General features: G+C 62.0%; 216 protein-coding genes, 1 tRNA gene and 2 pseudogenes (1 of these 219 running past the window's edge). 77 read left to right on the top strand and 142 right to left on the bottom strand.

What is annotated here, in order from left to right; genetic code table 11:
* Both NKJ09_RS02425 and NKJ09_RS02420 read right to left on the bottom strand, forming a co-directional pair.
* Positions 1-510 carry the 5' portion of a LacI family DNA-binding transcriptional regulator gene (locus NKJ09_RS02425; RefSeq protein WP_031193584.1) on the bottom strand. 492 nt of this gene lie to the left of the window's left edge, so 510 of the gene's 1,002 nt are visible here — the first part of the coding sequence; the start codon lies at positions 508-510; its stop codon lies off the left edge, out of view.
* A gap of 35 nt (positions 511-545) precedes the next feature.
* On the bottom strand, positions 546-995 hold the full coding sequence (locus tag NKJ09_RS02420; protein ID WP_023717674.1) for a VOC family protein: 450 nt from the start codon (positions 993-995) through the stop codon (positions 546-548).
* Positions 996-1,261: 266 nt separating this feature from the next.
* Between NKJ09_RS02420 and NKJ09_RS02415 the strand changes: the two genes are divergently transcribed.
* The 4 genes from NKJ09_RS02415 to NKJ09_RS02400 are packed head-to-tail and all read left to right on the top strand — an operon-like array spanning position 1,262 to position 5,469.
* The gene (locus tag NKJ09_RS02415; RefSeq protein WP_352482625.1) at positions 1,262-2,158 is read left to right on the top strand and encodes a carbohydrate ABC transporter permease; all 897 of its coding nucleotides are present in this window, start codon (positions 1,262-1,264) and stop codon (positions 2,156-2,158) included.
* Positions 2,155-3,078 (top strand): carbohydrate ABC transporter permease, encoded by a 924-nt coding sequence (locus NKJ09_RS02410; protein ID WP_023717676.1) that lies wholly within the window; start codon positions 2,155-2,157, stop codon positions 3,076-3,078. The genes NKJ09_RS02415 and NKJ09_RS02410 overlap by 4 nt, the downstream gene beginning before the upstream one ends.
* A 2-nt stretch (positions 3,079-3,080) precedes the next feature.
* A complete protein-coding gene (locus tag NKJ09_RS02405; RefSeq protein WP_352482627.1) occupies positions 3,081-4,184 on the top strand; it encodes an ABC transporter ATP-binding protein in 1,104 nt (367 codons plus the stop codon).
* A gap of 19 nt (positions 4,185-4,203) precedes the next feature.
* Positions 4,204-5,469: an ABC transporter substrate-binding protein gene (locus NKJ09_RS02400; protein WP_023717677.1), complete on the top strand. Its 1,266-nt coding sequence runs from the start codon at positions 4,204-4,206 to the stop codon at positions 5,467-5,469.
* A gap of 596 nt (positions 5,470-6,065) precedes the next feature.
* Here the strand turns inward: NKJ09_RS02400 and NKJ09_RS02395 are convergent.
* The 5 genes from NKJ09_RS02395 to NKJ09_RS02375 all read right to left on the bottom strand — a co-directional run bounded on the left by NKJ09_RS02395 (position 6,066) and on the right by NKJ09_RS02375 (position 10,995).
* Positions 6,066-7,103 carry a phosphatidylglycerol lysyltransferase domain-containing protein gene (locus NKJ09_RS02395; RefSeq protein ID WP_023717678.1) on the bottom strand — a complete coding sequence of 346 codons (1,038 nt, stop codon included), beginning with the start codon at positions 7,101-7,103 and terminating at the stop codon, positions 6,066-6,068.
* 265 nt (positions 7,104-7,368) lie between these two features.
* Positions 7,369-8,091: a glycosyltransferase gene (locus tag NKJ09_RS02390; RefSeq protein WP_352494621.1), complete on the bottom strand. Its 723-nt coding sequence runs from the start codon at positions 8,089-8,091 to the stop codon at positions 7,369-7,371.
* Positions 8,092-8,180: 89 nt separating this feature from the next.
* On the bottom strand, positions 8,181-8,972 hold the full coding sequence (locus NKJ09_RS02385) for a glycosyltransferase family 2 protein (RefSeq protein ID WP_023717680.1): 792 nt from the start codon (positions 8,970-8,972) through the stop codon (positions 8,181-8,183).
* 113 nt (positions 8,973-9,085) lie between these two features.
* Complete coding sequence (locus NKJ09_RS02380; protein WP_051409615.1) at positions 9,086-10,255, bottom strand: glycosyltransferase family 4 protein; 1,170 nt, start codon at positions 10,253-10,255, stop codon at positions 9,086-9,088.
* 98 nt (positions 10,256-10,353) lie between these two features.
* A complete protein-coding gene (locus NKJ09_RS02375; protein ID WP_023717682.1) occupies positions 10,354-10,995 on the bottom strand; it encodes a sulfotransferase family protein in 642 nt (213 codons plus the stop codon).
* Positions 10,996-11,504: 509 nt separating this feature from the next.
* Between NKJ09_RS02375 and NKJ09_RS02370 the strand changes: the two genes are divergently transcribed.
* Entirely contained in the window at positions 11,505-12,419 is a 915-nt protein-coding gene (locus tag NKJ09_RS02370) for a sulfotransferase family protein (RefSeq protein WP_023717683.1), read from the top strand.
* An 18-nt stretch (positions 12,420-12,437) separates the two neighbouring features.
* Here the strand turns inward: NKJ09_RS02370 and NKJ09_RS02365 are convergent, their stop codons facing one another.
* The 8 genes from NKJ09_RS02365 to NKJ09_RS02330 form a co-directional block, all read right to left on the bottom strand.
* Positions 12,438-13,133 (bottom strand): sulfotransferase family protein, encoded by a 696-nt coding sequence (locus tag NKJ09_RS02365; RefSeq protein ID WP_023717684.1) that lies wholly within the window; start codon positions 13,131-13,133, stop codon positions 12,438-12,440.
* A gap of 72 nt (positions 13,134-13,205) precedes the next feature.
* Positions 13,206-14,948 (bottom strand): asparagine synthase (glutamine-hydrolyzing), encoded by a 1,743-nt coding sequence (gene asnB, locus NKJ09_RS02360; protein WP_198030461.1) that lies wholly within the window; start codon positions 14,946-14,948, stop codon positions 13,206-13,208.
* A 349-nt stretch (positions 14,949-15,297) separates the two neighbouring features.
* A complete protein-coding gene (locus NKJ09_RS02355; protein WP_352858406.1) occupies positions 15,298-16,107 on the bottom strand; it encodes a sulfotransferase domain-containing protein in 810 nt (269 codons plus the stop codon).
* A 47-nt stretch (positions 16,108-16,154) separates the two neighbouring features.
* Positions 16,155-17,189, bottom strand: coding sequence for a hypothetical protein (locus NKJ09_RS02350; RefSeq protein ID WP_352762249.1), 1,035 nt, complete (start codon positions 17,187-17,189; stop codon positions 16,155-16,157).
* A 183-nt stretch (positions 17,190-17,372) separates the two neighbouring features.
* Positions 17,373-18,545 (bottom strand): glycosyltransferase family 9 protein, encoded by a 1,173-nt coding sequence (locus NKJ09_RS02345; protein WP_352494620.1) that lies wholly within the window; start codon positions 18,543-18,545, stop codon positions 17,373-17,375.
* Entirely contained in the window at positions 18,535-19,569 is a 1,035-nt protein-coding gene (locus NKJ09_RS02340) for a glycosyltransferase family 9 protein (RefSeq protein ID WP_352494619.1), read from the bottom strand. Before NKJ09_RS02340 ends, NKJ09_RS02345 begins: the two co-directional genes overlap by 11 nt.
* Before the next feature lie 161 nt (positions 19,570-19,730).
* The gene (locus NKJ09_RS02335; protein WP_352494618.1) at positions 19,731-20,843 is read right to left on the bottom strand and encodes a hypothetical protein; all 1,113 of its coding nucleotides are present in this window, start codon (positions 20,841-20,843) and stop codon (positions 19,731-19,733) included.
* Between the two features lie 65 nt (positions 20,844-20,908).
* On the bottom strand, positions 20,909-22,714 hold the full coding sequence (locus NKJ09_RS02330; protein ID WP_051409617.1) for an ABC transporter ATP-binding protein: 1,806 nt from the start codon (positions 22,712-22,714) through the stop codon (positions 20,909-20,911).
* A 525-nt stretch (positions 22,715-23,239) separates the two neighbouring features.
* Here NKJ09_RS02330 and NKJ09_RS02325 point away from each other — a divergent pair.
* The 3 genes from NKJ09_RS02325 to NKJ09_RS02315 all read left to right on the top strand — a co-directional run bounded on the left by NKJ09_RS02325 (position 23,240) and on the right by NKJ09_RS02315 (position 27,698).
* Entirely contained in the window at positions 23,240-25,078 is a 1,839-nt protein-coding gene (locus tag NKJ09_RS02325; RefSeq protein ID WP_352494617.1) for a carbamoyltransferase family protein, read from the top strand.
* Between the two features lie 36 nt (positions 25,079-25,114).
* Entirely contained in the window at positions 25,115-26,173 is a 1,059-nt protein-coding gene (locus NKJ09_RS02320; protein WP_352762246.1) for an SGNH/GDSL hydrolase family protein, read from the top strand.
* A gap of 448 nt (positions 26,174-26,621) precedes the next feature.
* Positions 26,622-27,698, top strand: a complete 1,077-nt coding sequence (locus NKJ09_RS02315) for a GSCFA domain-containing protein (RefSeq protein WP_352762244.1) — start codon at positions 26,622-26,624, stop codon at positions 27,696-27,698.
* 83 nt (positions 27,699-27,781) lie between these two features.
* Here NKJ09_RS02315 and NKJ09_RS02310 read toward each other — a convergent pair whose 3' ends face one another.
* The 5 genes from NKJ09_RS02310 to NKJ09_RS02290 all read right to left on the bottom strand — a co-directional run bounded on the left by NKJ09_RS02310 (position 27,782) and on the right by NKJ09_RS02290 (position 30,943).
* Positions 27,782-28,519, bottom strand: coding sequence for a TylF/MycF/NovP-related O-methyltransferase (locus tag NKJ09_RS02310; protein ID WP_352494614.1), 738 nt, complete (start codon positions 28,517-28,519; stop codon positions 27,782-27,784).
* A gap of 672 nt (positions 28,520-29,191) precedes the next feature.
* Positions 29,192-29,446, bottom strand: a complete 255-nt coding sequence (locus NKJ09_RS32470; protein ID WP_023717696.1) for a DUF6894 family protein — start codon at positions 29,444-29,446, stop codon at positions 29,192-29,194.
* Between the two features lie 37 nt (positions 29,447-29,483).
* Positions 29,484-29,708: a hypothetical protein gene (locus NKJ09_RS02300; protein ID WP_023717697.1), complete on the bottom strand. Its 225-nt coding sequence runs from the start codon at positions 29,706-29,708 to the stop codon at positions 29,484-29,486.
* A gap of 266 nt (positions 29,709-29,974) precedes the next feature.
* Positions 29,975-30,136, bottom strand: coding sequence for a hypothetical protein (locus tag NKJ09_RS02295; RefSeq protein ID WP_023717698.1), 162 nt, complete (start codon positions 30,134-30,136; stop codon positions 29,975-29,977).
* 435 nt (positions 30,137-30,571) lie between these two features.
* On the bottom strand, positions 30,572-30,943 hold the full coding sequence (locus tag NKJ09_RS02290; RefSeq protein ID WP_352762242.1) for a hypothetical protein: 372 nt from the start codon (positions 30,941-30,943) through the stop codon (positions 30,572-30,574).
* Here NKJ09_RS02290 and NKJ09_RS02285 point away from each other — a divergent pair.
* A complete protein-coding gene (locus NKJ09_RS02285) occupies positions 30,916-32,319 on the top strand; it encodes a methyltransferase family protein (RefSeq protein WP_352515821.1) in 1,404 nt (467 codons plus the stop codon). The genes NKJ09_RS02290 and NKJ09_RS02285 overlap by 28 nt on opposite strands.
* A gap of 36 nt (positions 32,320-32,355) precedes the next feature.
* Here NKJ09_RS02285 and NKJ09_RS02280 read toward each other — a convergent pair whose 3' ends face one another.
* Positions 32,356-32,787: a DUF982 domain-containing protein gene (locus tag NKJ09_RS02280; protein ID WP_502901746.1), complete on the bottom strand. Its 432-nt coding sequence runs from the start codon at positions 32,785-32,787 to the stop codon at positions 32,356-32,358.
* Positions 32,788-32,877: 90 nt separating this feature from the next.
* On the opposite strand from NKJ09_RS02280, the gene NKJ09_RS02275 reads away from it, so the two are divergent.
* The 5 genes from NKJ09_RS02275 to NKJ09_RS02255 all read left to right on the top strand — a co-directional run bounded on the left by NKJ09_RS02275 (position 32,878) and on the right by NKJ09_RS02255 (position 40,532).
* The gene (locus NKJ09_RS02275) at positions 32,878-33,939 is read left to right on the top strand and encodes a glycosyltransferase family 4 protein (protein ID WP_352494611.1); all 1,062 of its coding nucleotides are present in this window, start codon (positions 32,878-32,880) and stop codon (positions 33,937-33,939) included.
* A 48-nt stretch (positions 33,940-33,987) separates the two neighbouring features.
* Positions 33,988-36,150 (top strand): amylo-alpha-1,6-glucosidase, encoded by a 2,163-nt coding sequence (locus tag NKJ09_RS02270; RefSeq protein ID WP_352494610.1) that lies wholly within the window; start codon positions 33,988-33,990, stop codon positions 36,148-36,150.
* A 175-nt stretch (positions 36,151-36,325) separates the two neighbouring features.
* Entirely contained in the window at positions 36,326-38,107 is a 1,782-nt protein-coding gene (locus NKJ09_RS02265) for an alpha,alpha-trehalose-phosphate synthase (UDP-forming) (RefSeq protein ID WP_352762240.1), read from the top strand.
* Positions 38,104-38,946 carry a trehalose-phosphatase gene (gene otsB / locus NKJ09_RS02260; protein WP_023717704.1) on the top strand — a complete coding sequence of 281 codons (843 nt, stop codon included), beginning with the start codon at positions 38,104-38,106 and terminating at the stop codon, positions 38,944-38,946. Before NKJ09_RS02265 ends, otsB begins: the two co-directional genes overlap by 4 nt.
* Positions 38,947-39,074: 128 nt before the next feature.
* Positions 39,075-40,532 (top strand): NCS1 family nucleobase:cation symporter-1, encoded by a 1,458-nt coding sequence (locus tag NKJ09_RS02255; protein ID WP_352494608.1) that lies wholly within the window; start codon positions 39,075-39,077, stop codon positions 40,530-40,532.
* A gap of 30 nt (positions 40,533-40,562) precedes the next feature.
* On the opposite strand, the gene NKJ09_RS02250 is transcribed toward NKJ09_RS02255, so the two are convergent.
* The 5 genes from NKJ09_RS02250 to tpiA all read right to left on the bottom strand — a co-directional run bounded on the left by NKJ09_RS02250 (position 40,563) and on the right by tpiA (position 45,588).
* Positions 40,563-41,102, bottom strand: a complete 540-nt coding sequence (locus NKJ09_RS02250; RefSeq protein WP_023717705.1) for a DUF1697 domain-containing protein — start codon at positions 41,100-41,102, stop codon at positions 40,563-40,565.
* A gap of 11 nt (positions 41,103-41,113) precedes the next feature.
* Positions 41,114-42,742, bottom strand: a complete 1,629-nt coding sequence (gene pyrG, locus NKJ09_RS02245) for a CTP synthase (RefSeq protein WP_352448839.1) — start codon at positions 42,740-42,742, stop codon at positions 41,114-41,116.
* A 147-nt stretch (positions 42,743-42,889) separates the two neighbouring features.
* On the bottom strand, positions 42,890-44,011 hold the full coding sequence (locus NKJ09_RS02240; protein WP_352494607.1) for a L,D-transpeptidase: 1,122 nt from the start codon (positions 44,009-44,011) through the stop codon (positions 42,890-42,892).
* A 199-nt stretch (positions 44,012-44,210) separates the two neighbouring features.
* Positions 44,211-44,657 carry a preprotein translocase subunit SecG gene (secG, locus tag NKJ09_RS02235; RefSeq protein ID WP_352494606.1) on the bottom strand — a complete coding sequence of 149 codons (447 nt, stop codon included), beginning with the start codon at positions 44,655-44,657 and terminating at the stop codon, positions 44,211-44,213.
* Positions 44,658-44,820: 163 nt separating this feature from the next.
* A complete protein-coding gene (tpiA, locus tag NKJ09_RS02230) occupies positions 44,821-45,588 on the bottom strand; it encodes a triose-phosphate isomerase (protein ID WP_023717708.1) in 768 nt (255 codons plus the stop codon).
* Positions 45,589-45,730: 142 nt separating this feature from the next.
* On the opposite strand from tpiA, the gene NKJ09_RS02225 reads away from it, so the two are divergent.
* The 5 genes from NKJ09_RS02225 to NKJ09_RS02205 are packed head-to-tail and all read left to right on the top strand — an operon-like array spanning position 45,731 to position 51,161.
* Positions 45,731-47,623 (top strand): SurA N-terminal domain-containing protein, encoded by a 1,893-nt coding sequence (locus NKJ09_RS02225; RefSeq protein ID WP_023717709.1) that lies wholly within the window; start codon positions 45,731-45,733, stop codon positions 47,621-47,623.
* A complete protein-coding gene (gene trpD / locus NKJ09_RS02220) occupies positions 47,620-48,630 on the top strand; it encodes an anthranilate phosphoribosyltransferase (protein ID WP_023717710.1) in 1,011 nt (336 codons plus the stop codon). The genes NKJ09_RS02225 and trpD overlap by 4 nt, the downstream gene beginning before the upstream one ends.
* Positions 48,631-48,634: 4 nt before the next feature.
* On the top strand, positions 48,635-49,447 hold the full coding sequence (gene trpC / locus NKJ09_RS02215; RefSeq protein WP_352482658.1) for an indole-3-glycerol phosphate synthase TrpC: 813 nt from the start codon (positions 48,635-48,637) through the stop codon (positions 49,445-49,447).
* Positions 49,448-49,449: 2 nt separating this feature from the next.
* On the top strand, positions 49,450-49,956 hold the full coding sequence (moaC, locus tag NKJ09_RS02210) for a cyclic pyranopterin monophosphate synthase MoaC (RefSeq protein WP_023717712.1): 507 nt from the start codon (positions 49,450-49,452) through the stop codon (positions 49,954-49,956).
* Positions 49,956-51,161, top strand: a complete 1,206-nt coding sequence (locus tag NKJ09_RS02205) for a molybdopterin molybdotransferase MoeA (RefSeq protein ID WP_352494605.1) — start codon at positions 49,956-49,958, stop codon at positions 51,159-51,161. The genes moaC and NKJ09_RS02205 overlap by 1 nt, the downstream gene beginning before the upstream one ends.
* 7 nt (positions 51,162-51,168) lie before the next feature.
* Here the strand turns inward: NKJ09_RS02205 and NKJ09_RS02200 are convergent, their stop codons facing one another.
* Positions 51,169-51,999 (bottom strand): hormone-sensitive lipase, encoded by an 831-nt coding sequence (locus NKJ09_RS02200; RefSeq protein WP_352494604.1) that lies wholly within the window; start codon positions 51,997-51,999, stop codon positions 51,169-51,171.
* 95 nt (positions 52,000-52,094) lie between these two features.
* Positions 52,095-53,342, bottom strand: coding sequence for a kynureninase (kynU, locus tag NKJ09_RS02195; RefSeq protein ID WP_023717715.1), 1,248 nt, complete (start codon positions 53,340-53,342; stop codon positions 52,095-52,097).
* Between the two features lie 471 nt (positions 53,343-53,813).
* Between kynU and lexA the strand changes: the two genes are divergently transcribed.
* Positions 53,814-54,545 carry a transcriptional repressor LexA gene (gene lexA, locus NKJ09_RS02190; RefSeq protein WP_084642503.1) on the top strand — a complete coding sequence of 244 codons (732 nt, stop codon included), beginning with the start codon at positions 53,814-53,816 and terminating at the stop codon, positions 54,543-54,545.
* On the opposite strand, the gene NKJ09_RS02185 is transcribed toward lexA, so the two are convergent.
* Positions 54,539-57,004 carry a ComEC/Rec2 family competence protein gene (locus NKJ09_RS02185; protein WP_352494603.1) on the bottom strand — a complete coding sequence of 822 codons (2,466 nt, stop codon included), beginning with the start codon at positions 57,002-57,004 and terminating at the stop codon, positions 54,539-54,541. The genes lexA and NKJ09_RS02185 overlap by 7 nt on opposite strands.
* 96 nt (positions 57,005-57,100) lie before the next feature.
* On the opposite strand from NKJ09_RS02185, the gene gltX (NKJ09_RS02180) reads away from it, so the two are divergent.
* Together gltX (NKJ09_RS02180) and gltA are read left to right on the top strand one after the other, a co-directional pair.
* On the top strand, positions 57,101-58,522 hold the full coding sequence (gltX, locus tag NKJ09_RS02180) for a glutamate--tRNA ligase (RefSeq protein WP_023717717.1): 1,422 nt from the start codon (positions 57,101-57,103) through the stop codon (positions 58,520-58,522).
* A gap of 177 nt (positions 58,523-58,699) precedes the next feature.
* Positions 58,700-60,028, top strand: a complete 1,329-nt coding sequence (gene gltA, locus NKJ09_RS02175; RefSeq protein WP_352494602.1) for a citrate synthase — start codon at positions 58,700-58,702, stop codon at positions 60,026-60,028.
* Between the two features lie 109 nt (positions 60,029-60,137).
* Here the strand turns inward: gltA and lpxB are convergent, their stop codons facing one another.
* From lpxB to NKJ09_RS02110, 13 genes are all read right to left on the bottom strand, one after another.
* On the bottom strand, positions 60,138-61,304 hold the full coding sequence (gene lpxB, locus NKJ09_RS02170; RefSeq protein WP_023717719.1) for a lipid-A-disaccharide synthase: 1,167 nt from the start codon (positions 61,302-61,304) through the stop codon (positions 60,138-60,140).
* Positions 61,294-62,196, bottom strand: a complete 903-nt coding sequence (locus tag NKJ09_RS02165; protein ID WP_023717720.1) for an LpxI family protein — start codon at positions 62,194-62,196, stop codon at positions 61,294-61,296. The genes lpxB and NKJ09_RS02165 overlap by 11 nt, the downstream gene beginning before the upstream one ends.
* A 6-nt stretch (positions 62,197-62,202) precedes the next feature.
* Positions 62,203-63,036 (bottom strand): acyl-ACP--UDP-N-acetylglucosamine O-acyltransferase, encoded by an 834-nt coding sequence (gene lpxA / locus NKJ09_RS02160; protein ID WP_023717721.1) that lies wholly within the window; start codon positions 63,034-63,036, stop codon positions 62,203-62,205.
* Positions 63,037-63,049: 13 nt separating this feature from the next.
* Positions 63,050-63,514 carry a 3-hydroxyacyl-ACP dehydratase FabZ gene (gene fabZ / locus NKJ09_RS02155; protein WP_023717722.1) on the bottom strand — a complete coding sequence of 155 codons (465 nt, stop codon included), beginning with the start codon at positions 63,512-63,514 and terminating at the stop codon, positions 63,050-63,052.
* Entirely contained in the window at positions 63,507-64,565 is a 1,059-nt protein-coding gene (lpxD, locus tag NKJ09_RS02150) for a UDP-3-O-(3-hydroxymyristoyl)glucosamine N-acyltransferase (protein WP_352482670.1), read from the bottom strand. The genes fabZ and lpxD overlap by 8 nt, the downstream gene beginning before the upstream one ends.
* 182 nt (positions 64,566-64,747) lie before the next feature.
* Entirely contained in the window at positions 64,748-67,102 is a 2,355-nt protein-coding gene (gene bamA, locus NKJ09_RS02145; protein WP_352482671.1) for an outer membrane protein assembly factor BamA, read from the bottom strand.
* Between the two features lie 217 nt (positions 67,103-67,319).
* Positions 67,320-68,462, bottom strand: a complete 1,143-nt coding sequence (rseP, locus tag NKJ09_RS02140) for an RIP metalloprotease RseP (RefSeq protein ID WP_352482672.1) — start codon at positions 68,460-68,462, stop codon at positions 67,320-67,322.
* A gap of 104 nt (positions 68,463-68,566) precedes the next feature.
* On the bottom strand, positions 68,567-69,400 hold the full coding sequence (locus NKJ09_RS02135; protein WP_352494601.1) for a phosphatidate cytidylyltransferase: 834 nt from the start codon (positions 69,398-69,400) through the stop codon (positions 68,567-68,569).
* A 3-nt stretch (positions 69,401-69,403) separates the two neighbouring features.
* A complete protein-coding gene (locus tag NKJ09_RS02130; protein ID WP_023717727.1) occupies positions 69,404-70,126 on the bottom strand; it encodes an isoprenyl transferase in 723 nt (240 codons plus the stop codon).
* 32 nt (positions 70,127-70,158) lie between these two features.
* Positions 70,159-70,713 (bottom strand): ribosome recycling factor, encoded by a 555-nt coding sequence (gene frr / locus NKJ09_RS02125; RefSeq protein ID WP_084642476.1) that lies wholly within the window; start codon positions 70,711-70,713, stop codon positions 70,159-70,161.
* Positions 70,714-70,817: 104 nt separating this feature from the next.
* Positions 70,818-71,540 (bottom strand): UMP kinase, encoded by a 723-nt coding sequence (pyrH, locus tag NKJ09_RS02120; RefSeq protein WP_023717729.1) that lies wholly within the window; start codon positions 71,538-71,540, stop codon positions 70,818-70,820.
* Positions 71,541-71,673: 133 nt separating this feature from the next.
* Positions 71,674-72,780 carry an aldo/keto reductase gene (locus NKJ09_RS02115; RefSeq protein ID WP_352482296.1) on the bottom strand — a complete coding sequence of 369 codons (1,107 nt, stop codon included), beginning with the start codon at positions 72,778-72,780 and terminating at the stop codon, positions 71,674-71,676.
* A gap of 55 nt (positions 72,781-72,835) precedes the next feature.
* Positions 72,836-73,264, bottom strand: a complete 429-nt coding sequence (locus NKJ09_RS02110; protein WP_352482295.1) for a nuclear transport factor 2 family protein — start codon at positions 73,262-73,264, stop codon at positions 72,836-72,838.
* 114 nt (positions 73,265-73,378) lie between these two features.
* On the opposite strand from NKJ09_RS02110, the gene NKJ09_RS02105 reads away from it, so the two are divergent.
* On the top strand, positions 73,379-74,317 hold the full coding sequence (locus NKJ09_RS02105) for a LysR family transcriptional regulator (protein ID WP_023717732.1): 939 nt from the start codon (positions 73,379-73,381) through the stop codon (positions 74,315-74,317).
* Position 74,318: 1 nt separating this feature from the next.
* Here NKJ09_RS02105 and tsf read toward each other — a convergent pair whose 3' ends face one another.
* The 7 genes and pseudogenes from tsf to NKJ09_RS02070 all read right to left on the bottom strand — a co-directional run bounded on the left by tsf (position 74,319) and on the right by NKJ09_RS02070 (position 79,529).
* Positions 74,319-75,242 (bottom strand): translation elongation factor Ts, encoded by a 924-nt coding sequence (tsf, locus tag NKJ09_RS02100; protein WP_023717733.1) that lies wholly within the window; start codon positions 75,240-75,242, stop codon positions 74,319-74,321.
* Between the two features lie 119 nt (positions 75,243-75,361).
* Positions 75,362-76,159: a 30S ribosomal protein S2 gene (gene rpsB / locus NKJ09_RS02095; protein ID WP_023717734.1), complete on the bottom strand. Its 798-nt coding sequence runs from the start codon at positions 76,157-76,159 to the stop codon at positions 75,362-75,364.
* Between the two features lie 177 nt (positions 76,160-76,336).
* A complete protein-coding gene (locus NKJ09_RS02090) occupies positions 76,337-76,681 on the bottom strand; it encodes a LysE family translocator (RefSeq protein ID WP_352494600.1) in 345 nt (114 codons plus the stop codon).
* Positions 76,682-76,799: 118 nt separating this feature from the next.
* A pseudogene (locus NKJ09_RS02085) lies at positions 76,800-76,880 on the bottom strand (LysE family translocator); the annotation flags it as partial.
* A gap of 62 nt (positions 76,881-76,942) precedes the next feature.
* Complete coding sequence (locus NKJ09_RS02080; RefSeq protein WP_023717736.1) at positions 76,943-77,221, bottom strand: DUF4031 domain-containing protein; 279 nt, start codon at positions 77,219-77,221, stop codon at positions 76,943-76,945.
* A 43-nt stretch (positions 77,222-77,264) separates the two neighbouring features.
* Complete coding sequence (locus tag NKJ09_RS02075) at positions 77,265-78,563, bottom strand: lysophospholipid acyltransferase family protein (RefSeq protein WP_352494599.1); 1,299 nt, start codon at positions 78,561-78,563, stop codon at positions 77,265-77,267.
* A gap of 138 nt (positions 78,564-78,701) precedes the next feature.
* Positions 78,702-79,529, bottom strand: coding sequence for a cell envelope integrity EipB family protein (locus tag NKJ09_RS02070; RefSeq protein WP_023717738.1), 828 nt, complete (start codon positions 79,527-79,529; stop codon positions 78,702-78,704).
* A gap of 138 nt (positions 79,530-79,667) precedes the next feature.
* Between NKJ09_RS02070 and NKJ09_RS02065 the strand changes: the two genes are divergently transcribed.
* The 4 genes from NKJ09_RS02065 to NKJ09_RS02050 all read left to right on the top strand — a co-directional run bounded on the left by NKJ09_RS02065 (position 79,668) and on the right by NKJ09_RS02050 (position 82,683).
* The gene (locus NKJ09_RS02065; RefSeq protein ID WP_023717739.1) at positions 79,668-80,132 is read left to right on the top strand and encodes a RidA family protein; all 465 of its coding nucleotides are present in this window, start codon (positions 79,668-79,670) and stop codon (positions 80,130-80,132) included.
* A 14-nt stretch (positions 80,133-80,146) separates the two neighbouring features.
* Positions 80,147-80,875 carry a glycerophosphodiester phosphodiesterase gene (locus NKJ09_RS02060; RefSeq protein ID WP_023717740.1) on the top strand — a complete coding sequence of 243 codons (729 nt, stop codon included), beginning with the start codon at positions 80,147-80,149 and terminating at the stop codon, positions 80,873-80,875.
* A gap of 40 nt (positions 80,876-80,915) precedes the next feature.
* Positions 80,916-82,130: a GNAT family N-acetyltransferase gene (locus NKJ09_RS02055; protein WP_352494598.1), complete on the top strand. Its 1,215-nt coding sequence runs from the start codon at positions 80,916-80,918 to the stop codon at positions 82,128-82,130.
* Between the two features lie 121 nt (positions 82,131-82,251).
* Positions 82,252-82,683 (top strand): HIT family protein, encoded by a 432-nt coding sequence (locus NKJ09_RS02050; RefSeq protein ID WP_352482287.1) that lies wholly within the window; start codon positions 82,252-82,254, stop codon positions 82,681-82,683.
* An 86-nt stretch (positions 82,684-82,769) separates the two neighbouring features.
* Here the strand turns inward: NKJ09_RS02050 and clpA are convergent, their stop codons facing one another.
* The 3 genes from clpA to NKJ09_RS02035 form a co-directional block, all read right to left on the bottom strand.
* Entirely contained in the window at positions 82,770-85,238 is a 2,469-nt protein-coding gene (clpA, locus tag NKJ09_RS02045) for an ATP-dependent Clp protease ATP-binding subunit ClpA (RefSeq protein WP_352494597.1), read from the bottom strand.
* 6 nt (positions 85,239-85,244) lie between these two features.
* Complete coding sequence (clpS, locus tag NKJ09_RS02040) at positions 85,245-85,571, bottom strand: ATP-dependent Clp protease adapter ClpS (protein WP_023717744.1); 327 nt, start codon at positions 85,569-85,571, stop codon at positions 85,245-85,247.
* Between the two features lie 275 nt (positions 85,572-85,846).
* Complete coding sequence (locus NKJ09_RS02035; protein ID WP_023717745.1) at positions 85,847-86,176, bottom strand: phasin family protein; 330 nt, start codon at positions 86,174-86,176, stop codon at positions 85,847-85,849.
* Positions 86,177-86,476: 300 nt separating this feature from the next.
* Between NKJ09_RS02035 and NKJ09_RS02030 the strand changes: the two genes are divergently transcribed.
* Positions 86,477-87,865, top strand: coding sequence for an SPOR domain-containing protein (locus NKJ09_RS02030; RefSeq protein ID WP_352494596.1), 1,389 nt, complete (start codon positions 86,477-86,479; stop codon positions 87,863-87,865).
* Positions 87,866-87,910: 45 nt separating this feature from the next.
* Here the strand turns inward: NKJ09_RS02030 and NKJ09_RS02025 are convergent, their stop codons facing one another.
* From NKJ09_RS02025 to NKJ09_RS02010, 4 genes are all read right to left on the bottom strand, one after another.
* Positions 87,911-88,609 (bottom strand): DnaJ domain-containing protein, encoded by a 699-nt coding sequence (locus NKJ09_RS02025; RefSeq protein ID WP_023717747.1) that lies wholly within the window; start codon positions 88,607-88,609, stop codon positions 87,911-87,913.
* Complete coding sequence (locus tag NKJ09_RS02020; protein WP_352482282.1) at positions 88,609-89,340, bottom strand: vWA domain-containing protein; 732 nt, start codon at positions 89,338-89,340, stop codon at positions 88,609-88,611. The genes NKJ09_RS02025 and NKJ09_RS02020 overlap by 1 nt, the downstream gene beginning before the upstream one ends.
* Positions 89,341-89,464: 124 nt before the next feature.
* Positions 89,465-89,902: a DUF1489 family protein gene (locus NKJ09_RS02015; RefSeq protein WP_023717749.1), complete on the bottom strand. Its 438-nt coding sequence runs from the start codon at positions 89,900-89,902 to the stop codon at positions 89,465-89,467.
* An 85-nt stretch (positions 89,903-89,987) separates the two neighbouring features.
* The gene (locus NKJ09_RS02010; protein ID WP_352494595.1) at positions 89,988-91,391 is read right to left on the bottom strand and encodes an L-serine ammonia-lyase; all 1,404 of its coding nucleotides are present in this window, start codon (positions 91,389-91,391) and stop codon (positions 89,988-89,990) included.
* Between the two features lie 170 nt (positions 91,392-91,561).
* Between NKJ09_RS02010 and NKJ09_RS02005 the strand changes: the two genes are divergently transcribed.
* The gene (locus tag NKJ09_RS02005) at positions 91,562-92,281 is read left to right on the top strand and encodes a DUF599 domain-containing protein (RefSeq protein WP_352494594.1); all 720 of its coding nucleotides are present in this window, start codon (positions 91,562-91,564) and stop codon (positions 92,279-92,281) included.
* On the opposite strand, the gene NKJ09_RS02000 is transcribed toward NKJ09_RS02005, so the two are convergent.
* The 6 genes from NKJ09_RS02000 to NKJ09_RS01975 all read right to left on the bottom strand — a co-directional run bounded on the left by NKJ09_RS02000 (position 92,254) and on the right by NKJ09_RS01975 (position 96,621).
* Positions 92,254-93,051, bottom strand: a complete 798-nt coding sequence (locus tag NKJ09_RS02000; RefSeq protein WP_352494593.1) for a YdcF family protein — start codon at positions 93,049-93,051, stop codon at positions 92,254-92,256. The genes NKJ09_RS02005 and NKJ09_RS02000 overlap by 28 nt on opposite strands.
* A gap of 28 nt (positions 93,052-93,079) precedes the next feature.
* Positions 93,080-94,645 (bottom strand): amidase, encoded by a 1,566-nt coding sequence (locus NKJ09_RS01995; protein WP_352494592.1) that lies wholly within the window; start codon positions 94,643-94,645, stop codon positions 93,080-93,082.
* Entirely contained in the window at positions 94,645-95,103 is a 459-nt protein-coding gene (locus NKJ09_RS01990) for a GNAT family N-acetyltransferase (protein ID WP_352494591.1), read from the bottom strand. The genes NKJ09_RS01995 and NKJ09_RS01990 overlap by 1 nt, the downstream gene beginning before the upstream one ends.
* A gap of 7 nt (positions 95,104-95,110) precedes the next feature.
* Positions 95,111-95,398, bottom strand: coding sequence for an Asp-tRNA(Asn)/Glu-tRNA(Gln) amidotransferase subunit GatC (gene gatC, locus NKJ09_RS01985; protein ID WP_023717756.1), 288 nt, complete (start codon positions 95,396-95,398; stop codon positions 95,111-95,113).
* Between the two features lie 75 nt (positions 95,399-95,473).
* Positions 95,474-95,890, bottom strand: coding sequence for a hypothetical protein (locus tag NKJ09_RS01980; protein ID WP_023717757.1), 417 nt, complete (start codon positions 95,888-95,890; stop codon positions 95,474-95,476).
* 23 nt (positions 95,891-95,913) lie between these two features.
* Entirely contained in the window at positions 95,914-96,621 is a 708-nt protein-coding gene (locus NKJ09_RS01975) for a metal-dependent hydrolase (RefSeq protein ID WP_023717758.1), read from the bottom strand.
* A gap of 117 nt (positions 96,622-96,738) precedes the next feature.
* Here NKJ09_RS01975 and ruvX point away from each other — a divergent pair, with 117 nt between their 5' ends.
* Positions 96,739-97,224, top strand: a complete 486-nt coding sequence (gene ruvX, locus NKJ09_RS01970) for a Holliday junction resolvase RuvX (protein WP_023717759.1) — start codon at positions 96,739-96,741, stop codon at positions 97,222-97,224.
* Here the strand turns inward: ruvX and NKJ09_RS01965 are convergent.
* From NKJ09_RS01965 to NKJ09_RS01955, 3 genes are all read right to left on the bottom strand, one after another.
* Positions 97,191-97,502, bottom strand: a complete 312-nt coding sequence (locus NKJ09_RS01965; RefSeq protein ID WP_023717760.1) for a DUF6105 family protein — start codon at positions 97,500-97,502, stop codon at positions 97,191-97,193. The genes ruvX and NKJ09_RS01965 overlap by 34 nt on opposite strands.
* Complete coding sequence (locus tag NKJ09_RS01960; RefSeq protein ID WP_023717761.1) at positions 97,502-98,056, bottom strand: hypothetical protein; 555 nt, start codon at positions 98,054-98,056, stop codon at positions 97,502-97,504. The genes NKJ09_RS01965 and NKJ09_RS01960 overlap by 1 nt, the downstream gene beginning before the upstream one ends.
* 163 nt (positions 98,057-98,219) lie before the next feature.
* Positions 98,220-99,848: a DNA alkylation response protein gene (locus NKJ09_RS01955; protein WP_352494589.1), complete on the bottom strand. Its 1,629-nt coding sequence runs from the start codon at positions 99,846-99,848 to the stop codon at positions 98,220-98,222.
* Positions 99,849-100,003: 155 nt separating this feature from the next.
* Between NKJ09_RS01955 and NKJ09_RS01950 the strand changes: the two genes are divergently transcribed.
* The 4 genes from NKJ09_RS01950 to dprA are packed head-to-tail and all read left to right on the top strand — an operon-like array spanning position 100,004 to position 104,018.
* On the top strand, positions 100,004-100,969 hold the full coding sequence (locus NKJ09_RS01950; protein ID WP_352494588.1) for an aspartate carbamoyltransferase catalytic subunit: 966 nt from the start codon (positions 100,004-100,006) through the stop codon (positions 100,967-100,969).
* Complete coding sequence (locus tag NKJ09_RS01945) at positions 100,966-102,252, top strand: dihydroorotase (RefSeq protein WP_023717764.1); 1,287 nt, start codon at positions 100,966-100,968, stop codon at positions 102,250-102,252. Before NKJ09_RS01950 ends, NKJ09_RS01945 begins: the two co-directional genes overlap by 4 nt.
* A gap of 57 nt (positions 102,253-102,309) precedes the next feature.
* Positions 102,310-102,897: a glycerol-3-phosphate 1-O-acyltransferase PlsY gene (plsY, locus tag NKJ09_RS01940; RefSeq protein WP_352482272.1), complete on the top strand. Its 588-nt coding sequence runs from the start codon at positions 102,310-102,312 to the stop codon at positions 102,895-102,897.
* A complete protein-coding gene (gene dprA / locus NKJ09_RS01935) occupies positions 102,894-104,018 on the top strand; it encodes a DNA-processing protein DprA (protein ID WP_352494586.1) in 1,125 nt (374 codons plus the stop codon). Before plsY ends, dprA begins: the two co-directional genes overlap by 4 nt.
* A 526-nt stretch (positions 104,019-104,544) precedes the next feature.
* Here dprA and NKJ09_RS01930 read toward each other — a convergent pair.
* Positions 104,545-104,620: transfer RNA gene (locus NKJ09_RS01930), tRNA-Lys, on the bottom strand.
* Positions 104,621-104,928: 308 nt separating this feature from the next.
* Between NKJ09_RS01930 and NKJ09_RS01925 the strand changes: the two genes are divergently transcribed.
* A complete protein-coding gene (locus tag NKJ09_RS01925) occupies positions 104,929-105,408 on the top strand; it encodes a BA14K family protein (RefSeq protein WP_023717768.1) in 480 nt (159 codons plus the stop codon).
* A 148-nt stretch (positions 105,409-105,556) separates the two neighbouring features.
* On the opposite strand, the gene glpK is transcribed toward NKJ09_RS01925, so the two are convergent.
* From glpK to NKJ09_RS01845, 16 genes are all read right to left on the bottom strand, one after another.
* Entirely contained in the window at positions 105,557-107,050 is a 1,494-nt protein-coding gene (gene glpK, locus NKJ09_RS01920) for a glycerol kinase GlpK (RefSeq protein WP_023717769.1), read from the bottom strand.
* A 146-nt stretch (positions 107,051-107,196) separates the two neighbouring features.
* Positions 107,197-108,924, bottom strand: a complete 1,728-nt coding sequence (locus NKJ09_RS01915) for an ABC transporter substrate-binding protein (RefSeq protein ID WP_023717770.1) — start codon at positions 108,922-108,924, stop codon at positions 107,197-107,199.
* A 77-nt stretch (positions 108,925-109,001) separates the two neighbouring features.
* Positions 109,002-109,268, bottom strand: coding sequence for a DUF2160 domain-containing protein (locus NKJ09_RS01910; RefSeq protein WP_031193610.1), 267 nt, complete (start codon positions 109,266-109,268; stop codon positions 109,002-109,004).
* 173 nt (positions 109,269-109,441) lie between these two features.
* Positions 109,442-110,356, bottom strand: coding sequence for a carbohydrate ABC transporter permease (locus tag NKJ09_RS01905; RefSeq protein WP_023717772.1), 915 nt, complete (start codon positions 110,354-110,356; stop codon positions 109,442-109,444).
* A 1-nt stretch (position 110,357) separates the two neighbouring features.
* A complete protein-coding gene (locus tag NKJ09_RS01900) occupies positions 110,358-111,224 on the bottom strand; it encodes a carbohydrate ABC transporter permease (RefSeq protein WP_023674893.1) in 867 nt (288 codons plus the stop codon).
* Between the two features lies 1 nt (position 111,225).
* Entirely contained in the window at positions 111,226-112,293 is a 1,068-nt protein-coding gene (locus NKJ09_RS01895) for an ABC transporter ATP-binding protein (RefSeq protein WP_023717773.1), read from the bottom strand.
* A 9-nt stretch (positions 112,294-112,302) separates the two neighbouring features.
* The gene (locus NKJ09_RS01890; protein ID WP_352482266.1) at positions 112,303-113,382 is read right to left on the bottom strand and encodes an ABC transporter ATP-binding protein; all 1,080 of its coding nucleotides are present in this window, start codon (positions 113,380-113,382) and stop codon (positions 112,303-112,305) included.
* A 39-nt stretch (positions 113,383-113,421) separates the two neighbouring features.
* Positions 113,422-114,948, bottom strand: coding sequence for a glycerol-3-phosphate dehydrogenase (gene glpD, locus NKJ09_RS01885; RefSeq protein ID WP_352482265.1), 1,527 nt, complete (start codon positions 114,946-114,948; stop codon positions 113,422-113,424).
* 125 nt (positions 114,949-115,073) lie between these two features.
* A complete protein-coding gene (locus NKJ09_RS01880; protein WP_023717776.1) occupies positions 115,074-115,841 on the bottom strand; it encodes a DeoR/GlpR family DNA-binding transcription regulator in 768 nt (255 codons plus the stop codon).
* Between the two features lie 128 nt (positions 115,842-115,969).
* Positions 115,970-117,382: a pyridoxal phosphate-dependent decarboxylase family protein gene (locus NKJ09_RS01875; RefSeq protein ID WP_352494585.1), complete on the bottom strand. Its 1,413-nt coding sequence runs from the start codon at positions 117,380-117,382 to the stop codon at positions 115,970-115,972.
* A gap of 58 nt (positions 117,383-117,440) precedes the next feature.
* Positions 117,441-118,172 (bottom strand): proteasome-type protease, encoded by a 732-nt coding sequence (locus tag NKJ09_RS01870; protein ID WP_352482263.1) that lies wholly within the window; start codon positions 118,170-118,172, stop codon positions 117,441-117,443.
* A gap of 30 nt (positions 118,173-118,202) precedes the next feature.
* Positions 118,203-118,997 (bottom strand): transglutaminase family protein, encoded by a 795-nt coding sequence (locus NKJ09_RS01865; RefSeq protein ID WP_352494584.1) that lies wholly within the window; start codon positions 118,995-118,997, stop codon positions 118,203-118,205.
* Between the two features lie 61 nt (positions 118,998-119,058).
* Positions 119,059-120,000 (bottom strand): alpha-E domain-containing protein, encoded by a 942-nt coding sequence (locus NKJ09_RS01860; RefSeq protein ID WP_023717779.1) that lies wholly within the window; start codon positions 119,998-120,000, stop codon positions 119,059-119,061.
* Positions 120,001-120,063: 63 nt separating this feature from the next.
* Positions 120,064-120,423 carry a four helix bundle protein gene (locus NKJ09_RS01855; protein ID WP_352494669.1) on the bottom strand — a complete coding sequence of 120 codons (360 nt, stop codon included), beginning with the start codon at positions 120,421-120,423 and terminating at the stop codon, positions 120,064-120,066.
* A 73-nt stretch (positions 120,424-120,496) separates the two neighbouring features.
* Positions 120,497-121,909 carry a circularly permuted type 2 ATP-grasp protein gene (locus NKJ09_RS01850; RefSeq protein WP_023717781.1) on the bottom strand — a complete coding sequence of 471 codons (1,413 nt, stop codon included), beginning with the start codon at positions 121,907-121,909 and terminating at the stop codon, positions 120,497-120,499.
* A gap of 172 nt (positions 121,910-122,081) precedes the next feature.
* Positions 122,082-122,318: an Lrp/AsnC ligand binding domain-containing protein gene (locus NKJ09_RS01845; RefSeq protein WP_023674883.1), complete on the bottom strand. Its 237-nt coding sequence runs from the start codon at positions 122,316-122,318 to the stop codon at positions 122,082-122,084.
* Between the two features lie 242 nt (positions 122,319-122,560).
* Here NKJ09_RS01845 and NKJ09_RS01840 point away from each other — a divergent pair, with 242 nt between their 5' ends.
* On the top strand, positions 122,561-122,980 hold the full coding sequence (locus NKJ09_RS01840) for a DUF4864 domain-containing protein (RefSeq protein WP_023717782.1): 420 nt from the start codon (positions 122,561-122,563) through the stop codon (positions 122,978-122,980).
* Positions 122,981-123,006: 26 nt separating this feature from the next.
* Here NKJ09_RS01840 and NKJ09_RS01835 read toward each other — a convergent pair whose 3' ends face one another.
* From NKJ09_RS01835 to coaD, 8 genes are all read right to left on the bottom strand, one after another.
* Positions 123,007-124,386: a glycosyltransferase family protein gene (locus NKJ09_RS01835; RefSeq protein WP_352494583.1), complete on the bottom strand. Its 1,380-nt coding sequence runs from the start codon at positions 124,384-124,386 to the stop codon at positions 123,007-123,009.
* 221 nt (positions 124,387-124,607) lie between these two features.
* The gene (tgt, locus tag NKJ09_RS01830; RefSeq protein WP_352482259.1) at positions 124,608-125,738 is read right to left on the bottom strand and encodes a tRNA guanosine(34) transglycosylase Tgt; all 1,131 of its coding nucleotides are present in this window, start codon (positions 125,736-125,738) and stop codon (positions 124,608-124,610) included.
* 8 nt (positions 125,739-125,746) lie between these two features.
* Positions 125,747-126,016 (bottom strand): hypothetical protein, encoded by a 270-nt coding sequence (locus NKJ09_RS01825; RefSeq protein ID WP_352494582.1) that lies wholly within the window; start codon positions 126,014-126,016, stop codon positions 125,747-125,749.
* Positions 126,006-127,091: a tRNA preQ1(34) S-adenosylmethionine ribosyltransferase-isomerase QueA gene (gene queA, locus NKJ09_RS01820; RefSeq protein WP_023717786.1), complete on the bottom strand. Its 1,086-nt coding sequence runs from the start codon at positions 127,089-127,091 to the stop codon at positions 126,006-126,008. The genes NKJ09_RS01825 and queA overlap by 11 nt, the downstream gene beginning before the upstream one ends.
* 12 nt (positions 127,092-127,103) lie before the next feature.
* Positions 127,104-127,502 carry a hypothetical protein gene (locus tag NKJ09_RS01815; protein ID WP_023717787.1) on the bottom strand — a complete coding sequence of 133 codons (399 nt, stop codon included), beginning with the start codon at positions 127,500-127,502 and terminating at the stop codon, positions 127,104-127,106.
* A complete protein-coding gene (locus NKJ09_RS01810; protein ID WP_023717788.1) occupies positions 127,499-128,011 on the bottom strand; it encodes a peptidylprolyl isomerase in 513 nt (170 codons plus the stop codon). Before NKJ09_RS01810 ends, NKJ09_RS01815 begins: the two co-directional genes overlap by 4 nt.
* A 27-nt stretch (positions 128,012-128,038) precedes the next feature.
* Positions 128,039-128,629 carry a peptidylprolyl isomerase gene (locus NKJ09_RS01805; RefSeq protein ID WP_023717789.1) on the bottom strand — a complete coding sequence of 197 codons (591 nt, stop codon included), beginning with the start codon at positions 128,627-128,629 and terminating at the stop codon, positions 128,039-128,041.
* A gap of 75 nt (positions 128,630-128,704) precedes the next feature.
* Positions 128,705-129,205: a pantetheine-phosphate adenylyltransferase gene (gene coaD / locus NKJ09_RS01800; RefSeq protein WP_023717790.1), complete on the bottom strand. Its 501-nt coding sequence runs from the start codon at positions 129,203-129,205 to the stop codon at positions 128,705-128,707.
* Positions 129,206-129,401: 196 nt separating this feature from the next.
* Between coaD and NKJ09_RS01795 the strand changes: the two genes are divergently transcribed.
* Positions 129,402-129,554: a hypothetical protein gene (locus NKJ09_RS01795; RefSeq protein ID WP_023717791.1), complete on the top strand. Its 153-nt coding sequence runs from the start codon at positions 129,402-129,404 to the stop codon at positions 129,552-129,554.
* 56 nt (positions 129,555-129,610) lie between these two features.
* Here the strand turns inward: NKJ09_RS01795 and gyrA are convergent, their stop codons facing one another.
* Positions 129,611-132,421 carry a DNA gyrase subunit A gene (gene gyrA, locus NKJ09_RS01790; RefSeq protein ID WP_023717792.1) on the bottom strand — a complete coding sequence of 937 codons (2,811 nt, stop codon included), beginning with the start codon at positions 132,419-132,421 and terminating at the stop codon, positions 129,611-129,613.
* Between the two features lie 148 nt (positions 132,422-132,569).
* Positions 132,570-133,394 carry a helix-turn-helix transcriptional regulator gene (locus NKJ09_RS01785; protein WP_352494581.1) on the bottom strand — a complete coding sequence of 275 codons (825 nt, stop codon included), beginning with the start codon at positions 133,392-133,394 and terminating at the stop codon, positions 132,570-132,572.
* An 86-nt stretch (positions 133,395-133,480) separates the two neighbouring features.
* Here NKJ09_RS01785 and NKJ09_RS01780 point away from each other — a divergent pair, with 86 nt between their 5' ends.
* Both NKJ09_RS01780 and NKJ09_RS01775 read left to right on the top strand, forming a co-directional pair.
* On the top strand, positions 133,481-134,011 hold the full coding sequence (locus tag NKJ09_RS01780; protein WP_352494580.1) for a hypothetical protein: 531 nt from the start codon (positions 133,481-133,483) through the stop codon (positions 134,009-134,011).
* A gap of 74 nt (positions 134,012-134,085) precedes the next feature.
* Entirely contained in the window at positions 134,086-134,715 is a 630-nt protein-coding gene (locus NKJ09_RS01775; protein WP_023717795.1) for a MarC family protein, read from the top strand.
* 8 nt (positions 134,716-134,723) lie between these two features.
* On the opposite strand, the gene NKJ09_RS01770 is transcribed toward NKJ09_RS01775, so the two are convergent.
* Together NKJ09_RS01770 and NKJ09_RS01765 are read right to left on the bottom strand one after the other, a co-directional pair.
* Positions 134,724-135,146 (bottom strand): OsmC family protein, encoded by a 423-nt coding sequence (locus NKJ09_RS01770; RefSeq protein ID WP_352494579.1) that lies wholly within the window; start codon positions 135,144-135,146, stop codon positions 134,724-134,726.
* 122 nt (positions 135,147-135,268) lie between these two features.
* On the bottom strand, positions 135,269-135,781 hold the full coding sequence (locus tag NKJ09_RS01765) for a single-stranded DNA-binding protein (protein WP_023717797.1): 513 nt from the start codon (positions 135,779-135,781) through the stop codon (positions 135,269-135,271).
* A 208-nt stretch (positions 135,782-135,989) separates the two neighbouring features.
* Here NKJ09_RS01765 and NKJ09_RS01760 point away from each other — a divergent pair, with 208 nt between their 5' ends.
* The 9 genes from NKJ09_RS01760 to NKJ09_RS01720 all read left to right on the top strand — a co-directional run bounded on the left by NKJ09_RS01760 (position 135,990) and on the right by NKJ09_RS01720 (position 143,656).
* Entirely contained in the window at positions 135,990-136,379 is a 390-nt protein-coding gene (locus tag NKJ09_RS01760; protein WP_023717798.1) for a cupin domain-containing protein, read from the top strand.
* Between the two features lie 81 nt (positions 136,380-136,460).
* Positions 136,461-136,775, top strand: coding sequence for an ArsR/SmtB family transcription factor (locus NKJ09_RS01755; protein ID WP_023717799.1), 315 nt, complete (start codon positions 136,461-136,463; stop codon positions 136,773-136,775).
* A complete protein-coding gene (locus NKJ09_RS01750; RefSeq protein WP_023717800.1) occupies positions 136,772-137,296 on the top strand; it encodes an SRPBCC family protein in 525 nt (174 codons plus the stop codon). The genes NKJ09_RS01755 and NKJ09_RS01750 overlap by 4 nt, the downstream gene beginning before the upstream one ends.
* A gap of 26 nt (positions 137,297-137,322) precedes the next feature.
* Positions 137,323-137,928 carry an ATP-dependent Clp protease proteolytic subunit gene (locus NKJ09_RS01745; protein ID WP_352482251.1) on the top strand — a complete coding sequence of 202 codons (606 nt, stop codon included), beginning with the start codon at positions 137,323-137,325 and terminating at the stop codon, positions 137,926-137,928.
* Positions 137,929-138,027: 99 nt separating this feature from the next.
* Positions 138,028-138,324, top strand: a complete 297-nt coding sequence (locus tag NKJ09_RS01740; RefSeq protein ID WP_023717802.1) for a hypothetical protein — start codon at positions 138,028-138,030, stop codon at positions 138,322-138,324.
* A gap of 697 nt (positions 138,325-139,021) precedes the next feature.
* A complete protein-coding gene (gene uvrA, locus NKJ09_RS01735; protein ID WP_352515887.1) occupies positions 139,022-141,943 on the top strand; it encodes an excinuclease ABC subunit UvrA in 2,922 nt (973 codons plus the stop codon).
* Complete coding sequence (locus NKJ09_RS01730) at positions 141,943-142,353, top strand: DUF302 domain-containing protein (RefSeq protein WP_352494577.1); 411 nt, start codon at positions 141,943-141,945, stop codon at positions 142,351-142,353. The genes uvrA and NKJ09_RS01730 overlap by 1 nt, the downstream gene beginning before the upstream one ends.
* Positions 142,350-142,820, top strand: a complete 471-nt coding sequence (locus tag NKJ09_RS01725) for a GNAT family N-acetyltransferase (RefSeq protein WP_352494576.1) — start codon at positions 142,350-142,352, stop codon at positions 142,818-142,820. Before NKJ09_RS01730 ends, NKJ09_RS01725 begins: the two co-directional genes overlap by 4 nt.
* Before the next feature lie 29 nt (positions 142,821-142,849).
* Positions 142,850-143,656: a DUF72 domain-containing protein gene (locus NKJ09_RS01720; RefSeq protein ID WP_352494575.1), complete on the top strand. Its 807-nt coding sequence runs from the start codon at positions 142,850-142,852 to the stop codon at positions 143,654-143,656.
* Positions 143,657-143,701: 45 nt separating this feature from the next.
* Here the strand turns inward: NKJ09_RS01720 and NKJ09_RS01715 are convergent, their stop codons facing one another.
* The 6 genes from NKJ09_RS01715 to urtA form a co-directional block, all read right to left on the bottom strand.
* On the bottom strand, positions 143,702-143,902 hold the full coding sequence (locus tag NKJ09_RS01715; protein ID WP_023717807.1) for a hypothetical protein: 201 nt from the start codon (positions 143,900-143,902) through the stop codon (positions 143,702-143,704).
* A 206-nt stretch (positions 143,903-144,108) separates the two neighbouring features.
* Positions 144,109-144,804, bottom strand: a complete 696-nt coding sequence (urtE, locus tag NKJ09_RS01710; RefSeq protein WP_126041867.1) for an urea ABC transporter ATP-binding subunit UrtE — start codon at positions 144,802-144,804, stop codon at positions 144,109-144,111.
* Positions 144,805-144,874: 70 nt separating this feature from the next.
* A complete protein-coding gene (urtD, locus tag NKJ09_RS01705) occupies positions 144,875-145,621 on the bottom strand; it encodes an urea ABC transporter ATP-binding protein UrtD (protein WP_023717809.1) in 747 nt (248 codons plus the stop codon).
* 7 nt (positions 145,622-145,628) lie between these two features.
* Positions 145,629-146,861 (bottom strand): urea ABC transporter permease subunit UrtC, encoded by a 1,233-nt coding sequence (gene urtC / locus NKJ09_RS01700; RefSeq protein ID WP_352494574.1) that lies wholly within the window; start codon positions 146,859-146,861, stop codon positions 145,629-145,631.
* The gene (gene urtB, locus NKJ09_RS01695; protein WP_352494573.1) at positions 146,858-148,474 is read right to left on the bottom strand and encodes an urea ABC transporter permease subunit UrtB; all 1,617 of its coding nucleotides are present in this window, start codon (positions 148,472-148,474) and stop codon (positions 146,858-146,860) included. The genes urtC and urtB overlap by 4 nt, the downstream gene beginning before the upstream one ends.
* Before the next feature lie 101 nt (positions 148,475-148,575).
* Complete coding sequence (gene urtA, locus NKJ09_RS01690) at positions 148,576-149,886, bottom strand: urea ABC transporter substrate-binding protein (RefSeq protein ID WP_352448748.1); 1,311 nt, start codon at positions 149,884-149,886, stop codon at positions 148,576-148,578.
* A 301-nt stretch (positions 149,887-150,187) separates the two neighbouring features.
* Here urtA and NKJ09_RS01685 point away from each other — a divergent pair, with 301 nt between their 5' ends.
* A complete protein-coding gene (locus NKJ09_RS01685; RefSeq protein ID WP_352482241.1) occupies positions 150,188-150,583 on the top strand; it encodes a hypothetical protein in 396 nt (131 codons plus the stop codon).
* 51 nt (positions 150,584-150,634) lie between these two features.
* On the opposite strand, the gene NKJ09_RS01680 is transcribed toward NKJ09_RS01685, so the two are convergent.
* Both NKJ09_RS01680 and cckA read right to left on the bottom strand, forming a co-directional pair.
* Positions 150,635-151,345, bottom strand: coding sequence for a purine-nucleoside phosphorylase (locus tag NKJ09_RS01680; RefSeq protein ID WP_023717814.1), 711 nt, complete (start codon positions 151,343-151,345; stop codon positions 150,635-150,637).
* Positions 151,346-151,428: 83 nt separating this feature from the next.
* Positions 151,429-154,002 (bottom strand): cell cycle histidine kinase CckA, encoded by a 2,574-nt coding sequence (cckA, locus tag NKJ09_RS01675; protein ID WP_352494572.1) that lies wholly within the window; start codon positions 154,000-154,002, stop codon positions 151,429-151,431.
* Positions 154,003-154,204: 202 nt separating this feature from the next.
* Between cckA and NKJ09_RS01670 the strand changes: the two genes are divergently transcribed.
* Positions 154,205-154,957, top strand: coding sequence for a hypothetical protein (locus NKJ09_RS01670; protein WP_352494571.1), 753 nt, complete (start codon positions 154,205-154,207; stop codon positions 154,955-154,957).
* Between the two features lie 85 nt (positions 154,958-155,042).
* Here the strand turns inward: NKJ09_RS01670 and dksA are convergent, their stop codons facing one another.
* Entirely contained in the window at positions 155,043-155,459 is a 417-nt protein-coding gene (gene dksA / locus NKJ09_RS01665) for an RNA polymerase-binding protein DksA (RefSeq protein ID WP_023717816.1), read from the bottom strand.
* Between the two features lie 258 nt (positions 155,460-155,717).
* Between dksA and NKJ09_RS01660 the strand changes: the two genes are divergently transcribed.
* From NKJ09_RS01660 to NKJ09_RS01645, 4 genes are all read left to right on the top strand, one after another.
* Complete coding sequence (locus NKJ09_RS01660; protein ID WP_023717817.1) at positions 155,718-156,221, top strand: SixA phosphatase family protein; 504 nt, start codon at positions 155,718-155,720, stop codon at positions 156,219-156,221.
* A 64-nt stretch (positions 156,222-156,285) separates the two neighbouring features.
* Positions 156,286-157,764 carry a YcjX family GTP-binding protein gene (locus NKJ09_RS01655; RefSeq protein WP_023717818.1) on the top strand — a complete coding sequence of 493 codons (1,479 nt, stop codon included), beginning with the start codon at positions 156,286-156,288 and terminating at the stop codon, positions 157,762-157,764.
* A complete protein-coding gene (locus NKJ09_RS01650) occupies positions 157,761-158,855 on the top strand; it encodes a YcjF family protein (RefSeq protein ID WP_023717819.1) in 1,095 nt (364 codons plus the stop codon). Before NKJ09_RS01655 ends, NKJ09_RS01650 begins: the two co-directional genes overlap by 4 nt.
* Before the next feature lie 87 nt (positions 158,856-158,942).
* A complete protein-coding gene (locus NKJ09_RS01645) occupies positions 158,943-159,497 on the top strand; it encodes a hypothetical protein (protein WP_023717820.1) in 555 nt (184 codons plus the stop codon).
* A gap of 62 nt (positions 159,498-159,559) precedes the next feature.
* Here NKJ09_RS01645 and NKJ09_RS01640 read toward each other — a convergent pair whose 3' ends face one another.
* Positions 159,560-159,826, bottom strand: a complete 267-nt coding sequence (locus NKJ09_RS01640) for a hypothetical protein (protein ID WP_023717821.1) — start codon at positions 159,824-159,826, stop codon at positions 159,560-159,562.
* Between the two features lie 230 nt (positions 159,827-160,056).
* Here NKJ09_RS01640 and NKJ09_RS01635 point away from each other — a divergent pair, with 230 nt between their 5' ends.
* Positions 160,057-161,892, top strand: coding sequence for a monovalent cation:proton antiporter-2 (CPA2) family protein (locus NKJ09_RS01635; RefSeq protein ID WP_023717822.1), 1,836 nt, complete (start codon positions 160,057-160,059; stop codon positions 161,890-161,892).
* A 20-nt stretch (positions 161,893-161,912) separates the two neighbouring features.
* Positions 161,913-162,461, top strand: coding sequence for a DUF924 family protein (locus tag NKJ09_RS01630; RefSeq protein WP_031193615.1), 549 nt, complete (start codon positions 161,913-161,915; stop codon positions 162,459-162,461).
* Positions 162,462-162,486: 25 nt separating this feature from the next.
* Here NKJ09_RS01630 and folK read toward each other — a convergent pair whose 3' ends face one another.
* From folK to folP, 3 genes are read right to left on the bottom strand one after another with little or no spacing between them, the layout of a single operon-like run.
* On the bottom strand, positions 162,487-163,008 hold the full coding sequence (folK, locus tag NKJ09_RS01625; RefSeq protein WP_023717824.1) for a 2-amino-4-hydroxy-6-hydroxymethyldihydropteridine diphosphokinase: 522 nt from the start codon (positions 163,006-163,008) through the stop codon (positions 162,487-162,489).
* Entirely contained in the window at positions 162,992-163,351 is a 360-nt protein-coding gene (folB, locus tag NKJ09_RS01620; RefSeq protein WP_023717825.1) for a dihydroneopterin aldolase, read from the bottom strand. Before folB ends, folK begins: the two co-directional genes overlap by 17 nt.
* 3 nt (positions 163,352-163,354) lie before the next feature.
* Positions 163,355-164,200, bottom strand: coding sequence for a dihydropteroate synthase (gene folP, locus NKJ09_RS01615; RefSeq protein WP_023717826.1), 846 nt, complete (start codon positions 164,198-164,200; stop codon positions 163,355-163,357).
* Between the two features lie 96 nt (positions 164,201-164,296).
* On the opposite strand from folP, the gene NKJ09_RS01610 reads away from it, so the two are divergent.
* Together NKJ09_RS01610 and NKJ09_RS01605 are read left to right on the top strand one after the other, a co-directional pair.
* A complete protein-coding gene (locus NKJ09_RS01610) occupies positions 164,297-164,914 on the top strand; it encodes a DUF922 domain-containing Zn-dependent protease (RefSeq protein WP_023717827.1) in 618 nt (205 codons plus the stop codon).
* A gap of 214 nt (positions 164,915-165,128) precedes the next feature.
* Positions 165,129-166,610: an MDR family MFS transporter gene (locus tag NKJ09_RS01605; protein WP_023717828.1), complete on the top strand. Its 1,482-nt coding sequence runs from the start codon at positions 165,129-165,131 to the stop codon at positions 166,608-166,610.
* Between the two features lie 26 nt (positions 166,611-166,636).
* Here NKJ09_RS01605 and NKJ09_RS01600 read toward each other — a convergent pair whose 3' ends face one another.
* The 3 genes from NKJ09_RS01600 to NKJ09_RS01590 form a co-directional block, all read right to left on the bottom strand.
* Entirely contained in the window at positions 166,637-167,665 is a 1,029-nt protein-coding gene (locus NKJ09_RS01600; protein WP_023717829.1) for an NAD(P)/FAD-dependent oxidoreductase, read from the bottom strand.
* 82 nt (positions 167,666-167,747) lie between these two features.
* Positions 167,748-168,068 (bottom strand): 2Fe-2S iron-sulfur cluster-binding protein, encoded by a 321-nt coding sequence (locus tag NKJ09_RS01595; protein ID WP_006334837.1) that lies wholly within the window; start codon positions 168,066-168,068, stop codon positions 167,748-167,750.
* Between the two features lie 97 nt (positions 168,069-168,165).
* Entirely contained in the window at positions 168,166-168,534 is a 369-nt protein-coding gene (locus tag NKJ09_RS01590) for an Hpt domain-containing protein (RefSeq protein ID WP_023717831.1), read from the bottom strand.
* A 285-nt stretch (positions 168,535-168,819) separates the two neighbouring features.
* On the opposite strand from NKJ09_RS01590, the gene NKJ09_RS01585 reads away from it, so the two are divergent.
* On the top strand, positions 168,820-175,206 hold the full coding sequence (locus tag NKJ09_RS01585; protein WP_352482227.1) for an apolipoprotein A-IV repeat region-like domain-containing protein: 6,387 nt from the start codon (positions 168,820-168,822) through the stop codon (positions 175,204-175,206).
* A 319-nt stretch (positions 175,207-175,525) separates the two neighbouring features.
* Here NKJ09_RS01585 and NKJ09_RS01580 read toward each other — a convergent pair.
* The 5 genes and pseudogenes from NKJ09_RS01580 to NKJ09_RS01560 form a co-directional block, all read right to left on the bottom strand.
* Positions 175,526-176,052, bottom strand: a pseudogene (locus NKJ09_RS01580) (c-type cytochrome).
* Between the two features lie 334 nt (positions 176,053-176,386).
* Positions 176,387-176,953, bottom strand: coding sequence for an ABC-type transport auxiliary lipoprotein family protein (locus NKJ09_RS01575; RefSeq protein ID WP_502895843.1), 567 nt, complete (start codon positions 176,951-176,953; stop codon positions 176,387-176,389).
* Positions 176,954-177,080: 127 nt separating this feature from the next.
* Positions 177,081-178,454, bottom strand: a complete 1,374-nt coding sequence (locus NKJ09_RS01570) for an MlaD family protein (protein WP_023720067.1) — start codon at positions 178,452-178,454, stop codon at positions 177,081-177,083.
* Between the two features lie 13 nt (positions 178,455-178,467).
* On the bottom strand, positions 178,468-179,286 hold the full coding sequence (locus tag NKJ09_RS01565) for an ABC transporter ATP-binding protein (RefSeq protein ID WP_023720068.1): 819 nt from the start codon (positions 179,284-179,286) through the stop codon (positions 178,468-178,470).
* Position 179,287: 1 nt separating this feature from the next.
* Positions 179,288-180,472, bottom strand: a complete 1,185-nt coding sequence (locus NKJ09_RS01560; RefSeq protein WP_023720069.1) for an ABC transporter permease — start codon at positions 180,470-180,472, stop codon at positions 179,288-179,290.
* Between the two features lie 78 nt (positions 180,473-180,550).
* Between NKJ09_RS01560 and dgcA the strand changes: the two genes are divergently transcribed.
* Positions 180,551-181,534 (top strand): N-acetyl-D-Glu racemase DgcA, encoded by a 984-nt coding sequence (gene dgcA / locus NKJ09_RS01555; RefSeq protein WP_352494569.1) that lies wholly within the window; start codon positions 180,551-180,553, stop codon positions 181,532-181,534.
* Here the strand turns inward: dgcA and NKJ09_RS01550 are convergent.
* Positions 181,505-182,722, bottom strand: coding sequence for an MFS transporter (locus NKJ09_RS01550; RefSeq protein ID WP_352494568.1), 1,218 nt, complete (start codon positions 182,720-182,722; stop codon positions 181,505-181,507). The genes dgcA and NKJ09_RS01550 overlap by 30 nt on opposite strands.
* A 127-nt stretch (positions 182,723-182,849) precedes the next feature.
* A complete protein-coding gene (locus NKJ09_RS01545; protein ID WP_502896861.1) occupies positions 182,850-183,638 on the bottom strand; it encodes a UDP-2,3-diacylglucosamine diphosphatase in 789 nt (262 codons plus the stop codon).
* 153 nt (positions 183,639-183,791) lie between these two features.
* Between NKJ09_RS01545 and NKJ09_RS01540 the strand changes: the two genes are divergently transcribed.
* Both NKJ09_RS01540 and NKJ09_RS01535 read left to right on the top strand, forming a co-directional pair.
* On the top strand, positions 183,792-184,571 hold the full coding sequence (locus tag NKJ09_RS01540; protein WP_023720073.1) for an SDR family oxidoreductase: 780 nt from the start codon (positions 183,792-183,794) through the stop codon (positions 184,569-184,571).
* 174 nt (positions 184,572-184,745) lie between these two features.
* Positions 184,746-187,070 carry an NADP-dependent malic enzyme gene (locus NKJ09_RS01535; protein ID WP_352482220.1) on the top strand — a complete coding sequence of 775 codons (2,325 nt, stop codon included), beginning with the start codon at positions 184,746-184,748 and terminating at the stop codon, positions 187,068-187,070.
* Here the strand turns inward: NKJ09_RS01535 and NKJ09_RS32465 are convergent.
* A complete protein-coding gene (locus tag NKJ09_RS32465) occupies positions 187,003-187,638 on the bottom strand; it encodes a DUF1287 domain-containing protein (protein WP_502901310.1) in 636 nt (211 codons plus the stop codon). The genes NKJ09_RS01535 and NKJ09_RS32465 overlap by 68 nt on opposite strands.
* Between NKJ09_RS32465 and NKJ09_RS01520 the strand changes: the two genes are divergently transcribed.
* Complete coding sequence (locus NKJ09_RS01520) at positions 187,637-187,885, top strand: hypothetical protein (protein WP_352494566.1); 249 nt, start codon at positions 187,637-187,639, stop codon at positions 187,883-187,885. The two genes, NKJ09_RS32465 and NKJ09_RS01520, sit on opposite strands and share 2 nt — an antisense overlap.
* Positions 187,886-187,970: 85 nt before the next feature.
* Positions 187,971-189,173, top strand: coding sequence for a DUF2865 domain-containing protein (locus NKJ09_RS01515; protein WP_023720080.1), 1,203 nt, complete (start codon positions 187,971-187,973; stop codon positions 189,171-189,173).
* On the opposite strand, the gene gltX (NKJ09_RS01510) is transcribed toward NKJ09_RS01515, so the two are convergent.
* The 5 genes from gltX (NKJ09_RS01510) to NKJ09_RS01490 form a co-directional block, all read right to left on the bottom strand.
* Complete coding sequence (gene gltX / locus NKJ09_RS01510; protein WP_352482218.1) at positions 189,091-190,464, bottom strand: glutamate--tRNA ligase; 1,374 nt, start codon at positions 190,462-190,464, stop codon at positions 189,091-189,093. The genes NKJ09_RS01515 and gltX (NKJ09_RS01510) overlap by 83 nt on opposite strands.
* A gap of 133 nt (positions 190,465-190,597) precedes the next feature.
* Positions 190,598-192,403, bottom strand: coding sequence for an ABC transporter ATP-binding protein (locus NKJ09_RS01505; RefSeq protein WP_352494565.1), 1,806 nt, complete (start codon positions 192,401-192,403; stop codon positions 190,598-190,600).
* A 389-nt stretch (positions 192,404-192,792) separates the two neighbouring features.
* Positions 192,793-193,206, bottom strand: a complete 414-nt coding sequence (locus NKJ09_RS01500; protein WP_352482216.1) for a GNAT family N-acetyltransferase — start codon at positions 193,204-193,206, stop codon at positions 192,793-192,795.
* A gap of 26 nt (positions 193,207-193,232) precedes the next feature.
* Positions 193,233-194,915 carry an NAD+ synthase gene (locus NKJ09_RS01495; protein ID WP_352494564.1) on the bottom strand — a complete coding sequence of 561 codons (1,683 nt, stop codon included), beginning with the start codon at positions 194,913-194,915 and terminating at the stop codon, positions 193,233-193,235.
* Between the two features lie 65 nt (positions 194,916-194,980).
* Positions 194,981-195,694, bottom strand: a complete 714-nt coding sequence (locus NKJ09_RS01490) for a DNA-3-methyladenine glycosylase I (RefSeq protein WP_352609125.1) — start codon at positions 195,692-195,694, stop codon at positions 194,981-194,983.
* A gap of 84 nt (positions 195,695-195,778) precedes the next feature.
* Here NKJ09_RS01490 and NKJ09_RS01485 point away from each other — a divergent pair, with 84 nt between their 5' ends.
* Both NKJ09_RS01485 and NKJ09_RS01480 read left to right on the top strand, forming a co-directional pair.
* The gene (locus NKJ09_RS01485; RefSeq protein ID WP_023720086.1) at positions 195,779-196,342 is read left to right on the top strand and encodes a DUF1003 domain-containing protein; all 564 of its coding nucleotides are present in this window, start codon (positions 195,779-195,781) and stop codon (positions 196,340-196,342) included.
* Complete coding sequence (locus tag NKJ09_RS01480) at positions 196,339-196,926, top strand: DedA family protein (RefSeq protein WP_023720087.1); 588 nt, start codon at positions 196,339-196,341, stop codon at positions 196,924-196,926. Before NKJ09_RS01485 ends, NKJ09_RS01480 begins: the two co-directional genes overlap by 4 nt.
* A gap of 3 nt (positions 196,927-196,929) precedes the next feature.
* Here NKJ09_RS01480 and NKJ09_RS01475 read toward each other — a convergent pair whose 3' ends face one another.
* The 6 genes from NKJ09_RS01475 to NKJ09_RS01450 all read right to left on the bottom strand — a co-directional run bounded on the left by NKJ09_RS01475 (position 196,930) and on the right by NKJ09_RS01450 (position 203,915).
* Positions 196,930-197,517 (bottom strand): hemerythrin domain-containing protein, encoded by a 588-nt coding sequence (locus NKJ09_RS01475; protein WP_023720088.1) that lies wholly within the window; start codon positions 197,515-197,517, stop codon positions 196,930-196,932.
* Between the two features lie 40 nt (positions 197,518-197,557).
* The gene (locus NKJ09_RS01470) at positions 197,558-197,917 is read right to left on the bottom strand and encodes a diacylglycerol kinase (RefSeq protein ID WP_023720089.1); all 360 of its coding nucleotides are present in this window, start codon (positions 197,915-197,917) and stop codon (positions 197,558-197,560) included.
* 76 nt (positions 197,918-197,993) lie between these two features.
* The gene (locus NKJ09_RS01465) at positions 197,994-198,413 is read right to left on the bottom strand and encodes a GFA family protein (RefSeq protein ID WP_352482212.1); all 420 of its coding nucleotides are present in this window, start codon (positions 198,411-198,413) and stop codon (positions 197,994-197,996) included.
* Between the two features lie 147 nt (positions 198,414-198,560).
* Entirely contained in the window at positions 198,561-199,934 is a 1,374-nt protein-coding gene (locus tag NKJ09_RS01460; RefSeq protein ID WP_352482211.1) for a class II 3-deoxy-7-phosphoheptulonate synthase, read from the bottom strand.
* Between the two features lie 179 nt (positions 199,935-200,113).
* A complete protein-coding gene (gene mfd / locus NKJ09_RS01455) occupies positions 200,114-203,614 on the bottom strand; it encodes a transcription-repair coupling factor (protein ID WP_352495352.1) in 3,501 nt (1,166 codons plus the stop codon).
* A gap of 13 nt (positions 203,615-203,627) precedes the next feature.
* Positions 203,628-203,915, bottom strand: coding sequence for a succinate dehydrogenase assembly factor 2 (locus tag NKJ09_RS01450; RefSeq protein ID WP_023720093.1), 288 nt, complete (start codon positions 203,913-203,915; stop codon positions 203,628-203,630).
* Between the two features lie 91 nt (positions 203,916-204,006).
* Here NKJ09_RS01450 and recG point away from each other — a divergent pair, with 91 nt between their 5' ends.
* The gene (gene recG / locus NKJ09_RS01445; protein WP_352482208.1) at positions 204,007-206,115 is read left to right on the top strand and encodes an ATP-dependent DNA helicase RecG; all 2,109 of its coding nucleotides are present in this window, start codon (positions 204,007-204,009) and stop codon (positions 206,113-206,115) included.
* Here recG and NKJ09_RS01440 read toward each other — a convergent pair.
* Positions 206,067-206,819 carry a DUF502 domain-containing protein gene (locus NKJ09_RS01440; RefSeq protein WP_031194320.1) on the bottom strand — a complete coding sequence of 251 codons (753 nt, stop codon included), beginning with the start codon at positions 206,817-206,819 and terminating at the stop codon, positions 206,067-206,069. The two genes, recG and NKJ09_RS01440, sit on opposite strands and share 49 nt — an antisense overlap.
* 80 nt (positions 206,820-206,899) lie before the next feature.
* Positions 206,900-208,723, bottom strand: a complete 1,824-nt coding sequence (gene glmS / locus NKJ09_RS01435) for a glutamine--fructose-6-phosphate transaminase (isomerizing) (protein ID WP_023720095.1) — start codon at positions 208,721-208,723, stop codon at positions 206,900-206,902.
* Positions 208,724-208,947: 224 nt separating this feature from the next.
* Here glmS and NKJ09_RS01430 point away from each other — a divergent pair, with 224 nt between their 5' ends.
* Positions 208,948-209,301 (top strand): hypothetical protein, encoded by a 354-nt coding sequence (locus NKJ09_RS01430; protein ID WP_031194321.1) that lies wholly within the window; start codon positions 208,948-208,950, stop codon positions 209,299-209,301.
* 1 nt (position 209,302) lies between these two features.
* On the opposite strand, the gene glmU is transcribed toward NKJ09_RS01430, so the two are convergent.
* From glmU to NKJ09_RS01415, 3 genes are all read right to left on the bottom strand, one after another.
* Positions 209,303-210,664, bottom strand: coding sequence for a bifunctional UDP-N-acetylglucosamine diphosphorylase/glucosamine-1-phosphate N-acetyltransferase GlmU (gene glmU / locus NKJ09_RS01425; RefSeq protein WP_352482206.1), 1,362 nt, complete (start codon positions 210,662-210,664; stop codon positions 209,303-209,305).
* Between the two features lie 130 nt (positions 210,665-210,794).
* Positions 210,795-211,742, bottom strand: a complete 948-nt coding sequence (locus NKJ09_RS01420) for an AraC family transcriptional regulator (RefSeq protein ID WP_352482204.1) — start codon at positions 211,740-211,742, stop codon at positions 210,795-210,797.
* Positions 211,743-211,811: 69 nt separating this feature from the next.
* Complete coding sequence (locus NKJ09_RS01415) at positions 211,812-211,946, bottom strand: hypothetical protein (RefSeq protein ID WP_352762278.1); 135 nt, start codon at positions 211,944-211,946, stop codon at positions 211,812-211,814.
* Between NKJ09_RS01415 and NKJ09_RS01410 the strand changes: the two genes are divergently transcribed.
* Positions 211,932-212,765 carry an SDR family oxidoreductase gene (locus NKJ09_RS01410; protein WP_352762273.1) on the top strand — a complete coding sequence of 278 codons (834 nt, stop codon included), beginning with the start codon at positions 211,932-211,934 and terminating at the stop codon, positions 212,763-212,765. The genes NKJ09_RS01415 and NKJ09_RS01410 overlap by 15 nt on opposite strands.
* Before the next feature lie 66 nt (positions 212,766-212,831).
* On the opposite strand, the gene NKJ09_RS01405 is transcribed toward NKJ09_RS01410, so the two are convergent.
* Positions 212,832-213,578 carry a cytochrome c biogenesis CcdA family protein gene (locus tag NKJ09_RS01405; RefSeq protein ID WP_023720100.1) on the bottom strand — a complete coding sequence of 249 codons (747 nt, stop codon included), beginning with the start codon at positions 213,576-213,578 and terminating at the stop codon, positions 212,832-212,834.
* 197 nt (positions 213,579-213,775) lie between these two features.
* Between NKJ09_RS01405 and NKJ09_RS01400 the strand changes: the two genes are divergently transcribed.
* Complete coding sequence (locus tag NKJ09_RS01400; RefSeq protein ID WP_352482202.1) at positions 213,776-214,153, top strand: COG4315 family predicted lipoprotein; 378 nt, start codon at positions 213,776-213,778, stop codon at positions 214,151-214,153.
* A 142-nt stretch (positions 214,154-214,295) separates the two neighbouring features.
* Here the strand turns inward: NKJ09_RS01400 and NKJ09_RS01395 are convergent, their stop codons facing one another.
* The gene (locus tag NKJ09_RS01395) at positions 214,296-214,523 is read right to left on the bottom strand and encodes a hypothetical protein (protein ID WP_023720101.1); all 228 of its coding nucleotides are present in this window, start codon (positions 214,521-214,523) and stop codon (positions 214,296-214,298) included.
* A gap of 76 nt (positions 214,524-214,599) precedes the next feature.
* Between NKJ09_RS01395 and topA the strand changes: the two genes are divergently transcribed.
* From topA to rpmG, 7 genes are all read left to right on the top strand, one after another.
* Complete coding sequence (gene topA / locus NKJ09_RS01390; protein ID WP_352762227.1) at positions 214,600-217,215, top strand: type I DNA topoisomerase; 2,616 nt, start codon at positions 214,600-214,602, stop codon at positions 217,213-217,215.
* Positions 217,216-217,221: 6 nt separating this feature from the next.
* Positions 217,222-219,528, top strand: coding sequence for a ribonuclease R (gene rnr / locus NKJ09_RS01385; RefSeq protein WP_023720103.1), 2,307 nt, complete (start codon positions 217,222-217,224; stop codon positions 219,526-219,528).
* Positions 219,528-219,980: a DUF983 domain-containing protein gene (locus tag NKJ09_RS01380; RefSeq protein WP_031194322.1), complete on the top strand. Its 453-nt coding sequence runs from the start codon at positions 219,528-219,530 to the stop codon at positions 219,978-219,980. The genes rnr and NKJ09_RS01380 overlap by 1 nt, the downstream gene beginning before the upstream one ends.
* A gap of 73 nt (positions 219,981-220,053) precedes the next feature.
* Positions 220,054-220,794, top strand: coding sequence for an NUDIX hydrolase (locus NKJ09_RS01375; protein ID WP_023720105.1), 741 nt, complete (start codon positions 220,054-220,056; stop codon positions 220,792-220,794).
* 16 nt (positions 220,795-220,810) lie between these two features.
* The gene (locus tag NKJ09_RS01370; protein WP_023720106.1) at positions 220,811-221,986 is read left to right on the top strand and encodes an MFS transporter; all 1,176 of its coding nucleotides are present in this window, start codon (positions 220,811-220,813) and stop codon (positions 221,984-221,986) included.
* 109 nt (positions 221,987-222,095) lie between these two features.
* Positions 222,096-222,551, top strand: coding sequence for a YqfO family protein (locus tag NKJ09_RS01365; protein ID WP_023720107.1), 456 nt, complete (start codon positions 222,096-222,098; stop codon positions 222,549-222,551).
* 120 nt (positions 222,552-222,671) lie between these two features.
* Entirely contained in the window at positions 222,672-222,839 is a 168-nt protein-coding gene (gene rpmG / locus NKJ09_RS01360) for a 50S ribosomal protein L33 (RefSeq protein WP_006201775.1), read from the top strand.
* A gap of 68 nt (positions 222,840-222,907) precedes the next feature.
* On the opposite strand, the gene NKJ09_RS01355 is transcribed toward rpmG, so the two are convergent.
* The 6 genes from NKJ09_RS01355 to NKJ09_RS01330 form a co-directional block, all read right to left on the bottom strand.
* Positions 222,908-223,975 carry an ABC transporter ATP-binding protein gene (locus NKJ09_RS01355; protein WP_023720108.1) on the bottom strand — a complete coding sequence of 356 codons (1,068 nt, stop codon included), beginning with the start codon at positions 223,973-223,975 and terminating at the stop codon, positions 222,908-222,910.
* A 4-nt stretch (positions 223,976-223,979) separates the two neighbouring features.
* Complete coding sequence (locus NKJ09_RS01350; RefSeq protein WP_023720109.1) at positions 223,980-224,828, bottom strand: carbohydrate ABC transporter permease; 849 nt, start codon at positions 224,826-224,828, stop codon at positions 223,980-223,982.
* Positions 224,828-225,751 carry a carbohydrate ABC transporter permease gene (locus NKJ09_RS01345; protein ID WP_023720110.1) on the bottom strand — a complete coding sequence of 308 codons (924 nt, stop codon included), beginning with the start codon at positions 225,749-225,751 and terminating at the stop codon, positions 224,828-224,830. The genes NKJ09_RS01350 and NKJ09_RS01345 overlap by 1 nt, the downstream gene beginning before the upstream one ends.
* Positions 225,752-225,966: 215 nt before the next feature.
* Positions 225,967-227,244, bottom strand: a complete 1,278-nt coding sequence (locus NKJ09_RS01340; protein ID WP_352495354.1) for an ABC transporter substrate-binding protein — start codon at positions 227,242-227,244, stop codon at positions 225,967-225,969.
* Between the two features lie 30 nt (positions 227,245-227,274).
* On the bottom strand, positions 227,275-228,462 hold the full coding sequence (locus NKJ09_RS01335; protein WP_023720112.1) for a PLP-dependent transferase: 1,188 nt from the start codon (positions 228,460-228,462) through the stop codon (positions 227,275-227,277).
* Positions 228,459-229,193, bottom strand: a complete 735-nt coding sequence (locus NKJ09_RS01330; protein WP_352762226.1) for a FadR/GntR family transcriptional regulator — start codon at positions 229,191-229,193, stop codon at positions 228,459-228,461. Before NKJ09_RS01330 ends, NKJ09_RS01335 begins: the two co-directional genes overlap by 4 nt.
* Between the last annotated feature and the right edge of the window lie 211 nt (positions 229,194-229,404).

Here is a 229,404-nt window from a genome sequence, read left to right as displayed (position 1 = left end):
CTTGTAGCCGCCGCTGCGGTCGTCGATCGCCACCACGTCGAGGCCGGCAACCGGAATATCGGCAAGCACCAGTGCGGGATATCCGACCTGACGCACCGCGCGGATGTGGTCGAGCCGGTCGTGGTTGGTCGGATAGATGAGGATGCCGTCGACCTGCCGCGAGCGGAACACGTTCAGCGCACTCCACTCCTTGGCGGAATCGTGGTCGCTGGCGGCCAGCATCAGGGAATAACCACGCTGGGCGAGCTCCCTCTCGAGGAAACGCGACACCAGCGTCAGCGTCGGGTTCATGATGTCGGTGAGCACCAGCCCGATCGTCCGCGTCTCGCGGCTGACCAGCGCCTGCGCGATGGTGTTCGGAAAATAGTTCAGGCTCTGCGCGGCCGACTGGATACGGTCGCGCGTTTCCTCCGGAATTCGCAGACTGCCGCGCAGCGCCAGCGAAACGGTGTTCGCCGAGTAGCCGGTGGCCACCGCGATGTCCTTCAGTCGGGTACGGGTTCTCTGCAAGATCTCGTCACATTGGCCATGTTGCCTGAGAGGACTTAAGCCGGCAGCAATCCCTCTTCGCGCAACCGTTTCAGACCCTTGTACTGAAGGCAATCGGCGTGCATCTCCATCAGCTCGATGCGATTGCCGTCAGGATCCTCGATCCAGGCCTGGCGGTTGCCGTCGAGCCCGTCCTTGATCTGTGCGGTCAGCTTGATGCCGTTGGCCTCGATCGCCGGGCAGAAGCTGTCAAGATTATCGATCGTCAGGCACATGTGATTGACGCCGTTGGCGTTCCAGCCGGGAGCGCGATCGTTTTCCGCGCCGGGAAATATCTCCAAGAACACCTCTTCCGTGATCCTGAGATACACCAGCCAAGTGCTGCCGTCCTTATTGTGAAGGCGCAGCATCTCGGGAAAGCCGAGCTTGTCCCTATAGAAGGCGAGGCTGGCGTCCAGGTCCTTCACCTTGATGGCGGCGTGGCCGAAGCCGGTGATCCCTTTCATGACGTTTTCCTCCCGATAGGTCGAATTTCGTATGAGCGTTAATATCGCCTTTGCTCCCCGCCGCGCGCTTTGTCAATATGAATTCTCACCCGCCAAAGCGCGGGTTTGCTGCGCTGCAGCGTCGTTTTCTCGAATGCCCGGTGCCATTTGATCCCGATTTGCTTGTCACTGTTGACAGAGCGATATCGTCATGATTGGTTTAACGCTAATATGAAAATTGCCAGAGCCGCGATCGGCTAAGGCAGGCCTTCGAGGGAGGAACCCGAATGGCGCTCAGGTGGAGCAAGGTCTCGCCGCAGCTTGCGCTGATTCCTGCGCTCACTGTCACCCTGGTGGCCTTCGCCGGCGCCATCGGATGGACGATCTGGATGTCGTTCACGCGTTCGCGTCGTTTCCCTGACTACGCGATCGACCCCGCAGTTTGGGCGCGCCAGTATGACCGGCTTTTCAGCGACGGCGTCTGGATGACCTCGCTCCGGAACGTCGTCGTCCTGGCGATCGGCAGCGCGCTCGCCATCGTGCTGGGTTTCATCCTGGCCGCGATGATCGAGAAGGAAAAGCGCGGCGAAGGCTTCTTCCGGACGATTTTTCTCTATCCGCTCGCGGTGTCGCTGATCGTCACCGGCATCGTCTGGCGCTGGATGTTCAACCCGGCCCTCGGTGTCCAGAACTTCCTGCACCAGCTGGGCTGGGAAAGCGCCAATTTCAACTGGCTGGCCGATCCTGCCACGGCAATCTACGGCATCATTCTCGCCTCGATCTGGCACGGGCTCGGCTTCTACATGGCGCTGATGCTGGCCGGCCTGAAGTCGATCAACACGGAAATCTGGAGCGCCGCCAAGCTCGACGGCGTGAGCTTCTGGCGGCTCTACGTCGAGATCATCATTCCGATGCTGAAATTCACGTTCCTGACCTGCGCGATCCTGCTGTCGCTCGGCGTGGTCAAGACCTACGACATCGTGCTCGCCATGACCAATGGCGGACCCGGTACGTCAACCTGGACGCCGGCCTATTTCGTCATCAACGCCTATTCGACCCGTTCCAACATCGGTTACGCGTCCGCCTCAGCAGTCATCATGCTGTTGATCACGGCTGCCGTCTTCCTGCCGCTGATGCTGGTCACCGCCTGGCAAGTCCGCCGTCGCCAGGCCGCCGCCGTATGAATGCCGTGTCCGCTTACGAGACATCAGCGGCCGCGCGCATCGGCGGGCGCGTCTACCCCCGTAGGCGCCGCCGCATCAAGGGAGCGTCGATCGCCGTCCTCGTGTTCCTCGCCATGTGCGCGGCCTTCATTTCGATCCCGCTCTACGTGGTGATCGTCACCTCTTTCAAGACAATGGACCAGATCGCGCTCGGCGAGGTCTTTTCGCTGCCGACCACCTGGACATTCGAAGGCTGGTGGAAGGCCTGGGCAGAAGTCTGCTCGGGCATGACGTGCGAGGGTGTCAGGCACGGATTCTTCATCTCGCTCGCCATTCTGTTCCCGAGCCTGTTCCTGTCGATCGCCCTGGCGTCGGTCACCGGCTACGCGCTGGCTCTGTGGAACGTCCGCTGGGCTGGCCCCTTTCTGTTCGTATTGTTCATGTGCGCCTTTGTGCCGTTCCAGATCATCATGATCCCGTTGGTCGCCCTGACCGCCTCGCTCGGCATCTACGGCACCATTTGGGCGATCGCCGTCATCCACGCCGTGCTGGCGATGCCGCTGCTGACGTTGATCTTCCGCAATTTCTACAAGGACGTGCCGCCCGAGATCATCAACGCGGCGATCATGGATTCCGGTAGCTTCTGGCGCATCTTCGCCGAGATCATCCTGCCGATGTCCGGCAACATCATGATCGTCGTGCTGATCCTGATGATCACCAGCGTCTGGAACGACTTCCTGATCGGGCTCACCTTTGGCGGCATGGGCGCCCAACCGATGACCGTCATCCTGGCCAACACCGTCATCACGGAGCGCGGCGAGGTCCACTACAATGTCGACATGGCCGCAGCTTTGCTGACGGCCATCCCGCCGCTGGTGGTCTATTTCGGGCTCGGCAAATTCTTCGTCCAGGGCATCACCGCCGGAGCCATCAAGGGATAGCCGTGCCGAAGGTCGAATTCAAAAATATCGTCAAGCAGTTCGGGCGCGTCACCGTGCTCGAGGATCTCGACCTCACCGTCAATGACGGCGAGTTCCTGGTGCTGCTCGGCCCGTCCGGCTGCGGCAAGACCACATTGCTTAACCTGCTTGCCGGCCTGCAGGAGGTGACCGCAGGCTCGATCACCATCGGCGGCCGCGATGTCACCGATCTCGATCCCAAGGACCGCGGCCTGGCCATGGTGTTCCAGTCCTATGCGCTCTATCCGACAAAAACGGTGCGCGGCAACCTGAAGTTCGGCCTCTCGGCGCAACGGCTCGACCGCGGCGAGATAGAGCGGCGTGTCGCCTGGGCCGCACAGCTGTTGCGTATCGAACCGCTGCTCGACCGCCGTCCGGCGCAACTGTCCGGCGGCCAGCGCCAGCGCGTCGCCATCGGCCGCGCGCTGGTGAAGAATGTCGACGTGTTCCTGTTCGACGAGCCGTTGTCCAACCTCGACGCCAAGCTGCGCACCGAGATGCGTCTGGAGATCAAGAAGCTCCACCACGACCTCAAGAAGACGGTTGTCTACGTTACCCATGACCAGGTCGAAGCGATGACTATGGCGACGCGGATCGCTGTAATGGACGGCGGCGTCATCCAGCAGATCGGCACGCCGGACGAGATCTACGAGCGGCCGGCCAACCTCTTCGTCGCTCGTTTTGTCGGCTCGCAGCCGATGAACGTCTTCGAGACGACGATCGATCTCACCGGCAACCGCGTCGTCGCGACCCACCGGTCGACCGGCGTCGAGATGGACCTGTCCGACTATTCCTTCATCAGGCAGCCGGCCACGGGCATGAAGGTGCTGGTCGGCTTGCGGCCGGAGCATTTCTCGATCGGCAGGCCGAATGGCGGCAAACCGGCCGCCATCTTCGACCTGCCGCTGCGCTACAGCGAAAAGACCGGTAGCGACGGTACCGCCTTCTTGGCGGCCGCCGACGAGCTGCTGGCTGTGCATGTAGACCATTCGCAGATCGGCGCGCTGCGGGACGGCGCCAGCGTCAGAGCGATCTTTCCGGCCGACCGGTTCAATCTTTTCGACGCCGAAACTCGGAGTCGGATTTAACATCAATAGGGAGGAAACGATGTCCAGAAGACTGACGTCCAAGAGACTGCTGGGCGCATTTGGACTGGCGCTGGCGATCGGCGCCGCGCCGTTCGCCAGCGCCGCCGCCACCGAGCTCAAACTGTTCCATACATGGTCGAATGAGAGCGAGATCGGCGCGCTCAACGCGATCGTCAAGGCGTTCGAAGCGAAAGGTAATAAGATTACCGAGATGGCCGTGCCGCACGAGCAGGCCGGCTCCAGCCCGCTGGTCAGCCTGATCGTCGCCGGCACACCACCCAATTTGTTCATCAACTCCGAGCCTGGCCTTTATCGCGATCTGACCAAACGCGGACTGGGCGAGCCGCTCGACGCCTATTTCGACAAGATCGGGGCGACGCCGAATTTTCCCGAAACGGTTTTGAAGTCAATCAAGGTCGACGGCGAGATCCGCAAAATCCCGACCGGCGTCCATATCGACGGGATGATCTACTACAACAAGAAGGTCGCCGCCGAGGCCGGCGTCGACCCGACCAAATGGGCCTCGCTCGACGATATGTTCGCCGACATGAAAAAGGTCCAGCAGGCCGGCTTCACCTTCATCGGAGTGGGCGGCAACACGTTTCAGGCCGGCTATCTCTTTCATGCCCTGGTCGCTGCCGTCGCCGGCCCGGACATATACAACCGCTTCTATGGTGAAACGCCTGACAAGACTGTGTTCGACGAGAAAGGCCTGCGCGACGCGATCGACATGTTCCGCAAGATCACCAGCCAGGCCGACGCGGGCTGGGTGAACCGGCAATGGAACGAGACGACCAGCACGGTCATTTCGGGCAAGACGCTCATGCAGATCCATGGCGACTGGATGAAGGGTCAGTGGAAGGCCAACAAGAAGGTGCTCGGCGAGGATTTCGGCTGCATCAACATTCCCGGCACCAAGGCGCTATCGGTGACGGTGGATGCGTTCGGCATCCTCGGCGGCCAGCCCGATGACGTGCTCAAGGCAGAGCTCGACTTCGCCGGTACCGTCGTCGACCCCAAGATCAACGCCGAGTTCGCTTCCATCAAGGGATCGAGCCCGGTGCGCCTGGACGTTCCGACCGACAAGCTCGACGCCTGCAACCAGCTCGTCCTCGACTCGCTGAAAAAGCCCGGCTTCAGCGTCCAGAATCCTTTCAACATATCCGACACCGACTGGCTGAACTCGGTGTGGAATACGATGTACACATTCCAGGGCGACCCCGACATGACGGTCGACGACGTCATCGGGGATTTCCGCAGCGAATACGCGGCGGTCTTCCCGTAATATTGGTTGAGTCCGCGCCGCCCACCTGCCTCGCGAGTTCGTCGAAGGACGATACCCTCTCCCGTGAACGGGGAGAGGTTGATCGATCATTTGGCCAACTCAACGCGCTGCCACTAAGCCACGGGAAACATTTTGCGCAACAGATGACGGGGGCAACTCCTGCATCCATTGACAGTCGTCATGCTCGGCTGGAGAATGAAGAAGGTCAACGGCGATAGCCATGCGGGAAGGCAATGGTCCAACCGCCAGATACCGGACACCGTCCTGGCAGCGTCGTCGCGGTCATCGTCATTTGTTTGATCATCGTCGCTTTGTTCTTCATAGGCTTCAGATACTCAAGGCCAGGCCAAGGTACCCTCGTTATTCCTGGCGGTACGCTGCAGCAACCGTGAATCCGACCCCTTGGCGCTGATGCGGAGCCGTTCTCGGGCTACCAAAAGTGCCCCGGCGGGACTGGGGACGACAGCAAGAACCGTCCGGCGCTTCGCGGCCGGTCTTTTGCATCCCGCCGCGGCCTTCCTTTCCCACCTAAACAACCAAGCCTGGCCGGTGTGAGGTCGACATACTGGGAGACGACGAGCCCCATCCACCAGGCACTAGACGGCCCTGATCAGCCGGAGCAGAGAAAGCGCCTCGAAAAAGGTCCCCTTGCGAAAGGCGAGATAGGTCGGCTCTTCGACACCGTGGAACCGGCGCTTGAAGGCCGCCTGCCCCTGCAGGTTGAAGCGGGTGCGATTGACCCACGGCGATTCATAGGCGCGCTGGAAAGCGCACCGCCAGAAATCGCTTTCGACAAACCCGCTGGGTCCGATTTCCACCAGCGGCGACAGGCCGAGGGTAACGACGGAAACACCTTCGTTGCGAAAGCGGTCGACCGCAAATTTGGTCAGGCCGATCTCGGCATGCGCCGAGGCATCGATGTGCTTGCGCTTGAACGAGGTGGTGTAGCCGATGACCTTGCCGTCACTGAACAGCGGATCGAAATCCAGCAAGGCAACGAGCTCTCCATCCGGACCGTGCAGGACGAAGCGGCGCATGTCGATGCCAAGGTGATCGGCAAAGGGCCTGTTGAGAAACCTCATCTCCCAGCGCTTGACGATGCGGTCTGCCCGCCAGTTCTGGGAGAGCCTGGCAATCTCGTCGAGGAAGACGGTCCCGTTGTCCTCCGCAAAGGAAAACCCCTTCCTCAAGAGCCAACGTTCGGAATAGCGCACTGTCTCATTGCGCCTTCCGGAAAAGTCGTGGCCGGGCAGGACAAGCCTGGTGTCGACGCCAAGGCGGTTGACCTGATAGCCAAGCCCGGCAAGCACGCGCGCCGTCTGTTCGCCGATCTGCACGAACCACGGGCTGCCTGCAACCTCGACGAAACGTTTGATATAGTCGCGCCGATCGGCCGGGGCAGCCATTGGATCACCGAGCGCGAAATGATGTCGCGTTTTGCTGCCGTAAGCGATGTAGCCCTGGGCATCGCCGAAGTAATGAAGCCCCTTCTGCACGGCGGCCGAATAGGCAAGGGAAAAATCACCATGGCGACGGACCAGCGCCAGGCGCTCGACATGGTTCAGCTGCAGCCGCGGTATTTTAGGCCCGCGGTTTTCCAAGAAACGATCGAGGCGTCTTCGCAGTGACGGCATGGTCGACTTTCGCGTGCCGGCTAGGCCGATGAAAGAGCTGACGGACCCCAGACCGATCATATTGCCGCGAGCTGATCCTTACCTGGGTGCGGCATCTTATCCGGCCTGAGCTGCCAGATTTAGGCACAATCCGTCCCCGGTCCCGCCCCAAGGCGGCACCACGCATTGTTGTCGACGCCTAGCGTCTGACGGCTGGTTGCTGCGCTCTTCGCGACACGAAATCGATGCCACTTCGGAAGCGCTCACCTGCCAAACACGATGCCGCTTATCGAACTGCGCTCTGAGAAGATTGTGCTTGATCTGAAGCCAGGAATTCGTCGCGTTCTGCTATCCACAAATCGGCATAGTCGACATTCTGCCACTCGGCAAACCACGGGCCGCCGCTCGTATAGTGGACCGCCTTAGGTGTGCCGACAGCAGGCTTTTCGTTCCAGCCTTCGAGCCAATTCCACTCTACCGGCAATGAGCCCAGATCTTCGTCGGCAACCCACTGCATTCGGTGAAGATAGGCGCCACTTTCCTGGTTCACGACCTCTGGCGTGAGCGATTTGACCGAGGGATGCGCGCAATTGAACAGCATCAACGACGACCAGTTTTTCCGAGGATAGGATGTCTGGACCACGCCATCCATCTTGGTCGTGGCCTTCGGCGTATAGTCATGCTGGACGCAATAGACCGCCTTGTCCGAGTCCGTATATTTCAGCAGGCCGGCGACGTCACCGAGCCACAGGAAATCGCAATCGCAAAACAGGGCCCAACCCGTGTAGCCGGCGAGAAAGGGCGTCAGAAAGCGCGTGTAGGTGAACTCCGTTGAGGCGAGCGGGTCTTTTTCCCGCCAGTACAGCCCGCGGCTACGCATCTCGTCCTGCTTGATCGGAATGACGGAGACAGGCGCCGACGCATGTTTGAGCAGCGAGTGGCGCGCGACGTCGTACGCGATCGGCTCACGGCTGTCCCATCCGATAAATACCCTAAACGCATCAGTCATATTCACTACCCTGGCTTTCGATTTTAACCGTCGTACACTAACTAGTTGGCGATGGCTCGGCAACAATGGCGGTCGCGCAAGCCGGTTTCTCACAGATTTGTCCTGGCCTCGGTCTTGCTGGTTCGGGTGGAATTGGCCTCGCTCCCCAATGCCACACGCGCCCATTTCTGATAGGTGTAGCTGGCGGAATAAGCGGCAACCATCGCCCCAGTGGAACCGTCCAGAAATCCCAGCCGGAAAACATAGCTGCGCATATAAGCCCAGACAGAGCGCAAAACCGCCTTGCCTATCGAGCTTTTTTTGCCCTCGGCAAGCAGCCGCGCGGCGGACGCTTCGGCGTACCGGCCAATCTTGTCGTGGGCATCCGCCAGGTCGGCGATGGAGTCGTGCTCGATCGGCTGGGACAATCGCCCGACCTTCCCGTTCACCACTACTTTCTCGTGCACGGTATCGTCGCTGAAGCGCCCGGAGCGGCGACGAAATAGCCTGAGCACCAGATCGGGTGACCAGCCGCCATGGCGGACAATATGCCCGCAAAAGCGCGATCTTCTCGGTATTTCGAAGCCGTCATAGCCTTTTGGGTCGGCGATTGCGGCTCTGATTTCCGCACCGAGCGGCGCCTCCACCCACTCATCGGCATCCAGCGAAAGGATCCAATCCCCCGTTGCCGCGGCAAACGCACGGTTTTTTTGCGCGCCGAAACCGGGCCAATCAAGGGTCATCAAAACCTTGGCTCCGAGATCACCGGCAATGTCCCTGGTTCTGTCGCTGCTGTCATTGTCTAGAACGACGATTTCGTCGGCAAAATCCACCGAACGAAGGCAGCGCGCGATGGACGCCTCCTCATTGCGGGTGATGATAACGACCGAGAGCACCGGCACGGTCAGAAGGTTCCGGCATCAAAGCTGCCGCTGTCATTCGAATGTATCTGCAGCATCGGCTCCCGGCCTGTTAGCGCACTGAGGGTACTAACCTAATCCAACAAAGTCGAAAATCATTTCAGATCAAGGCTTTCATACAGCGCCATCATTCGCTTTATCATGACGTTGAAATCATAATGCTCGGCCGCCGCTCTCACCCGGGTCGCGGTCTCACATCGTGACGACAACTGCAGCGCGTGCGCGAGCCCTGCAGCGAGGTCGCTTTCGCTGGCCGCGTCGCAAACAAGCGTCGGCTCGAACCGCTCGACAAGCTCGCGCGCTCCGCAGCCGGTGCTTACCACAGCGGGCAAGCCGCTGGCCATGGCCTCGATCACCACTGTGCCGAAAGGATCATAGATGGAAGGCAGCACGGCAATATCGGCCGCGCCGTACCACGGCAACATGTCCTTTTGCGGCCCCAGCATCTTGAGCCTTGCGCCGAGACCCAGCCTGTCACCAGCCTGCCTGAAGGCGTTGGCGCGCGAATCGTGGCCGACGACCCACAATTCCGGCTCGCCATCGAGCCTGGCGACAGCCCTCATCAGTGCAAGAAGCCCCTTTCGCGCAAAGCCCGAGCCGACAAACAGGACGACCGACCTGTTATCGTCGACGTCGAGCCGCGCGCGGACCGCGGTCCGATGCTGTTGGCGCAGTTGCGGATTGAAGCGGTCGAGGTCCACGCCGTTGGGGATATGGTGCACATTTTCCGCCGGATAATCGTAGTGACGGACAATGTCGTCTGCGACCATTTTCGAAATCGCAATGACAGCTTTGAGCCGTGGGCTGGCATAGGTTGCGCGCTCGAGGCGCAGCGTCTGGCGGTGAAAAGGGCTCAGCGCCATTGCCGCCCTGCCAAGCCGCGTCTGGAAACGCCGCCGCTCGGCAAGATAGGCGGCATGAACGCCCTCCCCGGCCCGGAAGACATCGCAGCACGGGAGGCGATCGTTGCTCTGCACCAGCGCCCGTGGCATCTCGGCGATCTTGCGGCAGGCGGCTTGAGCAAAGGACGTCGCCCGCAGCGAACGCGGAAAGCGGCGGCCGGCGCAATGGATGAACTCTATCCCTTCATTACGCGGCCAGTCGCCGGAGAGCACGGCCACCGGCCGCTGACGCGCCGCGAACGCGGCCATGATGTTTTCCAGCATGATCTCGCCTCCACCGAAAGGCGCATAACGCTGGCGCACGAACAGGATCGGCACTGTCGGTTCGGCTTGGACCTGCCGATCATGCTGAGACAGAGCCATTTGACCTCGCTACGCCGTGAAGATTTGCACATGATCGACTGGAGTGTCGTTTTCCTGAGGTAGACTGTGCGCCGCCGAGCAGAAGCCGCGCATTGCCGTCAGTAGCCGAAAGCCTCAAAATCCTCGGCATAGAGGCTAGAGACGATCCCGCGCGATCTCTTATCATAGTAATCGTCGGCCTTGCTCGTCGCATCCGTTCGGCTTTGGCTGCGGTGGATGGTGTTGCTGATTTGCCTGCCGCCACTGATCCGATCCCACACCTTTTGGAAGTCCTCGGCGAAATTTTCGACACGACCGATAAAATCAAACTCGGACGTGGGCATGACAAGCGACGATGTCTGCGGAGCCCAATGGAGGTCCGCATACAGCCAGCCATCTTCCAGGAGATCACAAAATTCACAGAAAGTCGGGATATTGCCGCGCTTACCGATGTTTTTCTTTCCCGTCGCGACCTTATCCAAATAGGCCGACAGCACGCGGCTGTAGGGATTCCGCACAAACGTGAACGCGAACACGTTCGAAATCGAATCAACCTGATCGACGGTCAATTGCGACGGACGCAACAGGGTGTCGCTCTGCAGCAATTGTTTCTTCGCGCCGGCGAGCTGGAACTTTTCGCGAAATTTAAGCTGGGCCAAGTTTATTGTGACCGTAGAGTTGGCCGACTTCGCAATGCGATTGTAGAAAAATCCGTGATCGGGATCAAACAATCCTTGCCGATCGGCGGTCAGTATCGTCAATTTGCCGCCATACGGGTATCGCTTGTAAAACGGAGAAGCCGGTATGGTCCTTTTGGCGACCGTTCGGCCAACCTTTGTTTTGATTTTCCGAAATCGTTTCAGCACATTCGAGCTCGATCCGTGAGTGGTTTCGTCCCCCGTTTACCGTGCCCACCGCGGCGTATAGCGTAAGTCTGTCGACGCTGCCAAGTTAGAGATTGAATGTAAAAAATTTGGCGGAACATTTGCGTTGTCTAACGCCTTCCCACCCCCGGAAAAACATCGCAGCACAAAAGGCGATCATTGTCCTGCACCAGGGCCGGAAGCGTTGGTCGTGCTGTGACAAGCCCGTGCGACGCGCGATGCCTCTATCCACCTCAATTGAGCTTTCGAACTTGGCGGGAGTTTCTTCGCGGTCTATTAAGCGCCGTAAGCCAGCCTTGGATAGGGCAATGCGGTAAAGACAGTCTGCCTGCTTACAGGCCTATGCCACGACAGGTAGACTGATTTCAAGGCGAGGGTTTTTGCCGATGACGACCAGCCATGTTTCGCCCGATAATGTCGTGCCGGGCAAACCCCAGCTCGGCGCATTCCGTCGCCTCGAGCGCTCGTTGCGGCCACGGCTGCAAAGCCTTCGCGACGTAGTCAGGGAGCCGTTTCTTGCCTGGGCGCATCCGGAAGCCCTCGCCTTCTACCGCAGGGCCGTGGCAACCGCATACCTGCCGGACGACTTGATCGACGTGGTCCCGCAACTCAAGATCCTGTACCTGGCAACGCCGAAGGCGGCCAGCAGCCGCATTCGAAGCAACCTTGCAGCCATGATCGGCAACGACACCGTGTCGGGGTGGCGCAGCGACCAGAACTGGAAGGTCCACAACCGAAAGGCGTCACGGTTGCAGGCGCCTCGCCATGGCATCGTGCAGTTCCACCACATGGCGACAAGTGCTGAAGCCTTGCGATTTACCTTCGTTCGCAATCCCTACACCAGGCTGTTGTCGTGCTGGGCCGACCAATATCGCGACCGTCCCCTTGTGCCTGGCTATGGCAGGGTCGAGGTCTATCTGGCCCACCGCGAACGGGCCGATCCGGCGCTGCCTGTCGGCGCTGACAAGAGCCTGTCCTTTGCAGATTTCGTCGCCTTTGCCTGCAAGACGTCCACATGGCGCATCGACAAACATTGGCAGAGGCAAAGCGACATTGTCGAAGTTCCAGGAGTTGCGTTCGACCTCATCGGCAAGACCGAGACTTTCGCAAAGGATTTCGAACGGGTTCTCGATCATGTCGGTGCAGGCGACGATATGCGGCGCGCGGCGATGCCGCCCCTGCACACCTCCTCGCGTCGCAGGCTTGCCGACTACTTCACGCCAGAACTGGCGGATTCCATCTATCGCGCATATGAGCGCGACTTCGATCAGTTTGGCTATCCGCGCGCGCTTCCAGAGTGAAAATATCGGGCGTATCGCTCAAAGGTACCCGAAAGCCTGCATCAGGGGCTTCCCACGGCCCTCGGTAAGCTCCGCCAATTCCTGCTGACCAAGGTCGGTCTTCCATCGTCCGCGCCCGTCATAGATCGGCTGATTGACCTGCTGGTTGCGGAGTGCAGTATGTTGCTTCTCAAGTTCGACTTCGGCCGGCTTGAACCATTGCTGCGGCTTCCTGTGATAGTCGAGCAGGTCCGGGCTGAAGGGCAGGTTGAGAAAGCCGCAGATGCGCTCGACGATCTTGGCCGGATCCTCGACCAGATCCTCGTAGCGATAGATCAGTACATCCGGCTGTCCTTGTTCGGCGAGAACGAGCGCATTGTCGCCGATCCAGCGGTCGAGCGCCTCCCTTGGATCGCCAAGACGCTTGGCCAATGACGCCACGACGTCGCGCCCGTCCCGCACCGGCATCACGAAACGCGCCCCGGGCACGAGGCGGCGAATACGGCCGACGCGACGGATATGCCGCGGCGTTTTTTCAAGCAGCAAGGTCTTTCCGGCACCGCGCGCCGCGCGCTTCAGCTTCCAATAGCGAAACATCGCCAGCGGCGTCCATTTGAAGAAGACATTGGTTTCCTGGAACGGCAGGTAGACGTCGGGATGGGCTGCGAGGATCGTCGCGATCAACGTCGTGCCGCTATGACCGCAGCCGCATATGAATCCGGTCCGCATCACCATGTCGGCAGTGCTCCCATGGCCCGACCCCGCTCCGTCACGGCAAAAAAGAAATGCTGGCAGCCTTGAGGGTGGCTATGCGGAGGCATTCGAAAACTTGGCGCCTTTCAGGAAACCGGACAATACCGCCTCCTGATAGCTTTCCTCGGATTGCGAAGCCACGGCCGTTCGCTTCCAGCTTTGTGGAAGACCAAATCCCTGCTTCTTACGTTTGAGCGTGCTTGCCGGCAAAACATTGCGATATGCGTATTTAAGCCCGCCCTTAAGCTGGCCATCCTTGTAAAGAAACGACTCCGGCAGGCTGAACGCATATTCGATCATCGTTCGCGACAGGAACGGGATACGCGCTTCGAGCGAAACCGACATGCTCAACCGATCGACCTTGGTCAGGATATTGTTGGGCAGACTGGTATGAAAATCGAGATATTGCAGGCTGCGCAACGGTCCGAGTTCCGGCTTCCACCACGCCCTGAGATGGGCGAGTTCATCATAGTCAGCAGCGATGGCAAGGCGTTCGCGATAGACGTCGCGCTGCCATCTCGTTCTGCCGGAGCCAATGGCGATGGAGAGCTCGACCGGGTCACGCGTGGTGATCAGGCGCAAATTGCGGTCCTTCAGGCGCCACCCGCTCTGTGAACCGAACGGGACGAAACGTTGCTTCCTGCGAATGCCGCTAAACCGCTTGTATGAGCGATAGCCGCCGAAAAGCTCGTCCCCGCCATCGCCCGTCAGCACGACGGTCCTGTCGCGGCTGGCAAATTCGCAGACACGAAACGCCGGGATGGCGGCCTTGTCGGAAAGCGGCTCGTCATACCATTCCCGCGTGCGGTCGAAGACGTCATCGAGCTCTGTCGGCTGCAGGATCCGGATCGCGTGTTCGGCGCCGAACAGCGCCGCGACCTTGGCCGCCTGCGCGCTCTCGTCAAATCTCGGATCTTCGAAGCCGATCGAAAACGCCTTTGCCGTGGGGTTCACCGCAACGGCATGCGACAGGACAACCGCCGAGTCTATGCCGCCACTGAGAAAATAGCCGACCGGCACATCGCTCACCATGTGAGCGGCAACGCTCGCCTGCATGCGGTCCCGCAGCCCGTCGGCCAGGCGGTCGTCATTGTCCGAGCGGAGTTCGGTAGGCATGGTCCAGTAACGCCCGACATCGACGCGGCCGGTTTCCAGATCGAATGTCAGCCGACTTGCGGCCGGAAGTTTGAAGATATTGCGGTAAAGGCTTTTGGGCGCTGGAATATAGCGGCATGCGAGATAGTCCAGGACAGCCGTCTCGTCGATCGGCGGCAGATCGTCGCCGAGCCAGGTCTGCAGCGCTTTCAGTTCCGACGCCCAGGCAAATCGGCGTCCCGAATGGAAGTAGAAGAACGGCTTCATGCCCGGCCGGTCGCGGATCGCATGCAGCTTGCGGCGTTCCCCGTCATGGATCACGGCCGCATACATGCCGTCCAGCTTCTCGCAGAGCCCTTCGAGCCCCCACACCCGATAGCCATGCAGCACAACTTCGGAATCGGACTGCGAGGTGAATACGCAGCCTTTGGCAATCAGATCGGCGCGGAGCTCGCGATAGTTGTAGATCTCACCATTGACCGTGATCGCGAACTTCCCGTCGGCGCTGACCATGGGCTGATTGCCTGCCGCCGAGAGGTCGATAATGCTGAGGCGCCGAAACCCGTGATAGAGATCGCTGGTGACACGTGCGCCGCCATAATTCGGGCCGCGGTGCACAAGCGTGTCGCGGGCCTGGTCGGCACGATGGATATCGTCGGGCGAAAAGCCCTCGGCACGATAGACGCCGAACAATCCGCACATCATTGGCTCCGCAGGAAGATCTTCGGTTCGAAAGCTTTTTGCCGGCTCCGCCAGCCGGGCCAGACCAGTATAGGAAACTGCCTGGATGCTCAACCGCCCTGCTGATTTGTACGGTCAGGCTCGAGCGGCCTCGAGCAGGCGCCTCATGTTCTTCTCCGCCTCGTCCATCACCTCGGCCCAGGGCCGTAGGCGGCCGTGATCTGGGGATCGGCCCGGGCCGAGCGCGCGGGCCGATAGAACTCGCATGATGGATCGCTGTGGCCAGCCAGACCTGCTTCTCGGCCTTCTCGAACCGGAGAGCAGAACCTAGATGGCAAAAAAGGCATCGGCATATGAGGCAAAATCGTAGCTATCGGCGTCGTGCCGCTATGTCCGCATCCGCAGACAAACCGATGCATCGGATCAATTCACACCTGCCCCTGTCGCCGATATAAGATATGCCATGCCGCAGGAAGGCCTCATCGAGCCGCTTCCAGTAATCGAGCCGCGCAAGTACATTGTCGCAGAAGGCTACATCATCTACGCTGAGGTAGTCCAAATAACCACCGACCTTACCTTTTCGAACCTTGAAACTTTCCGGGTCGTCAGGATTGCGTGGTCGCAATTTTCCGCCATAGCGCGCACCCAGTTCTCCTGAGATTTCAGATTGCTGCATTCGTTTGAACGACCTACTGACGACCACATCAGCAAGGTTGGACTCGTCGAAGGACTTTCCCACAAAGTTTCCGACACTGCGCAAAGCGTCGTTTGTATCCCGCTGCATATCTTCATAGCGCAGAAGCGCAATTTTTCGCATGTAACTTGCGGCTGCGAACCACTGCAGATTGAAAAGGGCAATCTTCTCGACGCCGTGTTTGGGGCTCCTTACACATTCGCCTATCGGACCTGCTCCCAGCTGATGGCGTTTGCAAACCTGAAAATATCCAGACACCACAGTGTCGCGGGGGTCTCGCGTCAGAAATAGGATCCGCTGCCGTTTGTAGCGTGATTTGTCGGTGCTGATCTGTGCAATGTCACGCAGCTCCTTGTGGTCGGAACCATCATGCGTGTAAGCCGCATTGACGCCCAGATCGTCAAGCATTACGCGCAGCCACGTCCGCCCGGACTTGGGAAACGAGACGACAAGGAGTGGCGGCCTTTTTGCAAAGAAGTTGGACAACAATCTCAACTTAGGCCTCCGATTGCGAGCACTTTGATTGCGCAAAATCAGCGGTTGTAAATATCGATCAAAGCATTGGCGATCCGTTGCGAAGCTGGCATCTTCGGATCAATCGACAGATTGGCATTGAGGAAGTCCCGGCTTTGCTCAAAATAGGTCGGTCTTGACCTGACCGCAGCAAGGATATCGTCGACGAGTTGATGCTCCGACCATGTTGGTTTGAAAGCGCCCATAGGACTGTCGAACTCGACCATCGGCGAAACCAGCGGAAAGAGCACCACCGGAATGCCGCAGGCGATCGCTTCGTAAACCGTGGTGCTTGGGCGAGTTACTAGCGCCAGGGCGTCCGGGAGCAGTTGTGCGAAGTCTACGGGCGATTTGTTCGGCATGTCGACTTTTGCGAACATCGTAGGATGGACACTAACGACATGGGCAAGGCCGAGTTTCGCACATGCGGCTGCCACCGCTTCAATCGATTGGCGGTCTGCGAGGTCTTCGATATCCCCCTTGAAGTTCACCAGCACGAAAAGCCCTTCATCGTGTCTGGCGCCCGCGTTTTCGACAGCACGCTCAATTACCGGGGAGCCGACAATGTAGGTCGGTTGTCGTCGTTGCTGCAGCGCTGCCGGTCCCATCGACAGGATGTAGTCAGCTCTCACAAATCGATGCGGCTGCAGCAGTCTCGCACCTCCGATGAGGCCGACCACACGGACCATTCCGAAGTTGATAGAATCTATGAACCGCCTAAAAAATTGCGGTGCATAGTCATTTCCAGTCACCAGCATGTCGCAGGGTCTGATCGTCCGCTTGAGCTCAGCAAAGCTGATATGCGACATTCCCCGGGCGTTTAGTTCAGGGCGTGCGACGCCGCCGCGTTTCAATCCGTCAATATGCGCGAATACGCATTGAATGCCGCCGTCGACCAGAAGTTGAGCCGCATCAGCCAGCAGACGAACATTGTTGCGATTGTGTGGGACGAAGTAGACCGTCCTCGTCTCTGCCCTGCCGCGAGCGTAGATACGCCCCCGCCTGAACAGGTTTCCTGGATGCACAAGCCTGTACACCGCGAGGAGCCGCTGCACAAAGTCTTCGCTGATAAGAGAAGCCGACTTGTTCCCCGACCTACCCAAAGATATGCATCGCCCTCCAAGTCTTGAACCAGCCGCCAGCCGGCAGTTTACAGCGTTCTCGCCGTAAAAAAAGGCCCTTGACCACTTGGCTGCTGTGGCCTTCCTAGTGCGTTCGCGATGCCAGGCGTGGCGGAGTCAACTAGAGGCGATGAGTGAGCACATGTGGTGTCGCGCCTCGTCCATCACGTCGGCCCAGGGCCGTTCGCGCTTTGAGACCAGCACGGCCGAAGGATAGTAGGGCGTGCGGTCGCCCTCCACTGGCCACGAACGTTTGAAGCCGTCACCAAGGATGAAGACCGACGGGACGCCGAGGGCGCCCGCCAGGTGGGCCCCGGTGTTGCTGATGGTTACGACGGCGTCCATCGCTGCAACCTGCGCCGCGAACATGTCCATGTCGACAAGCTGATCCACGGTAGGGTCGTGCAACACACGTGTCGGGTCGCCATCGGTCAAGATTTTCAGGTCTGACTCGGTCCGGCCATATTGCAGCGAAACGAACCGAAGGTCCTGTCGGCCAAGCAGGGGACGCCACGCCGCCAGCGGCGGCAGGTCCTTGCCGGGATTGGAGCTGCCCCATGCGACGCCGACCAGCGGCCGGCCGTCCTCGCTGTAGCGGGCGCGAAGTTCAGCGACCCGCGCCGGATCCGGTTTAAGCGGGACGAAATGCTCCCGGATCGTCGCCTCATTGGTTTCGAACACAGCAGTCAGATGCTGGACGCCGGCAAAGGCCTGCGCCTCGGCGTAGGCGGCCTTGTTCCCGGGACCGACAGCCCGCACATCGGCAATGGGAAATGTCCGCTGAAACAACGGCACCAACCGATGCTCGACGAGCACGATCAATCGTGCGGCGCGGGCGAGCGCGCGGCCGACGGAACTCGCATGATGGATCGCGGTGGCCAGCCCCTGCTTCTCGGTCTCCATCAGGTCGACGAGCAGTACCTGGCCCGAGACATCCTGGCCGAGCCACTCACGCTCGACACGGCCTTCAACGATATGGCGCCGGGCGATCTTGAGTTCGGCCGCCGGGCCGTAAGCGCCCATCCGCATCAGCGCCTTGCCGAGCTCGTCGAGCAGATGTACCTCGCCCCTCGACTTCGCGATCGATGCTAGCGCCAGGGCTTTCGGCAGCGCGGCCGACCAATCGCGCGCCTCGATGCTTCGCCGATAATCCGCCATCTGATCGGCAATATCGCCGTCACGCCAGCGAAGGAAAAGCTGCCGCCGATGACTGCGGAACCAAACCTTGTATTTGTAGCCGGCAAGCGCGATAGCGCGGCGGAACCGGAGAAGAAATCGGCTATCGGCCATCAGCAACTCCACTGATGATTTGCCTGATCCGTCCACCTGCTTCCTGCATTGCGGACGCCCATGCCTGGCCGCCTTTTCTGACCAGTCGAACGCTTGGATATGTGGCCACGGTCTCGCCGAAGGCGGGCCACGACAGCCGAAACCCGTCGTCGAGCATGACGACCGTTGGGACGCCAAGCGCCCCCGCCAGATTGGCGCCGGTATTGCTGATCGTCACCACGGCATCGAGCGCAGCGATTTGCGCGGCAAAGCGGTCCATATCCGACAACTGGTCGACGGAAGCGTCATGGATGATGCGTCCCGGCACCCAGTGCTCGAACTCGGAGAGCGCCGGCCCGACATCGCCATATTGCAGGCTGACGAAACGTCCCGGCAGGCTGCCGAGCAACGCCCGCCAATCGTCCAGGGCCGGCAGGTCCTTGGCCTTGTTCAGGCTTCCCCAGGCAAAGCCGATCAGAGGACCGGGGCCGCGATCGAGGTAGGTGCTGCGCAACTCGGCGACCAATCGGCGGTCCGGCTCCAACGGGACGAAGGGCGCGCGTGCTGCCGGTTCATCCGGCCAGAAGTGCTTCGCCAGTGTCTCGAAGCAGGCGAAGACATCGGCGTCCACCGCCGCCACCTCCCCCTGTTCCTCCAGCCTGAGATCGAGCGCAGGATATGTTCGGCGATAGAGTGGCACCAGTCGCGGCTCGACCGAGACGATGCATCGCTCGGCAGCCGCGACCACCGGGCCAAGCAACGACGCGAACTGAAGGAAAATCGCAAGGTCGCCTTCGCGGCGCTCGACGGCAAGCCTGCGACCCGCAAGATCACTGCCATCCCATTCGGGCCTGCCTGGCATTTGCTTGCTCGACGCAATCAACTGCCAGGCACGGTTTCCGCCGCCGAGACGTCTGAGCCCACGCCCGGCTTTCTTGACAAGCCCGCGATCGCCAAGCTGCTCACCGAGCAGGCCGAGTGCCAGCGCATGGTCCCGGGCCGCCTTCCAGTCGCTTCGCTCGACGCTCTCCGCCATCAGCCTCATATGCCGTTCGACGCTTTCGTCGGCATGACGCGAGGGCCGTTTAAGAAGTTCCTTTGCTCGATCAAAAAGCGTCTGTAGCCGCTTGCCCGCGCCTGCTTGCGGGCGCAGGTCCGCAGCTTTTGCTTTTTGAAGGACGGATCGTCTGTTCGGCACGGCGATCCTCAACAGGCAGCGTCGGAATGCGTCGTCAAGATCGACGAGAGTCTTTGACCAACCTCGTCGAGCACCACCGACCACGCGCGCCCTTCCTTACGAATGACGACGCCCTTCGGATACCAAGCCGTTCGATCGCCGATGACTGGCCACGCCGTCTGAAAATTGTCGTCGATCAGGAAAATAGTCGGAATACCAAGTGCTCCGGATAGATGAGCCGCCGTGTTGCTGATCGTCACGACGGCATCGAGCGCTGCGACCTGTGCAGCGAACCGGTCCATATCGACCATCTGGTCAACGCTGTCGTCATAGATAAGACGCGCGTCATTGCCATTGCGCAGGCGCCGCAGCGCCGGCTTGATCTGTCCGTACTGAAGCGAAACGAATGTCGCTTGTGTCTGGGCGATGAACCGTGCCCATTCGGGGAAGTCAGGCACGTCCTTGGTGTGGGATTTGCTACCCCAGGAGAGGCCGACCAGCGGCAGATCCGTGATCGAGCGATAATGCTTGCGGAATGTCTCGACGAGCCCAGGATCTGCTCGCAGCGGCACGAAGTCGGCGGCAAGTTTCTCGGCATCGCGTCCGAACACCCAGGCGAGATCTTCGAAGGTCGCATGTTTGTCGCCGATCACATCCTGCTGCGCCGGGACCACGGTCGCCTTCGGGAACGTTCGCTGCAGAATTGATATGAGCCGCGGCTCTGCCCGAATTGTTGCACTTTGCGCATAGGCAGCGGCGGCGCCGGCCAGTCGCGCGTGGCGGATAACCCGGCCAAGGCTGCGCGGGTCATCCTCCACAAGATCGATCAGCAGTGTATCCGAACCGAGGTTCTCCCCGGTCCACTCGTTGGCATTTTTCCCCTTCCGCAGCCGGCGAGCGGTAAGCCGTAGCTCGGCCGCCCGGGCGAAGTTGCCCAGCCGTTCGAAGGCCTGTCCTGCCTTCTGCATCAGCTCGGCGTTGCGGGAACGGTCAGCCATGATGGCCATTTCATTGATACTTGCTTCGAGGCCTGTCCAGTCCCTGCGCGCGATCAGCGCGTCGGCCTTGGCCTGCAGCTCAAGAACGGAATGAGGCTTGGAGCCGGCAAACAATGTCCGCGCGGCCTTTGTGTATCGGCGCAATCGCAGGCCTATCCCAGCAATCACATACCTGACATAGGAACCGTGATAAAAACTGGTCATCGCCGTCAGCGCAAAACGCTTTGCCGCAGCTGCTTGCTGCCCTCGACGATCGGGCCGGACGCCTCCAGGTGAAAGATCGAGCGATAAATTTCGCTGCGCCTGGCAAGCTCGTCATGAGTCCCGGCGTCCGCCAGAATGCCAGCGTCAAACACCAGGATGCGATCGGCTGCCTTGATGGTTGAAAGCCTGTGCGCAATGCAGATCACCGTGCGCTCGAATGCATCGTCGAAAGCAGCCTCCATGACCGCCCGTTCGTTTTCGCCGTCAAGCGCGGACGTTGCTTCATCATAGACGATTACCGGAGCATTCTTGAGCAGCGCGCGCGCGATGGCGACGCGTTGTTTCTGCCCGCCCGACAGGTTGGTGCCACTCGGCCCGACAAGAGTGTCGAGCCCGTTTTCAAGGCTGGAGGAAAAGCTGGTGACCCGGGCGAGGTCCGCCGCGGACTCGATTTCCTGATCGGTGGCGCCCGGGCGTCCGTCGCGGATGTTGTCGCGGATCGAGCCTTCGAACAGGAAGACATCCTGTGACACCAGTGCGATATTGTCGCGAACGTCGGCGAGGCCGATCTTGGAAATGTCCTTTCCGTCGATGAGGATCCGGCCCTTGTCCGGCTCAATGAGGCGCAGGATCAGATTGACGATGGTGGTCTTGCCGGCGCCGGAGCGGCCGACGATCGCCAGCTTCTCACGGGGCCGTACCTCGAAGGAAACGCCGTGCAGCGCCGGGCTGTTGCCTTCGTAGGAGAAGGCCACATCTTCAAAACGGATACCGCCCTCGACATCGGTGAGGCGCTCGCCGGCGGTTGCGAGTTGTCGCTGCTCGGGCGTATCGATCAAATCATACATCTGCTCAACCGCCACCATCTGCTTCTGGATATCGACATTGACGCGGGCCAGCCGCTTGGCGGGCTCATAGGCAAGCAGAAAGGCGGTTATGAAGGCCATGAACTCGCCCGGGGTCTTGCCGTTGCCGAGGGTCTGCCAACTGGCATAAATGACGAACAGCCCGATGATCACGCCGCCGCCGGTCTCCATCAACGGACTCATCAACGCTGACGTCCGGTTTATCTGGATGCCGCGCCTTTCCATCTTGCCGACGGCCTTTGCGAAGCTGGCGACCGCCTTGTCTTCGAGCTGAAAGGACTTGATGGTCCGGATACCTTCGACGGCTTCCGTGCCGATCGACTGGACCAGTGCAGCCAACTCCGTCTCGCCCCTTGCCAGCGCCTTGAGCTTCCTGGTTATGGCGCCCACCGACAGGAACAGCAGCGGCAGAACCGCCACGGATATCAGCGACATCATCGGATCCTGCTTGACCATGACGCTTGCCAGGCCAATCAGCGTCAGCACATCGGAGACGGTGCTGCTCGTGAGCGTCAGAATAACGGATGACCCGGCGCGCGCGTTGAACATGATCTTGGAGACGAATTTCGCCGGATGCTGATTGGCGAAACGACCGATGTCGAAACGCACCATTCGAGAAAACTGGCGGTTTTGCAGGTCCGAGACGATAGCCCGGCGAATCTTTCCCGTCGTGATGGTCTGGCAATAGGCGGCTATGCCCTTAACCAGGAAAATGCCGATGATTACGGCGCTGATACCCCATGCGGCGGCAGCGTTGCGTTCCACATAGATGCTATTGACCATGGTGCTCATGATCCAAGCCGACGCGGCGGTCGTCGCCGCAACGGCGATCGAACACAGCAAACCGGCGAGATACAGCGTTTTGTGCGGCGGCAGGTTCTCGATGATCAGACGCTTAACCAGCGGGTATGCCAGCACCGCCGAAATTCGTCTCTTTGCGCTCATTCCATTTCCCGATGCGATGTGCGTTGGTACCGGAGGGCCTCTGCTCTCTGCCGACCCGCACGATTTCGGGACGCCGCTTGAGCATCCGCGATAGTTCATATCCTATTCCATGTCTGTGGCTTCGTTCGGAGCCGCAGTCAATGCCGAACCCGACTCATTGAATGGCGACCGTCAAGGCTGCCGCACGGGCTCAATCGGCTCGGTGATACGCCGCGTCCTTGACAAGCTTTGTTCCTTCGGCTCAATCGTTTGCCAATAGCTTGGGTGCATTCTCGTGGTGGGCGAAAATAGTGTCTGACATTCACAACGTGCCCTCCAAGAGGGCTGCGACCAATGGTTGGTTTTCCGACTTGGTGTGTGCATCGACGTTCTTTGGGGTGGTATTTCCCGTCGGATTTGCACGCCGGTTGGTCAGAGTGATCTGCCGACGGCTCCAAAGAACGCATTCCAATGATACATTTTGGATTGAACGAAGAACCAAGAACGATTTGAACTCGATGACCCATCAGTTTTGAAGACAATATTATGACCAATATATTGGGCATATCGGCTTTCTACCACGACAGCGCGGCCTCCCTCGTCGTCGACGGCGCCATCATTTCGGCGGCCCAGGAGGAGCGGTTCACCCGTCGAAAAGCCGACGAACGCTTCCCCTCAAACGCCATTCGGTCCGTTTTGCAGACCGGCGGTGTCTTGCTGAAGGATGTGGACTACGTCGTATTCTATGAAAAGCCGCTGCTAAAATTTTCGCGTCTGCTTGAAACCTATCTCGACGCCGCTCCTAGCGGATTCGATTCATTCCGAAAGGCGATGCCCGCTTGGCTGACGGGAAAATTATTTCAGAAGAGGATCATTTTCGACGAACTCCGCAGAATCGACCGCGGCTTCAAGGATCCATCCCGGATCCTTTTTTCCGAACACCACGTGAGCCACGCGGCCAGCGCGTTTTTCCCGTCGCCCTTTAACGAAGCTGTGGTTTTGACTCTCGACGGCGTTGGCGAGAAAGCAACCACGACAGTTGCGATCGGCAGGGGCGCAACTCTCGATGTCGTGCGGGAATTGCGGTTTCCGCATTCGCTCGGGCTTCTATACGCAGCGTTCTGTTATTATCTCGGCTTCAAGATAAACAGTGGCGAATACAAGGTGATGGGGCTGGCCCCCTATGGTGTGCCTCGGTTCAAATCGCTGATCCTGGAAAAGCTGGTCGACCTGAAGGAGGACGGAACCTTCCGTCTCGACCAAAGCTATTTCGCGTATGCCACTGGACTGAAAATGACGAACGCACGGTTCGCCAGCCTCTTCGGACAGCCGGTAAGGCGCCCTGATACCGATCCGTTAACTGATTTTCACATGGACGTTGCCGCGTCCATCCAAGGCGTCGCCGATGAGATCGTTCTTCGGCTGACCCGCAGCTTGGCACGAGATTTTGCAATTCCCAATCTGTGCATGGCCGGCGGTGTGGCGCTTAACTGCGTGGCGAACGGCAAAGTGCTCAGAGATGGTGCCTTCAAGAGAATCTGGGTTCAGCCCGCAGCCGGCGATGCCGGAGGCTCGCTTGGGGCCGCACTCGCCGCCTGGCATCTTAAACTCGGCGGTGAGCGGGTTATAGCCAAGCAAGATTCCATGAAAGGGAGTTATCTCGGTCCGGAATTCGGTCAGAGCGAGATCGAAGCGCAACTCAGCCGAGCCAAAGCCGTTTTCGAAGTCATGCCAACCGACCAACTGATCGATGCCACGGCTGCGGCGCTGGCCGACGGCAAGGCGGTGGGGTGGTTCCAGGGCAGGATGGAATTCGGACCACGGGCGCTTGGCAACAGATCCATCCTTGCAGATCCGCGGTCGGACCATATGCAGAAGACGCTCAATCTCAAGGTCAAGTTTCGCGAGAGTTTTCGTCCGTTCGCCCCCTCAGTCCTGTCGGCACATGTGTCGGACTGGTTCGATCTGGAGGGTGAATCGCCTTATATGCTCCTCGTTGCTCCGGTTAAGCAGAGCCGTCACCGCGCGATGACTGCATCCGAGGCCGCTATGTTCGGAATAGACAAGCTGAACGTCCGTCGGTCCGAGATTCCTGCCGTCACGCATGTCGACTATTCGGCCAGGATTCAGACGGTGCACGTCGAGACCAACCCGCTATACCACGCGTTGATCACCCGGTTTGAAGCGCTTACCGGCTGTCCTGTCTTGGTGAACACCAGTTTCAATGTGCGCAGCGAGCCGATCGTATGTTCCCCGACGGATGCTTTTCGCTGCTTCATGGGAACGGATCTGGACGTGCTGGTGGCTGGTAACTGCGTTCTCCATAAGCCGAAGCAGGATTCCGCCCTCGCAATGGACTACCGCGGTGAGTTTGAGCCCGATTGAGCACGCGCACGAAAGGCGTTGCTACATGGTGTCGAGATGAACGTGGTTAAAAAGCAACTTTGGAGAGCGCGGCGCACTTTGCGCAAAGGCCTCATTATGCTTCTAGGCGATAGGGCGCTGCTCCAGATCGGTTTCCCAGGCTTGATTGCCAAATGGGCTGGTTGCCCGACACCTTTGGTTCGGCCAAACCCCTATACCCTATATGAGCTGAATCCTGTGTGGCACTCGGGCAACGGCAGATCGAGACACAATAGCCTGGGCTTCCGGGGCCCGGAAACCGCCATGCCGAAGCCGGAGCAATGTCTAAGAGTTGTCTGTATGGGAGAATCGTCTACTTATTGTACCGGAATAGAAGACGATAGCCGTACTTATCCGCACCGGCTGGGCGAATACCTGAGGGATCTGAAACCGGGAGTCGAAATTGACATCGTCAACGCAGGAGTTGGCGGATATACCTCGGTCGAGAACGTTTTGAGACGTCTTTTCCACGTAGCGCCATTGTCACCTAATCTTATCGTATACTACTATACCCACAATGATGTTCATCCTCGCCGACTGGAAGGACTGTCTCGAGACTACAACCAGTATTCCTGCTCCTGGTTCGAGCCACCGTCAGGTGGCGGGCTTTCGGGTTGGTTCAAAAGACGGCAAAATCTGGCGACCGCGTATGTCGGGAACATTGTTCGACGTCGAGGCGATGGACGTCGAAATTCGAAGCACATTGCGCACAATCCACCAGACGCGTTTCGCGCGAACTTTAGTGCACTGGTCGTCCTCGCAGAGGCAGCCGGGGCCTCGGTTCTCTTCGTAAACCCCAATTATCGGCAGGAAGACCCAAACGATCCCGCTGCAAACGCGGTTTGGGAACACAGACGCATTGTGGAAGACATAGCCAAGCGAACCGGCGCCTCGGTCGTTGATCTCCATGGATCGTTGCCTTACCTTTGCCAACGCAGCGAGACTTTGGATAGAAATTATTACGACGAGGTGCATTTCACCGAGAAGGGAGCGGATTCCGCTGCCAGGATTGTTGCCAACGCGATTATGGAACAGGGTCTTCTGAACTTTTCCAAAGAGAAACCTCTAATATACTGACGTATACGAGAGAAAAACTATGAATGTTTTCCATGAATAGTATATTTTTTTGGATATCCGCTGCTTTGCTGGTTGTAGCCGCAATAGCATTGGTGCGGATGGTCATAAAAAAACGAGGAAAAGCTGACGAGGAAGCTGAGCCGGAGGACAATTACCCTCTCTGGTAGGCCCTAATCCCTCGGTCTGCCTTGGGTTACGCCAGACGTGCGCGAGAGAGATCCCCCGGTCCCAAGGGCGCGGCTCATGTTGCGTTGCCGATCCACCAAAGGCGATTTCTGCACAACTGTCGGGGTCAGCGGACAGCCCGACAGACGCCTTAATGAAGCGTGAAGCGGGACCAGACTGCGCCGCGACAACATGCGCCAAAAGAACCGCATCTGAGGTCTGACGTCGTTCGAATAGTCAATCTTGAATCCTTCTGATTGCAGCTAGCCGCGAAGCGGACTACATGTCCGGCATTGCGGTTGGGGCCAGCTGTGACCACTATGGAGCGACTGTGCCATTTCTGGAGCGAGTTAAACGAAGGTACCTTCGGATACGCAATCGACTCGGATACGCCAAACCTGTCCGTCTGATGGCGTCGGATAAATTGAACGCGAAGTATGGCGACTTTGTAAGCTCTGGCGCCATTACTATACGCAAAACCCCCGTATTAACTTCTGACGATATATTCTTCACGATGGGGAGTTGCTTTGCGCAGGAAATTCGACGCGCGTTGACAAACAGACGCATCGCATGCGTCCCGTCCTACGGAAATATCAGCTTCGACCCCGCGGAGGCCATTGTAGATGAGCTGCCTCGGCAGGAACATATGAACTTCTACAACACTTTCACTGTTCGCCTCCAGCTCGAGCAAATGCTTGGCGTGTGGGATCAGGCAGACGACGACTGGTGGCAGGTCAAGAAACGCGTCCCTTGGGGCTCGGCCAGCTTTCAGGACCCGTATCGGCGCGGTATTTTCGCCAAATCTCCGGAAATTCTCAAAGAGGTGATCGGGAGCGTAAACCGGGAGATGCGGGCTGGCTTCGATGCCGCCACGGCATTCATATTCACCTTTGGAATGACCCAGGTCTTCATCAACAAGGCCAGTGGCAAAGCAGCAGCGCAGAAGCCGCTCTATCTCGGCGGCGGCGGAATGCAGGAAACAACGCTTCACGTCAGCAGCTTTCAGGAAAACTACGCCAACGTGATGGCTGCCGTGGACATGGTCCGTGAACGCAAACCCGATGCGCCGATAATTCTCACGGTCTCACCGGTTGCATTGGCGCGCACATTTCAGGACGCGGATGTCGTCACCGCGAGCACTGAAGGCAAATCCGTTCTTCGCGCCGTGCTTGGTCAAGTCTGCCGGGAACGGGACAATGTCCATTATCTTCCCTCGTTCGAGCTTGTCACCTATGGAGGCCTCGCTCGTAGCTACAGAGAGGACTTGCGGCACGTAAAGAACTCAGTCGTCGACGAGATCGTTGAGCAGTTCTTCAATGCCTATTTTGCTCCGTCGCAGGTGCCATCAAGCGAGAATTGATACCCATGCCCTGCCGATCTCTATCGCGGCATTCGGTGACGTCCTCGCTTCATCCGATGGAGAGCCGCCGCAACCATTCAGGACTAGCCTGCCTTTATGACAATCGCCTGCCCCGTTGGAAGTTCGATAATGCCTTCCGGGCGGTTTTCGAAGAATTGGTCAAAGGCCTTTCGGGCTCCAGGACAGAGCGCGGAGCCGTAGTCATCGCATATGATGACGCCATGTGCGCACACCCGATCGTAGAAGAAGGCAAGCGCGTCACGCGTCGGCTCGTATAGATCGACGTCAATATGGACCAGGGCGAAACGCCGGTCGGCTACGCTGGGAAAAGTTTCCGGTATCCATCCCACATGAAAAGTTGTGTTGCCGAAGTCCGAAATATTCTCTCTGGCTACCCTCTCGTCAGTGCTGAGATCGCCGGACTTCCACGGCGTTTGGCCGTTTCGCTTGCGATCCTCTGCGGTCGGTTCCGAGAGGCCGGCGAACGAGTCGAAAAGGTGATAGTGCCGTGGCCGAAGATCGCTCATCAGCATGAATATCGTCGACCGGCCTTGCCTTACGCCGCATTCGGCCACATCGCCGTCGATCCGCTCGATCGATCGTAGGCAGCTTTGCAGGACAAAAGCTCGCGGATCTGGAATCCCGCGGATGTTTTTGACCCGCTGCAGTGCCTTGCGGAAAAATGGCTGGTCCTTCCAGACCATATGGCTGGAATAGACATAGAAGCCGTATCTGTCCGCCTTCTTCTGTGCGATCTTATACCAAGCCACGCCTCGGCGTTTGTTTGAAAAAACAGCAAGTGCCGCGTCTCTCAATTTCACCTGTATCCTCCAGCATTCGGTATGTGTTCTGATGACGGCAGAGAGAAACTCTGCCGTCATCAGACGCGAAATGACGTCGAGTTCCGACTGAAGGACATGGCCTTATCCCGCAACGAAGCGCTTCCGGTGCACGTAATAAGCCAAGATCGGGAATGGAACTCCCATGCACTGCGACTCAAGATCACGGTCACGTACCAGTCCGGAAATTGGTCGATTGCCAGCGGAAGTTAGCACACTGCCCGGCTTAATCTGCGCGCCGCAACGATGGCGCGGCACCTCCTCATCACATATTTGCGCACAGCAGGGCAATGCCCGCAGCAGATGTGCGTCGAAAGTGTCAGGCGCCCTCGTCGCGCCTGGAGCGTCAGAGAGCCCAACTCGGCGACCAGGGAGATCAGGCCGTCGCGATCGCGGATCAGTCTCGCCGCGCTCGCCTTGGTCAGTCCCCTGCCCTCGAGATCCTGGAACGCTACGGTAGCCCTGGGCCGACAAACGGGAGCATAAATAGTTCCCCTGTCGGCAAGGCAAGCCATGTTTGTTCTTGCTTTGTGCCGGCAGCTATGCTACTAATTTGCTTATGGTGCTGATTTGCGCCAACGACCGCCTTGCCGCGACATGCGGTTTTTCAGCCAGGCTCGACAAAGCTCGCCCGCATTGCGGGCCTTTGGCCAATCACGGTCGAGTGCCAGCCTTTTCGGCAGCTTCCGAGAAGGGAAATCGGAATAGCAGCTTCCGGTTCTCGTCGCAGATTTCGAAGGAAAGACCTGTCAGGACCGGGCTGCCGCTGAGCAGGCCCTCGGCCAGGATTTCCTTGGCCGAAGCCATGGCGTTATCCTGAGCCGCGGACAAACCGTCCAACTCCTGACCCTCGAAATCTTCCGTCAAGCGGCCGTCATTGTTTCGGAAGTGAAAAAAATATCTCGGCATGCCGGTTCCGGTTGGTCGGTTTATCTAATTTTAGCCTTCATGCGTCAGGTCGATCGAACAGCACCCCCAGCCCATGTTCGAACGCACATGCCGCAATCATGTCGTCCAAGGCTTTTCCGGAGACCGGGCAATTCGGCATGACAGCCCTGATGGCGATCTCAGCCGCTGCGGTAGAAACCTCATCGTGGCGCCTCTTCCTGGTCTCGATATATTGCTCGATCAGAATTTTCAGGCGCCGCGCTGCAATCTCGTCAACGACCATGGTTCTCCCTCGATTCGGCACAATGTCCGTCTTCCGGGGTCCGTCTTGCGGGTGAACGGTCCGCCGCCATTGGGTAGCAGCGGACCACTCGGCTGGGTGAGCCAACGGCCCGAGGCGGGGGTGTCTCGGACCGCCACCACAATAGCTTCGAGAGGCCACACGTTCCACAGGACGCTGCCGTTGGTAATTTTCGTACACTGAACATTGCCGCGGGCAGTCCGGGACTGTGTGATTTTTTGGCTAAGCCGCCGTCGCCGGATGCCGGATCAGCTCCGGCTTTGATAGCTGTAGATGCCGGCGCCGATCGCGACCGCTCCTACGGTTATCAGGATCGATGGCAGCCCCATCGACGTGGCGATGATCCCCCAGACGATGGCGACGGCAATTGCGCCGGCCGTTCCCAACACCAGTCTAAGCCGTTTCGACATTATCTGTTTCCCCCGAAAAGCGCATCTTTGGTCTTTTTCTGATCGAAATACCGCAATGCGGCACCATTGTCTGCGCTTTGTCCAACGTTTTTACGCCGCCCCTGAGCCCGACCGCTGAGGCGTAAGCGATCCGTATGCGGCCTTGTTGCAAACACCCGCTCGACAATGAGGAAGCTTGGGCGAAAGCCCGAGAAGCGAGGCGTCAGAAAGCGAGGTATCTATGCAAAATTTTCGGAATTTACTCCGGTTCACAATCATGGGCATGGCGGCCACGACAACCGCAATAGTCATCACAGGCCTTACCCCCGAGACAACCGAAGCGACTTTGATTTGCCATAGGGTGGTCTGCCAGAAGGCGAGCAATGAACGCAGTGCTTTCGGCACCAAATATCAGCGCAAGTGCACCTGCGAAAATGTAAGCGAGGGCGCTAACAACTATCCCTCCCCGCGCAACGCCAACAAGGGGCCCATCGGCGGTTCGAGCGGCACCAGCAGTTCAGGCGGCAGTAGTGGTTCGAGCGGCACCAGCAGCTCAAGCGGCAGCAGTGGTTCGAGCGGCACCAGCAGCTCAAGCGGCAGCAGTGGTTCGAGTGGCAGCAGTGGTTCGAGTGGCAGCAGCGGCTCGAGCGGCACCAGTGGTTCAAGCGGCAGCGGTGGTTCAAGCGGCAGCAGCGGCTCGAGCGGCACCAGTGATTCAAGCGGCAGCAGCGGGTCGAGCGGCACCAGTGGTTCAAGCGGCAGCAGCGGTTCGAGTGGCAGCAGTGGTTCAAGCGGCGGCAATGACGGAACAAGCAGCGGCGGATCCAACGGCAGCGGTGGAGTGTAGCAGCTGCTCAAGTGGCTCCAGCGGCGGCGGGTGGGCACACCACGTGACCCGTGCCGGCCGCCCACGACGATCAAACCCTCACGACAACGGGAGTAGTAGCTTGACGCTCCAACCGAAATCCGCGACCGCGCCCCTCACCGGCCTTGCAGGACTGCTTGGTCTTGCGCTGGCCGTCGGGGTGCTCGTCGACAGAAGCTGGCCTGTGCATTTGCAGGCCATGACTGTCATTGCAGCTACCGCGGCAGCGATGATCGCGGTCGACACGGCCTATTTCCAGACGTTTCGAAGGCGTTCAACGGGATTGCAGGCAAAGCCGATGCGAGCGCTTGAAGTCGAGCGCGTCATGCGCAAACTCATCGGCTTCATCGTCACGCTCACGACGATTGCCGCAGTCTACTGGATATTGCCGGAATACCGGCGTGAGTTTTACGCCCCCTACTGGGCAGCTCTCTACGACACCTTGCCGGCGCTGCTCGTCGCCGCGCCGTTTTATGTTGCTTATGTCGATCGCCGGCAAACCGATCCGGAAGATTCATATGCCGAAATCGGTGCATTCGTCCTCGGCGGCGCCGTGCCGCAAAGGACTGAGCAGATACGCCAGCATGTGCGGGGCTGGATCGTCAAAGGCTTCTTCCTGCCGCTGATGTTCGTCTATCTGTGCTCCGCGCTAGGTTCGATCCTGGCCGGACTGGAACAACCGTATCAATTCGACATCATGCGCTGGCACGCTTTTGCAATCGATCTCCTGTTCATGGTGGATGTCCTTGTCGCGGTCGTCGGCTACATTTTCACGCTGCGCGTCCTCGACAACCATATCCGCACCGTCGAGCCCACTGTGTTCGGCTGGCTGGTTTGTCTTGCCTGTTATGAACCCATGAATGCCGCCACCCGTGCCTACCTGAATTACGAAACGGGCGTCAACTGGACGGCGGTGATGCCCACACCGGCGCTCCAGGTTTTCTGGGGATCGGCGATCGTCTTCTGCGTCTTGATTTTTGTCTGGTCCACCGTGAGCTTTGGCCTGAGATTTTCCAATCTCACCAACCGCGGAATCATCACCTGCGGACCGTATCGCTGGATCAAGCACCCCGCCTATGTTTCGAAAAACCTCTCCTGGTGGCTGGTCTCCGTCCCTTTCCTCACCGCCACGGGACCCGCTGAAGCGCTGCGGCACTCCGCCATCCTGCTCGGGCTCAACGCCGTCTATGCACTTCGCGCCATCACCGAGGAACGCCATCTGTCACGCGACCCCGATTATGCCGCCTATTGCGATTACATCGCCGAGAACGGTGCTGTAGCCCAGTTCAAACGACTGTTCGCGAAAGCGAGTCGGTCGCCGATCGGGCGTTCCGGCTGAATGATATCTTGTTTTGAGGGTTAGCGGCAGCTGGCGCTATCGTCGCAGCGCATCCGCGCGATGCCGATCCTCGCCGCTCACCGGCAACGGCCTATCGCCCTCGAGCAGGCGGGTGATCCGGGCGAAGCCGGCAAAAGCCTTTCTCGCTTCCTCGGCCGACATCCGGCCGGCCATGGCCGCAGCACAGCAATTCACCGCACATTGGTAAACCGGCCCGCGCCGCCCGGCCGGCCATTTTCGCAGGAATGCCATCGCTTCGGCAACGCTGTCGATTTCCTCCACAGGCTGTCCCTGTCCGCGCAAAATCCGCACGGGCGAAAAGAATTGCAAGCGGTCCATCATTTCCTCCCCGTCGACCGGATGCGTGCGATCGAACCCCACTAAACTCGTGAACTGGCCCTTTGGTTCCCGGCAAAAGAGGCTTGCCATGAAAAATGTTGGCTGGACGGCAAGCTCCGGCAGTCCCAATTGCGCGACATCTTGCCGTTGTACGGGAACGTTAGCGCGACTGATGCATTTCGATCCCACGAGCAGTCTTTTTGAGGGAAATGCCAAAACATGAGATTAGCCCATGTGGCGCCGCTCCATGAATCCGTGCCACCCCGGTTCTATGGAGGGACGGAGCGCATCGTCTCCTATCTGACCGAAGGATTGGTCGAGCTTGGCCATGACGTGACCCTGTTCGCCAGCGGCGATACCAAAACGTCGGCGAAATTGGTGGCGTGTCGCGAGCGTGCGCTGCGTCTCGATCCGCGCCCCCACAAATCCGAAACCGCGGCACATCTCTCTATGCTTGCCGAGGTGAGGAACCGTGCGCAGCAGTTCGACGTCATCCACTTCCATCTCAGCCACTTCCTGCATTTTCCTTTCTTCGAACACATGCCCGACCGGACGGTGACAACACCGCATGGCAGGCTCGACTATGTCGATCTGGCGCCGGCCTACGAACGTTTTCCGCGCTTTCCGATGATCTCGATTTCCCGCAGCCAGAGAGCCGGACTCGCCAAGGCCAATTGGCTGGCGACCATCCATCACGGGCTGCCGATCGATATCTACGAGCCGACTTTCGAGACGGATGCGGACGAGCCGTATCTGGCCTTCCTGGGCCGGCTGTCGCGCGACAAGCGCCCCGATCGTGCCATCGAGATCGCCTTGCGCTCCGGGCTGAAACTGAAGCTTGCGGCAAAGATTGGCGATGACGACCGCGCGTTTTTCCACGACACGGTCGAGCCGCTGATCGACGGCGACCGTGTCGATTATATCGGCGAGATCGAAGAGGACAGAAAGGCGGAATTCCTCGGCAAGGCGGCCGGCCTGCTGTTTCCGATCGATTGGCCGGAGCCGTTCGGCCTTGCCGCGATAGAGGCGATGGCCTGCGGCACGCCGGTAATCGCCTGGAATTGCGGTGCCCTGCCGGAGATCATCGACCACGGCGTGACCGGTTTCCTTGTCGATACAGTCGACGCTGCGGTCGCCTCGATACCGGAATTGCTACGCCTCGACAGGCGTCAGGTGAGAGCCGTATTCGAGAACCGTTTTTCTGCCACGAGAATGGCCCACGACTATGTGGCAGCCTATGCGCACCTGATCGGTGCTCCCGGTGAAGCGAGAGCGTCCTGATCGGCGTCATTGTGGAAGTTGAGAACGAAACGACAGAGTTTGTGACGAATGAATCAACTCGACGAGCGTAAGCTTGATCCCGCCGTAGCCCTTGCCTCTCTCGACGAGGTCGCGCCTCGGGAGCCGCACCGGCTGTTCGCCCTCAAGCAAGGCGACTGCTTCGCGGTGGCCGACGCCTATGGCGACATCCGCGGCGCCGGCGACGGCTTTTTCCGAGACGACACGCGTGTGCTTTCGGAATTTCGGTTGACGGTCGGTGGCCGGCAAATGTCGCTGCTCGGCGCATCGCTCAGCCAGGACAATGTGCTTTTCACCTCGAACCTGACCAATCTGCCGATTCAGAGTGTCGGTGGCCGGGATATTCCGCAGGGCGCGATCCACATAGAACGCGTCAGGCTGCTTTGGCAGGACCGGCTGTTCGAGCGCATCACCCTTTCCAACTACAGCCAGGAATCGTCGGCCATTCGGGTTTCCTTGCATTTCGCAGCAGATTTCCGTGACATGTTCGAGGTGCGCGGCTCGACCCGGCCCAAGCGCGGGATAGCCCATGCCGCCGAGACCAGTCCGACGTCCGTGGTGCTTCGATATGACGGGCTGGACCAGCTTGTGCGCCTGTCGGCGATCTCGTTCTCGCAAGCCCCGGACAATTTGACCACCAACCGTGCGGATTTCCTGATTGCGGTGACTAAGCGCAGCAGCGAGGTCCTCTATATCGAAGTCGGCCCGGAAGTGGCGGAGACACCCGACCGCGACCGTTTTCGGGCTGCCGCCGCCCGCGCTCGCTTCGGCATGCGCGCCAAACGCCGCCACGGCGCGACGGTGCACAGCTCTGGCCGCGTCTTCAACGACTGGATCGAGCGCGCGCGCGCGGACGTGGCGTTGCTGACCACCGAGCTTGCAACCGGACCTTACCCCTATGCCGGCATACCCTGGTTCTCGACGGCGTTTGGCCGCGACGGGGTGATCTCCGCACTGCAGATGCTGTGGTTGAATCCCGGGCTGGCGCGCGGCGTGCTCGCCTTTCTCGCCCAGCATCAGGCAACCGAAACGTCGCCGTTCAGCGATTCGCAGCCGGGCAAGATCATGCACGAGACCCGCAAGGGCGAGATGGCGGCACTGCGGGAGCTCCCGTTTGGCCGCTATTACGGCGGTGTCGACACCACGCCGCTCTACATTCATCTCGCTTGTGCCTATGCGGATCGTACCGGCGACATGGCGTTCATCGACAGCCTGTGGCCATCGCTCTGTGCTGCGGCCGAATGGACCGAAGAGATAAGCCGCGCGACCGGGTTCGTTACCTATCAGCGCGGCGCCGAGTCCGGCCTCGCCAACCAGGGCTGGAAAGACAGCTTCGATTCGGTCTTCCATGCCGATGGCCGCATGCCCAAGGGGCCGATCGCCCTGGTGGAGGTGCAAGGCTATGTCTTTGCCGCGTTCCGTGGGCTGGCAGCGCTCGCCCGCCGCCGTGGCGAGGACGACAAGGCCGATCATTGGGACGAACGCGCCGAAACCACGCGCACCGCGGTCGAACGCCATTTCTGGATGGACGATCTCAATTTCTACGCCATGGCGATCGACGGTGCCGGCGAGGTCTGCAAGGTACGGACGTCGAATGCCGGCCATCTCCTCTATGTCGGGCTGCCCGAGCCGGAACGGGCGCAGTTGGTCGCCGATCAGCTGCTCTCGGCGTCGTTCCACTCGGGTTGGGGCGTCAGGACGCTGGCCGACGATGCGATATTCTTCAATCCCATGTCTTACCACAACGGTTCGATCTGGCCGCACGACACTGCCATGTGCGGTGCCGGCCTGGCACGTTATGGCGTACGCGACAGCGTGGTGCGGCTGATGAGCGGCACGTTCGAGTCGGCTGTCCATTTCAACATGCGGCTGCCGGAACTGTTCTGCGGTTTTACCAGGTCGCCGGGCGAAGCGCCGATCGCCTATCCCGTCGCGTGCCTGCCGCAGGCCTGGTCGGCGGGATCGGCCTTCATGTTGATGCAGGCCTGCCTTGGCCTGGAAATCGATGGCTGGGACGGTGAAATCCGGGTCACCCGCCCGAGGCTGCCGATCGGCATCGACACGCTGACACTGCGGCATCTGGGTGTCGGCTCGGCGGTGGTCGACCTCACATTCCAGCGTGTCGGCGATCGGGTCGTCGCCTTTCTCGCCGATCGGTATGAGGGGATGGTACCGCTCATCGTGCGCACCTGACGCCGCCTCGCAGCGGCGCATCGAAAACGACGCGCGGCACCGCAATCGTCCGGAACCGATAGCCTCTTTGTGCGTTGCAAAAATGGGCGGCGTGGGAACTGTTGTTGTCGCACGGCAGCGAACCAGAAAAACCAATAAAAACGGCTATCGGCGGCCGGAGGCGAGATCACATTCCATGTCAGATTATACTGTAGACCTGCTCTGGGTTTTGCTGATTGCAAGTTTTGGCTTTTCCGCTTTTGCCATTCTCCTATCGATATCCCGCCAGCGCCGCGGCCGCGCAACGGCGGCCGCATGCACGCCGAGCGAGGATGTCGCATCGGAAGCGGCACGCAAGGTGCTGCGCGAGTTCGAAAAGAACGGCCAGTCGGCCGACGCGGCGCTGGTCACATGGTCGCCCGACACATTGCGTAAGATCCTGGCCGACGACCTGCCGGACGCACAGGTCATCGTCGTGTCCAACCGCGAACCTTACATCCACAACATCAAGGATGACGGGGTCCAACTTCTGGTGCCGGCCAGCGGGCTGGTTTCGGCACTCGAGCCCATCACTCGCGCCTGTGCCGGAACCTGGATCGCCTATGGCGGCGGAACGGCAGACCGTCTCACGGTCGACAAGGACGACCGGGTGCAAGTGCCGCCAGGCAATCCGTCCTACACGCTGCGCAGGGTCTGGCTGACGGAGGAGGAATATCAGGGCTATTATCTGGGCTTCGCCAATGAGGGCCTATGGCCGCTTTGCCATATCGCCTTCACCCGCCCGATCTTTCGCGCCTCGGACTGGGACGCCTACGAGGCCGTCAACCGCAAGTTCGCCGATACGGTGGTTGCCGAAGCACGCAACGAGCGGCCGATCGTGCTGGTGCAGGACTACCACTTCGCGCTGCTGCCGCGCATGATCCGCCAGCGCCTGCCGGACGCCATCATCATCACCTTCTGGCACATCCCGTGGCCCAATTCGGAAGTGTTCAGCATCTGTCCGTGGCGTGAGCGGATCCTGGAGGGATTGCTCGGCAGTTCGATCATCGGCTTTCATACCCAGTTCCATGCCAACAACTTCACCGAAAGTGTCGACCGCTTTCTGGAGAGCCGCATAGAACGGGCCGACGCGGCGATCTCCTATGGCGGACAGACCACGTTGGTCCACGCCTATCCCATTTCCATAGAATGGCCGGCCCAATTGCTGGCAAGTTTGCCGTCTGTCGAGGAGTGCCGCGCCCGTGTCCGCGATAGATTCGGCCTGTCTGCGGAGACCAAACTATGCGTTGGCGTCGAGCGCCTCGACTACACGAAAGGCATTCTCGATCGCTTCCATGCCTTGGACGAATTGTTCACCAGATATTCCGAATGGATAGGCAAGGTGGTTTTCCTGCAGATCGCGGCGCCGAGCCGGGGGACATTGCCGGCCTACCAGCAACTCCATGACGAATGCCGCCGCTGTGCCGAGGAGCTCAACCGGCGCTATGGCAGCGAGACATACAGCCCTATCCTGATGGTCGCCGAACATCATCGGCAGGAGCAGGTCTACGAGGTCTATCGCGCCGCCGACATCTGCATGGTCACCAGCCTGCATGACGGCATGAACCTTGTCGCCAAGGAATTCGTCGCGGCGCGCGACGACGAACAGGGCGTGCTTTTGCTCAGCACCTTCGCCGGCGCCTCGCGCGAATTGCTGGAGGCACTGATCGTCAACCCCTACGACGCAGCCATGATGAGCGAGGCGCTGTTGCAGGCGCTGACGATGACGCCGGAAGAGCAGCGCGAGCGTTTGCGGCCGATGCGCGAGATGGTCCGCGACAATAATGTCTACCGCTGGGCCGGCAGCATGTTGCTGGATGCCGCGCGCCTGCGCAAACGCGGCGATCTCGACAGGGTGACCGGAACTGGCGAGCGCCCGCCGTCGAACACCAACAACGTCATCTCGATGTTCGAGCGGGCACGGAAGGCAGCGTCGTGAAAAGCTTTGAACAACCGCCGGCGCCGGACCTGCCGGAAGGGCAATGGGCGCTCTTCCTCGACATCGACGGAACCCTGCTGGAACACGCTGCCCATCCCGACGCGGTGTCGGTCGGCGAGGAATTGCGCAATCTGCTTGGGCACATCGAGCAGCGGCTGGATGGTGCGGTCGCCTTCATCACCGGCCGCTCGATCCCCGCTGTGGACAAGCTGTTCCACCCGCTGAAGCTGAGGATCGCCGGCCTCTATGGGCTGGAGCACCGGCTGACGCCGACGGGTCCGATCGATGCCGCCGACGCGCCTGCCGACATCGCCGCCCTTGCCGACGAGATCGAGGCCGAACTGGGCAGCGGCAAGGTCTATGTCGAGCGCAAGGGTCCGGTCCTTGCCGTCCATACAAGAGCAGCGCCGCAACTGCTTGCGCCGGCAATCCAGTTGATCGAACAGGCATTGGCCCGGCTTCCGAAGGGTTATCGGGTGCTTCCCGGAAACGCCGGCGTCGAGCTCATGCCTCTGGAAGCCGTCAAAGGTGCTGCCATCCGGCGTTTCATGGACATTCCGCCCTTTGTCGGCCGGCGGCCGATATTCCTCGGAGACGACACATCGGACGAACACGGTTTCGAGGCCATCAACGAAATTGGCGGCATCTCGATCCGCGTGAAGCCGAACGGACCGACGGCCGCAACCTATGTCCTCGATGGCGTGACCGGCGCAATAGCCTGGCTCGGGGCCAATTTCGAAGTCTCGCCGGTCTCCGGTGCTCGACCGGCCGACAACAAGGCAGAGACCGAATCAAGGGCGAAGCTCAATATCGCAGCCACGGCAGCGTCCGGTCGATAAGCGCGTTTCTCATTGAATATCTTTAAGCCCAAAGCCGGCAGATCGTCTGCTTGCCGGTTCCCCTGCGTCAGGCTTAACCTGCGTGCCACGCGTGGAGGCGCGTGCGGTAACAAGGGGAGGACATCTCTATGACCATACAAGGCGCATCACCGGACCTGTACAATGAGGATCTCGCTCCGGCGAAGGTTCGAAACTGGGGACCGTTCTCGATCTTCAACGTCTGGACGTCGGACGTCCACAGCCTGTGGGGCTACTATCTCGCTGCCAGCCTGTTCCTGTTCTGCGGCGGCTTCGTCAACTTCATCATCGCCATCGGTATCGGTTCGCTGATCATCTATGCGTTGATGAACATGGTCGGCTATGCCGGCGTGAAGACCGGGGTGCCCTACCCGGTCCTGGCGCGCGCCTCCTTCGGCATCTGGGGCGCCAACATACCGGCGCTGGTGCGTGCCATCGTCGCCTGCTTCTGGTACGGCGCGCAGACGGCGGCGGCCTCCGGCGCGATCGTAGCCCTGCTGATCCGCTCGCAATGGTTCGCCGACTTCAACCAGAGCACACATTTCCTCGGCCACTCCGGGCTCGAGGTGATCTGCTTCGCCGTCATCTGGGCGCTGCAGCTCCTGATCATCCAGAGGGGCATGGAAACGGTGCGCCGCTTCCAGGATTGGGCCGGACCGGCGGTGTGGGTGATGATGCTGATCCTGGCGATCTATCTTTGCATCAAGGCAGGCACCTTCGCCTTCACCAGCGACATCCCGATGGATGTGCTGCTGGAAAAGACCAAGGACGCGGGCGTGCCGGGCACGCCGGGCTCCTGGACCTCGCTGTTTGCTGTAGCGGCGATCTGGGTGACCTATTTCTCAGCGCTCTACCTCAACTTCTGCGATTTCGCCCGTTATGCGCCGGACAAGGCATCGCTGCGCAAGGGCAACATCTGGGGCCTGCCGGTCAATCTCATCCTGTTCTCGCTGGTCGCCGGCGTCACCACGATCGCCGCCTTCGACGTCTATGGCGAGGTGCTGCTGCATCCTGACCAGATCTCGGCGAAATTCGACAGCTGGTTCCTGGCGGCGCTCGCGGCCCTGACCTTTGCCGTAGCGACGCTTGGCATCAATGTGGTGGCAAACTTCGTGTCGCCGGCCTTCGACTTCTCCAACGTCTTTCCACGTCAGATCGACTTCAAGAAGGGCGGCTACATCGCGGCGCTGATCGCGCTGGTGCTCTATCCCTTCGCGCCCTGGGAAGGCAGTGCCGCCTCCTTCGTCAACATCATTGGCGCGACGATGGGGCCGATCTTCGGCGTGATGATGGTCGACTACTACCTGATCCGGAAGGGCGAGGTCGATGTCGAGGCGCTCTACAGGGAGAATGGCGAATTCCGCTTCCAGGGCGGCTGGCATGTCAATGCCTTCATCGCCGCCGGTATTGGCGCGGTCTTCTCGTCGATCCTGCCCAACTTCACCAGCCTGCTGCCGTCCTGGTGGGGCGTCTATGGCTGGTTTTTCGGCGTGGCAATTGCCGGCGTCATCTATTACGTGCTGCGTACGATGGCACTCGGCGCCTGGGCCAAGATGGCCAAGGCCTAAACGGATTCGGGGCGGCGCAAGCCGCCCCGTTCATTCTGCGACCATCTCGGCCAGGCGGCGCACGGTGTTCCAGTTGCGCGACGTGCCGATGCCGAGGCGTTTGTGGCTCACCGCCGCAAGCAGCCGCGAACTCGGCGTCTCGCGCGAAAAGACGATCCAGATGTCGCCGCCGACCGCCTGCAGCTTTTCATTCCTGCCGATATAGGCCTGCAGCGCAGAGACCGCATCGGGGGAAACAGGCGCCCGCATCACGCGCACCGCCACCTGGTCCGCGGCTTTAGCCGATTCGGCTGGGAACGGATTGCCGGCCGCCAGCCTCAGCCAGCCGTCGGCGCGGCGCACGATGATGTCGACATGGCGGCCAAAAGTCTTTGCGAACGCCGCCTCCAGCCGCTGCTCCAACGCCGCGAGTTCTGTCTCCTGCGCCTCGAAGACCAGATTGCCGGTCGCCACCAGTGTGCGCGGGTTGTTCAGGCCCAGGCCTTCGGCCATCGCCTTGAGATCGGACATGACGACCCGCCGCCCCTCGCCCAGGATGATGCTGTAGAGCAGCGCGACGTAAGTTCGCATCGGCGGCTAATCTAGACCAGCCGCGACTGCTCTACCGCCGCCTCGATGAAGCTGGCAAACAGCGGGTGCGGATCGAGCGGCCGGCTTTTCAACTCGGGATGATACTGCACGCCGATGAACCAGGGATGGTCGGGATATTCGACCGTTTCCGGCAGCACGCCATCCGGCGACATGCCGGCAAACACCAGGCCGCAATCCTCGAGCCGCTCCTTGTAGTCGACATTGACCTCATAGCGGTGGCGATGGCGTTCGGAAATCTGCGTATCGCCATAGATCTCGGCGATCTTCGATCCCTTGGCGAGGTCGGCCTGGTAGGCACCGAGCCGCATGGTGCCGCCGAGGTCGCCGGTTTCCCTGCGCTTTTCCAGCATGTTGCCCTTCAGCCATTCGGTCATCAAGCCGACGACCGGCTCCTCGGTTGGACCGAACTCGGTCGATGATGCGTGCTCGACGCCGGCCAGCGAACGAGCCGCCTCGATGCAGGCCATCTGCATGCCGAAGCAGATGCCGAAATATGGCACCTTGCGCTCGCGCGCGAACTTCGCCGCCAGGATCTTGCCCTCCGAGCCGCGCTCGCCAAAACCGCCGGGGACGAGAATGCCATGGACCTTTTCCAGCCACGGCGCCGGGTCTTCCTTCTCGAATATCTCGCTTTCGATCCAGTCGAGCTTGACCTTGACCCGGTTGGCGAGGCCGCCATGCGACAGCGCCTCGATCAGCGATTTGTAGGCATCCTTGAGGCCGGTATATTTGCCGACGACGGCGATAGTCACCTCGCCTTCCGGATTGTGGATGCGGTTGGACACCGCTTGCCATCGTTCCATGCGCGGCTTCGGCGCCGGATCGATGCCGAAGGCGGCCAGCACTTCCGAATCCAGCCCTTCATTGTGATAGGCCATCGGCACGTCGTAGATATGCGGCACGTCGAGCGCCTGGATGACGGCGCTTTCTCGCACGTTGCAGAACAGCGACAGTTTTCTGCGCTCTTCCTTGGGGATCGGCCGGTCGGCGCGGACCAGCAGGATATCAGGCGCAATGCCGATGCCGCGCAACTCCTTGACCGAATGCTGTGTCGGCTTGGTCTTCAGTTCGCCCGCCGTCGGAATGTAAGGCATCAAGGTCAGGTGGACGTAGACGGCGTTGTTGCGCGGCAGGTCGTTACCGAGCTGGCGGATCGCCTCCAGGAACGGCATCGCCTCGATGTCGCCGACGGTGCCACCGATCTCGCACAGCACGAAATCGTAGTCGTCATTGCCGTTGAGGACGAAGTTCTTGATCTCGTCGGTGACGTGCGGAATGACCTGCACGGTGGCGCCAAGATAGTCGCCGCGCCGCTCGCGCTCGATGATGTTCTTGTAGATGCGGCCGGTGGTGATGTTGTCCTGCTGGTTGGCCGAGCGGCCTGTGAAGCGCTCATAATGGCCAAGATCGAGATCGGTCTCGGCGCCGTCGTCGGTCACGAAGACTTCGCCGTGCTGGTAGGGCGACATCGTGCCGGGATCGACATTGAGATAGGGATCGAGCTTTTTGATGCGTGCGCGATAGCCCCGCGCCTGCAAGAGAGCCCCAAGGGCCGCTGCAGCAATGCCTTTTCCAAGTGAGGAAACCACGCCGCCTGTGATGAATACATATCGCGCCATGGGAGTCATCGCTTAACGCGGCCGAATTGATTCCGCCAGAGAAAAAACCGCCGCGAAGGCTTTTTCCCAAGAAGGCGCTCTGGTCATTGGCGTATCAAAACAAAAGGGCCGGCGAGGCCGGCCCTTTTGGCACGATCTGTCGAGGCGTCAGATGATGACGACCTTGGTGCCTACTTTCACCCGGCGATAGAGATCCATGACGTGCTCGTTGATCATGCGGAAGCAGCCATTGGAGGCGCTGGTTCCGATCGACTGCGGTGCAATGGTACCGTGGATGCGCAGATGGGTATCCTTCTTGCCATCGTAGAGATAGATGGCGCGCGCACCGAGCGGATTGTCGCCGCCGCCGGGCATACCGTCCTTGTACTTCCCATAATGCTTGGGTTCGCGCTTTTGCATATCCAGCGTCGGAATCCAGCGCGGCCATTCCTGCTTGTCGCCGACGGCAACCGTCCCCTTGAACTGCAGGCCTTCGCGGCCGACCGCAATGGCATAACGGCGGGCGGTTGACGATGATTCGACGAGGTAGAGACGGCGGGCGCTGGTATCGATGACGATGGTGCCGGGGTTGTAGCCGGTGAATTCGACCTCCTGCGGCACGAATTCCGGCTTGACCTTGAACTGGCGCTTGGCCTGCTTCCTTTCGAGCGCGGCGTCGAGCGCGCGCGTCTCAGGAAGCAGCGACATCGATGAAGAGGATGTGCCGCCGAACAGTCCCGCGAACAGCCCGACGCTCTGCGGCTTCTGCCCGACCGGTTCGCTGCGCAATTCGCCATTGTTGCCGGTCAGCGCAACGTTCATGGCCTCGGCCGGGATCGGCTCGGCCGACTGGATCGGCGCGATGGGTGCGATCGGTTCGATGATGTTGACGGTCTTCTTCTTGGCCGGCTTGGCATCAGCCACCTTGACCGCCGCGACCGGCTGGCTCTCCTTGGCAAGGAATGCCTGCCGTTCCGCATCGGCCTTGGCTTTCGCCGCCTCGCGCATCGCCAGCTTCCTGGCTTCGAGTGCCTTGGCGCGAGCGGCTTCCTTGTCGGCTGCGATCTTGGCTTCGATCTTGCGGATCTGCGCAAGGTCGTCCGGCGTCGGATCTTTCTTCTTCTTGAGAAGCTTCAATTGCGCCGCATCGCTTTTGGCAGCGACGTTGACGACGTCAGTTGTTGTCGCGGCTTTATGAGCCGAATTTGCCGTCGGCATAGCCGCATAAGCGGGCGCACCTAGGCTGAGCACGGCACAAAGGCCGGCAAAAATGAAGCTGCGAAGCTGCATGGGGAAGATCCGATCGTTCAATGCTTGTTGCCCACGGCGTCGCCCGGCGCCCCCCAAGGACGCCGAAAATGCCGCGTGCAATGTATAATCGATTAGCCGGAAGCGCCTCAAGCGTAGGGCGCGGTCGAATCTTCGTGATCGTGCGGCATTTGCCGCGACTGTGTTCAAACGACAACAGATCGCGGCATCAGATGCCCGATTACTGGTTGGGGACTTGCGGCGTGGCCGGCGCGGTGGCGCCGTTTGTCGCTGGCGGCGTCGCCGGAGCTGTTGCCGGAGGCGTCGTTGCCGCGCCATTGCCGGACGGCGGGGTCGGCGCCGTGTTGCCTGAAGGCGGCGTCGTGGTGCCGGGCAATTGGTTGAGTACGCCCTTGCCTGCCCCGTCCGAGGTCGCCGGGACGCGATCGAGAATGTCGATCGGCTTCTCGCCATAGCGCGCGACGATCGACAGTGTCAGCGAAGTGACGAAGAAAGCCGCGGCCAGGATCGCTGTCGCCCGCGTCAGCGCATTGGCGGCGCCACGCGCGGTCATGAAGCCCGATCCGCCGCCGATGCCGAGACCGCCGCCTTCGGAGCGCTGCAGCAGCACCACGCCGACAAGCGCGAGCACGACCATGAGGTGGACGACGATCAGTACGGTTTCCATAATTTATCCTGGCAAGGCCTTGTGCGGCCGCTGATTTGGAGGCGGCTCAATACAATGCTTTGACGGCATTTCCAAGCCCGTGGCCGGAATATGGGAAGCAATGCGTCCTTTGCAACGATTCCGGCGCCGGCCGTCCGCTCAAATCCAGCAAGCAGTCCCGGTATCAAGCGATGTTTCGATAGGCTTCCGCGATGCCGAGGAAGTCCGCTGCCTTCAGGCTGGCGCCGCCGACCAGCGCGCCGTCGACATTCCTGACGCCGAGCAACTCGACGGCGTTGGACGGCTTGACCGAGCCGCCGTAGAGAATGCGCATCTTGGCCGCCGTATTGCCAAGCTTCCGCGCCAGTTCTTCACGGATATGCGCATGCGCCTCGGCGACGTCGGCGGCGGTCGGGGTCAAGCCGGTGCCGATCGCCCATACCGGCTCATAGGCAATGACGCTGTTGGACGCCGTGGCGTTTGGCGGTACCGAGCCCGCAACCTGGCGCGACAGCACGTCAAGCGTGGCTCCTGCTTCGCGTTCGGCTCTTGTCTCACCAATGCAGATGATAGCCACCAGCCCGGCGCGCCATGCGGCGGAGGCCTTGGCCTGCACTATGGCATCGTTCTCCTTGCGATCAGCACGGCATTCGGAATGGCCGACGATGACATGGCTGGCGCCTGCATCCTTCAGCATCTCCGCCGAAATACAGCCGGTATAGGCGCCGCTTTCCTCGGTGTGGCAATCCTCACCACCGGCCCGGACCGGCGTGCGCGACAGAATCTCGGCGGCGTGCGCAAGCAAGGTCGCCGGCACGCAGACCACGGCTTCGGTCTCGGCGTCGAGCCCGCTCATGAAGCCGTTGCCGATCATCCTGAGCTCGTTGAGCGAGGCGCTGGTCCCGTTCATTTTCCAGTTGCCGGCGACGAGCGGGCGGATTCCAGGCGTCATGGGATTTGTTTCTCCGGGCAATTTCCAGCTGGCTCTCACTATCAAAATCAGGCCACAAAGCAATCGACAGTGAGCAGGAAGGGCGCTATTGCGCTTGTTTCAGACTCGGCGCATGCGAAATGCGCAAAAATCGGAAGTACTCATGCTTGGTATGTTGAGAAGCGCGGCGGGGACCTGGGTCGCGAAACTGCTGCTGTCATTGTTGGTGTTGAGCTTCGCCGTCTGGGGCATCTCGGGGCGGCTGATGGGCGGTCTTGCCGGCCATGACGCCGTGATTACGGCCGGAGGCACCAAGGTCTCGATCAACGAATACCGCCTCGCCTACGATCGCCAGCTCAGCGTAATGTCGCAGCAATTCGGCCAGCGCATCAGCCGTGAGCAGGCGACGGCGCTCGGCATCGACAACCAGGTGCTGGCGCAACTCGTCTCGGGCGCCGTCCTCGACGAGCAGGCCCGCAAGCTCGGCCTTGGCCTGTCCAAGGACCGGCTGGCCGAACTGACCCGCGAAGACCCGGCGTTCAAAGGGCCTGGCGGAACCTTCGACAGGCGAACCTTCGAGTACCTGCTCCGGCAGATCGGCATGCGGCCGGAGGACTATCTGAAAAACCGCGCCCAGGTGGCGGTCCGCCAGCAGATCGTCGAGGCGGTTTCGGATGGCCTCAAAGCCCCGGATACATTCTTCAAGGCGGTCGCGCTCTATCGCGGCGAAGATCGCACAATCGACTACCTGACCTTGCCGAAATCGCTGGTCGAACCGATAGAAGCGCCGTCCGACAGCGTGCTTTCGGCCTATTTCGGGGAGAACAAGAAAACCTACGCCGCGCCCGAATACCGTAAGTTCTCCTATGTCAGGCTCGAACCGGAAGACATCATGGATTTGAGCGCAGTGACCGATCAACAGGTCAGCGACGACTACAACAAGAACAAGGCGCGCTACACCACGCCCGAGATGCGCACCATCGAGCAGCTTGTGTTCAAGACGCCTGATGCTGCCAAGGCGGCGCTCGATTCGCTCAGGACCGGCGCGACCTTCGACAAGATCGTCGCCGCCGAAGGCAAGACGCCGGCCGACACCCTGCTCGGCACGCTGGCCAAGGACAAGATCGCCGACAAGGCGGTTGCCGATGCTGCCTTCAAGCTCAACGCCAATGAAGTCAGCCCGGTCGTACAGGGCGCCTTTGGCCCCGTTCTGCTGCGCGTCACCGAGATCAAGCCCGAAGTGGTGAAGCCGCTGGCCGAAGTGTCCGAGCAGATCCGCAAGGATCTGGCACTGGGCGAGGCAAGCCGCATCTTGCTGGACGTGCACGACAATTACGAGGATACGCGCGCCTCCGGCAGTTCGCTCGCTGAGGCAGCTGCCAAATTGAAGCTGAAGGTCGTTACCATCGACGCCATCGACCGCACCGGCCGAAGGCCGGATGAAAGCATCGTCAAAGACCTGCCGGAATCGCCGGCGCTCATCAAGGCGGTGTTCGAATCCGAACCCGGAACCGACAATGAAGGCCTCACCACCGCCGATAACGGCTTCGTCTTCTACGACGTGAGCGCGATCACGCCGGCCCGCGACCGCACGCTGGACGAAGTCCGCCAGAAGGTCGTGGCCGACTGGACCGCGGCGGAGACTACCAAACGGCTTACCGCAAAGGCACAAGAGCTCGAGAAGCGTCTCAAGGCCGGCGCCACGCTCGAGGTGATCGCCGGTGAGCTCAAGCTCGAAAAGCAGACCAAGCGCGGCGTCAAGCGCGATGCTGACGACGTCGATTTCGGCAAGGAAGGGGCCGCCGCGATGTTCGGCGTCGGCGAAGGCGGCACCGGGCTAATCCCCTCGCCCACAGGCGACGGACAGATCCTGTTCAAGGTTGCCGAGGTATTCGAGCCCGCCGGGGCCGACGCCAACTCAGTACCCCAGGACGCGCAGAAATCCTTCACCTCCGGTATGTCCGACGACCTGCTCGACCAGTTGGTGGCGCAGTTGCAGACGCAATATGACGTCCGCATCGATCAGACGGCCGTAACCCAAGCCCTGGCCAGATGAGCGCGCTGAAGATCCACATCGCCAAGGTCGCCGCCGGTAGCGCTCTTTCCTTCGAGGAGGCGCGCGAGGCCTTCGACATCATCATGTCCGGTGACGCCACCCCCGGCCAGATCGGCGGCTTCCTGATGGCATTGCGGGTGCGCGGTGAGACCGTCAGCGAGATCGCCGGCGCCGTCGCCACCATGCGCGCCAAGATGCTGCGCGTCGAAGCCCCCGAGGGCGCCATCGACATTGTCGGCACCGGCGGCGACAATTCGCACAGCGTCAACATTTCGACCGCATCCGCCTTCGTCACCGCCGGCAGCGGCGTGCCCGTCGCCAAGCACGGCAATCGCGGACTGTCCTCGCTGACCGGCGCCGCCGATGTTCTGATCGCGTTGGGCGTCAAGATCGACATCCCTCCGGAGACGATCGGCCGCTGCATCCACGAGGCCGGAGTTGGCTTCATGTTCGCGCCGGCGCACCACCCGGCGATGAAGCATGTCGGCCCGACCCGGGTCGAGCTCGGCACCCGCACCATCTTCAACCTGCTGGGTCCGCTTTCCAATCCGGCCAGTGTCAGACGGCAGATGGTCGGCGTGTTCCTGCCCGAATGGATCATGCCGGTGGCAGAAACGTTGAAGGAGCTTGGTGCCGACCATGCCTGGGTCGTCCATGGCGACGGTTATGACGAGATCACCACCACCGGCGAGACGCAGGTCGCCGAATTGGCCGGCGGCGAGATCCGCAGCTTTGTGCTGACCCCGGAAGCGGTCGGGCTGAAGCGTCACACCAAGGACGAGTTGCGCGGCGGCGACGCCGCCCACAATGCCCAGGCACTGCGCGACATGCTGGGCGGCGCCGCCGGCGCCTTTCGCGACACGGTGCTGATGAATGCCGGCGCCGGGCTGGTGGTGGCCGGCAAGGCGACGACACTTGCCGACGGCATGGTGACGGCGGCGCAGGCCATCGACAGCGGCCGCGCGCTGAAAGTGCTCGACAGGCTGGTCGAGATTTCGAACGGTTAGAACTATGTCCGACATCCTGCGCAAGATCGAGGCTTACAAGCGCGACGAGATCGCGGCGGCCAAGGCGCAAGTGCCGTTTGCCGAGATCAAGGCACGGGCAACGGACGCCGAAGCGCCGCGCGGCTTTCTTTCCGCCCTTGAAGCAAAGCGCCAATCCGGCAGGTTCGCGCTGATTGCCGAAATCAAGAAGGCTAGCCCATCCAAAGGCCTGATCCGCGCCGATTTCGATCCGCCGGCGCTGGCCAGGGCCTATGCGGAAGGCGGTGCCGCCTGTCTTTCGGTGCTGACCGACGCACCCTCTTTCCAGGGGGCGCCCGCGTTCCTCAGCGATGCGCGCGCTGCCGTCGAGTTGCCTGCCTTGCGCAAGGATTTCCTGTTCGATCCCTATCAGGTCTACGAGGCCAGGGCATGGGGCGCCGATGCCATACTGATCATCATGGCCAGCGTCGACGACGCGTTGGCAAGAGAACTCGAAGCGACAGCTTTCGGGCTCGGCATGGACGCGCTGGTCGAAGTGCATGACGAGGCTGAGATGGAACGCGCGCTGCAGCTGTCGTCGCGGCTGATCGGTATCAACAACCGCAATCTCCGGACCTTCGAAACCAGCCTCGAGACCTCGGAACGGCTGGTCGCGATGGTGCCCGCCGACCGCCTTCTGGTCAGCGAGAGCGGTATCTTTTCGCATGACGATTGCCGCCGGCTGGAGCGGAGCGGCATCGCCACTTTTCTGGTCGGTGAGAGCCTGATGCGTCAACAGGACGTGGCCGCTGCAACGCGCCTGCTTTTGACGGGCAAGGCGCCGGCAGAGGCGATCTGAGGATGGCGGCCGCCCTCACCCATCTTGGCGCGCGCGGCGAAGCCAACATGGTCGATGTCGGCGACAAGGCTGAGACGGTGCGCACGGCAGTCGCGGAGGGCTTCGTGTCGATGCGGCCCGAGACGCTGGACATGATCCTCGCCGGCGATGCCAAGAAGGGCGACGTGCTCGGTACCGCGCGTATCGCCGGCATCATGGCGGCCAAGAAGACGCATGAACTGATCCCGCTCTGCCATCCACTGCTGCTGACCAGGATATCTGTCGATATCGAGCCGGACGCAGCTTTGCCCGGCCTGAAGGTCACAGCATTGACCCGCGTCACGGGCAAAACCGGCGTTGAGATGGAGGCCCTGAGCGCCGTCTCGGTCGCTTGCCTGACCATCTACGACATGGCCAAGGCGGTCGACCGCGCCATGGTCATCTCCGGTATCAGGCTGGTTGAAAAGACCGGCGGCAAATCCGGCGACTACAAGATCACCGAAGATGGGGTCACCGAGGCAGGCCGCTGATGGCGCTGGTCCCAGTTGCTGAGGCGCTCGAGCGCCTGTTGGACGGCGCAGCTGCACTGCAGGGCGAACGCGTCGCGCTGCTGGATGCCGCCGACCGCGTGCTGGCGGAGCCGGTTGTGGCGCTCCGCACTCAGCCGCCGTTCAACGCCTCCGCCATGGACGGCTATGCCGTGCGGGCGGCTGATATCGCGTCCTTACCAGCAAAGCTTTCGGTGGTCGGCATGGCGCCGGCCGGAAGCGGCTTTGCCGGGACGGTGCAGCAGGGGCAGGCCGTCCGTATCTTCACCGGCGCGCCGCTTCCCGAAGGCGCCGACACCATCGTCATCCAGGAGAACGTCCGCGATCTCGGCCGCGGTGTCGTCGAAGTGACGGAGCCGACGGTGCAGGGGCGAAACATCCGCCGCCTCGGGCTCGATTTCGCCAAAGGCGACGTCCTGCTGCACAAAGGCCGCCTGCTCGACCCGGCGGCCTTGTCGCTGGCGGCATCGGCCAACCACCCCGAGGTCGGCGTGGTCAAAAGGCCGTTGGTCGCCATCATCGCCACCGGCGACGAATTGCTGCCGCCGGGCAGCGAGCTTGGCCCCGACCAGATCATCTCCTCCAACGCCTATGGTGTCGCCGCCGCCGCACAGTCGGTCCGTGCGCGAGTGCTCGACCTTGGCATCGCGCCGGACCGCAGGGAGGCGATCGCTGCGCTGGTGGAAAAGGCCGTGAAGGCTGGCGCGAACGTCATCGTCACGCTGGGCGGTGCCTCGGTCGGTGACCACGATTTCGTCCATGACGTGCTGACCGGGCAAGGCATGACTCTCGATTTCTGGAAGATCGCCATGCGGCCGGGCAAGCCGCTGATGTTCGGGCGGCTGGGCGACATTCGCTGCATCGGCTTGCCCGGCAATCCGGTGGCGAGCCTGGTCTGCACCCAGCTCTTCCTGAAGCCGCTGCTGGCGCGGCTCGGCGGCCGCGCCTTTCAGCAGGATATGCGTGAGGCACGGCTCGGCGCTGCCATGCCGGCCAACGATCTCAGGCAGGATTATGTGCGGGCTGTTGTCAGCGCTGACGCCGGCACGCTCGTGGCGACGCCGTTCAGCATCCAGGATTCCTCGATGCTGAAAATGCTGGCCGATGCCAACGGGCTGATCGTCCGTGCGCCGTTCACGCCCGCCGCGGCGGCGGGCGCCGCTTGCGACGTGCTGATGCTACGCTGAACCTGCCTCACTCCGAGATCAAGGTCCGGGTCAGCGGATGGTCTGGATCGGCCAAACCGTCGATGATGTTGAAATGATGCCGGTCAGGCTCGACCACCGAACTGGTCGCGGCACCCAGGCCGATCCAGATGTTGGCCAGCAACGCGCTCTGGCGCAGGAATTCGGCGCGCTCGCCGCCGCCGGCCCAGCAGGTCAGGCGGGCCTTGTCCATCGGGCGCAGCAGCACCGGGCTTTCGGCCTGCGCCTCGGCCTCATCGATCGCCAGCGTCTCGTTCATGCCGGTGCGCATGATCGGGCGCAAATCGTGCACACCCGAGATCGATACGACATGGCGAATGCGCCGGACAACTTCGGGCGCCAGCGGCGTCGTCGTCGTAACCATCCGGCTAACAAGATGGCCACCGGCCGAGTGTCCGGTCAGCATCAGCGGCCCTGCGACCATCCCCGCCGCCTTGCCGATCGCCGCGCCGACTTCCTTGACGATGCCGCCAATGCGCATCTGCGGACAGAGCGTGTAGGACGGCATCGCCACGGCATAGCCGCGATCAACAGCGCCAGCGGCAAGATGCGACCAGAAACTCTTGTCGAATGCCATCCAGTAGCCGCCATGGACGAACACCACGAGCCCCTTGGGCTTGGTGGCCGGCAGGAAAAGATCGAGCCGGTTGCGTGGGCCATGGCCATAGGCCATGTCGAGCCGCGCCCGGCCCTCGGTCGAAAGCACGTCGCGAAAAACCCGCGCGGGCTCGACCCAGGCCGCCGGCCAGCGATCGCTGCCGGCTATGTTGGCGCCGTTGGCATAGGCGTTGTCCCAATCGGCAATGTGACGTTCGAACACCCTGCGCCCTCCCCTGGCAATATGGCCTTGCAACGAGCGTGAGCATCGCGCGGCGCGTCGTCGCCAGCCTCACGATTCCAGCTCTCGCATCAATCTCAAGTGACAGCCGCCTTGATGGCGAAGCGCGCATCCTTCCACGCACCGGTGCGCAGGATGTCCTCAAGCACTTCGACGGCCTGCCAGACATCGGCATAGCCGACATAGAGCGGGGTGAAGCCGAAGCGCATGGTCGATGGCGCGCGAAAATCGCCGATCACGCCACGTTCGATCAGCGCGCGCATGATCTGGTAGCCATGCTCGTGCATGAATGAAATCTGGCTGCCGCGTTTTTCCCCGTCGCGCGTGCTTTCGAGCGTTAGCCCGTAAGTGCCGCACTTTGCCTCGACGAGCTCGATGAACAGATCAGCCAGCGCGATGCTCTTCTTGCGCACCGCCGTCATGTCGACATCGTTCCAGATGTCGAGCGCGCCCTTCAGCGTGCGCATCGACAGGACCGGCTGGGTGCCGCACAGAAACCGGCGGATGCCGGTGCCGGCCGCATAGCCTGGCTCGAAGGCGAAGGGCCGTGCATGGCCCCACCAGCCGGTGAGCGGCTGCTGGATGTCGGCAAGATGCCGCTCAGCCGCATAGATGAAGGCAGGCGCGCCCGGTCCGCCATTCAGATATTTGTAGGTGCAGCCAACGGCAAAATCGGCGTTTGCCGTGTCGAGCTCGACTGGCATCGCACCGGCGGTGTGGCAGAGATCCCAGACGATCATCGCCCCGGCTTCCTGGGCCCTGCGCGTCAGCGCCGGCATGTCGCGCAGTTCGCCCGACTTGTAGTTGACGTGGTTGACCAGCACCACGGCGGTGCGTTCGTCGATCAGCTCTTCGATGCTCGGCGCGTCGACCCCCGAGAGGCGCAGCAGCGTATCTTTTCGCGTCGAAACCACACCCTCAGCCATGTAGAGGTCTGTCGGAAAACTGTCGCCCTCGGCGACGATGACCTGCCGCTCCGGCCGCATGGCCATGGCGGCGTGCAGCAGCTTGTAGATGTTGACCGATGTCGTGTCGCAGACCACCGTCTGGCCGGCCGCGGCACCGATCAGGCGCCCGAGCTGGTCGCCAAGTTCGAGCGGCATGTTGAACCAGCCGGCCGTGTTCCAGGCGCGGATGAGATCATGCGCCCATTCTTCGGTCACTGCCTTGCTCAATTCATCGAAAGCGGCACGCGAAGCGGCCCCTAGCGAATTGCCGTCGAGATAGATCACTCCTTGCGGCAGCACAAAGCGGTCGCGCATCGCGCGCAGCGGATCTGCAGCATCCATCGCCCTTATGGCCACGAGATCGGGAATTCCTGTCATGATTTGTCTGCTCCCCAAGATTCACCGCAACGCCGGACACGCATCGACGGCATCCATCGGTCACGAGCGGTTCTCCATTACCTGGTATCGCGCAGCAAGGCTCCACCGGCGACAAGTTGCCTGACCATGCGGTGGAAACCAGGAGCCAAGCCAACCCAAGGTTGGCGTTTTGAGTTCGTTTCGTTCACGGTGCATTGACCAAACCGCACAGTCGATACGGCTTCAATTCCGTGCCCCTTTGCCGGCTGACGGCCGATACCAGTGCCGCCTTCTGGAAACCCAGAGGCCGCAAACGAAAGCAGAATCAAGGCGATGAGGCCCGCGGCGGTGAAAATGCAGCGTCCCGGTTTGGCGAGTGGTATCGTTACCCGAGCCCTAACACATTCATTAAACTTTAAACAGTTGCGGAACACAACTGGAACAGATAGTGTTTGTTCTGGGTTTGTTTTTCTGATTCTGTTGGGGGTCGCTATGCTGACACGCAAACAACACGAACTGCTTATGTTCATCCACGAAAGGCTGAAGGAAAGCGGTATCCCGCCCTCCTTCGACGAGATGAAGGAAGCGCTCGACCTGGCTTCCAAATCGGGAATCCACCGGCTGATTACGGCGCTGGAGGAGCGCGGCTTCATTCGCCGTTTGCCCAACAGGGCCCGTGCGCTGGAGGTGCTGCGCCTGCCCGATTCGATCGCCCCCGGCCTCAATGCGGCACGCAAGTTCTCGCCGAGTGTCATCCAGGGCAGTCTTGGGCAAGGTCCTCGGCAAGGCAAGCCGACATCGTCGCGCGTCCCTGCAGCCGGCAATGACGACGATGTCGTCGCCGCCGTGTCTATCCCGGTGATGGGCCGCATCGCCGCTGGTGTGCCGATCGATGCCATCCAGCACCAGACGCATTCGATCTCGGTGCCGCCGGACATGATCATGGGCGGCGAGCATTATGCGCTCGAGGTCAAAGGCGATTCGATGATCGAGGCTGGCATTTTCGACGGCGACACGGTGATCATCCGCAATGCCGATACGGCGAGCCCCGGTGAGATCGTGGTGGCACTGGTCGACGAGGAAGAAGCGACGCTGAAGCGGTTCCGCCGCAAGGGCGCCTCGATCGCCCTGGAAGCCGCCAATCCGGCCTACGAGACGCGCATCTTCGGACCAGACAGGGTCAAGGTGCAGGGCAAGCTCGTTGGGCTGATCCGCCGCTACTGAGCTGCGCCCTTGGCGCCGGCTTTTGGCTTGTCGGCTCTGCGGTATGGCGGCATGCCCCGCGCCGCGCGTGAAAATTTCCGCTGCACGTGCCAGGGCCGGTATGATTTTTCGACGGCGAAGCGGATTTCGGCGCGTGTTGCCGCTTGTGGATCGAAATAGACGGCCGCACTTCCCGCGCGCGCCAGTTGCCGTTTGGTGACGACGAGGACCAGCCGGTCGTAGTAGCAGGGATTATGGGCGGTGGCGTCGTCGATGACGATCAAGCTGGCAAAGGCGCAGGCTGGCCGTGCAGTATCGCGGTCATTGGCTAGCGCGATGATCGCGCCGGATGGATGCCTGGCAAGGCAGAGACCGTCCGTGCAAATGAACGGCATGCCCGGCGGTAAGTCGGCCGGATCGGCAATGTCGAATTGCGGATCGTTCTTTCCAGGTGTTTCCGGCGCGACGATAGCCTCTGATGTGAGCGCGCGTTTCCAGTTGTCGATGGTGAACTCATTCGGGCGTGCCCGGTTGACCGCGAGTTCACCGCTGCCGATCGGCAGCGCGACGAGCCGTGCGTCCTCCGAGATCAATACATCGGGTACGCGCGTCTGCGTTGTCGTTAGCAAGCCGGCGAGCGCAAAAGGAAGGGCCACGAGCCGCAACCAGGTCGTCGCCATGCTGGCAATGACGAGGGCGATCGTCACCAAAAGGACAGATCTCAGCGAAATCAGCCCGACCGCATCGATCGGCGAGCGCTCGGAGATCCACCCGGACAGGGCGATCATCGCCGTCAGCCCCTTGCCCATCACGTAGAGGAAAGGCCCATCCGCGCCGAACGGCATCGCCAGCGCACTGAGGACGGCGAAGGGCATGACGACCAGTGAGACGATAGGCATGATGGCCAGATTGGCGAACAGGCTGAGCGGCGCCACGCGCTGGAAATGCCATATGGCGAAAAGCGCCGTGGCGCTCCCTGCAATGATCGAGGTCATCGCCAGGCCGCCCATGCCCATCAGTACCTTTCTAGTGGCAAAGCGTAGCGGCGACCGCCGGGGCGGCGGCGTGGTGGCCCCGCCGGCGCGGTAATCGGACCAGCCTGCATAGGCGCCGACAAGGGCCGCCGTCGCGGCGAAGGACATCTGGAAGCTCGGACCGACCACCTCGTGCGGCGACACCAGAATGACCGCGATGGCCGAGATCGCCAGGTTGCGCATGGTGAGCGCGGCCCGGTCGAACAGCACGGCGATAAGCATCACCGCCAACATGATGAAGCTGCGTTCGGCCGCCACCACAATGCCGGAAAAGACGAGGTAGGCCGCAATCGAAAAAAGCGCGGCGGCCGCCGCGTATTTCTTGACCGGCCGTCGCGATGAGAAATCGGGAAACAGCGCAAAGGCGCCGCGCAGCAGCGCCATAATGGTGCCGGCGACCAACGCCATATGCAGCCCCGAGATGGAGATGATGTGGTAGATGCCGGTACGCCGCATCGCTTCGTTGATCTCCTCGGGAATGCCGGCGCGCACGCCGACGATCAGCGCAGCAGCAATCTCGCCCTCGGCGCCGCCGATGCGGCTGCGGATATGGTCGGCGATGGATTCGCGCGCGTCTTCGATCGCGGAAGAAAGCCGCGCGGCAAACGGCATGCTGCCCGACGACACGACTTTCGGATTGCCGAGAAAAAAGCCGCTGCCGCCGATACCGGCAAAATAGCTGTCGAAGGAGAAATCATAGCTGTCGGGCCGCACCGGCCCGGTCGGCGGCAGCAGCCGCACATAGCCGGCGATCTCGGAACCGGCGGTCAGCTCAGCCGGTATTTTCATCGCCGAAACGCGGACCCGTTCCGGCATGTAGCGCAGTGTCGGCCTGGCGGTTGAGATCACATCGATCGTCAGCCTGATGCGGCCGCTCGCCATGGGCTCGAACGATACGACGCGACCCGTGAGGCGCGTCGAGATTTCGGAACCGAGCATATGCGTTCCGACACGCCAGGTCTCGACCTTGGCGGCAAGCACGCCAAGCGCGCAGAGCAACGCCGCCATGAAGCACAGGCGGGTTCTGGGCCACGACCGCGAGGCGACGGCACAGAGGGCTGCCAAGGCGACGATTGCGATCGGCTGTGGAAAGGCCGGCTCCACCGCCAGCGCAAAATATACGATCACCCCGCATGCGAGGAACACCGGCACCAGCAGGAAGGCGACCCCACGGTCGAGCTCCAGGCCGACCGCCGAGGTTACGCCGTTGCGGATACGGGACGGTGACGGGAGGCGGAAACGCCGGCGTAGGCGCACGATGGGCTCGGCCGCGGGCACGAGAACCGTTGCTGGGTCGCTCGCCGGCAGCGACGGGGCATCAAAGCGTGGAACCGGCAGCAATGCCGGTGCCGGCAGGACAGGCACGGGCGCGGCAAACAGCAAGCGTTCGCTGACGCCGCTGCCAACGTCCTCGCCCTCGCCCGCACCACGGCCTCGCACAGCCATCGGGTCTGCCCCTTGCGCCCTCGACCTCCTATGCTACATGAACGCGCAACGCGCGAAAGTCCGCAAACCCACTTCCTTCGCCTGCCTGAGAGTTCCATGCCCGACAAGGTCGTCACCCGTTTTGCCCCCTCGCCCACCGGCTATCTGCATATTGGCGGGGCGCGCACGGCGCTGTTCAACTGGCTGTATGCCAAGCACACAGCCGGCACGATGCTGCTGCGCATCGAGGACACCGACCGCGAGCGTTCCACCGATGCGGCAACCGCGGCCATCCTCGACGGGCTTTCCTGGCTTGGCCTGACATGGGACGGTGAGCCGGTGTCGCAGTTCGAGCGTGCGCCGCGCCATCGCGAGGTGGCCGAGGAACTCGTTCGCATGGGCAAGGCCTATTATTGTTACGCGACGCCTGCCGAGTTGGAGGCAATGCGCGAGAGCGCACGAGCCAAGGGGCTGCCTCCCCGCTATGACGGCCGCTGGCGCGACCGCGACCCCTCCGAGGCGCCGGCCGGCGCCAAGGGGGCGATCCGCATCAAGGCGCCGACAGACGGCGAGACGGTTGTGCATGACCGCGTCCAGGGCGACGTGCGCTTTCCCAACAAGGATCTCGACGATTTCATTATTCTGCGCTCGGACGGCAACCCGACCTACATGCATGCCGTCGTCGTCGACGATCACGACATGGGCGTCACCCACATCATCCGCGGCGACGACCATTTGACCAACGCCGCCCGCCAGACGGTGATCTACCATGCCATGGGGTGGGAGGTGCCGTCGATGTCGCATATCCCGCTGATCCACGGTGCCGACGGCGCCAAGCTGTCGAAACGGCACGGTGCGCTCGGCGTCGAGGCCTATCGCGCCATGGGCTACCTGCCGGAGGCGCTGCTCAATTATCTGGCGAGGCTTGGCTGGAGCCACGGCGACGATGAGATCATGTCGATCGCCAACATGATCGCATGGTTCGACATTGGCGACGTCAACAAGGGCGCCGCCCGTTTCGACTTCGCCAAGCTCGAGGCGCTGAACGGCGTGCACATGCGCCGCATGAACGACGCGGCGCTGCTCGACATCTTCATCGCCACTCTGCCCTATCTCGACGGCGGTCCGGCGATCGCAGCTAGCCTCGACGACAGACGCAAGGCGCAATTGCTTGCCGCTTTGCCAGGCCTGAAGGAGCGCGCCAAGACGCTGGTCGAACTTGTTGAAGGGGCTGCATTCCTGTTCGTCGAGCGGCCGATGCCGGTCGACGAGAAGGCGGCGGCGCTGCTCAGCGGTGAGGCGCGCGCGATCCTGCGGGGCGCTCATGCGGCACTGGCCACGATTTCGGACTGGTCTGCCGCCTCGGCGGAAGCCGCGATCCGCGACTATGCGCAGGCCGGCGGCCACAAACTCGGCGCCGTGGCCCAACCTCTGCGCGCCGCGCTCACCGGCAAAAGCACCTCGCCCGGCGTCTTCGATGTGCTGGCCGTGCTTGGCCGCGAGGAAGGCCTGGCGCGGATTGCCGATCAAATCGATTAGGAAACTGGCCCAAGAAGATTGGCATTGAAAGGTGTGTTTCGCAGTGCAACATTGGGTCTTGGCCTAATCTGGCGCGCAGATTCAATTGCGGGCGCAAATGTGCGTATTCCGATGCTTTTGACGTGTTGGGTTCAATGTTTTGCCGTTGCCGCCTGAGGAAACAAAAAGGAGTTTGCTATGACCGAACCTGCGACAAAGATGGAATTTGGCGGCAAAACCCAGGCGTCGACGGCAAAACTGGAACTCGACGGCAAAACCCATGAATTCAAGATACGAAGTGGTTCGGTAGGACCTGATGTCATCGACATCGGTTCGCTCTACAGCACCACCGGCGTATTTACCTACGATCCCGGTTTTACGTCGACGGCGAGCTGCGAATCGGAAATCACCTTCATCGATGGCGATGCCGGTATTCTCTTGCACCGCGGCTACCCGATCGACCAGCTGGCCGAGCACGGCGACTTCCTCGAAGTCTGCTATCTCTTGCTCTACGGAGAACTACCGACCAAGGCGCAGAAGGACGATTTCGACTACCGGGTGACGCGCCACACCATGGTGCATGAGCAGATGTCGCGCTTCTTCACCGGCTTCCGCCGCGATGCGCATCCGATGGCGGTGATGTGCGGCGTGGTCGGCGCGCTGTCGGCCTTCTATCACGATTCCACCGATATCTCGGACCCTTATCAGCGCATGGTCGCCTCGATGCGGCTGATCGCCAAGATGCCGACGATCGCGGCGATGGCGTATAAATACCACATCGGCCAGCCGTTCATTTATCCGAAGAACGAACTGAATTTCGCAGCCAACTTCCTGCATATGTGCTTCGCCGTGCCTTGCGAGGAATACAAGATCAATCCGGTGCTGGCGCGCGCGATGGAGCGCATCTTCATCCTGCACGCCGACCACGAGCAGAACGCCTCGACCTCGACCGTCCGCCTCGCCGGCTCGTCGGGCGCCAATCCCTTTGCCTGTATCGCTGCCGGCATCGCCTGCCTGTGGGGTCCTGCACATGGCGGAGCCAACGAGGCAGCCCTGAACATGTTGGGCGAGATCGGCCATGTCGATCACATCCCGGAATTCATTGCGCGCGCCAAGGATAAGAACGATCCGTTCCGATTGATGGGCTTTGGCCACCGCGTTTATAAGAACTACGATCCGCGCGCCAAGATCATGCAGAAGACCGCGCACGAAGTCCTGGGCGAGCTCGGCATCAAGGACGATCCGCTGCTCGACATCGCCATGGAGCTGGAAAAGATCGCGCTGACCGATTCCTATTTCATCGAGAAGAAGCTCTACCCCAACGTCGATTTCTATTCCGGCATCACGCTGAAGGCGCTGGGCTTCCCCACTACCCTGTTCACCGTGCTGTTCGCGGTTGCCCGCACCGTCGGCTGGATCGCGCAGTGGAAAGAGATGATCGAGGACCCGCACCAGAAGATCGGCCGTCCGCGCCAGCTTTATACCGGTGCGCCGGAACGGGATTACGTGCCGATCGCGAAGCGGTGAAGGTAGCGAGTAGCGAGTAGCGAGTAGCGAGTAGCGAGTAGCGAGTAGTAGCTGAAGCAGCTTGGCTGTTACGGCCAGCACCATTTCCTATTCGCTACTCACTACTCGCTCACTTCCTCACCATGCCCATCACCACCCCCGCCGCCATCTCGCCTGACGGCTTGTCGGTTGCCATACGCCCGGCGATGTCGGCAAAACCGTCCTTCTGCCAGGCGCGGTAGGCGGTATCGGAGAATAGCGCCTCCAGCTGGCGCGCCAGATAATGCGGACGCACATATTGGTTGTAGTGTTCCGGCACGACCGGCCGGTCGGCGATGAGATTGGGCAAGGCTGCGCTCCAAACTTTGATCAGTCCCTGCGCCATGCGCATGACCGGATCGAGCCGGTAGCAGGAGATCATCGGCACGCCCGCCAGTGCCAGTTCCAGCGATACCGTCCCCGACGCGATCAGCGCCGCATCGGCCTTGCCGAAGGTCTGCCATTTGCGTTCGGCATCAAGGATGATCTCCGGCTTCTCGTTCCAGCTCGCGACCGAGGTCCTGACCAGGTCGGCGACGTGCGGCACCGTCGGCAACAGCAAGCGCAAGCGGTGCCCGCGCGCCCGCAGGATCGATACCGTTTCGCCGAACGGCCCGACCAGGCGCCGCACCTCGCCGCGACGCGAACCGGGCAATACAAGCAACGTTTTCACACGGTCGGCGGAGAGGTCACGCGGCTGCGCCTGCGCCCTGGCGGCACTGACTATGCCCGGATCGTGTGCAAGGCGATGCCCGACATAGGTGCCGGGCGGCCCGCCCAGGCGAGCGAGTTCCTTCACCTCGAACGGCAGGATACAAAGAATGTGATCGACATATGGCTTCATCGCCGCCGCCCTGCCCGGCCGCCAAGCCCATACGCTCGGGCAGACATAGTGGACGATCGGGATCGTCGGATCGGCGGCGCGCACCTTCTTGGCGACGCGCAGCGAGAAATCCGGACTGTCGATGGTGATAAGGCAGTCGGGCTTTTCATCGACAATCGCGTTTGCCGTCTGGCCGATCCGCCGCATCAGGCGCGGCAGGTCGCGCAGGATAGCGCTAAGCCCCATCAGCGCGATCTCGCTGCCGTCGAACAATGGCGCCAAACCGAGCGCCTGCAAATGGCGGCCGCCGATGCCTACGAGCCGAACTTCGCGCCCGGTCATGCGCTTTAACGCCTGCACGAGGTCGGCGCCAAGCAGGTCGCCGGACTCCTCGCCGGCGACGACGGCTATCTTCAACGGCTGCTCATTCGCCATGCGCCGGCTCCGCAGCAGGCAGGCCGATCACGAACAGGCCGAGTGCATTGGCACGCCCGATGGTGGCAGGACCTTCGAGCACCAGCGAGCGGCCGGCTTCGACGGCAATGCCGGCCAGTCCGGCGGCATGCGCCGCCTCGACGGTCAGCGGGCCAATGGAGGGCAGATCGGCACGCAGTTCCTGACCGGGCTTGGCGCATTTGACCAAAACACCACGGCTCCTGCCAGCCAGCCTGCCGTGCCCGCGCAATTGTTTTGTCCGCTCGAGCAGCCCGTCTGTGCCCTCGACGCCTTCCAGCGCGATGGCGCGGCCACCAACCGCAACAGCCGCCTGGCCAATATCCAGCGCGCCGATAGCTTTTGCTGCAGCGTGCGCCGCCTCGATGTCGCGCCAGTCGGATTTGCGTGGCGCCATCTTGGTCAGCGGGCCTTCAGCGGCGACCAGTTCCGGCACGATCTCGTGAGCGCCGACAACCTTGATGCCGCTGCGCTCGATCCTGCGCACGAACAGTTTCAGCACCGTATCGTCCCCCCGGGTTACACCGACGAGAAGGCTGGGTAGCCAGGCGAGCAGGCCCAAATTGAGGCGCATGGCGCTCAGCCTGGGGCGGCGCGTAATATGTCCCGCGGTCACCAGATGCGTAACGTGATGCCGCTTGAGCATCGGCAGCAGCGAGCCGACGTCCTCCAGCCTCAAGCTTGCCTGCTCATAGGGCTCGAAATCGACTATGCGGTCGACCTCGCCCGCCGCCATGACGACGAAGGGAGGTTTGCCTTGCCGGGCGAGCGCTCGGGCAATTTCGACCGGGAGACTGCCGCCGCCGGCGATGATGCCGACCTTGGCATCTGGCGCGAGATCAAGGCCCTTTCCGGCAGCCTCAATCTTCGTCATCTGCCCTCAGTCTTCATCATCGGTATCGTCGCCGTCGCCACCTTTGAGCGACGGCACGGCATAGTGCCGCTTGCCGCGGCCAGCGATGAAATCGACGATCTTCATGGCCGTCGGCGACGAGGCGAATTCCGCCTTGGCGAACTCGATGTTTTCGCCGACGGTCCGAGAGCGATCGAAGATCGTGTTGTAGGCTTTGCGCAGCAAGTGGATCTCGGAACGCGGCAGGCCGGCGCGCTTCAGGCCAATGATGTTGAGGCCGCGAAGGCTGGCACGGTTGCCAACGGCGATGGCGTAGGGAATGACGTCGCCGACGATCGCCGAGCAACCGCCGAGAAAGGCGTTATCGCCGATGCGGACAAACTGATGAACCGCGGTAAGGCCGCCGATGTAGACATTGTCACCGACTTCGCAATGCCCGCCTAACGTCGCTTGATTGGCGAAGGTGGCGTTCCTGCCGACCACGCAGTCATGTGCAATGTGGGCATAGGCGAGGAAATTGCCGTTGTCGCCGATCGTCGTTTCGCCGCGGCTGGAATCGGTGCCGAGATGCATGGTGACGCCTTCGCGGATCGCGCAGTTCTCGCCGATCACCAGCGTGGTACGGCCGCCCTTGTGCTTGGTGTTCTGCGGCGGCCCGCCCAGTATCGCCATCGGATAGACCTTGGTCGATGCACCGATGGTGGTCGCGCCCATCACCGACACATGGCTGACCAGTTCGACACGGTCGCCGATCACGGCGTCGGGGCCGACGTAGCAGAAGGGTCCGATGCGGGCGCCTTCGCCGATTTGGGCGCCTGCCTCGATGACCGACGATGGATGGATGACTGTCTGGATTTTCATTAGCATTCGTTTGTCAGCCGCTTGCGACCATCATTGCCGAGATCTCGGCTTCCGCCGCCTTGGTGCCATCGACGAGGGCCTCGCAGGCGAATTTGAGAAGATTGCCGCGTTTCTTGATTTTCTTCACATGAATTTTCAATTGGTCGCCTGGAACGACCGGCTTGCGGAACTTGGCGTTGTCGATGGTCAGGAAATAAACCAGCGACGGCTTTTCCGTACCGAGGCTGCGGATGCAGATGGCGCCGGCCGTCTGCGCCATCGCCTCGATGATGAGCACGCCGGGCATGACCGGCTGGTCGGGGAAATGACCTTGGAAATGCGGCTCGTTTATGGTGACGTTCTTGATGCCGATGGCGGATTCGTCGCCATCTATGTCGACAATGCGGTCGATCATCAAGAACGGATAGCGGTGCGGCAGGAGCTTCATCAGCCGCATTATGTCAACCGCTTCGAGCGTCGCCGCTGCGATCTCAGCCATTTCCCCCCTCACCCTGTTTGCGCGTCCGTGCAAGTCTGCGCAAGGCCGCTATCTCGCGCATGGCTTCCGCCATCGGCTGCGCCGGATATCCTCCCCAAATCTCACCTGCAGGCACATTGCTCATAAACCCGCTTCTTGCGGCAAGCTTGGCCCCGGACCCGATGGTCAAATGATCCGCAAGGCCGACGCCGCCACCCATGGTGACGTTGTCGCCTACCGTCACGGAACCGGAAATACCCGAAAGCCCGGCTATAATGCAATTGCGGCCGATGCGAACGTTGTGGGCGATCTGCACCAGATTGTCGATCTTGGTGCCCTGGCCGATGATCGTGTCGGACATGGCGCCGCGATCGACGGTCGTATTCGAGCCGATCTCGACGTCGTCCTGAATGATGACGCGGCCGATCTGCGGAACCCGCTCCGGACCCTTGGCGCCGGCAACGAAACCGAAGCCATCCTGGCCGATCCTGGCACCGCCATGGATGATGACGCGATTGCCGATCAACGCATATTGCACGCTTGCACCTGGACCGACATAGCCGTCGCGGCCGATCTGAGAGGAAGGACCGATAACCGCATGCGGGGCAATGACGGTTCCGCTGCCGATGGCAGCGCGCGGCCCGATGACCGCGCCTGCTTCGATGATCGCACCGGCCTCGACATGGGCGGTCGGATCGACATGGGCGTGCGGCGAGATACCGGTTTCGCCGGTCATCGGTCCAGGCGTTGCAGCCGCCGGGAAAAGCAGGCGCCCGACCATTGCGAAAGCCTGCTGCGGGCGCGGATGCACCAGCACCGCAATGCCCGCCGGCGCCTTGCCGGCAAATTCGGCGGGGCAGAGAACCGCTGCCGCCCGCAGTGACTGCATCAGCGCGAAATTGCGCCTCCCATCGACGAAGACAAGCGCGTTCTCGCCGCCTTCGTTGGCGGGCGCCAGAGCCTCGATCGATACATCGGAGAGACCGGAATCGACAAGCGTCGAGCCGGTCAGATTCGCGACTTCGCCGGCCGTATACCGGCGTGAGGGCGCGAAGAACACCGGATCGGTCATTCCAGAAGCAATATCCAGCTAGCGCATGACCCCGGAAATCGGAAGTCGATCCTCGGAAAGGATCATGCGCAAAAACAAAGTGCTACAACATCCTTTGCGTGTCCAATAGGACGCGCTGCGCTGTAGTGTCGGATCACCGCCCATCCGGATCCAAACGAGCCGGAAGCATCGTTACCCGCACATCAGAAGCGGGTCGATATACCGAAGTTGAATTCCTGCACGTCGTCGGTCTTTTCCTTCTTGACCGGGATCGCATAGTCGATGCGGATCGGACCGAAGGGCGATGCCCACATCAGGCCGACACCGACAGAAGCGCGCCATTCCATTCCGGTTGTCGACTGATCGACGAGGCCACTTGCAATCTTGCTGCCGTAGAGCGTTGCCGCATCGGCAAACACTGCCCCGCGGAGGCCGAAGCTTTCCGGGATAACCGGCAGCGGGAACTGGGCTTCGGCCGAGGCGTTGAAATAAGTGGTTCCGCCGAGATGGTCGTTGCGGTTGTCCAAGGCAACCGGACCGATGCCACCATATTCGAAGCCGCGGATCATACGGTCGCTGCTCTGGAAATGGTCGAAGACACGTAGATCGCCGCCGCCATATCCCTGGACATGGCCGGCGCCGCCTGAAATGAGGCCTACCAGATCCAATTGTTCGGACAACGTCTGATAGATGCTGCCGCGCGCCGTGACCTTGATGAACTTGGCGTCGCCGCCGACGCCGGCCACTTCGGTGTTGACATTGGCATAAAGCCCGTCATGCGGGTTCTTCATGTCGTCGATGGTGTTGTAGATCAGGCCGAGGCTGACCGACGACTTGAGCCATGGGCTCTCGTTAACTCCGTTTTGGATCGCCTGGGAGACGTTGCAACCGGCCATTGGGTCGCAGTCTTCGTCGAACTCGTACTTCTCTTGCGCGATATTGTACGCGAGCTGCGTCGTGATGTTGTCGGTGATCGGCAGACCGAAACGCACTGTCGCGCCCGTCGTATCGCTGTCGTAATGGTCGTAGTTTCGGCTCTGCTTGTAGATGTCGAAGCCGGCCGCGATGCGCCGCCCAAGGAAATAAGGTTCGGTGAAAGAGAAGCTGTAGTCGCGCGAGTTCTTGCCGCCGCCCGCCGCCACCTTGATGAATTGGCCGCGACCGAGGAAATTGCGCTCACTGATAGAACCTTCGACGGACGGACCTGACGTTTCGCCACCAGTCGAATAGCCGGCACCGATCGAAAATTCACCGGTCGACTTCTCGACCACGTCGACCACCAACACGACCTGGTCCGGCTCAGAGCCCGGAACAGTGGAAATCTCGACTTTCTCAAAATAATCGAGCGCTTCCAGCCGCCTCTTCGCGCGCTGGATGAGAACCTGGTTGAACGCATCGCCTTCGCTGACATCGAATTCGCGGCGAATGACGTAGTCGCGCGTTCGATCGTTTCCGCGGATCTCGATGCGCTCGATATAGGCCTTGGTGCCCTGGTCGATTGTATACACAACCGAGATCGTGTGGTTTTCGAAGTTGCGATCGCCGCGCGGCGTCACCTGGGCGAAGGCATAGCCCGAACCGGCGACTTTCTCGGTCAGTGCGATGATCGTGTCCTCGACGTCCTTGGCGTTATAGACATCGCCCTTGTGGGTCTGGACTACCGATTCAAGCGACTTGCTGTCGACCTCGGGGATTGTGCTTTCGACACTGACATCGCCGAACGTATAACGCTCGCCCTCCTGCACCGTGATGGTGACGGTGTATTTGTTGGTGGTGTCGTCGAGTTCGCCGACAGCCGAGACGACCTGGAAGTCGGCATAGCCGTGATTGTAATAGAAGCGGCGCAACAGCTCTTGGTCGGCCCGCAGCTTGTCCTCGTCATAGACGTCGTCGCGCAGCACGAAGGAAAGGAAGGACGAGCGCTTGGTGGAGATGATGTCCGACAGACGGCGGCTCGAATAGGCGCTGTTGCCGACGAAATTGATCGCTGCGATCTGGGTGCGGCCGCCTTCGTTGATGTTGAAGACCACGTTCACGCGGTTGTCGCCGAGATCCATGATCTGGGTGGTCACGGCGGCGTCGTCGCGGCCGATACGCCTGTAAGCGGCCTTGACCGCCTCAACGTCGGTGTCGAGTTGCTGTTGCGAGAAGGTGCTGCGCGGCTTCAATTGCACCGCAGCTTCAAGCGCGTTGTCCTTGAGCTTCTTGTTGCCCTGGAACAGCACCTGGTTGACGACCTGGTATTCGGAAACCTTGATGACCAGCGTCGATCCGACTTGGTTGATCTGCACGTCCGAAAACAGCCCGGTGCCGAACAGCGCCTTGACCGCATCGTCGATGTCGGAGCTGGAAAACGCCTTGCCCGGCTTGATCGTCACGTAATTGCGGATGGTGTCCGCGTCGACACGCTGATTGCCGGTGACTTCGACTCTGGAGACGACAGCCGCCTCGGCGGCCGATGTGGCAACGAACTGCACTGCGAGCGCGCCTGGTACAACCAGAGCGGCGGACATAGCCACCGCGGACGCGGCGCTCAGAAACTTGGATGCTGCCTTCATCGGGCTTTTGTACCTTTTCTCGAAGTCCCCACGGCGAGAAAACCGGACGTGCGGTAATTTCCCCTACCGTATTAACCGGATTTTCCCTACACGCAAGGCTTCTGGTTAATTTGTATTTACTTAACCCTGTGGCGTGGCTTTCGCGTCACGCATATCCCCACGCATGGTAAACGGCGTCTCAACATTGCTCGTGCCGAAGCCAAATTCCTTCATGATTTCAGCACCCAAACAGATCGTTCCAGAAAACAAAGCCCATGAAGCCGAGCACCAATATGAGGCCGCTTCGGTAAGCCATTTCCATCATCCGTTCGGACACCGGCCGCCGGATGACAGCCTCCACGCCGTAGAACAGAAGATGCCCTCCGTCGAGGGGGGGAATCGGCAAAAGGTTGAGAATCCCGATCCCGACTGACAGGAATGCAACAAGCTGTACGAGCCATTCAAAGCCGAGCTTTGCCGCCTGACCCGACATCTTGGCGATCTTGATAGGGCCGCCCAGCTGGCACTTGTCCTCGCGACCGACAACGAAACGTTGCAGGAACTGGCCGGTGCGCTGAATGACGTGTCCGGTTTCCTGGACCGCTGCCCCGACCGCCCCGGCCGGACTGTAGGTGATCAGCCGTGGCTGGCCGAGTTCCTTGTTGTTGACGACGCCGATCACGGCCACCTGGACCTTGTTGCCCAGTGCGTCCTGTTGTTCCATCAAGCGCGGCGTCGCCGTGACGGTGATTTCCTTGCCGCCGCGTAGCATGACGAAGGTGATGCTGTCGCCGGCACGGCCGGAGACCAGACGCTGGACGTCGGCAAAGGTCTCGACCTTGCTGCCGTCGACGCTGACGAATCGGTCGCCGGGCATGATGCCGGCCGCCGCCGCCGGACTGCCGACGGTAACCTCAGCCACCATCGGCTCCAGCACGGGACGGCCATGGACAGAAAAAAGCACGGAAAAGACAGCGATCGTCAGCAGGAAGTTGAACAGCGGCCCCGCCACCACTGTCGCCGCGCGCTTCCAGATCGGCTGCGTGTGGAAGGCGACCTTGCGTTCTTCGTCGCTCAGCGCCTCGATCTCCTCCGAGCTGGGTTGGCTCGACGTCGCGTTCATGTCGCCGACGAACTTGACGTAGCCGCCGAGCGGTATGGCGCAAAGCTTCCAGCGTGTGCCGCGGCTGTCGTTGAAGCCGATGATTTCAGGGCCGAAACCGATCGAAAAGGCCTTTGCGCCGATACCGCACCAGCGGCCGACGAGGTAGTGGCCCATTTCGTGGACGAAAACGACCACGGTCAGCACGAACAAGAAAGGCACCAGCGTGCCGAGGACAAAGCCCTCTGTGCTGAAAACCGCGTGAAGAATCTCGTTCAATTCATGCCCTCAAATTCATCCACGGCGCAGGTCACGCCGCGACTGTGACATCAATCCAGGCGAATCCATGGCGCAACCCGCACCAGCCCGCCGTCGGATGCCGCTCAAACCGGGAACAGTCCCTGTGCCGGATGGTCGGCGGTCGCGGAAATCCAGCCGATGACGTATAGGGCGAAAGCCGCCGCGACAAGCCCGTCGACCCGGTCCATGATGCCGCCATGGCCGGGTATCAGCGCGCCGGAGTCCTTACGGCCGTGGTGTCGCTTGACCCATGATTCGAACAGGTCGCCGGCTTGCGCGACAATCGAAAGCACCAGTGCGATCACGCCAAGCACGACAAGGTTGCCCGTTCCGGCTACGGCGGCCAGCAGCAGCCCGGCCACCACGCCGCCGATCGCCCCGCCGAGCGCCCCGCTCCGCGTCTTGCCCGGCGAGATCGACGGCGCCAGCCTTGGACCACCGACGGAGCGGCCGACGAAATATGCAAAAATATCGGTCGCCCAAACCACGGCGAACAGAAAGAGGATGGCCAGCAGCCCGGAACGGTCGCCGTCGCGCAAGAAGGCCAGCGACAGGCCGGAAACCGCCGCATAGGCAAGGCCGGATGCTTCCCACGGTCCTGCCTTGCGCATCGACGCCGCGATGGCAGCGACAGCAACCAGAGCCGCGACGAGCGGCAGCAGCAAAGACGCTGACAGGCCGGCGATGAGGGCACCGATAAAGACCACGATCAGCGCTTCGGGCAGAAAGCCAAGACCTGTCGCAGCATTAACACCTGTCGGGGCAGCTGGACGGCTCATCCGCGTCCACTCGTAGAAGATCACCGCCGCCATGGCAGCGCAAAGCAACCGGAAGGGCAGTCCGCCAAGCCAGGTCAGGCCGAGCGTGACGATGGCAAGCACGACGGCCGAAATGACGCGGAGCTGAAGGTTGCTCATCCCTCAGCCCGAGGCGACGTCTTGGGCGGCAAGTCCGCCGAAGCGGCGCTCGCGGCCGGCGAAATCGCGCAGTGCATCGGACAGGTGCTCGCGACTGAAGTCGGGCCAGTAGCAAGGCAGGAAAACAAGTTCGCTGTAGGCGGCCTGCCATAACAGGAAATTCGACAGCCGAAGCTCGCCGCTGGTGCGGATGACCAGTTCCGGATCCGGGATGCCCTCTGTGTCGAGCGAGTTGGCGAAGGACTCTGCCGTGATCGCTTCGCTGTCGATCTCGCCACGCGCCACCGCCGCGGCGAGTTTGCGCGCTGTGCGGACGATCTCGTCGCGCCCGCCATAATTGAAGGCGATGACCAGCGTCAGCGCCTCGTTGCGGAGAGTGAGCGTTTCGGCTTCCTCGAGCAGGCCTCTTATGTCGGGCTGCAGCCCTGCCCGGTCACCGATGACCCTGATTCGGACGCCGCTCTGGTGCAACTCGGCGAGATCGCGTCGGATGAAAAGCTTCAGCAGGCCCATGAGGTCGCTGACTTCGGATTTCGGCCGTGACCAGTTTTCCGACGAGAAAGCGTAAACGGTCAGGAAGGAGATGCCGAGGTTAGGGGCGGCGCGCACCGTCTTGCGCAGCGCTTCGACGCCGGCGCGGTGACCGGCGAGCCGCGGCAAGCCGCGCGCCTTGGCCCAGCGTCCGTTTCCGTCCATGATGATCGCGACATGCGCGGGCGTTGCCATGTTCTCGCTTCCGGGCCAGCCGTGGCCAGACCCTAGACCTGCATGATTTCCGCTTCCTTGTCGGAAAGCAGGTGGTCGATGGTGCTGATTGTCTCGTCGGTTAGTTTCTGAACCTGGTCGGCCCGTTTGCGGTGGTCGTCCTCGCTGATGTCGCCGTCCTTTTCCGCCTTTTTCAGAAAGTCCATGCCGTCCCGGCGAACGTGACGCACAGCGACGCGGGCATTCTCGGCATAGCCGTGCGAGATCTTGACCAGCTCCTTGCGGCGCTGCTCGTTGAGTTCAGGCAACGGGATCCTGAGATTGGTGCCGTCTACGATAGGATTGAAGCCGAGATTGGATTCACGGATGGCGCGGTCGACGGCACTGACCATCGACTTGTCCCAGACCGAAACCGAGATCATGCGCGGCTCCGGCACCGACACGGTTGCCACCTGGTTGATCGGCATGGCGGTGCCGTAGGCCTGCACCTGGATGGCGTCGAGCAGGCTGCTCGACGCGCGGCCGGTGCGCAGCGAAGCCAGATCATGCTTGAACGCGGCGATCGCCCCGTCCATGCGCCGTTTGAGATCGTCGTATTCGCCACTCATCATCGTCTCCTCGACCCGTTTAGCCCGGGTTCACTGCCTTGAGGGTAAACCCTGTTCGAGCCTCAATCCGCGAACTGGTCCCTCTTTCGGGTTCACGGTCCGGATTAATCGTCGGCGACAACCGTGCAACGGCCGCCGCCACGCAGGATATCACCGAAACCACCCTTCTCGTGGATCGAATAGACGATTATCGGAATGTTGTTTTCGCGCGCAAGTGCAATCGCCGCGGTATCCATGATCGAAAGCCCGCGTTTTATGACGTCGCTATGGCTGATGCGCTCGAAGCGTGTCGCGTTCGGGTCCTTCTTGGGATCAGCCGAATAGACGCCATCGACCTGAGTGCCCTTGAACAAAGCATCGGCGCCGATCTCGGCGGCGCGAAGGGCTGCAGCCGAATCGGTAGTGAAAAACGGGTTGCCGGTGCCACCGGCGAAGATGACGACCTTGCCCTGGTTCATGTAGGCGGTTGCCTGACGCTGCGAAAAACTTTCGCACAGCTCGGGCATGGCGATCGCCGACAACACCACGGCGTCGACGCCGATCTTGTTGAGCGAGGTGCGTAGCGCCAGCGAATTGATGACCGTGGCAAGCATGCCCATATGGTCGCCGGTGACGCGGTCTCCGCCTTTTGATGCAACCGCGACGCCGCGAAAGATGTTGCCGCCGCCGATGACGACACCGACCTCGATGCCCAGTGCGCGGGCCTCGGCAATGTCGGCGGCGATGCGGTCGACCACCGATACGTCGATGCCGAAATGCTGTTCGCCCATCAACGCTTCGCCCGACGCTTTCAGCAAGACACGTCGGTAGAGGGGCTTCACCGTCATCTGGTCCTCGTCATCATGCGTGTGACGCGCTTCGGTGGCGCCCCGAAACACTGGGCGTTCCGATACACGAAGGGCGCCCCGATGTGACGCGGCGCCCGCGCCGGAAAGTTTAGATAGTGGGCTGGGGTAGCCGTCAGCTAACGCCGGCAAAAGTGCCTTGCATGAGCAGATCCGGCAGATAGCTTGCCGGCTTGTCGCCAACCGCCTGCCCACCGGTCAAGCCGCCTTGTATTTCAGGGCCGAAGAACGAATACGGAAAGGGCGTGACCGGCCGGCTCACCGCATCGAGCCGTGCCCGAAGGTCTTCGGGAATGTCGAAATCAAGCGCGCCGAGATTGTCCTTGAGCTGGTCAAGCCTGGTGGAGCCGACGATGACGGACGCAATGCCTGGCCTGTTTGCCGCCCAGTTCAGGGCGACCTGGGCCATGCTGCGGCCGAGCTGGCCGGCAACCCTCTCCAGTTCGGCGACGATTTGCCAGTTGCGGTCGGTGAATTTCTGGAAACCGGGATTGGTCGAACCACGCATTGTCTCCAGCCGGCCACCATCCTTGACGATTGTATCGAAACGGTATTTTCCGCTGAGCAGGCCGCTGGCCAACGGACTCCAGACCATGATTCCAGCGCCATAGCGCGTGCCGAACGGCACGAACTCGTGCTCGATGTTGCGCTCGGCCAGCGAATATTCGAGCTGAAGCGCCGAAACCGGTTCATAGCCGCGATGCTCGGCGATCGCCTGCGCCCGGCTTGCGTACCAGGCCGGCACGTCGGACAGACCGACATACCGGATCTTTCCGGCGCGCACCAGATCGTCCAGCGTCCGCATCACCTCCTCCGGTGGCGTCAGCCTGTCCCAGGTATGGAGGATGTAGAGGTCGATGTAATCGGTGCCGAGCCGCTTCAGCGAACCGTCTACCGCCCGCAGGATGTTCTTACGGCCGTTGCCGCCGGCATTTGGATTACCCGGTTCGGCGTTGTAGGTGAATTTGGTACTGATCACCGCCTTGTCGCGCAGCCCACGCTCGGCGATGAATTCGCCGAGCCAGGTTTCGGCCGTGCCACCGGTATAGAGATCGGCGGTATCGAAGAAATTGCCACCGGCTTCGACATAGGCATCAACCAAGGCGCGCGCCGTTTCCTTCTCCGCGCCCCAGCCCCATTCCGTGCCGAACGTCATGGTGCCGAGCGCCAGACGAGTGACACGCAGCCCGCTGTTGCCGAGCGTGTAGTAGGACATGGTCATGGATTTTCTCCTGAAATTTGAAAACGGGATTGAGGTCCTTGCCTGGGATATGCAGTCAGGCCTTGGCCAGCGCATCGACCACCACCTGGAACCGACGCGGATCGAAATAGTCGTGGTAGGCGCTGATCAGACCGCTCTCGAAGCGGAAGATCGCGATATTGCTGTTGGTGTATTCAGAGCCGCCAATCAGCATCGCGCGGTTCTTGTACTCAACGACGATCGCGTCCGAATCCGCTGCCGGATAGACGGCTGTCAGCTGGGAGTCGAAGGATTCGAAATTGCCGAAGAGGCCTCGGAAGGCCGCCAGGATCGCGGCCTTACCATCGATGCTGCTTCCAAATCCTGCCGGCGGGTAGAAGACAAGGATTCGGCCATCTTCAGCCCAAAGGTTGCCCCATGCCTCAATGTCCTTGCGGTGCATCAGGTCAAAGAATTTACGCACTGTCTCGAGATTACGGGTTCGTTCGGACTTGAGGTCGGTCATTGGACGTCTCCTTGGCTGCTCGGCGATTGCCGTGTGATGCAGCCAAAGATGCGTTCTTCTTCCCTATCCGATAAGATTGCATTATCCGAGTGGACTATGCGATACCATGCATGAATGGATCGCGATCTGCTTAGCCACCTACCTATAATCGTTGCCGTCGCGCGGCGTGGCGGCTTCGCCTCGGCGGCCGCCGAGCTCGGCATGAGCCCGTCAGCGGTCAGCCATGCGGTGCGGCTGGTGGAGGAGCGAATCGGCCAGCCGTTGTTTGCCCGCACCACACGCAGCGTCTCGCTGACCGAGGCTGGCACCGCCCTCGTCGCTGCGGCGGAGCCGGCGCTGGAAGACATTGCCGACCGGATCGAACGCATCCGCTCTGTCAAAGGCCGGGCAAGCGGACTGCTCAGGATCAACGCGCCGCGTTTGGCGCTGCCTCTGGCGCTGATGCCCATCCTGACGGCGATGGCGGAACGTTACCCTGACGTGACGGTGGAGATCGTCACCGACGAACGTCTGAGCGATATCGTCGGCGAGGGTTTCGACGCCGGCATCCGGCTGGGCGAGATGATCGCCGAGGATATGGTGACGGTGCGGCTGACTCAGCCGTTCCGGACGACCATTGTCGCCTCTCCGGCCTATATCGGCCGCCACGGAAAGCCGCGAACAATTGCTGATCTCTCCACCCGCAACTGCATCGGCTATCGGCTGTTGCGATCACGTGCGCTCTACCGTTGGGATCTGTCAGACCAGGGCAAGGATATCGGCGTCGAGACGCGCGGCAGCGTCGTCGTCAGCGAACCGCTGTCGGCAAAAGACATGGCCCTTGCCGGCATCGGCCTCGCATATCTGTTCGAGCCGCTTGTCAAGCCCGACATCGAGGCAGGCCGGCTGGTCGAAGTCCTTGGCGAGGCATCGATCGAGGAACCGGGACTGTTCCTCTATTTCCCGCGCCGCGCCGCGATGGCCCCGAAGCTCCGCGCCTTTATCGACACCGCGCAAGAAATCGGCCGGGCATCCTCGCGGACACCCGGCCGAAAAAGCCTTTCAAACGAATAGTTTACTTCTTGACCGCTGCCGCGACTTCCGCCGCGAAATCGGTCTCTTCCTTCTCGATGCCCTCACCGAGCGCGAAGCGCAGATAGGCGGCGATTTTGGCCGGCGCGCCGATCTCGCTTTCGGCATCCTTCAGCGCCTTCTCGACGGTGATGTCGGGATTGAGCACGAAAGCCTGCTTGAGCAGCACGACCTCTTCGTAGAACTTGCGCAAACGGCCCTCGACCATCTTCTCGATGATCGCTTCCGGCTTGCCGGACTGGCGCGCCTGGTCGGCGAAGATCGCCTTCTCGCGCTCGACCGCGGCCGGATCGAGCTCTTCGGTGGTCAAGGCCATCGGGTTGGTGGCGGCGACATGCATGGCGACTTGGCGGGCAAAGGCGTTGGCGGCCTGCGCGTTGCCTGTCGTCTCGATGGCGACCAGCACGCCGAGCTTGCCAAGGCCGTCGGCAACCGCATTGTGGACGTAGGTTGCGACAGCGCCGTGCTCGACGGTGAGCTTGGCCGAGCGGCGGAAGCCCAGATTCTCGCCGATGGTGCCGACTGCGTCCTTGATGGTCTCGGTGACCGACTTGCCCGAGCCCGGATAGGGAGCAGCGGCAACGGCCTCGGTCTTGCCGCCATAGGCAAGCGCGACCTTCGCGACATTGGCGACGATCTCCTGGAACGCAGCATTGCGCGCAACGAAATCCGTCTCGGAATTGACCTCGACGATCGCTGCCTCGCGGACGCCGGAATCGACGCCGATCAGGCCTTCGGCAGCAGTACGGCCAGCCTTCTTGTCGGCCTTGGAAATGCCCTTCTTGCGCAGCCAGTCGATGGCTTCTTCCATGTTGCCGTTGGTCTCGTTCAACGCCGCCTTGCAGTCCATCATGCCCGCGCCGGTCAAGTCGCGGAGTTCTTTGACCTGTGCAGCCGAAATGCTCATTGTCGCCTCTTTGTCTAAATGCACCGACGCACCATCGAGTTTCGATGATGCGCCTGGTGCCGGTAGCGCTTACCGCGCCAACATATTGGAAAGATGAAGGCCGCAGCCGGCCTTCGCTATTATGCTTCCGGGGTCTGGGTTGCCGGGCTCTCGGCGGCCGGGGTCGGTTCGAGCGCCGGCTCGACCGGAGCCTCGACCGATGCGCCGATGTCGACGCCGAGTGCGCCCTGCTGGCGGGCGATGCCGTCGATCGCAGCCTTGGCAATCAGATCGCAATAGAGCTGGATGGCGCGGGCCGCATCGTCATTCCCGGGGATCGGGAAGTCGATCTTGTCCGGGTCGCAGTTGGAATCGATGATGGCAACGACCGGGATGCCGAGACGCTTGGCCTCGAGGATGGCGATCGCTTCCTTGTTGGTATCGATCACGAACATCAAATCGGGCGTCGAACCCATATCCTTGATGCCGCCCAGCGCCTTGTCGAGCTTCTCACGCTCGCGGTCGAGGTTGAGGCGCTCCTTCTTGGTCAGGCCCTGAGCCTCGCCGGCCAGCATCTCGTCGAGCTTGCGCAGGCGCTGGATGGAATTCGAGATCGTCTTCCAGTTGGTCAGCATGCCGCCGAGCCAGCGCGAGTTAACATAGTACTGAGCCGAGCGCTGCGCGGCATCGGCGACGATGTCGGAGGCCTGGCGCTTGGTGCCGACGAACAGCACGCGGCCGCCCTTGGCAACAGTGTCGGAAACCTGCTTCAGCGCCTGGTGCAGCAAAGGCACCGTCTGCGAGAGGTCGATGATGTGGATGTTGTTGCGGGCGCCGTAGATATAGGGCGCCATTTTCGGATTCCAGCGGTGGGTCTGGTGGCCGAAGTGAATGCCAGCTTCCAATAGCTGGCGCATGCTGAAATCAGGCAGAGCCATTCTTATTTCCTTTCCGGTTAGCCTCCACGGACACAGGCATTTTTTGGACTTGGTCCTCGAACGCCACCGGAGGTTTCCGCCGGATTTCTCCCGGGCAGACACCAAAGTCCGTGTGTGGAATGTGCGCGCATATAGAGGGGATGCGCGACAAACGCAAGCGCTGTGGCGTCTTGCGGCTCAGCGTGCGGCGATCAGCGCACCGGTGCCTATCATGGCGCCGCCGGCAAACCTGTTCATCAGCCGCATGCGCCTTGGCGTCTTGAACCAGCTCGAAGCCCGCCCGGAGAGCGCTGCGTAGAAGCCCATGGTGACGATGTTGACGCAGATCACGACCGCAACCACGAGCAGCCCATCGGCGAAGGTCATCGTATTGAGGTCAAGAATCAGCGGCATGATAGAGGCGTGGAACAGGATCGCCTTGGGATTGCCCAATGCGATGGAGATACCGAGGAAAAACGATCGAGACAGTCTTGCCTGGGTTGCGTGCTGTCCATGCGATCGCGCGGAGGCCGATCGCCACATCCGGATGCCGAGAAACACCAGATAGGCAGCACCCGCATACTTCAGGATTAAAAAAAACCCATTCGAAGGCCTGTACCAGCGCCACGAGACCGAGCAGTGCCAAGGTGACCAGCACCGCGTCGCCTGCGGCGATGCCGAGTCCAGCCAGGAAAGCGCGAACGAAGCCAAGCGAGACGCCATTGGCGATAACCGTGAACATCGCCGGACCAGGCGTGGCGGCAAATGTGATCGCGGCGCAGTAAGCCAAAAATGCCGTCAATGTCATCGTCGCATCTTCCCCCTCGGCACGCGCACACGCCGGAAAACAGCGACGATCTCCTCGCGGCTGCACTCGATGGCGCCGAGCCGCACCGCGCGGTCGCGCTCGAACCCGGTTATGTCATAATGCGGCGCCGATGTCTTCGGCGGCCCTTGGTAGGACGAGCGCTTGATGCCGAGCTGCGCGGCGAAGCGATGCAACTCGTCGGTGTCGTCTGCCAGCAGATGACACCAGCGGTGGCCGACCCATTTCCAGATCGCCGCATCGACATAGACCGCCATGAGGCTTGCCGCACTCCTTCATCTTGCGCCGACCAACACGCCGCTAACGATGATAGAAGGGATTAGCATAGAATATGAAGCCGCCGCCGGCCTGGAGTTGCGCTATGGTGCTGGTGATGGTCCCCTGCATGCGGTCGTGCAGTTCGACGAGTGCCGCCTCGACGGAGCCTTCATAGGCGTGCAAGCCTAACGGGTCCGGCACCCGAATATGGGCGCGGCGTGGGCCTGCCGGCTGCGGCACGAAACGATCGATCGTATCGCGCAGTGTACCCTTGCAATAATCGTTGCGGATCCGCTTCAAGTGTTCGGCGATCTCCTCCTGCGTGATGCGCGGATTGGCTGAAGCCCACGGCCCGACACGCCGCAAGCGCTGGATCGTATCCGCCAGCGTTCGGACCTGCTTCCGGCTTCCGGTATCATCCGTGTTTTCTCGCAGCCAGCGGCGCGACCGGCGCAAAAGCTCGGCACTGTCGAGCGTGCCGGCGCCGACCGAGACAAGTTCAGCAAGGCGACGGCCGAGTTCCGCGAGCAGGTCCTTCTGACGTGTGTCATACGAAACCCGCTCATCGGACCGCAGGCCATATGCAGCCTCATCGCGCGACAGCAACGTCGCATAGATATGATGGACACGCTCCGGCAGCGAATCGGCGGCATGGCGTTCGATCTTCAGGCTGCGCTCGACGTAGGCGCACTCCTTTGCCAGCGCTGCCTCGACATTCCCCGTGAAAGCGAGCTTCCAGATCACGGGCGCGATCCAAACTTTGAAATCCGGATCCGTCAGGCGGCCGCGCTTCAGCGCTTCGAGCCCCATCTCGACCGCGCCCGGCAGCAGCGGGGCAACGATGTTGGCATGCCAGCCGACGCCGCCTTCGGGATGCAGGAGAACGCCGTGCCCTTCCAGCGCCCAGGCCACCGAATGTTCCTTGGCGGCCCCGCTATTGCCCGGGATTTGGGCGATTAGATTGTTGGCCAGCCAGAATTTCTGCATCAGCCGGCCAAGCCCGTTGACGACGCCGTGCGTGGCCCAGGCTGCCGCCAGCGGGCTTACCCGCGAGACGACCTCCTTGTCGATCATCCAGTCGGTAAAGAACTCCGGATGGTTGGGCGTGATGAACGTCGCCTTGCCCGCGCCGCAACAAGCCTTCAACCTTTGCCGGTCGTCCTCCGGAAAATCGATGTGGCGGACATTGGCGACGCCGCGCAGACCGGCCAGACGGTTGAACGGCAACAGGTCGCGAAGCCCCGGAATGCCGTGCAGCATGACAATGCGGTTGACGAATGTCATGGCCTTGATCAGCGTCGCATTGGGCCGCGGCGCCACAAAAACGTCGATCCTGCTCAACCTGCTCCCCCCGCGGCGCTTACCGTCGTAAGACGTTGATATGCAATTGCGGCATGCTCAAGTCGGTGCAACATGCCCGCAAGATCAAGCGCCACTATCGCGGAGAGCAGCCGGCAGCAGCTTGCCGTCGGTTCGAGCCTATTTCGACGGGCAGGTCTTTGGCTGATCGAACAGCGACAGATTGACCAGCTTGCCGGTCATCGAGAACTCGCCATAGTCCATTACGAGACCGCGCGTGATGCCGTTCTCGTGCAGCTTGAAGCTGATCCGGTATTCCGGCACTTCCTCGCCGCCTTTGTCGGTATCGTCGAAATAGGCGATGTCAACCGGCCAGTATTTGTCGCTGGCGAGCTTGGCCAGCGCCGGCACTTCCGGATCAGTCTTGTCGGCATTGGCTTGCTTGCCGACGACGACGGTGGTGGTCATCACCTTGTTGGCATCCTCCGAGCCGTCGAACAGGTTGGTTTCGTAAAAACGCTCGCCCTTTTCCGCCTTGCCGATCATTTCAACCATTTGCTGGGTCGGGAACTGGGTCGCGGCGAGTTCCAGGCTGTTCTTCTCGGGCTTGTCGATTTCGACCTTGAGACCATTGGCCTCCTTCGTTGCCGTCCCCTTGACCTCCTTGTCGAGGTTCTGGTCGACAAAGGACTTGTTGACGAAGGAGAAGGTCTTGCCTTCGGCATCCTCGAAGGTGGTCATCTGCTGGTCGGTCAGCCTAGTATTGTCGTTGGTGACGATCTGGGTGACCAGGCGGAACTTTACCGTGTAGCCCTCGCAAGGCGAGCCATTGAACTCGTAGACCATACGGCCCGATATGCCGGTGATCCCCGAGCGATCCGACGCCTTGTCCAGGGTGATATCATAGACGGCACGGTGCGCCTGCAGCGCCGGCACCGCAAAAGCGGGAGCCGCCCAGGAAGCCGCTGTCAGAAGAACGGCGTTGAATGCGAGGCGCGTTGCGCGCATGGGGTGCTCCGATCATCGCGGCTAATGGCAGGCCGCATGGAAAGATGGTCCAGCTTAAAAAAAGTCGTGGCGGAAGCGAGGCAAAAATAGCAATTTCGGCCCGGCCTGCGCGGCACCTTCAAGCAATAGGGAAATAGCATGAGCGAAACAATCGAAAAGCGGCTAAGCGATCTCGGCGTGACGCTGCCGGCTGCCGCTGCGCCCGCCGCCAACTACGTTCCCTATTGCAGGACCGGCAATCTGCTGTTCACCGCCGGGCAGTTGCCGCTCAAGGAGGGCAAGCTCCAGGCGAGCGGGCTGCTTGGCCGCGATGTCGACACCGCGACCGGAAAGGAAGCCGCAAAATACTGTGCGATCAACATATTGGCGCAGGCCCAGGCGGCACTTGGCGATCTCGACAAGATCCGCCGCCTGGTGAAGATCACCGTCTTCGTCGCCTCGGCACCGGATTTTGTCGAACAGCATCTGGTCGCCAACGGCGCCTCGGATTTTCTCGTCGCCGTGCTCGGCGACCGCGGCAAGCACGCCCGCTCCGCCGTCGGCACCCCCTCCCTGCCGCTTAATGCCGCAGTGGAAATCGAAGCGATCTTCGAAGTCGAATGACCGGGACTGCGACCATGACCGACCTTTCCTGGCTGACTGCCCGGCCCGTCGCCCATCGCGGCCTCCACGACATGAACAAGGCGCGCTGGGAGAACACTCTTTCCGCCTTCGCCGCGGCAGCCGAGCGCGGCTATGCGATCGAGTGCGACGTGCACCTGTCATCCGACGGCGTCCCCGTCATCATCCACGATGGCGATCTGCGGCGGCTGACCGGCGAGGACGGCTTCGTCTGGCAGCGTACGGCTGCTGAGATCACGGCGCTGAAGGTCGGCGGCACCGCCGACCATTTGCCGACGCTGCAGCAGGCGCTTAATCTGGTCGACGGGCGTGTGCCGATGGTTGTCGAGCTGAAAGGCGCTGCCGGACACGACGAAGGCCTGGTCGAAGGCGTCGGCAAGATGCTCAAGCGCTATAAGGGCAAGACCGCGATCATGTCGTTCGACCATTGGCTGATCCGCGAGTTCCCGAAACATGCACCCGGCATACCCGGCGGGTTGACCGCCTACGGCAACGACAACCATCTGATCGAGGCGCATTTCGCCATGCTGGCGCATGACATCGCCTTTATCTCCTACGCCGCCGGCGACCTGCCGAACCGGTTCGTGTCGTTCGTACGTGAAAGGCTCGGCATGCCGGTGATCACCTGGACAGTGCATGACCAACCTGCCGTCGACCTGACCTTCAAATATGCCGACCAGATGACGTTCGAAGGATTCGAGCCCGATCTTGTGCGGCTTGCTTGAACGGGCTTGTATGGGTTCGCAGCGAGCTTAAGTAAGCCACATGGATCAAGGGGACGACTGCGACAGACAAACGGCGAATGCGGAGCTGTCGATCCGCATCGCCGCGGGCATCGGCGCCTTCACCAGCGCGGAATGGGACAGCCTCGGCGGCACAACGCGGGGCGAGGCAGAAAACGCCTACAACCCGCTTGTTTCATTCGCTTTTTTGAGCGCGCTAGAAGATTCCGGCTGCGCCGTTCGACGCACCGGCTGGCAGGGTCATCATCTCAGGCTGGAAACCGCGCAAGGCAAGCTGCTCGGTGCGGTCCCCTGCTATCTGAAGTCGCACAGCCAGGGCGAATATGTCTTCGACCATGGCTGGTCGGACGCATTCGAACGCGCCGGCGGGCGCTACTATCCGAAGCTGCAATGCGCGGTGCCGTTCACACCCGTCACCGGCCCTCGCCTGCTGGTCGGCAAGCGCGAGGACAGCCCCACCGTCAAGGCCGGCCTTGCGGCCGGCCTAAAGGCGGTGACGGATAAGCTCGGCGTGTCTTCCGCGCATGTCACCTTCGCGCCGGAGGATGATGTCCAGATCTTGGCGGCAGCCGGCTTCCTGCATCGCACCGACCAGCAGTTTCACTTCTTCAACGAAGGCTTTTCGAGCTACGACGATTTTCTCTCGACGTTGGCCTCGCGCAAGCGCAAGGCGATGAAAAAGGAGCGGCGTGAGGCGCTCGCCGACGGCATCTCGATCGACTGGCTGACCGGCAAGGATCTGACCGAAAAAGCCTGGGACGACTTTTACGCGTTCTACATGGATACCGGCAGCAGGAAATGGGGCCGGCCCTACCTCGACCGCGATTTCTTCTCCTTGATCGGCGAGCGCATGGCCGACGACATCCTGCTGGTGATGGCCAAACGCAACGGGCGCTACATAGCCGGCGCCATCAACTTCATCGGTTCAGACGCGCTCTACGGCCGCAATTGGGGCTGCATCGAGGACCACCCGTTCCTGCATTTCGAGGTCTGCTACCATCAGGCGATCGATTTCGCCATCTCGCGAAAGCTGAAGGTGGTTGAAGCCGGTGCGCAGGGCGAGCACAAGCTGGCGCGCGGCTACCGGCCGGTGACGATGCATTCGGCGCACTACATCGCCCATCCAGGTCTGCGCAATGCAGTGGCCGACTACCTCCAGCGCGAGCGGCGCGAAGTCGAGCGGATGAGCGAATATCTGGAAGAGCACACCCCGTTCCGCAAGGACATGGCGGAGTAGCAAAACCCGCCCGATCGCTCAACCACGTTCGAGCCTGCATGGCCGATGTCGACCGATCGTCTTGCCCGCCCGCAACAGCTTCGCTACACGAGACCGCGAGCCAAGAACCGGAGCGTGCGCCATGGCCGAAGCAACCTACGACAGCAGCAACATTTTCGCAAAAATCCTGCGCGGAGAAATCCCTTCGCACCGCGTCTACGAGGATGATGCGGTCATCGTCTTCATGGATGTGATGCCGCAAGGACCGGGTCACACGCTGGTCGTGCCGAAAGCGCCGTCGCGCAACCTGCTCGACGCGGATCCGGCGGTGCTTGGCCCCCTCTTCGCTCACGTGCAGAAAGTTGCGCGGGCAGTAAAGAAGGCCTTCGATGCCGATGGCGTCACGGTCATGCAGTTCAACGAACCAGCTTCGGGCCAGACCGTCTACCACCTCCATGTCCATGTCATTCCGCGCTTCGAAGGCATCCCCTTGAAGCCGCACAGCGGACAGATGGAACAGCCTGAAGTCCTGGCTGAGAACGCCGGCAAGATACGGACGGCGCTGGCAAACTGAATCGGGGCGAAGCCGCTCGGCCGACACTCGACCACAAGCTTCATGAAAAAAGCCCCGTTGCCGGGGCTTTTTTACTTGCAGGATTGTCAGTTCTTACGCGGCAGTTGCGGCACTAGGCTGCGCTTGCCGCCATCCTTGCCCTTCGGCTCCGACTTCTGCGCCACCGCCTTTTTCCCGGCGGGCTTTTTCGCCACCGCCTTCTTGGCTTTCGGCACGTCGTCCGGCTCTTCCTTCTTCGGCTTCACCGGCGCCTCGTCGGCGAGCGATTCGAGCTTCAGGCCGGTCTCGCCGGTTTCCTTCTTCTCGACGGTGACACGCACCGTGCCGCCCTTCTTGAGCTTGCCGAACAGCACCTCGTCGGCCAGCGGCTTCTTGATGTGCTCCTGAATGACACGGCCAAGCGGCCGCGCACCCATGCGCTCGTCATAGCCCTTGTCGGCCAGCCAGGCGATTGCATCCTGCGACAGGTCGAAGGTCACGCCGCGTTCGGAAAGCTGCGCTTCCAGCTGCATGACGAACTTCTGCACCACCTGATGGATGACCGGCACCGGCAGGGAGCCGAACGGAATGATCGCATCGAGACGGTTGCGGAACTCCGGCGTGAACAGCCGGTTGATCGCTTCGACATCGTCGCCTTCGCGTTTGGTCGAACCGAAACCGATCGCCGCGCGCTGCGCGTCGGATGCGCCCGCATTGGTGGTCATGATCAGGATGACATTGCGGAAGTCGATCTGCTTACCGTTATGGTCGGTCAGCTTGCCGTGATCCATGACCTGCAACAGGATGTTGAACAGGTCCGGATGCGCCTTTTCGACTTCGTCCAGCAACAGCACGCAATGCGGATGCTGGTCGACGCCGTCGGTCAGAAGGCCGCCCTGGTCGAAGCCGACATAGCCGGGAGGCGCGCCGATCAGCCGCGAAACGGTGTGGCGTTCCATATATTCCGACATGTCGAAGCGGATCAGCTCCACGCCGAGCGAGGCGGCGAGCTGCTTGGCCACTTCCGTCTTGCCGACACCGGTCGGACCGGAGAACAGGTACGAGCCGATCGGCTTTTCCGGTTCCCGCAGGCCGGCCCGCGCCAGCTTGATGGCCGAAGTCAGCGCGGTGATCGCGGTGTCCTGGCCATAGACGACGCGCTTCAACTCGATGTCGAGACCTTGCAGCACCTTCTCGTCGTCGGCGGAAACCGTCTTCGGCGGGATGCGCGCCATCGTGGCGATCGTCGCTTCGATCTCCTTGATGCCGATGGTCTTCTTGCGCTTGGCTTCGGGCACCAGCATCTGCGAGGCGCCGGTCTCGTCGATCACGTCGATCGCCTTGTCCGGCAGCTTGCGGTCGTTGATGTAACGCGCCGAGAGCTCGACCGAAGCCTTGATCGCTTCACTCGTGTAGCGAACCTTGTGGAACTCCTCGAAATAGGGCTTCAGTCCCTTCATGATCTCGATGGCGTCCTCGACGGTCGGCTCGTTGACGTCGATCTTCTGGAATCGCCGCACCAGCGCGCGGTCCTTCTCGAAGAACTGCCGGAACTCCTTGTAGGTGGTCGAGCCGATGCAGCGGATCGCGCCGGACGACAGCGCCGGCTTCAACAGGTTCGACGCATCCATGGCGCCACCAGAGGTGGCTCCTGCCCCGATCACGGTGTGGATCTCATCGATGAACAGCACGGCGCCGGGATAGTCCTCGAGCTCCTTGACGACCTGCTTCAGCCGCTCCTCGAAATCGCCGCGATAACGGGTGCCGGCCAGCAGCGTGCCCATGTCGAGCGCGAAGATGGTGGCATTGTGCAGCACTTCGGGAACTTCGCCCTCGACGATGCGCTTGGCGAGGCCTTCGGCGATCGCCGTCTTGCCGACGCCGGGATCGCCGACATAGAGCGGGTTGTTCTTGGACCGGCGGCACAGCACCTGGATAGTCCGGTTGATCTCGCTCTCGCGACCGATCAGCGGATCGATCTTGCCAGCCTTGGCCTTGTTGTTCAGGTTGACGCAATAGGCAGTCAGCGCGTCCTGCTGCTGCTTCTTCTTGCCGCCTTCTTCTTGCGGCTCAGCTCCGCCCTGGCTGCCTTGCTCGTCGTCGGCGCCGCGCGGCGTCCGCGTCTCGGAAGCGCCTGGGCGCTTGGCAATGCCATGCGAGATGTAGTTGACCGCGTCGTAGCGGGTCATCTGCTGTTCCTGCAGGAAATAAGCGGCGTGGCTCTCGCGCTCGGCGAAGATGGCGACGAGCACGTTGGCGCCGGACACCTCCTCGCGGCCTGACGACTGCACATGGATCACCGCGCGCTGGATGACGCGCTGAAAACCGGCCGTCGGCTTGGAATCTTCATCGTAGCCGGTGACGAGATTGTCGAGCTCGGTGTCGATATAGGTGAGAACCGTATGCTTCAACTCGTCGAGATCGACGTTGCAGGCACGCATGACTGCGGCCGCCTCGGTGTCGTCGATCAGGGCGAGCAGCAAATGTTCAAGGGTTGCATATTCATGGTGCCGCTCATTGGCGAGCGTCAGCGCTTGGTGAAGCGCCTTTTCCAGGCCTTGGGAGAAAGCCGGCATGTTACCTCACTTCTTCTCCATCACGCATTGCAGCGGATGCTGATTCTGTCGGGCGAAATCCATGACCTGAGACACTTTGGTCTCGGCCACCTCGAATGTATAGACCCCGCACTCGCCCACCCCATGATTGTGAACATGAAGCATTATGCGTGTGGCGGCTTCGCGATCCTTCTGGAAAAAACGCTCCAGCACGTGAACCACGAACTCCATGGGTGTGTAGTCGTCGTTAAGGATGAGGACCCGATACAGACTGGGCTTCTTGGTCTTGGTTTTTGTGCGCGTGATGACGGCCGTGCCGCGACCGGCCTCATTGCCGTTGCTGCCGTTCTGCATTCGCACCACGTAGCTCGTGGCAGTCAAACCTGTAGTCACGTAGTCCTGCCTCTTTCGAATCCTCATGCATGCTCGACATGTAGGTGCTCGATGGACGATTTTAAGCCCTTCTGTTTAGCTGACAATATGGCTAGGTGGCCAAACTTGACCGATTTTTCAAATCGTGAAGACCGCAAGGACCCCGATTTCGAGCTGGCATGAAAAAACCCGGCCGCGCGTTCGCGACCGGGTCTGTCTTTTGAGGCCCAAGGGCCGGCTTGGAACGTTCGTCGAATTTACTTCGCCTTGGCGACAATCGATTCGAACGGCTTGTAGGCTTCCTTGGCGAGTTCGGCATAGAGATCGCCAAGCTTGGTGGCCTCGGTGACGAAGCTCTCATAGGACTGCTTGGCGTAGTCGGACTGGATTTCGATCGCCTTATCCAGCGACTTGGCGGAGAAGAGCTTCTCGACAACGGCGCTGCCGGCCTCAAAACTTTTCTTGGTGTACTCGCCCGCCTCGGTGGCGATGGCCTGCGCACCCTTGGACAGCGATGCAAAGCTCTTCAATCCGGTGTCGGCAAATTCCTTGCCGTATTTGCTGAAATCTTCATAGGTCTGGGTCATTTCACGCATTCCCTTGAACGGTTGCCTTTGGACGATGGACGCGCCTTGTCCGGGCCGCGTTGTGCAATGCGTGTAAATATATTGTGCAGTGCACAAAAAGTCAAGATTTCCGCGGCAATGCGCATCGTGAGCCGCCGGCAATCGCTAAGATTCGAATAAAGAGAGGCTCAATCCCGCAGAAAAGGGTGAACGCGGCGGTTACCATAAACGGATTGGTAACGCTGCCCGCGTTAGCGTGGCCCGAGGTGAGGCAGGACCCTTTGCCGCCTCCAAGGCAACGGAAATTCAAAGGAACTATCAGTGCGTAAGGCGTTGTCGGGCTTCGTTTCCAAATCCGCGTCCCCCCTCAAAACGATCATGATTCTCGCTATGGCGATGAGCTTCGTCGTCGCGGACGCGGCTTCATCCATGGCGGCCAAGTCGGCGGCCATCGTCATCGATGCCAAGTCCGGCAAGGTGCTTTATTCGTCGGATGCCGATGGCCGGCGCTATCCGGCCTCGCTTACCAAGATGATGACGCTCTATCTGACGTTCGAGGCATTGGCGAAGGGCAGGATCAGCAGGAATTCTCCGGTCGTGTTCTCGGCCAATGCCGCTGCCGAACCGCCAACAAAGCTCGGCGTCAAGCGGGGCGGCTCGGTCACGGTCGAGACCGCCATCCTGTCGATGGTGACCAAATCGGCAAACGATTCCGCAACTGCGCTTGGCGAGATGCTCGGCGGCAATGAGGCCAATTTCGCCCGCATGATGACCGCCAAGGCGCGGGCGCTGGGCATGCGGGGAACCGTTTTCCGCAACGCCAACGGCTTGCCTGATCCCGGGCAGTTCACGACGGCGCGCGACATGGCGCTGCTCGGTATCGCCCTGAGAGAGCATTTTCCACAATATTACGGCTATTTCTCGCAGCGCTCCTTTCTTTACGGGCGACAGCGCATCAACGGCCATAACCGTCTGCTCGGACGCATCAAGGGCGTCGACGGCATCAAGACCGGTTATACCCGCGCCTCCGGCTATAACCTGGTCTCCTCGGTATCGGATGGCGACCGGCGCATCGTAGCGGTGGTCATGGGCGGCAGGTCCGGCGGCAGCCGCGACAGCCAGATGGCCGGGTTGATCAATGCCTACATGCCGAAGGCGTCGTCGCGCGGCGGCGGCATGCTGATTGCCAAAGCCGGTGGCGGCAATCCGATTTCAGCCCTGGCCAAGGTGCTTCTGCCGAAGCATGACGCGCCGACGCCGGATAGTAAGCCGGACGACGATGCCGTTGCCTCCCTCGTCGAGGAAAATGCTCCCGTCGTTGAAGAAACCACTCCGGTCGTTCAGACCAGAAAGGTCAAGACGGCGGCCGTGGCGACAGCGGACGATGTGGCGACGGCCCGGGTCGCCGCAGCCTATGCCGAACCGGCTGCAGAGGTCGATCCGGTCAGCACGGCGTCGGTGCCATCCGGCTGGGCAATACAGGTCGCCTCTTCGCCAAAGCAATCCGAAGCAAAGGCTTTCCTCGACAAGGCGACGAAGCAGGTGCCCTCCGTTCTGGCCGATGCCTCCGGTTTCACCGTCGCCTTCGACAAAGACGGCGTCACCTATTACCGCGCCCGGTTCGGTGGTTTTGGTTCGAAGACCGCCGCCTGGAAGGCTTGTAACGCTTTGAAAAAGAAGAAGATCGAGTGCTACGCCGTCCAGCAGTAAGGGCGCGAAACGATATCTTTCCCGAAAGTTCTGCGTCGAAGGAGACTAGTTGTGATTGGAGAGCAAGACGTCCTTGGCTTCGTTGATCCGCGCCGCCAGGAAAGACGTGCCACCGATATCGGGGTGCAGGCGCTGCATCAGGCGGCGGTGCGCCTTGCGGACATCCGCCGCGGCAGCCCCCGCTTCAAGACCAAGGATCTTGTAGGCCTCCTCCTTAGTCATGGCGCCCGAACCTGGCGCAACACCCAGCCCTTCGCCACCATTCGCATCAGCGTCTTTGCGCCAGATGGGAAATCTGCCGTCAAGATACGTCTCTAGCAGCTGGCGGCTCTCCGGATCGCCGGAGAGCTCGCGATAAAGTTGCTGCAATTCGGCAAGCCCCATCGAGCCAAGCATCTTGCCTTCATGGCGCCCAGCCAGCACGAGGCCTTCGAGGCCGCCGGTGTCGTGATCGAGTTCCATCTCAAGCGCCGCGGTACGCACCGTCGAACGCTTGCCCGGTGCCAGTTTTGCGGCCGGCTGATTCATGCGCATGGAGCCATACCAGGCGAGCGCGGCCGACAGGATCAAGCCGCCGAGGCCCTCGCGCCCGACCAGCAGCACGGCAACGCCGACCAGCCCGAGCAGCACGGGTCCAAGGGTCCTCATGCCGCCTGCAAGCTTCCCCGGATCGGCGCGCAGGAAGATGGTGAGCATGCCGAGAAGCACCAGAAGCAATGCTACAAAAGCGATAATCGCGCCCATCAGTTTCCGCCGCCCCGTAGATGCTCGATCATCAGCCGGTCCTCCGGCCTGCCCCGGTCCTCCAGTGCTTTCAGACCGCCGGTCGCAAACACGGCGACGGACGAAAGCAGGCCGGCCAAGGTCGCGGCAGCCCGCCGATCAAACCGGAACCAGGCCCCTTTGGACAGCCGTGCAATTTCCTTGAACGCCTTTTCTGCACCGGCATCATGGCCTTCCTGAAAAACGAAGACAGGAACGCCGTGCAGACCTAGGCTACCGGCCTTTTCGGCCAGATCATCTATGTTTTCTTCCATCGCATCGCCGATATAGACCAGCGCGTTGACCTTGGCCGCCGCCGTCTGTTTCAGCGCATGGGCGAGCACCTTGCCGATCTGGGTGTGGCCGCTACGGCAGTCGATGCGCGTCATCAGCTGCTTCAGAGCTTCGGTATCGGTGACGAATGCGGAGGAACGGCACTCGCCAAGCCCGCGGAAATAGACCAGTTGAACCTTGAGCACCCCAGCCTTGCCGACGGCGTCGAACATCTCGGCCTGCAGCGCACAGGCGAGATCCCAGGTCGGCTGGCGGCTCATCGTAGCGTCGAGGGACAGGATCAGCCTGCCTGAACCGGTGGCGGATGCAGCGAGCGTCCTTGCCTGACGGAGAAAGGCGTCGATCTCGCCGGTGCTCGATTGGGACTCGACCGGCGCAGGATTGGCCTTTGCAGGCACGGGCTGCTTCTTGTCGCTCATGACATTCAAGATGTGGCGTTGTTCCCCAGCTTGCAAGCCCAGATCAGGCGACCTGCAGGACCGGTGATGATGGCAACTGCGGACAAGCGTTCGGCCGGTGCGCTTGGCGTTACGGTTCTTGGCGTCAGAGTAGGCCGAGATCGGCAAGCTCACGCCTGAGCTTCGGCGGCATTTCGATCAGCCCGGCTTTGCCCTTGCCGAGATCGGCCGGCGCGTCCGCCGGCTTCAGGTAGCGCCACCCTTGGAATGCACGGCGCGGCTGCCAGTCGGTGCGCACGACCTCGGGATCGAGGATCAGATGGCAGCGGCCGATGCCATCGTCATCAGTGAAGGGCCGGATTTCGGTGATCAGCTGACGGCATTGGACATTGCCCTTGACCACCCAGTAGAGCGAGCCGCCGTCGGTGATCTCGGCGCCGCGCGTCGGCACCATGCGGGTGGTGTGGTAGTGTTCGGCCGGTTCGCCGGCGCGGCGCCGCTCGTCGAGGCGGAAGGCAATCCACTCTTCCAGATCCTCGACGCTGTCACAGCCGACGCAAAGCTTTATGAGATTGAGAGACATCGTTTAAGGTTTAGCCCAGCACGCGAACGCGTCAACGGCCTGATCGACTTCTCCACAGTGGTGGTCCAGGCCGCCAGACTGGCGCTCAGCACTCCACGACATTGACGGCCAATCCGCCTAGGCTGGTTTCCTTGTACTTTTCGTTCATGTCGAGGCCGGTCTGCCGCATCGTCTCGATCGCCGCATCGAGCGGCACGAAATGAACGCCATCGCCCTTGATGGCCAGCGAAGCGGCGGTCACCGCCTTGACAGCGCCAAGCGCGTTGCGCTCGATGCACGGCACCTGCACCAGGCCGCCGACCGGATCGCAGGTCATGCCGAGATGATGTTCCAGCGCGATTTCGGCAGCGTTCTCGACCTGCTCGGGCGTGCCGCCCATGACGGCGCACAATCCCGCCGCAGCCATCGCCGAAGCCGAACCGACCTCGCCCTGGCAGCCTACCTCGGCCCCCGAGATCGAAGCATTGGTCTTGATGATGCCGCCAACGGCCGCCGCCGTCAGCAGGAAATCGCGGATACTTGGCTGGTCGGCTTCGGGATGGAAATGCAGCCAATAGCGCAACACCGCGGGCAGAGTGCCGGCCGCCCCATTGGTTGGCGCGGTGACGACACGGCCGCCGGCGGCGTTCTCCTCGTTGACCGCCATTGCATAGATCGACAGCCAGTCATTGGCGAGCAGCGGGTTGGGCCGGTTCTGCTGCCATTGCTCCTGCAACTTGTCGTGCAGCATCCGGGCACGGCGGCGCACCTTCAGTCCGCCCGGCATGATGCCGTCTTGCGACAGGCCGCGCTCGATGCATCCCTTCATGGCGCTCCAAATGCCGTCGAGGCCGGCGTCGAGCTCCTCGCGCGACATCTGCGTCTCCTCGTTGACGCGCTTCATCTCGGCGATGGAAAGGCCACTTTTCGATGCCATTGAGAGCATTTCGACGGCGTTCTTGAACGGATATGGAACCTTCTTGCCTTCGGTTGTCGCCGAGCCCCTCGCCTTCATCCGCTGCAATTCTTCCTCGGAAACGACAAAGCCGCCGCCGATCGAATAGTAGACGCGCCTCAGCAGCAACCGGTCTCCGGCATCATAGGCAGAAAACGCCATGCCATTGGCGTGACCCGGCAGCGGCGTCTTGCGATCCAGTACCAGATCCGTTGCCGGGTCGAAACGATAGGACGGATGGCCGGGCGGCGAAATCCGCTTCTCGGCGGCGATGCGAGCGGCGATGCCGTCGGCGTGGTCAGGATCCACCGTCTGCGGCGTCTGGCCGGCGAGGCCGAGCACCACGGCGCGATCGGAGCCATGGCCGATGCCGGTATAGGCGAGCGAGCCATGCAGGCTGGCCGCGATTCGGTCGACCCTGGCGCCGGCCGGACGCGGCCAGTCGTCTCCCGCAATCTCGTCGAGAAACCGCCGCGCAGCCGTCATCGGCCCCATCGTGTGCGAACTCGATGGGCCGATGCCGATCTTGAACAGGTCGAAAACCGAAAGGAACACGTGGGCGTTTTCTCCTGGGACCCTGTTGAGCTCTATATATAGGAATTCCCATGATGTTTTCCGCTGTTTTGAAGATTGCGGCGCTGCGCCTGCCGACCTTGTTTGCTCCGGCAGCGACATTCCGGCTTCGGCCATCGAAGCGTTGCCTCGGCTTGTGGTAAAAGCACCGCATGAGCGATTCCTTTCATCTATCGACGGCCGACCTTGCAGCGCTGGGGTTCTTCCTCGCCGCGTGGGTGCTGCATACGCTCGCCGCCGACGGAATGCTGGTCAGCCGCATGTCGCTGACGAGGGCGATGAACGCGCAGCGCGAGGCCTGGATGAGGACCATGGCCGAACGCGAGATCCGCATCGTCGACACCGCCATCATGAGCGGCCTGCAACAGGGGACCGCCTTCTTTGCCTCCAGTTCGCTGATTGCGATCGGCGGCTGTTTTGCCTTGCTCGGCGCTTCCGATCAGGTTCTCACTGTGCTGAGCGACCTGCCGTTTGGCGCCACATCCTCACGCGCCGCCTTCCAGACGAAGGTGTTCGGGCTGGTGCTGATCCTGGCCTTTTCCTTCTTCAAGTTCGGCTGGGCTTACCGGCTGTTCAACTATTGCTCGATCCTGATCGGCGCGGTGCCGATTCCGCATGGCGAGGCGTCGCGCAATCCGGTCACCGAAACGGCGGTGTGGCGCGCGGCCCGCATGAACATGCTGGCCGGGAAGCATTTCAATTCCGGGCTGCGCGGCGTGTTCTTCTCGATCGGTTATCTTGGCTGGTTCGTCGATCCCGCCGTTTTCGTGCTATCGACGCTGCTGCTTCTGGCGGTGCTGGTGCGCCGCCAATTTTTCTCGGCGGCGCGGCAGGCGGTGCTCGGTCAGCCGCCCGGCCCGGGAAAAGGCTGATCAATGCGGCCCGACAGCCAATAGGCGACGAGCCCGATCCATTCGCGAATCGCGATGGTCGTGGTCTGCAGCGCTTCGTTGGTAGATTTGCGGAACAGGCTGATACCTTCCTTACCGGAGGTGCGGTAGTCGACCGGCCATGGAACCGTCGGGAAGCCGGCTCTGTCGAACAGCGCCTTGGCGCGCGGCATGTGGAAGGCTGAGGTCACCAGCAGCCAGATCTCGCCGGGTTTCGGCGTAATCAGCCGCTTGGTGAAGACGGCATTCTCGTAGGTGTTGCGTGACTTGTCTTCCAGGATCAGACGATCGGCCGCCACGCCGAGCGCAGTGAGTACGCGTGGCGCCGTGGTTGAGTCGCCTTCGTCCTCACCGATTATTGCAACGGGGCCGCCTGAAATGACGACTCTCGCTGTCGGAAAACGCCGCGCCAGCACGGCTGCCTCGACAATTCGATCGCCACTGGCGTTGAGTTCATAACCGCCGCGAACGAAATTGATGGCGCCGTCCATACCGCCGCCGAGCACAACGATTCCGTCAACCCTTTCCGGCAGGGGTGGCTTAGGGAAACGCTCCTCGAGCGGATTGAGCATCACTGCGCCGAGCGAGGTCCATGCTGACACTGCCAGGACAAGGAAGGCCAGCACGCTGCCGGTGGCAAATAGCCTTTTGCGCCCGACCAATGCCGCAAGCAATCCAGCCAGCAGCAGGATGATCGCGAGATTAAGCGGCTGGACGAAGAGCCACAGGACCTTGGAGACATAGAAGAACATCCCTCACCCCCTCAGATGAGAAACGATCCTACCACCATTTTTCCGGCTGAAATGTGCCGGCCGCCTGTTCGATGACATGGGCGGTCTGGAACAGCGTTTCCTCGTCGAAAGGCCGGCCGATCAGCTGCAGGCCGAGTGGCAGCCCCTTGGCGTCGAGCCCGGCCGGAACCGCGATGCCGGGCAAGCCGGCCATGTTCACCGTCACCGTAAAGATGTCGTTGAGATACATCTTGACCGGGTCGGCGGCCATGTCTTCGTCTGCGATGCCGAAGGCGGCGGACGGCGTTGCCGGCGTCAGGATGACGTCGACACCTGCGACAAACACATTTTCGAAATCGCGCTTGATCAGGTTACGAACCTTCTGCGCCTGCAGATAGTAGGCATCGTAGTAGCCAGCGGAAAGCACATAGGTGCCGATCATGATGCGGCGCTTGACCTCACGCCCGAAGCCGGCGGCGCGGGTCTTTTCATACATGTCGACAATGTCCTTGCCGGGCACGCGCAATCCATAGCGGACGCCGTCGTAACGGGCGAGGTTGGACGAGGCTTCGGCGGGCGCAACAATGTAATAGGCCGGCAGCGCGTATTTCGTGTGCGGCAGCGAGATGTCGACAATCTCGGCGCCGGCATCCCTCAGCCAGGCAATGCCCTTCTGCCACAACGCCTCGATCTCCTCGGGCATGCCGTCGACACGGTATTCCTTGGGGATGCCGACCTTCATCCCCTTGATCGAGCGGCCGATCGCCGCCTCGTAATCCGGCACCGGCAGGTCGACGGAGGTCGTGTCCTTCGGGTCGACCGAAGCCATCGACTTCAACAGGATCGCGGCATCGCGCACGTCGCGCGCGATCGGCCCGGCCTGGTCGAGCGACGAGGCGAAGGCGACGACGCCCCAACGCGAGCAGCGGCCATAGGTCGGCTTAATGCCGACCGTGCCGGTGAAGGCGGCGGGCTGGCGGATCGAGCCGCCGGTGTCGGTGGCGGTAGCGCCGGCGCACAGGAAGGCCGAGACGGCTGATGCCGAGCCACCGGACGAACCGCCCGGCACCAGCTGGGCATTGTCCAACGTGCGCGCGGTCCTGGTGCCGCCCGCCGAAACGAAGCCGCCCTCGCCCTGATGTGTCGTCGGCATTACCACCGTGTCGAGCCGCGAACGCCGCCACGGGTTGATGACAGGCCCGTAATACGAGGTCTCGTTGGACGAGCCCATGGCGAACTCGTCCATGTTGAGCTTGCCGAGCATGACGGCGCCATCCGCCCACAGATTGGCGGTGATAGTCGATTCGTAGCGCGGCTTGAACCCGTCAAGCACGTGGCTGCAGGCCTGGGTGTGGACGCCTTCGGTGCCGAACAGATCCTTGATGCCGAGCGGGATACCCTCGAGGGACCCGCCCTCGCCCTTGGCCAGTTTCGCGTCGGAGGCCTTGGCCATGTCGCGCGCTTTGTCGCCGGTGACCACGATATAGGCATTGAGCGCAGGATTGGCTCGCTCGATCGCCGACAGATAAGCCTCGGTGACTTCGGTGGCGGTGATCTCCCTGGAGCGCAATTTGGCGCGGGCCTGCGAAATCGTCAGTTGGGTCAGGTCGCTCATCAGGCAAGGCTCTTTTCGTAAAACACCGACCACTCGGAATTGGGGTAATTCAGCACCGGCCCGCAGCGCGAAAAACCGGCGCGTTCGTAGACGGTCCAGGCGGCGGGATGACGGTCGCCCGTCTCCAGCACCAGACGCTTCAGCCCTTCTTGGCGCGCCAAGCCCTCGATCCGCTCGACGATCATCGCACCGATCTTGCGGCCGCGATGCGAAGGCCGCGTATACATACGCTTGACCTCGCCGACGACAGCGTCGTGGCGCTTCAGCGCGCCGCAACCGATGGCAAGGCCGTCGTCGCGGGCGATGAAAACGGTCGTCTCGCGGTCCGCCATCTGCTCGACCGTCAAATGGTAGCAATGCTCCGGCGGCGTCAACTCCAGCAATGTGGCGTTGAGCTCCTCGACCAGCCCACGCACATCGTCCTGCAGCGGCGTCTCCGCGGCGATCTCGATTACCATCGGCCAGCTACTCCACGACCTTTGGCACGAGAAAGAAGTTCTCTTCGGTTGCCGGCGCGTTGGCGACGATGTCGGCTGCCTTGCTGCCGTCGGTGACGACGTCCTGGCGCTTCTTCATTGCCATCGGCGTGACCGAGGTCATCGGCTCGACGCCGGAAACATCGACCTCGTTCAACTGCTCGACAAAGCCCAAAATGGCGTTCAATTCGCCGGTCATGCGCTCTGCATCCTCCTCGCTCACCGCAATGCGGGCAAGGTGCGCGACGCGCTTCACGGTTTTAATATCAACGGACATGTTGTGCCTCGGGGAAAACCAGCGCTATAGCGGCGCAGCGCGTGCCGCGCAACATGCATCGTGCCGACAACTGCCCTACGGCATCGCCACGCCGTCGCAGAGGAAATAGCTGCCACCGTTGCCGCTCTGCTCGCTTTCGTCCGCGGCAGGCCGAACCGAAACCAGGTCGATCTGCTTCGGGTTCATCTGAGTCAGTGAGAGAACATCCGGAAAGACGTAGCCCGGCTCCTGGCAGATGGCGGTCACCGCCCAGCTTGGCGACCGTGTCGCCTTGGTGATCTGCAGGAACTCGCAGTTATATTCGATGCTTTCCAATCCGTTTGCCGACAGTACGATATTGCCGCCCTCGATCACCGTCTGCAGCGTATCCTTTTTGGCCTGCGCGCAGAGATCCTCCGATTGCAGATAGATGCCCTCGATGAAATCCTCGGCGGCCAGCGCCGGCGATGCGGCAACCAGCATAGAAATGCAAAGAGAGTTTCTCAGACCCATGTCGTCATTCCGGTTCGCTATTCCTACAGCGTAATCGTCTCGCCGATCTTCGGCAACGCCACTTTCACACCCGATCCGTCCAGCCCGGCCACAAACTTGTCGGCGGTCTGATCTATCATCGGAAATGTGCCGAAGTGAGCGGGAACGACCGTCTCGAACTTGAAGAAACGCTGGCAGGCAAGAGCTGCCACCGCGCCACCCATGGTGAAGCGGTCGCCGATCGGCACGATGCCGATCTTCGGCTCATGCAACTCGTTGATCAGCGCCATATCGGAAAAGATGTCTGTGTCGCCCATATGGTAGAGCGTCTTATCCTCGGGGAAGTGCAGGACGAGCCCGCCCGGATTGCCGAGATAGGTGTTCTGGCCGCTCTCGCCTAGAAAGGACGATGAATGCAGAGCCTGAACGAAAGTGGTGGTGAAGCCGCCGCAATCGACGGTACCGCCGATATTGCCGGGATTGATTTGCTTGTCACTGACGCCTTTGCCGACCAGGTACATGCAAATCTCGAAATTGGCGACAAGCATCGCGCCGCTTTTCTTGAGCACTTCGACGGCGCCGCTGATGTGGTCGCTGTGGCCATGGGTAAGCAACACGTGCGTGACCCCTTCGGCCGGCTCTTCCCAGCCGCCTGTCCATGACGGATTGCCGACCAGATACGGGTCGATGAGGATTTTCGCGCCTTCGATTTCGACGCGGAATGCCGAGTGTCCGTACCAGGTAAGTTTCATCAATACCTTCCTCGATTTTTGCTTCGGTAGAGGCTAGAACGCCGACGGCGAAATTAAAGTGCCGCGGCATATGTTGCGCGTATAGGAAGTGCGGCGTCGCGGTCAAAGGAAAAGCCGTTGGGCATCATCACGATCGAGGAGTTGCCGGGCCGGCTCGGCGGCGGCAAGACCCTGGCTGGGCTTGACCTCGGCGACAAGACGATCGGCGTGGCGGTTTCGGACCGCGGCTTGTCCTTCGCGCACCCGCGCCCTGTCATCATGCGCAAGAAATTCTCGCTCGATGCCGCGGTGCTGCTCGCTCTGCTGCAGAAGGAAAATGCCGGCGCAGTGGTGATCGGCCTCCCCATCAACATGGACGGCTCGGAAGGCCCACGCGCCCAAAAATCCCGCGCTTTCGTCCGCAACATGGCTGGATTGACCGATCTGCCGTTCGTCTTTTGGGACGAAAGGCTGTCGACGGTGGCGGCCGAGCGGACACTGATCGAGATGGATTTTTCCCGCAAGAAACGCGCCGGCAAGATCGATTCAGCGGCGGCGGCCTTCATCCTGCAGGGTGTTCTCGACCGGCTTCAGGCGCTCGGAGTCGATGCCTGGTCGAAATAGCGATTGCGCGTTGCCTTGATCCAGCTGCCGATCGCCTTGCGGCGGCGAAATGCCCAGAACGCCATCAGCAGTAGGCCGTCGAAGACGCAAGCCTTCGCCACCATGCCCGGGATGAGCGCCGGATCGACGCCGAGCATCTGCCCATAAAGCTGGAAAACGAGATCGTGCAATTGGCGGCTCAGCATGACATAGCCGAAATTGATATCGTTGAGCGACAGAAAGAACCAGCCCCAGAACAGGAGGAGCGGAGCCGCCCACAGCGCGAACAAGGTGCGCATCAGCGATCGTCCCTCGAATCCGGCCGGCCCGAAATGCGCGCAAGCGAGGAATTGTACGCCGCTGCCTTGGCCATGATATGCGCGGCCGCGCGGATTTCGCCGGTCACTGGAACTGCCGCGGCAGCGGCTGAGCGCCGCTCGGCGAGCATCGCGACATATGACGCCAGAAGTGCCGCCAATTGCACGGCGACAACCATGAACAGCCCATTGATGCCTTGCGCAGCGCCGCCGATGACGATCAACGACAGCACGCCCGAGGCCGAGATGAAGGCGATCCGCACAACACTGTCGGCTGGGTCCGGGTTGGTGGCGTCGCTGGTCAATGCTTCAACAAAGGCCCAGCAGAACAGCACCGCGACGACAAGCAATGCCACGGCGAGCGGCGCCACGACGACGGCGTTTTCAAGATCGGCAAAGCGAGTGTTCTGGACGGGAACGCCGAGCACGCCAAGGGCCGCCGCGACGCCACGATTCCCATCGATGCAGATGAACGCCAGCAGGGCGAAAACGGCCGCCCAATGCAATGCCAGAAAAGAGCTCAAAATATGCCGCATGACGCTCCTGCTTCGCAGGACAAAGACCGCTCAGCCGAACAGTCCTTGCCTTAACCATAACACTGGGCTTTGCCACCGGCCGCCGCAATGGAAACCATTTGTTAAGGTTAACGATCATCCACAGGGCGCGCGAAAAAAAGCGGCTACGACCCGGGCGACGGCACTAGTTGATCGGCGGGTAGAGCGTGTCGATGATCATCCGCGCATCGTGGCGCGAATCGAGCATTCCATAGGTGTTGCGCCACTGGCCGGCGAGGCGCGTCTCGACGAAGGCGTCGGCGATCCGCCCTGCCCCCAGCCTGCGAAGCTCTGCCGCCGCCGCCGACAATGCTAATTGCTCGGTCAACAGCCGCGCTGAGCCCTCGTCGGTTGCAGCGACCTGCATTGCTGCCTTGAGCACGCCGACGGTGCCGCGTCCGCCAGCGCCGAGATCGCGGTCGATGCCGGCCAGCACGTCATCGAACAGGCCTGGCGCGCGGCCGAGCACTCGCAACACGTCGAGCGCCATGACGTTGCCTGAACCCTCCCAGATCGCGTTGACCGGAGCTTCGCGATAGTAGCGGGCGAGCGGCCCCTCCTCGACATAGCCATTGCCGCCGAGGCATTCCATCGCCTCATAGAGCAGCGGCGGCGCAATCTTGCAGACCCAGTATTTGACGACCGGCGTCATGGCGCGGGCGAAGGCCGCCTCGCCGCGGTCGCCGGCCGCCTCGTCGAAGGAGCGCGCCAGCCGGAACGACAGCGCGGTAGCGGCGGCAACGTCGAGCGCCATGTCGGCCAGAACACGCTGCATCAGCGGCTGCTCGATCAGATTGGTTCCGAACACCTGGCGGTGGCGCGTATGGTGGACGGCCTCGGCCAGTCCGGCCCGCATGATCGCCGAGGAGGCGACGGCACAGTCGAGCCGCGTCAGGGTCACCATGTCCATGATCGTCTTCACGCCGGCGCCGGGCTCGCCAACCATCTCGCCGATGGCATTGACGAATTCCACCTCGGAGGACGCATTGGAGCGGTTGCCGAGCTTGTCCTTCAGCCGCTGAAAGCGGAAGCCGTTGCCGGATCCGTCGCCAAGCAAGCGGGGAACGAGAAAGCACGACAGTCCCTCCGGCGCCTGTCCGAGCACCAGGAAGGCATCCGACATCGGCGCCGACATGAACCATTTGTGGCCGGTCAGGCGATAAAAACCGCTGCCGGCGCGCTCGGCCTTGGTGACGTTGGCACGAACATCGGTACCGCCTTGCTTCTCGGTCATGCCCATGCCGAGCGTCAGCCCGGCTTTTTCGACCGGCGGCTTTTGGCCCTGATCGTATTTGCGCGTCGTCACCCGAGGCGCCCATTCGCGAAACAGCTTCGGGCTGGCCATCAGCGCTGCCAGCGAAGCGCTGGTCATGGTGATCGAGCAAAGATGCCCGGTTTCGAGCTCAGCCGTGAGGTAAAAGCGCGCGGCGCGCACCTGGTGGCGGCGGCCGATCTCGGCGTCGCCATTCTCCCAGACCGACGAATGCAGCCCGTTGGCGACCGAGCGGCGCATCAGCGCGTGATAGGCGGGGTGGAACTCGACCTGGTCGATGCGCCGGCCCTGGCGATCATGGGTCCTGAGCTTCGGCGTCTCGACATTGGCAAGACGGGCCAGCTCCTGCGCCTCATGCGTCAAAACGAAACGGCCAAGCCCGTCGAGGTCCTTGCGCACCGGATCGGAAAAGCGCTCGGCAAGCTGGATCAGCAACGGATCGCCCCGCCAGGCGTTGCCGCCGGCCAGCGGCGGCGGCTGGTTGGTCACGTCGTCGGTCACGCTTCGTCCTTATCACCTGAAGTCTGCGAATCCAAAGTCATCGCGGTTTATAGCCTATGGCCGGCGGCGCGCGACGAAAATACCGGGGAGAACCGATCCAATCCCAAGCCGGTGCTTGCAGCCGCGGAGCCTCCCCCCTATAGCAGCGACTTGAGATGACTGACGCATCGTCCCTTCCACTTTATCCCCACCGCCATCTTCTAGGCATCCGCGATCTTTCCCCCGCCGACATCGAGCTTCTGCTCGACCGGGCGGACCGGGCCGTTGCCATCTCGCGGCAATCGGACAAGAAGACATCGACGCTGCGCGGCCGCACCCAGATCAATCTCTTCTACGAAGCCTCGACCCGTACGCAATCGTCGTTCGAGCTGGCCGGCAAACGGCTCGGCGCCGACGTCATGAACATGTCGGTGGCAAGCTCGTCGGTGAAGAAGGGCGAGACGCTGATCGATACCGCGATGACGCTGAACGCCATGCGCCCCGACATATTGATCATCCGCCACCAATCGGCGGGCGCGGCGGCACTTCTTGCTCAAAAGGTCGGCTGCTCGGTGGTCAATGCCGGCGACGGCGCTCATGAACATCCAACGCAGGCGCTGCTCGACGCGCTGACCATCCGCCGCGCCAAGGGTCCGTTGTCGAAGCTGATCGTGGCGATCTGCGGTGACATCCTGCATTCGCGCGTGGCCCGCTCCAATATCATTCTGCTCAACGCACTCGGTGCCCAAGTACGGGTCGTCGCCCCTTCGACGCTTTTGCCCGCCGGCATCGAGAAGATGGGCGTCATCGTCACCCGCTCGATGGGCGAGGGTCTGAAGGACGCCGACGTGGTGATGATGTTGCGCCTGCAGCGCGAACGCATGGAAGGCGCTTTCGTACCCTCGGTGCGTGAATATTTCCGCTATTTCGGGCTCGACGCCGAGAAGCTGAAAGCGGCCAAGGAGGGTGCGCTGGTCATGCATCCCGGCCCGATGAACCGCGGCGTCGAGATCGCCTCCGAGATCGCCGACGGCCCGCAAAGCGTTATCCAGGAACAGGTTGAGATGGGCGTCGCCGTGCGCATGGCGGTGATGGAAGCGCTGCTCGACCCCCGTCGAAACCACGAGGGCCGCGGCGCATGAGCATAACGGTCTTCAGCCGCGCCCGCATCGTCGACCCATCGCGCGGCATCGACGAGATAGGCACCGTCATCGTCGAAGGACGCAAAATCGTTGCCGCCGGCAAGGCGGCCTTGAACCAGGGCGCGCCCGAAGACGCCACGATCATCGAGTGCGCTGGTAAGGCGATCATCCCCGGCCTGATCGATGCACGTGTCTTCATCGGCGAACCGGGCGGCGAACACCGCGAAACCATCGCATCGGCGAGCATTGCTGCGGCGGCGGGCGGCGTCACCTCAATCGTCATGATGCCCGATACCGACCCGGTGATCGACAATGTCGCACTGGTCGAGTTTGTGCTGCGCACCGCCAAGGACACGGCAATCGTCAACATCTTTCCGGCGGCAGCGATCACCAAGGGGCTGGAAGGCCGCGAGATGACCGAATTCGGCCTATTGCGCGAGGCTGGAGCGGTCGCCTTCACCGACGGCCGGCATTCTATCGCCAGCGCGCTGGTGATGCGTCGCGCGCTGACCTACGCGCGCGATTTCGACGGCGTCATCGCGCATGAAACCCAGGACGCCGATCTCGCCTCGGCCGGCGTGATGAACGAAGGCCTTTACGCAAGCTGGCTTGGCCTTGCCGGCATTCCTCGCGAGGCCGAATCAATCCCCCTGGAGCGCGATCTCGCGCTGGCTCGCCTGACCGGCGGCTCCTATCACGCTGCCAAGATCTCGACGGCTATGGCGGCAGACGCGGTAGCGCGCGCAAAAGCCGACGGGGCCAACGTCACAGCAGGCGTGTCGATCCACAATCTGTCGCTCAACGAGAATGATGTCGGCGAGTACCGCACCTTCTTCCGGCTGACGCCGCCGCTGCGCGCCGAGGAAGACCGGCTGGCGATGATCGAGGCGGTCAAGGACGGCACCATCGACCTCATCGTCTCCTCGCACGACCCGCAGGACGTCGACACCAAGCGCCTGCCCTTCGCCGATGCTGCGGCCGGCGCCATCGGGCTGGAAACGCTGCTGGGCGCGGCGCTGCGGCTCTATCACAATGGCGACGTGACGCTGCTCCGGCTGGTCGAGACCTTATCCACCGCGCCGGCAAGATTGTTCAGCCTGCCCGGCGGCACGCTGAAACCGGGGGCTTTGGCCGACCTTGCACTCGTCGATCTGGACGAGCCATGGATCGTCAGCGAGAGCGGCATCCGCTCGCGCTCGAAAAACACCTGTTTCGAAGGCGCGCGGCTGCAAGGCAAAGTCTTGCAAACGATGGTGGCGGGCCGCACAGTGTTTTCGGCCTAGGACGGAACAGGCGTCACGCCTTCAAATCCGTTCAGCCAAGGAAACTTCGGGGGAACAATGGCTTACAGTCCCGTCTTGGCATTGGTGTTCGGCTATCTTCTCGGCTCGATCCCCTTCGGGCTGCTGATCACCCGTGCCGCCGGCCTCGGCGACGTGCGCAACATCGGCTCCGGCAACATCGGCGCCACCAATGTGCTGCGCACCGGCAACAAGGGTCTGGCGGCGGCCACCCTGCTGCTCGACGCCCTTAAAGGCACCGCGGCTGTGCTGATCGCCGGCCGCTTTGCACCTGAGCTCGGACTCTGGGCCGGTTTCGGTGCGTTTCTAGGCCACCTCTTTCCGGTCTGGCTCGGCTTCAAGGGCGGCAAGGGTGTCGCCACCTACCTCGGCGTGCTGATCGGCCTTGCCTGGCAGGTGGCGGTGATCTTCGCCGTTGTCTGGCTCGCGGTGGCTTTCCTGTTCCGCTACTCCTCGCTGGCGGCATTGACGGCAGCGGTCGTCGTGCCAGTGGCCTTGTACTTCCTGAGCACGCCGCAGATTGCCGGGCTTTTCGCGGCGATGAGCCTGATCGTCATCATAAAGCACCGCGCCAACATTGCGCGGCTGCTTGCCGGCACCGAGGGTAAGATCGGGGCAAAGGAGTGAGCGAGCCCGCCGCCGGGCCGCGCCTCAGCGACCGGCAGCGGCTGAGCTGGCTTCGCCTGATCCGCACGCCGAATGTCGGCCCGGCTTCCTTTCGCGACCTGATCAACCGGTTCGGTTCGGCCGAAGCAGCGCTTGCGATGCTGCCGGAGCTGATGATTTCGGGTGGCGCCAAAAAAATCGTCCGCATTCCGTCCATTGCCGAGGCCGAGGCCGAGCTGGAGGCAGCCAGGCGGGCGGGCGCCCGCTTCGTCGGCATCGGCGAGGCGGATTATCCGCCGCTGATGAAGAGCATGGACCATCCGCCGCCGTTGCTCGCGGTCAGGGGCAGTAGTGCGGTTTTCCGCTTGCCCGCGGTCGCCATCGTCGGCGCTCGCAACGCCTCGCTGGCCGGCATCAAGATGGCGCGGATGCTGGCGGCGGATCTCGGCCGCGACGGCTATGGCATCGTCTCCGGCTTGGCGCGCGGCATCGATACGGCCGCGCACCAGGGCAGCCTTTCGACCGGCACGATCGGTGTGCTCGCCGGCGGCATCGATTTGCCCTACCCGCCCGAAAATGCCGGGCTGTGCGACGAGATTGCCGAGCGCGGTGGCGCCATCGTCTCGGAAATGCCGTTTGGCTGGCAGCCGCGCGCGCACGATTTTCCGCGCCGCAACCGGCTTGTTGCTGGCGCCGCATTGGGATTGGTGGTGGTCGAGGCCGCACAGCGCTCCGGCTCGCTGATCAGCGCCCGGCTTGCCGGTGAGATGGGCCGACTGGTCTTCGCCGTTCCCGGTTCGCCGCTCGATCCGCGCGCCGCCGGCACCAATGGCCTGCTCAAGGACGGCGCCACCCTTGTCACCGAGGCCGCCGATGTCACCAGTGCGATCGCGCCGCTGGTCGGCGCCTGGGCGCCAAGGACATCGCCGCTTGAAGAGCCGCCCGACTTTTCGGCAACGCCGCCGCCGCGCGAGGATGACCGCGACCGCGTCGTCGAGGCACTCGGCCCGACGCCGGTAGCAGTCGACGAGATCATCCGCCACACCGGCCTGCATCCCGCCCAAGTGTTCATGGTGCTGCTGGAGCTCGACCTCGCCGGCCGGCTCGAACGCCATGCCGGCGGTAGTGTCTCGCTGATTTGACCGGGAGCTTGCGCATGTCCCGGCGCGCATTCAGACGTGATTTCATGACCGATCTAAGCAACAAACCAAAGCGGACGCTGTTCACTCGTAAGACGGCCTTCGTTTGGGCGGCATTGAGCGTCGTGCTGGCGCTGCAATGGTCGATGGATCTCGGCACGCTGGGTTTTCCCGACAGCTATACAACGCCCTTCGCAAGAGGGACGAGCACGCTTCTGGGCATTCTGACGGCAGCCTGCATGGCCCAGGGTCTCTACTTTTTCCTGGCCGGCGTGTTCGGCAGAAAGGTAAGCGCCGTCGGTCTTTGCCCGCAAATCCTTGCCGCAGCGGTTCTCACGGTGGTGCCGGCGCTTATCGTGAAGGATTGTCCGCATTCGCAGCTGTGCAGCAGAGCCTATGAGGCGCTCACCGGCACGATGATGGACGATGGGGCGGTGGTTAAGGCCACCGCATGCGTTCGGCACGAGGTTGTCACCCATTTCTTAGGTACAAACTGTTACCCATGTCTCCGGGCCGTACATCTGGATTTTGGTGAGCGCGATGGGATTCGAACCCATGACCTACTGATTAAAAGTCAGTTGCTCTACCGGCTGAGCTACGCGCTCCCGCGGGCTCAGAAAGGCCGCCCTCGAAATTGCGCGGAACATAGGGAGAGTGCCTCTGCCGGTCAACCGGAAAAAGACGGCTCGCACACCGGGCTTTCCAGCAGTGTCATCATGCCTTGCGGAGCGCTTCGGCGTTGACGGAACTGCCTCCCTCTCGCACAAGGCCGAAGCTCGCCCTCTATGGCGACAAAGGCAAGCAGCAAATCGGGAGAACCTTTGCGGATCAGCAACTTGGGATTTTTGGCGGAACAATTTGCGCAGCCTGCCCGTTTCCCGCGATAAGGGACATGCGTTTCAAGGAGAAGATCATGAATAGGATCATGTCGGGCCTGCTGGCGACCACTCTTTCGATCTCATTCGCTGCCGCGGAGATCGTGCCAGTCAACGCTCAGCCCAGCTATGCGCCCCCGGCCCAGGGGATCACCTCGAATGTCCAGACCGTCCAGTACGAGCCGTGGCGGAGGCACCGGAGTTTCAACCGCGATTTCTCGCGTCGCGATTTCTCCCGGCGCAGTTTTGCGCGTGACGATGGCATGTATTGGCGTGGCCATCGCGGCTATCGCGAATATCGTCGCGGCTATCGCCGTCACGGTGACTACTGGTTCCCGCTGGCCGCCTTCGCCACCGGAGCGCTGATTACGGGCGCTATCGTCAACAGCCAGAATCGTGTCTATCGTGGCGATGCCCACGTGCAGTGGTGCTACGACCGTTATCGGAGCTATCGCGCTTCTGACAACACTTACCAGCCCAACTACGGTCCGCGCCGGCAGTGCCGGTCGCCTTACTGAGTCCTAAAGCGCGTCGCGTTCGATCGGCCTCATGCGACGCGCTATCGCAAAACCGCTGTTTGCGCGACATGCATTAGATTAGAGGCTGCAGGCCCGCGCCCGAAACGGCGCGGGTGTTTCATTAGTGCGTATCCGGTGGCATCCCTGCCTATTGAGTACTGAGCGTCCTGCGTACAGCGTGGCGCCAACCTGCCAGCTTGGCGGCACGTGTCGAAGCATCCATGTCCGGCTTGAACCGGCGCTCGAGCGCCCAACTCCTGGCGAATTCCGCGGCCTTCGGCCAGACACCCGCCTTCGAGCCGGCCAGCCAAGCCGCACCAAGCGCCGTCGTCTCGAGAATTGTCGGCCGGTCGACCGGCGCATCGAGAATGTCGGCCAGCCGCTGCATGGTCCAGTCCGACGCCACCATGCCGCCATCGACCCTGAGCACGGTCTTGGCCGAGGCGCCCTTCCAGTCCTTTCGCATGGCGTCAAGCAGGTCGCGGGTCTGGAAGGCAACGGATTCCAGTGCCGCGCGGGCAAATTCCGCCGGCCCCGAATTGCGGGTCAGCCCGAAGATGGCGCCGCGCGCCTCGGCATCCCAGTGCGGTGCGCCGAGCCCGACGAAAGCCGGCACCAGATAGACGTTCTGCGTTGGATCGGCTTCCGCCGCCAATTTGCCGCTCTGCTCGGCCTTGCCGATCACCTTGATGCCGTCGCGCAGCCATTGTACGGCGGCGCCGGCGATAAAGATCGAGCCCTCCAGTGCATAGGTGGTCTTGCCGTTCAGCCTATAGGCGATGGTGGTCAAAAGCCGGTTCTTCGAACGCACCAGATCGCTGCCGGTGTTGAGCAGCGCGAAGCAACCGGTGCCGTAGGTGGATTTCATCATGCCCGGATCGAAACAGGCCTGGCCGATCGCCGCCGCATGCTGGTCGCCGGCCACACCGAGGATTCTGATCTCTGCACCAAACAGGCTTTTGTCTGTGATTCCAAAATCATCGGCACAATCTTTCACCTGCGGCAGCATTCTTGCAGGTATGCCAAGAATGGCCAGCAGCTCGTCGTCCCAGGCATTTTGTTCGATGTTGTAGACCAGTGTGCGCGAGGCATTGGTGGCGTCAGTGGCGTGGACCTTGCCGCCAGTCAGGCGCCAAATCAGAAAACTGTCGATGGTGCCGGCCAGCAGTTCGCCCTTCTCGGCGCGTTTTCTGGCGCCCTTCACCTTGTCCAGCATCCAGGCGATCTTGGTGCCGGAGAAATAGGGATCGAGTAGCAGGCCGGTCTTTTTTGTGAATTTCTTCTCCAGCCCCAGCTTCTTCAGTTTCTGGCATAGCGGCGCGGTGCGGCGGTCCTGCCAGACAATCGCGTTGTGGATCGGCTTGCCGGTCTCTTTGTCCCAGATGACGACGGTTTCGCGCTGGTTGGTAATGCCGATCGCGGCGACTTCGGCTGCGTTGCGGCCAGCTGTCTTCAGCGCGGCCTTCACCGTTTCCACGACGCTTGCCCATATCTCCTCGGGATCGTGCTCGACCCAGCCGGAGGCCGGATAATATTGAGTGAATTCCTTTTGCCCGCTGCCGACGACCTTCATCTTGTCGGCGAACAGGATCGCCCGGCTCGATGTCGTCCCCTGGTCGATTGCAAGGATGTATCCGGTCATTCTCTCTCCCGTCGAAGCGAATTCAAAGGTGCTACGGTGTCTCGACGCCAGACGGCGCGGAGCCGTTCACGCAAACAGGGGAGACGGCAACATGCCGCCTCCCCTGAGCATGGCGATGCGGGCGCGGACGCCCGCATCAAACGGTCCTATTGCTGCCAGCTCTTCACCAGCTCGTCGTAGTTGATGGTGACCGGCTTTTCCTTCTCGTTCTCGATCTTGAGCTGAGGAGCGAGATTGCCCTTCTTGACCGCGTCGGCGTTCCAGTAGGCGAGGTCATGCTCTTCGGCCATCTTCGGGCCAATATCGCCCTGGACGCCCGACTTCTCGATGCGGCTCATCACCTTTTCCTGCTCGGCGCAGAGCGAGTCCATCGCTTCCTGCGGGCTCTTGGCGCCCGACGAAGCATCGCCGATCGCCTGCCACCAGAGCTGTGCCAGCTTCGGATAGTCCGGCACGTTGGTGCCGGTCGGCGACCACTGGACGCGCGCCGGCGAGCGGTAGAACTCGATCAAGCCGCCGAGCTTTGGCGCACGTTCGGTGAAGCTCTTGTCGTGGATCGTGCTCTCGCGGATGAAGGTCAGGCCGACATGGCTCTTCTTCACGTCGACCGTCTTCGAGGTGACGAACTGCGCGTAGAGCCAGGCGGCCTTGGCGCGGTCGGTCGGCGTCGACTTCATCAGCGTCCAGGAACCGACGTCCTGATAGCCGAGCTTCATGCCGTCCTTCCAGTAGACGCCATGCGGCGACGGCGCCATGCGCCACTTCGGCGTGCCGTCGTCGTTCAGCACGGCCTTGGCGCTGGCGTCGACCATGCTGGCGGTGAAGGCGGTGTACCAGAAGATCTGCTGGGCAACCGCGCCCTGCGCCGGAACTGGCCCCGATTCGGAGAAGGTCATGCCTTGGGCTTCCGCCGGTGCATAGGCCTTCAGCCAATCGAGATACTTCTGGATGGAGTAGACGGAAGCCGGACCATTGGTGTCGCCGCCGCGCGCCGTGCAGGAACCGACCGGACGCGAATTCTCGTCGACCTTGATGCCCCATTCGTCGACGGGCAGACCGTTCGGAATGCCCTTGTCGCCATTGCCGGCCATCGACAGCCAGGCGTCGGTGAACCGCCAGCCGAGCGACGGGTCCTTCTTGCCATAGTCCATATGGCCGTAGACCTTCTTGCCGTCGATCTCACGCCCGGTGAAGAACGCTGCAATGTCCTCATAGGCCGACCAATTCACCGGCACGCCGAGGTCGTAGCCGTATTTGGCCTTGAAGTCCGCCTTGTTCTTCTCGTCGTTGAACCAGTCGTAACGGAACCAGTAGAGGTTCGCGAACTGCTGGTCAGGAAGCTGGTAGAGTTTCTTGTCGGGCGCGGTGGTGAACGAGGTGCCGATGAAATCCTTCAGGTCGAGATTCGGATTGGTGACATCCTTGCCGTCGCCTGCCATCCAGTCGGTCAGGTTGCGCACCTGCTGGTAGCGCCAGTGCGTGCCGATCAGATCGGAATCGTTGACCCAGCCGTCATAGAGGTTCTGGCCGGTCTGCATCTGGGTCTGGATCTTCTCGACAACGTCGCCTTCCTGGGTGACGTCGTGCGTAACCTTGATGCCGGTGATGGCTGTAAAGGCCGGCGCCAGCACCTGCGATTCATACTGATGCGTGGCGATGGTTTCGGAAACCACCTTGATATCCATGCCGGCGAAAGGTTTCGCGGCATCGATGAACCATTGCATTTCGGCTTCCTGGCCGGCGCGGTCGAGCGTCGACAGGTCGCCGATTTCCTTGTCCAGGAAGGCCTTGGCCTCGTCCATTCCGGCATAGGCGTTGCTTGCCCCGAGCAACAGGACAAGCGCAGTTGTTGATGTCAAGAATTGCCGTCGCATGTATTTCCTCCACTGTTAAGTTCAAAGTGCGATCTGGATCGGCGGCCGGCACGCCGCCGTTCCAACAGTTTCCCCCTCTATACGTAGCGGAACACGCCGACGGCGTAGACCACGGAGAGAGCGAGAGCCCACCACAGATTGGGTCCGACTAGACCCAGCCAAGCGAGATGGATAAAGGCACTGCCAAGCAGCGACAGGAACAAGCGGTCGCCGCGCGTCGTTTCGAAGCGCAGCACGCCGACGCGCGGATTGCCGCCCGGCGAGACGTATTCCCACACCGCCATGCCGCAAAGCAGCAGAAAGATGGTTCCAAAGAAGGCCGCGGTCGGCCACGTCCACGCCATCCACGAAAAATCGAGGTTGGACGAGAGGTTAAATCCCCACAGGCGGATATTGGCCGGATCGCTGAAGCCTACCGTTATTGCCACGAAATCGATTTGAAGGGCCACCCAGGCCACGACGACCAGGGCGAGAAACAGCACGGCCCACCACCATGGGCTTCTGTCGACCTGCTCCATCATACCCTCCCCAGGGCAAAGCCCTTGGCGATGTAGTTGCGCACAAACCAGATGACGAGCGCGCCGGGAATCAGCGTCAGCACGCCGGCTGCGGCGAGCAGCCCCCAATCCATGCCGGCGGCCGAAACGGTGCGGGTCATGGTCGCGGCGATCGGCTTGGCGTCCGTGGTCGTCAGCGTGCGGGCGATCAGCAGCTCGACCCACGAGAACATGAAGCAGAAGAAGCACGCCACGCCGATGCCGCTCGCAATCAGCGGCATGAAGATCTTGATGAAGAAGCGCGGGAACGAATAGCCGTCGATATAGGCGGTCTCATCGATCTCCTTCGGCACCCCCGACATGAAGCCTTCGAGGATCCACACCGCCAGCGGCACGTTGAACAGGCAATGCGCCAGAGCCACGGCGATATGGGTGTCGATAAGGCCGAAGGCCGAATAAAGCTGGAAGAATGGCAGCGCGAACACCGCCGGCGGCGCCATGCGGTTGGTCAGCAGCCAGAAGAACAGATGCTTGTCGCCGAGGAAGCGATAGCGCGAAAAAGCATAGGCAGCAGGCAGTGCTGCGGCCACCGAAATCACCATGTTCATAACCACATAGGTGATCGAGTTGATGTAGCCCGAATACCAGGACGCGTCGGTGAAGATGGTGCGGTAATTCGCCAATGTCGGTGCGTGCGGGTAGAGCGTCAGCGACGAGACGATCTCGCCATTGGTCTTGAAGCTCATATTGATGAGCCAGTAGATCGGCAAAAGCAGAACGATGATGTAGAGCGTCGGCACGATCCACCACCAACGCGACTCCTCGCCGCGACGGCGCATCAGCCGTGCGATCTCGTCCTGCCGCAGCGTGCTGGCTAATCCTTGCGAAGCTGTCGTCTCGCTCACTCTGTCGGCTCTTTCGTCAGCGCGGCTCATCTCAGCGCTCCGCGTCGTAATTGGTCATCACGGTGTAGAACACCCATGACAACAACAGGACGATAAGGAAGTAGACCAGCGACATCGCCGCCGCCGGGCCGAGGTCGAACTGGCCGAGCGCCGTCTTGACGAGATCGATCGAAAGAAAGGTCGTCGAGTTGCCGGGTCCGCCGCCGGTCACCACGAACGGTTCGGTGTAGATCATGAAGCTATCCATAAAGCGCAGCAGCACGGCGATCAGCAGCACGCGGTTCATCTTCGGCAGCTGGATGTAACGGAACACCGCCCAGCGCGAGGCACCGTCGATCTTGGCCGCCTGATAAAAGGCATCCGGGATCGAGACCAGGCCGGCATAGCAGAGCAGAACGACGAGGCTGGTCCAATGCCAGACGTCCATGATGATGACCGTGACCCAGGCGTCATAGGGATCTTGCACATAGTTGTAGTCGATGCCGAGCGCGTTGACGTAATAGCCGAGCAGGCCAATGTCGTTGCGCCCGAACACCTGCCAGATGGTGCCGACGACGTTCCACGGGATCAGCAGCGGCAACGCCATCAAAACAAGGCAAACAGGCACGCCCCAACCCTTCTTCGGCATATTGAGCGCAATGAAGATGCCGAGCGGCACTTCGATCGCCAGGATGATGAAGGAGAAGACAAGGTTGCGGATCATCGCCTGCCAGAAGCGGCTGGAGGAAAGCAGTTCCTCGAACCACTCGGTGCCGGCCCAGAAGAAGACGTTGTTGCCGAAAGTGTCCTGCACCGAATAATTGACAACCGTCATCAGCGGTATGACCGCCGAGAACGCCACCAGCAGCAGCACCGGCAGCACCAGGAACCAGGCTCTGTTGTTCCAGGTCTTTTCCACTTCAGGCTCCCATCTCGACGCGCCAGGAATCGGCATAGATGTTGATGCCGGCCGGGTCGAACCGCACCTTCGGATCAGCCGGAACTGTCTCGTCCTCGCCGATGATGGCGGCGATCTCGCGCCCTTCGAGATTGGCACGGACCACCTTGTGGCGGCCGACGTCCTCGACCTTGCTGACCCGGACGGCCATGCCCTGGCTGCCCAGGCGCACATATTCGGGACGGATGCCGAGCTCGATGGCGCCGCCGCCCGCCTTGGGCACGCCCGGCAGTTCGATCTGCTGCGAGCCCAGCTTCGCGGTCTTGCCGTCGATCGCCACCGGCATGACATTCATGCCGGGCGAGCCGATGAAATAGCCGACAAAGGTATGGCGCGGGCGCTCGAACAGCTCCGCCGGTGTGCCGATCTGCACGATTTCGCCGTCATACATGACGACCACCCTGTCGGCGAAGGTCAACGCCTCAGTCTGGTCGTGCGTGACATAGACCATGGTGTAGCCGAAGCGGCGGTGAAGCTGCTTCAACTGCGAGCGCAGCACCCATTTCATATGCGGGTCGATGACGGTCAAAGGCTCGTCGAACAGGATGGCATTGACGTCGGAGCGCACCAGCCCGCGTCCGAGCGAGATTTTCTGCTTCTGATCGGCGGTCAGTCCGCGCGCCTTTCGTTTGGCCATATCGGCCAGCCCGGTCATCTCCAGCGTCTCGCGCACCTTGCGGTCGACGTCGGCCTCCGGCACGCCGCGATTGCGCAGCGGGAACGCCAGATTGTCGTAGACGGTCATCGTGTCGTAGATCACCGGGAACTGGAAGACCTGGGCAATGTTGCGCTCTTGGGTCGACAGATTGGTCACGTCCCTGCCGTTGAACAGCAACTGGCCGTGCGAGGGATGCAGCAATCCCGAAATGATGTTGAGCAGCGTAGTCTTGCCGCAGCCGGACGGGCCTAGCAGCGCATAGGCGCCGCCATCCTCGAACGTGTGGTGCACTTCCTTCAGCGCGAAATCGGCATCCGTGCGGGGGTTCTGCAGATAAGAGTGGCGGATATGATTGACATCGATGCGCGCCATCGCTTCCTCCTAAGCCGCCAGCTTCGGCGCGGCCACGGCGCGGCCGTGCTCGTCGAAGACCATGATGTGGCGCGGGTCGATGAACACCTCGACCTCCTCGTCCGGCTCGAAGTCGCGAATGCCGTGGGTCAGCATGACCCAGCGCGCATCGGCAAAATCGAGATGGATGAAGCTTTCCGATCCCGTGATCTCGGTGATCGTCACCTTTGCGCGCACCGGCACCGCGGCGGCGTCGGGCCGATCGAGGGAAAGATGATGAGGCTGGAAGCCGATCGTATAGATCGCATCGGCAATGCCGAAGAGTTCGGCCGGCACCGGCAATTTCACGCCGCCCTCGAGCAGGAAATCCAGGCCCTTCTTGGCAAGCACGATGGTGTTGAGCGGCGGATCGGCGAAGGTTCTCGCCGTCACCAGATCGACCGGCTTGCGGAACACTTCGATGGTCGGCCCGAACTGGGTGATGCTGCCTTCGGAAAGCGTCGCCGTGTTGCCGCCGAGCAGCAAGGCCTCGTGCGGCTCGGTCGTGGCATAAACGAAGATTGTGCCGGCGGCCGCGAATATCTTCGGCAGTTCCGCGCGTAATTCTTCGCGCAGCTTGTAGTCTAGGTTGGCGAGCGGCTCGTCGAGCAGCACGAGGCTGGCATTCTTGACGATGGCGCGGGCCAGCGCGGTGCGCTGCTGCTGGCCGCCCGACAGACTGAGAGGCGTGCGATCGAGATAGGGCGTGAGTTTGAGAAGGGCGGCGGCATTGCGCACCTCCCTGTCGATCGTTGCCTGATCCGTGCCGGCCACCCGCAGCGGTGAGGCGATGTTTTCGTAGACCGTCATCGCCGGATAGTTGATGAATTGCTGGTAGACCATGGCGACGTTGCGCTTTTGCACAGGCATGCCGGTGACATCCTTGCCATCGAACCAGACCGAGCCGGAGGTCGGCACGTCGAGGCCCGCCATCAGCCGCATCAGGCTGGTCTTGCCGGAGAGCGTCGGCCCGAGCAGGACGTTGAGCGAGCCGTGCTGAAGCGTCAGCGAGACGTCGCGGATATGTTCCGCCGCACCCACCGTCTTCGTCACGTTTCTCAGTTCAAGCATGATGCCTCCTCCCAGGCTTTCTGCATTAGTCGGCCGTCCCTATTCGGCAGCCGCTACGTGCTGCCGGCTTATTCCGCGCATGAACTCGTCGAGCACTGCCGCCTGCTCACGGCTGAGACGCAGGCCGCGCTTGGTCCGGCGCCACAATACATCCTCGGCGGTCATCGCCCATTCGTTTTCGACGAGGTAGCGCACCTCGGCTTCGTAGAGATCGGCGCCGAAGTTGCGGCCAAGATCGACGTTCGACTTGGCGAGGCCCAGCAGCTTCCTTGCGCGGGTGCCGTAGAGCCGAGTCAACCGGCGGGCCAGCCGCGCGTCGAGGAACGGGTACGCCGTTTTCAGTTTCGCCACCTCGGCATCGAAGCCGGTGACGGGAAAGTCACCGCCGGGCAGCGGCGCGTTTGCCGTCCATGGTTTGCCGCGCTTGCCGAGAAAACCCTCGATCTTCTCGAGCATCGATTCCGACAATCGGCGGTAGGTCGTGATCTTGCCGCCAAAGGCGTTGACGATCGGGGCGGCACCCTCGCCTCCATCGGCCTTCAGCACATAGTCGCGGGTGGCTTCCTGCGCCTTTGAGGCGCCATCGTCGTAGAGCGGGCGCACCGCGGAATAGGTCCAGACGATATCCGACGGCTTGACCGGCTGCGCGAAATATTCGCTTGCCGCAGCGCAGAGATAGTCGATCTCGGCATCACTGATCCTGACGTCGTGCGGATCGCCGGGATAGTCCCGGTCGGTGGTGCCGATGAGCGTGAACTCGTCTTCGTATGGGATGGCGAAAATGATGCGCCCGTCCTTGTTCTGAAAGAAATAGGCGCGTGGGTCGTCGAATTTCTTGCCAACGACGATGTGGCTGCCTTGCACGAGGCGGACATTGTGCACGTCGTTCAAGCCGACGGTGGCTGAAAGCACCTGATCGACCCACGGGCCGGCGGCATTGACCAGCAGCCGCGCCTTGACCTCCTCGGTATCGCCGGTCCGCACGTTTTCAAGCCTGACCGTCCAGAGATTGCCTTCGCGGCGTGCGCTGACGACCCTTGTTCGGGTTCGAACGGTTGCACCGCGCTCGGCAGCGTCACGGGCGTTCAACACAACCAGCCGGGCATCGTTGACCCAACCGTCGGAATATTCGAACGCCTTTCGAAAAAGCGGCTTCAGCGGCTTGCCGGCCGGATCCTTGGCCATGTCCAGCGTTTTCGTCGGCGGCAGCAATTTGCGCCCGCCAATATGGTCGTAGAGAAAAAGCCCGAGCCGGATCAGCCAGGCCGGACGCAGCCCCTTGGCGTATGGCAGCACGAAGCGCATCGGCCAGATGATATGCGGCGCGTTCCTCCACAGGATCTCGCGTTCCATCAGCGCTTCGCGCACCAGGCGGAATTCGTAGAATTCGAGATAGCGCAAGCCGCCATGGATCAGTTTGGTCGAGCCGGAAGAGGTTCCGCTGGCCAGATCGTTCATCTCGGCAAGGAAGACCGAAAAGCCACGCCCAACGGCATCGCGGGCAATGCCGCAGCCATTGATGCCGCCACCGATGACGAAAATGTCATGGATCGGTGATGCGCCCAAAGAAGTCCTCCCTCGATTTCGCATTGCAGCATTTTTGAGTTTTGCGAAACCGTGGCGGGATTATTTCGAAATGATAACGAATGTCAAACGAAATATGATCGGCGGCAGATGCCGCAGCGGCATCTCTAGGAGAGCGACGTTTCGATCAGCTGAACCTCTGCCTCCTGGCAGATCTTGCGCACCGACGGGATGTCGCAACGATCGGTGATGAAGGTGTTGACCTGCGACAGATGGCCGATGCGGACGGGCGCGGTGCGCTCGAATTTGGTCTGGTCCGACACCAGGATCACATGCCGCGCGTTGGCGATGATCGCCTGAGCCACCTTCACCTCGCGAAAATCGAAGTCGAGCAGTGCGCCGTCATGGTCGATGGCCGAGGCGCCGATCACCGCAAAATCGACTTTGAACTGCCTGATGAAATCGACCGCTGCCTCGCCGACCACGCCGCCGTCGGAACCGCGCACGACACCGCCGGCGATCACCACCTCGATCGAAGGATATATGCGCATTCTGTTGGCAACATTGATGTTATTGGTGATGACCATCAGGCCAATATGATCGAGCAGCGACTTGCTGACCGCTTCCGTCGTGGTCCCGATATTGATGAACAGAGAGGCGTTGTCAGGGATCAGCCGGGCTGCCGCGCGGCCGATCGCCTCCTTCTCCTCGGCGGCGATCTTGCGCCGGGCCTCATATTCCATGTTCTCGATGCCGGACGGGAACAATGCCCCGCCATGAATGCGGGACAAAAGCCGCTGGTCGCAGAGATCGTTGAGATCCTTGCGGATCGTCTGCGGCGTCACGTTGAAATGCGTCGCCAACTCCTCGACCAGTACGCGGCCATGATCTTTGGCCATCTGGATGATTTCGGAATGACGCGGCGACAGATACATCTAGCAACCTCTCATTTTCGTTTTTCTCGTCTATAGCTGAAAACGAAAGCCATGAACAGGTATGAGCCGGCTAATGAAAATCGGGCGACTGCAGAGAGAAAAGCTCCGGCGCAATCTCGACGAGGCTATCAACTCAGGCCCCGCGCGATCTCAGTGATGACCTCGAAAGCAGTATCGACGTCCGCCGCAGTCGTTTCGAACTGCCCGACCTGAAAGCGGATCGCCACCTGCCCGTCCACCCGAGTCTGCGTCAGGTAGATGCGGCCGTCATCGTTGATCGCGCTGACCAACCGCAAATTGTGCTTGTCAGAGTCGATGCCCGCAGCCGTAAGATGCCGGAACGAGAGCAGCGACAGCATCGGCTCCGTTACGATCTCGAAATCCGGTTCCCGAGCCAGCCGCGCGGCAAGGCTCTCGCTCCAGGCGACATGATTGCGGATCATGGTTCGCAGATTTTCCAAGCCATGTGCACGCAGCAGGAACCAAAGTTTCAGCGCGCGGAACCTCCGTCCGAGCGGCACCGACCATTCGGAATAATTGATGACCCCGTCGCGGCCATGTGTTCTCAAGAATTCGGGCTTGATCGCCAGCGTACGCACGAGGTCTTCCGGCTGGCGAACGAACTGCATCGAGCAATCGAACTGTGCGCCCAGCCATTTGTGCGGATTGAAGACGATCGAATCCGCATGTTCGGCGCCGGCCCAGAAATGCCGGAACTCGGGGCAGATCATGGCGGAGCCGGCCCATGCGGCATCGACATGCAGGTAGAGCCCGTGCCGCTTCGCCACCGCGCCAACAGCCGCGACATCGTCGGTGCCGCCGGTACTGGTGCCGCCGACGCTGGCGATGATGCCGGCCGGCAGCATGCCGTTTTCGCGGTCGGTGACGATCGCCGCTTCCAGAGCCGCCGTCTGCATGGCGCGAAAGCGTCCGGCGACCGGAATGCGCACGAGGTTCGCCTCGCCGATGCCCGACACCCAGATCGCCCGGTCTATGGAAGTATGGACTTGGTCGGAAGAATAGACCCGCACGATCGGCTGGCCTTGCAGGCCGCTCTTGTTGCCTTGCCAGTCGAGCGCGCGCTCGCGCATGGTCAGCACGGCGGCAAGCGTCGCCGATGAAGCCGAATCCTGCATGACGCCGGAAAATCCCTCCGGCAGACCAAGCGCCTGCCGCATCCAGTCGACGACCCGCATCTCGAGCTCGGTTGCGGCCGGCGAGGTCTGCCAGAGCATGCATTGCGCAGCCATCGCGGAAACCAGATACTCGGCCACGACGGAGGCCGGGGCCGCATTGGCCGGAAAATAGGCGAAGAAACGCGGATGCTGCCAGTGCGTCATGCCCGGCAGGATCTTTTGCTCGAAATCGGCGAAGATTGCCTGCATCGTTTCGCCGTCTTCCGGCGGCGCGACATCGATGCTTTTGAAGATTTCGCCCGGCTCGACAAGCGGCCGCACCGGTCTTTCGCGAAGGCTGTTTCTGTAGTCGGCGCCCCATTCAGCCGCTCGCAGCGACCATTCGCGGAATTCGTTGCTATTCATCTTCGCCTCCGTAGCGCCTCAGCGAGCCGCGATCAAAGAGCACGAAAAACGAAGGTTTTCATTCGGGAAAATCAGGCAAGCTCGCAAAGGCGGTCTTCAGCGCGTTCGACCAGCTATCCGAGATCGTGCGATAATATTGATCGTCATGGTTTATTCGCTTTTTGAGGCCGACCTTGAAAGTGTCCTTTTCATAGAACAGCAGGTCGAGCGGCAGGCCGACCGACAGGTTCGACTTCAGCGTCGAATCGAACGACACCAGCAACAGCTTTACCGTCTCGGCGAAACTCATCGTCTTTTCGTAGGCCCGGATGATGATCGGCTTGCCGTATTTGGTCTCACCGATCTGGAAGAACGGCGTATCGTCGGTCGATTCGATGAAATTGCCTTCCGGATAGATCATGAACAGGCGCGGCGCGCTGCCCTTGATCTGACCGCCGAGGATGAAGGAGGCGTTGAAATAGGAATCCGCCTTTTCGCCGGCCGGCGACGAACTGGCGATGACCTCCTTGACGGTGTCTCCGACCAACCGGACTGTCTGGTACATGGAGGGCGTTTCGAGCAGCGTGGCATGGCGCTCCGCCACTGCCTTGGTGCGTTCGTCGAGCAGGCTGACTACGGCCTGGGTTGTCGCCAGATTGCCGGCCGACATCAAAACGATGACGCGCTCGCCCGGCTCCTCCCAGACATGCATCTTCCTGAAGGTCGAGATCGAATCCATGCCGGCATTGGTGCGCGTGTCCGACATGAACACGAGCCCGCGATCGATCTTCAGGCCGACGCAATAGGTCATCGAATCTCTTTGGCAACAATCTTGCCGGGATTACTGCTCCACGGTGACGGTGACCGCAAGCTGTTCTTCCGCCTGTCCCAGCCGAATTCCCGATACCGGCGTGGCGTCGCGATAATCGCGGCCGATCGCCACCTTTACATAGCGCTCGTCGGGAGAAATGCCGTTGGCGACATCGAAGGAGACCCAGCCCAGGCCCGAGACATGCGCCTCGGCCCAAGCGTGGCTTGCCGCCTGCTCGATCGCTGCATCCATCATCAGATAGCCGCTGACGTAGCGCGCCGGGAAATCCATGGCGCGAGCCGCGGCAACGAAGATATGGCTGTGGTCCTGGCAAACGCCGGTCTTGAGCGCAAGGGCCTCTTCGGCCGGCGTCGTCGCGTTGGTGGTGCCGGGTGTATAAGCGACATGCTCGCCGATCACGGCCATTAGCCGGTGCAGCCTTTCGATGTCGGTGCCCTTGCCCACCGAGGCAGCAAGCTCACGAATGCCGCTGCCGATCGTCGTCAGCGGCGTTTCATGGCCGAACAGCCAGAGCGGCGCGAAACCCTGATGCGGTCCGCAGACACCGGCGGTATCGCGCGTCACCACTTCGCCAGCTGCTTCGACTGTGATGAAGTCGCGCTCGCCCTCGACGCTCAACAGCCGGGTATCATTGCCGAAATGGTCGGTGAACCGCACTTCCTCGCGCGCGCCTTCGATCTTCAGCGCCCAGGACAGCACCGTCTGGGTGCGCCCGTTCACCGGGAGCAGCCGCAAACGCTGCAACAGATAATGCACCGGCGCATCGTAGCGGTATTCGGTCCGGTGGGTGATCTTCAGCCGCATTGCTGTCGTCCCTGGAGCATGAGCTTTACCGAAAACCGGTCTTCGTTTTTTGGGATCATGCTCAATAGAACCTGTAATCCTGCGCGATCTCATCGCCGAGCCTGGTGTTGTCGCGGATGAAATTGGCCAGGAATTCGTGCAGGCCGGCGTCGAAAATATCCTTGATCGAGCCGGCCGTCAGCATGGAATGGGTCTTGGCGGCCGTCGCATGACAGGCGTGGCGCTCACCATAGTCGTCACCCAGGAATTTGAGATGCTCCGTCAGGAAGCGGTAGCAAAAGGTCAGCGAGCGCGGCATGCGGACATTGAGGATCAGATAGTCGGCGATGTTGCTCGGCTTGTAGTCGGCGTCATAGACCCAGCGGTAGGAGCGGTGCGCCGACACCGAGCGCAGGATCGATTCCCACTGGTAGTTGTCGAGCGTCGAGCCGACCCAGGAGATCGACGGCAACAGAACATAGTACTTCACGTCCAGGATGCGCGCGGTGTTGTCGGCGCGTTCGACATAGGTGCCGAGCTGCGAGAAATCGAAGATCTCGTTGCGCAGCATGGTGCCGTAGAACGAGCCGCGGATCAGCGCCGTCTCGCGCTTGATTGCGTCGAGCGCGCTGGGCAGGTCGCGCTCGTCGATCGGCTTGGCCAACATCCGTTTCAGCGACATCCAGGCTTCGTTGATGCTTTCCCAGGTTTCACGCGTCAATGCTGTGCGCACCATGCGGGCATTGTTACGGGCCGTTTCGATAGACGACATCGTGCTCGACGGGTTCGACGTATCGCGCAGCAGGTAGTCGGCGACATTGGCGGCGGTGTAGTCCGAATATTTCTGCGTGAAGCTGGCGTCCGAGCCGGCGCTGAGCAGCACCGAATTCCACTCCTCCGAAGCATTCTGCGTGCGAGTGAGCGCCATGCGCAGGCCGGCATCCACCAACCGCGCCATATTCTCCGCCCGCTCGATATAGCGGTTCATCCAATAGAGCCCGTTGGCGGTGCGGCCGAGAAGCATGTCAACGTGCCTCGATGCTGAGTGAGTAGCGAATAGCGAATAGCGAATAGGGGAAAATCGGCTTCATGATTTCTGTTGCAGACTCCTGATCATCGAACGCAGCATTCTCCCGATCTCATCGGCCTGGCCAAGCAAACGCAATACGTCCTGCTCAACCATCAGCGCTACCCTTCCAGACAAGATTAGGTGCGTTTCCAACTCTTTGAGAGAACCTTGCGCTATGCGAAGATATTGAACGAACGATCCCGTGTTTTCTCGCCCGTGCCCTTCGGCGACATTTGCCGCAATCGATACAGATGATCGCCGTATCTGAGACGTCATCCCGTAAACTTCGGTGCTCGGAAAGGCTTTCGTTGCCGAATAGCAATCTACAGCCAATTCAACGGCCGCCTTCCAAACAATCAAGTCCCTGTAAGAGTTAATAGTCGTGTTGGTGCCCTCTTCCCTATTCGCTACTCACTATTCGCTATTCGCTACTCACTATTCGCTATTCGCTCTAATCATCCAACACCCAAGTATCCTTCGTGCCGCCGCCTTGCGAGGAATTGACGACCAGCGAGCCTTCCTTGAGCGCTACTCGCGTCAGTCCACCGGGCACGATCTGGATACGGTCGGACACCAGCACATAGGGGCGCAGATCGACATGGCGCGGCGCCAGCCCCTTGTCCGTCAGGATCGGACAGGTCGACAGCGCCAGCGTCGGCTGGGCAATGTAGTTCGACGGTTTTGCCGCGAGCTTTTTGGAAAAATCCTCGCATTCCTTCTTGGTCGCCGCAGGTCCTACCAGCATGCCGTAACCGCCGGACCCATGGACCTCCTTGATCACCAGTTCGTCGATGTGCTCCAGCACATATTTCAGGCTGTCCGGTTCCGAGCAGCGCCAGGTCGGGATGTTGCCGAGCATCGCCTTGCGGCCGGTGTAGAATTCGACGATTTCGGGCATGTAGGAATAGATCGCCTTGTCGTCGGCAATGCCGGTTCCGGGCGCATTGGCGATCGTGATATTGCCGGCGCGGTAGACGTCCATAATGCCCGGCACGCCAAGGGCTGAGTCCGGGCGGAAGGTCAGCGGATCGAGGAACGAGTCGTCGACGCGCCGGTAGAGCACGTCGATCTGCTTGTAGCCCTCGGTCGTGCGCATCGCGACATGGCCATCGACGACGCGCAGATCCTGCCCTTCGACGAGTTGCACCCCCATCTGGTCGGCAAGGAAAGCATGTTCGAAATAGGCCGAGTTGAAGCTGCCCGGCGTCAGCACGGCAATGGTCGGCGCGCCCTTGGTGCTTTGCGGCCGCACTGCGGCCAGCGACTGGCGCAAGAGCTGCGGATAATTCTCCACCGGCCGCACCTTGATCTGCTGGAACAACTCGGGAAAGAGCTGCATCATCGTCTCGCGGTTCTCCAGCATGTAGGAGACGCCGGACGGCGTGCGCGCATTGTCCTCCAGCACGTAGAACTCGTTCTCGCTGATGCGTACGATGTCGACGCCGATGATATGGGTATAGACGCCGGCCGGCGGCCGCACCCCGATCATTTCGGGCAGGAACGCCTCGTTCTTGGCGATCAACTCCTTCGGCACGCGGCCGGCACGCAAGATTTCCTGACGATGGTAGATGTCGTCGAGAAAGGCGTTCAGCGCCTGGACGCGCTGCTCGATGCCTTGCGTCAGCCGTCGCCATTCGTTGCCGGAAATGATGCGCGGAACGATGTCGAAGGGTATCAGCCGCTCCGATGCTTCCTGCTCGCCGTAAACGGCGAATGTGATGCCGGTCTTGCGAAAGACGCGTTCGGCGTCCTGCATCTTCTCGTTAAGCCTGGCCGGGTCCTGTTCCTTCAGCCAGCGATCGTAAGCCGAATACGGTTTTCTCAGCCCGGAAACTTCCGGAAGCATTTCATCGAACGCTGCCAATCGCATACTCCCCTGTGGCGCCATTTCACTGGCCTCGCTGGAGAAAATCAAGCGCAATCGGTGATTTGGTGGGCGCCGGCGATCAGTATATCGCTCTTGCCTAAAATTAAGGCAGTGCCGATAGGGCCGTAGTCAGGCTTTGCTTCGTGTCCGGGCAGATGCCGGATGCGGATCAAAACGCGCGAAAGGTGACGACCGTGAACGTGTCTTTGATGCCGGGAAGAATCTGCACTTTCTCGTTGACGAAGTGGCCGATGTCTTCCTCGTCGTCGACATAGAATTTGGCGAGCAGGTCGTAGTTTCCGGCTGTCGAGTAGATTTCGGAAGCGATCTCAGCATCGGCCAGGGCGCTGGCAACGTCATAGGCCTTGCCCAGATCGCACTTTATCTGCACGAAAAATGCTTTCATTGCCTGGTCCTGCCCAACATCGCACGCTCTAGGTAAAATCGAGCGGCCCTTGTGGCAGACTGCCGCCCGGCTTTCAAGCATCGGCCATCGCTCAGGCTGTCCTAGCCTCGACAATGCTTTCTCGGTCTGGACACAGCTCGCGGCGCCGAATGTTTGCGCTCGGCTGAAACCCTCGAGCACTGCAAAGCGTATAGTATCATGTACCTCGGACAGCGATTTCTCAGGGACAACGGAGACAGGCCATGCGCCGCGCGTTTTTCGCATTCGCAGTCGTTCCATTCATTTTCGCATCCCAGGCCTTTGCTGGCGACGCCGAAGTCAAGGCGGCGCAAACGGTCATCGATGGTCAATTGAAGGCCTTCATCGCCAACGACGGAGCGACGGCCTACAGCTTTGCCGCACCAAATGTGAAACGCATCTTTCCAACTGTCGATACCTTCATGAACATGGTGACCAACGGCTACCCGCCGGTGCGCCAACCGCAGACCTACTCCTTCGGCAAGGTTCGCGAGACGAGCCCGACCTCGATCATCCAGCAGGTGCTGATCGTCGGCCCGGATGGCAAGGACTATGAGGCGGTCTACACGCTCGAACTACAGCCTGACGGCAGCTTTCGGATCACCGGCTGCAGCCTGCGCGCGTCCACGTCGCTCAGCACCTGAGGGTGCTTGAGGAGGGCAAAGTTGTCTCAATCCTGTCGCCGGTAGAGCGTCCAGCTCAGGCCTGAAAACCCCCAGTGTCTCGACGCGTCGGCCCGTTCATACGCCAAAGCGCATGCGGCCGTCGGTTCAACATGTTCGGCTTGCTTGTCCACATCCCCCTCGAGGATCAGCCAAGCCGGCCGGTCGGCGCACATCCTGTTTTCCGGAACCAGCCAAGCCCGACGATCCGTCCGCGCCGCAAAATAATCGACGACCATGGCGGTGCGGAAATCACTGTTGCTCGCATAGGCGGCAGCGCCGTTCCTGGTCATTTCATCGACCATAGCAGCGTACGAGCCGCGTCCGTACTGATAGAATTGGAGCAGCGACGAAATGCTTCCACTCACCACGATCGCCAGTGCTCCCACCGCAAATAGCCTGGCAGTCCCGCGAGCAGCCAAGCCGCGACCGATCATCTCGCCGGCCCAGAGCAGCAGCAATGTTCCGCTGATGATGAAATAGCGCGGAAACTCGAGATTGGGCAGATGTGTCGCCGCCATGAGCAAAGGCAGTCCGATAATCCCGATGACATAGAGGCTGGCCCGGCGATCGCACCAGACACCAGCGGAGAGGCCAACAAGACCGCAGGCGGCAACGATATACGGCCAGTCGCCGAACCAGGGGGGCAGCCCGAACAGAGAGCGGATCATTCCGCCATAGCCCTGCGCGAAGGCGGCAATCGAGAACGGCGAAACACCACCGACACTGAAGCCGAACAGCCTGCCGCCGATAAACACGCAGGCAGCCAGCGGCAGCACGGCAAGCAAGGCCGGCAGGAAGATCGACGCCAGATCCGCAACGACACGGCTGACCCTCGCCGTACGCTGCCAGGCGAGCCACGCGGTCCAGATTGCGAGGACTGCCACCATTCCGATCATGGTGAGATGGCATAGGAACCCGAAAAGGATCGCCGCTGCCAAGGCCGTGCCAGACAACCGTTTGTTGTCGAGCCGGCGCTCCAGAAAAACCACCGAAAGCAGCGTGAAGAGCACAAGGCCGGCATAGCCACGCGCCTCCGAGCCGTAGTGCACCATCGGATAGCTCACGGCAAACAACAGGCTTGTGGCAATCATCGCCCGTCGTCCGTGCGGTGCGGCGGTCGCTGCCGCCGCAACTGTCGTGGCAACACCTAGTGCTATCGACAGGCCTCGCTGGATCAAAGGCGAAGCGTCGGGGCCGATGAGATAGAGATAGACCGAGTTGAGGAAATGATTGTTGTCGTGATTGACGCGCCAGAATATCTGGTCGATCGAGGTCAGCGGCTCAATCAGCGCAAAGCTCCAGATCTCGTCCAGCCAAAGGTCGCCGCGCGCGCCAAGCAAGCGCAAAACCAAGCCGGTCACGGCGATGACCAGAACGGCAAGCAACGACCCCGCCGTCCATTGCTGGACCGCCACGGAGGGCGAAGGCGAAGGCTCGGCGCTGCCATTCGTCCGCACCGTCGTGCCAGGAACTGAAACTTGCCCCGAAACGAACAGGTTCTTGATCCTCGCCCGATGTCGTCCGGCAATGCTTATTAGGCAGACGTTTCAAAACAGTTCATGGCAGGTGCGACTCCTCCCTGGAGCCGGATTCCTGGCGAGCACGCCTACCGGACGGGGAGGTCACCGTTTGCCCATTGCTGCGTGATGATCTCAGCTTGTCCGGCGAACCTGCCAGCCCCGATCGCTTCGCGAACGTCGCGCATCAGCTGCTGGTAGTAGGACAGATTGTTCCAGGTCAGGAGCATCGCCCCGAGCGCCTCTTGCGAGCGCACCAGGTGGTGCAGATAGGCGCGCGAATAGTCGCGTGCGGCCGGGCAGTCGCTTTCCTCATCGAGCGGGCGCGGATCGTCGGCATGGCGGGCGTTGCGCAGATTGACCTTGCCGCGCCGTGTATAGGCAAGGCCATGCCGCCCTGCCCGCGTCGGCATCACGCAGTCGAACATGTCGATGCCGCGCGCCACCGACTTCAAGATGTCGTCCGGCGTACCGACACCCATCAGGTACCGCGGCCGGTCAGCCGGCAACTCCGGGCAAGTGATGTCGAGCATCTCCAGCATCACCGCTTGCGGCTCGCCGACGGCCAACCCGCCGACCGCGTAGCCCTTCAGCTCCATCGCCTTCAGCGCCTGCGCCGAGCGCAGCCGCAGGTCCGGTATATCGCCGCCTTGCACAATGCCGAACATCGCCTTGCCGGGCTGCTCGCCGAACGCCGTCTTGCAGCGCTCGGCCCAGCGCAACGACAACTCCATGGCACGCTCGATCTCTTTTTCCTTGGCCGGCAGCGCCGTGCACTCGTCGAGTTGCATCTGGATGTCTGAATCGAGCAGCCCCTGGATCTCGATGGAACGCTCCGGCGACATCTCGTAGGCGCCGCCGTCGATATGCGAACGAAAGGTCACGCCGTTCTCGGTCAGTTTCCTCAGCTTCGACAGCGACATCACCTGGAAGCCGCCGCTGTCGGTGAGGATCGGATAGGGCCAGCGGGCGAATTCATGCAGGCCGCCGAGCCGAGCCACGCGCTCGGCGCCGGGTCTCAGCATCAGGTGGTAGGTATTGCCAAGGATGATGTCCGAGCCGACACCGCGCACCTGATCCATATACATGGCTTTCACCGTGCCGCCGGTGCCGACCGGCATGAAAGCGGGCGTGCGGATTTCCCCGCGCGGCATGGTGATTGAGCCGCGCCGGGCTCTGCCTTCGGTCGCCAGCACCTTGAAGGCGAATGCGTTAGTCATTGAATTCCCTAGCCATCGAACTCCTTGTCGAACACCGGCGCGTCCGGAGCCTGTCGGTCGAGCGACTGCCGGTAGCGGATGCAGCCGCGCATGAATTTCGGCCAGGGCGGCACGGCAATCGCCGGCTCGGTCTTTTCGGGTAAAAGCGACCAGAGTTCGGGGTGATGCCAGCACAGATCATGGCCGGTGGCGTCGCGGTGTTGGCGGATGCCGGCGCGCAGTTTCCTGACCTCGGCGAGCAAGGCTTCGCGGCCGAAAGTTTCCAGGTCATCGTCCATCGTTATCCTCCCTGAACAGAAGACTTGCGTCTCCATAGGAATAGAACCTGTAGCGGTTCTCAATGGCATGCGCATAGGCCGCGTGCATCGTCTGCAAACCGCAGAAGGCCGAAACCAGCATGAACAGCGTCGAACGCGGCAGATGGAAATTGGTCATCAGCATGTCGGCGGTCTTGAAGCGATAGCCGGGCGTGATGAAGATGTCGGTCGGGCCTGACCATGCGGCCAGCCTGCCGTCCTTGCCAGCCGCGCTCTCCAACAAACGCAGCGATGTCGTGCCGACAGCGATAATGCGCCCTCCTTTTGCTCTCGCCGCATTCAGCGCCTCGGCGGTTTCCGGGCTGACCGAACCGGTTTCGGCGTGCATCTTGTGGTCGGCGGTGTCGTCCGCCTTCACCGGCAAAAACGTGCCGGCGCCGACATGCAGCGTGACGAAACGGCGCTCGATGCCATTGGCGTCGAGCGCGGCAAACAGCTCCGGCGTGAAATGCAGCCCCGCCGTCGGCGCGGCCACGGCGCCCTCCTCCCTGGCATAGATGGTCTGGTAATCGCTGCGGTCGCGCTCGTCGTCGTCACGCTTGGAGGCGATGTAGGGCGGCAGCGGGATGTGGCCGACGGCGTGCAGAGCCTCATCGAGGAACGGACCCGACAGGTCGAAGCCGAGCAGCACCTCGCCACCTTCACCCTTCTCGATCACGGTCGCGTCGAGCTGGCCGAGAAAGCAGGAATTGGCATCATGACCGAAATGGATGCGATCGCCGGCGGCGACGCGCTTGCCCGGCCGCATGAAGGCGAGCCACCGGTCGGGCGCCGTCCGCATGTGCAGCGTGGCTTCGACCTGCGCCGCTGCCTCGCCGCGCCGCCTGATGCCTTTCAGCTGCGCAGGAATGACCTTGGTGTCGTTGAAAACCAGCACATCACCAGCCTTGAGCAGGGACGGCAGGTCGCGCACGGTCATGTCCTCGAGCCCCGCGCCCGGCCTGACCACCAGCATTCTGGCACTGTCGCGCGGCTCGGCTGGGCGAAGCGCGATGCGCTCCTCCGGCAGATCGAAGTCAAAAAGGTCGACGCGCAAGAAATCCCCGCCTCAAGGTTCCGGGCAGGTCACCGCCCAGGCGCCGACACCGTCTATGCTCAATGTGCCGCCCATCGCGAAACTGGACTGCTCGCTGGCCTTGACCAGCCGCAATCTGGCGACGATCGAGCTGAGGCCCTCATCAGTGAGATCGATCAGCATACGCTCGTCGTCCTCGAATGCCTGTCCGACGATGACTTTCGTTGAACCCGGCTGGCCGTCCGTGGTCCATGTCTTGCCGCCGGCATCCAGCCACACGCGCGCCACTGCAATGACGGCTGTGTGTCCCATCAACACGTCGATCGATGCCGCGCCGCCGTCGGCGCTGCAAACGATCGATTCCGTCGCCACCGCCGGAGTGGCCGCCGCGACGAGCACAAATGCGATGGCCGCGACAGCCCGGCTGGTCATTTCACGTCGGCCGCGACCTTGAGCGACACGATCTTGTCGGGATCCTGCACCGGTTCGCCGCGCTTGATCTTGTCGACATTGTCCATGCCTTCGATGACCTGGCCCCACACCGTGTACTGGCGGTTGAGGAAGGCGGCATCGTCGAAGCAGATGAAGAACTGCGAATTGGCCGAGTTCGGGTTCTGCGAGCGCGCCATCGAGCAGGTGCCGCGGCCGTGGTTGGCGTTGGAGAACTCGGCCTTCAAGTCGGGCTTGTCGGAACCGCCCGTACCGGCGCGGGTCGGCGCGAAAGACGGCTTATTGGAATTGCCGAATTTCACGTCACCGGTCTGCGCCATGAAGCCGTCGATGACGCGGTGGAAGACTACGCCGTCATAGGCGCCTTCGCGCGCCAGCTCCTTGATGCGGCCGACATGGCCGGGCGCCAGGTCTGGGAACAATTCAATGACGACCTTGCCCTTGGTCGTGTCCATGATAAGCGCGTTCTCGCGGTCCTTGATCTCGGCCATGTCAGAATATCCTTTTGAAACTTGGGTTTACTTGCCGTCAGCGGCGATACGCACCTTGATCATGCGATCGGGGTCGGTCACCGTCCCGTTCTGCGCCGCTTCGCCTTTCTTGATGTGGTCCACCAGCTCCATGCCGCTGACGACATTGCCGACGATGGTGTACTGGCCGTCGAGCGGCGGTGCCGGCGCGAACATGATGAAGAATTGCGAATTGGCGGAATTCGGATCGTCGGAGCGGGCCATGCCGACCACGCCGCGCTGGTAGTGCTCGGTGCTGGAGAATTCGGCCGGCAGGTCGGGAAGATCGGAACCGCCGGTGCCGACGGCGTCGGCATTGAAGCCGCTCTTCATATTGCCGAACTTGACGTCGCCGGTCTGCGCCATGAAGCCGTCGATGACGCGGTGGAAGGCGACGTTGTCGTAGGCGCCCTGGCGCACCAGCTTTTTGATCTGCGCGACGTGCTTCGGCGCAAGGTCGGGCCTCAGCGCGACGGTCACGTCGCCGTCCTTCAGCGTTACGATCATGGTGTTTTCCGGATCGGCGGCAAAGGCCGACACGGATGCCGTCACAAGACCGGCAAGCACGGCAAGCAAGAAGGCAAGCTTTTTCAGCTGCATGGGATCTTTCTCCGAATATCTTCGTTCATGCATGTCGTTACCCAAAACCGGGCTCCACTTTTGAGCGACATGCATTTATTTCGCGAATTTGGCGGTGAGCGCGCCGGCCACGGCCGCCGGCACGAAGTGGCGGATGTCGCCTCCCATCGAAGCTATCTGGCGCACAAGTGTGGCGGTAATGGTGCGCACCGAGGGGCTGGCGGGCAGGAAAACCGTCTGCAGCTCAGGCGCCATGGTCTCGTTCATGCCGGCCATCTGCATCTCGTAGTCGAGATCGGTGCCGTCGCGCAGGCCGCGGATCATGATCGAGGCGCCATGCTTCCTGGCCGCGTCGATGACCAGACCGTCGAAGGCGACCACTTTGATGCGCGCACCGTCGCTGCCGAATTCCGCCTTCGTTGCCGTTTCGATCAGATCGACCCGTTCCTCGAAGGAAAACAATGGCTTCTTGCCGGGATGGATGCCGATCGCCGCATAGATGGTGTCCGCCACGGCCAGCGACGCCTTCAGCACGTCGAGATGGCCGTTGGTCAGCGGGTCGAAAGAGCCGGCATAAAGGGCGATGCGTTCGGTCATGGCAGGTGCTTCTAGCGAGCCTCTCCCCTAAAGGCAAATCCGATCGGCAGGCCCGCCCCATGAACCTTTTGGCCGACGTGAACGACAGATGAATGTGCCGCTCACAACGGCTTCACGCAGTGTTCACTAAGTTGCAGCTTCGAAAGATGAAACCAAACACCCATCTAACCGTTGTTAGGCGCAGGAGAACACGCACATGCTGATCTACATGCTCGCCACCGCAATGACCGTCGCCATGCTGATCGCTACCGTATTCGGGTTGCATCAGGAAGCACAGCGAGTCCGCGCCAAGGCCAATACCAAACGGTTCGAAGGCTTCGGCATCCGCAAGCCTTATCGCCACTTCTAGATTGCTGGGGTTTCTTGAGAACGCCGGCCCATAGGGCTGGCGCCGTCGCGGCAAACTCACTCGACGGTAGTGTCAGGCTCCCCACCTTCGGCATCGGTAGCAGCGCCACCTTCAGCATCGACACTCTCTTCGATCTCTTCGTCGGCTTGCGGCTCTGAAATCCGCTCCACCGAAACGACCTTCTCGCCCTCTGCGGTATTAAAGATCGTAACGCCCTTGGTGGCGCGGCTGGCAAAACGAATGCCGTTGACCGGGACGCGGATGACGGTGCCGCCATCCGAAACCAGCATGATCTGATCGTCATTGCCGACCGGGAAAGTCGCCACCAGGCGGCCGATTTCGGCCGTTTTCGACACGTCGGTGGCGCGGATACCCTTGCCGCCACGGCCGGTCAGACGGAAATCGTAGGACGACGAACGCTTGCCGTAGCCATATTCCGTAACCGTCAGCACGAACTGCTCATGTGCCTTGAGGAATTCGTAGCGCTCGTCGGAAAGCTCCGCCTCTTCGCCGACCTCCTCATTGGTAAGCTGGATTTCTTCCTCCTCACCGGCGGCAATGTCGACGACAAGCCGGCGTTCAGCCACCACCCGCTTGAGGTAGGCGGCCCGCTCGGCCGGCGGCGCATCGACATGCTCGATCACCGCCATCGAGATCACCCGGTCGCCATCGGCCATGGCTATGCCGCGTACACCGACCGAATTGCGGCTCTGGAAGACGCGTACGTCGCTGACCGAAAAGCGAATGCACTGGCCGGAACTTGCCGTCAAAAGCACGTCGTCATTGTCGGTGCAGGTTTCGACGCCGAGGATCTCGTCGCCTTCCTCGTCCAGCTTCATGGCGATCTTGCCGTTGCGGTTGACCTGGACGAAGTCCGAAAGCTTGTTGCGACGCACCGTGCCGCGCGTGGTGGCGAACATCACGTCGAGCTCGCCCCAGCTCGTCTCATCCTCCGGCAGCGGCATGATGGTGGTGATGCGCTCGCCCTGTTCGAGCGGCAGCATGTTGATCAGCGCCTTACCGCGCGATTGCGGGTTGCCGATCGGGAGGCGCCAGACCTTTTCCTTGTAGACGATACCGCGTGAGGAGAAGAACAGCACCGGCGTGTGCGTGTTGGCGACGAACAGCCGGGTGACGAAATCCTCGTCCTTGGTCGACATGCCGGAGCGGCCCTTGCCGCCGCGGCGCTGCGCCCGGTAGAGCGACAGCGGCACGCGCTTGATGTAGCCGGAATGGCTGACGGTGACGACCATGTCCTCGCGCTGGATGAGGTCCTCGTCTTCCATGTCGGCCCCGCCCTCGGCGAGCTCGGTGCGGCGCGGTGTGCCGAACTCGTCGCGCACGGCGATGAGTTCGTCCTTGACGATCTGCTGGATGCGGGCGCGGGACGACAGGATGTCCAGGTAATCCTTGATCTCGTCGCCGATCGTATTCAGCTCGTCCGCGATCTCGTCGCGGCCGAGCGCGGTCAGGCGCTGCAGGCGCAGTTCGAGGATGGCGCGGGCCTGCTCCTCGGAGAGATTGTAGGTTCCGTCCTCGTTGATGCGATGGCGCGGATCGTCGATCAACAGAATCAGCGATTCCACGTCGCCCGAAGGCCAGCGCCGCTCCATCAACTGCTCGCGCGCCGTCTGCGGGTCCGGCGCCGTGCGGATCAGCTTGATGACTTCATCGATGTTGGCAACAGCAATGGCAAGGCCGACCAGCACATGGGCGCGGTCGCGCGCCTTGCGCAGCAGGAATTTCGTGCGCCGGCTGATCACCTCCTCACGGAAGGCGACGAACGCCTTCAGCATGTCGGTCAGCGTCAGCAATTCCGGCTTGCCGCCGTTCAGCGCCACCATATTGGCGCCGAAGGACGTCTGCAGCGGGGTGAAGCGGTAAAGCTGGTTGAGGATGACATCGGCGACGGCGTCGCGCTTCAGTTCGATAACGACGCGGTAACCCTGGCGGTCGCTCTCGTCGCGAATGTCGGAAATGCCCTCGATGCGCTTATCGCGCACCAGCTCGGCCATCTTCTCGATCATCGACGCCTTGTTCACCTGGTAGGGAACCTCGGTGATGACAATCGATTCACGGTCGTTGCCGCGTGGCTCGACGTTGACGCGGCCGCGCATGACGATGGAACCGCGGCCTGTCGAATAGGCGCTGTAGATGCCGGAGCGGCCAAGCACGATGCCGCCGGTCGGGAAATCCGGTCCAGGAATGATCTCCATCAGCGCCGGCAGGTCGATCGCCGGATTGTCGATGAGGGCAATGGCGCCGTTGCAGACCTCGCCCAGATTGTGCGGCGGGATGTTGGTGGCCATGCCGACGGCGATACCGCCGGAGCCGTTGACCAACAGGTTCGGAAAGCGCGCCGGCAGGACTTTCGGTTCGCTGCCCGACGCATCGTAAGTGTCCTGGAAATCGACGGTGTCCTTGTCGATGTCTTCCAGCAACTCATGCGCGACCTTGGTCAGCCGCGATTCCGTGTAGCGCATCGCCGCCGGCGGATCGCCGTCGATCGAGCCGAAATTGCCCTGCCCGTCGATCAGCGGAACGCGCAGCGACCAATCCTGCGCCATGCGCACCAAAGCGTCATAGATCGAGGCGTCGCCATGCGGATGGTATTTACCCATCACGTCGGCGACCGGGCGTGCCGATTTCACATATTTGCGGTTCCAGTGATAGCCGCTCTCATAGGCGGCGTAGAGGATGCGGCGATGCACCGGCTTGAGGCCGTCGCGCACGTCCGGCAGCGCACGGCTGACGATTACGCTCATGGCGTAATCGAGATAGGAGCGCTGCATCTCCTCGATGATGGATATCGGCTCGATGCCGGTGGGGCCGCCGTCGGCGCCGCGCGGTGTCTTTTGGTCGGTCAAATCGGATCACAATCTAATCAGGAATCACTTGGTGCTTATATAGGAAGCCGGCCCGAAACTCCAATAATCGCGGCAGTTTTCCAGTGTCGTTTTTAGCGGCAAATTCAAAAGGATACACCAATTGCGACGATATGGCCGTGGCACCCTTTCACGAGCGTCGCCGGCGGGCGCGATAAGTTCCCGGCGTCTCGCCCATCAGCCGCCGGAAACGGCGGTTGAAGGTTGATAGATCGTTGAATCCCGCCGCAAAGGCGATCGCCGAGATCGCCTGATCTGACGTCCGCAGCCGCACGGCTGCCCTGTGCAGCCGCGCTCTCAGCAGGAACTGATAGGGCGTCATGCCGGCAACGTGCCGGAAGGTGCGCAGGAAATGGTAAGGGCTGGTGGCGGTCTCGTCGGCGAGTTCGGCAAGCGAGATCGGCCGGTCGGCATCGATTTCGATGCGGCGCACCGCTTCGGCGACACGCTTCTGGTCACGGCGACTTGGCGCCCGTCCCCGATCCGTATCGCCGCAAGCCGCTGTCACGGCTGCGCCGGCAATGCGCAGGGCGAGTTCCTCGAACGCGCCGGTGTCGGCCATCTCGCGCGCCGCCTCCGCTTCGGCGAGCAGCGGCACCAGCGCCGGCAAAGGCGGCAGGCGCGGCATGCTGAAATCAAGCTGCTTTGCGCCCGCGTCGGCGACGATCCGCTCCATATAGGCCAGTCCGAAATGGAAGGAGAGGCAGCGGTCGCCGGCGCCATGCTCATGACCGCATTCGTAGCATGTACCGGGATTGCCGAGCAGGAGCGCGCCAGGCGCCAGCATCGCCGTGCCCTGGCGCGCACGATAGCGGAACGTGCCGCTGGTCACGGCGGCGACGCAGAAATCCCGATGCTCCTCCTCGAATGGCCTGTCGGCGGCACTAGCGGTGCAGATGACATCCAACACCTGCCAGCCTCGGCCCGACGCCAGCCTATGCGCGCTCGTCGTCATCGCCGAAACATAGCAATTTTTCCCAAGCGCAGAACCCCTGTCGGCTTCTATGCTTGCCGGTCTCCTGACAAGATGAGAGCGAAGCCATGTCCAATTCCTTTGCCAAGGCCCTGCACAGCGATGGGCCCGCACCGGCCCTTGCCGAGAAACTGAACCTTTACGGCCGCTTCGTCGGCGCCTGGACGTTCGACGCCACGCGCCATCTCGAAGACGGCCAGGTGCTGACCGGGCGCGGCGAGGTGCACTTCGGCTGGGTGCTTGAAGGCCGAGCGATCCAGGACGTATGGATCCTGCCCGCTCGCGACGCCGGCCCCTCGCCGTCGCTCGGCAAATGGACCTTCTATGGCACGACGTTGCGCGTCTATGACCCAGGCGTCGACGTCTGGCACATCTTCTGGAGCGACCCGCGCAACCAGTATTACAGCCGCCAGCTGGGCCGCGTCGAAGGCGACACGATCGTCCAATTGGGCGCAGACGGCACCGGCGCTTCGGTACGCTGGAGCTTTTCCCGGATCACCGGAGATTCCTTCCGCTGGCTGGGCGAGCGCTCGTATGACGACGGCGCCACCTGGCGTGTCGAAGTCGAGTTTCTGGCGCGGCGCGCCGCCAGCCCCTGATCCGCACGGTTTCCACTGGCACCGCTTTGCTCTACCAATCCCGTTATCCGGCATTGCCGGCGGGGAGGGTCAGCATGCCGAGCTTCGACAGCCTGTTCAACGCCTTCGTCACCATACTGGTGACGATCGATCCGCCCGGCCTGGCGCCGCTCTTCCTCGCCGTGACCCGCGGCATGAACCGCGAGGAGCGCAACCAGGTCTCCGTGCGCGCCTCGGTCATCGCCTTCCTGGTGATGGCGTTGTTCGCAGTCGCCGGCGCGTCGATCCTGTCAGTCTTCGGCATCACCCTGCCGGCCTTCCGCGTCGCCGGCGGCTTTCTGCTGTTCTTCATCGCCTTCGAAATGGTGTTCGAGCGCCGGCAGGACCGCAAGGAGAAGATCGGCGATGTCGCCATCACCAGGGACATGATCCACAACATCGCCGCCTTTCCGCTGGCGATCCCGCTTATTGCGGGTCCCGGCGCGATTTCGGCGACCGTCCTGCTCTCAAGCTCGTTTCAGGGTTTTAGCGCGCAGACAGCACTTGTCGGCATCATCGCGATCTGCCTTGTCATCACCTACCTGGTGTTCGTGCTGTCAGAGCGCATCGACCGTATCCTCGGCCAGACCGGCCGTTCGATCCTCACGCGGCTGCTTGGCGTCATACTGGCGGCGCTCGCCGTGCAGTTCGTCGCCGACGGCATCAAGGCACTGATGGCGACGTAGGAACCGCCCTACTTCGCCGTCTCGATCACTTCGAAGTCATGGGTGATCACGGCGGTCTTGGCCATCATTGCCGAGGTCGAGCAGTATTTCTCGATCGAAAGCTCGATCGCGCGCTTTACCTTGTCGTGCGACAGCGCCCGGCCCTTGACGACAAAATGCATGTGGATGCGGGTGAACACCTTGGGATCGGCTTCTGCACGGTCGGCATCGAGTTCGACGACGCAATCTTCGACCGCCTCGCGCCCCTTTTCCAGGATATGGACCACGTCATAAGCCGAACAGCCGCCGGTGCCGATCAGCACCAGCTCCATTGGGCTCGGCCCCGGCGTCTTGCCCTCCGGCCCGAACGCAGTGCCTAGCACCAGCTTGTGCCCACTGGCGGACTCGCCGACGAAAGTGCGCTCCTCGACCCATTTGACCCTTGCTTTCACTGATCCGTCCTTTCACCGCTCAAACGCACAACGTCCCGAAAATCCAAGACAGATTTTCGGGACGCCATTTCGTGGCCAAGGTGCTGGCGCTTTTCGCCGCAAGGGCAGTCCGCCCCGAGAAATCAGAACGGGATTTCGTCGTCCAGTTCGCGCGACGAACCACCGCCGGTGCCCTTGTTGGCGCCACCGCGATTGAAACTTTCTCCCGGGCCGGACTGGCCGAAATCGGACCCGCGGCTGGCACCACCACCGGCATAGTTGCCGACCTGGCCGCCGCCCTCGCCCCGTGCATCGAGCATCTGCAGCTCGCCGCGGAATTTCTGCAGCACGATTTCGGTCGTATAGCGGTCATTGCCGGTCTGGTCCTGCCACTTGCGCGTCTGCAACTGGCCCTCGACGTAGACTTTCATGCCCTTCTTCAGATACTGCTCGGCCACCTTGGCGATCTGATCGTTGAAGATCACGACATTGTGCCACTCGGTCTTTTCCTTGCGCTCTCCGGACGTCTTGTCGCGCCAGCTTTCCGACGTCGCGATGCGGATGTTGACAACCGGGTCACCCGAATTCAGGCGGCGGATTTCAGGGTCCGCCCCGAGGTTGCCCACCAGAATGACCTTGTTGACGCTACCCGCCATGATACTTCTCCGCGCTCATCCGAAACCAGATTTCTGTCGCTGCACCTTACAGGCTATGGATAAGCCCTGCCTGCCGTCGCTGCCTTTTCCCACAACGTTTTTGTTCTCTTTTCGTTCTATAGTACAGGCCCTGCACTGTCAATAGTTGTCAGCAAGAAGTAGTGTCTTGGCGTCGAATTTCCACAGACCATGGGATCGAGGCGAACGCATGAAGACGGTTGCGCATGACGATCAGCCGCAAGAAGAATGGCGGGCGGGGGTAAAGACCCGAATGCATGTCTCGGCTCGCAACGGCGCAACTCAACTTTGCATATTCGAACAATGGGTCGAACCAGCGGTTGGCGCCCCGACACATTGGCACCCGGTCGAGGAAGTGCTTACCGTCATCGCTGGCAAGGCCGAGATGTGGATCGACGAAGAGCATGTCGTCTTGACTGCCGGACAGTCGCTTGTTGTTGCCGCGCGCAGGCGACATGGCTTCCGAAACGTCGGCTCCGAAATGCTTCATATCCATGCCGTGCTCGCGTCATCAGTTTTCGAGGCGACGTTCAACGGATCCCCTGACATGGTGAGACGCTGGCTTCCAGCGAGTTTGTAAAACCTCGCCCGTCTTAAAAAACACCGCCTGTCTTAAAAACACGGCTTGCCAAACCGATAAGTATCGACTTATGCTTTTGACATGATCGAAGCAGAGATTTTTCGGGCACTGGCCGATCCGACGCGTCGCGCCGTCTATGAGCGGCTCGCCGGCGGCGAGATGACGGTGTCGGAACTGCGCACTGGCATGCCGGTATCGCAGCCGGCGGTATCGCAACACCTCGCCGTGCTGCGCGGCGCCGGCCTCGTGGTCGAGCGCCGGGCCGGTCGCAACGCCTATTACCGCGCCGATCCGAAGGGGCTTGCGCCACTGCTCGGCTGGATCGAACGCTACCGCGCGTTCTGGCCAGAGCGCATCGAAAGGCTCAAGACGGTTTTGAAGGACATGGACCAATGACCAGCCGAGGCAAAGAACGCGCGGAAATGGCGGCAGACAAGATCGAGTTCGAGTGCGAGCTGCCGGAGCCGCCGGAAAAGGTGTGGCGGGCGCTGACGGTGCCGGACCTGCTCGCGGCCTGGATGATGCCGAACGACATTGAACCAAAGATCGGTAGCCGCTTTGCCTTTAAAGCGCCCGAGGCGCCGATCGAATGCGAAATCCTCGACGCCGATCCCGGACGGCTGCTGCGCTATTCCTGGCGGGAACGGCCGGCGCCCGGCGATACACAGGCGCCGCCCGGCAGCCCGGTGGACAGCCCAATGGACGACAGCCCGGTGGACAGCATCGTCACCTTTACGCTCGATCGCACCGTTTCCGGCGGCACGCATCTGCGCATCGTCCATGATGGTTTTGCTCGGGCAGCGATGCCGGAGATCGCGATGGCAGGCGCCGGCTGTCGGCTTTCGTTTGAAGCGCGCAATCCCAGGCACAAGCAGATCGCCGCCAACATCCCGCGCCTCTTCCTGCGCGCGGCCTGAACGACAATAGTCAACGGAGAGAAACGATGAGCGGCCTTGCCAATCTGGTGCCGATGGTGATCGAGCAGTCGAGCCGCGGCGAACGCGCCTTCGACATATTTTCGCGGCTGCTGCGCGAGCGCATCGTCTTCATCAACGGCCCGATCGACGACGGCACCTCGGCGCTGGTCTGCGCCCAGCTTCTGTCGCTGGAATCCGACAATCCCGACAAGGAGGTCTCGCTCTACATCAACTCGCCGGGCGGCGTGGTGACCAGCGGTTTCGCCATCTACGACACGATGCAGTACATCAGCTGCCCGGTCTCCACCGTTTGTATGGGCTTCGCCGCCTCGATGGCCTCGTTCCTCTTGATGGCGGGCACGCCGGGGCGGCGCATCGCATTGCCCAACGCCAGCATCGTGCTGCATCAGCCTCTCGGCGGTTTCCAGGGCCAGGCCTCCGACATCCAGCGCCATGCCGAGGGCATCCTTCGCACCAAGCGGCGCATGACCGATCTTTACGCCCAGCATTGCGGCCGCACCTACGAAGAAGTGGAACGCACGCTCGACCGCGACTTTTTCATGACCGCGCAGGAGGCCAAGGATTGGGGCCTCGTTGACCATGTTTTCGACACTCGCAAACAGGCCGCGTGAACGAGCGAAGGCGGCGGCCGGCACTGAGGCGACTGAGCGCCCAGCAATTTCAGGGCAGTCGGTCTGGTCTTGCCGCTATCGCGGCACTATAGTCCGGTGATGATCGCGAACCGTCCATCCAGCCTGTTATGCGTTGCCGTCGCGACCGTTGCCGGCACGAACATGCTGGTGGGCATGGCACTTGCCCAAGATAATTCGACGTCTTCGCAAAGGGGCGCCCTGCCCGGTGTGACCAGCGACTATCGCATCGCCGAGCCAGCGCCGCAGCCAGAGCCAGACGACGCAGTTCCCAGCAGCGGCAACGGCACGTTCAAGATCGGCGATACCGAAGTTCGGATTTCCGGTAGCATAACCATCGATGTCGCTACCGGCGGGATCAGGCCTCCCAGCCGCTAAGTTCGCCTGGTATGTACCACAAATGTGCGCTTCAAACGAACAGCCCCGCCATTGCTTATGCAACTGACGGGGCTTCTTGGATCTGAAATCCAAATTGCCGGGAGTGTACTGCCGGCTTTTTATTTCGGATGCTTCGCGGCGTTCAGCCGACGATCCGACTAGCGGTCTCTGATTGTTGTGGGGATCGGCAAGTCAACGTTGGCAGATAGCGCAAAACGCCTGACCTGGCCACTTATACCTGCCGCGGCTCCAGCGACACGTGGAGCCTCAAGGAACTATCCGGTGGAGTCATGCCTCTGCTCTCCTTCTGTTCATTGTGACTGTCGTCGTCGAAGCGCTCATCGCATAACCCACGGCATCTCGCAGGCTAGCCCCAGGCCGCGAGGCCATCGAAAGACGGCCGGCTTCGTTGACGTTTGGAGTCTGCCCCCGTGACGCATGGACGTCAACCTTGAATAGCCGATTACCGAAAAATGTGATCGCGAGACGCATTGTGAAGCCGGCTGTACGGGCAGCTTTTGTCAGGAGCGTGTTCGGCCTTTGTTCTTTCCGCTTGCCCGTTCGCGCGAAAGGCGGTTAAACGCATTGGTCGAGAGTTGTGGCGTCTCTCGAAAAGGCGGCGAAATTACCTACATAGGGGGTGGTCGGGAAAACCCGCCCATCCCACGAATTCCAGATTCTGAGGCGGCGACCGGCGATGGCCGACCATAAATATCTCTCCATTCGCGGGGCACGCGAACACAATCTGAAGAATGTCGATCTCGACCTGCCGCGTGACAGCCTGATTGTCATGACCGGCCTGTCGGGGTCCGGCAAGTCGTCGCTTGCCTTCGACACCATCTATGCCGAAGGCCAGCGCCGCTATGTCGAGAGCCTTTCGGCCTACGCACGGCAATTCCTCGAGATGATGCAGAAGCCGGACGTCGACCAGATCGACGGCCTGTCGCCGGCCATCTCCATCGAGCAGAAGACCACCTCGAAGAACCCGCGCTCGACGGTCGGCACCGTCACCGAGATCTACGATTATATGCGGCTTTTGTTCGCCCGCGTCGGCATCCCCTATTCGCCGGCCACCGGCCTGCCGATCGAGAGCCAGACGGTTTCGCAGATGGTCGACCGGGTGCTTGCGGTCGAAGAGGGCACCCGGCTGTTCATCCTGGCACCGATGGTGCGCGGCCGCAAAGGCGAGTACCGCAAGGAACTGCTCGAGCTGCAGAAAAAGGGTTTTCAGCGCGTCAAGGTCGACGGCGTCTTCTACGAGATCGCCGACGTGCCGGCGCTGGACAAGAAGTACAAGCACGACATCGACGTCGTCGTCGACCGCATCGTCGTGCGCGGCGATCTGGCGACGCGGCTCGCCGATTCCATCGAGACCGCGCTGAAGCTGGCCGACGGGCTGGCGGTGGCGGAATTTGCCGACAAGCCGCTCGACGCCAGCCAGACCGGCGAGGATTCGGTCAACAAGTCGAAGAACGAGACGCATGAGCGCATGCTGTTCTCGGAAAAATTCGCCTGCCCGGTGTCCGGCTTCACCATTCCCGAGATCGAGCCCAGGCTGTTCTCGTTCAACAATCCGTTCGGCGCCTGCCCGACCTGTGACGGGCTCGGCAGCCAGCGCGCCATTGACGCCAGCCTGGTCGTGCCCGACGAGAATGTCTCGCTGCGTGCCGGCGCCGTCAGCCCGTGGGCGAAGTCGACCTCACCCTATTATGCGCAGACGCTGGAAGCGCTGGGCGTTGCCTATGGCTTCAAGCTCGGCGACAAGTTCAAGGATTTGAGCGAAGAGGCAAAGCAAGCGATCCTGCACGGCACTGGCGAGCGCGAAATCGCCTTCCAGTATGATGACGGGCTGCGCTCCTACAAGACGACCAAGACCTTCGAGGGCGTCATCCCCAATCTCGAGCGCCGCTGGAAGGAAACCGAATCCGCCTGGATGCGCGAGGAGATCGAGCGCTTCATGTCGGCCACGCCCTGCCCGGCCTGCCGCGGCTACCGGCTGAAGCCCGAGGCGCTCGCAGTCAAGATCGCCGGCAAGCACATTGGCGAGGTCACCGAGCTGTCGATCCGCAAGGCTGACCAGTGGTTCACCGATTTGCCTGCTTCGCTTAACGACAAGCAGAACGAGATCGCAGTGCGCGTGCTCAAGGAAATCCGCGAGCGGCTGCGCTTCCTCAACGATGTCGGTCTCGACTATCTGACGCTGTCGCGCAACTCCGGCACGCTGTCGGGCGGCGAGAGCCAGCGCATCCGCCTCGCTTCGCAGATCGGCTCCGGCCTGACCGGCGTGCTCTACGTGCTCGACGAGCCGTCGATCGGCCTGCATCAGCGCGACAATGCCCGCCTGCTCGACACGCTGAAGCATCTGCGCGACATCGGCAACACGGTCATCGTCGTCGAGCACGACGAGGATGCCATCCTGCATGCCGACTACGTCGTCGATATCGGCCCGGCCGCCGGCATCCATGGCGGTCACATCATCGCCCAGGGCACACCGCAGCAGATCATGGCGACGCCCGCCTCGATCACCGGCAAATATCTGTCGGGCGAGCTCGAAGTGGCGACGCCTGCGGTTCGGCGCGAGGCGAAAAAGAACCGCCGGCTGAAGATCGTCGGCGCGCGCGGCAACAATCTGAAGAACGTCACCGCTGAAATCCCGCTCGGCACGTTTACCGCCGTCACCGGCGTGTCCGGCGGCGGCAAGTCGACCTTCCTGATCGAGACCTTGTTCAAGGCGGCGTCACGCCGCATCATGGGCTCGCGTGAGCATCCTGCCGATCACGACCGCATCGAAGGGCTGGAATTCCTCGACAAGGTCATCGATATCGACCAGTCGCCGATCGGGCGCACCCCGCGCTCCAACCCTGCAACCTATACCGGCGCCTTCACGCCGATCCGCGACTGGTTCGCCGGCCTGCCGGAGGCCAAGGCGCGCGGCTACCAGCCGGGCCGTTTCTCGTTCAACGTCAAGGGCGGCCGCTGCGAGGCCTGCCAGGGCGACGGCGTCATCAAGATCGAGATGCATTTTCTGCCCGACGTCTATGTCACCTGTGATGTCTGCCACGGCAAGCGCTACAACCGCGAGACGCTCGACGTGCTGTTCAAGGGCAAGTCCATCGCCGACGTGCTCGACATGACGGTCGAGGAAGGCGTCGATTTCTTCGCCGCCGTGCCCGGCGTGCGCGACAAGCTGGAGACGCTGAAACGGGTCGGCCTCGGCTACATCCATGTTGGCCAGCAGGCGACGACTTTATCGGGCGGCGAAGCGCAGCGCATCAAGCTCGCCAAGGAACTGTCGCGCAAGGCAACCGGCAAAACGCTCTACATCCTCGACGAACCGACCACCGGCCTGCATTTCCACGATGTCGCCAAGCTGCTTGAAGTGCTGCACGAGCTGGTCGACCAGGGCAACACGGTCGTCGTCATCGAGCACAATCTAGAGGTGATCAAGACCGCTGACTGGGTTCTCGATCTTGGCCCCGAAGGTGGTGACGGCGGCGGCGAGCTGGTGGCGTCCGGCACGCCGGAGGACATCGTTCGCGAAAAGCGCAGCTATACCGGGCAGTTCCTGAGGGAATTGCTGGAGCGGCGCCCCGGAGGCAAGCGCGAAGCGGCGGAGTGATGGCAAAGAACGGTCTCATCACGGTCCAAAGCAGCTTCGGCGTGGCCGAAACCATCGATCGCCTGGTCGAGACTGTGGAACGTGCAGGATTGCTGGTCTTCGCCCGCATTGACCACGCCGCCGGTGCGCGCAATGTCGAAACATCACTGCGTCCAACCCAGCTCCTGATTTTCGGCAATCCCAAAGGCGGTACGCCACTGATGCAGGACCGGCAGCTTGCCGGCATCGATCTGCCGGTCAAGGCGCTGGCTTGGGAGGACGAGCAAGGCACGGTCTGGCTCTCCTACAATGACGCACACTGGCTGGCGGAACGCCACGGCTTGGGCGACGCTAGTCGCAATGCCGTCGCTGCGATCGCCGCCGGCATGGACAAGGTGATTGCGGCCGCTGCCGGCGCGGGCCAGTTTTGATCATGAGAGCCGCTCGGGCCGATGATCTCCCTACGGTGATCTCGCTCACCACCGACGCCTACGCGCCCTACACTGCCCTGTTCGGAGCGCCGCCGATCCCCGTCACCGAGGACTATGCGCCGCGCATAGAACGCGGCGAGGTCTGGCTTTCGGAGCAGTACGGACAGCCGGCCGGCCTGATCGTTCTCGAACGGCACGATGACCACACAGTGATCTTCAGCGTCGCCGTTGCGCCCGCCTTTCAAGGCAAGGGTTTCGGCATAGCGCTGCTCGACTGGGCCGAGCAACAGACGCGCCTGTGGAGCTTGCCTGAAATCCGACTCTACACCAATTCCAGAATGGAACGGAACGTTTCGTTGTATAAGGCCTACGGCTTTCGCGAAACGGGTCGCCGGCCCAATCCATATCGGCCAGGATGGACGGTCGTCGACATGGCGAAAGCCGTCGAGACGACCGCCATCGCGTGATCCTTTTTCTGCAAACCGGGAGGACTACCATGACTCAATCAGGAACAATCCGCGCTGGCATGGGCGGCTGGACCTTCGAGCCCTGGGACACGTCCTTCTACCCGGACAAATTGTCGAAGGCCAAGCAGCTGAATTACGCCAGCCGGCAGGTGCCGACCATCGAGGTCAACGGCACCTATTATTCGAGCTTCAAGGAGCCGACCTTCGTCAAATGGGCCAACGAGGCGCCGGATGGTTTCGTCTATTCGCTGAAGGGCAACCGCTTCGTCACCAACCGCCGCGTGCTCGGCGAGGCCGGCGAATCGGTGATGCGCTTCCTCGGGTCGGGCGTCGCGGCACTTGGCGACAAGCTTGGGCCGATCCTGTGGCAGTTCGCGCCGACCAAGCGGTTCGACCCGGACGACTTCGAGGCGTTCCTCAAGCTATTGCCGGAGAAGCAGGACGGCGTTGCGCTGCGCCACGCGGTCGAGGTGCGCAATGACAGCTTCGTCGTGCCCGAGTTCGCCGCCTTGGCACGCAAGCACAAGGTCGCGATCGTTTTTGCTGATCATGCTAAATATCCAGCGATTGCCGACGTCACCGGCGATTTCATCTATGCGCGGCTGCAGACCGGCAGCGACGACAATCCCGATTGCTATACGCCCAAGGCGCTCGACGAATGGGCGGCCCGCGCCAAGACTTGGGCGCAGGGCAAGGTACCGGCCGAGCTGCCGCGCGCCGATCCTTCGACCGACGCGCCGGTCAAGCCACGCGACGTGTTCGTCTACTTCATCACCGAGGGCAAGGTCCGCGCTCCATTCGGCGCCATCGCGCTGATGAAGCGGGTCGCAGGCTGACGCCCCGCTGTCGGCGGTCCGGCTGGCCGGCTCCTAGATTACCGCCTATGCGGCGCGCTCGTCCGGACGCCGATCAACCCTGACGATCTCGTTGAAAGCATCGAGATCGACATAGAAGACCTTGGTGATCTCCGCGATAAGTTCGTCGTGTTCATATCCCTGCGATTTCAGAATGTTGATGGCGGTTATGATGTCGACACGCTCCGTGAGCCGTCGTTTCTGGTAGTCCTCGACATAGCGCTCCATCATCTGGCCCTGGCTCCCAAGCACCCGAAATGTTGGACGACAACAGATCGCTGGAGGGAGCGGCTTGCGCGCAAGCGGCCCGCGCCTTCCCCTGATCTGCCAATTTGGAACTGGTACGGAAAGCGGCCGACTCACCAAGGCCAAGCAAAATCTAGCACGCAATCTTCGGCGCGCCAGAGTTGCAAAGTAATAGAATCAATAAGAATTCAGACGGTCAGGAATTTCCGCACGTCCGCCCGGTCGAGATCCTCGGCGGGGCCGGTATGGACGATCTGGCCGCGGTCCATGATATTGACCTCGTCGGCCAATTCCCGGCAGAAATCGAGATATTGTTCGACCAAAAGCACGGCAATGCCGGCTTGGTCGCGCAGATAGCGGATGGCGCGGCCGATATCCTTGATGATCGACGGCTGGATGCCTTCGGTCGGCTCGTCGAGCACCAGCAGTTTCGGCCGCATCACCAGTGCCCTGCCGATGGCAAGCTGCTGCTGCTGGCCGCCGGACAGATCGCCGCCGCGGCGCGCGAGCATCTGCTTCAGCACCGGAAACAGCTCGAAGACGTGACCGGGAATGTTGCGGTCGGCGCGCTTCAGCGGCGCGAATCCCGATTCGAGGTTTTCCCGCACCGTAAGCAGTGGAAAGATCTCCCTGCCCTGCGGCACGAATGCGATGCCCGACCGGGCGCGATCATACGCCGCGCTCCGGTCGAGCGCCTTCCCCTCGAAGGCAACACTTCCGCTCGTCAGCCGGTGATGGCCGACGATCGATCTCATCAAACTGGTTTTGCCGACGCCGTTGCGGCCGAGCACACAGGTGATCTTGCCGGCGCCGGCCTTTAGCGAGACGCCGCGCAGCGCCTGGGCGGCGCCGTAATGCAGCGTGGCATTGGAGACTTCGAGCATGGTCAGCGCTTTCTCCAACGCCTGAAAGACGAAAGGTCGAAATGATGGAACGGAACGCGCCAGACCATGCTCATCTCCCCAGGTAGACTTCGACGACGCGCTCGTCGGCCGAAACGAAGTCGAGCGAGCCCTCGGAAAGTACCGAGCCTTCGTGCAGGCAGGTAACCTTGACGCCGAGCTCGCGCACGAAATGCATGTCGTGCTCGACGACGATGACCGAATGGTCGCGCGCGATGTCTCTAAGCAGCCGCGCGGTTTCCTCAGTCTCGGCGTCTGTCATGCCGGCAACCGGTTCGTCGACCAGCAGCAGCTTCGGATCCTGCGCCAAAAGCATGCCGATCTCGAGCCATTGTTTTTGGCCATGGCTCAAATTGGCGGCGAGTTCGTCGCGCTTGTCGCCAAGCCGGATGATGCCGAGAATGTCGTCGATCTGCCGCGCTTCCGCGGCCGAGCGACGATGGAACAGTGCCGGGAAGATCGAGCGCGGGCCTTTCAGCGCCAGCATCAGATTGTCCTCGATCGTGTGGCTTTCGAAGACGGTCGGCTTCTGGAATTTACGGCCGATGCCCATCATGGCGATTTCGGCCTCGTCGTGTTTAGTCAGGTCGACCTCGCCGTCGAAGAAGACCTCGCCCGCGTCGGGCCGCGTCTTGCCGGTGACGATGTCCATCATCGTCGTCTTGCCGGCGCCGTTGGGGCCGATGATCGCCCGCATCTCGCCCTTGTCGAGCACCAGCGACAGGTTGTTGATGGCGCGAAAACCATCGAAGGAAACCGACACGCCGTCGAGATAGAGGATGGTGTTGCTCTTCGACATCAGGCCATCACTCCGCCGGCTGCGGTTCGGCACCGGAGGCCGACCAGTCGCCCGGCCTTCTCGCCGCCGAGCGATCGGTTTTCGGCGGCACCGGCGTGTCAGGATCGGTGCCGGCTTCCTCGGCAATCGAGGCTGCCCGCAGCGCCTTGGCATTGCCGCGCCAGGAATCCCACATGCCGATGATGCCCTTGGGCAGGAACAGCGTGACGGCGACAAACAGGCCGCCCAGCGCAAACAGCCAGAACTCCGGCAGCACGCCGGTGAACCAGGATTTACCGGCATTGACCAGAAGCGCGCCAATGATCGGTCCGACGATGGTGCCGCGCCCGCCGACGGCCGCCCACACCACCACCTCGATCGAATTGGACGGCTCGAACTCGCCAGGGTTGATGATGCCGACTTGCGGCACGTAAAGCGCACCGGCGATGCCGGCCATCACCGCCGACACGGTGAAGGCGAACAGTTTGACGTTCTCCGCCCGCCAGCCGAGAAAGCGCGTGCGGCTTTCGGCGTCGCGCACCGCCATCAAAAGCTTGCCGTATTTGGAACCGACGATTGCCCAGGTGACGAAGACGGCAAACGCGAGCATGACGGCGCTGGCCGCGAACAGCGCCGAGCGTGTCATGTCGGCCTGCACGTTGAAGCCTAGAATGTCCTTGAAATCGGTCAGGCCGTTATTGCCGCCGAAACCCATGTCGTTGCGGAAAAAGGCAAGCAGCAGCGCATAGGTCATCGCCTGGGTGATGATCGACAGATAGACGCCGGTGACGCGGCTGCGGAAGGCAAACCAGCCGAAGACGAAGGCGAGCAGGCCGGGCACCGCAAGCACCATGACCGCCGCGAACCAGAAATGGTCGAAGCCATACCAGAACCACGGCAATTCCTTGTAGTTCAGGAACACCATGAAGTCGGGCAGCAGCGGATTGCCGTAGACGCCTCGCGAGCCGATCTGGCGCATCAGGTACATGCCCATCGCATAGCCGCCGAGCGCGAAGAAGGCGCCGTGGCCGAGTGAGAGGATGCCGCAATAGCCCCAGACGAGATCGAGCGCCAAGGCGAGCAGTGCGTAGCAGAGATATTTGCCGGTGAGCGCCACGATATAAGACGGCACGTAGAAGGAACTTGTCGGCGAGACCGCAAGGTTGAGCAGCGGCACGACGATGGCGGCCGCCAGCAGGACGAAGATGGTGATGGCGACGCGACGATCGGCGCCGGCGGCAAAGAAACGTCCCGTGATCATGCTTCCACCGACCTGCCCTTGAGCGCAAACAAGCCGCGCGGGCGTTTCTGGATGAACAGGATGATCAGCACCAGGACGACGATCTTGCCGAGCACCGCTCCGGCATAAGGTTCGAGGAACTTGTTGACGATGCCGAGCGAGAAGGCGCCGACCAGCGTGCCCCAGAGATTGCCGACACCGCCGAAGACGACGACCATGAAGCTATCGATGATGTAGCCACGACCGAGATTGGGCGAGACGTTGTCGATCTGGCTGAGCGCGACACCGGCTATGCCGGCAATGCCGGAGCCGAGTGCAAACGTCAGGGCGTCGACCCACGGCGTCCTGATGCCCATCGAGGCGGCCATGCGGCGGTTGGCGGTGACTGCACGCATCTGCAGCCCCCAAGGCGTGCGCTTCATCACGTAGAGCAGCACCGCGAACACGCCAAGCGCGAATACCAGGATCCAGAGCCGGTTCCATGTCACGGCAAGCTGGCCGATATTGAACGAGCCGGACATCCATGACGGGTTGCCTACCTCCTGGTTGGTCGGCCCAAAGATGGTGCGTACGGCCTGCTGCAGGATCAGCGACACACCCCATGTCGCCAGCAGCGTCTCCAGCGGCCGGCCGTAGAGGAAGCGGATCAGCCCGCGCTCGATGACAAGGCCGACGAGCGCCGCCACTAGGAAGGCCAGCGGCAAGGCGATGACCAGCGACCAGTCGAACAGACCGGGAAAGGAATTCCGGATCACCTCCTGCACGACGAAGGTCGTGTAGGCACCGAGCATGACCATCTCGCCATGCGCCATGTTGATGACGCCCATGACGCCGAAGGTGATGGCCAGGCCAATCGCCGCCAGCAGCAGCACCGATCCGAGCGATATGCCGTACCAGATATTCTGGCCGGCATCCCACAGCGCCAGCGTCGAATTGATATTGGCGATCGCAGCCGTCGCCGCGTCCTTCACCGCACCTTCGGAATTGGCCTCTACCGACGTGAGCAGCGACACCGCATCGCGGTCGCCGCGCGCGCCGATGAGAGCGATAGCCGCCAGTTTGTCGGCCTCCGGCCTGTCGGAAACGAGAACCGACGCGGCGCGGGCATGTTCGAGCAGCGCCTTGACGCTTGCCACGCTCTCATTGGCGATGGCGGTGTCGAGCGGCTCGATGTTTGCCGCGTCCGGCGTCTTGAACATGGTGTCGGCGGCGGCAATGCGCACGGCCGGGTCCTTGGAGCCAAGCGTCAGTGTGCCCAGCGCGTCGCGGATGACGCGGCGCAGCGTGTTGTTGACTTTGATCTTGGTGATGTCGGCCTTGGCAGCTTCGCCCGATTTTTCGCCGGTGAGCGCATCGAGCAGCTCAATACCGTCGCCGCTCTCCTTGCCGACAAAGACCAGTGAATCGGCCTTGCGGACGTAAAGGCTGCCCTCCGCAAGCGCGGCAAGCGGCCGTTCGACGGCCGGATCGCCGGAAGCCGCAAGCTCGCGCACGACGGCTTCGATCGCCGGAAAATTGGCGGCAGTGGCGAATTTGGCGATGACGGCGCGCAGATCTGCTTCGCTGGCGTTCGACGGCAGCAGCGCCCCCAGGAGGAGCAGCAGCATCAGGCCAATCGCGCGGATCAGGATCATCGGTTTCTGGTGGCTCTTGGAGGTTGAATGTCGCCTCCGGGCAGGCTGGAGAAAGGAGCCCGCCCGGAGGCTTTGCGGTCTGGGAGGACAGACCGGGAGGATTAGTTGGTTCCCTTGCCGCCGCATTTGCCGGTGGCAACGTTGAAGTTGCCGCAGGATAGAGGCGCGCGCCAATCGGAGATCAGGTCCTTGGAGTCGGGCAGGTAGTCGGACCATTCGTCGCCCATCACCAGGCCCGGCGTCTGCGAGACGGTTTCGAACTGGCCGTCGGCCTGGATTTCGCCGATCAGCACCGGCTTGGTGATATGATGGTTCGGCATCATGGTCGAATAACCGCCGGTCAGGTTCGGCACCGAGACGCCGACCATGGCGTCGATGACCTTGTCCGGATCGGTGGTACCGGCCTTCTCTACCGCCTTCACCCACATGTTGAAGCCGATATAGTGGGCTTCCATTGGGTCGTTGGTGGTGCGCTTGTCGTTCTTGATGAATTTGTGCCAATCGGCGATGAACTTCGCGTTCTCGGGCGTGTCGACGCTCTCGAAATAATTCCAGGCGGCGAGATGGCCGACGAGCGGCGCGGTGTCGAGACCGGCAAGCTCTTCCTCACCAACCGAGAAGGCCATGACCGGAATATCCTCGGCCTTGATGCCCTGATTGCCGAGTTCCTTGTAGAACGGCACGTTGGCGTCGCCGTTGACGGTCGAGACGACAGCGGTCTTCTTGCCGGCCGAGCCGAACTTCTTGATTGCCGAGACTTCGGTCTGCCAGTCGGAGAAGCCGAACGGCGTATAGTTGACCATGATGTCTTCGGCAGCAACGCCCTTCGCCTTCAGATAGGCTTCAAGAATTTTGTTGGTGGTGCGCGGATAGACATAGTCGGTGCCTTCGAGCACCCAGCGCTTCACCGAACCGCCATCCTCGCTCATCAGATAGTCGACCGCGGGAATGGCTTGCTGGTTCGGCGCCGCACCGGTGTAGAACACGTTGCGCTCGCTCTCCTCGCCCTCATATTGAACCGGGTAGAACAGGATGTTGTCGAGTTCGCTGAACACCGGCAGCACCGATTTGCGCGACACCGAGGTCCAGCAGCCGAACACCGCCGCGACCTTGTCCTTCGAGATCAGCTCGCGCGCTTTTTCTGCGAACAGCGGCCAGTTGGAAGCCGGATCGACGACCACCGCCTCGAGCTTCTTGCCGAGCAGGCCACCCTTGGCATTCTGCTCTTCGATGAGCATCAGCATGGCGTCCTTTAGCGTCGTCTCCGAGATCGCCATGGTTCCCGACAGCGAATGGAGGATGCCGACCTTGATGGTGTCGTCGGCCGCCTTGGCGGGAATGCTCATCAGCAGGCCGGCGGTGACCACGCCGGCCGAAAACATTTTTGTTATTGTCGAGAAACTGCCCCTCATACTTTTAAACTCCCAAGCTGGTTAACTGCATCGGAACAGACCATGCAACGGCTGTGCCAATTACCGGAGCAAGATCGGAAGATCTGAGATTTCCCAGCTCTGTCAGTCGGTTAATGTATTAGGCGCAGGAGATGAACCTCGCCTGCCAGGTTCGAACTGAGAAAAGATCACCCGTATCAGCCTAAGTTTTACTCATGTACGGGCCAATGCCCGAATTTTGAGCAGCATCACAAGAGCACTGGCGAGGATTGCAGCGCCGCAGCGAAATGGGGCAAGTTCGAACCCTTAAACGAGCGACGCCATGGCCTTCCGAACGTCTTGCATTTTCATCACCATGCTTCTGCTGGCGACGACGACTGTAGCGCGCGCCGGCTTCAGCGACGGCAAGCTGCCGGACGGCCCCTATCATTGCGAAGTCTATCTGCTTGGCATGTTCCTCAGCCTCGGCGACATCACCATCAAGGGAAACGTCTATAGCGGTCCGGTGAGCTTCGGCACCGCGCGGCAGAGTTATAACTACCAGATGGATGCAGACGGGGTGATCACTTGGCTGGGTCCGCTGGGCGGCTACACCAGCGGCGGCAACTCGATCTCGCTTACGCAAGCGACGCTGGAAAGCGGAACCACCCCCTCCTTCGACATCATCATGAAGCAGCCGGACGGTGCCTTTACCGCCTCGACCTGCACCAAACGTTGAAAAAAATATGCGCAACCTCGTGAGAATTAGCACCGGAAGGCAGAGAGCCGCCTAGCTCTCCGCCGCCACGTCGAGCGCCAGCCGGGTCATATTGGTGAAAAGCCCCTGGCGTTCTGCATAGTCGGTCTGCTCGCCGGTTGCCACATTGTCGACGACGGTCAGGATCGACAGTGCCCGGGCACCAAAATCGGCCGCGATGCGGTAGAGCGCGCTGGTTTCCATGTCCACGGCGAGCGCGCCCTGTGCCTGCGCTTCGGCAAAGCGCTCACGCCCCTGCGGATGATAAAAAATATCGCTGCAGATGGTCAGGCCGGCCCGCTGGTCGATGCCGAGTTCGGCGGCCCGGGTCAACGCCTGGGCCAACAATGCCGGATCGGGGCTGGCGTTGGCACGATAGAGCCCGAAACTCTGAACGCTTTCTGAGCTTTCACCGCGCACCGATTGCGCGATCACCAGACTGCGCAGCGCCAGCTCGGCGGTCAGCCCGCCGCAGGTGCCGGTGCGGATCAGTGTTTTCGCACCATAGAAATCCAGCAGCTCGTGCACGTAGACCAGGAATGACGGGACGCCGATGCCGGTGGACTGGATGCTGATAGGCTTGCCGCGAAACAGGCCGGTAAAACCAAGCGCGCCGCGGCGGCGGTTGACGCAGCGCGGCGCCTCCAGAAAAGTCTGCGCCATCCATTCTGCGCGCTGCGGATCGCCCGGCAGCAGCACCGTGCTTGCGTAGTCGCCCTTGCTGGCCTCGTTGTGTGGCGTCACGGCATGCTTTCCAAAACCCGTCGCCCGTTTCGCCTGCAATCATGGCAGTCTCACGGCATTGCGCAAGCGGAGCATTGGAAGGGTCAGGATTCCAGCATGTCCTTGACGATCGTGGCCAATTGCTTGAGCGAAAACGGCTTGGGCAAAAAGCCGAAATGTGCGTCGGCCGGCAAGTTCTTGGCGAATGCGTCTTCCGCATATCCGGACACGAAGATGAACTTGATGTCGGGCTGCCGCTTGCGCAATTCGCCAAGCAGCGTCGGGCCGTCCATTTCCGGCATCACCACGTCTGAGACCACGATGTCGACCTTGCCGCCGAGCGCTTCGTAGACTTCAAGCGCCTCGACGCCCGACGACGCCTCGTGGACGGTGTAGCCGCGCGACTTTAGTGCACGCATGCCGCCCATGCGTACGGCGTCCTCGTCCTCGACCAGCAGCACCGTGGCCGAGCCCGACAGATCCTTGGCTGAGTCGGCGATCTTGGCAGGTGCGGCCGGCACTTCTCCAGCCTCGCCCGCCTTCCTTGCCTCCGCAATGTGCCGCGGCAGGAAGATGCGGAACAGGGATCCCTTGCCGACTTCGGAATCGCAGAAGATGAAGCCGCCTGTCTGCTTGATGATGCCATAGACCATGGACAGGCCGAGGCCCGTTCCCTTGCCAACCTCCTTTGTCGTGAAGAAGGGCTCAAAGATCTTTTTCAGCACATCAGGCGCGATACCGCTGCCGCTGTCCTCGACCTCGACCAGCACATAGTCGGCCGGAGTAAGTTCGCGATAGGAAAAGGTCTTGCATTCCCCGGCGCTGACGTTGCGGGTGCGAACGGTGAGGTCGCCGCCGGCCGGCATCGCATCGCGCGCATTGACCGCCAGATTGACCACCACTTGCTCGAACTGCCCGATATCGACCCTGACCGGCCACAGGTCGCGGCCATGGTCGATCTTGAGCTTGATATCGTTGCCGACCAGACGGGCAAGCAGCATCCTTAGGTCGGCGAGCACGTCGGTCAGGTTGAGCACCTCCGGTCGCAGCGTCTGCTTGCGCGAGAAGGCCAGCAACTGCCGCACCAGCGAGGCCGCCCGGTTGGCATTCTGCTTGATGTTCATGATGTCCGGGAACGACGGATCGGACGGCCGGTGGTTGGTCAAAAGCAGGTCTGAGGCCATGATGATGGCGGTCAGCACATTGTTGAAATCATGCGCGATGCCGCCGGCGAGCTGGCCGACCGCCTGCATCTTCTGGCTCTGCGCCATCTGGCCCTCGAGGGCCTTTTGCTCGGTGGTCTCGACGGCATAGACGATGGCCGATTCCTCGGCGCCCTCGCCGCCGGTGCCGTCTGCGACCGCATTGACGTAGAAGCGTATGTGTCGTTCCTCATTGCCGGGCAGCACCGTATCGATCGGCTCGATATCAGCCTGTTGCTGGCGTGCCTTTTCGAACGCCGCGGCGAAGGCCGGCCGGTCGCGCTCGTGGATCACCGTATCCAGCCGCACACGCCGATCGACCGCGTCGCGGTCGACGACCGAGGAAAATAGCGACAGGAACGGCGCATTGGTGCGCAGGATGCGACCGGCATGGTCGACGCCGGCAATCGCCATCGGCGTCGAGTTGAAGAATCGCGTGAAGCGTATTTCCGAGGCGCGAAGGTCGGCCGAAGCGTCCTCGCCTTGCGTCCGGTTGAGCACGATGGTGCGAGTCGGGCCGTTGAGCCCCTCTCGGCTGGCCGAAACACGATGCATGAAGCGCACCGGCAACGCCTCCCCGGTCATCGTCGTCAGATCGAGATCGATAACGGCATTGCGCGTGGTACCCGCGTCGGCCTTGACCGAACGGACCAGCGCCATGCCATCGCCGGCGACGATCTCCGGCAGCGTGATGGCGCCGGGGGTGAAGCTGGCCAGGTCGATGCCCAGCCACTCCGCAAGGGTCGCGTTGATATAGGTGACGCGGCCTTCCTGGTCGGCCGAAAAGAAACCGGCCGGCGCGTGGTCGAGGTGATCGATGGCCTTTTGCAGGTCGAGAAAGAACCGCTCCTGCTCGGCCCGTTCCCGCGAGATATCAGCAAGCTGCCAAGCAAGCATGGGCAGCCGCTGGCCTGGAACGCTGAACGCGCGGGCCCGGACGCGGTACCAGCGCGCGCCCGATTCGGCGCCTGGCCGAATGGACTGCGCGAGCCGAAACTCGCCGTCGCCCGCCTGGCCGTCGCGCAGGCCTGACGCCAGCCGGTATATGGTCACTGAGGCCTCGGGAACGTCTGAAAGCAAACCTTCGACCGTCTTGAGGTCGGCGGCCGACTCGGCGCCAGTCATGTCGGCATAGGTCCGGTTGGCGTAGATGATCCGGCCTTTGGTATCGGTGACCAGGAGGCCTTGCGACATCGAATCGACGAAAGCTTTCGACAGTTCGTCGCTTGTCGAGCGCGGCGTGACGTGCACGAAGCCGATCGCAGTGGCGAACAGAAAGCCGACGCCGATCATCGCCAACACGCCAAGCATGCCGAGCAGGAATGGGTCGCCAAGTCGCTCGCGGAAAAGGCCGAAGACGATCGCTGCCCCCGTCAGGACGACGATGAAGACGATGAGCCGGGTGACCGCGCCCGGTCGCGTGTTCTGGTCGACGATAGGTACCGGATAGAAATCGCCGCGCGCTTCCTTGGCCATGTTCCCCCTGCTCGTGAATTCCGGTGTCGGTTGAATCATATTCTCAGGGTCGGGAAAAGGCCCGGCGGCAAATGTCCGCTAAAAAGACGCCGTTCCGCTCCCGGTGTTTCAAGCTGTTCACGAAGCGTGAAAGGCAACTTGCGGTGGCCTGCCGCAACAGTCTAGTGTCGCGTCTCTTCGAAAGCTGATTTTGGGGGAACCAATGCTGCAATGGCTGGATGGCGTGGCGGGTCCTGGTTATGCCGCGGCAATCCTGTGGACGTTTGCAGTACTTGTCCTTCTGCTCATCATTCTTCTTATCATCAGGCTGGTCCGCAGCCTGACCTTCGGAACATTCGTCGCCGGCGGCAGGAACCGCAAGACGCGGCTGGCGGTCATGGATGCCACAGCGGTCGACAGTCACCGGCGGCTGGTGCTGGTGCGCCGCGACGATATCGAGCACCTGCTCTTGATCGGTGGTCCGACCGACGTCGTCGTCGAGCGCGACATCAGGCTCTCGGCGCTGCGCCGCCCGGCATTGACCGGAGATAACAGCCACCAGCCGGCAGCAAGATCGGCTCAGACCACAGCCGCGCCGGTGAGGCAAGCGCCGCCGCAGGCGGCAAGCGTAGCCGCAAGCCCTGTCCGAGCCCGCCAGACGGCGACAATGCCGGCAACAATGCCGGCACCGGCGCCGAAACCGCCATCGAACGTCACACCGTTGCCAAATTATGGATCCGTCAACGCCAATGCTTCACGGCATGCGCCGCCGCCGACAAGACAGGACTCCCCGGCAAGATACGAGCCGCCGGCACAGCACGAGTCGATCGACGATGCGCTGATGAAGGAGCTGGAGGTTTCCCTCGACGAGCCACGCTTCAGCCAAACGCCGAGCAAGCCGGTGGCGAAGGCATCGCCCTCTCTCGACGACGAGATGACGAAGCTCCTCGGCGAGTTGTCCAATCAGAAAAGATAGGCTGATAGCGAACGGCCAATGAAAATGGCCGGAAAACCGGCCATTTTGAACGCTTTACCGATGCCGCTCTGTTTTTCCCGCCGACTCAGTCGTCGCGGTACACCTTCTCGCGCCGCTCATGGCGCTCCTGTGCCTCGATCGACAAGGTCGCGATCGGGCGCGCGTCGAGCCGCTTCAGCGCGATCGGCTCGCCTGTTTCCTCGCAATAGCCGTAGGTGCCTTCGTCAAGGCGCTGGAGGGCGGAATCGATCTTCGAGATGAGTTTTCGCTGGCGATCGCGGGCGCGAAGTTCGATGGCGCGGTCGGTTTCTGAGGAAGCCCGATCGGCGAGATCGGGATGGTTGGCGTTTTCCTGCTGCAGGATTTCGAGAGTTTCGCGCGCTTCGCGCAAGATGTCGTTCTTCCAGGTGACGAGCTTCAGGCGAAAGTAGGATTTCTGCCGCTCGTTCATGAACGGCTCGTCTTCGGAGGGTACGTAATCGGCGGTAACGATGTCGTTCATTCGACTCACCCAACAAACCCCAAATTTGGCGCCTATATATTCGCGGACCGAAAACTGCACAAGGTCAATCGACGACTGTTTCACGCAATTGTTAGTCCCGGACAAACGGCATCCGCGAGCCCTTTTTGCGAAGAATACGACCGAATTCATACATGATTCGCTATGCTTGAAGGACGCTTGCCATTGCGCACGGAGCTCTTCTGATGGCAAATCCTGCGGCGTATTGACGGGTTCGGTGCCCGGCACAACGGGGATCCGGTGACCAGACTTTACCTGCTGAGGCATGCGAAGGCCGGCTGGGCGCTGCCCGGCGTCGCCGACTTCGACCGCCCGCTCTATACATCTGGCTTCGCCGATGCCGAAGCGATGGGCGTGCTGATGCGTTCTCGCAAATACGTACCGGGCCTCACCCTGTGCTCAAGCGCCAGGCGTGCCCGCCAGACGCTGGAAAGCTTAGCTGGCCATACGGACACGGGCCGGGTGCTGTTCTTTGACGCGCTCTACAACGACGATGCCGCCGCGTACCTCGCTGCCGTCCGGCAGAATGGCGGGCTGGACGCCCTGCTCGTCATTGGCCACAATCCGATGATTGAGGATCTCGCCATGGCGCTCTCAGGCGACGGCAACGAGACCGCGCGGGCCATGCTGAACCACGGCTTCCCGACCTCCGCACTTGCGGTGGTCCGGTTCAACGGCAGTCTTGCGGAGGCTGCGCCTGGCGCCGGCTATCTCGAAGCCTTCCTGACGCCTGCCGATATCTGAGGCCATTTCAAAGCCGCGCCTCAAAGCCTATATCGGTGGCTGACCGGCCCCGCGAGAACAGATTTTGGCATCATCGCTGACGACTTTCACCGACGAGGCGAAGATCGCCTTGGATACGTTGTCAGGCCGCGCTGCCGGGCTTTTCGCTCCGTCGCTGCGTCTTGGCGTGACCGGGCTGTCCCGCGCCGGCAAGACGGTGTTCATCTCGGCCCTTGTGCACAATCTGGTCCATGGCGGACGCTTGCCGCTGTTTGAGGCACAAAAATCGGGGCGCATCGCCAGGGCCTTTCTCGAAGAGCAGCCGGACGACGCCGTACCACGCTTCCAGTACGAGGATCACATCGCGGCTCTTGTCGACGACCGTGTCTGGCCGGACTCGACGCGTGCGATTTCCGAACTGAGGCTCACCATCGAATACGAATCGGCCTCCGGTTGGAGCCGCATGTTTTCCGCCGGCAAATTGTCCGTCGACGTCGTCGATTATCCCGGCGAATGGCTGCTCGACCTGCCGCTGCTCGGCAAGTCCTACGCCGATTTTTCGCGTGAGGCCTTCGAGATGGCCGTGTTGCCGGTGCGTGTCGATCTTTCGCGGGAATGGCAGGCGCTCTCTGCCTCCGTCGACCCCAACGACGACGCCGACGAGATGACGGCGCGCCGTCTCGCCGAGAGCTTCGCCGCCTACCTCAAGGCCTGCAAGCTTGACGAGCGGGCGCTTTCGACCCTACCGCCCGGCCGCTTCCTGATGCCCGGCGATCTTGAAGGATCGCCGGCGCTGACCTTTGCGCCGCTGCCGAAACTCGGCCTCGGGCGCGCCCGCTCCGGATCGCTGCAGGCGATGATGGAGCGGCGCTACGAGGCTTACAAGACGTATGTCGTCAAACCGTTCTTTCGCGAACACATCACGCGCCTCGACCGGCAGATCGTGCTCATCGACGCCTTACAGGCATTGAACGCCGGCCCCGGTGCTATGGCCGATCTGGAACGCGCGGTCACCGAAATCCTGTCCTGTTTCCGGCCCGGCCGGGGCAACTTCCTGACCGACCTGTTTTCAAGACGCATCGACCGCATATTGGTGGCCGCGACCAAGGCCGACCATCTGCACCACGAAAGCCACGACCGGCTGCAGGCGATCGTGCGGCGGCTTGCCGACCGCGCCGTGGCGCGGGCGAATTTCACTGGTGCCGACGTCGACGTCGTCGCCATGGCGGCCATGCGCGCGACTCGGGAAGGCACGGTCAAGCAGGGCCGTGAGACTTTGCCGGTCATTATCGGCACGCCATTGCGTGGCGAAAAAATCAATGGCGAAACCTTTGACGGAAAGACCGAAACAGCCATATTTCCCGGTGATTTGCCGGAGAAAGTTGATGCGGTGTTCGATGGTTTCGAATCGAAGCACCAGCAGAACGATGACGACCCGGCGATCCGCTTCGTGCGCTTTCGCCCGCCGAAACTCGAGCGCACGGCCGAGGGCGTGACGCTGTCGCTGCCGCATATCAGGCTCGACCGCGCGGTGCAGTTCCTGATCGGAGATCATCTCGCATGAGCGCGCCCCGCAGACCGGCGGCCTTTCGCATCGAGCCGGAGCCCCAGCCGAAGGTAGATCCGACGGCTCGCCATTCCGGGGCCGAGGCCGCGCCGGCGCGAAAGCCGCGTAACGTGAAGGCGGATCTTGCCGTGGTCACACCGGCGGAGATCGACGTCTTCGACGAGCCTGATGTCGTCGCTGCCGAACCGCCGCCGGCGATTGCGCCGCGAAAACGTTCGCTGCTTGGCTGCCTGTTCTTCGGCGCGCTGGGCGTTCTGGTTTCGCTCGCCCTTGGCCTCTGGACCGACCAGCTGATTCGCGACCTGTTCGAGCGCGCCGAGTGGCTGGGCTGGCTGGCGGCCGGAATGGCATTGATCGCCATCCTGGCGCTTGTAGTCATCCTTATCCGCGAATTCGTGGCGATTGCTCGCCTCGCCGAGGTCGAAAAGTTGCAGAAGCGGGCGCTCGATGCGATTGCCCGCGATGATCCGAAGGCCGCCCGCGCCGTGGTCGACGAGTTGTCGGCATTTGTCGCGGCCAAGCCCGAAACCGCGGCCGGCAGGCGCTCGCTGGCCGAATTGCGCGGCGAGATCATCGATGGCGGCAATCTGGTGCGGCTGGCCGAGACCGAGATCCTCGGCCCGCTCGATGCCCGCGCCAAGATGATGATCCTCGAAGCGGCGAAGCGCGTGTCCCTGGTGACCGCGGTCAGTCCGCGCGCGCTGGTCGACGTCGCTTATGTCGTGTTCGAAGCCGGCCGGCTGATTCGCCGTCTGTCGGAGCTCTATGGCGGCCGCCCCGGCACGCTAGGCTTTTTTCGCCTGGCGCGCAGCGTTCTCGCCCATCTCGCGGTCACTGGGTCGATCGCCGTCGGCGACAGTTTCGTCCAGCAGATCGTCGGCCATGGCCTTGCGGCTCGGCTCTCGGCCAAGCTCGGCGAAGGCGTCGTCAACGGCATGATGACGGCGCGCATCGGCATTGCAGCGATGGAAACGGCAAGGCCCCTGCCCTTTAACGCCGTCAGGCGTCCAGGATTGGGCGATTTCCTTTCCGCGCTGACCTCCTTTGCGGCAAAGAAAGAAAAAGAAACATCCGCTTCCGAGACGTGACTACCGCCTTGGGGTGACAAAGCATTAACCAATCTTGTTCATGGTCGGAAGCGTCCAAACCAGTCTCTTTGTTGCCGGGTGTCGTCGATGAAAAGCGTTATTTTGTCCAACGTGCTGCACGTGGCGCTCGCCCTTGTCGCAACCATCGGCATTGCCGGAAAGGCTTCGGCGGCGGAACCGGACAAGCAGTTCTTTCGATCGGTCGAGGGCAAATGGGTCGGCCCCGGAGAAATCGTTGCCGGCAAATACAAGGGCACGAAATTCACCTGCAGCTTCATTGGCTCGACGCCTGACGGCAAGGTCGGCATGTCGCTCGACGGCGGCTGCCGGGTCGGTATGTTCACCCAGCAGATGTCGGCAACGATCGAACACATGGGCCGGCAGGGCTACAAGGGCAGCTTCATGGGCGGGGCCGCCGGCTCCGGCCTCGACATTATCGGCGGCAATGTCGTCGATGCGCACAAGGTGGTTTTCACCATTAATCGTAATCAGTTGCGCGGCGTGATGCAGGCGCTTGTCCCCGACGACAATTCGATGACGGTGACCGTTGCCGTGCGGGTCGACCAGCAGCTGGTCCCGGTCATCGGTATGAAGTTGAAGCGGATCGATGCAGTCGAGGTCGGCTCCATAACTCCGAACTGAGCTTTCGGCGTGAAAAGGCGGCAACCAAACGCCGCCGCCGTCCTTGACATGCAGATGGGTGCTCAGCCCTTGATCGCTGCAATCAACTCGTCATAGGCCTTGCAGGCCTCGGCTGCTGTCGTGCCGCCCTGATACTTGGTTGTGACCGCCTGGACCTTGGCTGTGAGGTCGGCTGCCTTGGCCGGATCCTTGGTGATAGCAGCCTGAAGTGCCGCAGTCATGTCCTGAGCCTTCTTGGTCAGCATCTCGGTCGTGCACTCCGGCGCCTTCGAACAGGCAGAGCCGGCAAGTGCCGCGATGCCAACGGCAACCAGCAAAAACTTCTTCATGTCAGTCATCTCCTCAAAAAGGGCCGTGACTTGATCGTCGCTCACCCTCCACTGGCCGAAGCCGGGCGTCCTTAGCGCCGGATAGCGAAAACAAGCAACGCCTGGAAGGCCATTATCCTGTGCAGTGCGCCTGCAATATCGCCTGCACAATGCGCCGGATTCACACTGTTCGATCCGCTCCGAAGCCCCTATCTTGGCCGCTTGACTCCCAGGAGAGCGGAAGGGCAGGCATGGCGGCAGAGGCATCGAACAGCGATCTGATCCAGGTGGTGGCGCTGCTTGCCGCCGGCGTCGTTGCGGTGCCGATCTTCAGGCGCATGGGACTTGGCTCCATCCTCGGCTATTTGGCGGCCGGCGTCGTGATCGGCCCATTCGGGCTGCGCGTCTTTTCCGAATCGGAAGCCATTCTTCATGTCGCCGAACTCGGCGTCGTCATGTTCCTGTTCATCATCGGGCTGGAGATGCAGCCGTCACGCCTATGGGGCCTGCGCCGCGAGATTTTCGGGCTTGGTGCGCTGCAGGTCGGCGTCTGCGCGGTTCTGCTGACCGGCGTCGGCCTGGCGGGAGGTTTCCCGATCGCGCAATCCTTCGTCGCTGGCGCCGGTTTCGTACTCACCTCGACGGCAATCGTCATGCAATTGCTGGAAGAACGCGGCGACCTGGCAACGCCCAAGGGCCAGCGCATCGTCTCGGTCCTGCTTTTGGAAGATCTGGCCATCGTGCCGCTGCTGGCGCTGATCGCCTTCCTCGCGCCGGGCGGCGCCGATATGAGCCTGTCGGATAGGTTGACGGAGGTCGGCATCGGCCTTGCCGCGATCGTCGGGCTGGTGGTTGCCGGGCGCTATCTGCTCAATCCGTTCTTCCGTATCCTGGCGGATGCGCGCGCCCGTGAGGTGATGACCGCAGCTGCCCTTCTGGTCGTTCTCGGGTCAGCGCTCGCCATGCAGCTTTCCGGCCTGTCGATGGCCATGGGCGCCTTCCTGGCCGGCGTGCTTTTGTCGGAATCGACCTTCCGCCACCAGCTGGAGGCCGACATCGAACCGTTCCGCGGCATTCTGCTCGGGCTGTTCTTCCTCGCCGTCGGCATGTCGCTCGACCTGCATGTCGTCGTCGTCAACTGGCAGCTCATTGCCATCTATGTCGTCGCCTACATGGTGATGAAGGCGATCGGCATCTATATCGTTGCCCGCGTCCTCAAAACCGACCATCGGGAAGCGCTCGAGCGCGCCGTCTTCATGGCGCAAGGCGGCGAATTCGCCTTCGTCCTCTATTCCGCGGCGGCTGCGGTGGGCATTATCGACGGCCAAGCCAATGCGATGCTGACCGCCATTGTCATCATTTCCATGGTGCTGACGCCGTTGGCGATCATTGCACTGCGGTATCTGACGCCGCGCGACGAGCAGTCGCTTGAAGGCGTCGATGTCGCCAACGGCCTGACCGGCAGCGTGCTGATCATAGGCTTTGGCCGGTTCGGCCAGATCGCCAGCCAGCCGCTTTTGTTGCGCGGCATCGACGTGTCGATCATCGACAACGAGGTCGAAATGATCCAAGCAGCGGCCGATTTCGGCTTCAAGGTCTATTACGGCGACGGCACGCGGCTGGACATCCTGCGAGCCGCGGGAGCCGGGCGGGCACGCGCCGTGCTGATCTGCGTTGACAAGCCCGATGCCGCCGTGCGCATCGCGGAACTGATCAAGGCGGAGTTTCCCTTGCTGACAGTGCTGGCACGGGCGTTCGACCGCGGCACCGCGTTGCAGCTCATCCGTGCCGGCGTTGACTATCAGCTCCGCGAGACGTTCGAATCGGCGCTTGTCTTCGGCGGCTCGACGCTGGAAGCCCTCGGCGTCGACCCGGAAGAGGTCGCCGAGGTAGTCGAGGACGTCCGCCGCCGCGACGCTGCCCGTTTCGAGCTTCAACAGGCCGAAGGCATCCGCGCCGGACGGCGCTTCCTCAAAGGCAATATTGGCACCCCCATCCCGACGCCGCTCAGCACACCACGCCGCGCGGGTCAGGCGCTCAATGAGGAAACCGCCGGCGTGCTGCAGAAATCCGAGCCGGCCGATTAATCCTTGGGAAGATGCGAATGATGGATGAACTGGACGAACGCGCGCTCTCCGTAACCAGATTCTGGCGCCACGCCGGGGAGGACGCATGGTTCGAGAAGAACGACGCTTTTGATGCCGACTTCCGCACCCGGTTTCTCGATCTGCACTTCGCCGCCGCCCGCCGCGAATGCGACGGCTGGTCCGAACACGCCGAAGGGTCGCTGGCACTGATGATCCTGCTCGACCAGTTTCCGCGAAACTGCTTTCGCGGCACTGGCCACATGTACGCCACGGACCCGCTGGCGCGGCATTTTGCCGGGAAGGCGATCGCTGCCGGCCATGACTTGGCGCTCGACGAAGAGCTCCGCGTCTTTCTTTATCTGCCCTATGAGCATTCGGAGGATCTCGCCGATCAGCTCAAATCGATGGAGCTTACCGCCGCCAAAGCCCCGTCCTATCTGAAATATGCGGTAGAACACCGCGACATCATCCAGCGCTTCGGCCGCTTTCCACACCGAAACAGGATGCTTGGCCGGGAGACGACACCGGACGAACAAATGTTCCTCGACGGTGGTGGGTTTTCCGGCTGATTTTCGGCCACCAATGGCGGCAGCGTCAGGTCTTCCACCATTTCCGGCCTGACGGCAGCCGTTCAATACCCGACGTGTCGACGGCGGCCAGTCGCTCCGACACGCTCTTGCCGTCGACCACAAGCTTCGGTGCAATTTCTGCCAGCGGTGCCAGCACGAAGGCGCGCTCCAGCATGCGCGGATGCGGCACCTCCAGTCCGGTCTCGTGGATGATGCGGTCACCGAACACCAGAATGTCGATGTCGATCAGGCGCGGACCCCAGCGCTCCTCCCGCACCCGCTTCAGTTTTCGCTCGGCGTCGAGGCAAAGGTCGAGCAAAGCCCGCGGCGCAAGCGCGGTCGAGATCTCGGCCGCCGCATTGAGGAAATCCGGCTGATCGAGCTTGCCCCAGGGCGGCGTTCGGTAGAGCGACGAAACGGCAACGACGCGCGTGCTCTCGTCGGCATCCAGAATGCCCAGTGCCGCAGCCATCGACTTCGCCGGATCACCGAGATTGCCGCCAAGGCTGAGATAGACGGTGTTGTTGTTACTATTCTGGCCAGACAACGGTCACCTCGACATGATCGAGCACACCCGGCACCGGGGCGTTCGGCTTGCGCACGGTGATCTCGGCCTTTTTGATCTGCGGAAACCGCGCCGTCAGCGCCCTCGCCACTTCGAGCGCCAGCGCTTCGATCAGAAAGCGCCGCTCGCCGGTAATGATCTTTTCGATGACCGCAAAGGCGATGCCGTAATTGACGGTGTCCTCGATAGAATCGTCGACCAGCGCCCGCCCGGGGTCTACCGTGAGCGCCGCATCGACATAAAAGCGCTGGCCGAGCGTCTCCTCTTCGTCCAGCACACCGTGCCGGGCGAAGAAGGCGCAGTTCTTCATGCGGATGACATACATGGCTCAGCTTTCCCCGATCTCACGTGCGAGCATAGCATCGGCAATAGCCAACGCATCCACGTTGATTGCGACATCGTGGACGCGAAAAAGATGCGCGCCTTTGAGCCTCAGGATGACGCTTGTGGCGGCGGTTCCGGCGCCCCTTGCCGCTGCGTCGCGGCCGGTGACGGTGCCGATAAAGCGCTTTCGCGATGTGCCGGCCATCAGCGGAAAGCCCAGCGCACGAAGCTCGGAAAACCGTGCCATCAGGTCAAGGTTTTCCGCGGCTGTCTCCTTGGCGAAGCCGAAGCCCGGATCGAGCACGATGTGGTCGTCGGCAACACCGCTCCGTTGCGCGATTTCCAGCGACTTCCTGAGGAAGAAGAGCTGATCGGCAATCACGTCGGGCAGTTTCTGCCGGTCCCGTCCCGTGTGCATGATGACAAGGCCGGCGCCGGTTTCGGCAGCGACGCTGGCAATGCCCGGCTCGCGCTGCAGGCCCCAGACGTCGTTGACGATATGTGCACCGGCTTGGACGGCAAGCCGCGCCGTATCCTGGCGATAGGTATCGACCGAGATCAGCGTTCCGCCAGACGTCGCGAGCGCCTCGATGATGGGCACTATGCGGGCCTGCTCTTCCTTTGCAGACACCGGAGAGGCACCGGGACGCGTCGATTCTCCGCCGATGTCGATGACGGAGGCTCCCTCCTCCACCATACGGCGCGCCTGGTCCACCGCTTTTTCCGGGGCATCGAACAGCCCGCCGTCGGAAAAACTGTCCGGCGTGACGTTGAGGATGCCGACGACGATGGCCTTGCCGCCAAGGTCAAGATGGCGCCCATGCGCCAGCTGCCATCGCCCTGTCATCATTGCCCATCAACCATGTTCGATCCCACGTCATGACCGGGGATCAATTCCGTTGCGCCGGAGACGGCGGTAAAGCAAGGTGGGCAAAGAGGCAACACGATGAAACGATCCCTCCTCTGCGCCCTGATGCTCGCTCTGACCGCATTCCCGGCCGGCGCTACGACTCTCGTCAAGACATATAGTTATTTCCCGATCGGCGGCAGGACGCTCGACGACATCGGGACCCAGCTGTCGAAACTCGGGCCTCAGGTGAAAAGCACCGGGTCGCGGCATCCCGGCGCCACCCAGATGGCGTTCACCACCCGCGTCAGTTATGCGCAAAAGCCGGGCTCGTGCTGGATTGCCGACGCTGCCGTTACCGTCAAGGTCAAGGTTATCCTTCCCGAGTGGCGCCGCCCGCGCAAAGCCGATGCAGGCGTCAAGCTGTTCTGGGAGACTTTGTCCGCCGACATCAAGCGCCATGAGGAACGCCACGTCGAGATTGCCAAGAACCATGGCCGCGAACTAGAAGACGCCTTGAAGGCGAGCTACCCTGAAAAGACCTGCGAATTGGCCAAGGCCAAGGCCGCGAAAATTACAGCGGCCATGCTTGCCAAGCACGACCAGGACCAGATGCGCTTCGATCGTGTGGAAAGCGTCAATTTCCAAAGCCGCATCCTGCGGCTTTTGCACTATCGCATCGAGCGCATTGAGAATGGACGGCTCGCTCCCGGCTGAACTCCGCGTCGGACAAAGCCAAATTTGGAACAAAGCCAATTTGGCGAAGCATAGTGCCAGCTTCGAAAAACTTTCGAGCCGCTGTCGAAATCGGCCTATAGCGAACGACATATGCCAGGTTCGCAGGGATCAGCCTCCGGCAAACGCCAATCGGCGTACTAGATGCTTCCCAGCCCGTCGCGGAAGTGCACGCAGGCATAATGGATGAACGGATATGGACCAGGCTATCGACAAGCAAGCGATGGTGGAAACCAGCACGCCGCTGACCGAAACCGAGAAAAACGCCATCATCGGCGGCGTGCTTTTGTCAATGCTGCTGGCGGCGCTCGACCAGACCATCGTCGCGCCGGCGATGCCGACGATGGCACGTCTGCTCGGGCATGCCGAATATCTGCCGTGGATCGTAACCGGCTATCTTCTGACCGCGACCGCAGTGGCGCCGCTCTACGGCAAGATCTCCGATATCTATGGCCGCCGGCCGACCGTCTATGCGGCAATCCTGATCTTTCTCGCCGGGTCGCTGGTCAGCGCCACGGCCCCCAACATGCTGGTCCTGGTTGTCGGCCGGGCGATCCAGGGCGCCGGCGGCGGCGGGCTCTTCGCCCTGACGCAGACCGTGATCGGCGACCTCGTGCCGCCGCGCGAGCGGGCTCGCTACGCCGCCTGGATTTCGGGCACCTGGGCCGTCGCCAGCATCGCCGGGCCGCTGCTCGGCGGCACCTTCGCCGAACATCTGCATTGGTCGCTGATCTTCTGGATCAACATTCCGCTCGGCCTGCTGGCGATGGCGATCATTAACAATCCGCTCAAGAAGCTGCCGATCGCTGCAAAACATCACCGCATCGACGGCCTCGGCGCGCTGCTTCTGGTCGCGGCCACCTCGCTGCTGCTGCTTGCCTTGAACTGGGGCGGCAGCGAGTATCCGTGGCTGTCGCGTGAAATCCTTGGACTGCTCGCCTGCTCAGCGGTGTTCTGGAGCGCGTTCGCGCTGCGGCTGATGCGCGCGGCCGAACCGCTGATCTCGCTGGAAGTGCTCGGCAATCCGATCGTTCTCGCCGGCACGTTGTCGATGTTCCTGCTGCAGGCCGCCAATGTCGGCTTGTCGGTCTATCTGCCGGTCTACCTGCAATCGGTCGTCGGCCTGTCAGTCAGCGAATCTGGCACCGCGTTGCTTGGGCTGATGCTCGGCACGGTGGCCGGTGCGACATTCAGCGCGCGAATGATCCCACGCTTTTTCCACTACAAGCGCATTGCCATGGTCGGAACTGTTTTCTCGATCCTGTGCCTCGGCGTGCTCAGCCTGGTCGCCGGGCATGCCTCGCTATTGCTTGTCGAGGTGTTGACGACCTGCATAGGCCTGGGCACAGGCACGACCTTTCCGGTTGCCACTGTCTCGGTCCAGAACGCCGTCGATCGCATGCACCTTGGCGTGGCGACCGGCGTTCTCACCTTCCTCCGCTCGCTGGGTAGTGCGCTTGGCGTCGCCATGCTTGGTGCCGTCGCCCTTGGTTACGGGCTGCCGCTGGCCAGCGAAGGCACGCAGACGGCCGGCCATATCGCCTCAGCCACGCCGTTCGTGATGATCTTTCTTGCCGCCGCCGCGACCTTGCTGCTGTCGTTCATCACGCTCTGGCTGATGCCGGAGAAAACGCTTCGCGGCCATGCCGAGGCTTCGGCCCCAGCCCTGGCGGAGTAGACCGGCCTGGTGAAATCCGGCGAGCTTCAGTCGACCACGCCGAGCTTCTTCTGCAGGCTGGTCGACGAAGTCGTATACTGGAACACGATGCGCTCGCCGGGGCTGATGATGCGCTTGGCTGCCTGTGCCATTAGAGCGACCTCATGGAAGCCCGACAGGATCAGCTTCAGCTTGCCGGGGTACCAGTTGATGTCGCCGACGGCGAAGATGCCGGGCACCGACGTCTGGAATTTTTCGGTGTCGACCGGGATCAGGTTTTCGTGGAGATTGAGGCCCCATTCGGCGATTGGGCCGAGCTTCATCGTCAGGCCGAAAAATGGCAGCATCCGCGTGCACGGCACTTCGACATCGCCCTCCGGCCCCTTGATCGTGGCGGAGGCTAGCTGGCCGTCGCTGCCGGTCAGGCCCGTCACCTGTCCGACTTGGAATTCCAGCTGCTTCATCTCTTGCATGGCATACATCTTGTTGACGCTGTCGGGCGCTGCCCGGAATTCGGGCCGCCGATGCACCAGCGTCACGCTCTTGGCCACCGGCTGCAAGTTCAGCGTCCAGTCGAGCGCCGAATCGCCGCCGCCGACGATGACGAGGTCATGGCCGCGAAAGTCCTCCATCCGGCGCACCGAGTAGAACACGCTCTTGCCTTCATAGGGTTCGATGCCTGGAATCGGCGGCCGCTTCGGCTGGAAAGAGCCGCCGCCGGCGGCAATCACCACAATTTTGGCTTCGAACACCTCGTTTTCGTCGGTAGTGACGCGGAAGCTGCCGTCCTCCAGCCTTTCCAGGCTCGAAACCATGCGGTTATAGGTGAATTCGGGCTTGAACGGCGCGATCTGCTCAAGCAGCTTGTCGACCAGACCTTGCGCCGAGATCGAGGGCCAACCCGGAATGTCGTAGATCGGCTTTTCCGGGTAGAGTTCGGCGCACTGCCCGCCGGGCCGGTCGAGTATGTCGATCAGATGGCACTTCATGTCGAAGAGGCCGAGCTCGAATACGGCAAACAGGCCGACAGGCCCTGCCCCGACAATGAGTACGTCCGTCTTGGTGATAGCGGTCATGAAGCATGCGCCTTTATGGGAAAACGGCGCGACACTGCATGACCATTGGTCCGCTGCCAAGCGGCAGCGGCAAAAATCGGCTTCAGCCTTGGCGGGCCGGCACGCGCACGACCAGCCCATCGAGGGCGTCGCGCACCTTGATCTGGCATGACAGCCGCGAATTCGGCTGGACGTCGTAGGCGAAGTCCAGCATGTCTTCTTCCATGGCTTCCGGCTCGCCGACCTCCGCCGTCCAGGCTTCGTCGACATAGACATGGCAGGTCGCGCAGGCGCAGGCGCCGCCGCATTCCGCTTCTATTCCCGGCACCGCATTGCGGATCGCATTTTCCATGACGGTCGAGCCGTTTTCGGCATCCACGTCAAAATGCGTGCCGTCATGGGCGATGAAGGTCAGCTTGGTCATTTGTCACCTGAAGGGAGTCTGAGCCGACATAATCACTCTGCCAGACAAGTCAACTGCGGCGCGAAAGCGCCGCTGCGTGGCGTTTTGGGAATAAGTTCTATCGGCTGATGGCGGCGACGAAGTCGCGCACTTCTTCGATCAGTGAGCCAAGGCGCTTCAGCGTGCTGGCGTCGTCGGGCCGGCATTCGATCGCACTGGCGCAATCGGCAATGGCGAAGGCGCCGACCCCGCGCGCCGAGCCTTTGAGCCCGTGCGCCAGTAGCAGCCGCTGCCTGACATCCGCATCGACGATCTTGTCGCGCACCGATAGCGCCTGCTGCACGAACAGTGCCAGCACCTCTTGCTCGAGGCTCCGATCGCCCATCGTCTGGCGCGCAAGATGCGCCAGATCGATCGGCCGCGCCCCAGCTGTCCCTGACACGTCACCGCCGGGCATCGAGAAGGCAATGCCGTTTTCGCCACGTATCACTTTGAGACTCCGTTCTTCGACCGCCGCAAAAAATAGGCGTATCCGGTGGACAACGGGTTAATGATTGACCCGGAAAAATGTCGCGATAACGGCGCCGGAATCACGGCTGTGTTAACCTTATATTTAAAGTTTTACGTATCGGACGGAATGCATGTTTTCTTTACCCCGCTGTGTCATTACGATACGACAGGTCCATTTTCAGCCTCCTGCGCGGGACACGTTAGGCAGAATCAATAAGCACAACCATAAGTCCCACGGCAGCTTGTACAGGGTAGCGAAGGCATGGCGAAGAAACCAACGACGACAAAAACGCTCGACAGCGACGTAGCCAGGGAACTCGAAAAGGCACTTGATATCGATCTGAGCGGCGATGCCGGCGGCGACTTCGACATCGCGGCATCCATGGAAGATCTGGAAGCGCAGATATCGCAAGCCGCCGACGAACTGGCGCGCGAAGGCCGCAGCCAGAACGAGGCGCCTGCCCCCGACCAGGCCCAGAATGCAGCACCCGCCGCCAATCAAAGCCAGAACCTAAATCCCGCGCCAAAAGCCAAGCCGGCTGAGTTGCGTCCCGTCGCAACGCGCAATGGCTCGCAGCCGCCAGCTTTCTCGCCGGCCAACGACGATCGTCAAAAAGACTATAAGACGCTCCTGCACACCCTCAACCGGCGCGCCTCGAACACGATCTATTGGGTCGTGGCTTTTGTTTCGCTGGCCTGGATCGCCGGCGCCGGTGGCCTCGCGAACCTGTTGTTCGGACCTGGCATCTGGAACATCCGCACCTTCGATCAGTTTTTCGCCCGTCCCGAGCTGATCGGCCTGGCGGTCGCGGCAATCGTGCCCGTAATCCTGTTCTGGGCATTCGCAGTGATGATTCGCCGCGCTCAGGAGATGCGCCTTGCCGCGCAGTCGATGACCGAGGTGGCCTTCCGTCTGGCCGAGCCGGAAAATCTTGCCCAGGATCGCGTCATGATGATCGGCCAAGCGGTTCGCCGCGAGGTGGCGGCCATGGGCGAAGGCATCGAACGCACACTTGCGCGCGCCGTCGAGCTCGAAACGCTGGTTCACAGCGAGGTGAACCAGATCGAGCGCTCCTATTCGGAGAACGAGTCCCGCATCCGCTCGCTGGTCGACGGGCTGGGCAGCGAGCGCGAAGCGGTCGTCACCCATGCCGAGCGTGTGCGCGCCTCGATCACCGGTGCCCACGAGACGCTGAAGGACGAGATCAACGCCGCCAGCGATATCATTCGCGACAGCATTCTCAACGCCTCGACCAAGCTGTCGATGACGATCAACGAATCCGGCGACACGCTGATCGACAGGATCAACGGGAGCTCGATGTCGATCTTCGATTCGGTGGAAGGCCGGCTCGAATCGATCACCGACCGGCTGTCGACGTCGGGCGAGGCCTTCGCCAGCCTGCTCGACACCCGCATCGCCAAGCTGACGGACACCACCGATGGCCTGACGCGGTCGCTGACCGACCTGCTCGACGACCGCACGACCGGCATGGTGTCGCTGCTCGGCGGTGCCGCGCGCACACTCAATTCCGAATTCGAAGCCAGCCTCAACGGCATCGAGCGGACGCTTGCCGAACGTGGCCAGGCGCTGATCAGCGAGTTCCAGACCCGCGCCGAGGCGCTCGACACCGGTACGCAGAAGCTCAACGCCGCGCTGGAGGCTCGCGCACGCCAGATCAACGAGACGCTGGTCGAGCGTGCGCGCGAAATCGCCCACACCTTCCAGGATAGCAAGGAGACGCTGTCGGCGATGATCGATCAGGGCAAGACCCAGATCGGCGCCGACATGGCCGACATCATCTCATCGACCTCGACCATGCTCGAAGCCCGCGCCGGCGATTTCGCCGGGCGCATGGAAGCGGCGCGCCATGTCGTATCGCGATCGTTCGATACGGACATCCAGCGGCTTGCGGATGCTCGCGCCGGCATCGAGGAAGCCGTCGAAAACCACAGCCGCAAACTTTCCGAAAGCCGCGACCGGATGGCGGCGGCAATGCAGGCCGATCTGGCGAAGTTCGCCGAGGGCCGCGCCGAAATCGATGCGGCGGTGACCAACCAGGTGCAAAAGCTTGCCGAAGGCCGCGGCCTGATCTCGCGCGCCCTTGAAGAGGATCTGCGCAAGGTCAACGAATCGCGTGCAGCGATCGACGCTTCGCTGGGCAGCCATCTAGAAAGCCTTGAAGAGGGCCGCAACCGGCTCGCCCAGGCCTTGAACGAAGACTCTGGAAAACTCGTACAAGCCCGCACGATCATTGATGAAATGGTTGCCGGGCACGTCGGAAAGCTCGCCGAAGGCCGCAGCATTCTTTCGCGCGCGCTCGAGGCCGACCTCGGCAAGCTGGCAGACAGTCGCGCCAGCATCGATGGCCTTGTCGCCGGTCAAGTCGAAAAGATCGCCGAGGGTCGCGCCATACTCGCCAGTGCGCTGGAATCCGACATCGCCGGCATCAATGGCCTCATCGAGGCCCATTCGGCGAAATTGGCGCAAGACCGCAGCGGTCTTTCCCAGTCGCTCGAGAACGACCTGTCCGACATCAGAGGTCTGATCGCCGATCATTCGGGCAGGCTCGCCGATGATCGCAGCCTGCTTTCGAAGACGCTTGAAGACGATCTTGCCAAGCTGGCCGAAAGCCGGTCGAGCATCGACGGGCTGGTTGCCGGCCAGGTCGAGAAGCTTGCCGAAGGCCGCGATATCCTCAAGCGCGCGCTGGAATCGGACCTGAACGCGATCAAGGGCGTCATCGCTGGCCAGTCCGAAAAGCTGGCGGAAGACCGTGGCCAGCTGTCACGGGCACTGGAGAGCGACTTGGAGGCTGTGCGCGGCGTTGTCTCCGATCACATGAACAAGCTCGCGGAAGACCGTTCGACGCTGTCGAAGGCGCTCGAAGACGATCTCGCCAAGTTGGCCGAAAGCCGCTCGAGCATCGATGTGATGGTTGCCGGCCAGGTCGAAAAACTGGCAGAGGGCCGCGACATCCTCAAACGCGCTCTGGAAGCCGATCTGAGCACCGTCAAGGGCGTCATTGCCAGTCAATCCGAGAAGCTGGCGGAGGATCGCGGTCAGCTGTCGCGCGCACTGGAGACCGATCTCGAGACCGTGCGGGGCGTCGTCTCCGAACATATGAACAAGCTCGCCGAGGACCGTTCGGCCCTGTCGAAGGCGCTCGAGGACGATCTCGCCAGGCTGGCAGAAAGCCGGTCGAGCATCGACGGGCTGGTTTCCGGTCAGGTCGAGAAGCTGGCCGAGGGCCGCGACATCCTCAAGCGCGCGCTGGAAGACGATCTCGCCAAGCTGGCCGAAAGCCGCTCGAGCATCGACGGGCTGGTTTCCGGCCAGGTCGAGAAACTGGCCGAAGGCCGCGACATCCTCAAACGCGCTTTGGAGGCCGATCTCAACACGATCAGGGGCGCCATCGCCGACCAGTCGCAGCTATTAACCGACAATCGCGCACAGTTTTCGCGCGCCCTAGAGGCCGATCTCGGCAACGTCAACAGCCTTGTCGCTACCCACGCGGAGAAGCTCGTCCAGGACCGCTCGACCCTGTCGAAGGCGCTCGAGGACGATCTCGCCAAGCTGGCCGAAAGCCGCTCGAGCATCGATGGGCTGGTTGCCGGCCAGGTCGAGAAGCTTGCCGAAGGCCGCGACATCCTCAGGCGCGCTCTGGAAGCCGATCTGGAGAGGCTTGCATTGAGCCGCAGCGAGGTCGACGAGATTGTCGCCGGTCATGTCGGCAAGCTGACCGAGGGCCGCGACATGCTGACCCGCGCATTGCAGGACGATCTCTCCAGGCTCGCCGACACGCGCAAGGATGTCGACCGTTCGCTGTCCGGCCATATCGACCAGATCGCCGCCAGGAGCACCGACATCTCCGATGCCATCGCTGCCGACGTGGAAAAGATCGAGCAGGCGTTCAGCCGGCAGACAGGCATCATCGAGGAGCGCGCCAGCACCATGGAGCGGGCGCTGTCGACGGGTGTCGACAACGTTCGCAGTGTGCTCGAAAGAAGCGCGGTCTTCGTCGCCGGGGCGCTGCGCGAGAAGGTCATGGAAGTCACCAGCGCTCTGCATGAGCAGGCGGGCGCTGCATTCAGCGATGCCGACCGCAAGATCGCCGAGCGCGCCGAGCAGACCTCGGCCGCTCTGCTCGCCAGGGCGGAGGACATCGCCCGCACCTTCGAGGAGGCGGATCGTCGCCTCGCCGCCCGCGCCGAGGATACGTCGAGCGCACTGATTGCCCGCGCCGACGACACGTCGAACACCTTGCTCGCGCGCGCCCAGGAGACGGCCGATCAGCTGGCAACCCGAGCAAGTGAGATTGCCGGTACCTTCGACGCGGCGGACCACAGGCTGGTCTCTCGCGCCATCGAAACGGCCCAGTCGCTGGCTGCACGTGCCGGCGACATCTTGCGCAATTTCGAAACAGCTGACGAGCGGCTGGGCGTGCGCATCGGCGAATCCGCCGAAGCTCTCGCGGCACGTGCGTCGGATCTCGGCCGCATTTTCGATGCCGCCGACCAGCAACTTATTTCGCGCATTGCCGAAGGCTCCGAAGCACTTTCGGCACGTGCGTCCGAGATCGGCCGCATCTTCGAGGAGGCCGATCATCGCCTGGTGTCCCGTATCGCCGACAGCAGCACCGCAATCGGCGAACATGCCGACAATATTGTCGGTGCCTTCACCAGCACCGAGCAGCGGGTTGCCGAACGCGCCAGGCAGACTGGCCAGGAACTCGCCGTCCATGCCCGTGAAATCGAGCAGCTGCTTGCCGGTGCCGACGAACGCCTGGCCTCGAGTGCTGCCGCCACAGCGGCCCGCGTCGAGGAGCAGGTCGCCAGCGTCGAGAACCGCCTCGCCTACACTGCCGAGACAATGGGCCAAAAGCTCAACGAACAGGTCTCGAACGCCGAGGCGCAGTTAGTCTCGCGTGCCAACACGATCGCCGAAACCTTCACCGCGGTCGGCCAGCATATCGGCCAGAGCACCAACGACGCTGCAAAGACCATCGGTGCCAATACTCGCGAGCTCAGTACGATGCTTGCGGCACGTTCGGCCGAAATATCGAAAATCCTGGACGAGACGGCACGGCCTCTGGTCGAGCGCTTCGCCCAGGGCGGCTCCGAGCTGCAAAAGAGCATGGAAGAGGTCACCGAACGTGCGACAGAGAAGCTGCGCACTCAAAACGCCGCCCTCGTCGACGCCCTCGCCAGCCGCACGGCCGAAACTCTGTCGGCCGTCGAAGGCGCGCGCTCGACGCTTGCCGACAGCGTTGCCGACCTCATCGGCCGCATGACCGCCTCCAGCTCGCAGCTCGGTCAATTGATCGAGCAGGCGGCGACCAATCTCGGCCAGGTCGACGAACGCCTGACTGGGAGCACGCAAAGCTTCGCGGCGACCACGGAAAAGACCGCCCAGACTTTCGCCAGCTCGGCGCGCCTTGTCGATTCGAACACGACGCGGCTCACCGAGCTGTCGTCCTCGACCTTGCGCGAGGTTGCCTCTATCGCCACCAAGTTCGACGAGCACAGCCGGTTGCTGTCCAGCGCCTCGGATCTGCTGAGCTCGGCCCAGAGCAACCTCGAGCACACGCTCGAAAGGCAATCGTCGCTGGAGGACCTCGCCGTCGGCCTTGTTAAGAAGTCGGAAGATCTCGAACGGGTCATGCGCTCGTTCGAGAATCTGGTCGGCCAGACGCTGCAGAACGCCGAAGGCAAGACGCTGGAATCCGCCGACAAGATCCGTGCCGCGATTTCCGAAGTGGTCGATTCGGCTACCAAGCGCTTTGCCGATGCGACCGAGGAAATGCGGCGCACCGCCGGCTCGATCAAGAGCGAGCTCGACCTCACCCGAGCCGAGCTCAAGAAAGGCGTCATCGAGATGCCGGAAGAGGCAAAGGAATCAACCACGGCTATCCGCCGTGCCGTTTCCGAGCAGATCAACGCGCTGAAGGAACTTTCTGAAATCGTTGCCAAATCTGGCCGCAGCGCCGACAGTTCGGAACAGCGCAACCTGCGTCCGGCGCCGCAAGCGCCTGCCGCACGCGCCGCCGAGCCGCCACGCCGCCCGGCTCCGGCTCCGGAACAGCGCCATGCACCGCAGGCGCCTTCGGGCGAGACGGCGCTGCGCGGCACGCTCGACCTCGAACGTCCCGCAGACACAGCGCTGCGCCAGCGCGACCCCAACGGCCGCACGCCGCAAGGCGGCTGGGTGCGCGACCTCCTGACCGGTGCATCGCGCGAAGACGACGCCAAGCCGGCGGCGCCTGCCGAAGCGCCGCGCCCGGCTCCCGCTCCGCGTTCGCCGCTTCATGTCGTGGAATCGCTGAACTCGCTCTCCGTCGATATCGCCCGAGCCATCGATCACGATGCCTCGATCGAGCTGTGGAACCGATACCGGCGCGGCGAGCGCGACGTCTTCACACGCCGTCTTTACACGCTGAAGGGCCAGCAGACGTTCGACGAGATCCGCCGCAAATATCAGTCGGAGGCGGAGTTCCGCGCTGCTGTCGATCGTTACTGCGACGATTTCGAAAAGCTGCTCAAAGACGTGTCGCGCAACGACCGCGACAACATCATGGCGCAGACCTACCTGACGTCGGATACCGGCAAGGTCTACACCATGCTGGCCCACGCCAGCGGCCGCTTGCATTGATCAGACGACAATGGAACATGAAAAAGGCGGGAAATTCCCGCCTTTTTCGCGCCGTGCTGATCTTGATCCTATCAACGCATGAAGCGACACCCCAGGATGCGTTCAAATGACGAGGCATCCTGCTCTATCTGTTGTTTAGCCGCATTTCTGCGGTGCCAACTAACACCATTGGGCAGAATGCTCTAGGGTCAAAAACCAAACACTCTGAACGACCGAATTCGACCCATTTTTGCCGTTCCGATATCGGGCCTCACCATCTCCAAGGCGGTACATTCACCCACTATTCGGCGAGAAAAATCTCGTTCCGATCAAAGCCGCCCTACTTCGTTGCAGCGGCTGCGGCTTCCCCCGGCGGCATAATCCGCATCATGAAAGCCGACACCGTTTCCCCGGGTTTGAACGGGCCGGGAACCTGATGGCTGACCGGCTTCACACTTTGGAGGAATGCCGCGATAGCCATGGCGTCATCCGCGGTGAGATGCGCAAAATCGCGCCAAGGCATGATCGGCGCCAGCATACGGCCGTCCGGCCGTTCGCCGGTCTGGATCGCGGTGACGATCTGCTCCGGGGTCCAGCTTCCGATACCGGTCTCCTTGTCAGGCGTGATATTGCGGGCGACAAAGACACCAAGACCAGGAATCTCGAAGCCCACATCTGAACCGCCAAGAAAGCGCGACATGTCGGGCTTCCCGAAGAAGTAACCGGGTGTGTGGCAGTCGCTGCAGCCGGCAATCGTAGCCAGATATTCGCCGCGCGCAATCTGTGTGTCGTCGGCCATGGCCGCGTAAGATGGCAGGCAACAATTGACGCTGTCAAGAATGCAAGATGAATTAGTGTCCGAAACATTGCTTCCTCCCTGTGGTCTGTTCGTGGTTTGTCCGTCGACCTCCCGCGTCGTCAACTGGTCGCAATTCCCCGATTTGGCGACGTCGGGGACGTTAAATTTTAGCATGGCCAGGACGGATTACTATCAGCGATCAATTGGACCGTCGGCACTTGTCGTGTCCGGTTGAGCAACTGTTACGAAGCTCGCTAGCCGACGCAAAACGCCTTCGCCTTCTTTGGCGCAACGTGCTCGTCCTGGCAGATGAGCCGAACGGCAACCTACCACCCATCTCGGCCATTGGGGCAGTCAGATGATTGAGTTTGATCCTAGCTGCGCCCGGCAGTTCCGGCCGCGTCAGATCACAGTGTCCGTCCAGCGGACGATTTGCCCGGCCGCATCACCGAACGCCGCGTCGAGCGCGCCGACATAGGCCTGGTTGCCGCTGCCCGAAACGGGCGCGATGGCGCTAAACGTCTTCGAAGCGCGCACTTCGCCGTTGCGGTCGTTCAACAGGCGCACGAACAGCTCGACCTCGGCATGTTGGCCGCCATCGACACGCACCTCGAACGAGCGGATCTCGACGATCACCTGATAGTCGATTGCCAGCCCCTCGCCCGGCTTACCGACGCCGGTGAAGCTGCCCGAGCGCTGGAACGTCTCTGCCAGCCGCGCTTGTACGATCATCGGCAGCCGGTCGGCCCATTGCGCGCCCTTGAGATACTGGATCGATCGCGGCGATGGCTTGATGACGATGTTCTGGCTGTCCAGCGCCTTGAGCGCCGACGGCTGGGCGATGAGGATCTGGCGACGGCTGTGGGCACGCGCTTCCAGCGACGGCGCCGAAAGCTCGAACGTGTCCAGCGGTGCCGGTCCGCCGCCAGGCAAGGCCGCGCAGCTTGCAAGCGCAAGCGCCAGCAACACCGCCCCGCTCTTCAACCCACTCGATCTGATGCTGCCTGAACTGATCGACTTCAAACGCGATCCCCCCCGGATCGTGGAAACAACGCGTATCTGCAAGCTATGTTCTTGCTGTGGGCGGAGGCCGAAGTCAACGGCGCACCCTGCCGTCGAACTGCCGGACCTCGCCCTCGCCGCCGGACAGGATCCGCTGCGGGTTGCGGCTCAGATCGGTTACCGCCTCCTCGATGCGGGTGATCGAACGACGGCTGTCCTGGACCAGCGCTTCGACGTTTTGCAGCCCCTGTCCCGAGAATCGCGCCAGATTGTCGGTGATGGTACCGAGACGGGCGTTCAGCGTGTCGGCGACCTGCTTGAACGATTTCAGCGTCGCTCTCGCGTCGGCCATGACGCCGTCGGCCTGGCCGGAGCCGAGCAGTTTGTCGACCTTGGCAAGAATACCGTCGACTCGCACCGAGGCATCGTTGAGGCGTCCTGCGAGCTGGTGCGCGTCTTTGATGGTTTCATCGATGTCGTCGGCTCGGTTGGCGAACTTGTTGGTCACCTTGGCGATGTCGGCGGCAGCCTCGTTGGCGTTTTCGCTGGCCTTCTGGATGTTGGCCAGCGCGGTGCGAACCTCAGCCGGATCGATGCCGTCGAGAACGCCGTCGACCTTGGCCAGCGTGCCTTGCGTCTTCTGGGCGAAGTCGTTGATCGAGCCGACCGCAGTGTCGACGTTCTTGATGACCGTGTCGAACTGCTTGCTGGTTTCCTTGAGGTTGGAAGTGACCGTGTCGACATTGGCGACGATGCTCTTGATCTGGTCCTTGTCGACGGCGTTGAGTAGCCCTTCCGCCGCCTTCAGAGTGCCGTCGAGCTTGCCCGAAACACCCTTCAATTCGTCCGCCAGCGAGCTGACGCTGGCCAGGAACTTGTCGACCCCGTCCGAATTCCTGGCCAGTGCATCGGAGAAGGTCTGGACATTGTTGACCGTCTGCGTCAGCGGCCCGCGAACGTCCTTGGTGAAGCCTTCGAGCTCCGAAAGGACCTTGTCGGCGCGGGTGAAGATGTTCTGCGCCGTCTGCAGCAGATTGGTGACCGCCGACGGGTTGGCAACGATCTCAGCGACACGGCCTTCCTTTTCCGCCTCGTCGAGGAGTTTTGGCTCCTTGGGGTCGGCGCCCTTGAGCTCGATATTGGCCTGCCCGGTGAGGCCGGCAAGCCCGATATCGGCCTGCGTCGACTTGGTGATCGGCGTATTGCGGTCTATTTCGGTGTCGGCGATGGCAGCGGTCGGATTGTCGACGTCGATATAGACACGGCGCACGTCGCCGACCTTGACGCCGTTGAACAGTACGAAGCTGCCACGGCCGAGTCCCGAAGCCGACCCTGGAATGCGCACGCGCAATATGGTCGTCTCACCCTTGTCGCCGATCGCCGCCGTCCAATAGACGAAAGCGAAAGCCGCGAGGATGGCGGCCAGCGTGAAAATGCCGACAATGACGTAGTTGGCCCTGGTTTCCATTGCTCACTTATGGCTATGCGCGCGCCGCAAGATCAAGTTGCCGGGCGCGTTTTCCGCGGAAATAGGATTTTACCCAGGGTTCCTCGCTCCTGAGCATGTCGTCGATCGTGCCCTCGACCAGCACTTTCTTTTTGCCAAGCACCGCCACGCGGTCGCACGCGGTAAACAGCGTGTCGAGATCGTGCGTGACCATATACACGGTCAAATCCATCGTATCGCGCAGCTTGACGACCAATTCGTCGAACTCAGCCGCGCTGATCGGGTCAAGGCCGGAAGTCGGTTCGTCGAGGAAGACGATATCCGGGTCGAGCGCCAGAGCGCGCGCCAGCGCAGCACGCTTGATCATGCCGCCGGAAAGCTCGGAAGGGAATTTCTGCGCCGCGTCCGGCGGCAGTCCGACCAGCTCGACCTTGAGCATGGCCAGTTCGTCCATCAGCTTCTTCGGCAAATCGAGATATTCGCGCATCGGCACCTGGACGTTTTCGAGGACGGTCAGCGCCGAAAAAAGCGCGCCGTGCTGGAACAGCACGCCAAGCCGCATGTCGATGCGAAGGCGCTCCCTTTCGCTTGCCTTCTCGACGTCGACGCCGAACAGTTTGATTGTTCCCGATTGCTTGCGCGTCAGGCCAAGGATGGTGCGCAAGAGAACAGATTTGCCGGCACCGGAGGCACCGACGAAGCCGAGAATCTCCCCGCGCCAGATGTCGAGCGACAATTTGTCGAGAACGACTTGGTCGGCGAACGACACCGTGACGTCGTGCGCCGACAGCACGATCTCGTCCTCTTTGGCTTTCTCCGCCACCTTGGTCGTGTTTGTGCCCGGCAGCGCCATGTCAGAACTCGATCGCTGCATAGAACATGGCGAAAAGCCCATCGAGGATAATGACCACGAAGATCGACTTCACCACTGAGGCGGTCACATGCTGGCCAAGCGATTCGGCGCTGCCGCCAACCTTCATGCCCTCGACCGAGGCAATTATGCCGATGATCATGGCCATGAAAGGCGCCTTGATCAGGCCGGCAAAGATGGTGCTGAGGTCGATTGCGACACGCAGCCGGTCAATGAACGCTGCCGGTGCAATATCGGAGTAGAGCCATGCAGCCAAAATGCCGCCGCCCAGCGCGGCAAAGTTGGCGATGATCGTCAGGCAAGGTAGCGCGACGACCAGCGCGACCAGCCGCGGAAACACCAGCACGCCGATTGGATTGAGGCCGATCACTTTCAGCGCATCGACCTCCTCGCGCATCTTCATCGAGCCGATCTCGGCGGTGATCGCGCTACCGGAGCGGCCGGCGATCATGATCGCCGTCATCAGCACGCCGAGCTCGCGCAGGATCAGCACGCCGACCAAGTCGACGACGAAGATATCGGCGCCGAAATAGCTGAGCTGATAGGCGCCTTGCTGGGCGACGATCGCACCGACAATGGCCGACATCAGCACAACCACCGGTATGGCGCCAACGCCCATGCGATCGATCTGGTTGAAGATCGCCGCCATGTTGACGGCATGGCCGCGGCCAAGCTTCATCTGCGAGCCGCGTATCGTGGCGCCGAGGATGTTCATTGCGGCCAGGAAATCGTCGCGCATCTCATAAACGCGCCGGCCAACCGCCTCGAGCCCGCGAATGATGAAGTTGGGCGGCTTTGCCGGACCTGATTCGGGCTCGCGTCGAACGGCGTCCCCGACGGCGCCAAGCAGGATCGAGGCGATCTCGCTCTGCCCCTGCATCGTGATCTCGACGCCCTTCTTTTCGAAGCTGCTGACCAGGCGGTCGATCAGCCATGCTCCGGCAGTGTCCATCTTTTCGATTTGTGAGAGGTCGAGCGCCAGCGTCTTGAAGCCGCTGCGCTGCTCGATCTTGCGCATCTCGGCATCGACCAGCGCCACGGTGCGTGTCGTCCAGCTTCCCGAGAAAGCGCAGCCGAGAACGCCGCCCTCCTCGCCGATCGCGATGCGCGGCTGGTGGTCGGGCTCCTTGGCAGGGCCGCTTGCGTCGCGTTTGCGGATGGTCAACATGGCGTCCTGTTTAGCCTGACGGGGCCGACCTGTCGATTTGCCGATATCCTCCTTGTTGCACAGCCGGAGCAGAAAAATATGGCGCGTGTCATTTCGGTCGAGGCCGAGCGCTTTCCTATTGCCGGGACCTTCACCATTTCGCGCGGCTCGAAGACCGAGGCTGAGGTGATTTCCTGCGCCATCAGCGAAGACGGCCATACCGGGCGCGGCGAATGCGTCCCTTACAAGCGCTATGGCGAGACCGTGGAGGGTGTGCGCGACGCGATCGAGGCGATGCGCGGTGAGATCGCGGGCGGCATCAGCCGCACCGCCCTGCTCGGTGCCATGCCTGCGGGTGCGGCACGCAATGCCATCGATTGCGCGCTCTGGGACCTGGAATCGAAGATCAGCGGAACACCGGTGGCGCATATGATACGAACCGTTCCGTTACGGGCGCTTGAGACGGCGTACACACTGTCGCTCGCCGAGCCCGAGGCGATGGCGGCGCAAGCCCGCGCCAACGCCCAGCGCCCGCTGCTCAAGGTCAAGATCGGCGGCGACAACGACATCGCCCGCATCCGTGCAGTGACGGCGGCGGCACCCGACAGCCGAATCATTCTCGACGCCAATGAGGGCTGGAATGACGACAATATCGTCGCAAACCTCGCCTTTGCCGCCGAGCACGGTATCGCCTTGATCGAACAGCCGCTGCGGGCGGGACATGACGGTATTCTTCGCCACATCGCGCATCCGGTGCCGATCTGCGCCGACGAAAGCGTGCACGAGGCGAAGGACCTCGACGCGCTTGTCGGCCTCTACGACGCCATCAACATCAAGCTCGACAAATCGGGTGGCCTGACCGCAGCACTCGTGCTTCGCGACCGCGCCCGCGAACTGGGTCTTGGCGTCATGGTCGGCTGCATGGTCGGCACATCGCTTGCGATGGCGCCGGCCGTGCTGTTGGCGCAGGATGCCGATTTCGTCGATCTCGACGGTCCGTTGCTGCTAGCCTGCGACCGCGTTCCAGGTCTCGTCTACCAAGGTTCGCTGGTGTCACCGCCCGAGCCAGCGCTGTGGGGCTGAACGCGCGGCAAGCCCGATCAGCGCCAGGCCCGTCAGGGCGATGGGGATCATCGCAAAGAAGCCATTCGCGCCGAAGCGATCGTAAAGAGGACCTGAAATCAGCGTTGCCACCGCCATGAAGAAGCCGTTGGAGAAATAGGCGATGCCTTGCGCCGCCCCGGTGCGTTCTTCCGCGATTGTCTCACCGATCATCTTTTGCAGGCCGATCAGCACCAGCGCCACCGAGACGGCGTGCAGTGTCTGGATCGCGAAGAACCCGCCAACGCCAAGCCCGAGCGGCCAGATCAGGGGGAAGGCAATCCAGCGCACGATCGCGCCTATCCCGGCAATCAGCATGATCGAGACGACCGAGAAGGAGGCGAAAGCCCGGGTGAAGACGACGAACATGCATATCTCGGCGACGACGCCCCACCCCCACAGCAGCCCGACAACCGAATCGCTGATGCCGATCGACTTCCAGTATATCGACACGAAGCCGTAGAGAAATGCGTGGCTGGCGGTGATGATGCCGACGCCGGTCGAAAAGTAGAGGAAGTACCGGTTGAGGAGTTTCGGTGCCGATTGCTGGATGTCGGCGGCTGAAAGCGGCGAGGCGCGGCGCGGACGGCCGAGGCGCGGCGCAATCAGTCCGGCGGCTAGCGCGGCGCATAACGACACGAAGATGATCACTGGGACAGCCTGGGCACCGCTCGCCGACAGGATGAAACCGCCGGCGAGATTGGCGCAGAGATAGGAGATCGAGCCCCATTTGCGCATGCCGGCGTAGTTCGAGCCGAAGCGGCGAACACCTGAAAGGGCGAGCGAATCGGCAATCGGCGAATGCGGCGTCCAGACGACCGTCAGCGCCAATGACACGGCAAGTACCATTGCGTAGGTCGGCGGCAGGAAGTAACCGGCCGACAGGATCAGCGATGCGGCGACCAGCGCGACATAGACATTGGCGCGGTCGCTCGCTTTGTCTGCCAGAGCGGTAAGAAAAGGCGTCGTCGCCACGCGCAGGAACATCGGCGCAGCGAGGATCACGGCTATCTGCTCGGCATGGAACCCCTTCGCCTGCAGCCACAGCGGGAAATAGGGCACATGCGTTCCGAGCGGAACGAAGAGCGTGAAGAAGATCAAGCTCATGCGCAGTTCGAAATGGCGTGGCTTGACGAGCTGTTCGGGCGAAAGCGGCGGCAGCGAGGACATTAACAGGCGATCCGTCGGCACGGCATTCAGCCGGGTCGGCCCACCACACCAGCCGCTGCATAACACGGCGAAAAAGTGGATGAAACCGCTGGACTAACCGATTAAAGCGAGGTGAGGCCGGGTTTGGTCAAGCCGCCTGGACTGCCCTGCCCTTGATGTCGATCGGCACGAGCACCTCGCTGCCGACCGGAGTCTCCGGCAGGACATGCGCCCAATGCAGTATCTCCATCCGGCCGTCAAAATGCTCGACCACCGCCGTGCAGCTCTCCACCCAATCGCCGGTGTTGATGTACTGCACGTCCTCGTAGCTTTCGATCGCCGCATGGTGGATGTGCCCGCAGATCACGCCGTCGACATGCGAGCGGCGCGCCTCCTCGCTCAGCACGGTCTGGAACGAGCCGATGAAATTCACCGCCTTCTTGACCTTGACCTTGGCCCAGGACGAGAACGACCAGTAAGGCAGGCCGAGCACTTGGCGCAGGCGCGTGATGACGCGATTGACCAGCATCGCCGCGTCATAGGCATAGTCGCCTAGATAGGCCAGCCAGCGCGCATTGTGGACGACGGTGTCGAACTGGTCGCCATGGATGACAAGAAGGCGTTTGCCATCGGCGGTCTCGTGGACGGCGCGATCGGCGACGACAATGCCGCCGAAATGCACACCTTGAAACTGCCGCGCGAACTCGTCATGGTTGCCGGCGATGTAGGTGATGCTGGCGCCCTTGCGCGCCTTGCGCAGCAATTTCTGGACCACGTCATTGTGGCTCTGCGGCCAGTGCCAGCTCCGTCTCAAGCGCCAGCCGTCGACGATATCGCCGACGAGATAGATGATATCGGCATCGTGATGGCGCAGGAAATCGATCAGGAACTCGGCCTTCGCCGCCTTCGATCCGAGATGGACGTCGGAGATGAACATGCTGCGGAAAGTGCGGGGCTCTGCGCCAGACATCATTTGTCACCGTTGCTTTCGCGTGAGGCTATGCCCCGATTCATGCAACAACCGTATGACGGTTGCGATTGGTCCAGCCATACGGGTAGGTTGCCGCGGCAATCAGAGGAGAAAATCACCATGGATCTCGGCATTCGCGGCAAGAAGGCCATCGTCTGCGCCTCGAGCAAGGGGCTGGGACGCGGTTGCGCCATGGCGCTGGCAGAGGCAGGCTGCGATCTGGTCGTCAACGGCCGCAACGCCGACGTGCTGGCCAAAACCGCCGCCGAACTGCGCGAGAAATTCGGCGTCAGCGTGACCGAGATCGTCGGCGACGTATCCAAACCCGACGTCCAGAAGGCGCTGCTTGCCGCCTGCCCCGATCCCGACATCCTCGTCAACAACAATGGCGGTCCGCCGCTTCGCGATTTCCGTGCGCTCGATCGGGAAAAGATCCTCGAAGGCGTCACCCAGAACATGGTGACCCCTGTCGAGCTGGTTCAGGCCGTGATCGACGGCATGGCGGCGCGCGGCTTCGGCCGCATCGTCAACATCACCTCGCTGTCGGTCTATGTTCCTATCCCCGGCCTCGACCTGTCGTCCGGAGCCCGCGCTGGCCTCACGTCGTTCCTGGCAGGCGTCGCGCGGACGGTGATCGACCGCAATGTGACGATCAACAACATGCTGCCGGGAAAACTCGATACCGACCGGCTGCGCGGCCCGCATGAGGCCGGCACACCCGAAGACCCGGCCGCCGCCGCCGCGCGCAAAGCCAAGGCCGCGGCCAACGTTCCGGCCAAGCGACTCGGCACGCCGGAGGAATTCGGCCAGATCTGCGCCTTCCTGTGCTCGGTTCACGCCGGTTACCTGACCGGACAGAACATACCGGTCGACGGCGGCCTCTACGTCAGCGCGTTCTGAACAGCGGAGAGGAAAAGACCTGAATAGCGCGGCAGGATTTTAGCACAACTAACTGAAACAAATCGATTTTACTCGTTTCGCAAGGCAAAATGGCGGTTGCGTCATTTGGCATCGTGAAAAACCAATTCTGCATGTTAAAAGGCTTCAAGGCAGGATCGCAGGGAGGCGGCCGTCATGACAGGCGAAAGCAAGAAGGCGGCGCGATCCGACCTGGACGAAGCAGCGCTCTACTTCCACAAGCACCCCCGGCCCGGAAAGCTTGAAATCCAGGCGACGAAGCCGCTCGGCAATCAGCGCGACCTGGCGCTTGCCTATTCGCCCGGGGTCGCCGCCCCCTGCCTTGAAATCCGCGACGATCCGGCAACTGCCGCAGACTATACAGCCCGCGCCAATCTTGTTGGCGTCGTCACCAACGGTTCGGCGGTGCTGGGCCTCGGCAATATCGGACCGCTCGCCTCCAAGCCGGTGATGGAAGGCAAGGCGGTGCTGTTCAAGAAGTTCGCCGGCATCGATGTCTTCGACATCGAGATCGATGCACCGGGCATCGAGCGCATGGTCGAGACGATCTCGGCGCTGGAACCGACCTTCGGCGGCATCAACCTTGAGGACATCAAGGCGCCCGAGTGCTTCGAGGTCGAGGAGCAGTTGAAAGCGCGCATGGGCATACCGGTCTTCCATGACGATCAGCACGGCACCGCCATCATCGTCGCCGCCGCCGTGCTCAATGGGCTGGAATTCGCCGGCAAGTCCATCTCCGACATCAAGATTGTCACGTCGGGGGCAGGTGCTGCGGCGCTTGCGTGCCTCAACCTTCTGGTCTCGCTCGGCGCGCGGGTCGAAAACATCTGGGTCACCGACCGGTTCGGCGTCGCCCATAAGGGCCGCGTCGAGGAGATGGACCGCTGGAAAGATCCTTATGTGAAGGATACCGAAGCGCGCACGCTGGCCGACGTTCTGCCCGGCGCCGACGTGTTTCTCGGCCTGTCTGCCGCCGGCGTGCTGAAGCCGGAATTGCTTCACCACATGGCGCCCAAGCCGCTGATCCTGGCGCTGGCCAACCCCAATCCCGAGATCATGCCGGAAGCGGCACGGGCAGCACGGCCCGACGCGATGATCTGCACGGGCCGCTCCGATTTCCCCAATCAAGTCAATAACGTACTCTGTTTTCCTTACATCTTCCGTGGCGCGCTGGATTGCGGCGCAAGCGCCATCAACGAAGAGATGAAGATGGCCGCGGTGCGAGCGATTGCAGCGCTTGCCCGCGAAGAGCCGTCCGACGTTGCCGCGCGCGCCTATTCCGGCGAGACGCCGATCTTCGGCCCGGAGTTCCTGATCCCCTCACCTTTCGACCCGCGACTGATCCTGCGCATTGCCCCTGCCGTCGCCAAGGCAGCCTGCGAGAGCGGCGTCGCGACCCGGCCGATCACCGATTTCGCCGCCTATGTCGACAAGCTGAACCGCTTCGTCTTCCGCTCCGGCCTGGTCATGAAGCCGGTATTCTCGATGGCCAAGACGTCGAGCGCCAAGCGCGTCATCTATGCCGATGGCGAGGACGAGCGCGTACTTCGCGCCGCGCAAGTCGTGCTCGAGGAAGGCATTGCCGAACCGATCCTGATCGGCCGCCCGCATGTCATCGAGGTGCGGCTGAAGCGCTACGGGCTGCGCATCAAGCCGGGCGTCGATTTCGGCTTGATCAACCCGGAAGACGATCCGCGTTACCGCCACTATGTCGACCTTTTGATCGAGCTTGCCGGCCGGCGTGGGGTGACGACGGAAGCGGCGCGCACCATGGTGCGCACCGACAATACGGTGATCGCCGCCCTTGCCCTGAAGCGCGGCGACGCCGACGCCATGGTCTGCGGCCTTGAGGGCCGTTTCGAGCGTCATTTGCGCAACGTGACGCTGATCATCGGGCCGCGCGCCGGCATCAAGGATCGCGACCTGTCGACGCTTTCCATGCTGATTTCGCAGCGCGGCATCATTTTCCTCACCGACACCCATGTCTCCGTCGATCCGACCGCCGAGGAGATTGCTGAGATGACCGTTTTGGCGGCCGAGGAGATTCAGCGTTTCGGCATCGAGCCCAAGGCAGCGCTGCTGTCGCATTCGGATTTTGGCTCCCGCGATTCGCCAAGCGCCATGAAGATGCGGCAGGCGGCGGCGATCTTGGCGCGCATCGCGCCCGACCTGCAATGCGACGGCGAGATGCATGCCGACTCGGCGCTATCGGAGCAGCTGCGCCAGCGCGTCTATCCGCATTCGCGGCTGAAGGGCGAAGCCAATCTGCTGGTGTTCCCCAATCTCGATTCGGCGAACATCACGCTGACCGCGCTGCGCACGATGATGGACGCGCTGCATGTCGGCCCGATCCTGCTCGGCACCGACAGCCCGGCGCACATATTGACGCCGTCGGTCACCTCGCGCGGCGTCGTCAATATGACGGCACTGGCCGTGGTCGAAGCCGCGCATAAGGCGCAAGCCATCGTCGATCTGGGCTAGCCGTGGGCTTTCTCAGATTGGCCCGAACCGGAAATGCCCTGTCTGCCTGAAGGCAAACAAAGTGTCCTCTTCCCTGGCGCCGCCACCGATATTGTGAATGACCAGCCCTCTTGTCGGCACCACAGTGGAGCGATTGGACGACACGATGGCAATATGCGACAGATTGCCGGGCAGCAATCTGGGCGACGAGATCCCCAGGCCGATAGTCGGCGGGGTCTTGGCTGACGGGCAAGGCAGCACCGCGCCGCTCAAAATAGACCGCAAGATTGGGCACACGGCGGTGGTCGATGTTGCGGTCGGGCGCTTTCAGGCCCCAAGCCTTCGGATAGGCGGCAAAATTGGCCCGCATATCCTCATGCACCAATTCTTGCAGATCGAGATCGAAGGCGCGGCGATAGGCACGGATCACGACATCCGTGCACACACCCCGCTCGGGCTCAACGTCCCCGCCCGGATAGGCCAGGCGTGTATAGGTCGGATCGTAGAGCGTGGTGACGCCGATCTGCTCACGGGCGGCTTCGACCAATTTGGTGCCCCAATCCGGCGTGATGGGCTTTTCCTGCGCCATGGCAACCGGCATCGCCAGGCACAAAAGACCAAATTGCACTGCGGCTCGACGGGTAATCGCGGTCATGCCAAGCCTCCGGGCATTGCTGGATCCAGGCATTCTTCTGGGCGAATACGCCTTTTTCGTGCAACGCCAGGGTGTCGCGGTCCTGACAATGTCCGAGTATGCCGTGCGGCGTGGTCGATATGACGCGCTGGTTGTGGTCGAAGCCGCGCACAAGGCGCAAGCCATCGCCGATTTGGGCTGAAGCCGGAATCAGCGATATGCTAAACAAACGCTTAACCGCAAGCGCGGTAGCTTTCAGAACGGCAGACAGGCGGAGTTCCGGAGCGATGACGGGCGCACGTTGGAAGCTGACGCGGGCCGCCGCGCTGCTCGGTGCCCTGCTACTGTGCGACATCGCCGTCACTCAGGCGCAGGCCGCCTCCCGCCTCTGCCGCCAGCTTGAAGCCGATCTTGCTGCCGCTTCTCGTGGTGGCGGCGGCAAACCGGCCTTGCTCAGGAAATATGACGACGCGATCGCCCGGCAGCGCCAGCAGATTTCAAAGGCCGTCAGCCAATCCAGCAGCGCCGGCTGCGGCTTTTCGCTGTCTCGCCGCAACGCCAACGTATGCGCGGCACTCGACGCCACCATCGATCGCATGGCTGCCAATCTCGACGACTTGCAGGCCAAGCGCGCTGAGCTTGACAGCGGTGGTTCGCGACGCGATCGCGCGCGCATATTGACCTCGCTTGACGCCAATGGCTGCCGCGACGAAGCGGCGCCATCAAAGCCCGCACCGGTTCGCGAAGCCAGCGATGAAAACGGCAACGGAAACCTGCTCGAGCAGCTTTTGGGCAGTGAATCCGATGCGCCCGACCAGCGTGAAGAGCCCAGCCAGGCTGAAGAGCTAAGTCAGCCGGGCAACATCCGCACCCTGCTCAACAACGCCGACATGGGCCAGCCGCGAGGAGAATTCCGCACCATGTGTGTGCGGACCTGCGACGGTTATTTCTTCCCGATGTCGAATGCTGCCTCGCTCGGCGATTTCGAGCGCGACCAGAAGAATTGCGAATCGAGCTGCCCCGGCACCGAGATGCAGGTTTTCTACACGCGCGGCATGAACAGCGATTCGGCGTCCATGACGTCTTCGGTGACCGGCAGGCCTTATATCGAACTGCCGACGGCCTACCTCTACAAGCAGTCCGACATGCCACGGCCGCCGGCATGCGGCTGCAATGCCGCGCAGAATTTCGAAATCATCGCCGGCAACCCGCCCAGCCCGGAACGATCCGAAGCGAACGTGGAGACCACTCCGTTCATTCCGGTGCCGGTTGCCAGGCCTGATCCGGGCGCCGACCCGGAGACCTTGGCCAACGCGGAAGGCGGCCTCGACCGTGAGGCGATCAGACGCCTTGCCGTCAAACCCGTGCCTTCGCTGACGTCCCTGCCGCCGCCCGAACAGCGCAAGGTCAGGGTCGTCGGGCCAACGTTCCTTCCCGACCCAGCAGCGGCAACAGATCTGCAAGCTCCGGACCCGAAGGCTGTCCCGTAAGCGCCAGCCTCAGCGGCATGAACAGCGCCTTGCCCTTACGGCCGCTCGCCGCTCGGATTTTGCCGGTCCAGTCTTTCCAGACGGTGCCGTTCCAAGGCTCCTCCGGCAGCAGTTCGAACGCCTGGCGAAGAAAGTCGCGGTCATCGTCGGAAAACTCCGCCGGCTCCTCTGGACCGTCGCGAAGTGTGCGCCACCAGATCGCCGCATCGGCCAGCCTGTCGAGATTGCCGCGCACCGCCAGCCAGAAAGGCTCGGCCTGTTCGCCAGAGATGCCGAGCACGATCAGCCGGTCGCGCGCCTCGGAAAAGGGCATGTGGTGCAGCAGCGTGCGGTTGAGCACGAAGAGCTCGTCCGGATCGAATTTGGCGGCGGATTTCGATGTTGCCGCCGGATCGAAGCGCTCGGCAAGTTCAGCCATCGTCGGCACCGCCACGACGTTTTCCGAGGTACCGACGAGTACCGCCAGCGAAGCGACCGCCATTGGCTCTATGCCGCTCTCACGCAGGCTCTGTATGGACAGCGCGCCGGTGCGCTTGGAAAGCCCCTCGCCTGATGCTGTTGTCAGAAGATTGTGGTGGCCGAACACCGGCGGCTCGGCGCTGAGCGCCCGGAACAGGGCTATCTGGACGCCGGTATTGGTGACGTGGTCGTCGCCACGAATGACATGGCTGACGCCCATGTCGATGTCGTCGATCACCGAAGGCAGTGTGTAGAGATAGGTGCCGTCCTCGCGCCGCAGAACGGGATCTGAAAGCGAGGCGAGGTCGACGGTCTCCTCGCCGCGCACCAGGTCGTTCCAGTGGATTTCGGTGCGCTCCGGCTGCAGCGGATCGCTGCTGAAGTTGGGCAGCAGAAAGCGCCAGTGCGGCCGCCGGCCATCGGCCTCATATTCCGCGACCTGCTCGGGTGCCAGCGTCAGCGCCTCGCGGCCATAGACTGGCGGCAGGCCACGCGTGCGGCGCACCTTGCGCCTCAGGTCGAGCTCTTCAGGCGTCTCATAGCAGGCATAGACGAGGCGGGCCTCCTTCAGCCTTTCCAGTGCGGCATCATAGATTTCGACCCGCCGCGACTGATACTCCGTGGCATCGGGGAAGATGCCCAGCCAATGCAGATCATAAAGGATGGCGTCGGAAAATTCCTGCGTCGAACGGGCAACGTCGGTATCGTCGAAGCGCTGGATGAAGCGGCCCTTGTTCTTGATGGCGAACAGCCAGTTGAACAAAGCGGTGCGCGCATTGCCGATATGGATGCGGCCGGTCGGTGACGGGGCGAAACGGACGGTAACTGTCATGAGCGGGGCGTACCGGATGGTTTTGCTGTTGACAAGACGCGCCCCCGCGCTCTGCGGCAGACATAGAACATGACGAAGACGAAGAAAAGACGGCAGCGCCGCGCGTCCATTAAGACGCGCCGCGCCGTAACCGTCAGATCACCAGGCCTTTGGTCAGCTCAAGCGCCTGACGTTCGAACAGCCGGCGGTAGATGCCGCCTTGCAGCCGGATCAGTTGGTCATGCGATCCCTCCTCGACAATGCGGCCGCGATCGAACACCAGAAGCCTGTCCAGCGCGCGCACGGTCGACAGCCGGTGGGCGATGACCAGCGTCGTGCGGCCGACCATCAAGCGCTCCATCGCCTGCTGGATCAGCACCTCCGATTCCGAATCGAGGCTCGACGTTGCCTCGTCCAGGATGAGGATGCGCGCATCGGCGAGGAAGGCGCGTGCGATTGCAACACGCTGACGCTCGCCGCCCGACAGCTTTACGCCACGCTCGCCGACCAACGTGCCATAGCCTTTCGGCAAATCGGCGATGAAGTCATGCGCGCTGGCCAAGCGCGCCGCGTGCTCGATCTCGGCCTGCGTGGCGCTCGGCCGGGCATAGGCGATGTTTTCAGCCAGCGACCGGTGGAACAGGATCGGCTCCTGCTGGACGATCGCGATCTGTGCGCGCAGCGACGCCTGCGCGACATTGGCAATATCCTGGCCGTCGATCAGGATATTGCCCGCAGTCACGTCATAGAGGCGCTGGATCAGCTTGACGAATGTCGTCTTGCCGGAGCCCGAATGGCCAACCAGCCCGACCCGCTCGCCCGGCGCGATATCCACCGAAAAGTCGCGATAAAGCGGCAAGCGATGGTTGCCGTAGTGGAACGTGACATTGTCGAAGGTGATACGGCCATCGGTGATCCGGATCGGTTTGGCGCGGGGCCGATCCTCGATGCCGAGTGGTTCGGACTGGAAGTCGACCAGTTCCTCCATATCGTTGATCGAGCGCTGCAGATTGCGGATATGCGTGCCGATGTCGCGCAGATAGCCTTGCAGCACGAAGAATGAGGTCAGCACGAAGGCGACGTCGCCGGCGCTCGCCTGCCCCCACGACCACAAAAGCAGTGAGAACCCAATGACCGCTGCCCTCAAAAGCAGCAGCATCGTGCCTTGCGTGGTGCCGTTGACGGTGCCGCGCACCCAGGTGCGCCGCGTGCGTGCGCGCCATTTGGCGACGACGTCGGCAAGCCGTGTCTCCTCGCGCTCCTCGGCGCCAAAACCCTTGACCACGGCATTACAGCTCACCGCATCGGCCAGCGAGCCGCCAAGCCGCGTATCCCACGCATTGGCAAGCCTTGCCGCGGGGGCGACATAGCCGAGCGACAGCATCGTCGTCACGGCGATGAACAGCACCGAGCCCGTCGCGACGACCGCGCCCATCAGCGGCCAGAACCAGCCGAGCAACAGCGTCGAGCCGACAAGCATGACGACCGACGGCAGCAGCGCGATCAGGATCGTGTCGTTGAGCAGGTCGAGCGCCCACATGCCGCGCGTTATCTTGCGCACCGTCGATCCGGCGAAGCTGTTTGCGTGCCAGTCGGTGGAGAAGCGCTGGACGCGGTGGAAGGCATCGGCGGCGATGTCGGCCATCATCTTCAGGGTCAGTTCGACGATGGCCATGAAGGCGAGATTGCGCAGCACGACACCGGTGAGCGCCAGGGCCACCAGCATCGAAAAGGCAGCCGTCGCGGCATTCCATGCGACATCGTCGGCAGTGGCACTGCTGGCAACGGCGTCGACCAGCCGGCCGGAATAGAGCGGCGTCAGCACGTCGGCCAGGGTCGACAGCAGGAATGTGGCCATGATCAGCGAAAGCCGCCACGGCTGGCGCCGCCAATGACTGAGCGTAAAACCAAGAACGCTGCGAAAGGCGCCCGCGCGCAAATCTATTCGAAAACGAGCCATGATGTCATTCGGGCGCAAACGAGCCCGATCCCGGAAAGGTCGAAATTGAAAAAACCGCGTCGGGCGAATTAGCACCCAAGGAAAGCGGAGGTTCGGCACATTTGGCGGCTCGCCCGAATACGGGCGGCGACCGGCATCGACGAACGCCTGTTCTCAGCTCGGCTTCGCCGCAAAGGTAAGAACCTTCGGGCTCACCGATTGGGACCTAGGCTTCGCGGCCTCGCATAACGATGTCAAATCCTGGCATTTCGGTCCTCCCCAAGGGGATCGCGGAAAGGCGTTTATAGAGACGCCTCAACGCCGCCCCAAGTCAGTAGATGGTCGAAAGCGCATCTGGTCCAACCAGTGAGACGATTTTGCAACAACGGTCGGTTGTGCGCTGCCTCTGTTCAGGCTGCCGGGACGCGGTCGAGGCGCATATAGCGGCCGTCGGTGGAAGGCCTGAAGCCGAGCTTCTCGTAGACCGCGTGGGCATCGTTGGTAGACAGGCTCCAGTGGGTGACAGTCTTGCAATCCGGGTGGTCGATAAGCGCCTGGACAAGCCGGGTCCCGATGCCTTGCCCGCGATACCCGGGCCAGACAATGATGTCGGCGAGATAGGCAAATACCGTACGGTCGGTGATCGCCCGGCCAAAGCCGACTTGATTGCCGCCGACATAGGCGCCGACGCACAGTGAGTTGGCAAAGGCGCGGCGGTGCAGTTCATCGCTGCGGCCGCTGCCCCAATAGCTCTCCTTCAAAATGTCGGACGTCGCCCGGAAGTCGATCTGCGACAGGTCGAAGCTGATTTCAAAGTTGGCCATGGCTAAACCGTTATGCAGCCAATCGCCTACCCGCCATCCCTGAACCGGTTGGTAATAGGATAGCGGCGGTCGCGGCCAAAATTCTTCCTGGTGATCTTCACGCCGGGCGCTGCCTGCCGGCGCTTGTATTCGGCGACGTAAAGCAGGTGCTCGACGCGCGTCACCGTCGCCCGGTCATGGCCGCGCGCAACGATCTCGTCGACACCCATCTCGTTCTCGACCAGACACTCCAATATGTCGTCGAGCACTGGATAGGGCGGCAGCGAATCCTGGTCGGTCTGGTTCTCGCGCAGTTCCGCCGAGGGCGCCTTGTCGATGATATTGTTCGGGATCACCTCGCCGGACGGGCCTAGCGCGCCCGGCGGCACATGCGCGTTGCGCCAGCGCGACAACGCATAGACCTGCATCTTGTAGAGGTCCTTTATCGGGTTGAAGCCGCCATTCATGTCGCCATAGAGCGTGGCGTAGCCTACCGACATCTCGCTCTTGTTGCCGGTAGTGACCACCATCGAGCCGAACTTGTTGGAAATCGCCATCAGGATGGTGCCACGGGCCCGGCTCTGCAGGTTTTCCTCGGTGATGCCTTCCTTGGTGCCCTCGAAAAGCTGCGTCAGTGTGTGCAGGAAGCCCTCGACCGGCTCGAAGATCGGCACGATATCGTAGCGGCAGCCGAGCGCGCGGGCGCAGTCCTCGGCGTCCTTGAGCGAGTCCGTCGAAGTGTAGCGGTAAGGCATCATCACGGCGCGCAGCCGTTCCTCGCCGAGCGCATCGACGGCAAGTGCCGCGCAGATCGCCGAATCGATGCCGCCGGAAAGGCCGAGCACGACATTCTTGAAGCCGTTCTTGTTGACGTAGTCGCGCAGGCCCAACATGCAGGCGCGATAGTCGGCCTCCTCCTTCTCCGGGATTTTCGACATCGGTCCGTCAGAGCAGACCCAGACGTCATTCTTTCGCTTCCAGGTGGTGACGTTGACCGTCTCCTCGAACTGGCTCATCTGGAAGGCCAGCGTCTTGTCAGAGCCTATGGCAAACGACGCGCCGTCGAAGATCAGCTCGTCCTGGCCGCCAAGCTGGTTGGCATAGATAATCGGCAGTCCGCATTCGATGACCTGGCGGATGACGATCTGGTGGCGGACGTCGACCTTGCCGCGGTAATAGGGCGAGCCGTTCGGGACCAGCAGGATTTCCGCGCCGCTTTCGGCCAGCGTCTCGCAGACGGCAATCTCGCCCCAGATATCTTCACAGATCGGCACTCCCACCCGCACGCCGCGGAAATTGACCGGCCCTTGGATCTCGGGTCCGGCCTGGAAGACGCGCTTCTCGTCGAACTCACCGTAATTCGGCAGATCGAGCTTGTAGCGTTCGGCAAGGATCTTGCCGCCATCGGCAAAGATGATCGAATTGTGCGTGCCGGTCTTGCGCTTCAGCGGCGTGCCGATGATGACGCCCGGGCCGCCATCGGCGGTATCGCCGGCGAAGTCCTCGGCAGCCCGCTCGCAGGCCTTCAGGAAGGCGGGCTTCAGCACCAGATCCTCAGGCGGATAGCCGGCCAGGAAAAGCTCGGTGAACAGCACGAGATCGGCGCCCTGGCGGGCGGCATCCGCCCTCGCCTCGCGCGCCTTGGCAAGATTGCCGGCGACGTCGCCGACCGTCGGATTGAGCTGGGCGACGGCGATGCGCAATATGTCTGGAGCGGTCTTGTCGATCATGCCTGTGGGTTTAGCGCGGCAAAATTCGTCGGGCAATGGCGTTCGTTTGGACCAAACAATCGGTCCTATTCGCCCATATATTCGCGTAGCGCCTCCGGCGGATGGTTCTCGCCGATCGACATTGCCAGAATGCGCGAAATGTGTCGGCGCGGCAGCTCGGTCTCCGCCGCCCAGGCGTTGATCTGCACCTGGATCTTGTCTAGGTCCTTCTTCGATGTCGGGCTCTGCGCGATGTCGAGCCCGGCGTCGCGCAGCGCTGCCGCCATGTCGGCCGAGACGATGAAGGCGTCCCACTCCAGCCAGCGCAGAAAATACTGGCCGGTATTGCCGCCGAGCCGGCTCCCGTGCTTGCCGAGATAAGCCATCAGCCCGACCTGATCGCCGGCCGGCCAGTCGGCGAGGAACTTGCCGAAGCTGCCATGCTCCTTCGACACGCGCTCGACGAAGGCTGCGTTGTCGCGTACCGACTTGATCTTCTGCGGATTGCGCACGAGGCGCTTGTCGGCGGTGAGATCGTGCCAGAAATCGTCAGGCTGGAACAGCAGCCGCTTCGGCTCGAAGCCAAGAAATGCTTCCTCGAAACCTGGCCATTTCTGCTCGATGACGCGCCAGACGAAGCCGGCGGCAAAGACCCGTTCGGCCATGGTCGACAGGATCCGGTCATCCGCAATCTTTGCCAGCGCGGCATTGTCGGGCGTAGGGCCCAGCAGCGACGTCAGCGCTGCCTCACCGCCTTTGCGTTTCGCCGCACGGGCGCGAATCTTCTGAAAATCCACCATTGTTTCCTGACCCCATCGCGTCAATCTACCACTTCCCGTATGAACCGGCAGCTTCTACCTCTATCGCTGACGACGGAGGCGACGATGAACAAAACGATCGAGGACCTGGCAAACCGCTGGCTGAAGCGAAAGCCGGACGGCCTCAGCGCGCTCGAAAGCCGGGTGCTGCAATCAACGCTCGAGCGCACCACGATCTCCAAGGACACCAACAAGGCCGTCGCCTTTCACCAGACGTTTGGCGACCGCCTGGCTGACACCATCGCCCGGATCGGCGGTTCGTGGTCCTTCATCCTGACATTCATTGGCTTCCTGATCCTGTGGACGGCAGGCAATGTCTGGCTCTTGTCGCGCGCCGCCTTCGATCCCTATCCTTTCATCTTCCTCAATCTCGTGCTTTCCATGGTTGCTGCCCTGCAGGCGCCAGTGATCATGATGGCGCAGAACCGCCAGACCGAGCGCGATCGTATCGACGCCGCCCACGACTATGAGGTTAATCTCAAGGCCGAGATCGAGATCATGGCGTTGCATGAAAAGCTCGACGAACTGCGCCACAGCCAGATCATCGGCATGCGAGACGAGATCGCCCGGCTGGCCGAGCAGGTGAAGCGCATCGACGAGATTCTGTCGAAGCAGCGGACGTCTTCATGACGGAAGCCATTCATCGTCTCATTGAGCAATATGGGCTGGTCGCGGTTTTTCTGGGCTGCGTCGCCGAGGGCGAAAGCGCCGCCATCCTTGGCGGTTTCTTTGCGCATCAGCATGTCTTCGTCCCGTGGCAGGCCTTCCTCGCGGCGGCGCTCGGCGCCTTCGGTGGCGACACGTTCTTTTTCATCCTGGGACGGAGCTTCGCCGACCATAAATTCGTGATCGGACTCCGAGCCCGGCCGGGTTTCAGCCACGCCTACCGCCTTGTCACCTCTCATCCCAACATTTTCGTGCTGTCGAACCGCTACATCTATGGCCTGCGCCTGGTCGGTGGTATCGCAGCCGGGCTGTCGGGCATCGCCGCAGCGCGCTTCGTCATCCTCAACGCCATCTCGTCGGTAGTCTGGGCGGCACTGTTCTGCACTGTCGGTTATGTCTTCGGGCTGGGCGCGGAGCGCATCGTCGGCCAGGCGCTGGCCCGCCACGAGCGGTTGCTGATCGCCCTGGTCATCGGTCTCGTTGTGGCCATCCTCGGCTGGCTGGCGTCGCACGTCCTCGCCAAGAAGGAGCTTCGCAAGGGAAGCTGATCGTCAATCAATGCCGAGCGCGCGGTCGCCCTTCTCGAGGATCAGCGGAATGATCAGGTCTTCCTCGTCGGCAAGATGCCGGGTCAACATGGCGATCAGCCGGCTGTTCTCGTCGGCATAGGCATCGGCGGCGAAGCGCTGTTTGTCCTCGCTCTCCTGAAGCGTGCCGATGAAGGCATTTGCCGCCTCGGCATTGCGCTCCAGTCCCTCATGGATTGTGTGGTGATCGGCATCCAGGATTTCGAAGCCGCGCTTCAGACGAGTCTCGGCCCTGGCGAAGACCGGGAAATAGTGATGGTCCTCGACATTGTGGTGGCCATCGAGATTGCCGAGGAAATGATTCAGGCGCGGCGCGAACCAGCGTGCGAATTCCGGCGCGTTCAGCCTGCCCTCACGATAATCGCCAATGCCGTTAGTGAGCATGCCGCCAAGGTCGCGGAACATGTCGTGCCGCTGCAGCCACATATTGGCCATGCCGTGGATGTTGGCATGCGCCTGCCAGTCCTCGCGCGGATATTTTTCCACCAGCCAGCGCAGATCGTCCGGCAGGCCCTCACGTTCAAGCAGCAGAAATCCGGCGGTATCGGCCATATCGGTCTCCTCGATTAACCGGCATGTGGTGCCTGAAACCTCAGATCGGTACCCCAACGATGCGCTCGATGACTGCGACGCCCCAGACGCCAGCGACGATCACCACCGAAATCAGCACTGCCAGCGAACCGCAATCCTTGGCCAGCTGGATGTCGATGTTGAATTCCCGGCTGAACGCGTCGCATGCCGCCTCAATGCCGGTGTTCAGCACTTCGATCATGATCATGAGCAGCACCGCGCCGATCAGCAGGGCATAGCCGCGCCACGATTCTGAAAGGAACCAGCCGAGCGGCAGCGCAAGCACAAGCAGGACCAGTTCCAGCTGGAAGGCCTCCTCGCCGGCGGCCAGTTTGCGAAACGCCCGCACCGAATTGTAAAAAGCGTCGATCAGCCGCTGCATGCCAAAACCCTTCGGAATCACCGGCAGGGGATAGCGCAATGGCTGGATCAAGGGAATAAGGCGGCCTCTTCAAAAATCAGCCGTCTGCTACCTTGATCGACGGCGTCGACTTCTCGAACTGCGGCAGCCCATCGTCGATCGCGTAGTAATCGCCCTTGTCGCCGACGAAGATATGACATTCCCCTTGAAGTCCGGTTGGCGCGTCGAACAGGCCGGCCATGACCGAAACGTAGCCACCCTCCATCGGTTTCCAGAACAGCAGCGATCCGCATGTCTTGCAGAAACCGCGCCTGGCAAACGAAGATGCCTCGTACCAGGTGACGTTCTCTGCGCCGGCGATTGTGATGTCGCGATCGGCGACATTGGTCGCGGCATAAAAATGCCCGCTCTGCTTTCGGCACTGCGAGCAATGGCAGTAGATAACGCCGCGTAGCGGTCCTCGCGTCTGCAACCGCACTGCCCCGCACAAGCATGATCCGCTGTGACTGTCAGCCATCTCGGCCTCCCAATGCAATTGCCATCGCTTGGCAGGATTCCAGTTTTGCGCGCGTTACGCACCAGCAAATGCGACGCCCGCCGGATTGAATACAAAAAGCGCCGGATTTCTCCGGCGCTTTTTCAATATATCAAAGTTCAGATCGCATCAGCCGTTGACGGCCTGCTTGTGCTGGACCGGATGGCTCTTCTTGAGCAGATCGGACACCAGGAAGGCCAACTCGATCGCCTGGTCGGCATTGAGGCGCGGGTCGCAATGGGTGTGGTAGCGATCCTGCAGCTCTTCGGCGGTGATGGCGCGGGCACCACCGGTGCACTCGGTGACGTTCTTGCCGGTCATCTCGATGTGGATGCCGCCGGGATGCGTGCCTTCGACGCGATGCACCTCGAAGAAGGTCTGCACCTCCTTCAGGATGCGGTCGAACGGCCGTGTCTTGTAGCCGGCGGCCTCGATGGTATTGCCATGCATCGGATCCGACGACCACACCACGCTGCGGCCTTCCTTCTGCACCGCGCGCACCAGTTTGGGCAGATGTTCGGCGACCTTATCGGAACCGAAGCGGGCAATCAGCGTCAGCCGGCCAGGCTCGTTCTCCGGATTGAGCAGGTCGATGAGCTGCAACAGGCCGTCCGGCGTCAGCGACGGGCCACATTTCAGGCCGAGCGGGTTCTTGATGCCACGGCAGTATTCGACATGCGCGTGGTCGGGTTGGCGCGTGCGATCGCCGATCCAGATCATGTGGCCGGAGGTGGCGTACCAGTCGCCCGAAGTCGAATCGACGCGGGTCAGCGCCTCTTCATAACCGAGCAGCAGCGCTTCGTGGCTGGTGTAGAAATCGGTCTCGCGCAGTGCGTAATTGGTCTCCGAGGTGATGCCGACGGCCTTCATGAAGTCCATCGTCTCGGTGATGCGGTTGGCGAGCGACTCGTATTTCTCGCCCTGCGGGCTGTCGGACACGAAGCCGAGCATCCATTGATGCACGTTCTCCAGGCTGGCGTAGCCGCCCTGGGCGAAGGCGCGCAACAGGTTGAGCGTCGCCGCCGACTGGCGGTACGCCATCTCCTGCCGCGCAGGATCGGGAATGCGCGACTTGGCATCGAACTCGATGCCATTGATGATGTCGCCGCGATAGCTGGGCAGCGTCACACCGCCCTTGGTCTCATTGTCGGACGAGCGCGGCTTGGCGAACTGGCCGGCGACACGGCCGACCTTCACCACCGGCTGCGCGCCGGCGAAGGTCAGTACCACCGACATCTGCAAAAAGACGCGGAAGAAGTCGCGGATATTGTCGGCGCCATGCTCGGCGAAGCTCTCGGCGCAATCGCCACCCTGCAGAAGGAATGCGTCCCCGGCAGCGACGGCTGCAAGCTGCTTCTTCAGCTTGCGCGCCTCACCTGCAAAAACCAACGGCGGAAAGGTGGCGAGCTGGGCTTCCGTGTTCCTCAGCGCGACAAGGTCCGGATAGGCAGGAACCTGCTGGATCGGCTTAGCTCTCCACGAATTCGGCGACCATTTCGTCATCGAAGCACCCAACGCTCTTTCGCACGGACGCCATCGCCCGCCAATCCGCCCAATATGGGGTCGCGGCTCCATACACGAAGCCGATTTCCTATTCTAGACCGGAATTGGCCGCGTGGCGAATGGGCACGGCACGGTGAAAGTGCCGGTGCGGCTGTGCCCAGAGCACCAGCGACACCCTGCTACGCCGCCGCCTTCTCCACCAGCCGTGCCAACTGCGTCATGACAACCGCCGAGCCTGCCAGCCGCTTTTCGGGGGTCGGCCAGTCGCGGCTGAAGACGACGCTCTGGTCGGGCCGGATCTTGGCCAGCGAGCCCTGTTCGCCGATGAGCTTGACCAGCCCGACCGGATTGGGGAATTCCCGCTTGCGGAAATGGATGACGACGCCTTTCGGCCCGGCGTCGAGCTTCTCGACGTTGGCCTTGCGGCAAAGCGCCTTGATGAAGACGATCTTCAACAGATGTTTTACCTCTTCTGGCAGCGTCCCGAACCGGTCGATCAGCTCGGCGCCGAAAGCATCGATCTCTTCCGTATTTTCGAGATCGCCAAGACGGCGATAGAGCGCCAGCCTGAGCTGCAGGTCCGGGACATAGCTTTCCGGGATCATCACCGCTGTGCCGACGGCGATCTGCGGCGACCAGCCGCCGTCCTGCACCTCGCCGGAATCCTTCACTTCGGCCACCGCCTCCTCCAGCATCTGTTGGTAGAGCTCGAAACCAACCTCCTTGATGTGGCCCGACTGCTCTTCGCCGAGCAGATTGCCGGCGCCGCGGATATCGAGGTCGTGGCTAGCCAGTTGGAAACCGGCGCCGAGCGTATCGAGCGACTGCAGCACTTTCAGCCGACGCTCGGCTGTATCGGTGAGCTTGCGGTTGGCGGGCAGTGTGAACAGCGCGTAGGCGCGCACCTTCGAACGGCCGACACGGCCGCGCAGCTGATAGAGCTGCGACAGTCCGAACATATCGGCGCGGTGCACTATCAGCGTGTTGGCGGTCGGGATATCGAGGCCGGATTCGACGATGGTGGTCGACAAAAGCACATCGTACTGGCCGTCATAGAAGGCGTTCATGATGTCGTCGAGTTCGCCCGGCGGCATCTGGCCATGCGCCACCGCCACTTTCAGCTCAGGCACGGATTCGCGCAGAAAATCATGGATTTCCGCGAGATCGCTGATGCGCGGCACGACATAGAAGGAATGGCCGCCACGGTAGCGCTCGCGCAGCAACGTTTCGCGGATGACCAGCGGATCGAAGGGCGAGATGAAGGTGCGCACTGCCATGCGGTCGACCGGCGGCGTAGCGATCAGCGACAGCTCGCGCACGCCGGTCAAGGCAAGCTGCAACGTTCGCGGGATCGGCGTCGCCGACAAAGTCAGGACGTGGACGTCGGTCTTCAGGTCTTTCAGCCGTTCCTTGTGCTTGACGCCGAAATGCTGCTCCTCGTCGATGATCAGCAGGCCGAGATTCTTGAACGAGATCGAGGAGCCGAGCAGCGCGTGCGTGCCGACGACAATGTCAACCTGACCTTCGGCGATGCCCTTCTTGGCCTCGGCCAGTTCCTTGGCGCCGACCAGCCGCGAGGCCTGGGCGACACGGATCGGCAGGCCCGAGAAGCGCTGCGAGAAGGTCTTGAAATGCTGGCGCGACAACAATGTCGTCGGCACCACCACCGCCACCTGAACGCCTTCCATCGCCGCGATGAAGGCGGCGCGAAGTGCAACTTCGGTCTTGCCGAAGCCGACATCGCCGCAGATCAGCCGGTCCATCGGCTTTCCGGCGCCTAGATCATCCATGACCGAATCGATCGCCGTCTGCTGGTCATCGGTCTCCTCATAGGGAAAACGCGCTGCAAACTCGCCATAGAGGCCTTCCGCCGGCACCAGCGCCGGTGCGGCCCGCATCTGCCGCTCGGCGGCGATGCGGATCAGCTGCCCGGCCATGTCGAGCAGGCGCTTCTTCAGCCGCGCCTTGCGCGATTGCCAGGCGCCGCCGCCAAGCTTGTCGAGCGTCGCCTCGGCCGAATCCGAGCCATAGCGCGACAGCAGCTCGATGTTTTCCACAGGCAGGAACAGCCGATCATCGCCGGCATAGTGGATTTCGAGGCAATCGTGAGGCGCACCAACCGCCTCGATGGTACGCAACCCGATGAAACGGCCAATGCCATGATCGGAATGGACGACAATATCGCCCGAGGACAACGCCGAAGCCTCGGCGATGAAGTCGGACGCGCGCTTCTTGCGCTTCGAGCGTCGGATCAGCCGGTCGCCGAGAATGTCCTGCTCGGCGACAACGACCAGTTTCTCCGTCTCGAAGCCGGATTCGAGCGGCAGCACGGCCAGTCCCGCCTGCCCCGGCTCAAGCCTTTCGGCTTCGGCAAGCGTCGCCACCGGCTTCAGATTGCCAAGATGATGCTCGGCCAGGATCTGACCAAGCCGGTCGAGCGAACCCTCGGTCCAGCCGGCGACGATGACGCGGCGGCGTGCAGCGCGCTCGTCGGAAATGTGTTTTACGACGACGTCGAAAACGTTGGCGCTAGGGTCGGCGCGTTCCTCGACGAAGCTGCGGCCGTGGCGCGAGCCGGCATGGAACACCTTTTTCGCACCGGCATCGGGCGCATCGAACGACGTGAAGTCTATTGCTTCGCGCGGGCCAAGCGAGGCAATCAGGTTCTCTGGCGACAGATAGAGCAGATCCGGCGGCACCGGCTTGTAGGGCACCGCGTCCTTCAAGGCGCCGTCGGCCTGCTTCTTGCGCGCTTCGTAGTGGTCGAGGATCAGAGTGTGGCGCTCGGCCAGTGCCTCATGCGCCAGATGGTCGAAAACCACAGGCGCGTCGGGTAGATAGTCGAAGACGGTTTCCAGCCGCTCATAGAAGAACGGCAGCCAGTGCTCCATGCCGGCAAACCGCCTGCCCTCGCTGACCGCCGCATAGAGCCCATCGTCGCGCGAGGGTGCGCCAAAGGCTTCGATATAGGCACGGCGGAAGCGGCTGATGGTTTCCGGCGTCAGCGCCACCTCGCTCATCGCCTGCAACGCCATCGACTTGCGCTGGCCGGTGGTTCTCTGTGTTGCGGTGTCGAAGACGCGGATCGATTCCAGCGTATCGCCGAAGAAATCGAGGCGCAGCGCCTCCGCCCATCCGGGCGCGAAGAGATCGAGGATGCCGCCCCGCACTGCAAATTCGCCGATGCCGCGCACCGTCGGTACCCGCTCGAAGCCGGAAGTCTCCAGCCGCGACACCAGTACGTTCATGTCGATCTGGTTACCGGGCTTGGCGTGAAAGGTCTGCGCCTCGACGAGTTCCGCCGGCGGAATGCGCTGAAGCAACGCATTCGCGGTGGTGAGAATGACGGCGCGGTGCGGCCTCTTCGCCAGCGCAATCATTGCTGCCAGCGCATCGAGCCGCCTTGCGGCGGCATCGGCGCCGGGCGAGACGCGGTCGTAAGGCAGGCAATCCCAGGCCGGCAGTTCCAGCACCGGCAGGCCCGGCGCGGCAAAGGCAAGCGCCTCGACGATCGCCGGCAGACGCTGGCCGTCGCGTGCCACGAAAAGCACCGGCTTGTCAGGGGCGATCTCGTGCGCAGCCTGCACCAGCGCAAAGGCTTCGTAGCCGTCGGCGACGCCATCGACAATGAACTGGCCGGCGCGGCCTTTCGGCAGACCGATCGTAGGGATAAGGCTCATGGCTACACGTTGTTCAGAAGGTCATGTCCCGGCGCGAAGCCAGGATTTTTTGCAGGACGGCACAATCTATATCCGTCGGAACCGGGCGCTCGCCGGTGACGATAGGCAGGAATTCGGTGTCGGGAATGTCGAGAAGCCTCTCATATTGGTCGATTTCGTCGCCGGTCAAGGCGCCGATCTCGGCATCGGCGAAGCTGCCGAGTATCAGGTCCATCTCGCGCATGCCGCGGTGCCACGAACGAAACAGAAGCTTGCGGCGGCGGGTATCGAGCCCCTCGCTTGATCGAGTCGTTCCGGTCATCGTGCAACATCCTTGCCCAGGCGGCGCATATAGCGTGGATAGAAGGCGGTGTCAGCCTTGCGCTCCGGCCGGCGCAACATAAGCTGACATCATGCGTCCCTCCCTCCTCGATCCGCTGTTTGTCCCGATCACCTCGCTTGCTGGCGTCGGGTCGAAGGTTGGCGTATTGATCGAGAAAGTCGTGGCGGCGGATCTCGGCGACCGGGCAGCGCGCGCCGGCGACCTCTTGTTCGTGCTGCCGCATACTGTCATCGATCGCCGCAACCGGCCGGGCATCGCCGGTTCGGCCGAGGGCGCAATCGTCACGCTCGATGTGCGCATCGACCGCCACCAGCCGCCGCCGCGTGGCAACAGGTCGGTACCCTACCGGGTCTACGCCCATGACGACACTGGCGAGATCGCGCTGACCTTCTTCCATGCCCATGCCGCCTATCTCGAAAAAGCGATGCCCGTAGGCGAGCATGTCGTCGTCTCGGGCCGCATGGAATGGTTCAACGGCCGCCCGACCATGGTTCATCCCGACCATATCGCACTTGCCGGCGACGCAGAAAACCTCCCATTGGTCGAGCCGGTCTATCCGCTGACCGCCGGGCTCTCGGGCAAGGTGCTGCGCCGGGCGATTGGCCAAGCGCTGGCCCGCCTGCCGGTGCTGCCCGAATGGCAGGACGGCGAGTTCCGGCGCCGCCACGCCTTTCCTGCTTTCGGCGATGCGCTCACCCGGGTCCACAATCCTGCCGACCCGATCGACGTCTCCGTCGACGGCGCGGCGTGGCGGCGCCTTGCCTATGACGAGTTCTTGGCCGGCCAGGTATCGCTGGCGCTGGTCCGGGCCAAGGTCCGCCGATTATCGGGCCGGCCACTCGTTGGCGACGGCCGCATAGTCGAACAATTGCGCGCGGCACTCCCTTATTCGCTGACCATGTCGCAGGAAATGGCGCTTGCCGAAATCAACGCCGATCTTGGCGACCCCGAACGCATGCTGCGCCTTTTGCAGGGCGACGTCGGCTCCGGCAAGACGGTGATCGCGCTGCTTGCCATGGCGCGTGCCGTCGAGGCAGGCGGCCAGGCGGCATTGATGGCGCCGACCGAAATCCTGGCGCGCCAGCATCTCGCAACGATTGCGCCGTTGGCGGAACGGTCCGGCTTGCGCGTCGCCATCCTCACCGGCCGCGAAAACGGCCGCGAGCGCGCCGACACGCTGACCGGGCTGGCCAATGGCGACATCGACATCGTCGTCGGCACCCATGCGCTGTTCCAGCAAACGGTGACGTTCCATGACCTCGTGTTCGCCGTCGTCGACGAGCAGCACCGTTTCGGCGTCCACCAGCGCCTTGCCATCACCGCCAAGGGCGATGCGCCCGACATGCTGGTGATGACGGCAACGCCGATACCGCGGACGCTGGTGCTGACTGCCTTCGGCGACATGGACGTGTCGAAGCTGACGGAAAAGCCGGCCGGCCGCCAGCCGATCCGCACCGTCACCTTGCCGCTTGAACGGCTCGACGAGCTGATCGGCCGCATGCTCGACGCTGTCGCCGATGGCCAGAAAATCTACTGGATCTGTCCGCTGGTTGAGGAATCCGAGGAGATCAAGCTGATGTCGGCCGAGGACCGTTTTGCCTCGCTGAAGCCGCTGTTCGGTGATCGGATTGGCCTGGTGCATGGCCGCATGAAGGGCGCCGACAAGGACGAGGCGATGCGCGCCTTCAAGCAGGGTGAAACGCGCATCCTGATCGCCACCACGGTGATCGAGGTCGGCGTCGATGTGCCTGACGCAACAATCATGGTCATCGAGCATGCCGAGCGTTTTGGCCTTGCCCAGTTGCACCAATTGCGCGGCCGGGTCGGGCGCGGCGACAAGCCGTCGTCCTGCGTGCTGCTCTACAAGGACCCGATTGGCGAGACGGCCAAACGCCGGCTGTCGGTGATGCGCGAGACCGAGGACGGCTTCCGCATCGCCGAAGAGGATCTGAAGCTGCGCGGCGAAGGCGAGTTGCTCGGCACCCGCCAATCCGGCACGCCGGGCTTCCAGGTGGCGCGCATCGAGGCGCATGCCGACCTGCTCGAGGCCGCCCGCGACGATGCGCGGCTGATTCTGTCGCGTGATCCGGAACTGCAGTCCGAACGCGGCACGGCGCTGCGCCTGCTGCTCTATCTATTCGGCCGCGACGAGGCCGTGCGGCTCCTGCGCGCCGGCTGAGGCATCGCGTCGAGCGGCGGATTGGCGAGCGCGCCGTGGATCTGCTCGCCGTTCACCGTCACCATTTTGACCGCCGGCGCCACCAGGCCGGCCGAAACGATCAGCTTGGCTCCGTCCTCGATCGTCATGTCGAGCAGCACGATGTCGGATTTCGGTACATACATCAGAAAGCCCGTAGTCGGGTTAGGCGTACACGGCATGAACACCGCAATCAGCGGATCGCCTTGCTGGTCGAGCTTCTGGTTGATCTCGGTTTCCTTCTCGCTGGCGACGAAGACCAGCGACCAGACCCCCTTGCGCGGATATTCGACCAACCCGACCTGGCGGAACATGTCGCCCTTGTTCGACAGCACGGTCTCGAAAATCTGCTTCAGCGAGCCGTAGATGCCGCGCACCAGCGGCATGCGGCCAAGCAGGCGCTCGCCGAAGTTGACGATGGCGCGACCGACGATATTGGCTGTCAGGAAACCGATAAAGGTGATGAGGATCAGGGCAACGATCAGCCCAAAACCCGGCACTGGAAACGGCAGGTAGGTGTCCGGATTGTAGCGTACCGGGATGTAGGGTTTCACCCAGGAATCGACCCAGCCGATAAGCGACCAGGCAATGTAGGCGGTGATCGCCAATGGCGCGCAAACGACGAAGCCGGTCAGGAAATAGTTTCTCAGCCGGGTCATGCCTGAGGTCTTGAGAGCATCCGACATGGTTCACCGCAGCGTGTGTTTGCAACGCGACACTACTGAACCCGAAGGCGCTTTGGAATTGCGAAGTTTTTAAACGAGACCTATTCCACCGTTACCGATTTCGCCAGGTTGCGAGGCTGGTCGACGTCCGTGCCCATGAACACGGCGGTGAAATAGGCGAGCATCTGGATCGGCAGCGCGTAGATGATCGGCGAGATGATTTCCGGCACGTCCGGCAAAACTATCGTCTCCATCGTCTTCACCGTAGCGTGTGCAGCGCCCTTGCTGTCGGTGATCAGGATGATCTTGCCGCCGCGCGCCGCCACCTCTTGCATGTTCGACACCGTCTTTTCGAAGATGCGGTCGTGCGGGGCGATGACGATGACAGGCATGTTCTCATCGATCAGTGCGATCGGCCCGTGCTTCAGCTCGCCGGCGGCATAGCCTTCGGCGTGGATATAGGAAATTTCCTTGAGCTTCAGCGCGCCTTCCATGGCCAGCGGAAAATTGGTGTCGCGGCCGAGGTAAAGTACATTCTTGTAGTGCGAGAGGTCGCGAGCGATCTTTTCGATCTGCCCATCGAGCTTCAGCACCTGGTTGGCGTAACGCGGCGCTTCGGATAGCGCGCGCACCAGTGTCTTCTCCTGCTCGGGCGAAATGGTTCCACGCGCCATACCAGCTCGCACCGCCAGCGAAGCCAGCACGGAGAGCTGGCAGGTGAACGCCTTGGTCGAGGCGACGCCGATCTCCGGGCCGGCCAGTGTCGGCAGGATGACGTCGGATTCGCGCGCCATGGTCGATTCGCGCACATTGACCACAACACCGATCTTCATGCCGGCCTTGCGGCAGTAGCGCAGCGACGCCAGTGTGTCCGCCGTCTCGCCCGATTGCGAGATAAAGAAGGCGGCATCGGTCTTCGACAGCGGCATCTCGCGGTAGCGGAACTCCGAGGCGACATCGATGTCGACCGGCAGTCGCGCATAGCGCTCGAACCAGTATTTGCTGATCAACCCGGCGAGATAAGCGGTGCCACAGGCCGAAATCGCCAGCCGGTCGATCTTGGCGAAATCGAATGGCAGGTCGAGCGGCTTCGAGACGCCACCGACGAAATCCACATAATGTGCCAGCGTGTGCGAGATCACTTCCGGCTGTTCGTGGATTTCCTTTTCCATGAAATGGCGCCGGTTGCCCTTGTCGACCATGAAGCTCGTGCTGAGCGACTGCTGGCGTTTGCGGTCGACCTTGTTGCCGTCCATGTCGAAGATGGCAACGTCGTTGCGGCGCACTACCGCCCAGTCGCCGTCTTCCAGATAGGTGATCGAGTTGGTGAACGGGGCAAGCGCGATGGCGTCGGAGCCCAGGAACATCTCGCCATCGCCATGTCCGACGGCCAGCGGCGGGCCATTGCGGGCGCCGACGATCAGATCCTCGTCGCCCTTAAACATGATGGCCAGCGCAAAGGCGCCTTCCAGCCGCTTCAGCGCCTGATGCGCGGCCTCGACCGGCTTCAGGCCCCTGGCCAGTTCGCGCGCCACCAGATGGGCGACGACCTCGGTGTCGGTCTGCGAGGAAAACGTATAGCCGTCGCGGATCAACTCATCGCGCAATTCGGCGAAATTCTCGATAATGCCGTTATGGACGATGGCGAGCCCGTCGGAAAAATGCGGATGCGCATTGGTCTCGTTCGGCACGCCATGCGTTGCCCAGCGCGTGTGGCCGATGCCGATCGTGCCACCGAGCGGTTCGTCCTTCAGCCGGCGCTCGAGATTGATCAGCTTGCCTTCGGCACGGCGACGGGCGAGATGGCCATGATCGATGGTCGCGACGCCGGCCGAATCATAGCCGCGATATTCGAGCCTTTTCAGCGCATCGACGATAAGCGGCGCGACCGGCGAGTTACCGACTATTCCAACGATACCGCACATGGCGCTTCCCCCGACTCTGACTTCAAACCCGGCACTATTTAGAGACTGCCTGGCTACCGCGAAAAATCACATTCCATTTCGTCCGGTATCAGCCGGACTATCCTGCACAGATGCACCATCACAGAGCGCTCTTGCAATCCGGTTACTGCAATTGCTCAGTTTCTCCGCTCAATATCCTATCTCGCCTCAAGGCTCCTGAAATCAGTCAAAGACATGATGCGGCCATGAACGAACGAATTGACACGGTGACACTTTGGCGTCCGGTTGGGCCACGCGAACTGGAGTTGATCCAGAGTTCAGGGATGCGCGCCTTTCCTCCTCGACTTGCCGATCAGCCGATCTTCTATCCGGTAACGAGCGAGGCCTATGCCACCCAGATCGCCCGAGACTGGAATGTGCCCGCGAGCGGATCAGGTTTCGTGACCCGTTTCGAGGTGCGCCGCAGCTTTCTGGACCGTTACAGCGTCCAGCATGCCGGCAGCCGGGCGCATCTGGAATACTGGATCCCGGCCGAAGACCTGTCCGCCTTCAACGATGCAATCGTTGGGGAAATCCAGCTTGTCGCTGAGTTCCGTTAGGCTATCCTTTTTTGTGGGCAGCCGCGGCCGAAGCGAACCGTTCGCGCAACTCCTTGCCCTTGCCGGGCAGAGTCCGCTGGCGGGCACGGCCGAAGGCCAGTGCATCGTCGGGCACGCTTTCGGTGATGACGCTGCCCGAGGCGATGTAGCCGCCCTTGCCGATCGACACCGGCGCCACCAGCGAGGAATTCGAGCCGATGAAGGCGCCCTCGCCGATATCGGTGAAGAATTTCGAATAACCGTCATAATTGCAGGTGATGGTGCCGGCGCCGATATTGGCGCCTGCGCCGATGCGGGCATCGCCGATATAGGTCAGGTGGTTGACCTTGGCGCCCTCCTCGACGATCGCTTGCTTTACCTCGCAGAAATTGCCGACCTTGGCTTTGTTTCTCAGATCGGCCCCGGGCCGCAGCCGCGCGAACGGCCCGACATCGCAATTCGACGCGATGGTTGCGCCTTCGATATGGCTGAAGGCATGGATCTTGGCGCCCGTGGCGATTTTCACGCCCGGCCCGAACCAGACATTGGGCTCGATGATCGTATCGGCGCCGATATCGGTGTCGTGCGAGAAGAACACGGTTTCTGGCGCAATCAGCGTCACGCCGGAAAGCATCGCTTCATGCCGCCGGCGCGCCTGCCAGATGCCTTCCGCCTGGGCAAGCTCGGCGCGGTTGTTGATGCCGAGGGCATTTTCGAAACTGGCTTCGATGGCGACGACATCAAGTCCTTGCGCAGCGGCGATCTCGACGATGTCGGTGAGATAATACTCGCCCTTGGCGTTCTTGCTGCCGACTTGATCGAGCAGCTTCAGCGCATGCCTGCCGGCGACCGCCATCAGCCCGCCATTGCAGAAGGTGATTTTCTTCTCCTCGTCCGAACAGTCCTTCTCCTCGCGGATGGCGACGAGCTTGCCGGCCTTTTCGATAAGCCGGCCGTAGCCCGAAGGATTTTCCGTACGGAAGCCGACCACGACGACAGCCGCACCTTCGGCCAGCTTCAGCCGCGCCGCCGCCAGTGCTTCCGGATCGATTAACGGCGTGTCGCCAAACATCACCAGGATGTCATCATAACCCCTTGATATCGCTGCCCGCGCGGCAAGCACGGCGTGCGCGGTGCCGAGGCGCTTTTCCTGAACAAAAGTCTCGACCTTCGGCGCGAACTTGAGTGCCGCCTTGCGCATCTCGTCGGCGCCATGGCCGATCACCAGCGCCAGATCACCGCTGCCGGCGGCTTCAGCCGCCTTGACGACGTGGGCAACCATCGGCAGGCCGGCGATTGTGTGCAGCACTTTCGGCACCGCACTCTTCATGCGCGTGCCTTCACCGGCAGCGAGGATGATGGACAGGCAGGATCTCTGGCTCATGGGGACAGCAACCGTTGAAAGGAGTCTGGAATCGAAGCGTTGGTAGCACCGGCGCCATGCTGCACCAATGCGGTTAAATTCCGGTGAGACGGTGGAACCTCCAACCCGCGAGACGCTCAAGCCGATCGGCTCAGGCGGCTTCCGCCTCGTTGCGTGATGCGAAGCCGGGGGCTCGGCCACGACCGTATTGCCGTGGCGAACAGTTCATGACCCGCTTGAAGGCTGTGCTGAAGGCGCTTTCGGATTCGTAACCGAGCGACAGCGCGATGACGGCGACGGGATCGCTGGAATTCGTCAGCCGGTCGCCGGCCAGCAGCATTCGCCAGCGCGTCAAATAGTCCATGGGCGATGCGCCGACCGTCTCCTTGAATCTAAGCGCAAAGGTCGATCGCGACATGCCGGCCCGTTCCGCCAGCTCCTGTAACGTCCAGCCATGCGCCGGATCGTCGTGCATGGCGCTGATCGCCGCGCCCATCTGTTTGTCCGCCAGGGCAAAGAGCCAGCCGATGCCACCTTTCAATCCTTCCGAAAGATGCAGCCGCAGCGCCTGAACCAGCATCATGTGGGCGAGGTGCCGGATCACCAGAAAGCCGCCCGGTTGTGGCTCGCGCAGCTCCTGCATCATCCGCTCCACCGACCAGCGCAGCGCAGACTGGTCCGACTCTTTGCGGATATGCACAATGGCTGGCAGCATCCGCAACAGGATGCCGGCATGATTGCCGCCAAGCGCGAAGCGGCTGCTGACCAGAAAGAAATCACCGCCGCCATTGTGGGTCACGACACCGCCGGCTCGCGCTGGCGGAAAAATCTTGACGGCTTCAACAGGCGCCAGGCCCATGTCGCTTGCAAGGCGGAAAGGCCGTCCGCTCGGCAGCAGGAAACAGTCCCCCGTCTCAAGGTGCACTGCGTCGGCAACGCCCTCCACCGAAAGCCAGCACCGGCCCGAGACCACCGCTCCCGTCTTGATGCTTTGCTGCTGGTCGGGGAACTGGATCGACCATTCACCACCTGCATCGAAGCCGGCCGACATATAGTTTCGCGGCTTCAGCAGCGAGAGCACATCTGAAAGGGGATCCATGGGTCATTCCGGACGATTGCGAAGATAATACGGACTTTACCGCATAGATCGTATTTTCTCAAGCGCCTATCACGACGCCACCGGGCCGCGAACATGGTCGTGGTCAGAAATGAACAAGGAGAAGTCGTGATGCGTGTTTTCCTTACCGGAGCGACCGGATTCGTCGGTTCTGCCGTCGTTCAAGAACTCATCGGTGCCGGCCATCAGGTGCTCGGCCTCGCCCGCTCGGAGGCGTCGGCCAAGTCGCTTGCCGCGACTGGAGCCGAGGTGCATCGAGGCGACCTCGAAGACCTGGAGAACCTGCGCAGGGGTGCGGCAGCCGCCGATGCGGTGATCCACACCGGGTTCAACCATGACTTTTCGAAGTTCGCGCAAAACTGCGAAATGGACCGGCGCGCCATCGAGGCGATGGGCGGTGCACTCGAAGGCTCCGAGCGCCCCCTGCTCGTCACCTCCGGAACCGCGCTCCAGGCGCGGGGCCGTATCGCGACGGAGGAAGATGCGCCTGTCCCCGCTTCCGCTTCGTATCCCCGCGCCTCCGAAGCGACAGCCGCCGCGCTGGCGGCACGCGGGGTGTGCGCGTCGGTTGTCCGCCTTCCGCCGTCGGTCCATGGCCAGGGCGACCACGCCTTTGTTCCGATCCTCATCGACCTTGCTCGCAAGAAGGGCGTGTCGGCCTATGTCGGCGAAGGGCTCAATCGCTGGCCCGCCGTGCATCGGTTCGATGCCGCCCGCATCTACCGGCTTGCGCTCGAGCATGGCGCCGGTGGCGGGCGCTATCACGCGATCGCCGAAGAAGGCGTGCCGTTCAAGGACATCGCTGGCGTGATCGGCCGGCGCCTGAACGTGCCGGTCGTCGCCAAGTCCGCCGAAGAGGCCGGCGATCATTTTGGCTGGTTCACGATGTTCGCGGCGATGGATGTCCCGACTTCAAGCGAGCGAACCCGCGCGCTGCTGGGCTGGGCGCCGAGCGGACCCGGGCTCATCGTCGATATCGACCAGCCAAGCTATTTCGGAGGCTGAACGGACCACGTAGCTGTGGTACCTTGTGCCGCAGTTACGGCCTCGCGCCTCGGCCGGGCGGCAAACCTATCCCAATTGCCCCAGCACCGGAAAATTCTCGAGCAACCAATAGGACGCCGCCTGCACGCCGCCGGTCAGGAAAAACACGCCGGCCACGACCAGCAGCGCGCCAATGGCTTTTTCGACGCGGCCGAGATGGACGCGGAATTTCCCGAGAAAGCGCATGAAGGCGCCGGAAAACAGCGCCGCGACCAGGAACGGTATGCCGAGGCCGAGCGAGTAGGCGGCAAGCAGCAGCGCGCCCTCGCCCACCGTCTCGCGGCCGCCGGCAAGCGTCAGGATCGGCCCCAGCACCGGGCCGATGCAGGGCGTCCAGCCAAAGGCAAAGGCCAAGCCCATGACGTAAGCGGCGATCAGGCTGGCCGGCTTGCCTTGTGACTGGAAGCGCGCCTCGCGTGAAAGCAAAGGGATGCGCAATACGCCGAGGAAATTCAGCCCCATCAGGATGATCAGCACTCCGGCCGCCATTGCCAGCGGCTCCTGCCAGACCCGTAGCAGATGGCCGATAGTGGAGGCGCCGGCGCCCAGCGCGACGAAGACGGTCGAGAAGCCGAGCACGAAGGCGATGGAGGAATTAACCAGCGCGCCTCGCGCGCCAGCCTTTGCCGCAATGCCGGCTTCGCCGCGGAAATCGTCGACCGACACGCCGGCCATGTAGCACAGATAGGGCGGTACCAACGGCAGCACGCAAGGTGACAGGAACGAAATCGCTCCCGCCCCGATCGCGCTGACATAGCCGACGTCCAATGCCATTTCCGTCTCCCGATGACTGCGCAGCCATATAGCCGCGACAACGGCCATCCGCCAATCACCATCGCGTGGCCCCAGCAAGTCGTCGCCCTCGCCTGGATCTATGGAAAACAGCCCGGGAAGAAAGGGCCGCCAGGCAGCGTTGATCAAACGAAGCGCGTTGTTCCGCGCGCTTTTTCGAATCATCCAAGGAGAAGTCCATGAAAACGATCGCAATCGGCATGGCCGCGCTTTTGCTCGGCACCGTCGTGTCCTACGCCGCCGAGGCGTGGAAGGAAGCAGAAGTCGGCGGCACCAAGATCTACACCGACGCCGGCGGCATGACGCTCTACACCTATGACAAGGACGAGGCCGGCAAGTCGAATTGCTACGACAAATGCGCCGCCAATTGGCCGCCACTGAAAGCTGACGCCAACGCCAAGGCCGAGGGCGAATGGACGATCGTCGACCGCACCGACGGCACCAGGATGTGGGCCTATGAAGGCAAGCCGCTCTACACGTTCATCAAGGACAAGAAGGCCGGCGATGTCACCGGCGAGGGCGTCGGCGGCGTCTGGCATATCGCCAAAGCCGACTGAGCCTTGAGCCTCTGACCCGCTGTAACAGGCGGTAATACGGCTGGTCGCCGGGACGTTGACCCAACCACCCCGGCGGCCAGCTTTTCAGCACAGCAATTCCGTGCGACTGTCTGAGCAAATGCCGGGCTGCATATTGCGCAGTTCACAGCGTCTGTTCAAGCAGGGCTGGCGCGTGCTCGATGTTTCTCTTATATCCGCGGGAGAGTTTGTCCCGTTCTCCAGGATCAATTGCCGGGTTTGTCCAGCGATAGGCTGCCCATTTCCCTTGTCCAGGATTGCGGAAATCGCAAGGCGCGCCGTTGGGTTGCGCATTCGGTGCAGGGCCGCATTTTGACTGCTTGGCCTTGACCGGATGCAAAAGCGCGGCCATGTGAGCGACACATTGAATGAGATTTCGTCGCGCGCAGCGGAATTCTTCTGCCGCATCACAACTGATATGAGACCGTATGGACGTCGTCGTCGTCGAATCGCCGGCCAAGGCGAAGACAATTAACAAGTACCTGGGCAAGAACTACAAGGTTCTGGCCTCGTTCGGCCATGTCCGCGATCTACCGGCCAAGGATGGCTCGGTGCGCCCGGATGAGGACTTTGCCATGTCCTGGGCCGTCGACACCGCGTCTGGAAAGCGTCTCGCCGATATCGCCAAGGCAGTCAAGGACGCCGACGGGCTGATCCTCGCCACCGATCCGGACCGTGAGGGCGAAGCGATCTCCTGGCATGTCCTGGAAGTGCTGAAACAGAAGCGCGCGTTGAAGGACAAGCCGGTCAGCCGCGTCGTCTTCAATGCCATCACCAAGGCGTCGGTGCTGGAGGCGATGGCCAATCCGCGCCAGATCGATGCGCCGCTGGTCGATGCCTATCTCGCCCGCCGCGCGCTCGACTATCTGGTCGGCTTCACGCTGTCGCCGGTGCTGTGGCGCAAGCTGCCCGGCGCCCGCTCGGCCGGCCGCGTCCAGTCGGTGGCACTGCGTCTGGTCTGCGACCGCGAATCCGAGATCGAGCGCTTCATTCGCGAGGAATACTGGCAGGTCGCCGCCATCCTCGGCACGCCGCGCAAGGAAAATTTCGAGGCGCGGCTGACCGCCTTCGAGCGCAAGAAGCTGCAAAAGCTCGACATTTCCAACAAGGCGCAGGCCGACGACATCAAAGCGATGCTCGAAGGCGCCAGCTTCAAGGCAGTGTCGGTCGAAGCCAAGCCGACCAGGCGCAATCCCGGCCCGCCCTTCACCACCTCGACGCTGCAGCAGGCAGCCTCATCGGGTCTCGGCTTTTCGGCCAACCGCACCATGCAGGTGGCGCAGCGGCTTTATGAGGGCATGGAGATCGGCGGCGAGACCACCGGCCTGATCACCTATATGCGAACCGACGGCGTGCAGATGGCGCCGGAGGCGATCTCTGCCGCACGCGATGCGATTGCCAAGGAATTCGGCCCTAAATACCTGCCTGAAAAGCCGCGCGTCTATTCCGCCAAGGCCAAGAATGCCCAGGAGGCGCACGAAGCGATCCGTCCGACCGATTTCATGCGCACGCCGGCTTCCGTCAGGCAGTATCTCGACGCCGACCAGGCGCGGCTTTACGAGATGATCTGGAAACGCGCCATCGCCAGCCAGATGCAGCCGGCCGAGATCGAGCGCACCACGGTCGAGATTGAGGCGATCAACGGTTCGCGTACCGCCGAGCTTCGTGCTGTCGGCTCGGTCATTCGCTTCGACGGCTTCCTAGCCGCTTACATCGAGCAGAAGGAAGAAGATTCGGACGACGAGGAAAGCCGCCGCCTGCCCGAGATCCGTGCCGGCGAGCAGCTCACCCGCGAGGCGATCAACGCCACCCAGCACACCACTGAGCCTCCGCCGCGCTATTCCGAGGCGTCGCTGATCAAGAAGCTGGAAGAACTGGGCATTGGCCGGCCGTCGACCTATACGGCGATCCTGAAGACGCTCGAGGATCGCGATTACGTCACCATCGACAAGCGCAAGCTGGTGCCGCAGGCCAAGGGCCGGCTATTGTCGGCTTTCCTCGAAAGCTTCTTCGAGCGTTATGTCGAGTACGACTTCACCGCTTCGCTCGAGGAGAAACTCGACGAAATCTCCGACGGCAAGCTAGCCTGGAAGGATGTGCTGCGCGATTTCTGGAAGGATTTTTCCGGCGCCGTCGCCGACATCAAGGAGTTGCGCGTCACCGACGTCCTCGATGCGTTGAACGAGGAACTGGCGCCGCTGGTGTTTCCCACGCGCGAGGATGGCTCCAACCCCCGCATATGTCCGAAATGCGGCACCGGCAACCTGTCGCTCAAGCTCGGCAAATTCGGCGCCTTCGTCGGCTGCTCGAACTATCCCGAATGCTCCTTCACCCGCCAGCTCGGCGACGCAGCCAATCCCAATGGCGAGAACGGCAGCGGCGAAGACGGCACCAAGGTGCTCGGCAAGGATCCCTATACCGCCGAGGAGATCACGCTGCGCAATGGCCGGTTCGGCCCCTATATCCAGCGCGGCGACGGCAAGGATGCCAAGCGCTCCAGCCTGCCCAAGGGCTGGACTGTCGATTCGATCGATCACGAAAAGGCGCTCGCCCTGCTGTCGCTGCCGCGCGACGTCGGCAAGCATCCGGAATCCGGCAAGATGATTTCGGCCGGGCTGGGGCGCTACGGGCCGTTCGTGCTGCATGACGGCACCTACGCCAATCTCGACAGCATCGAGGACGTGTTCTCGATCGGCCTCAATCGCGCCGTCTCGGTGATCGCCGAGAAGCAATCGAAAGGCAAGGGCGGCCGCAATGGGGGCACGCCCGCTGCTCTGAAGGAGCTTGGCGAGCATCCTGCCGGCGGCGGCAAGATCGTCGTGCGTGACGGCAAATACGGGCCTTATGTGAATTTCGGCAAGGTCAACGCGACGCTGCCGAAGGGCAAGGATCCGCAATCGGTGACGGTCGAGGATGCGGTGGCGCTGATTGCGGAAAAGGAAGCCAAGGGCGGCAATGGCGGCAGAAAGCCGTTCCGCAAAGCGGCCGCGCCTGTGAAGAAAGCGGCAGCGGCCAAAAAACCGGCGGCCAGGAAAAAGGGATAGGACGGGTTGGCGCGCAAAGTCTCCGGAAGAAGCCACGGCGATCTGCGCACCGCCGATACCCGTGCCAAGGTCAGGGACAATTACCGGCCTTCGCGTGACGAGATACTGCGTTACATCGCAGAAAATCCGGACCGCGCCGGAAAACGCGACATCGCCAAGGCGTTCGCGCTGCGCGGCGAAGACCGTATCTGGCTGAAGGACATGTTGCGCGATTTGCAGGACGAAGGCCTGCTGACCAAGGAGCGCAAGCGGCTTGCCCGCGTCGGGGCCCTGCCCCACGTCGCGGTGCTCGACATTTTTAGCCGCGACGCCGACGGCGTGCTGCTGGCGCACCCGACCGAAGCGATCGGCAATGGCGAACCTCCGGTCATAGCGATCCGCGTGTCGCGCGGCGGCAATGGCCCGACGCCTGGCATCGGCGACCGGGTTTTGGCCAAGACCTTTCCAACCGACGATCCGGCAGGCCCGGCCTATACGGGCCGGGTGATGAAGATCTTCGAGAAGCGCACCGATGCGGTTCTCGGCGTTTTCCGTGTGCTGAAGGACGGCACGTTCCGCATCGAGCCGGTGGAAAGGCGCCAGCCGGAGCTGGTCGTCGACAAGGAATTCCAGAACGGCGCCAAGAATGGCGACCTGGTCGAGGTCGAGCCGGCGCGGGCCTCCCGTTACGGGCTGCCGAGAGCCAAGGTGCTGGCGGTATTGGGCTCCTTGACCAGCGAAAAGGCGGTCTCGATGATCGCCATCCACGCGCACGACATTCCGCATATTTTGCCCGCCGACGTCATCGCCGAGGCAGAGGCGGTCAAGCCGGCGACGCTTGCCGGCCGCGAGGATTGGCGCGAGCTGCCGCTGCTCACCATCGATCCGGCCGACGCCAAGGATCATGACGACGCGGTGTTCGCCATGCCCGACACCGACGAGACGAACGCCGGCGGCGTGATCGTCACCGTCGCCATTGCCGATGTCGCCGCCTATGTGCGCTATGGCACGGCGCTCGACCGCGAAGCGCTGAAGCGCGGCAATTCGGTCTATTTCCCCGATCGTGTCGTGCCGATGCTGCCGGAGCGCATCTCGAACGACCTCTGTTCGCTGCGCGAGGCCCAGGATCGTCCGGCGATAGCGGTGCGCATGACTTTCTCGGCTGATGGCCACAAACTCAGGCACTCCTTCCATCGCATCATGATGAAGTCGGCGGCGAAACTCGCGTATCAGCAGGCGCAAGCGGCGATCGACGGCGCACCGGACGACACGACTGGCCCGATCCTCGATGCGGTGCTGAGGCCGCTATGGGACGCTTACGCGATCCTGAAGCGCGGCCGCGACACGCGCCAGCCGCTCGAGCTCGATCTGCCGGAGCGCAAGATCCTGCTCAAGCAGGACGGCACCGTCGACAAGGTCGTCGTGCCGGAGCGGCTCGACGCGCACAAGCTGATCGAAGAGTTCATGATCCAGGCCAATGTCGCCGCCGCCGAGACGCTGGAGGCGAAGCGGCAGGCGCTGGTCTACCGCATCCACGATGCGCCCTCGCTCGCCAAGCAGGAATCGCTGCGCGAATTCCTGCAGACGCTCGGCCTGTCGCTGGCGCGCGGTGCGCAGATGCGGCCGAACCAGTTCAACGGCATCCTCGCTCGCGTGCGCGGCGCCGACAATGAGGGACTGGTCAACGAAGTGGTGCTGCGCTCGCAGAGCCAGGCCGAATATTCGCCTGCCAATATCGGCCATTTCGGCCTCAACCTGAAGCGCTACGCGCATTTCACCTCGCCGATCCGCCGGTATGCCGACCTGATCGTGCATCGTGGGCTGATTGCCGCACTCGGCCTTGGTCCGGGCGGCCTGACGCAGGACGAGGCGGAACGGCTGGAAGAGGTCTCAGCACTGATCTCGGCGACCGAGCGCCGCGCGATGGCCGCCGAGAGAGACACGGTCGACCGGCTGATCGCCGCCTATCTCGCCGAGCGCATCGACGACCGTTTCGACGCCCGCATCTCGGGCGTCACCAAATCGGGACTGTTTGTCCAATTGCCGCAGTACGGCGCGGATGGCTTCATTCCGGTTTCAACGCTGGGCGGCGACTACTATATATACGACGAAACTGCCCGATCGCTTTTCGGAGAACGCACCGGCAAGGGCTATCAGCTTGCCGACCGCGTCGAGGTTCGCCTGATCGAGGTGGCGCCGATGGCCGGCGCGATGCGTTTCGAGATGCTGACCGAACCAAAGCCGCTGCCCGGCTCCAAACGGTCGTTCCACAAGGCCAAAGGCCGCGCCCGGGCGTCGCAATCGCGTACCGGCTCGCGCGGCAGGAGACGGTGATGCCAAAAGAACTGCAGGTGGAAGAACTGGTTTTCGGCGGCGAGCATCACTCCGGCCGGACCGCCCGGCCGCTATGGACGGCAATGAAGCGCGGCATGCTTGGCCGCTGCCCGCATTGCGGCGAGGGAAAGCTGTTTCGCGCCTTCGTCAAGACCGTCGACAAATGCGATCATTGCGACGACGAGCTCCATCACCATCGCGCCGACGATCTGCCGGCCTATCTTGTGGTGGTCATCGTCGGCCACATCGTGCTCGGCGCTTTCATGGGTGTCGAGGCGACCTCGACCCTCTCCACCTGGCAGCACATCGCAATCTGGGTGCCATTGACCATCATTCTAGCCGTCGTCCTGCTGCAGCCGGTCAAGGGCGCTGTCATCGGCCTGCAATGGGCATTTTATATGCACGGCTTTGGTGGCGAAGAAGACCTGATCGAGTCGCATCCCGAGGCTTGAAGCCATCACTGGCGCAATCGGCTATGGATGAAGCCCACTTTCGCATGAGAGAAGATTCCGCTAGGTCGAGCGCATGGACGGCATGACCAAGGCGGAAGTCGACAAGGTTGAGCGAAGCGCAATCGCGCTCGACAGCCAGCCAATACGCCCCCGTGACGCCGCGACGCTGATCCTGCTCGACCGCAAGGACGGTGAGTTGCTGGTGCTGATGGGCCGTCGCCATGCCCGCCACGCCTTCATGCCTGGAAAATTCGTGTTTCCCGGTGGCCGCACCGATCCGGCCGACAGCCGTATCCCCGTAGCCACTGCATTGCACCCTGACGAAGAAGCGAGATTGACCGCGGGCATCGGCCGCACCAGCGCTGCCCGCGCCCGTGCCATTGCTTTGTCGGCGATCCGCGAAACCTATGAGGAGGCCGGGCTGCTGATTGGCCAAAAAGGCGCCTTCGCGACCGCCAAGCGCGACTGGCAGGGCTTTGTCGAACACAGTGTTATTCCATCACTGCAAGCGCTGCGCTTCGTCGCACGCGCCATCACGCCGCCCAACCGGGTGCGCCGCTTCGATACGCGCTTTCTCGCCGCATGGCGCGACGACGTCGCCGTGGAACTGCCGGGTGGCGGTCCGACCAACGAGTTGGAAGACGTCGTTTGGCTGCCGCTGGCCAAGGCCAGTCAAGCCGACGTTCCAGACATCACGCGCACGGTCCTGGAGGAGCTGGAAACGCGGCTCGCCCAGGATCCGCTGCTGAGGCCCGGCGGTCCCGTGCCGTTCTATCGGCTTGTCCGCAATCGCTTCGTCCGCGAAATTCTCTAGAGCAGCCAGGCATTCCATGACAGTCGATACCCAGCCGCAGAGCGAGGAACGCGTACACTGGCTGCCGATGGTCGCGGCGATCTCTTCGATCAGCGTCGTCGGCATCGCCATCGGCCTCGGCATGCCGCTGCTCAGCGTCATCCTGGAAACGCGTGGTCATTCGGCGTCGATGATCGGTCTCAATACCGCGGTCGCCGGCCTCGCCTCGATCGCCGGCGCGCCGCTCGCCACCCCGCTTGCCATGCGGTTCGGGGTCGCCTGGACGATGCTTGCCATGATCGTCGCCGGGGCGCTGGCCTTTGTCGGTTTCCATTTCGCGCCAGCTTTCTGGATGTGGTTTCCGCTGCGCGTCCTGCTGCACGTCGCGCTGACGGTGCTGTTCATCCTCTCAGAATTCTGGATCAGCACCTCGGCGCCGCCACACCGGCGCGGACTGGTCCTCGGCATCTATGCCACCGTGCTGTCTCTCGGCTTTGCCGCCGGGCCATGGCTGTTCGCTCATCTCGGCAGCAGCGGCTTCCTGCCCTTCGGCGTCACCATCGCTTTGGTGACGCTCGCTGCCATACCGGTTCTGGCAGCACGCAACGAGAGCCCGACGATCGTCGCCGACGGCGAAACCAGCAATTTCCTGCGTTATATCTGGCTGGTGCCGACGGCGACCGCGGCCGTGCTGGTGTTCGGTGCGGTCGAGACCGGCGGCTTTGCGCTGTTCCCGGTCTACGGCAACCGCATCGGCTACTCCGAGGCCGACGCAGCTCTTTTGCTCACTATGATCGGGCTCGGCAACGTGCTGTTGCAGATCCCGATCGGCATGATCAGCGACCGCGTCAGCGACCGCCGCTATCTGCTGATGGCCTGTGCCACGGTCGGGCTTGTCGGCACCGTCTTTATGCCGTTCTTCGCGCAGAATTGGCACTTGATGGCAGCGCTTCTGTTCGTCTGGGGCGGCGTGGTCGCCGCCATGTACACGATCGGTCTGGCGCATCTCGGTTCCCAGCTTTCCGGCCACGAACTGGCCTCCGCCAACGCCGCCTTCGTGCTTTGCTACGGTGTCGGCATGGTGCTTGGCCCGCAGGCAATCGGCATCGGCATGGATGCTTTCGGGCCGTCGGGCTTCGGTTGGGCGCTCGGCCTGTTCTTCGCCTGCTATATCGTGCTGGTTGGCACCAGGCTGCTCCGCAAAATCCTCTGAGTGGGCCCGCTGCCGACATTGCTCCCACTGCTGACTAACTACTGACACCACCATGTCAGGAGCGCTCGCGTATATGCTCCCTCAAAGTGCATAAGCAGGGAGACCTCGGATGATCGACAGTGGCTTTGAGACGAAATCGCTGCGGATGGAATTGCTGCTGCTGGTGACCTTTCAGGCACCGGCCGCCGATGTCGACCGCATCATGGAGGCGGTGGTCGCGATCGCGCCGCTCAGAATGGGCAAATATGACAGCAATGCCTTTCAGTCAGCGGACGGCATCGAACGCTACCGGCCGCTTGAAGGTGCCGCCGCCGGCGCCGAGACGGAATTGCGCAGGCGGCCGGGCACTGTCGAGGTGTCGTTCGAACTGCCCGACGACCAGAAGCTCGCCGCTCGCGTCGTCGAAGCGATTTACCAGGTTCACAGTTATCAGGAGCCGGTGATCCGCATTCAGCCGCTGCTTGCCAGCCGCTCCAAGGGTCTCGACGACCGCGCCAACCCGAACCGCTGGTGGAACACGACTGGAGACTGGAAGAAGGCGCTGCCAGTCACGGAAGACGCTTGAACCTGGACAAGGGTTGACTTTCCGGGCGCGTTCTTTATGTGTCGCGGCAAGTTTCCCGCGTCCGGGTGTTTCCCCGTGCTCCAGCGGCCAAAACTCCACGAACATTAACGGACGAACATCATGGCCAAAGCCGCAAACATCAAGATCAAGCTTCTGTCGACCGCCGACACCGGTTTCTTCTACGTGACCAGCAAGAACAGCCGCACCAAGACGGACAAGCTGTCGTTCCGCAAATACGACCCGGTCGCCAAGAAGCACGTCGAGTTCAAGGAAACCAAGATCAAGTAATCCGGTTTTCTCTCGCAGTACCGAAACGCCGCCTTCCGGGCGGCGTTTTTCGTTTCGGGGATGCAGGACTAGCCGATGCGATCACCGCTTGCCGGATCGAACAGATGCAGCGACGCCGGGTCGGCCGACAGGCGCACGGCCTCACCCGGTTTCACACTGGCCCGACCCATGGCGAAGACGCACACCTGCTGGCCGGCAAGCTTGGTATAGAATTGAGTCGACAGGCCGAGCGGCTCCACTACGCCCACCTCGCCTTTCAGCGCGCCATTGTCGGCAAGCCGGATATGCTCCGGCCGTAAGCCGACGGTGATCGCATCGCCATCCCTGAGCGGCAACCCGTCCGGCAGCCGCAGCTTCTGGCCGTCGGCCAGTCCGGCATCCGACTTGGCGGTCTTTTCAACCACGGCAGGCAGGAAATTCATGCCGGGCGAGCCGATGAACCCGGCGACGAACATGTTGACCGGCCGGTCATACAGATCGAGCGGCGCACCGACTTGCTGGACGAGGCCGTCATGCATGACGACGATACGGTCGGCCATTGTCATTGCTTCGATCTGGTCATGGGTGACATAGACCGAAGTGGTCTTCAATTGCTGGTGCAGCGCCTTGATCTCGGCACGCATATGGACGCGCAGCTTGGCATCGAGGTTCGAAAGCGGCTCGTCGAAGAGAAAGACTTTCGGGTCGCGGACGATGGCCCGGCCCATGGCGACGCGCTGACGCTGGCCGCCGGACAATTGCCGCGGCAAGCGTTGCAGAAGCGCATCGAGCCCGAGCCGCTTGGCGGCACCGTCCACCCTTGCATCGATCGCCGGCTTGCCGGCCTTCCTCAGCATCAGGCTGAAACCCATGTTCTTCGACACGTCCATATGCGGATAGAGCGCGTAGGACTGGAATACCATGGCAATGTCGCGGTCCTTTGGCGCGATGTCGTTGACCAGGCGCTCGCCAATATGGATTTCGCCGTCGGAGACCTCCTCCAGCCCGGCGATCATGCGCAGCAGGGTCGATTTCCCGCAGCCGGATGGCCCAACCAGGACGACGAACTCGCCGTCGGCGATTTCGAGATCGACCGCGTGCAGGACGCGCACGGCTCCATAGTCTTTGCGGACTTTGTCGAGAGTGACGGAGGCCATCGATCTATCCCTTGACGGCACCAGCGGTAAGGCCGGTGACGAGGTAGCGTTGCAGGAAGGCAAAGAACATGCAGACCGGGATCAGCGCCAGGATGGAAGCGGCCATCATCTGTCCCCAGTCGACCGCGAATTTGCCGATATAGGTGAGCAGGCCGACCGCGAAGGTCTTCTGGTCGTCGCTGGAAATCAGCATCAGCGCAAACAGCAACTCACTCCAGGCGGCGGTAAAGACGAAGCCGAGCGTCGCGCCCATGCCGGGCAGCGTCAGCGGCACGATCACCTTGCGCATCGCCTGCAGGCGCGTGCAGCCGTCGATCATCGCCGCCTCTTCCAGGTCTCGCGGAATGCCATCGAAGAACGACTGCATCAGGAAGGTTGCAAAGGCCGTATTGAAGGCGGTGTAGATGATGACGAGGCCGGTCAAGCTGTTGATGAGGCCGATCTGCCCCATGATGCGGTAGATCGGCGGAATGACCATCACCAGCGGAAAAGTCTGGGTGAGCAGAAGCAGAATGGCCAGGGTCGCCTTGCCGCGGAAGGAAAATCGCGACATGGCGTAGCCGGCCAGCGTGGCAATGACCGTTACGAAGGCCGCCGTCGACACCGAAACGATAACGCTGTTCAGGAAGTAGCGCGGGAAATCGGTGGCTTCGAGCACGGTGACGAAGTTCTGCAGCGTCGTTTGCGACGGCCAGAAAGTGATGCCTTCGGAGTAGAGCAGCCGCTCCGGCGTGACCGAGATCTTCAACGTCCAGAAGATCGGGAACAGCGCGAAGGCCATATAGGCGCCGATGGCGCCGTAGAGGCCGATGCCGCCGAGAACGCGCGAGGAGACGGAGCGTCCTGCAATCATCAGACGTGCCTCACCAGCGAGCGGCGTATGCCGATCAGTGCAATCGCATAGACGATGAGCAGCACAAGCAGCAGCACCGCCACTGCGGAGGCATAGCCCTTGTCCAGCGACTTGAACGCGCTGACGTAGATATAGACCGGCACTGTGGCGGTCGAACCGGCAGGCCCGCCTTCGGTCATGACGAAGATCAGGTCGGCGAAGGTGGCGATCCATATCGTGCGCAGCATGACGGTGATGACGATGGTCGGCGCCAGGAACGGCAGCGTCACCTTGGTGAAGCGCTGCCACGGCGAGGCGCCGTCGATCGCCGCCGCCTCATGCAATTCCGAGGGTATCGACTTCAACGCCGCCAAAAGTGTGATGGCAAAAAAGGGAATGCCGAACCAGACATTGGCGACGATCGGCCCCCACATGGCTGTCGAGGGATCGGAGAGCACGTTGGTCGGCTCGGCTTTCAGCCCCAATGCATAGAGCCAGTGGGGCAGCGGCCCGATGATCGGATTGAACAGCCAGGCCCAGGTCAGGCCTGACAGGAAGGACGGCACCGCCCAGGGCAGGAACACCACCGCCTGCACGATCTTTCTGCCCCGGAACGGCATGTCGAGCAGCAGCGCCAGGCCAAGGCCGAGGAAGAACTGGAAGAACAGGCTGGCTGCCGTCCACCACAGCGTGTTGACGAGCGCCTGCGCGAGCACGGGATCCGACAGCATCGCCTGATACTGCCCAAGCCCGACATATTCGGATTTGAATGCCGAGAACTTGCGGAACGAGTAGCCGATACCGATGACCAGCGGCACCAGGAGCACGACGACCAGCAGCACGATAGCCGGGCTGAGATAGAGCCAGGGCTCGATCGCGGCATGGGATAGCCGCTTCTTTCGCGGTCTGCCGGCGGATCGTATTTCGGACACGGCATAGGTCATTGGTGCTGGATTGTCTCCTGAAGCAGCGTCGAGGACAGCGCCCTTCTCCCAGTTTACGGGAAAAGATGCCGGTCCACCCTCCGCAGCTGCAGCGCAGCTGCTGCGGAGGACGGGCAGGCAGATGAGAGCCAGCACGAGCCACGACGGGTTGGCGCCGCCCCTCATCCGTCACTTTGTGACACCTTCTCCCCGTGAACGGGGAGAAGGAAGAAAAGCTATTTCTTGTTCTTGGCCAGCCAGTCCTGCTGTTCCTTGGTCAGGAACTTGGCCCATTCGTCGGCCACGTCCTTGGCCGCCTTCTGGCCAAGCAGCACTTCCTGAAAATTCTTGATCGCCACCTGGTCGACGAAATTGCCGAGGTTTTCCAGATGCGTCGGCGGCGTCACCATCTCGTATTTGTCGCCGTTGTTCAGTTCTTCGAACCAGCCCTTGAACTGCTCGGTCCTGAAGTGAGCGTCCTGGTCGGCGCCGTTGTGGATCGGAATGACGCCGACTTCCTTTGCCCATTCCAGATTGTCCTTGGGCGACAACAGCGTCGCCATCAGCTTCCAGGCATCGTCCTTGTGCTGGGAATTGGCGAACATCGCCCAGCCGGCATAACCGAGCGTCGGATAGGATTTGCCGCTCGGCCCGACCGGCATCGGCGCCACGGCGAAGTCGTCGGCGCTCATCTTGTCGGCGATGCCGAGCAGCGCGTCGGGATCCTGGTTCAGCATGGCGCAGGTGCCACTATAGAAGCCGGTGACGGTCTCGTTAAAACCCCAGCTCACCGCATCTTTCGGCGCCAGGCCATTCTTGTACATGTCGGCGAGCATCTGCAGGCCCTTGACCGAGCCTTCCTCGTTGATGGTCGAGGTGCCGTCCTCGTTGAAATAGCCGCCCTTACCAGCGGCAATGTTCATGAACATGTGCATGCCGTTGAAGGCGCCCGGGCCACCGCGCAGGCAGTAGCCGTATTTGCCCGGTATCGCCGAGATCTTCTTGGCGTCCTCGACGAATTCGTCGAGCGTCGACGGCGGACCGTCCAGGCCGGCCTCCTTGAACAGCTTCTTGTTCCAGAACAGCGCGTTCAGGTAATAGCCGTAAGGGATCATGTACTGCTTGTTGTCGACCGTCGAGCCGAACTGCTTGGCGCGCTCGCCCAGCGTTTTGGCATCGTCCCATTTGGCCATGTATGGCCCGAGGTCCTCGAGCTGGCCGTTGGTCGCGTAGAGGCCCATCCAGCGTTCCGGCATCTCGACGATGTCGGGCGTGTCGCCGGCCTGCACCATGGTGAGGAACTTCTCGAACGCCTGGCCCCAAGGCAGCGACACGAGCTCGACCTTGACGCCCGGATTGGCCGTCTCGAACTCGGCGATTTGCTTCTTGAGGAATTCGGTACGCGGCGGGCTGGTAATGACCTCGACCATCTTGATGGTGGAATCGGCCAGCACGCTGCCGGCGGAAATCGCGAGACCCGCGACGGCACCAAGAAGGATGCTCAGTTTTTTCATGTTCAGCACTCCCATTTTGAACGGCTCCTTTTATCTTTTTGCTCTGTCGAAGGCCTGGGCGACATCCGCCCACAGGTCTTCGACACTTTCCAATCCGACACTGAAGCGGATGGTTCGCGGGCTGACGCCGAAGCGCGCCATCGAATTCAGGCCCGGCGTCTGCTCGAGCGAGGCCTTTGCCGGAACGACCAGGCTCTCATGGCCGCCCCAGCTGACGCCGATGCGAAAGAGTTTCAGCGCATCGACGAAAGCCGGGATGTCGACGTCTTCCGTCACTTCGAATGAGAACAGCCCGGCATAGCCGGCAAGCGTCGCCTTGCCTGGATGGTTGGAATAGGCCGGGTGGTTGACCCGCTCGACATGGCCATGCGCCTTCAACCGCTCGGCGATGGTCAGCCCGCTCTTCATGTGGTGCGGCAACCGCAGCGGCAATGTGCGCAGCCCGCGCAGCAACAGCCAGGCCTCGAAAGGCGAAAGCTTGCCGCCGAGATAGGAATAGGTCTGCTCGTTGATGTGTCGGATATGGGCAGCCGAACCGGCCACCACGCCGGCGACTGTGTCGCTGTGGCCGCCGAGATATTTCGAGGCAGAATGCAGCACCAGGTCGACACCGTGTGAAATCGGCTTCTGGAACACCGGCGTCGCCCAGGAATTGTCGATCGAGGTGACGATGCCCTGCTCTTTGGCCAGCCGTGCCAGATGCGTTATGTCCTGGAGCTCGAACATCATCGACGTCGGGCTTTCCAGGTAGAGCAGCTTGGCGCCGGGAAGTGCTGCGGCGACCGCGTCCGGATCGGAACCGTCGACATAGTCGACCTTGATGTTGAGCCGAGGCAACAGCCGTTCGAACAGCCGGTAGGCATCGCCGTAGCAATTGCGCACGACAACCATGCGCTCGCCGGCACCGACGAAAGCAAGCACCGTGGCGCTGATCGCCGCCATGCCGCTGGAAAAGCCGCGCGCGGCTTCCGCGCCTTCGAGAGCCGCGACACGCGCCTCGAACTCCATGACCGTCGGGTTGTCGCCACGCGAATAGATCGGCTGGCGTCGCCTGCCGGCGAATGTGTCGGCCATCTCGGCATAATTGGCGAAGGTGAAGAGCGAAGTCTGGTAGATCGGCGGCACCACCGCACCGCCGGGAAAAGGCTCGTCATGGGCGAGAAGCGTCGCAGCCTCGGCGAGATAGTCGTTTTCGAAACCGGCGGGATGGTCGTTCATTTCTGGCCTGAGAGTTTGAGTTTGGCCGCACCGCGTTTCAGATCGTCCTCGACGGTGGCGATCAGCTTCAGCGCCTCGGCCCGGGCTCCCTCCGGATCGTGCGCGGCGATGCGTTCGTAGATGGTGCGGTGGTAAGGAAAGCTGGCGTGGCCGAAGTCGCGCACGCCGAGCGGATGTTCCCAGAAACGGTGGAACAGCTCGTGCATGGCGGCGATGATCTGCTCGAACAGCGGATTGCCGGAAGCGCGGTAGATCGACTGGTGGAATTCCCAGTCCTCCTCCGCCGACATGCCGGCGCGCGTGTGGAAGGCCTGCTCCATAATGTCGAGCTTGCGCCCGATCTCGACGAGATTTGCCTGGCCGGCGCGAACGGCGCAAAGGGCGGCTGCTTCCGCCTCCAGCGCGCGGCGGATTTCCAGCGTCTGCATCAGGCTGGTGAAATCATTGCCGCCGGCCAGCGTCAGCGGCATGTGCAGCATGTCCAGCGACACCACTCCCTTGAGATAAGTGCCGCTGCCTTGCCGCCGCTCGACCAGGCCGAGCCCTTCCCAGCGCGTCAGCGCCTCGCGCACGGTGTTGCGGCTCACCTTGAGGCGCTCGGCAAGGATGCGTTCGGTCGGCAGTCTCTGGCCGGGCCCGAGGGCTTCCCGCATCACAAAGCCGGCCAGGGCCTTGAGCACCGCGTCGTCGCGAGCAGTTGCCTGTATGGGCGAAAGGCGGAATTCGGTCATGCCAACGGGTCACCAAAAATGGCTCAATGGTCCAACCAATTTCTGCATAGAAGACAGGCTCTGTCAATCGGCTGCAGGCACATGCGTACCGCCCCCAGCGTGCTGATCAAAAGGCGGCCTACCTGTCACGGCAAAAAGCCAGCATTTTCTGGATGCTGACACAGAGTCCTGATGTGTTTTGAAATTGGGGGCCGGCCGGCGTTTGGCAGCG

Origin of the sequence: Mesorhizobium sp. M0189 (assembly GCF_040322135.1) — a bacterium.
Lineage (GTDB): Bacteria > Pseudomonadota > Alphaproteobacteria > Rhizobiales > Rhizobiaceae > Mesorhizobium.
This window is presented reverse-complemented; position numbering and strand designations above follow the sequence as displayed.

Coding starts and splice junctions, on each gene's coding strand:
- glmU (WP_352482206.1), bottom strand. CDS start 210,664: ATGAGCCAGAGATCCTGCCTGTCCATCATCCTCGCTGCCGGTGAAGGC.
- NKJ09_RS02400 (WP_023717677.1), top strand. CDS start 4,204: ATGTCCAGAAGACTGACGTCCAAGAGACTGCTGGGCGCATTTGGACTG.
- NKJ09_RS01465 (WP_352482212.1), bottom strand. CDS start 198,413: ATGGCTGACAGTCACAGCGGATCATGCTTGTGCGGGGCAGTGCGGTTG.
- NKJ09_RS01765 (WP_023717797.1), bottom strand. CDS start 135,781: ATGGCGGGTAGCGTCAACAAGGTCATTCTGGTGGGCAACCTCGGGGCG.
- NKJ09_RS01755 (WP_023717799.1), top strand. CDS start 136,461: ATGATCGAAGCAGAGATTTTTCGGGCACTGGCCGATCCGACGCGTCGC.
- NKJ09_RS01500 (WP_352482216.1), bottom strand. CDS start 193,206: ATGGCCAACTTTGAAATCAGCTTCGACCTGTCGCAGATCGACTTCCGG.
- NKJ09_RS01960 (WP_023717761.1), bottom strand. CDS start 98,056: ATGCGGCATATTTTGAGCTCTTTTCTGGCATTGCATTGGGCGGCCGTT.
- NKJ09_RS02365 (WP_023717684.1), bottom strand. CDS start 13,133: ATGGTGATGCGGACCGGATTCATATGCGGCTGCGGTCATAGCGGCACG.
- NKJ09_RS01415 (WP_352762278.1), bottom strand. CDS start 211,946: ATGGCCGGCACCGATGAGTTCTTGAACGACGGCAGAACCGACGAATCC.
- NKJ09_RS01780 (WP_352494580.1), top strand. CDS start 133,481: ATGTCCAATTCCTTTGCCAAGGCCCTGCACAGCGATGGGCCCGCACCG.
- NKJ09_RS01515 (WP_023720080.1), top strand. CDS start 187,971: ATGACGGGCGCACGTTGGAAGCTGACGCGGGCCGCCGCGCTGCTCGGT.
- NKJ09_RS01545 (WP_502896861.1), bottom strand. CDS start 183,638: ATGTTCATCTCCGACGTCCATCTCGGATCGAAGGCGGCGAAGGCCGAG.
- NKJ09_RS01905 (WP_023717772.1), bottom strand. CDS start 110,356: ATGAGCCGCGCTGACGAAAGAGCCGACAGAGTGAGCGAGACGACAGCT.
- NKJ09_RS02390 (WP_352494621.1), bottom strand. CDS start 8,091: ATGACTGATGCGTTTAGGGTATTTATCGGATGGGACAGCCGTGAGCCG.
- NKJ09_RS02055 (WP_352494598.1), top strand. CDS start 80,916: ATGGATCAAGGGGACGACTGCGACAGACAAACGGCGAATGCGGAGCTG.
- NKJ09_RS01870 (WP_352482263.1), bottom strand. CDS start 118,172: ATGACCTATTGCGTCGGCCTGAAGATCGATCGCGGGCTCGTGTTCATG.
- NKJ09_RS01980 (WP_023717757.1), bottom strand. CDS start 95,890: ATGGGTCTGAGAAACTCTCTTTGCATTTCTATGCTGGTTGCCGCATCG.
- NKJ09_RS01540 (WP_023720073.1), top strand. CDS start 183,792: ATGGATCTCGGCATTCGCGGCAAGAAGGCCATCGTCTGCGCCTCGAGC.
- NKJ09_RS01865 (WP_352494584.1), bottom strand. CDS start 118,997: ATGCGGCTGAAGATCACCCACCGGACCGAATACCGCTACGATGCGCCG.
- gltX (WP_352482218.1), bottom strand. CDS start 190,464: ATGACAGTTACCGTCCGTTTCGCCCCGTCACCGACCGGCCGCATCCAT.
- NKJ09_RS02005 (WP_352494594.1), top strand. CDS start 91,562: ATGAGCGATTCCTTTCATCTATCGACGGCCGACCTTGCAGCGCTGGGG.
- pyrH (WP_023717729.1), bottom strand. CDS start 71,540: ATGACGGTGAAGCCCCTCTACCGACGTGTCTTGCTGAAAGCGTCGGGC.
- NKJ09_RS02000 (WP_352494593.1), bottom strand. CDS start 93,051: ATGTTCTTCTATGTCTCCAAGGTCCTGTGGCTCTTCGTCCAGCCGCTT.
- NKJ09_RS01785 (WP_352494581.1), bottom strand. CDS start 133,394: ATGACGACGAGCGCGCATAGGCTGGCGTCGGGCCGAGGCTGGCAGGTG.
- NKJ09_RS01630 (WP_031193615.1), top strand. CDS start 161,913: ATGGATGAACTGGACGAACGCGCGCTCTCCGTAACCAGATTCTGGCGC.
- NKJ09_RS01915 (WP_023717770.1), bottom strand. CDS start 108,924: ATGCGACGGCAATTCTTGACATCAACAACTGCGCTTGTCCTGTTGCTC.
- NKJ09_RS02410 (WP_023717676.1), top strand. CDS start 2,155: ATGAATGCCGTGTCCGCTTACGAGACATCAGCGGCCGCGCGCATCGGC.
- NKJ09_RS02315 (WP_352762244.1), top strand. CDS start 26,622: ATGTCCGGCATTGCGGTTGGGGCCAGCTGTGACCACTATGGAGCGACT.
- NKJ09_RS02340 (WP_352494619.1), bottom strand. CDS start 19,569: ATGAGGCTGATGGCGGAGAGCGTCGAGCGAAGCGACTGGAAGGCGGCC.
- NKJ09_RS02325 (WP_352494617.1), top strand. CDS start 23,240: ATGACCAATATATTGGGCATATCGGCTTTCTACCACGACAGCGCGGCC.
- NKJ09_RS02080 (WP_023717736.1), bottom strand. CDS start 77,221: ATGGCGGTCTATGTCGATGCGGCGATCTGGAAATGGGTCGGCCACCGC.
- NKJ09_RS02320 (WP_352762246.1), top strand. CDS start 25,115: ATGAACGTGGTTAAAAAGCAACTTTGGAGAGCGCGGCGCACTTTGCGC.
- NKJ09_RS02020 (WP_352482282.1), bottom strand. CDS start 89,340: ATGAGCGACAAGAAGCAGCCCGTGCCTGCAAAGGCCAATCCTGCGCCG.
- NKJ09_RS01760 (WP_023717798.1), top strand. CDS start 135,990: ATGAAGACGGTTGCGCATGACGATCAGCCGCAAGAAGAATGGCGGGCG.
- NKJ09_RS02300 (WP_023717697.1), bottom strand. CDS start 29,708: ATGGTCGTTGACGAGATTGCAGCGCGGCGCCTGAAAATTCTGATCGAG.
- NKJ09_RS01740 (WP_023717802.1), top strand. CDS start 138,028: ATGATCGCGAACCGTCCATCCAGCCTGTTATGCGTTGCCGTCGCGACC.
- rpsB (WP_023717734.1), bottom strand. CDS start 76,159: ATGGCTCTGCCTGATTTCAGCATGCGCCAGCTATTGGAAGCTGGCATT.
- NKJ09_RS01925 (WP_023717768.1), top strand. CDS start 104,929: ATGAATAGGATCATGTCGGGCCTGCTGGCGACCACTCTTTCGATCTCA.
- gltX (WP_023717717.1), top strand. CDS start 57,101: ATGCCCGACAAGGTCGTCACCCGTTTTGCCCCCTCGCCCACCGGCTAT.
- uvrA (WP_352515887.1), top strand. CDS start 139,022: ATGGCCGACCATAAATATCTCTCCATTCGCGGGGCACGCGAACACAAT.
- NKJ09_RS01600 (WP_023717829.1), bottom strand. CDS start 167,665: ATGACCGCTATCACCAAGACGGACGTACTCATTGTCGGGGCAGGGCCT.
- mfd (WP_352495352.1), bottom strand. CDS start 203,614: ATGAGCCTTATCCCTACGATCGGTCTGCCGAAAGGCCGCGCCGGCCAG.
- NKJ09_RS01840 (WP_023717782.1), top strand. CDS start 122,561: ATGCGCCGCGCGTTTTTCGCATTCGCAGTCGTTCCATTCATTTTCGCA.
- NKJ09_RS01635 (WP_023717822.1), top strand. CDS start 160,057: ATGGCGGCAGAGGCATCGAACAGCGATCTGATCCAGGTGGTGGCGCTG.
- glmS (WP_023720095.1), bottom strand. CDS start 208,723: ATGTGCGGTATCGTTGGAATAGTCGGTAACTCGCCGGTCGCGCCGCTT.
- NKJ09_RS32470 (WP_023717696.1), bottom strand. CDS start 29,446: ATGCCGAGATATTTTTTTCACTTCCGAAACAATGACGGCCGCTTGACG.
- NKJ09_RS01730 (WP_352494577.1), top strand. CDS start 141,943: ATGGCAAAGAACGGTCTCATCACGGTCCAAAGCAGCTTCGGCGTGGCC.
- NKJ09_RS01350 (WP_023720109.1), bottom strand. CDS start 224,828: ATGATTGCAGGACGCTCCGTCTCCTCGCGCGTTCTCGGCGGCATCGGC.
- urtA (WP_352448748.1), bottom strand. CDS start 149,886: ATGAGGGGCAGTTTCTCGACAATAACAAAAATGTTTTCGGCCGGCGTG.
- NKJ09_RS01490 (WP_352609125.1), bottom strand. CDS start 195,694: ATGGTGGATTTTCAGAAGATTCGCGCCCGTGCGGCGAAACGCAAAGGC.
- pyrG (WP_352448839.1), bottom strand. CDS start 42,742: ATGGCGCGATATGTATTCATCACAGGCGGCGTGGTTTCCTCACTTGGA.
- glpK (WP_023717769.1), bottom strand. CDS start 107,050: ATGACCGGATACATCCTTGCAATCGACCAGGGGACGACATCGAGCCGG.
- NKJ09_RS01910 (WP_031193610.1), bottom strand. CDS start 109,268: ATGGCGTGGACGTGGCCGACCGCGGCCTTCTTTGGAACCATCTTTCTG.
- NKJ09_RS01610 (WP_023717827.1), top strand. CDS start 164,297: ATGAAACGATCCCTCCTCTGCGCCCTGATGCTCGCTCTGACCGCATTC.
- NKJ09_RS01460 (WP_352482211.1), bottom strand. CDS start 199,934: ATGACGAAATGGTCGCCGAATTCGTGGAGAGCTAAGCCGATCCAGCAG.
- trpC (WP_352482658.1), top strand. CDS start 48,635: ATGTCCGACATCCTGCGCAAGATCGAGGCTTACAAGCGCGACGAGATC.
- NKJ09_RS01395 (WP_023720101.1), bottom strand. CDS start 214,523: ATGGCCGCGCTTTTGCATCCGGTCAAGGCCAAGCAGTCAAAATGCGGC.
- bamA (WP_352482671.1), bottom strand. CDS start 67,102: ATGAAGGCAGCATCCAAGTTTCTGAGCGCCGCGTCCGCGGTGGCTATG.
- NKJ09_RS02035 (WP_023717745.1), bottom strand. CDS start 86,176: ATGACCCAGACCTATGAAGATTTCAGCAAATACGGCAAGGAATTTGCC.
- NKJ09_RS01945 (WP_023717764.1), top strand. CDS start 100,966: ATGAGCATAACGGTCTTCAGCCGCGCCCGCATCGTCGACCCATCGCGC.
- NKJ09_RS01335 (WP_023720112.1), bottom strand. CDS start 228,462: ATGAACGACCATCCCGCCGGTTTCGAAAACGACTATCTCGCCGAGGCT.
- NKJ09_RS01720 (WP_352494575.1), top strand. CDS start 142,850: ATGACTCAATCAGGAACAATCCGCGCTGGCATGGGCGGCTGGACCTTC.
- NKJ09_RS01560 (WP_023720069.1), bottom strand. CDS start 180,472: ATGTTGACCATCCGCAAACGCGACGCAAGCGGCCCTGCCAAGGAGCCC.
- NKJ09_RS01650 (WP_023717819.1), top strand. CDS start 157,761: ATGAGCGCGCCCCGCAGACCGGCGGCCTTTCGCATCGAGCCGGAGCCC.
- NKJ09_RS02165 (WP_023717720.1), bottom strand. CDS start 62,196: ATGACGAAGATTGAGGCTGCCGGAAAGGGCCTTGATCTCGCGCCAGAT.
- NKJ09_RS01380 (WP_031194322.1), top strand. CDS start 219,528: ATGCCAAAAGAACTGCAGGTGGAAGAACTGGTTTTCGGCGGCGAGCAT.
- NKJ09_RS01505 (WP_352494565.1), bottom strand. CDS start 192,403: ATGGCTCGTTTTCGAATAGATTTGCGCGCGGGCGCCTTTCGCAGCGTT.
- lpxA (WP_023717721.1), bottom strand. CDS start 63,036: ATGAAAATCCAGACAGTCATCCATCCATCGTCGGTCATCGAGGCAGGC.
- NKJ09_RS01890 (WP_352482266.1), bottom strand. CDS start 113,382: ATGCTTGAACTGAGAAACGTGACGAAGACGGTGGGTGCGGCGGAACAT.
- NKJ09_RS02015 (WP_023717749.1), bottom strand. CDS start 89,902: ATGTCTCTCAATCTCATAAAGCTTTGCGTCGGCTGTGACAGCGTCGAG.
- NKJ09_RS01585 (WP_352482227.1), top strand. CDS start 168,820: ATGGCGAAGAAACCAACGACGACAAAAACGCTCGACAGCGACGTAGCC.
- NKJ09_RS01605 (WP_023717828.1), top strand. CDS start 165,129: ATGGACCAGGCTATCGACAAGCAAGCGATGGTGGAAACCAGCACGCCG.
- NKJ09_RS02415 (WP_352482625.1), top strand. CDS start 1,262: ATGGCGCTCAGGTGGAGCAAGGTCTCGCCGCAGCTTGCGCTGATTCCT.
- folB (WP_023717825.1), bottom strand. CDS start 163,351: ATGTATGTCATCCGCATGAAGAACTGCGCCTTCTTCGCCCGGCACGGT.
- NKJ09_RS01880 (WP_023717776.1), bottom strand. CDS start 115,841: ATGTATCTGTCGCCGCGTCATTCCGAAATCATCCAGATGGCCAAAGAT.
- recG (WP_352482208.1), top strand. CDS start 204,007: ATGCGTCCCTCCCTCCTCGATCCGCTGTTTGTCCCGATCACCTCGCTT.
- frr (WP_084642476.1), bottom strand. CDS start 70,713: ATGAGTGGCGAATACGACGATCTCAAACGGCGCATGGACGGGGCGATC.
- lexA (WP_084642503.1), top strand. CDS start 53,814: ATGCTGACACGCAAACAACACGAACTGCTTATGTTCATCCACGAAAGG.
- clpS (WP_023717744.1), bottom strand. CDS start 85,571: ATGCAGAACGGCAGCAACGGCAATGAGGCCGGTCGCGGCACGGCCGTC.
- NKJ09_RS01570 (WP_023720067.1), bottom strand. CDS start 178,454: ATGGAAACCAGGGCCAACTACGTCATTGTCGGCATTTTCACGCTGGCC.
- lpxD (WP_352482670.1), bottom strand. CDS start 64,565: ATGACCGATCCGGTGTTCTTCGCGCCCTCACGCCGGTATACGGCCGGC.
- NKJ09_RS02225 (WP_023717709.1), top strand. CDS start 45,731: ATGCTTGGTATGTTGAGAAGCGCGGCGGGGACCTGGGTCGCGAAACTG.
- NKJ09_RS01805 (WP_023717789.1), bottom strand. CDS start 128,629: ATGCAGCTGAAAAAGCTTGCCTTCTTGCTTGCCGTGCTTGCCGGTCTT.
- NKJ09_RS02070 (WP_023717738.1), bottom strand. CDS start 79,529: ATGCGCGCAACGCGCCTCGCATTCAACGCCGTTCTTCTGACAGCGGCT.
- NKJ09_RS01375 (WP_023720105.1), top strand. CDS start 220,054: ATGGACGGCATGACCAAGGCGGAAGTCGACAAGGTTGAGCGAAGCGCA.
- NKJ09_RS02205 (WP_352494605.1), top strand. CDS start 49,956: ATGGCGCTGGTCCCAGTTGCTGAGGCGCTCGAGCGCCTGTTGGACGGC.
- NKJ09_RS02060 (WP_023717740.1), top strand. CDS start 80,147: ATGACCGACCTTTCCTGGCTGACTGCCCGGCCCGTCGCCCATCGCGGC.
- NKJ09_RS01645 (WP_023717820.1), top strand. CDS start 158,943: ATGAAAAGCGTTATTTTGTCCAACGTGCTGCACGTGGCGCTCGCCCTT.
- asnB (WP_198030461.1), bottom strand. CDS start 14,948: ATGTGCGGATTGTTCGGCGTCTATCGTGCCGAGGGCTTTTCGCCCGAC.
- NKJ09_RS01775 (WP_023717795.1), top strand. CDS start 134,086: ATGCCGAGCTTCGACAGCCTGTTCAACGCCTTCGTCACCATACTGGTG.
- NKJ09_RS02110 (WP_352482295.1), bottom strand. CDS start 73,264: ATGACCGACCTCAAGTCCGAACGAACCCGTAATCTCGAGACAGTGCGT.
- NKJ09_RS01975 (WP_023717758.1), bottom strand. CDS start 96,621: ATGAAACTTACCTGGTACGGACACTCGGCATTCCGCGTCGAAATCGAA.
- NKJ09_RS01860 (WP_023717779.1), bottom strand. CDS start 120,000: ATGCTTCTCGGCCGCACCGCCAACGGGCTCTATTGGATGAACCGCTAT.
- NKJ09_RS01535 (WP_352482220.1), top strand. CDS start 184,746: ATGACAGGCGAAAGCAAGAAGGCGGCGCGATCCGACCTGGACGAAGCA.
- NKJ09_RS01485 (WP_023720086.1), top strand. CDS start 195,779: ATGAACAAAACGATCGAGGACCTGGCAAACCGCTGGCTGAAGCGAAAG.
- secG (WP_352494606.1), bottom strand. CDS start 44,657: ATGGAAACCGTACTGATCGTCGTCCACCTCATGGTCGTGCTCGCGCTT.
- NKJ09_RS02380 (WP_051409615.1), bottom strand. CDS start 10,255: ATGGCTCTGTCTCAGCATGATCGGCAGGTCCAAGCCGAACCGACAGTG.
- NKJ09_RS02130 (WP_023717727.1), bottom strand. CDS start 70,126: ATGGCAACGCCCGCGCATGTCGCGATCATCATGGACGGAAACGGACGC.
- NKJ09_RS02295 (WP_023717698.1), bottom strand. CDS start 30,136: ATGTCGAAACGGCTTAGACTGGTGTTGGGAACGGCCGGCGCAATTGCC.
- NKJ09_RS02250 (WP_023717705.1), bottom strand. CDS start 41,102: ATGCGAACTTACGTCGCGCTGCTCTACAGCATCATCCTGGGCGAGGGG.
- NKJ09_RS01480 (WP_023720087.1), top strand. CDS start 196,339: ATGACGGAAGCCATTCATCGTCTCATTGAGCAATATGGGCTGGTCGCG.
- NKJ09_RS02185 (WP_352494603.1), bottom strand. CDS start 57,004: ATGGCTGTGCGAGGCCGTGGTGCGGGCGAGGGCGAGGACGTTGGCAGC.
- NKJ09_RS01685 (WP_352482241.1), top strand. CDS start 150,188: ATGGCCTTCCGAACGTCTTGCATTTTCATCACCATGCTTCTGCTGGCG.
- NKJ09_RS01405 (WP_023720100.1), bottom strand. CDS start 213,578: ATGGCATTGGACGTCGGCTATGTCAGCGCGATCGGGGCGGGAGCGATT.
- NKJ09_RS01565 (WP_023720068.1), bottom strand. CDS start 179,286: ATGGCGCTGCCGGGCACAAACACGACCAAGGTGGCGGAGAAAGCCAAA.
- tgt (WP_352482259.1), bottom strand. CDS start 125,738: ATGACTAACGCATTCGCCTTCAAGGTGCTGGCGACCGAAGGCAGAGCC.
- NKJ09_RS01550 (WP_352494568.1), bottom strand. CDS start 182,722: ATGTCCTCGCTGCCGCCGCTTTCGCCCGAACAGCTCGTCAAGCCACGC.
- NKJ09_RS01355 (WP_023720108.1), bottom strand. CDS start 223,975: ATGGCCTCCGTCACTCTCGACAAAGTCCGCAAAGACTATGGAGCCGTG.
- NKJ09_RS01450 (WP_023720093.1), bottom strand. CDS start 203,915: ATGACCGGAACGACTCGATCAAGCGAGGGGCTCGATACCCGCCGCCGC.
- tpiA (WP_023717708.1), bottom strand. CDS start 45,588: ATGACGCCTGGAATCCGCCCGCTCGTCGCCGGCAACTGGAAAATGAAC.
- NKJ09_RS01810 (WP_023717788.1), bottom strand. CDS start 128,011: ATGGCCGAGATCAAGGACCGCGAGAACGCGCTTATCATGGACACGACC.
- NKJ09_RS02395 (WP_023717678.1), bottom strand. CDS start 7,103: ATGCCGTCACTGCGAAGACGCCTCGATCGTTTCTTGGAAAACCGCGGG.
- coaD (WP_023717790.1), bottom strand. CDS start 129,205: ATGACCGAACGCATCGCCCTTTATGCCGGCTCTTTCGACCCGCTGACC.
- NKJ09_RS01440 (WP_031194320.1), bottom strand. CDS start 206,819: ATGTCGGATGCTCTCAAGACCTCAGGCATGACCCGGCTGAGAAACTAT.
- NKJ09_RS01995 (WP_352494592.1), bottom strand. CDS start 94,645: ATGAGCGACCTGACCCAACTGACGATTTCGCAGGCCCGCGCCAAATTG.
- NKJ09_RS02285 (WP_352515821.1), top strand. CDS start 30,916: ATGACGGAACAAGCAGCGGCGGATCCAACGGCAGCGGTGGAGTGTAGC.
- topA (WP_352762227.1), top strand. CDS start 214,600: ATGGACGTCGTCGTCGTCGAATCGCCGGCCAAGGCGAAGACAATTAAC.
- NKJ09_RS01470 (WP_023720089.1), bottom strand. CDS start 197,917: ATGCAGCGGCTGATCGACGCTTTTTACAATTCGGTGCGGGCGTTTCGC.
- NKJ09_RS01875 (WP_352494585.1), bottom strand. CDS start 117,382: ATGAATAGCAACGAATTCCGCGAATGGTCGCTGCGAGCGGCTGAATGG.
- NKJ09_RS01845 (WP_023674883.1), bottom strand. CDS start 122,318: ATGAAAGCATTTTTCGTGCAGATAAAGTGCGATCTGGGCAAGGCCTAT.
- NKJ09_RS02370 (WP_023717683.1), top strand. CDS start 11,505: ATGACGACCAGCCATGTTTCGCCCGATAATGTCGTGCCGGGCAAACCC.
- NKJ09_RS02330 (WP_051409617.1), bottom strand. CDS start 22,714: ATGAGCGCAAAGAGACGAATTTCGGCGGTGCTGGCATACCCGCTGGTT.
- NKJ09_RS01795 (WP_023717791.1), top strand. CDS start 129,402: ATGCTGATCTACATGCTCGCCACCGCAATGACCGTCGCCATGCTGATC.
- NKJ09_RS02240 (WP_352494607.1), bottom strand. CDS start 44,011: ATGCAGCTTCGCAGCTTCATTTTTGCCGGCCTTTGTGCCGTGCTCAGC.
- dgcA (WP_352494569.1), top strand. CDS start 180,551: ATGGCGCGTGTCATTTCGGTCGAGGCCGAGCGCTTTCCTATTGCCGGG.
- dksA (WP_023717816.1), bottom strand. CDS start 155,459: ATGAACGACATCGTTACCGCCGATTACGTACCCTCCGAAGACGAGCCG.
- NKJ09_RS01475 (WP_023720088.1), bottom strand. CDS start 197,517: ATGGCCGATACCGCCGGATTTCTGCTGCTTGAACGTGAGGGCCTGCCG.
- NKJ09_RS02420 (WP_023717674.1), bottom strand. CDS start 995: ATGAAAGGGATCACCGGCTTCGGCCACGCCGCCATCAAGGTGAAGGAC.
- folP (WP_023717826.1), bottom strand. CDS start 164,200: ATGATGACAGGGCGATGGCAGCTGGCGCATGGGCGCCATCTTGACCTT.
- NKJ09_RS01370 (WP_023720106.1), top strand. CDS start 220,811: ATGACAGTCGATACCCAGCCGCAGAGCGAGGAACGCGTACACTGGCTG.
- rpmG (WP_006201775.1), top strand. CDS start 222,672: ATGGCCAAAGCCGCAAACATCAAGATCAAGCTTCTGTCGACCGCCGAC.
- NKJ09_RS02090 (WP_352494600.1), bottom strand. CDS start 76,681: ATGTGGCGATCGGCCTCCGCGCGATCGCATGGACAGCACGCAACCCAG.
- NKJ09_RS01420 (WP_352482204.1), bottom strand. CDS start 211,742: ATGGATCCCCTTTCAGATGTGCTCTCGCTGCTGAAGCCGCGAAACTAT.
- NKJ09_RS02265 (WP_352762240.1), top strand. CDS start 36,326: ATGTCAGATTATACTGTAGACCTGCTCTGGGTTTTGCTGATTGCAAGT.
- gatC (WP_023717756.1), bottom strand. CDS start 95,398: ATGTCCGTTGATATTAAAACCGTGAAGCGCGTCGCGCACCTTGCCCGC.
- NKJ09_RS01640 (WP_023717821.1), bottom strand. CDS start 159,826: ATGAAGAAGTTTTTGCTGGTTGCCGTTGGCATCGCGGCACTTGCCGGC.
- NKJ09_RS02115 (WP_352482296.1), bottom strand. CDS start 72,780: ATGACCATGTCCTACTACACGCTCGGCAACAGCGGGCTGCGTGTCACT.
- NKJ09_RS01495 (WP_352494564.1), bottom strand. CDS start 194,915: ATGATCGACAAGACCGCTCCAGACATATTGCGCATCGCCGTCGCCCAG.
- NKJ09_RS01400 (WP_352482202.1), top strand. CDS start 213,776: ATGAAAACGATCGCAATCGGCATGGCCGCGCTTTTGCTCGGCACCGTC.
- NKJ09_RS01520 (WP_352494566.1), top strand. CDS start 187,637: ATGGCAACCGGCATCGCCAGGCACAAAAGACCAAATTGCACTGCGGCT.
- NKJ09_RS02345 (WP_352494620.1), bottom strand. CDS start 18,545: ATGGCCGATAGCCGATTTCTTCTCCGGTTCCGCCGCGCTATCGCGCTT.
- NKJ09_RS01430 (WP_031194321.1), top strand. CDS start 208,948: ATGAACGAACGAATTGACACGGTGACACTTTGGCGTCCGGTTGGGCCA.
- kynU (WP_023717715.1), bottom strand. CDS start 53,342: ATGACAGGAATTCCCGATCTCGTGGCCATAAGGGCGATGGATGCTGCA.
- NKJ09_RS01965 (WP_023717760.1), bottom strand. CDS start 97,502: ATGCGCACCTTGTTCGCGCTGTGGGCGGCTCCGCTCCTCCTGTTCTGG.
- tsf (WP_023717733.1), bottom strand. CDS start 75,242: ATGAGCATTTCGGCTGCACAGGTCAAAGAACTCCGCGACTTGACCGGC.
- NKJ09_RS32465 (WP_502901310.1), bottom strand. CDS start 187,638: ATGGCGCAGGAAAAGCCCATCACGCCGGATTGGGGCACCAAATTGGTC.
- NKJ09_RS02105 (WP_023717732.1), top strand. CDS start 73,379: ATGGATCGCGATCTGCTTAGCCACCTACCTATAATCGTTGCCGTCGCG.
- NKJ09_RS01345 (WP_023720110.1), bottom strand. CDS start 225,751: ATGACCTATGCCGTGTCCGAAATACGATCCGCCGGCAGACCGCGAAAG.
- NKJ09_RS01330 (WP_352762226.1), bottom strand. CDS start 229,193: ATGACCGAATTCCGCCTTTCGCCCATACAGGCAACTGCTCGCGACGAC.
- NKJ09_RS01950 (WP_352494588.1), top strand. CDS start 100,004: ATGACTGACGCATCGTCCCTTCCACTTTATCCCCACCGCCATCTTCTA.
- NKJ09_RS01365 (WP_023720107.1), top strand. CDS start 222,096: ATGATCGACAGTGGCTTTGAGACGAAATCGCTGCGGATGGAATTGCTG.
- NKJ09_RS01670 (WP_352494571.1), top strand. CDS start 154,205: ATGCTGCAATGGCTGGATGGCGTGGCGGGTCCTGGTTATGCCGCGGCA.
- NKJ09_RS01815 (WP_023717787.1), bottom strand. CDS start 127,502: ATGACCAGCCGGGCTGTCGCGGCCATCGCATTTGTGCTCGTCGCGGCG.
- urtE (WP_126041867.1), bottom strand. CDS start 144,804: ATGCTCGAAGTCTCCAATGCCACGCTGCATTACGGCGCCGCCCAGGCG.
- NKJ09_RS01750 (WP_023717800.1), top strand. CDS start 136,772: ATGACCAGCCGAGGCAAAGAACGCGCGGAAATGGCGGCAGACAAGATC.
- gltA (WP_352494602.1), top strand. CDS start 58,700: ATGACCGAACCTGCGACAAAGATGGAATTTGGCGGCAAAACCCAGGCG.
- plsY (WP_352482272.1), top strand. CDS start 102,310: ATGGCTTACAGTCCCGTCTTGGCATTGGTGTTCGGCTATCTTCTCGGC.
- NKJ09_RS01340 (WP_352495354.1), bottom strand. CDS start 227,244: ATGAAAAAACTGAGCATCCTTCTTGGTGCCGTCGCGGGTCTCGCGATT.
- NKJ09_RS01990 (WP_352494591.1), bottom strand. CDS start 95,103: ATGGTAATCGAGATCGCCGCGGAGACGCCGCTGCAGGACGATGTGCGT.
- NKJ09_RS01595 (WP_006334837.1), bottom strand. CDS start 168,068: ATGACCAAGCTGACCTTCATCGCCCATGACGGCACGCATTTTGACGTG.
- fabZ (WP_023717722.1), bottom strand. CDS start 63,514: ATGGCTGAGATCGCAGCGGCGACGCTCGAAGCGGTTGACATAATGCGG.
- lpxB (WP_023717719.1), bottom strand. CDS start 61,304: ATGGCGAATGAGCAGCCGTTGAAGATAGCCGTCGTCGCCGGCGAGGAG.
- NKJ09_RS01825 (WP_352494582.1), bottom strand. CDS start 126,016: ATGGACGATGACCTGGAAACTTTCGGCCGCGAAGCCTTGCTCGCCGAG.
- NKJ09_RS01895 (WP_023717773.1), bottom strand. CDS start 112,293: ATGGCGCGCATCGATGTCAATCATATCCGCCACTCTTATCTGCAGAAC.
- urtB (WP_352494573.1), bottom strand. CDS start 148,474: ATGATCCTGATCCGCGCGATTGGCCTGATGCTGCTGCTCCTCCTGGGG.
- urtD (WP_023717809.1), bottom strand. CDS start 145,621: ATGTCGAAGAGCAACACCATCCTCTATCTCGACGGCGTGTCGGTTTCC.
- NKJ09_RS02050 (WP_352482287.1), top strand. CDS start 82,252: ATGGCCGAAGCAACCTACGACAGCAGCAACATTTTCGCAAAAATCCTG.
- NKJ09_RS02270 (WP_352494610.1), top strand. CDS start 33,988: ATGAATCAACTCGACGAGCGTAAGCTTGATCCCGCCGTAGCCCTTGCC.
- moaC (WP_023717712.1), top strand. CDS start 49,450: ATGGCGGCCGCCCTCACCCATCTTGGCGCGCGCGGCGAAGCCAACATG.
- NKJ09_RS02275 (WP_352494611.1), top strand. CDS start 32,878: ATGAGATTAGCCCATGTGGCGCCGCTCCATGAATCCGTGCCACCCCGG.
- NKJ09_RS01745 (WP_352482251.1), top strand. CDS start 137,323: ATGAGCGGCCTTGCCAATCTGGTGCCGATGGTGATCGAGCAGTCGAGC.
- urtC (WP_352494574.1), bottom strand. CDS start 146,861: ATGATCACGGGACGTTTCTTTGCCGCCGGCGCCGATCGTCGCGTCGCC.
- cckA (WP_352494572.1), bottom strand. CDS start 154,002: ATGGCCAAGGAAGCGCGCGGCGATTTCTATCCGGTACCTATCGTCGAC.
- trpD (WP_023717710.1), top strand. CDS start 47,620: ATGAGCGCGCTGAAGATCCACATCGCCAAGGTCGCCGCCGGTAGCGCT.
- NKJ09_RS02065 (WP_023717739.1), top strand. CDS start 79,668: ATGAGCGAAACAATCGAAAAGCGGCTAAGCGATCTCGGCGTGACGCTG.
- NKJ09_RS02255 (WP_352494608.1), top strand. CDS start 39,075: ATGACCATACAAGGCGCATCACCGGACCTGTACAATGAGGATCTCGCT.
- NKJ09_RS01715 (WP_023717807.1), bottom strand. CDS start 143,902: ATGGAGCGCTATGTCGAGGACTACCAGAAACGACGGCTCACGGAGCGT.
- NKJ09_RS02135 (WP_352494601.1), bottom strand. CDS start 69,400: ATGAGCAACCTTCAGCTCCGCGTCATTTCGGCCGTCGTGCTTGCCATC.
- NKJ09_RS02025 (WP_023717747.1), bottom strand. CDS start 88,609: ATGGGCGCGATTATCGCTTTTGTAGCATTGCTTCTGGTGCTTCTCGGC.
- clpA (WP_352494597.1), bottom strand. CDS start 85,238: ATGCCGGCTTTCTCCCAAGGCCTGGAAAAGGCGCTTCACCAAGCGCTG.